At 46.5% G+C, this 230686-nt stretch carries 207 protein-coding genes, 4 pseudogenes and 2 riboswitches (2 of these 213 cut by a window edge); of the genes and pseudogenes, 153 read left to right on the plus strand and 58 right to left on the minus strand.

Annotated elements, in window-relative coordinates:
- Positions 1 to 1631: the 5' portion of a methyl-accepting chemotaxis protein gene (locus tag ACAN54_RS06305; protein ID WP_379151917.1), read on the minus strand. Its footprint begins 367 nt before the window's first position; only the first 1631 of its 1998 coding nucleotides appear in the window; the start codon lies at positions 1629 to 1631; its stop codon lies off the left edge, out of view.
- Positions 1632 to 2171: 540 nt separating this feature from the next.
- On the opposite strand from ACAN54_RS06305, the gene ACAN54_RS06310 reads away from it, so the two are divergent.
- A complete protein-coding gene (locus ACAN54_RS06310) occupies positions 2172 to 3884 on the plus strand; it encodes a proline--tRNA ligase (RefSeq protein ID WP_379151921.1) in 1713 nt (570 codons plus the stop codon).
- A 101-nt stretch (positions 3885 to 3985) separates the two neighbouring features.
- Positions 3986 to 6283, plus strand: coding sequence for a type IA DNA topoisomerase (locus ACAN54_RS06315; protein WP_379151924.1), 2298 nt, complete (start codon positions 3986 to 3988; stop codon positions 6281 to 6283).
- 121 nt (positions 6284 to 6404) lie between these two features.
- Here the strand turns inward: ACAN54_RS06315 and ACAN54_RS06320 are convergent, their stop codons facing one another.
- The 3 genes from ACAN54_RS06320 to ACAN54_RS06330 all read right to left on the minus strand — a co-directional run bounded on the left by ACAN54_RS06320 (position 6405) and on the right by ACAN54_RS06330 (position 9039).
- Positions 6405 to 7139 (minus strand): DsbA family protein, encoded by a 735-nt coding sequence (locus tag ACAN54_RS06320; protein WP_379151927.1) that lies wholly within the window; start codon positions 7137 to 7139, stop codon positions 6405 to 6407.
- A 97-nt stretch (positions 7140 to 7236) separates the two neighbouring features.
- The gene (locus tag ACAN54_RS06325; protein ID WP_379151930.1) at positions 7237 to 7989 is read right to left on the minus strand and encodes an HAD family hydrolase; all 753 of its coding nucleotides are present in this window, start codon (positions 7987 to 7989) and stop codon (positions 7237 to 7239) included.
- A gap of 132 nt (positions 7990 to 8121) precedes the next feature.
- A complete protein-coding gene (locus ACAN54_RS06330; protein ID WP_379151933.1) occupies positions 8122 to 9039 on the minus strand; it encodes an ArsR/SmtB family transcription factor in 918 nt (305 codons plus the stop codon).
- Positions 9040 to 9199: 160 nt separating this feature from the next.
- On the opposite strand from ACAN54_RS06330, the gene ACAN54_RS06335 reads away from it, so the two are divergent.
- The 5 genes from ACAN54_RS06335 to ACAN54_RS06355 all read left to right on the plus strand — a co-directional run bounded on the left by ACAN54_RS06335 (position 9200) and on the right by ACAN54_RS06355 (position 14616).
- Positions 9200 to 10354: an MFS transporter gene (locus tag ACAN54_RS06335; RefSeq protein WP_379154107.1), complete on the plus strand. Its 1155-nt coding sequence runs from the start codon at positions 9200 to 9202 to the stop codon at positions 10352 to 10354.
- A gap of 95 nt (positions 10355 to 10449) precedes the next feature.
- Complete coding sequence (locus tag ACAN54_RS06340) at positions 10450 to 11175, plus strand: phosphonate ABC transporter ATP-binding protein (protein ID WP_379151936.1); 726 nt, start codon at positions 10450 to 10452, stop codon at positions 11173 to 11175.
- A gap of 27 nt (positions 11176 to 11202) precedes the next feature.
- Entirely contained in the window at positions 11203 to 12501 is a 1299-nt protein-coding gene (locus ACAN54_RS06345; protein ID WP_379151939.1) for a hypothetical protein, read from the plus strand.
- The gene (locus tag ACAN54_RS06350) at positions 12494 to 13192 is read left to right on the plus strand and encodes a response regulator transcription factor (RefSeq protein WP_379151942.1); all 699 of its coding nucleotides are present in this window, start codon (positions 12494 to 12496) and stop codon (positions 13190 to 13192) included. Before ACAN54_RS06345 ends, ACAN54_RS06350 begins: the two co-directional genes overlap by 8 nt.
- Positions 13189 to 14616 (plus strand): sensor histidine kinase, encoded by a 1428-nt coding sequence (locus tag ACAN54_RS06355; protein WP_379151945.1) that lies wholly within the window; start codon positions 13189 to 13191, stop codon positions 14614 to 14616. The genes ACAN54_RS06350 and ACAN54_RS06355 overlap by 4 nt, the downstream gene beginning before the upstream one ends.
- A gap of 159 nt (positions 14617 to 14775) precedes the next feature.
- Here ACAN54_RS06355 and ACAN54_RS06360 read toward each other — a convergent pair whose 3' ends face one another.
- Positions 14776 to 15999, minus strand: coding sequence for a glucose-1-phosphate adenylyltransferase (locus ACAN54_RS06360; protein ID WP_379151948.1), 1224 nt, complete (start codon positions 15997 to 15999; stop codon positions 14776 to 14778).
- A 217-nt stretch (positions 16000 to 16216) separates the two neighbouring features.
- Here ACAN54_RS06360 and glgB point away from each other — a divergent pair, with 217 nt between their 5' ends.
- A complete protein-coding gene (gene glgB, locus ACAN54_RS06365; protein ID WP_379151952.1) occupies positions 16217 to 18136 on the plus strand; it encodes a 1,4-alpha-glucan branching protein GlgB in 1920 nt (639 codons plus the stop codon).
- Between the two features lie 40 nt (positions 18137 to 18176).
- Entirely contained in the window at positions 18177 to 19601 is a 1425-nt protein-coding gene (glgA, locus tag ACAN54_RS06370; RefSeq protein WP_379151955.1) for a glycogen synthase GlgA, read from the plus strand.
- A gap of 105 nt (positions 19602 to 19706) precedes the next feature.
- Here glgA and ACAN54_RS06375 read toward each other — a convergent pair whose 3' ends face one another.
- On the minus strand, positions 19707 to 21452 hold the full coding sequence (locus ACAN54_RS06375; RefSeq protein WP_379151958.1) for an alpha-glycosidase: 1746 nt from the start codon (positions 21450 to 21452) through the stop codon (positions 19707 to 19709).
- A gap of 366 nt (positions 21453 to 21818) precedes the next feature.
- Between ACAN54_RS06375 and ACAN54_RS06380 the strand changes: the two genes are divergently transcribed.
- From ACAN54_RS06380 to ACAN54_RS06395, 4 genes are all read left to right on the plus strand, one after another.
- On the plus strand, positions 21819 to 22637 hold the full coding sequence (locus tag ACAN54_RS06380) for a transporter substrate-binding domain-containing protein (protein WP_379151962.1): 819 nt from the start codon (positions 21819 to 21821) through the stop codon (positions 22635 to 22637).
- A gap of 140 nt (positions 22638 to 22777) precedes the next feature.
- Positions 22778 to 23437, plus strand: a complete 660-nt coding sequence (locus ACAN54_RS06385; protein WP_379151965.1) for an amino acid ABC transporter permease — start codon at positions 22778 to 22780, stop codon at positions 23435 to 23437.
- Entirely contained in the window at positions 23424 to 24146 is a 723-nt protein-coding gene (locus ACAN54_RS06390; RefSeq protein ID WP_379151967.1) for an amino acid ABC transporter ATP-binding protein, read from the plus strand. The genes ACAN54_RS06385 and ACAN54_RS06390 overlap by 14 nt, the downstream gene beginning before the upstream one ends.
- 116 nt (positions 24147 to 24262) lie before the next feature.
- Positions 24263 to 25792 carry a Ppx/GppA phosphatase family protein gene (locus tag ACAN54_RS06395; protein ID WP_379151970.1) on the plus strand — a complete coding sequence of 510 codons (1530 nt, stop codon included), beginning with the start codon at positions 24263 to 24265 and terminating at the stop codon, positions 25790 to 25792.
- On the opposite strand, the gene ppk1 is transcribed toward ACAN54_RS06395, so the two are convergent.
- The gene (gene ppk1, locus ACAN54_RS06400; RefSeq protein WP_379154109.1) at positions 25740 to 27860 is read right to left on the minus strand and encodes a polyphosphate kinase 1; all 2121 of its coding nucleotides are present in this window, start codon (positions 27858 to 27860) and stop codon (positions 25740 to 25742) included. The two genes, ACAN54_RS06395 and ppk1, sit on opposite strands and share 53 nt — an antisense overlap.
- A 362-nt stretch (positions 27861 to 28222) precedes the next feature.
- Between ppk1 and ACAN54_RS06405 the strand changes: the two genes are divergently transcribed.
- Entirely contained in the window at positions 28223 to 28891 is a 669-nt protein-coding gene (locus ACAN54_RS06405; protein ID WP_379151973.1) for a 3D domain-containing protein, read from the plus strand.
- Between the two features lie 69 nt (positions 28892 to 28960).
- Here the strand turns inward: ACAN54_RS06405 and ACAN54_RS06410 are convergent, their stop codons facing one another.
- Positions 28961 to 29851: a polysaccharide deacetylase family protein gene (locus tag ACAN54_RS06410; RefSeq protein ID WP_379151976.1), complete on the minus strand. Its 891-nt coding sequence runs from the start codon at positions 29849 to 29851 to the stop codon at positions 28961 to 28963.
- Positions 29852 to 30064: 213 nt separating this feature from the next.
- Between ACAN54_RS06410 and ACAN54_RS06415 the strand changes: the two genes are divergently transcribed.
- The 9 genes from ACAN54_RS06415 (at position 30065) to mobB (ending at position 37185) form a co-directional block, all read left to right on the plus strand.
- Positions 30065 to 31105 (plus strand): NADH:flavin oxidoreductase/NADH oxidase, encoded by a 1041-nt coding sequence (locus ACAN54_RS06415; protein ID WP_379151979.1) that lies wholly within the window; start codon positions 30065 to 30067, stop codon positions 31103 to 31105.
- An 86-nt stretch (positions 31106 to 31191) separates the two neighbouring features.
- Positions 31192 to 31896: a dihydroorotate dehydrogenase electron transfer subunit gene (locus ACAN54_RS06420; RefSeq protein ID WP_379151982.1), complete on the plus strand. Its 705-nt coding sequence runs from the start codon at positions 31192 to 31194 to the stop codon at positions 31894 to 31896.
- Positions 31889 to 32821, plus strand: a complete 933-nt coding sequence (locus ACAN54_RS06425; protein ID WP_379151985.1) for a dihydroorotate dehydrogenase — start codon at positions 31889 to 31891, stop codon at positions 32819 to 32821. The genes ACAN54_RS06420 and ACAN54_RS06425 overlap by 8 nt, the downstream gene beginning before the upstream one ends.
- 87 nt (positions 32822 to 32908) lie before the next feature.
- Positions 32909 to 33256 (plus strand): prenylated flavin chaperone LpdD, encoded by a 348-nt coding sequence (gene lpdD, locus ACAN54_RS06430; RefSeq protein ID WP_379151988.1) that lies wholly within the window; start codon positions 32909 to 32911, stop codon positions 33254 to 33256.
- A 62-nt stretch (positions 33257 to 33318) separates the two neighbouring features.
- Positions 33319 to 33990 carry a PspA/IM30 family protein gene (locus ACAN54_RS06435; protein WP_379151992.1) on the plus strand — a complete coding sequence of 224 codons (672 nt, stop codon included), beginning with the start codon at positions 33319 to 33321 and terminating at the stop codon, positions 33988 to 33990.
- A gap of 127 nt (positions 33991 to 34117) precedes the next feature.
- Positions 34118 to 34528, plus strand: a complete 411-nt coding sequence (locus tag ACAN54_RS06440; RefSeq protein WP_379151995.1) for a DUF350 domain-containing protein — start codon at positions 34118 to 34120, stop codon at positions 34526 to 34528.
- Between the two features lie 58 nt (positions 34529 to 34586).
- Entirely contained in the window at positions 34587 to 35090 is a 504-nt protein-coding gene (locus tag ACAN54_RS06445; protein WP_379151998.1) for a DUF4178 domain-containing protein, read from the plus strand.
- Positions 35091 to 35289: 199 nt separating this feature from the next.
- Positions 35290 to 36570 (plus strand): molybdopterin molybdotransferase MoeA, encoded by a 1281-nt coding sequence (locus ACAN54_RS06450; protein WP_379152001.1) that lies wholly within the window; start codon positions 35290 to 35292, stop codon positions 36568 to 36570.
- Between the two features lie 39 nt (positions 36571 to 36609).
- Positions 36610 to 37185: a molybdopterin-guanine dinucleotide biosynthesis protein B gene (mobB, locus tag ACAN54_RS06455; RefSeq protein ID WP_379152004.1), complete on the plus strand. Its 576-nt coding sequence runs from the start codon at positions 36610 to 36612 to the stop codon at positions 37183 to 37185.
- 164 nt (positions 37186 to 37349) lie between these two features.
- Here the strand turns inward: mobB and ACAN54_RS06460 are convergent, their stop codons facing one another.
- Positions 37350 to 38222, minus strand: a complete 873-nt coding sequence (locus tag ACAN54_RS06460) for a pentapeptide repeat-containing protein (protein WP_379154111.1) — start codon at positions 38220 to 38222, stop codon at positions 37350 to 37352.
- Positions 38223 to 38260: 38 nt separating this feature from the next.
- On the minus strand, positions 38261 to 39343 hold the full coding sequence (gene xerS, locus ACAN54_RS06465; RefSeq protein WP_379152007.1) for a tyrosine recombinase XerS: 1083 nt from the start codon (positions 39341 to 39343) through the stop codon (positions 38261 to 38263).
- A gap of 182 nt (positions 39344 to 39525) precedes the next feature.
- Here xerS and ACAN54_RS06470 point away from each other — a divergent pair, with 182 nt between their 5' ends.
- A complete protein-coding gene (locus ACAN54_RS06470) occupies positions 39526 to 40035 on the plus strand; it encodes a GNAT family N-acetyltransferase (protein ID WP_379152010.1) in 510 nt (169 codons plus the stop codon).
- 38 nt (positions 40036 to 40073) lie between these two features.
- On the opposite strand, the gene ACAN54_RS06475 is transcribed toward ACAN54_RS06470, so the two are convergent.
- Together ACAN54_RS06475 and ACAN54_RS06480 are read right to left on the minus strand one after the other, a co-directional pair.
- Complete coding sequence (locus ACAN54_RS06475) at positions 40074 to 40472, minus strand: hypothetical protein (RefSeq protein WP_379152013.1); 399 nt, start codon at positions 40470 to 40472, stop codon at positions 40074 to 40076.
- 326 nt (positions 40473 to 40798) lie between these two features.
- Positions 40799 to 41734: a Gfo/Idh/MocA family protein gene (locus tag ACAN54_RS06480; protein WP_379152015.1), complete on the minus strand. Its 936-nt coding sequence runs from the start codon at positions 41732 to 41734 to the stop codon at positions 40799 to 40801.
- A 119-nt stretch (positions 41735 to 41853) separates the two neighbouring features.
- Between ACAN54_RS06480 and ACAN54_RS06485 the strand changes: the two genes are divergently transcribed.
- Positions 41854 to 42810, plus strand: a complete 957-nt coding sequence (locus ACAN54_RS06485; protein ID WP_379152018.1) for a helix-turn-helix transcriptional regulator — start codon at positions 41854 to 41856, stop codon at positions 42808 to 42810.
- 215 nt (positions 42811 to 43025) lie between these two features.
- Here ACAN54_RS06485 and ACAN54_RS06490 read toward each other — a convergent pair whose 3' ends face one another.
- Positions 43026 to 44264: an MDR family MFS transporter gene (locus ACAN54_RS06490; RefSeq protein ID WP_379152021.1), complete on the minus strand. Its 1239-nt coding sequence runs from the start codon at positions 44262 to 44264 to the stop codon at positions 43026 to 43028.
- A 149-nt stretch (positions 44265 to 44413) separates the two neighbouring features.
- Between ACAN54_RS06490 and ACAN54_RS06495 the strand changes: the two genes are divergently transcribed.
- The gene (locus ACAN54_RS06495; protein WP_379152024.1) at positions 44414 to 46267 is read left to right on the plus strand and encodes an ABC transporter substrate-binding protein; all 1854 of its coding nucleotides are present in this window, start codon (positions 44414 to 44416) and stop codon (positions 46265 to 46267) included.
- Positions 46268 to 46464: 197 nt separating this feature from the next.
- The gene (locus ACAN54_RS06500) at positions 46465 to 47460 is read left to right on the plus strand and encodes a cation diffusion facilitator family transporter (RefSeq protein ID WP_379152027.1); all 996 of its coding nucleotides are present in this window, start codon (positions 46465 to 46467) and stop codon (positions 47458 to 47460) included.
- Between the two features lie 88 nt (positions 47461 to 47548).
- Here ACAN54_RS06500 and ACAN54_RS06505 read toward each other — a convergent pair whose 3' ends face one another.
- Positions 47549 to 47716, minus strand: coding sequence for a hypothetical protein (locus tag ACAN54_RS06505; protein WP_379152030.1), 168 nt, complete (start codon positions 47714 to 47716; stop codon positions 47549 to 47551).
- A gap of 453 nt (positions 47717 to 48169) precedes the next feature.
- Between ACAN54_RS06505 and ACAN54_RS06510 the strand changes: the two genes are divergently transcribed.
- Together ACAN54_RS06510 and ACAN54_RS06515 are read left to right on the plus strand one after the other, a co-directional pair.
- Entirely contained in the window at positions 48170 to 49390 is a 1221-nt protein-coding gene (locus ACAN54_RS06510; RefSeq protein WP_379152034.1) for an aminotransferase class I/II-fold pyridoxal phosphate-dependent enzyme, read from the plus strand.
- 776 nt (positions 49391 to 50166) lie between these two features.
- Positions 50167 to 50520: a hypothetical protein gene (locus ACAN54_RS06515; protein ID WP_379152037.1), complete on the plus strand. Its 354-nt coding sequence runs from the start codon at positions 50167 to 50169 to the stop codon at positions 50518 to 50520.
- Positions 50521 to 50626: 106 nt separating this feature from the next.
- Here the strand turns inward: ACAN54_RS06515 and ACAN54_RS06520 are convergent, their stop codons facing one another.
- Entirely contained in the window at positions 50627 to 51577 is a 951-nt protein-coding gene (locus ACAN54_RS06520) for an alpha/beta hydrolase (RefSeq protein ID WP_379152040.1), read from the minus strand.
- A gap of 172 nt (positions 51578 to 51749) precedes the next feature.
- On the opposite strand from ACAN54_RS06520, the gene ACAN54_RS06525 reads away from it, so the two are divergent.
- Together ACAN54_RS06525 and ACAN54_RS06530 are read left to right on the plus strand one after the other, a co-directional pair.
- Positions 51750 to 52286, plus strand: a complete 537-nt coding sequence (locus tag ACAN54_RS06525; RefSeq protein WP_379152043.1) for an RNA polymerase sigma factor — start codon at positions 51750 to 51752, stop codon at positions 52284 to 52286.
- The gene (locus tag ACAN54_RS06530) at positions 52283 to 53659 is read left to right on the plus strand and encodes a DUF4179 domain-containing protein (RefSeq protein WP_379152045.1); all 1377 of its coding nucleotides are present in this window, start codon (positions 52283 to 52285) and stop codon (positions 53657 to 53659) included. The genes ACAN54_RS06525 and ACAN54_RS06530 overlap by 4 nt, the downstream gene beginning before the upstream one ends.
- 449 nt (positions 53660 to 54108) lie before the next feature.
- Here the strand turns inward: ACAN54_RS06530 and ACAN54_RS06535 are convergent, their stop codons facing one another.
- A complete protein-coding gene (locus ACAN54_RS06535) occupies positions 54109 to 55419 on the minus strand; it encodes an APC family permease (RefSeq protein ID WP_379154113.1) in 1311 nt (436 codons plus the stop codon).
- 135 nt (positions 55420 to 55554) lie between these two features.
- On the opposite strand from ACAN54_RS06535, the gene ACAN54_RS06540 reads away from it, so the two are divergent.
- Positions 55555 to 56514 (plus strand): LysR family transcriptional regulator, encoded by a 960-nt coding sequence (locus ACAN54_RS06540; protein ID WP_379152048.1) that lies wholly within the window; start codon positions 55555 to 55557, stop codon positions 56512 to 56514.
- 35 nt (positions 56515 to 56549) lie between these two features.
- Positions 56550 to 57464, plus strand: a complete 915-nt coding sequence (locus ACAN54_RS06545) for a tyrosine-type recombinase/integrase (protein ID WP_379152051.1) — start codon at positions 56550 to 56552, stop codon at positions 57462 to 57464.
- Between the two features lie 199 nt (positions 57465 to 57663).
- On the opposite strand, the gene ACAN54_RS06550 is transcribed toward ACAN54_RS06545, so the two are convergent.
- Positions 57664 to 58590: an L-lactate dehydrogenase gene (locus ACAN54_RS06550; protein WP_379152055.1), complete on the minus strand. Its 927-nt coding sequence runs from the start codon at positions 58588 to 58590 to the stop codon at positions 57664 to 57666.
- Between the two features lie 258 nt (positions 58591 to 58848).
- Between ACAN54_RS06550 and bcaP the strand changes: the two genes are divergently transcribed.
- The 17 genes from bcaP (at position 58849) to murB (ending at position 76658) form a co-directional block, all read left to right on the plus strand.
- Positions 58849 to 60234 (plus strand): branched-chain amino acid transporter BcaP, encoded by a 1386-nt coding sequence (gene bcaP, locus ACAN54_RS06555; protein WP_379152058.1) that lies wholly within the window; start codon positions 58849 to 58851, stop codon positions 60232 to 60234.
- Between the two features lie 24 nt (positions 60235 to 60258).
- Positions 60259 to 61548 (plus strand): VPS10 domain-containing protein, encoded by a 1290-nt coding sequence (locus ACAN54_RS06560; protein ID WP_379152061.1) that lies wholly within the window; start codon positions 60259 to 60261, stop codon positions 61546 to 61548.
- A 234-nt stretch (positions 61549 to 61782) separates the two neighbouring features.
- Positions 61783 to 61959, plus strand: a complete 177-nt coding sequence (locus ACAN54_RS06565) for a hypothetical protein (protein WP_379152064.1) — start codon at positions 61783 to 61785, stop codon at positions 61957 to 61959.
- Positions 61960 to 62173: 214 nt separating this feature from the next.
- On the plus strand, positions 62174 to 62566 hold the full coding sequence (locus tag ACAN54_RS06570; RefSeq protein WP_379154115.1) for a DUF2500 domain-containing protein: 393 nt from the start codon (positions 62174 to 62176) through the stop codon (positions 62564 to 62566).
- A gap of 114 nt (positions 62567 to 62680) precedes the next feature.
- The gene (locus ACAN54_RS06575) at positions 62681 to 63436 is read left to right on the plus strand and encodes an SDR family NAD(P)-dependent oxidoreductase (RefSeq protein WP_379152067.1); all 756 of its coding nucleotides are present in this window, start codon (positions 62681 to 62683) and stop codon (positions 63434 to 63436) included.
- 115 nt (positions 63437 to 63551) lie between these two features.
- Positions 63552 to 63974, plus strand: coding sequence for a cell wall hydrolase (locus tag ACAN54_RS06580; protein WP_379152070.1), 423 nt, complete (start codon positions 63552 to 63554; stop codon positions 63972 to 63974).
- 348 nt (positions 63975 to 64322) lie between these two features.
- Positions 64323 to 64727, plus strand: coding sequence for a spore coat protein GerQ (gene gerQ / locus ACAN54_RS06585; RefSeq protein ID WP_379154117.1), 405 nt, complete (start codon positions 64323 to 64325; stop codon positions 64725 to 64727).
- A gap of 442 nt (positions 64728 to 65169) precedes the next feature.
- A complete protein-coding gene (locus ACAN54_RS06590) occupies positions 65170 to 66486 on the plus strand; it encodes a hemolysin family protein (RefSeq protein WP_379152073.1) in 1317 nt (438 codons plus the stop codon).
- Between the two features lie 175 nt (positions 66487 to 66661).
- Positions 66662 to 68539: an ATP-binding protein gene (locus tag ACAN54_RS06595; RefSeq protein ID WP_379152076.1), complete on the plus strand. Its 1878-nt coding sequence runs from the start codon at positions 66662 to 66664 to the stop codon at positions 68537 to 68539.
- 76 nt (positions 68540 to 68615) lie between these two features.
- On the plus strand, positions 68616 to 69371 hold the full coding sequence (locus tag ACAN54_RS06600; protein ID WP_379152079.1) for a DsbA family protein: 756 nt from the start codon (positions 68616 to 68618) through the stop codon (positions 69369 to 69371).
- The gene (locus tag ACAN54_RS06605) at positions 69371 to 69802 is read left to right on the plus strand and encodes a disulfide oxidoreductase (protein ID WP_379154119.1); all 432 of its coding nucleotides are present in this window, start codon (positions 69371 to 69373) and stop codon (positions 69800 to 69802) included. The genes ACAN54_RS06600 and ACAN54_RS06605 overlap by 1 nt, the downstream gene beginning before the upstream one ends.
- 227 nt (positions 69803 to 70029) lie before the next feature.
- A riboswitch (cyclic di-AMP (ydaO/yuaA leader) is annotated at positions 70030 to 70188 on the plus strand.
- A 126-nt stretch (positions 70189 to 70314) separates the two neighbouring features.
- Positions 70315 to 72132 carry an APC family permease gene (locus tag ACAN54_RS06610; protein ID WP_379152082.1) on the plus strand — a complete coding sequence of 606 codons (1818 nt, stop codon included), beginning with the start codon at positions 70315 to 70317 and terminating at the stop codon, positions 72130 to 72132.
- A 150-nt stretch (positions 72133 to 72282) separates the two neighbouring features.
- Entirely contained in the window at positions 72283 to 73329 is a 1047-nt protein-coding gene (locus ACAN54_RS06615; protein WP_379152085.1) for an IS1595 family transposase, read from the plus strand.
- A 50-nt stretch (positions 73330 to 73379) separates the two neighbouring features.
- Positions 73380 to 73847, plus strand: coding sequence for a VOC family protein (locus ACAN54_RS06620; RefSeq protein WP_379154121.1), 468 nt, complete (start codon positions 73380 to 73382; stop codon positions 73845 to 73847).
- A gap of 53 nt (positions 73848 to 73900) precedes the next feature.
- Positions 73901 to 74620 carry a histidine phosphatase family protein gene (locus ACAN54_RS06625; protein WP_379152089.1) on the plus strand — a complete coding sequence of 240 codons (720 nt, stop codon included), beginning with the start codon at positions 73901 to 73903 and terminating at the stop codon, positions 74618 to 74620.
- A 150-nt stretch (positions 74621 to 74770) separates the two neighbouring features.
- A complete protein-coding gene (locus ACAN54_RS06630; protein ID WP_379152094.1) occupies positions 74771 to 75577 on the plus strand; it encodes an ABC transporter ATP-binding protein in 807 nt (268 codons plus the stop codon).
- A 169-nt stretch (positions 75578 to 75746) separates the two neighbouring features.
- The gene (murB, locus tag ACAN54_RS06635; protein WP_379152097.1) at positions 75747 to 76658 is read left to right on the plus strand and encodes a UDP-N-acetylmuramate dehydrogenase; all 912 of its coding nucleotides are present in this window, start codon (positions 75747 to 75749) and stop codon (positions 76656 to 76658) included.
- Positions 76659 to 76723: 65 nt separating this feature from the next.
- Here murB and ymzB read toward each other — a convergent pair whose 3' ends face one another.
- Positions 76724 to 77059 (minus strand): protein YmzB, encoded by a 336-nt coding sequence (gene ymzB / locus ACAN54_RS06640; protein WP_379152100.1) that lies wholly within the window; start codon positions 77057 to 77059, stop codon positions 76724 to 76726.
- A gap of 250 nt (positions 77060 to 77309) precedes the next feature.
- Between ymzB and ACAN54_RS06645 the strand changes: the two genes are divergently transcribed.
- The 9 genes from ACAN54_RS06645 to ACAN54_RS06685 all read left to right on the plus strand — a co-directional run bounded on the left by ACAN54_RS06645 (position 77310) and on the right by ACAN54_RS06685 (position 84732).
- On the plus strand, positions 77310 to 78047 hold the full coding sequence (locus ACAN54_RS06645; protein ID WP_379152103.1) for a ZIP family metal transporter: 738 nt from the start codon (positions 77310 to 77312) through the stop codon (positions 78045 to 78047).
- A gap of 79 nt (positions 78048 to 78126) precedes the next feature.
- Positions 78127 to 78170, plus strand: a riboswitch (PreQ1 riboswitch).
- A gap of 224 nt (positions 78171 to 78394) precedes the next feature.
- A complete protein-coding gene (gene queF / locus ACAN54_RS06650; protein WP_379152107.1) occupies positions 78395 to 78895 on the plus strand; it encodes a preQ(1) synthase in 501 nt (166 codons plus the stop codon).
- A gap of 30 nt (positions 78896 to 78925) precedes the next feature.
- The gene (queC, locus tag ACAN54_RS06655) at positions 78926 to 79588 is read left to right on the plus strand and encodes a 7-cyano-7-deazaguanine synthase QueC (protein WP_379152110.1); all 663 of its coding nucleotides are present in this window, start codon (positions 78926 to 78928) and stop codon (positions 79586 to 79588) included.
- A gap of 2 nt (positions 79589 to 79590) precedes the next feature.
- Positions 79591 to 80070 carry a 6-pyruvoyl trahydropterin synthase family protein gene (locus ACAN54_RS06660; RefSeq protein WP_379152113.1) on the plus strand — a complete coding sequence of 160 codons (480 nt, stop codon included), beginning with the start codon at positions 79591 to 79593 and terminating at the stop codon, positions 80068 to 80070.
- A complete protein-coding gene (gene queE / locus ACAN54_RS06665; RefSeq protein ID WP_379152116.1) occupies positions 80063 to 80785 on the plus strand; it encodes a 7-carboxy-7-deazaguanine synthase QueE in 723 nt (240 codons plus the stop codon). Before ACAN54_RS06660 ends, queE begins: the two co-directional genes overlap by 8 nt.
- A 184-nt stretch (positions 80786 to 80969) precedes the next feature.
- Positions 80970 to 81497: a cysteine hydrolase family protein gene (locus ACAN54_RS06670; RefSeq protein WP_379152119.1), complete on the plus strand. Its 528-nt coding sequence runs from the start codon at positions 80970 to 80972 to the stop codon at positions 81495 to 81497.
- Between the two features lie 118 nt (positions 81498 to 81615).
- Complete coding sequence (locus ACAN54_RS06675; RefSeq protein ID WP_379152122.1) at positions 81616 to 82752, plus strand: zinc-dependent alcohol dehydrogenase; 1137 nt, start codon at positions 81616 to 81618, stop codon at positions 82750 to 82752.
- Between the two features lie 174 nt (positions 82753 to 82926).
- Positions 82927 to 83841: a DMT family transporter gene (locus ACAN54_RS06680; protein WP_379152125.1), complete on the plus strand. Its 915-nt coding sequence runs from the start codon at positions 82927 to 82929 to the stop codon at positions 83839 to 83841.
- Between the two features lie 48 nt (positions 83842 to 83889).
- Positions 83890 to 84732 carry a class I SAM-dependent methyltransferase gene (locus tag ACAN54_RS06685; protein ID WP_379152128.1) on the plus strand — a complete coding sequence of 281 codons (843 nt, stop codon included), beginning with the start codon at positions 83890 to 83892 and terminating at the stop codon, positions 84730 to 84732.
- Between the two features lie 74 nt (positions 84733 to 84806).
- Here the strand turns inward: ACAN54_RS06685 and ACAN54_RS06690 are convergent, their stop codons facing one another.
- Positions 84807 to 85703, minus strand: a complete 897-nt coding sequence (locus ACAN54_RS06690; protein WP_379152132.1) for a LysR family transcriptional regulator — start codon at positions 85701 to 85703, stop codon at positions 84807 to 84809.
- Positions 85704 to 86006: 303 nt separating this feature from the next.
- On the opposite strand from ACAN54_RS06690, the gene ACAN54_RS06695 reads away from it, so the two are divergent.
- The 8 genes from ACAN54_RS06695 (at position 86007) to ACAN54_RS06730 (ending at position 92826) form a co-directional block, all read left to right on the plus strand.
- Positions 86007 to 86966 carry a phosphate ABC transporter substrate-binding protein gene (locus ACAN54_RS06695; protein ID WP_379152135.1) on the plus strand — a complete coding sequence of 320 codons (960 nt, stop codon included), beginning with the start codon at positions 86007 to 86009 and terminating at the stop codon, positions 86964 to 86966.
- Positions 86967 to 87092: 126 nt separating this feature from the next.
- Positions 87093 to 87968 carry a phosphate ABC transporter permease subunit PstC gene (gene pstC / locus ACAN54_RS06700; RefSeq protein ID WP_379154123.1) on the plus strand — a complete coding sequence of 292 codons (876 nt, stop codon included), beginning with the start codon at positions 87093 to 87095 and terminating at the stop codon, positions 87966 to 87968.
- Positions 87965 to 88861, plus strand: coding sequence for a phosphate ABC transporter permease PstA (pstA, locus tag ACAN54_RS06705; protein ID WP_379152139.1), 897 nt, complete (start codon positions 87965 to 87967; stop codon positions 88859 to 88861). The genes pstC and pstA overlap by 4 nt, the downstream gene beginning before the upstream one ends.
- Positions 88862 to 88898: 37 nt before the next feature.
- On the plus strand, positions 88899 to 89675 hold the full coding sequence (pstB, locus tag ACAN54_RS06710) for a phosphate ABC transporter ATP-binding protein PstB (RefSeq protein WP_379152142.1): 777 nt from the start codon (positions 88899 to 88901) through the stop codon (positions 89673 to 89675).
- A gap of 217 nt (positions 89676 to 89892) precedes the next feature.
- The gene (locus tag ACAN54_RS06715) at positions 89893 to 90690 is read left to right on the plus strand and encodes a hypothetical protein (RefSeq protein ID WP_379152145.1); all 798 of its coding nucleotides are present in this window, start codon (positions 89893 to 89895) and stop codon (positions 90688 to 90690) included.
- A gap of 103 nt (positions 90691 to 90793) precedes the next feature.
- Positions 90794 to 91513, plus strand: coding sequence for an MBL fold metallo-hydrolase (locus tag ACAN54_RS06720; RefSeq protein ID WP_379152148.1), 720 nt, complete (start codon positions 90794 to 90796; stop codon positions 91511 to 91513).
- A gap of 1 nt (position 91514) precedes the next feature.
- On the plus strand, positions 91515 to 92090 hold the full coding sequence (locus tag ACAN54_RS06725; RefSeq protein WP_379152151.1) for a TetR/AcrR family transcriptional regulator: 576 nt from the start codon (positions 91515 to 91517) through the stop codon (positions 92088 to 92090).
- Between the two features lie 46 nt (positions 92091 to 92136).
- Complete coding sequence (locus ACAN54_RS06730) at positions 92137 to 92826, plus strand: AlkZ-related protein (RefSeq protein WP_379152154.1); 690 nt, start codon at positions 92137 to 92139, stop codon at positions 92824 to 92826.
- Between the two features lie 81 nt (positions 92827 to 92907).
- Here ACAN54_RS06730 and ACAN54_RS06735 read toward each other — a convergent pair whose 3' ends face one another.
- From ACAN54_RS06735 to ACAN54_RS06745, 3 genes are all read right to left on the minus strand, one after another.
- On the minus strand, positions 92908 to 93081 hold the full coding sequence (locus ACAN54_RS06735) for a hypothetical protein (protein ID WP_379152157.1): 174 nt from the start codon (positions 93079 to 93081) through the stop codon (positions 92908 to 92910).
- 225 nt (positions 93082 to 93306) lie between these two features.
- Positions 93307 to 94536 (minus strand): aminopeptidase, encoded by a 1230-nt coding sequence (locus tag ACAN54_RS06740; protein ID WP_379152160.1) that lies wholly within the window; start codon positions 94534 to 94536, stop codon positions 93307 to 93309.
- A 31-nt stretch (positions 94537 to 94567) separates the two neighbouring features.
- Positions 94568 to 95800, minus strand: a complete 1233-nt coding sequence (locus tag ACAN54_RS06745) for an aminopeptidase (protein ID WP_379152163.1) — start codon at positions 95798 to 95800, stop codon at positions 94568 to 94570.
- Between the two features lie 157 nt (positions 95801 to 95957).
- On the opposite strand from ACAN54_RS06745, the gene ACAN54_RS06750 reads away from it, so the two are divergent.
- Entirely contained in the window at positions 95958 to 96245 is a 288-nt protein-coding gene (locus ACAN54_RS06750) for a hypothetical protein (RefSeq protein WP_379152166.1), read from the plus strand.
- An 87-nt stretch (positions 96246 to 96332) separates the two neighbouring features.
- On the opposite strand, the gene ACAN54_RS06755 is transcribed toward ACAN54_RS06750, so the two are convergent.
- Entirely contained in the window at positions 96333 to 97673 is a 1341-nt protein-coding gene (locus ACAN54_RS06755; RefSeq protein ID WP_379152169.1) for a TrkH family potassium uptake protein, read from the minus strand.
- A gap of 157 nt (positions 97674 to 97830) precedes the next feature.
- Here ACAN54_RS06755 and ACAN54_RS06760 point away from each other — a divergent pair, with 157 nt between their 5' ends.
- On the plus strand, positions 97831 to 98184 hold the full coding sequence (locus ACAN54_RS06760) for a VOC family protein (RefSeq protein ID WP_379152172.1): 354 nt from the start codon (positions 97831 to 97833) through the stop codon (positions 98182 to 98184).
- 159 nt (positions 98185 to 98343) lie between these two features.
- On the opposite strand, the gene ACAN54_RS06765 is transcribed toward ACAN54_RS06760, so the two are convergent.
- The gene (locus ACAN54_RS06765; RefSeq protein WP_379154125.1) at positions 98344 to 99666 is read right to left on the minus strand and encodes a hemolysin family protein; all 1323 of its coding nucleotides are present in this window, start codon (positions 99664 to 99666) and stop codon (positions 98344 to 98346) included.
- A gap of 115 nt (positions 99667 to 99781) precedes the next feature.
- Here ACAN54_RS06765 and ACAN54_RS06770 point away from each other — a divergent pair, with 115 nt between their 5' ends.
- From ACAN54_RS06770 to ACAN54_RS06815, 10 genes are all read left to right on the plus strand, one after another.
- Positions 99782 to 100549, plus strand: a complete 768-nt coding sequence (locus tag ACAN54_RS06770) for a DUF1836 domain-containing protein (RefSeq protein WP_379152175.1) — start codon at positions 99782 to 99784, stop codon at positions 100547 to 100549.
- Between the two features lie 80 nt (positions 100550 to 100629).
- Positions 100630 to 101847, plus strand: a complete 1218-nt coding sequence (locus tag ACAN54_RS06775; protein ID WP_379152178.1) for an MFS transporter — start codon at positions 100630 to 100632, stop codon at positions 101845 to 101847.
- Between the two features lie 160 nt (positions 101848 to 102007).
- A complete protein-coding gene (locus ACAN54_RS06780) occupies positions 102008 to 103570 on the plus strand; it encodes a TerB N-terminal domain-containing protein (RefSeq protein WP_379152181.1) in 1563 nt (520 codons plus the stop codon).
- Positions 103570 to 104889: an ATP-binding protein gene (locus tag ACAN54_RS06785; RefSeq protein ID WP_379152185.1), complete on the plus strand. Its 1320-nt coding sequence runs from the start codon at positions 103570 to 103572 to the stop codon at positions 104887 to 104889. The genes ACAN54_RS06780 and ACAN54_RS06785 overlap by 1 nt, the downstream gene beginning before the upstream one ends.
- Positions 104886 to 107084: a DEAD/DEAH box helicase gene (locus tag ACAN54_RS06790; protein WP_379152188.1), complete on the plus strand. Its 2199-nt coding sequence runs from the start codon at positions 104886 to 104888 to the stop codon at positions 107082 to 107084. Before ACAN54_RS06785 ends, ACAN54_RS06790 begins: the two co-directional genes overlap by 4 nt.
- 218 nt (positions 107085 to 107302) lie before the next feature.
- Positions 107303 to 108682: an extracellular solute-binding protein gene (locus ACAN54_RS06795; RefSeq protein WP_379153452.1), complete on the plus strand. Its 1380-nt coding sequence runs from the start codon at positions 107303 to 107305 to the stop codon at positions 108680 to 108682.
- A 124-nt stretch (positions 108683 to 108806) separates the two neighbouring features.
- Positions 108807 to 109697, plus strand: coding sequence for a carbohydrate ABC transporter permease (locus ACAN54_RS06800; RefSeq protein ID WP_379152195.1), 891 nt, complete (start codon positions 108807 to 108809; stop codon positions 109695 to 109697).
- A gap of 17 nt (positions 109698 to 109714) precedes the next feature.
- Entirely contained in the window at positions 109715 to 110539 is an 825-nt protein-coding gene (locus tag ACAN54_RS06805) for a carbohydrate ABC transporter permease (RefSeq protein ID WP_379152197.1), read from the plus strand.
- Positions 110540 to 110614: 75 nt separating this feature from the next.
- The gene (locus ACAN54_RS06810; protein ID WP_379152199.1) at positions 110615 to 112381 is read left to right on the plus strand and encodes a cache domain-containing sensor histidine kinase; all 1767 of its coding nucleotides are present in this window, start codon (positions 110615 to 110617) and stop codon (positions 112379 to 112381) included.
- Positions 112378 to 113586: a response regulator gene (locus ACAN54_RS06815; protein ID WP_379152202.1), complete on the plus strand. Its 1209-nt coding sequence runs from the start codon at positions 112378 to 112380 to the stop codon at positions 113584 to 113586. The genes ACAN54_RS06810 and ACAN54_RS06815 overlap by 4 nt, the downstream gene beginning before the upstream one ends.
- Positions 113587 to 113688: 102 nt before the next feature.
- Here the strand turns inward: ACAN54_RS06815 and ACAN54_RS06820 are convergent, their stop codons facing one another.
- Positions 113689 to 114042, minus strand: coding sequence for a DUF4190 domain-containing protein (locus ACAN54_RS06820; protein ID WP_379152205.1), 354 nt, complete (start codon positions 114040 to 114042; stop codon positions 113689 to 113691).
- A 361-nt stretch (positions 114043 to 114403) separates the two neighbouring features.
- The gene (locus ACAN54_RS06825) at positions 114404 to 114757 is read right to left on the minus strand and encodes a hypothetical protein (RefSeq protein WP_379152208.1); all 354 of its coding nucleotides are present in this window, start codon (positions 114755 to 114757) and stop codon (positions 114404 to 114406) included.
- A 184-nt stretch (positions 114758 to 114941) separates the two neighbouring features.
- Here ACAN54_RS06825 and ACAN54_RS06830 point away from each other — a divergent pair, with 184 nt between their 5' ends.
- Positions 114942 to 115556 carry a DedA family protein gene (locus ACAN54_RS06830; protein ID WP_379152211.1) on the plus strand — a complete coding sequence of 205 codons (615 nt, stop codon included), beginning with the start codon at positions 114942 to 114944 and terminating at the stop codon, positions 115554 to 115556.
- A 16-nt stretch (positions 115557 to 115572) separates the two neighbouring features.
- Here ACAN54_RS06830 and ACAN54_RS06835 read toward each other — a convergent pair whose 3' ends face one another.
- Positions 115573 to 116433 carry an AraC family transcriptional regulator gene (locus tag ACAN54_RS06835; protein ID WP_379152214.1) on the minus strand — a complete coding sequence of 287 codons (861 nt, stop codon included), beginning with the start codon at positions 116431 to 116433 and terminating at the stop codon, positions 115573 to 115575.
- Positions 116434 to 116689: 256 nt separating this feature from the next.
- Between ACAN54_RS06835 and ACAN54_RS06840 the strand changes: the two genes are divergently transcribed.
- On the plus strand, positions 116690 to 116818 hold the full coding sequence (locus ACAN54_RS06840; RefSeq protein ID WP_379152217.1) for a hypothetical protein: 129 nt from the start codon (positions 116690 to 116692) through the stop codon (positions 116816 to 116818).
- A gap of 56 nt (positions 116819 to 116874) precedes the next feature.
- On the opposite strand, the gene ACAN54_RS06845 is transcribed toward ACAN54_RS06840, so the two are convergent.
- The gene (locus tag ACAN54_RS06845; protein ID WP_379152220.1) at positions 116875 to 117216 is read right to left on the minus strand and encodes a ribosomal protein L7/L12; all 342 of its coding nucleotides are present in this window, start codon (positions 117214 to 117216) and stop codon (positions 116875 to 116877) included.
- A 167-nt stretch (positions 117217 to 117383) separates the two neighbouring features.
- On the opposite strand from ACAN54_RS06845, the gene ACAN54_RS06850 reads away from it, so the two are divergent.
- From ACAN54_RS06850 to ACAN54_RS06900, 11 genes are all read left to right on the plus strand, one after another.
- Positions 117384 to 117728 carry a hypothetical protein gene (locus ACAN54_RS06850; RefSeq protein WP_379152223.1) on the plus strand — a complete coding sequence of 115 codons (345 nt, stop codon included), beginning with the start codon at positions 117384 to 117386 and terminating at the stop codon, positions 117726 to 117728.
- 136 nt (positions 117729 to 117864) lie between these two features.
- Positions 117865 to 118296: a MarR family winged helix-turn-helix transcriptional regulator gene (locus ACAN54_RS06855; RefSeq protein WP_379152226.1), complete on the plus strand. Its 432-nt coding sequence runs from the start codon at positions 117865 to 117867 to the stop codon at positions 118294 to 118296.
- A gap of 74 nt (positions 118297 to 118370) precedes the next feature.
- Positions 118371 to 119231 carry a Cof-type HAD-IIB family hydrolase gene (locus tag ACAN54_RS06860; RefSeq protein WP_379152229.1) on the plus strand — a complete coding sequence of 287 codons (861 nt, stop codon included), beginning with the start codon at positions 118371 to 118373 and terminating at the stop codon, positions 119229 to 119231.
- Positions 119232 to 119429: 198 nt separating this feature from the next.
- Entirely contained in the window at positions 119430 to 122234 is a 2805-nt protein-coding gene (locus ACAN54_RS06865; RefSeq protein ID WP_379152232.1) for a DUF8487 domain-containing protein, read from the plus strand.
- A 261-nt stretch (positions 122235 to 122495) separates the two neighbouring features.
- On the plus strand, positions 122496 to 123413 hold the full coding sequence (locus ACAN54_RS06870) for a hypothetical protein (protein WP_379152235.1): 918 nt from the start codon (positions 122496 to 122498) through the stop codon (positions 123411 to 123413).
- Between the two features lie 182 nt (positions 123414 to 123595).
- Positions 123596 to 125980: a polyprenyl synthetase family protein gene (locus tag ACAN54_RS06875; RefSeq protein ID WP_379152238.1), complete on the plus strand. Its 2385-nt coding sequence runs from the start codon at positions 123596 to 123598 to the stop codon at positions 125978 to 125980.
- 25 nt (positions 125981 to 126005) lie between these two features.
- Positions 126006 to 126953, plus strand: a complete 948-nt coding sequence (locus ACAN54_RS06880) for a helix-turn-helix transcriptional regulator (RefSeq protein ID WP_379152241.1) — start codon at positions 126006 to 126008, stop codon at positions 126951 to 126953.
- A gap of 168 nt (positions 126954 to 127121) precedes the next feature.
- Positions 127122 to 128357 (plus strand): FprA family A-type flavoprotein, encoded by a 1236-nt coding sequence (locus tag ACAN54_RS06885; protein ID WP_379152245.1) that lies wholly within the window; start codon positions 127122 to 127124, stop codon positions 128355 to 128357.
- Between the two features lie 11 nt (positions 128358 to 128368).
- Complete coding sequence (locus tag ACAN54_RS06890) at positions 128369 to 129586, plus strand: NAD(P)/FAD-dependent oxidoreductase (protein WP_379152248.1); 1218 nt, start codon at positions 128369 to 128371, stop codon at positions 129584 to 129586.
- Positions 129587 to 129616: 30 nt separating this feature from the next.
- Complete coding sequence (gene rd / locus ACAN54_RS06895) at positions 129617 to 129778, plus strand: rubredoxin (RefSeq protein WP_379152251.1); 162 nt, start codon at positions 129617 to 129619, stop codon at positions 129776 to 129778.
- Positions 129779 to 129804: 26 nt separating this feature from the next.
- The gene (locus tag ACAN54_RS06900; RefSeq protein WP_379152255.1) at positions 129805 to 130512 is read left to right on the plus strand and encodes a Crp/Fnr family transcriptional regulator; all 708 of its coding nucleotides are present in this window, start codon (positions 129805 to 129807) and stop codon (positions 130510 to 130512) included.
- Between the two features lie 67 nt (positions 130513 to 130579).
- On the opposite strand, the gene hmpA is transcribed toward ACAN54_RS06900, so the two are convergent.
- The gene (hmpA, locus tag ACAN54_RS06905) at positions 130580 to 131761 is read right to left on the minus strand and encodes an NO-inducible flavohemoprotein (protein ID WP_379154127.1); all 1182 of its coding nucleotides are present in this window, start codon (positions 131759 to 131761) and stop codon (positions 130580 to 130582) included.
- Between the two features lie 145 nt (positions 131762 to 131906).
- On the minus strand, positions 131907 to 132332 hold the full coding sequence (locus ACAN54_RS06910; protein WP_379152258.1) for a hemerythrin domain-containing protein: 426 nt from the start codon (positions 132330 to 132332) through the stop codon (positions 131907 to 131909).
- Between the two features lie 320 nt (positions 132333 to 132652).
- Between ACAN54_RS06910 and ACAN54_RS06915 the strand changes: the two genes are divergently transcribed.
- From ACAN54_RS06915 to ilvB, 11 genes are all read left to right on the plus strand, one after another.
- The gene (locus ACAN54_RS06915; protein WP_379152261.1) at positions 132653 to 136327 is read left to right on the plus strand and encodes a nitrate reductase subunit alpha; all 3675 of its coding nucleotides are present in this window, start codon (positions 132653 to 132655) and stop codon (positions 136325 to 136327) included.
- On the plus strand, positions 136317 to 137900 hold the full coding sequence (gene narH, locus ACAN54_RS06920; protein WP_379152264.1) for a nitrate reductase subunit beta: 1584 nt from the start codon (positions 136317 to 136319) through the stop codon (positions 137898 to 137900). The genes ACAN54_RS06915 and narH overlap by 11 nt, the downstream gene beginning before the upstream one ends.
- Complete coding sequence (gene narJ, locus ACAN54_RS06925) at positions 137893 to 138459, plus strand: nitrate reductase molybdenum cofactor assembly chaperone (RefSeq protein ID WP_379152267.1); 567 nt, start codon at positions 137893 to 137895, stop codon at positions 138457 to 138459. Before narH ends, narJ begins: the two co-directional genes overlap by 8 nt.
- Entirely contained in the window at positions 138456 to 139142 is a 687-nt protein-coding gene (narI, locus tag ACAN54_RS06930; protein ID WP_379152272.1) for a respiratory nitrate reductase subunit gamma, read from the plus strand. The genes narJ and narI overlap by 4 nt, the downstream gene beginning before the upstream one ends.
- A 49-nt stretch (positions 139143 to 139191) precedes the next feature.
- Positions 139192 to 139650, plus strand: coding sequence for a GAF domain-containing protein (locus ACAN54_RS06935; protein ID WP_379152275.1), 459 nt, complete (start codon positions 139192 to 139194; stop codon positions 139648 to 139650).
- Positions 139647 to 140717 (plus strand): sensor histidine kinase, encoded by a 1071-nt coding sequence (locus ACAN54_RS06940; RefSeq protein WP_379152278.1) that lies wholly within the window; start codon positions 139647 to 139649, stop codon positions 140715 to 140717. Before ACAN54_RS06935 ends, ACAN54_RS06940 begins: the two co-directional genes overlap by 4 nt.
- A gap of 7 nt (positions 140718 to 140724) precedes the next feature.
- A complete protein-coding gene (locus ACAN54_RS06945; protein WP_379154129.1) occupies positions 140725 to 141372 on the plus strand; it encodes a response regulator in 648 nt (215 codons plus the stop codon).
- A 19-nt stretch (positions 141373 to 141391) separates the two neighbouring features.
- Complete coding sequence (locus ACAN54_RS06950) at positions 141392 to 141922, plus strand: hemerythrin domain-containing protein (protein WP_379152282.1); 531 nt, start codon at positions 141392 to 141394, stop codon at positions 141920 to 141922.
- 182 nt (positions 141923 to 142104) lie between these two features.
- Positions 142105 to 143595: a nitrate/nitrite transporter gene (locus tag ACAN54_RS06955; protein ID WP_379152286.1), complete on the plus strand. Its 1491-nt coding sequence runs from the start codon at positions 142105 to 142107 to the stop codon at positions 143593 to 143595.
- Between the two features lie 32 nt (positions 143596 to 143627).
- Entirely contained in the window at positions 143628 to 144644 is a 1017-nt protein-coding gene (gene moaA / locus ACAN54_RS06960; protein ID WP_379152290.1) for a GTP 3',8-cyclase MoaA, read from the plus strand.
- 57 nt (positions 144645 to 144701) lie between these two features.
- On the plus strand, positions 144702 to 146378 hold the full coding sequence (ilvB, locus tag ACAN54_RS06965) for a biosynthetic-type acetolactate synthase large subunit (RefSeq protein ID WP_379152294.1): 1677 nt from the start codon (positions 144702 to 144704) through the stop codon (positions 146376 to 146378).
- Positions 146379 to 146653: 275 nt separating this feature from the next.
- Here the strand turns inward: ilvB and ACAN54_RS06970 are convergent, their stop codons facing one another.
- Complete coding sequence (locus tag ACAN54_RS06970) at positions 146654 to 147589, minus strand: NADPH-dependent F420 reductase (RefSeq protein WP_379152297.1); 936 nt, start codon at positions 147587 to 147589, stop codon at positions 146654 to 146656.
- On the opposite strand from ACAN54_RS06970, the gene ACAN54_RS06975 reads away from it, so the two are divergent.
- The gene (locus ACAN54_RS06975; protein ID WP_379152300.1) at positions 147539 to 147898 is read left to right on the plus strand and encodes a winged helix-turn-helix transcriptional regulator; all 360 of its coding nucleotides are present in this window, start codon (positions 147539 to 147541) and stop codon (positions 147896 to 147898) included. The two genes, ACAN54_RS06970 and ACAN54_RS06975, sit on opposite strands and share 51 nt — an antisense overlap.
- Before the next feature lie 81 nt (positions 147899 to 147979).
- On the opposite strand, the gene ACAN54_RS06980 is transcribed toward ACAN54_RS06975, so the two are convergent.
- On the minus strand, positions 147980 to 148693 hold the full coding sequence (locus tag ACAN54_RS06980) for a YwiC-like family protein (protein ID WP_379152303.1): 714 nt from the start codon (positions 148691 to 148693) through the stop codon (positions 147980 to 147982).
- A 250-nt stretch (positions 148694 to 148943) separates the two neighbouring features.
- On the opposite strand from ACAN54_RS06980, the gene ACAN54_RS06985 reads away from it, so the two are divergent.
- The 3 genes from ACAN54_RS06985 (at position 148944) to ACAN54_RS06995 (ending at position 151338) form a co-directional block, all read left to right on the plus strand.
- Positions 148944 to 149843 (plus strand): metallophosphoesterase family protein, encoded by a 900-nt coding sequence (locus ACAN54_RS06985; protein WP_379152306.1) that lies wholly within the window; start codon positions 148944 to 148946, stop codon positions 149841 to 149843.
- A gap of 37 nt (positions 149844 to 149880) precedes the next feature.
- A complete protein-coding gene (locus ACAN54_RS06990) occupies positions 149881 to 150879 on the plus strand; it encodes a histidinol phosphate phosphatase domain-containing protein (protein WP_379152309.1) in 999 nt (332 codons plus the stop codon).
- Between the two features lie 102 nt (positions 150880 to 150981).
- Complete coding sequence (locus tag ACAN54_RS06995) at positions 150982 to 151338, plus strand: MmcQ/YjbR family DNA-binding protein (RefSeq protein ID WP_379152312.1); 357 nt, start codon at positions 150982 to 150984, stop codon at positions 151336 to 151338.
- A 4-nt stretch (positions 151339 to 151342) separates the two neighbouring features.
- Here the strand turns inward: ACAN54_RS06995 and ACAN54_RS07000 are convergent, their stop codons facing one another.
- The gene (locus ACAN54_RS07000) at positions 151343 to 152725 is read right to left on the minus strand and encodes an MFS transporter (RefSeq protein ID WP_379152315.1); all 1383 of its coding nucleotides are present in this window, start codon (positions 152723 to 152725) and stop codon (positions 151343 to 151345) included.
- Positions 152726 to 152839: 114 nt separating this feature from the next.
- Between ACAN54_RS07000 and ACAN54_RS07005 the strand changes: the two genes are divergently transcribed.
- The 7 genes from ACAN54_RS07005 to ACAN54_RS07035 all read left to right on the plus strand — a co-directional run bounded on the left by ACAN54_RS07005 (position 152840) and on the right by ACAN54_RS07035 (position 162132).
- Positions 152840 to 153733, plus strand: a complete 894-nt coding sequence (locus ACAN54_RS07005) for a LysR family transcriptional regulator (RefSeq protein ID WP_379152319.1) — start codon at positions 152840 to 152842, stop codon at positions 153731 to 153733.
- 15 nt (positions 153734 to 153748) lie between these two features.
- Entirely contained in the window at positions 153749 to 154210 is a 462-nt protein-coding gene (locus tag ACAN54_RS07010; RefSeq protein ID WP_379152321.1) for an RrF2 family transcriptional regulator, read from the plus strand.
- Between the two features lie 182 nt (positions 154211 to 154392).
- Positions 154393 to 159240, plus strand: a complete 4848-nt coding sequence (locus ACAN54_RS07015; RefSeq protein ID WP_379152324.1) for an S-layer homology domain-containing protein — start codon at positions 154393 to 154395, stop codon at positions 159238 to 159240.
- Positions 159241 to 159455: 215 nt separating this feature from the next.
- Positions 159456 to 160226, plus strand: a complete 771-nt coding sequence (locus ACAN54_RS07020; RefSeq protein WP_379152327.1) for an amino acid ABC transporter substrate-binding protein — start codon at positions 159456 to 159458, stop codon at positions 160224 to 160226.
- Positions 160227 to 160255: 29 nt separating this feature from the next.
- Positions 160256 to 160915, plus strand: coding sequence for an amino acid ABC transporter permease (locus tag ACAN54_RS07025; protein WP_379152330.1), 660 nt, complete (start codon positions 160256 to 160258; stop codon positions 160913 to 160915).
- Positions 160916 to 160930: 15 nt separating this feature from the next.
- Positions 160931 to 161674, plus strand: coding sequence for an amino acid ABC transporter ATP-binding protein (locus tag ACAN54_RS07030; protein ID WP_379152333.1), 744 nt, complete (start codon positions 160931 to 160933; stop codon positions 161672 to 161674).
- Positions 161675 to 161823: 149 nt separating this feature from the next.
- On the plus strand, positions 161824 to 162132 hold the full coding sequence (locus tag ACAN54_RS07035) for a hypothetical protein (protein ID WP_379152336.1): 309 nt from the start codon (positions 161824 to 161826) through the stop codon (positions 162130 to 162132).
- Between the two features lie 113 nt (positions 162133 to 162245).
- Here the strand turns inward: ACAN54_RS07035 and ACAN54_RS07040 are convergent, their stop codons facing one another.
- Positions 162246 to 163766 (minus strand): glycoside hydrolase family 43 protein, encoded by a 1521-nt coding sequence (locus tag ACAN54_RS07040; protein WP_379152338.1) that lies wholly within the window; start codon positions 163764 to 163766, stop codon positions 162246 to 162248.
- 173 nt (positions 163767 to 163939) lie between these two features.
- Here ACAN54_RS07040 and ACAN54_RS07045 point away from each other — a divergent pair, with 173 nt between their 5' ends.
- From ACAN54_RS07045 to ACAN54_RS07065, 5 genes are all read left to right on the plus strand, one after another.
- Positions 163940 to 164848 carry an ArsR/SmtB family transcription factor gene (locus ACAN54_RS07045; RefSeq protein ID WP_379152341.1) on the plus strand — a complete coding sequence of 303 codons (909 nt, stop codon included), beginning with the start codon at positions 163940 to 163942 and terminating at the stop codon, positions 164846 to 164848.
- Between the two features lie 174 nt (positions 164849 to 165022).
- A complete protein-coding gene (locus tag ACAN54_RS07050; protein WP_379152345.1) occupies positions 165023 to 165418 on the plus strand; it encodes a cupin domain-containing protein in 396 nt (131 codons plus the stop codon).
- A 32-nt stretch (positions 165419 to 165450) separates the two neighbouring features.
- A complete protein-coding gene (locus ACAN54_RS07055) occupies positions 165451 to 166431 on the plus strand; it encodes an aldo/keto reductase (RefSeq protein ID WP_379152348.1) in 981 nt (326 codons plus the stop codon).
- A 101-nt stretch (positions 166432 to 166532) separates the two neighbouring features.
- Positions 166533 to 166661 (plus strand): DUF6254 family protein, encoded by a 129-nt coding sequence (locus ACAN54_RS07060; protein WP_379152351.1) that lies wholly within the window; start codon positions 166533 to 166535, stop codon positions 166659 to 166661.
- Positions 166662 to 166912: 251 nt separating this feature from the next.
- Positions 166913 to 168424 carry a glycoside hydrolase family 43 protein gene (locus ACAN54_RS07065; RefSeq protein ID WP_379152354.1) on the plus strand — a complete coding sequence of 504 codons (1512 nt, stop codon included), beginning with the start codon at positions 166913 to 166915 and terminating at the stop codon, positions 168422 to 168424.
- A 38-nt stretch (positions 168425 to 168462) separates the two neighbouring features.
- Here the strand turns inward: ACAN54_RS07065 and ACAN54_RS07070 are convergent, their stop codons facing one another.
- Complete coding sequence (locus ACAN54_RS07070) at positions 168463 to 169356, minus strand: helix-turn-helix domain-containing protein (protein WP_379152357.1); 894 nt, start codon at positions 169354 to 169356, stop codon at positions 168463 to 168465.
- A gap of 142 nt (positions 169357 to 169498) precedes the next feature.
- Between ACAN54_RS07070 and ACAN54_RS07075 the strand changes: the two genes are divergently transcribed.
- From ACAN54_RS07075 to gshAB, 3 genes are all read left to right on the plus strand, one after another.
- Positions 169499 to 171202: an ABC transporter substrate-binding protein gene (locus ACAN54_RS07075; protein WP_379152360.1), complete on the plus strand. Its 1704-nt coding sequence runs from the start codon at positions 169499 to 169501 to the stop codon at positions 171200 to 171202.
- Between the two features lie 139 nt (positions 171203 to 171341).
- A complete protein-coding gene (locus ACAN54_RS07080; RefSeq protein WP_379152363.1) occupies positions 171342 to 171647 on the plus strand; it encodes an ArsR/SmtB family transcription factor in 306 nt (101 codons plus the stop codon).
- Positions 171648 to 171720: 73 nt separating this feature from the next.
- Positions 171721 to 174060 (plus strand): bifunctional glutamate--cysteine ligase GshA/glutathione synthetase GshB, encoded by a 2340-nt coding sequence (gene gshAB / locus ACAN54_RS07085; RefSeq protein WP_379152366.1) that lies wholly within the window; start codon positions 171721 to 171723, stop codon positions 174058 to 174060.
- A 112-nt stretch (positions 174061 to 174172) separates the two neighbouring features.
- Here the strand turns inward: gshAB and ACAN54_RS07090 are convergent, their stop codons facing one another.
- Positions 174173 to 175348 carry a serine hydrolase domain-containing protein gene (locus tag ACAN54_RS07090; RefSeq protein ID WP_379152369.1) on the minus strand — a complete coding sequence of 392 codons (1176 nt, stop codon included), beginning with the start codon at positions 175346 to 175348 and terminating at the stop codon, positions 174173 to 174175.
- Positions 175349 to 175425: 77 nt separating this feature from the next.
- Complete coding sequence (locus ACAN54_RS07095) at positions 175426 to 175908, minus strand: TetR/AcrR family transcriptional regulator (protein ID WP_379154131.1); 483 nt, start codon at positions 175906 to 175908, stop codon at positions 175426 to 175428.
- A gap of 367 nt (positions 175909 to 176275) precedes the next feature.
- Here ACAN54_RS07095 and ACAN54_RS07100 point away from each other — a divergent pair, with 367 nt between their 5' ends.
- Positions 176276 to 177325, plus strand: a complete 1050-nt coding sequence (locus tag ACAN54_RS07100) for an NAD(P)-dependent alcohol dehydrogenase (RefSeq protein WP_379152372.1) — start codon at positions 176276 to 176278, stop codon at positions 177323 to 177325.
- Between the two features lie 119 nt (positions 177326 to 177444).
- On the opposite strand, the pseudogene ACAN54_RS07105 reads toward ACAN54_RS07100, so the two are convergent.
- Positions 177445 to 179367, minus strand: a pseudogene (locus tag ACAN54_RS07105) (FAD-dependent oxidoreductase); the annotation flags it as partial.
- Positions 179368 to 179369: 2 nt separating this feature from the next.
- On the minus strand, positions 179370 to 179651 hold the full coding sequence (locus tag ACAN54_RS07110; protein ID WP_379152375.1) for an ArsR/SmtB family transcription factor: 282 nt from the start codon (positions 179649 to 179651) through the stop codon (positions 179370 to 179372).
- A gap of 337 nt (positions 179652 to 179988) precedes the next feature.
- On the opposite strand from ACAN54_RS07110, the gene ACAN54_RS07115 reads away from it, so the two are divergent.
- The 11 genes from ACAN54_RS07115 (at position 179989) to ACAN54_RS07165 (ending at position 187789) form a co-directional block, all read left to right on the plus strand.
- Positions 179989 to 180555, plus strand: a complete 567-nt coding sequence (locus ACAN54_RS07115) for a sulfurtransferase TusA family protein (protein ID WP_379154133.1) — start codon at positions 179989 to 179991, stop codon at positions 180553 to 180555.
- Between the two features lie 43 nt (positions 180556 to 180598).
- Entirely contained in the window at positions 180599 to 180994 is a 396-nt protein-coding gene (locus tag ACAN54_RS07120) for a DsrE/DsrF/DrsH-like family protein (protein ID WP_042236621.1), read from the plus strand.
- Positions 180995 to 181013: 19 nt separating this feature from the next.
- Positions 181014 to 182162: an MBL fold metallo-hydrolase gene (locus ACAN54_RS07125; protein WP_379152378.1), complete on the plus strand. Its 1149-nt coding sequence runs from the start codon at positions 181014 to 181016 to the stop codon at positions 182160 to 182162.
- A 17-nt stretch (positions 182163 to 182179) separates the two neighbouring features.
- Positions 182180 to 182407 carry a sulfurtransferase TusA family protein gene (locus tag ACAN54_RS07130; RefSeq protein ID WP_379152381.1) on the plus strand — a complete coding sequence of 76 codons (228 nt, stop codon included), beginning with the start codon at positions 182180 to 182182 and terminating at the stop codon, positions 182405 to 182407.
- A gap of 315 nt (positions 182408 to 182722) precedes the next feature.
- On the plus strand, positions 182723 to 183508 hold the full coding sequence (locus ACAN54_RS07135; RefSeq protein ID WP_379152384.1) for a sulfite exporter TauE/SafE family protein: 786 nt from the start codon (positions 182723 to 182725) through the stop codon (positions 183506 to 183508).
- A 107-nt stretch (positions 183509 to 183615) separates the two neighbouring features.
- Positions 183616 to 183885 carry a metal-sensitive transcriptional regulator gene (locus ACAN54_RS07140; RefSeq protein ID WP_379152386.1) on the plus strand — a complete coding sequence of 90 codons (270 nt, stop codon included), beginning with the start codon at positions 183616 to 183618 and terminating at the stop codon, positions 183883 to 183885.
- A gap of 47 nt (positions 183886 to 183932) precedes the next feature.
- On the plus strand, positions 183933 to 184247 hold the full coding sequence (locus tag ACAN54_RS07145) for a rhodanese-like domain-containing protein (RefSeq protein ID WP_379152390.1): 315 nt from the start codon (positions 183933 to 183935) through the stop codon (positions 184245 to 184247).
- 77 nt (positions 184248 to 184324) lie between these two features.
- Positions 184325 to 184747, plus strand: coding sequence for a rhodanese-like domain-containing protein (locus ACAN54_RS07150; RefSeq protein ID WP_379152393.1), 423 nt, complete (start codon positions 184325 to 184327; stop codon positions 184745 to 184747).
- Positions 184725 to 185111 (plus strand): rhodanese-like domain-containing protein, encoded by a 387-nt coding sequence (locus ACAN54_RS07155; RefSeq protein ID WP_379152396.1) that lies wholly within the window; start codon positions 184725 to 184727, stop codon positions 185109 to 185111. The genes ACAN54_RS07150 and ACAN54_RS07155 overlap by 23 nt, the downstream gene beginning before the upstream one ends.
- A 90-nt stretch (positions 185112 to 185201) precedes the next feature.
- Positions 185202 to 185777, plus strand: a complete 576-nt coding sequence (locus ACAN54_RS07160) for a DUF421 domain-containing protein (RefSeq protein ID WP_379152398.1) — start codon at positions 185202 to 185204, stop codon at positions 185775 to 185777.
- 443 nt (positions 185778 to 186220) lie between these two features.
- Positions 186221 to 187789, plus strand: a complete 1569-nt coding sequence (locus ACAN54_RS07165; RefSeq protein WP_379152401.1) for a ClC family H(+)/Cl(-) exchange transporter — start codon at positions 186221 to 186223, stop codon at positions 187787 to 187789.
- A gap of 51 nt (positions 187790 to 187840) precedes the next feature.
- Here the strand turns inward: ACAN54_RS07165 and ACAN54_RS07170 are convergent, their stop codons facing one another.
- Genes ACAN54_RS07170 through ACAN54_RS07180 form a run of 3 tightly spaced genes read right to left on the minus strand, consistent with a single transcriptional unit; the run spans position 187841 to position 190830 of the window.
- Complete coding sequence (locus ACAN54_RS07170; protein ID WP_379152404.1) at positions 187841 to 188293, minus strand: DUF305 domain-containing protein; 453 nt, start codon at positions 188291 to 188293, stop codon at positions 187841 to 187843.
- Between the two features lie 13 nt (positions 188294 to 188306).
- Positions 188307 to 190010, minus strand: a complete 1704-nt coding sequence (locus ACAN54_RS07175) for a glycoside hydrolase family 13 protein (RefSeq protein ID WP_379152407.1) — start codon at positions 190008 to 190010, stop codon at positions 188307 to 188309.
- A gap of 34 nt (positions 190011 to 190044) precedes the next feature.
- Positions 190045 to 190830 carry a glucose-1-dehydrogenase gene (locus ACAN54_RS07180; protein WP_379152410.1) on the minus strand — a complete coding sequence of 262 codons (786 nt, stop codon included), beginning with the start codon at positions 190828 to 190830 and terminating at the stop codon, positions 190045 to 190047.
- A gap of 176 nt (positions 190831 to 191006) precedes the next feature.
- Here ACAN54_RS07180 and ACAN54_RS07185 point away from each other — a divergent pair, with 176 nt between their 5' ends.
- A complete protein-coding gene (locus ACAN54_RS07185; RefSeq protein ID WP_379152413.1) occupies positions 191007 to 191486 on the plus strand; it encodes a MarR family winged helix-turn-helix transcriptional regulator in 480 nt (159 codons plus the stop codon).
- A complete protein-coding gene (locus ACAN54_RS07190) occupies positions 191473 to 192894 on the plus strand; it encodes an MFS transporter (protein ID WP_379152416.1) in 1422 nt (473 codons plus the stop codon). The genes ACAN54_RS07185 and ACAN54_RS07190 overlap by 14 nt, the downstream gene beginning before the upstream one ends.
- Before the next feature lie 11 nt (positions 192895 to 192905).
- Here ACAN54_RS07190 and ACAN54_RS07195 read toward each other — a convergent pair whose 3' ends face one another.
- Positions 192906 to 193871 carry a helix-turn-helix transcriptional regulator gene (locus ACAN54_RS07195; protein WP_379152419.1) on the minus strand — a complete coding sequence of 322 codons (966 nt, stop codon included), beginning with the start codon at positions 193869 to 193871 and terminating at the stop codon, positions 192906 to 192908.
- A 111-nt stretch (positions 193872 to 193982) separates the two neighbouring features.
- Between ACAN54_RS07195 and ACAN54_RS07200 the strand changes: the two genes are divergently transcribed.
- From ACAN54_RS07200 to ACAN54_RS07220, 5 genes are all read left to right on the plus strand, one after another.
- On the plus strand, positions 193983 to 194462 hold the full coding sequence (locus tag ACAN54_RS07200) for a GyrI-like domain-containing protein (RefSeq protein ID WP_379152422.1): 480 nt from the start codon (positions 193983 to 193985) through the stop codon (positions 194460 to 194462).
- 28 nt (positions 194463 to 194490) lie between these two features.
- Entirely contained in the window at positions 194491 to 194958 is a 468-nt protein-coding gene (locus ACAN54_RS07205; RefSeq protein ID WP_379152425.1) for a DUF8821 family protein, read from the plus strand.
- A gap of 140 nt (positions 194959 to 195098) precedes the next feature.
- On the plus strand, positions 195099 to 195287 hold the full coding sequence (locus ACAN54_RS07210; protein ID WP_379152429.1) for a hypothetical protein: 189 nt from the start codon (positions 195099 to 195101) through the stop codon (positions 195285 to 195287).
- Positions 195288 to 195493: 206 nt separating this feature from the next.
- The gene (locus tag ACAN54_RS07215; RefSeq protein ID WP_379152432.1) at positions 195494 to 197356 is read left to right on the plus strand and encodes a beta-L-arabinofuranosidase domain-containing protein; all 1863 of its coding nucleotides are present in this window, start codon (positions 195494 to 195496) and stop codon (positions 197354 to 197356) included.
- Between the two features lie 77 nt (positions 197357 to 197433).
- Positions 197434 to 199458, plus strand: a complete 2025-nt coding sequence (locus ACAN54_RS07220) for a right-handed parallel beta-helix repeat-containing protein (RefSeq protein ID WP_379152435.1) — start codon at positions 197434 to 197436, stop codon at positions 199456 to 199458.
- Positions 199459 to 199763: 305 nt separating this feature from the next.
- Here the strand turns inward: ACAN54_RS07220 and ACAN54_RS07225 are convergent, their stop codons facing one another.
- Complete coding sequence (locus ACAN54_RS07225) at positions 199764 to 200234, minus strand: ferritin family protein (RefSeq protein WP_379154135.1); 471 nt, start codon at positions 200232 to 200234, stop codon at positions 199764 to 199766.
- A gap of 243 nt (positions 200235 to 200477) precedes the next feature.
- On the opposite strand from ACAN54_RS07225, the gene ACAN54_RS07230 reads away from it, so the two are divergent.
- The 9 genes and pseudogenes from ACAN54_RS07230 (at position 200478) to ACAN54_RS07270 (ending at position 206984) form a co-directional block, all read left to right on the plus strand.
- Positions 200478 to 200861: a DUF302 domain-containing protein gene (locus ACAN54_RS07230; protein ID WP_379152438.1), complete on the plus strand. Its 384-nt coding sequence runs from the start codon at positions 200478 to 200480 to the stop codon at positions 200859 to 200861.
- Between the two features lie 33 nt (positions 200862 to 200894).
- A complete protein-coding gene (locus ACAN54_RS07235) occupies positions 200895 to 201056 on the plus strand; it encodes a four-helix bundle copper-binding protein (RefSeq protein ID WP_489685736.1) in 162 nt (53 codons plus the stop codon).
- Between the two features lie 208 nt (positions 201057 to 201264).
- A complete protein-coding gene (locus tag ACAN54_RS07240; protein ID WP_379152440.1) occupies positions 201265 to 201453 on the plus strand; it encodes a hypothetical protein in 189 nt (62 codons plus the stop codon).
- A 164-nt stretch (positions 201454 to 201617) separates the two neighbouring features.
- A pseudogene (locus tag ACAN54_RS07245) lies at positions 201618 to 201758 on the plus strand (family 1 glycosylhydrolase); the annotation flags it as partial.
- Between the two features lie 89 nt (positions 201759 to 201847).
- Positions 201848 to 202468, plus strand: a complete 621-nt coding sequence (locus ACAN54_RS07250) for an NAD(P)-dependent oxidoreductase (RefSeq protein ID WP_379152443.1) — start codon at positions 201848 to 201850, stop codon at positions 202466 to 202468.
- A gap of 11 nt (positions 202469 to 202479) precedes the next feature.
- A pseudogene (locus ACAN54_RS07255) lies at positions 202480 to 202699 on the plus strand (tyrosine-type recombinase/integrase); the annotation flags it as partial.
- Positions 202700 to 203477: 778 nt separating this feature from the next.
- Positions 203478 to 203825: a winged helix-turn-helix transcriptional regulator gene (locus ACAN54_RS07260; protein ID WP_379152446.1), complete on the plus strand. Its 348-nt coding sequence runs from the start codon at positions 203478 to 203480 to the stop codon at positions 203823 to 203825.
- A 281-nt stretch (positions 203826 to 204106) separates the two neighbouring features.
- The gene (locus tag ACAN54_RS07265) at positions 204107 to 204853 is read left to right on the plus strand and encodes an SDR family NAD(P)-dependent oxidoreductase (protein ID WP_379152449.1); all 747 of its coding nucleotides are present in this window, start codon (positions 204107 to 204109) and stop codon (positions 204851 to 204853) included.
- A gap of 1387 nt (positions 204854 to 206240) precedes the next feature.
- On the plus strand, positions 206241 to 206984 hold the full coding sequence (locus ACAN54_RS07270) for a suppressor of fused domain protein (RefSeq protein WP_379152453.1): 744 nt from the start codon (positions 206241 to 206243) through the stop codon (positions 206982 to 206984).
- A gap of 544 nt (positions 206985 to 207528) precedes the next feature.
- Here ACAN54_RS07270 and ACAN54_RS07275 read toward each other — a convergent pair.
- From ACAN54_RS07275 to ACAN54_RS07295, 5 genes are all read right to left on the minus strand, one after another.
- Positions 207529 to 210075 carry an alpha-L-rhamnosidase gene (locus tag ACAN54_RS07275; protein WP_379152456.1) on the minus strand — a complete coding sequence of 849 codons (2547 nt, stop codon included), beginning with the start codon at positions 210073 to 210075 and terminating at the stop codon, positions 207529 to 207531.
- Positions 210068 to 211543, minus strand: coding sequence for an MFS transporter (locus ACAN54_RS07280; protein WP_379152459.1), 1476 nt, complete (start codon positions 211541 to 211543; stop codon positions 210068 to 210070). Before ACAN54_RS07280 ends, ACAN54_RS07275 begins: the two co-directional genes overlap by 8 nt.
- Positions 211544 to 211556: 13 nt before the next feature.
- The gene (locus tag ACAN54_RS07285) at positions 211557 to 213995 is read right to left on the minus strand and encodes a glycoside hydrolase family 3 C-terminal domain-containing protein (protein ID WP_379152462.1); all 2439 of its coding nucleotides are present in this window, start codon (positions 213993 to 213995) and stop codon (positions 211557 to 211559) included.
- Positions 213996 to 214171: 176 nt separating this feature from the next.
- The gene (locus tag ACAN54_RS07290) at positions 214172 to 215377 is read right to left on the minus strand and encodes a helix-turn-helix domain-containing protein (protein WP_379152465.1); all 1206 of its coding nucleotides are present in this window, start codon (positions 215375 to 215377) and stop codon (positions 214172 to 214174) included.
- 107 nt (positions 215378 to 215484) lie between these two features.
- Entirely contained in the window at positions 215485 to 217014 is a 1530-nt protein-coding gene (locus ACAN54_RS07295; RefSeq protein WP_379152469.1) for an NAD-dependent epimerase/dehydratase family protein, read from the minus strand.
- 172 nt (positions 217015 to 217186) lie between these two features.
- Here ACAN54_RS07295 and ACAN54_RS07300 point away from each other — a divergent pair, with 172 nt between their 5' ends.
- Positions 217187 to 217747, plus strand: coding sequence for a TetR/AcrR family transcriptional regulator (locus tag ACAN54_RS07300; protein WP_379152472.1), 561 nt, complete (start codon positions 217187 to 217189; stop codon positions 217745 to 217747).
- Between the two features lie 165 nt (positions 217748 to 217912).
- Here the strand turns inward: ACAN54_RS07300 and ACAN54_RS07305 are convergent, their stop codons facing one another.
- Positions 217913 to 218677, minus strand: coding sequence for an SDR family oxidoreductase (locus ACAN54_RS07305; RefSeq protein WP_379152475.1), 765 nt, complete (start codon positions 218675 to 218677; stop codon positions 217913 to 217915).
- Positions 218678 to 218854: 177 nt separating this feature from the next.
- On the opposite strand from ACAN54_RS07305, the gene ACAN54_RS07310 reads away from it, so the two are divergent.
- Positions 218855 to 219451 (plus strand): bifunctional transcriptional activator/DNA repair enzyme AdaA, encoded by a 597-nt coding sequence (locus tag ACAN54_RS07310; RefSeq protein ID WP_379152478.1) that lies wholly within the window; start codon positions 218855 to 218857, stop codon positions 219449 to 219451.
- Positions 219452 to 219583: 132 nt separating this feature from the next.
- Here the strand turns inward: ACAN54_RS07310 and ACAN54_RS07315 are convergent, their stop codons facing one another.
- The 3 genes from ACAN54_RS07315 to ACAN54_RS07325 form a co-directional block, all read right to left on the minus strand.
- A complete protein-coding gene (locus tag ACAN54_RS07315) occupies positions 219584 to 220231 on the minus strand; it encodes a FusB/FusC family EF-G-binding protein (RefSeq protein ID WP_379152481.1) in 648 nt (215 codons plus the stop codon).
- A gap of 290 nt (positions 220232 to 220521) precedes the next feature.
- Positions 220522 to 221649 (minus strand): NAD(P)/FAD-dependent oxidoreductase, encoded by a 1128-nt coding sequence (locus ACAN54_RS07320; protein ID WP_379152485.1) that lies wholly within the window; start codon positions 221647 to 221649, stop codon positions 220522 to 220524.
- Between the two features lie 31 nt (positions 221650 to 221680).
- Entirely contained in the window at positions 221681 to 223159 is a 1479-nt protein-coding gene (locus ACAN54_RS07325) for an Lsa family ABC-F type ribosomal protection protein (RefSeq protein WP_379152488.1), read from the minus strand.
- A gap of 339 nt (positions 223160 to 223498) precedes the next feature.
- Here ACAN54_RS07325 and ACAN54_RS07330 point away from each other — a divergent pair.
- Positions 223499 to 223654 (plus strand): annotated as a pseudogene (locus ACAN54_RS07330) (DinB family protein); the annotation flags it as partial.
- A gap of 106 nt (positions 223655 to 223760) precedes the next feature.
- On the opposite strand, the gene ACAN54_RS07335 reads toward ACAN54_RS07330, so the two are convergent.
- From ACAN54_RS07335 to kdpA, 5 genes are all read right to left on the minus strand, one after another.
- Positions 223761 to 224144 carry a VOC family protein gene (locus tag ACAN54_RS07335; RefSeq protein ID WP_379152492.1) on the minus strand — a complete coding sequence of 128 codons (384 nt, stop codon included), beginning with the start codon at positions 224142 to 224144 and terminating at the stop codon, positions 223761 to 223763.
- Positions 224145 to 224274: 130 nt separating this feature from the next.
- Positions 224275 to 226611: a histidine kinase gene (locus ACAN54_RS07340; protein WP_379152495.1), complete on the minus strand. Its 2337-nt coding sequence runs from the start codon at positions 226609 to 226611 to the stop codon at positions 224275 to 224277.
- 68 nt (positions 226612 to 226679) lie between these two features.
- Positions 226680 to 227264 (minus strand): potassium-transporting ATPase subunit KdpC, encoded by a 585-nt coding sequence (kdpC, locus tag ACAN54_RS07345; RefSeq protein ID WP_379152498.1) that lies wholly within the window; start codon positions 227262 to 227264, stop codon positions 226680 to 226682.
- A gap of 39 nt (positions 227265 to 227303) precedes the next feature.
- Positions 227304 to 229337: a potassium-transporting ATPase subunit KdpB gene (kdpB, locus tag ACAN54_RS07350; protein WP_379152501.1), complete on the minus strand. Its 2034-nt coding sequence runs from the start codon at positions 229335 to 229337 to the stop codon at positions 227304 to 227306.
- Positions 229338 to 229352: 15 nt separating this feature from the next.
- Positions 229353 to 230686: the 3' portion of a potassium-transporting ATPase subunit KdpA gene (gene kdpA, locus ACAN54_RS07355; protein ID WP_379152505.1), read on the minus strand. 343 nt of this gene lie beyond the right edge of the window; 1334 of the gene's 1677 nt are visible here — the last part of the coding sequence; the start codon falls outside the window, past its right edge — the gene reads right to left on this strand; it ends in the stop codon at positions 229353 to 229355.

Genomic DNA, 230686 nt, shown 5'->3' on the forward strand with positions numbered 1-230686 from the left:
AGCTCGGTCATCTGCTCAATGGTTTCCTGGATGTTGCCCGCGGTAACTTTGGACTGGTCTGCCAGCTTCCGTACTTCTGAAGCCACTACTGCGAATCCACGGCCGTGTTCGCCTGCACGGGCTGCTTCAATGCCAGCGTTCAGCGAGAGCAGATTGGTCTGGATGGCTATCGTTGAGATGGCGCTGCTCATCGCTGAAACTTGACTGTTCAATCCATTTAGCTGTCCGATCAGTTCAGAGGATTGATGGGTAGAATGACGAATGGCATCCATTTGTATGGTCATCTGTTCGATTGTGCGGCTGCCTGTGGATACGTCGGCTTCGGTGTCGGCCGAGGAATCCACAATGGAAGCTGCAGCCTCAGCTATTTTTTGAATGCCTGAAGACATTTCTTCCATGGCCCGGGCAGTTTCAGCCATTGCTGCGGTTTGCGTCTCGGCACCGGCAGATGAATCCTGTACTAGTTCAGCAACATAACTGGTTGCTTTGGAATTCTCTTCGGTCGTGGCGGTTAGCTGCTGGCTGGACGAGGCGAGCAGGCCCGAAGTATCAGAGATATCGACAACGATACTACGAAGTGAGTCAACCATTAGATTATAGTTCTGGGCCAGCTGTCCGATCTCATCGGAACGGTTAATCTGGATCTGTTCATTCAGATAACCCTCACTTACCCGGCGTGCAGAGCGGTTAAGGCTGAGAATTGGGCGGGTAATGGCCCGGATAATGAAATACATCATGCCCAAAGCGATAAGCAGTGCGGCTCCCAGAACCATGAGTCCATTGTATAAAATGGGCATCGAAGCGTCGGAGAATTCCTGAGTGGAGAGCACACCGACAATTTTGAACCCGGTTGTTTTGTCAGTAGTATAGTATCCATGCATCAGTAGTCCTGTATCCGGACTGGTGTACTGTAAAAGGCCGCTGTCTTTGTCTAGCAGCTTGATAATGTCAGGAGCTACGTCTTCGCCAGCCGCTTTGACGGGATGGGAGACAAATTTATGATTGCCGTCGACTATGTAAATATAGCCGTTTTTGCCAAGCGTGATCTTGTTAACCATTTCGCTCAAATGTTTAAGGTTAAGAGAACTCGTGACTGCACCGTTGCCATCTTTAAGTGATTCTGAGATATATAGGTTGTAATTCCCTGTGGTCGCAGATATAAATGGGTTAATAATTGTAATCTTACCAGCATTCTTCATAGCAGCCTTATACCAATCTCTGGTTCGCGGGTCATAATCCTTTTTGCCGCCGTTAGGAGACTTCATCCAGGCACCATTGTTATTGCCGAGAATAAGGATTTCAAGCTCAGGATGCTCTTTCATGAATAAATCCATCAGCGCGCGGGCCTCAGGTTTTTGGATATCGATATCACTGGAGATGAATTGCTGGCTGAGCTGTTGCACATTACGTGCAGCGGCATTTACAGTTTCATTAATGGTTCCTTGCAGGATTTCTACACTATCCCGGGTTGAATCCTGTATTTTAAGTTCCAATTGCTTCTTGGAACTCGAATACGAAAAGTAGCTTACAAGCAGAATGGGGATGACTAACATTAGGGTGAACATTAACATGAGACGTTTCTGCAATGATCTGGATGATAATTTTTGAATAAGCTGTTGGACCGGTTTCATATTGGTGGCTCCCTCGTGGATACGCAAAATGATCTATGGATCTCTGCGATACCGTTCTTTGACTAACTCTAATGTATTTCGGTTGTTTGGCACATTTATTTCATATCTAATCCAATTTATGAGAAATATTTAATTTACACTTTTCATTCTTTGGTGTTTCAGCTCTGTTTTACTGGAGAAAAGCTTTAAAACTGAATATACTGACTTGACGTTGTTGGTAAAATCAGATAGATTAAAAACATTCTTCATATCGAAAAGCATTGACCGAGGATCTATGTTTCCAGGATCGTTAGAACAGAGAAGGGATTCACCGGCTGAAAGGTCCCTCAAAGAACGAGCGAAGCATATCCTGCCTTGGTAGCTGCAGCATCTTATGCTGCCGGAATCGGCCGTTATCCGCATTGAGGACTGTCAGGTGTATGCACCTGCGGTTGAATTAGGGTGGTATCACGACACATTCGTCCCTGACGGATGTGTCTTTTTTGCGTTGACCATAAGGAAAATGAAATTCACTTATACACATAAGAGAGGCTGATTAGTATGCGCCACAGCAATTTGTTAGCAACAACTCTTCGTGAAGCACCGGCGGAAGCAGAGACCATCAACCACCAGCTGCTGCTGCGTGCAGGATACATCCGTCAGCTGGCGGCTGGAATTTATACTTATCTCCCTCTGGGACGACGGGTATTACGTAAGATTGAGAATATTGTGAGGGAGGAAATGGACGCTGCCGGTGTGCAGGAAATACTGATGCCTTCCATGCAGCCCGCCGAGCTCTGGAAAGAATCGGAACGTTATGAGGTGTATGGTAAGGAACTGATGAAGCTGAGGGACAGGCACGAACGTGAATTTGTACTGGGACCGACACATGAAGAGGTAATTACATCTCTTATACGGGGGGAGATCAGTTCGTACCGGAGACTTCCGGTCACGCTCTATCAGATCCAGACCAAATTCCGCGATGAGCGCCGTCCCCGTGCGGGATTAATGCGTGGCCGGGAATTTCTGATGAAAGATGCATACTCTTTTGATACAGACTGGGATGGGCTGGATGTCACATATGCAAAGATGTATAAAGCGTATCAGCGGATTTTTGAGCGTTGCGGACTTACTTTCAAGGCCGTGCAAGCAGATGCCGGGGCTATCGGTGGCGAAGGTGAAACCCATGAATTCATGGCTTTGTCAGATATAGGCGAGGATACGATTGCTGTATGCTCTTCCTGTGATTATTCCGCTAATCTGGAGCAGGCCGAAGTATATACAGGAGATGGGGAGGTTCACCGTAAAATTGACATTCTTCCTGCAGCGGTAAAATTTCATACTCCTGGGATTCGCACCATTGATCAACTGGAACAGGAACTTCAAATTGCACCTGAGCAGGTAATAAAGACGCTTATTTATCAAGGCGGGGACAAAACCTTTGCCGTGCTTGTTCGCGGGGATCATGAGGTGAATGAGATTAAGGTAAGGAATTATATGGGAGTTAGCGACATTGCCCTGGCCGATGTTGAAACGGTTCAAGCGGCCGCAGGAGTAGAGAATGGGTATGTTGGGCCGGTAGGACTCCCGCTAACCGTGCTGGCCGACAGGGCAGTAGCTGCAATGACATTTGGGATTACTGGAGCCGGGGAAAAGGACTACCACCTAAGTGGAGTAGTGCCTGGCCGGGATTTCGAGCTTTCACATGTTGGGGATTTCCGCACAGCTAAGGAAGGGGAACGCTGCCCTGTTTGCGGCAATGGCGTCATTCATCTACAGCAGGGGATAGAGATTGGGCATATCTTCAAGCTGGGGACAAAATACAGTGAGAAGCTGGGGGCATCATTCCTGGATGCAACCGGCAGAAGTAAACCTGTGATTATGGGCTGCTACGGTATCGGAATCTCGCGTCTGCTGGCTGCGGTGGCTGAACAGCATTACGACGAGCAGGGGCTGATCTGGCCCGTGGCGCTGGCACCTTACAAGGTACACATCCTACAGTTATCTTTTAAAGACGAGGTGCAGAGGGCTGTTGCAGAAGTGCTGTATGAACAGCTTACACAGCTTGGTATTGAGACCTTGCTGGATGACCGGGATGAACGGGCGGGTGTGAAATTTAAAGACTCCAGCCTGATAGGCATACCTGTAGCCATTATTGTCGGCAAGGCAGCGGGAGAGAACAAAGTGGAGTACATGGACCGGAGATCGAACAGTAAAGAGCTGATGGACATTACAGAAGCTGTATCCCGTATTGTTCCCTGGCAGATCGGATAACCAGACAAAGTTTCCTGGAATACGTTAAAAAGCGGCAGACTTAATGGTATAATAAACTACTGGACGTATTTTGGAAGAATGAGGCTAAGGAGCGAATCTTTTTGAAGACACTTATTATTGCGGAGAAACCGGATATGGGGCGGAATATCGCCGCCGCAATAGAACCGAAGGCCAAAAACTACCGTTCTTATCTAGAAGGTGAGCAGTATATCATTACTTGGGCTATCGGTCATCTGATCGGCCTGGCCGAACCGGAAGCGTATGACTCAAAGTACAAAAAGTGGAATATCAATGACCTGCCGATTATCCCGGAGGAGTTCAAGCTGGTGCCGAATGCGCGTACTCTCGATCAGCTGAGGGTGATTGGGGAGCTGGCTAAGCGCAGCAATCTGCTGGTGAATTCCTGCGATGCCGGGCGCGAGGGGCAGCATATCTTTTCACTGATTCAGCGGCATTTGAAACTGGCACAGCCCGTGAAGCGTCTATGGATCTCTGATCTGACCCCGGAAACGATCCGCAAAGGTTTTCAGGAGCTGAAGGACGGATCGGAATACGAGAACCTGACTAAGGCTGCAAAGGCACGCAGTGAAGCGGACTGGCTGATTGGAATGAACGGCTCGCGTGCTTTTACCACTAAACATAATGTACTGCTGTCGGTAGGCCGGGTACAGACCCCTGTGCTTGCGTTGATTTATGACCGGCAAAAGACAATTGAAGCTTTTGCCTCGCTGAAATTTTTTGAAGTCGAGGGGCATTTTGCCCAGCATGAGATGAATTACAAAGGTATGTGGCAGGGTGAACGGATGACGGATGGAGCCAAGGCGGAAGCACTTGCCGCCAAGGTGAAAGGCAAACCGGCACGGATTGCCTCCTACGAGGTGAAAGAAACAAAGGAATATCCGAACAAACTGTATGACTTGACGCTGTTGCAGCGGGAAGCTAATGGTAAATATGCGTTTTCCGCCAAAAAGACGCTTGATCTCGCCCAGGCGCTCTACGAAAAGCATAAAGTAATCTCCTATCCGCGTACGAATTCCAACTATGTGACCGAGCAGAATATTCCGGAAATGCATAAGACGCTGTCTGCGCTCCAGGGAACGGCCTATGACGAATGGGTCAAAGGTGCGAACCGGAACCTGGTGCATAAGGGCAACAAATTCATCTGTAACCCGTCCAAGGTAGAGGATCACCATGCCATTCTGCCAACGAACCGCAAGGCTTCCGGATTAAGTGCCGATGAAGCCAAGCTCTATGATCTGATTGTCCGCCGATTTCTCTCGCAGTTCTATCCGGCTGCGGAGTATAAGGTGCATACGGTGATCACCGAGGTGGAAGGTGAAAACTTCAAGACAACAGTCAAGGAGCTGCTGAGTCTGGGCTGGAAGGTCATCTACGGGGATCAGAAGAAGGACAAGTCCAAACCGGCTAAAGGCAAAGGCAAGGAAGACGAGGAGGAGGAGGAAATCGAGGTAAGTGAGCCATTCTCGATAGATCCCAATGCTGAGGTTCATTGCAGTGATGCCATTGTGAAAGAGAAGGACACCCAGCCGCCCAAGCATTATACCGAAGGCACGCTGCTGAAAGCGATGGAAAGTGCGGGCAAGCAGATTGAAGATGAAGAGCTCCGCGATGCAATGAAAGATTCAGGGCTTGGCACACCAGCTACCCGGGCAGCAACCATCGAACGGCTGAAAAATGTAGGGTATGTGGAAATGCAGGGTAAAAAAATTGCCATTACCCAAAAAGGCCGCACCGCGATTGAATTAATCCGTGGAGCGGGTGTTGAACTGCTGACTTCCCCGGAAATGACGGGTCAGTGGGAGCGCCGACTGAATGAAATTGCCCGGGGAACCGCTGCGGACAGTCAATTCATGGCGAATGTGAAGCGTTTTGCTTCCATGATCGTGGATAAGGTCCGTGTGCAGTCCCGGGCGGACAGAACCTCCTTCGAAGGGGAGACGCCTTCACTTGGCGGTGGAACCAAAAGCCGTAGCACTGCAGGCTCCCGGACAACAGCCAACAAGGCATCAACACCAAGGAAACGTAGTGGGGAAGAGGGAAGTGCAACTGCAGCAGTGAAGTCTTCCCGCAGCAAGCAGACTGTAGCAGATAGCAGTACGGATAACGGTCCCAAGGTCATCGGATCTTGCCCTCGTCCGGGCTGCGGCGGTATGATTTTTATGGGCCGCAAAGGCTACGGCTGCTCCCATTACAAGGAAGGCTGCAAGTTCGTAATCTGGAAAGAAACCTATGGCCGGTCGCTTACGGATTCTCAGGTGAAGGCGCTGATCGAGAAGGGACACACCGGCAAGCTTAAGCTCACAGCGGAGGACGGCTCATCGCTGGAGGGCAAGCTGGTTCTAAAGAACAATGATACAGGCCAGCTCGAAGTAGAGTAAGCTCATCAACTGCCGACCACCCGAAGCTCGCTTGTCTCATCTATAAGCATTACCAAAGAGGATGCGCTCCAGTTGCCAGGGTCCCTGGCCGGATCGCATCCTCTTCTAGTTATTTATGAAATTATTGGGCAGAGGACAGGGCGGAATCAATAGCGGCAGTCAGCCCCTCATAGGAGGAGTCAGGCAGCAGCTCTCCATTAACCATAAACTTCGGCGTACCGTTCACACCATAAGAGCCGGCGATTTTGAAGTCTTCTTTTACATCGTACATATAAGTCTGGTTCTTGAGATCCTGCTCGAACTCGCTATAGTTAAGGCCTTCGATGTTCTTTTTGACGAAGCCTAGAATGAATTTTTGGGTAGCCCATATTTTGCTCTCATCACCCTGGTTCGCGTATAGCTTATGCACATACTCCCAGAACATCTCATTGCTCTGCTTGTAGATGGCTTCACCGGCACTGGCGGCAAGATAGGAGTCACGGTCGAGAAAAGCAAAATTCATGAAAAAGAACTGTACTTTGCCGGTATCCACATATTCCTTGATGAACGTATCCAGATAAGCGGCGGTCCACTTTTTACAGGCAGGACATTTGAAATCAGCGAATTCGATGACCTTCACTGTGGCTTTTTCGCTTCCCAGATGCGGCTGCTTTTCGTATTTGAGCCCGTCCACAACGATGGTTCCTTTGACATCTGTGTAGTTCGGGAGTTTGTCGAGTTCGGCTGTTTCGCCGGATTCGCCTCTTGTAGTGACAAAGACAAGAACACCGATCAGCAGAATGACAACGATCCCGAGCAGCATGGGCAATAATCGTCTGGTAGTCGCTGTGTTGTCAGGGTTTGTTCTTTTATTCATTATTAACCTCCTGCGTGGGATGAAAATCTACTCAAACAGTATAATCATCCTGCTGCAGGCTGCATATGTCATTTGTAACAAGGGCTCTCCCGGGACTTCAGCCGTGGCTCTTATACTGTACTGCAGACCGGATAACCGGAGGCACTTCACTAATGGAGGAGATTGTAAGAACGGACTGCTGCATCTCGCGCTGCAGCTCAATGAGATTGTATAGCCATTCATTCTGTTGCTTTAGATAGATGCTGTTGATACCCGCTGTAACAGCCGGAAGCACATCCGTGCGCAGAGAGTTGCCGATCATCCATGTGTTTTTGCGGTCAAAGCTGTGCGTACTCAGTATATTCTCCAGCGACTCGACATTTTTATGCTGGCGGATGTAGATCCTGTCATCAAAATAAGCGTCTAGCTTCATCTGCTCTATTTTGCGCTGCTGGATGGTATCATCGCCTCCGGTGTATAGGTAGAGGGCATGACCGTCTTGCTTCAAGGTGTCCAGGGTTTCAACCATTCCCGGGTAAGCCTCGACCTCCTGATCATACACGCTCATCCCGAGTTTCATCAGCTGCTGTTCATGATAAGGGTCAGCTGGGCGGCTGTATTTGATGCAAAAGAAACGGTAGGTTGCAATGAGGGACTTCGGAAAATTATCGCTGGCGAGGCCGCTTGTGCTTACAGTTTGCACATCAATTTCTACTTGTTTGCTGCGGAATTCAGCGGTAGTCGCGCCGTATTCACCGAACCACTCTGACATCAGCTCGAAATATTGCCCCAGAATGAGGTCGAAGTATTTGTTGCAATGCACCAGGGTATCATCAAGATCAAAAATCACTTGCTGTGTCAAATATTTCATAACGTTCACTCCTAAAAGTTTTGAGAGCAGTTGCTCCTTGATCGGCTTCGTTCAAAACTTGCTTCGGAAGCATAGTCTAAGTTTTGAGAGCAGTTGCTCCTTATCTGTATCTCTTCCTGTACTGTATACCTATTATAATCGGATATATGACTCCAGAAACATCTGAAGCTCCGAAGCGCCGTCCGGCCTAATACTGTATCGTTCCGTGCCTTCACCCCGAAGATGCACTCGGAGCAAGCCTGCCACACGCAGAATGAGCAGGTGATGCATCAGCATTTCCCGGGATTGGTTAAGTTCGGACTGCATTTCCCATAAAGACTTAGGCTCGTGGGCAATGAAGCGCAGCATTCGCAGCCGGGTCGGGTCCGAGAGGGCTTTGGTCAAGCGGAGCAGTACAGTTGGCGGCTCATCTTCACTGTCCAGAGGTACATCGACAGGATACTGGACCAGCATCATTGTTTTGTAGAAGCAATAGGTATTGATCGGCCGGTTATGGATGGTGGGAAGCAGCACGATGGTTTCCAGCTCTGGGATGTCCTCCATAACCATTCCGCCGGAAGCATATTCAATCAGCGCCACGATATCCATTTTACTCTCCAGCATTTTTTTCTCGGCGGCGTCTTCGATCATCAGCGGCAGAATCTTTTGCTCCGTATGGCGGAAATACTGCTCGTACCATAGACGCAGGAGCGGGGTGTACCCATATTTTATCCTTGCACATTCTTCAAGATTGAATGCCTGGAAAAAAGGCGATGTGCGCTCGAAGCATTCTTCCAGCGTGCAGGCTTCAAGATCGTCGAGGAATTGCGTCACCTTGGAAGCCGGGCCTCTGCTGTATGCCCATGCGTATAGAACATCATAATCCTCAAAAGGCCACTCTGCGGCCTGACGCAAAGCGGAAATTTGCAGTGGGGCTATGCGGCTGTCTACATCACGGATCCAGTCAGGTCCGATATCAAGATTGGAAATCCATTTTTTAGTCACATATAACATAAAACTGTCCAGCAGTTCATATACCGGCGAAACATCAATTTCTAATTTATAGTTCATGAAGCTTGCACCCCCAGGAAATCGGTCACTTCTATTATTATCTCTTGTTTTGAAGAAGGTTGTCCACTATAATGTTCCGTGTTTGCCAGGGCGGTGTCACTACCACAATCATAGAATTATATAGGAGGATTCATCTGTGTCAGACGTTCATTCAATATCTGTGAATCAGAGCAGCAAGCTCAATTACATCATTCTGATTACTGTTATCATTGCGGCTGGACTCAGCCAAGGCTTGTTGCTGCCGGTTTTATCCATTCTGCTGGAGCAAAAAGGGGTTTCATCCTCACTCAACGGATTGAACGCCGCTGCACTATACGTAGGTTCCTTCGCCATGACATTGGTAGCGGAACGGATTCTCAGCGCCATCGGATTCAAAAAGTTGATCGCAGCAGGCGTCAGTCTGGTCCTGGTGTCCCTCATTTGTTTTCCGCTACTGCCAGGTGTCAAGGCATGGTTTTTGCTGCGTCTGCTGGTGGGCATCGGAGATTCGGCGATCAATTATGCTGCCCAGCTCTGGGTGCTGTTAATGACGCCTGCTGCACACCGTGGACGAAATCTATCCCTTTATGGTATGTCTTACGGCCTGGGGTTCAGTCTGGGGCCGCTTGGCATAAGTCTGCTCCGTTTCGGGCAGGCGGCACCCTTTGCAGCGATTGCGCTCTTATTCCTGTGCGTACTAATCCTGGTGGCGCTGAAGCTTCCGGACTCTCATCCGGACAAAGTAGAGCACGGTGAAGGACAGGCCCGGCGGTTCGCCCGTAGCTACAGTCTGGCGTGGTATGCGCTGATCCCTGCTCTTTTATACGGATATATGGAAGCCAGCCTGAACAGTAACTTTCCGGTCTACGGATTACGAATCGGCTTCAGTACCAATCAGATTGCAGCGCTTCTTCCCTTTGCGGGGATTGGCGGATTGTTGCTTCAAATGCCTTTAGGCATATGGAGTGACCGTCACGGGCGGAAAAAAATACTGATTTTCTCAGGTGTGGGAGGGGGCTTGGCGTTCGCGCTACTGCCGCTTACAGGAGACCATTTCCTGTGGACACTGGCTGTGTTTATGATAGCAGGCGGACTTGTAGGCTCTTTTTTCTCACTCGGACTCAGCTATGCTGCTGATATCCTCCCGCGCAATTTACTGCCTGCCGCCAATGTAGTCTCTTCTTTTCATTATAGCTTCGGCAGTATTATTGGTCCGGGTATTGGCGGTTTGCTGCTGCAATTTGGCTGGGGCGGAGGCGTTTTTGTGCTCCTGGGTGCTTTATATATGGTGTTCGGCCTGGCAGGGTTATTATTCTCGCCACGGAAGCCGATTTGAGGTAAGATAAGAACGAGTGCTCGCATGGAATTTGATCCCGCTTTCAGAGTACACTATAGAGTAGAGTAGAGATGAAGACAGGGAGAGGCTGAACTATGATTACAGTTGAACATTTGGCCAAAGCAGTAGGGGATGACAAGGTTCCGGTACTGCAGGATATTGGCTTTCAATTAGAAGCAGGTGAATTTGTGGTTCTGCTGGGAGCCAGCGGAAGCGGCAAATCAACACTTCTGCGGTGCCTGGCGCTAAAGGAGAAATGGGACAGGGGAAACTTCAGGGTAGATGGAACGGATATTAAGAAAAGCCCCTTCGCCGGCAAACGCAAAATCAGCCGTGAGTGGGCTTATCTGGAACAGAATGCTGAGCTTAATCCGAACCGCACGGCTCTTAAGAATGTATTGATTGGACAGTCCTCACAGACACCGCTGTGGCGGATGGTTACAGGTATGGTGCGTTCAGATGATTATATGGGTGCAATGGACGAGCTGGATTTATTGGGCTTGCTCGACAAGGCGAAGATGAAGACCAGCCAGCTTAGCGGCGGGGAACGTCAGCGTGTGGCGATTGCCCGGGCACTGGTACATGGTGCAAAGGTTATTCTGGCAGATGAGCCGGTGACCGGTCTGGATCCCAAAACAGCGGAGAATGTGCTGGAGACGCTGCGCAAGCTGTGCAAGGAAACAGGACTTACCGTGATAACAGTAATCCCGATTGAGCTGGCGGAGCGGTATGCTACACGACTCTGGGTTCTGGAAGATGGAAGAATTAAATATGATGTCAAGGGCCGCCGGCTAACCTCTCAGGAGCGTGCCCATTTATAGCGGAATGAACCACGTAACCGGGAAAGAGTGATGAAGTTGAGTAGGCATATTATAAAGCGTCTGGCGGCGTTATCACTGTCACTGTCTTTATCTGTGATGTCAGGCTGCACTTTCATCAGTGATCCTGTTTCGCGGATGAAGGCACCGCAGCTGTCGGCTGACAAGGCGTCCTTGATGACAGCGATTAATTCGCTGAAGCCTGCCGGTTCCACGCTGATTCGTCCGGCGAATGACGATGATAGTTCTATTTTTACGGACGATCTCGACAAGGACGGTATCATGGAGACGCTGGTGTTCTATCTGACCAAGAACGAAACGGTACAGATTCACGGGATGATATTGGAGAAGCAGGATGAGGGCTGGGTGAAAGAGCTTGTGTTTGACGGAGATGGGATGGAGCTCGACTCTGTCGACATTCTGGATGTAACCGGCGACGGCAAATTGGATATCATAGCAGGATATTCGCGCGGTGAAGAAAAGGGCATGGTGGTATACCGTTATGGGGGCGGAGCTCTGGAGGAAGTACTGACACAGCCCTATACCAAATACTTACTGGATGATCTGAACGAAGATGGGATTGAAGACATCACGGTTGTGAATTTTAAGCGCAATGAATTTGCCACGATTACTACCTATCAGTACAGCGACGGATTCAAGGTTCTGGATGAGCTCGATGATCTGGACCCATATTTCAATAGTTATTACAATATTGTCTCAGGTAAAGTAGCTGAGCATAAAGAAGGTATTATTCTGGATGCGGCAGTGGATTCCCGCTCTGCATACTCAACCATGGTTGTTATGGAGAACAACAAGCTGCGGGTGGTCGTTCCGGGAGACGCACGCACGTTCAAGGAACGAAAGATTGTCAGTGAAGACATCAATGGTGACGGCATTTTGGAGATCGGCCTTCTTGAGCCGCCTAAGGGCTGGGAGTATTTCGACCCGCAGACCATCCCTTATTTTAATTCCTATTATAAATGGGATGGGAAGAACGGCCTTACGTTCTCCGACCAGCTGTATCAGGACCCTTCGGACCGCTTCACCATTAACATTTTACCGAAATGGTATGGGAAGGTGACGGTTGACACCAAGTCTGTTCAGGATAAATTTCTAAGATTTATTCTGCTGGATACCGGAGAGACGGTCGCTGAGGTTTCTTTCTTTACTCCTGCGGAATGGGAACGGGAGAAAAACGGCGGCTGGGAGCTGTTAGGAAGCGATCTGGACAAAATTATTGTTTACCGGGGAGAATTGGAACAGAGTACAAGCGGAGGAGACAACAATACAATCACCTCGCCTATTGAAAGGAAGGGAATCGATGAGTAAGGTATTAATCCTGGAGGATGAAGAATCCATCCGGAGTTTTATCGTGATCAATCTGAAGCGTAACGGGTTTGAGGTGCTGGAGGCAGCAGATGGTAACGAGGCGCTGCATAAGCTGACAACTGTGCCGGATATTGATATTGCCTTGCTGGATGTCATGGTGCCAGGCATCGACGGCTTTGAGGTGTGCAGAAGGATCAGGGAAACCAATGAGCGGCTTGGGATTATTTTTTTGACGGCTAAGGTACAGGAACAGGATAAAGTCTATGCCCTCTCGGTAGGAGCAGATGACCATGTCAGCAAACCGTTTAGTCCCACAGAGCTGATTGCCCGTATCCAGTCGCTGCTGCGCCGGGTTAATGTCCACCGTGAGCAATCCGCCAAGGTCTCCTTTCATTCCGGGCCGTTTACACTTGATCTGATCTCCAAGCAGTTCAAGCGCAGTGGAGAGGCCATCGAGCTGACACCGACGGAGTTTTCACTGGTTCAGTATTTTCTGGAGATGGAGAATACCCCGCTCAGCCGGGATTCGCTGCTCGATCATGTCTGGGGCAAGGAATATATGGGAGATCCCAAGATTGTTGATGTGAACATTCGCCGTCTGCGCCAGAAGATTGAGAATAATCCTTCGGAGCCGGAATATCTTCAGACCGTGTGGGGCCACGGTTATAAGTGGAAAGGCCAAGGACAATGATCAAGAAGGGGATGCGCAGACAGATTGTATTGCACTATATCTTTGTCGTCTTTGTGGCGCTTCTCCTCGTTGAGGTTATATTCCTGCTGGCCATCCGGACCTATTACTATGACAGTGTATACAGTAAAATCACCCTGCATATCGGGATGGCGGAGGATTTCCAGAAATATGAGATTTCCGGAGAGCATTCGCCTAACCAGCTGCAAAAGCTGCTTGATTTCTTTCAGATGGACTATACCGAGCTGCAGGTGCTGACACTGGATGGGAATATGCTGATCAGCTCCACTGGATTTCAGCCTGACCGCACGATTACGACGAGTGATGTGCCGGAGGCAGTGGGTGGAAGCTTCGGCCGCTGGGTTGGACGCCAGCCCGGAACGAACGAGAGTGTAATGGCGGTGTCCAAGATGGTGCATATTAACGGCCGCGAAACCTATGTGATCCGTTATGTTACCTCTATGGAGAGAATTGACAGTGATCTGCTGAACCTAACGCTGGTATCCATTGGAATTGGTGTGGCGGTTATGGCAATCGTGGTTTTGTTCAGCTTCGGTCTGGCGAATTCGATTGTGAAGCCGCTGAAGAATATTACTGCGGTCTCAGCCCAGATGGCCAAAGGAAAGTTCACGACGCGGATCAAAGGCGATTACAAATATGAAATTGGCGATTTGGCCTCAACACTGAATTATATGGCGGATGAAATTATCCGCAGCAATCAGATTAAGGATGATTTCATCTCCTCCATTTCGCATGAGCTGCGAACCCCGCTTACAAGCATTAAGGGCTGGAGCGAAACGCTTATTTCAGGTGGATATGATCCCGAGGAAACCAAGCTGGGCATGGGTATCATCTCCAAAGAAAGTGACCGGTTGATCGGGCTTGTGGAAGAGATTCTCGATTTCTCCAAGCTGCAGCAGAATGAGATGAAGCTGTCCATGGGCCGTGTAGATATCAAAGTGCTGCTTCAGGAGACGATTCTGAATATTTGGGCCAAAGCAGAAAAGAAACGGATTCATCTGTTGTTGGAATGTGAAGAGACATTTTATATCAGAGCGGATGCTAACCGGTTGAAGCAGGTATTCTTGAACTTGGTCGATAACGCTGTGAAGTTTTCTCCTGAAGATTCGAGCATAGTTTTGTCTGCACACCGTCTGAGCTCCAGTGAACTGGCAGTTGTGGTTCGTGACAGCGGTATAGGGATCAGTGAGGCACATCTTGGCAGAGTACGCGACCGGTTCTTCCAGGTAGATGCATTGAATGGCGGTACAGGTCTGGGCCTTGCCATTTCGCAGCAAATTGTGGAGCTTCATGGCGGCAAGCTGGAAATGGACAGTGAACTTGGCAAGGGAACGCAGGTAACTGTAATTTTGCCAATGGCGGAAGATCAGCCTTCCACGGGTTCACCAGCCATTGAACTGCTATGAATTAAATAGGGTAATAACAAAAGGGATGCGGCAACTGCAGGTGACAGTTGCCGCATCCCTTTTAATAATTATTATAAGGCTTAAACGAAAGTAGGCTCTTTAAAAGTAAAGTAAACCGTTTCAATGGTTATGTCTAACGGGGATGAACTTGCATAAGAATTAAGATGGAAGTCCTTCGGCACGCAGACGGCCTGTTTTTTCGTATACCTCCTGCAAAAGACGGGAAGGCTGGGTTTTGATGACCGGTTTGGCCGCCACAATCTCATTCGGTCCAACAACCACAATGTTGTCGGGGCTGCCTTTAATCACTGCACCATCTTTAATTACCGCGCCTTCACCAATAATGGCATTCTCAATCCATACGCTTCGACCGATTTTCACACCCGGCATAATAACGCTCTGTTTAACCAGGCTTAGCTTGCCGATTTCAACCCCACCAAAAACAACCGACCGATTCAAACTGCCTTCCAGCAGACAGGTCTCGTTCACCAGACTTTCAGTGGCTGGCATCTGAAGGCGTGGTTTATGTGGAGCTGCTTTTGTTCGGCGGGCACGGCTGTACATCGGCCAATGGGAATTATCGAGTTTGAAGCCGTTATCTTCATGAAGCAGGTCCATATGAGCTTCCCACAAGCTGTCAACTGTACCCACATCTCTCCAGTAACCTTTGAAACGGTAAGCGAACAGATCATCATTGCCATCAAGCATCATTGGAATGACATCCTTGCCAAAATCATGACTGGAGGCCGGATTAGCTGCATCAAGAAGCAAATGTTCTTTCAGGTATTTCCACTCGAATAAGTAGATCCCCATCGAAGCAAGGTTACTCTGTGGAACCTTTGGTTTTTCCGCAAACTCGGAGATCTTAAGATCCTCATTTACGTTCAGTACTCCGAATCTGCTGGCCTCATCCCATGGAACCTCCATGACTGAAATGGTGGCTTTTGCTGATTTTTCGACATGATAATCCAGCATTTTCTTGTAATTCATATGGTAAATATGATCTGCCGACAGAATTAAGACATGCTCCGGACTGTGGCTGTCAATAAAATCAATATTTTTATAAATAGCATCAGCTGTTCCTGTGTAGCTGTCTCTGCCTTCAACGCCGGAAGGAAGCAGCTTTACACCTTTGTTAGACTGGGTATGGAGCCCCCATGGCTCACCCGCTCCGATATGATTGTGCAAGGAATTAGCTTCATATTGTGTCAGTACCCCAATAGTATCAATATCAGAATTCACACAATTGCTGAGGGGAAAGTCAATGATTCTATACTGTCCGCCGAAAGGGACTGCAGGCTTAGCCATGGTGGTAGTCAAGGGAGCCAGTCTGCGGCCTTCCCCGCCTGCCAGAAGCATGGCGATACATTCTTTTTTACTCATTTGTTATCCCTCCCATTTTTTTGTCAATGCTTGTAATATACACGCAGAGCAAGCACTTGAAACGCATAGGTGAAATATATTGCCGTACTTCTGCAAAAATTACATAAATAATTTTCTTGATACAAAATATAGTGAACTTCTGGCCTAAATCATTTTCAAAACAGGTACATTCGGGTAATGTTAAAGGTGCATCCTATTCTTAGAAGGTGGTGATGATTTGGCCAATAATTCAGCAACAGTTAACCTCCCGTCATCCGATGATATTTATTTGTTCCATGAGGGCACGAATTATCGCAGCTATTCGATGCTGGGCGCGCACATTGCCGCTGAAGAAGGAATACCGGGCGTACGCTTTACCGTGTGGGCTCCTCATGCGACATATGTAGGATTGGCTGGTAATCATAACGGCTGGGATGGAACCGAAGACGTGGACTCGTTATTTAAGATACCCGATTCAGGATTTTGGAGTCGTTTTTTTCCGGAGATGAAAGCGGGAACTTTTTACAAATACAGGATTGTCGCTTCAGACGGGTCAAGCTTCCTCAAAGCAGACCCCTATGCCTTCCAAGCAGAAGTGCGTCCAGCTACAGCATCCATTGTTGCAGAATTGGGTGGGTACTCCTGGGGAGACGCTGCTTGGCGGCGGCGGAGTAAGGCGCCTTATCAGACACCGCTGAATATTTACGAAATGCATTTTGGAACCTGGCGCCAGAAGGAAGACGGTGAGCTGTACACATATCGCGAGATGAGCGAGCTGTTAATTCCTTATTTGGTGGAAATGAATTATACCCATGTAGAGTTCATGCCTCTGGCTGAACATCCATATGATCTGTCCTGGGGATATCAGGGCACAGGATATTTTGCTGCGACCAGCCGTTATGGGGAACCGCAGGATCTGATGTTTCTCATTGACCAGCTGCATCAGGCAGGAATTGGTGTACTGCTGGACTGGGTTCCTGCTCATTTTGCCAAAGATGCCCACGGCCTTAGAATGTTCGACGGGTCACCGCTGTTTGAATATGCTGATCCGATGCTGGCAGAGAAGCCAGGTTGGGGCACACTTTCTTTTGATTTCAGCAAACCTGAAATTTCATCTTTTCTGATATCGAATGCTTTGTTCTGGTTCGAGATGTACCATATTGACGGGATGCGTGTTGATGCAGTCACCAGTATGCTCAGACTTGATTTCGAAAAGAAAAATCATGAGTATCGCAGAAATGAAAACGGCGGACTGGAGAATCTGGATGCCATCCGGTTTATTCAACAGCTCAACAAGACCATATTCCAGTATTATCCGAAAGCATTGATGATGGCAGAGGAGTCCAGCGCCTGGCCGGGGGTTACCGCTCCGGTGCATGAGGGAGGTCTGGGCTTCAACTACAAATGGAACATGGGCTGGATGAATGACACACTGGGCTACATAGAACATGATTTCGGGGCGAGACCCTATTATCATAATTTGTTGACCTTTCCCATCTGTTATGCCTATGCCGAGAATTATACGCTCCCTCTGTCCCACGACGAGGTGGTGCATGGCAAGAAGTCTCTGCTGGATAAAATGCCAGGAACGTATGAGCAGAAATTCGCAGGTCTTCGCCTGCTCCTGGGTTACCACATCAGTCATCCGGGTAAAAAACTGCTGTTCATGGGTGGAGAATTCGGCCAATTCATCGAATGGAAGGATCAGGATCAGCTCGACTGGTTGCTGCTGGATTATGACAGCCACCGCCGCATGCTGGCCTTCACGGCTGCACTTAATAAGCTCTATGTTACCGAGAGGGCACTATGGGAGCTGGATCATGACATGGAAGGGTATCAATGGATTGATGCCGACGACAGCAGCCAGAGCATTGTTTCCTATATTCGCCGTGGTAAAAAGCCGGTTGATACCTTGCTGATTATTATCAACTTTCAACCGGTGGAGCGGCAATTGTACCGGATTGGAGTTCCGCGTCCTGGTACGTATGAAGAGCTGTTCAGCTCGGAGAATACGGAATTCGGGGGAAGCGGTGTGCACAATGGTCCGATGAAAAGCACCAAACACGAATGGCACAATCAGGTGAACAGCATCGAATTAACCATTCCTCCGCTCAGTTTCCTGGTACTCAAGAAAGCAGGCAGGAAATCAATAAAATAATAGGGTTCGCAGCTCATACACAAAAGGGGGATATCGAAATATGAAGGTTTTATTCGCTGCAGCCGAAGCGCATCCGTTTATCAAAACGGGAGGGCTGGCCGATGTCATAGGAGCGTTGCCCAAAGCACTGAAGAGTGCGGGAGTGGATGTCCGTGTGATTTTGCCTAAATACCGGGGGATTCCGGAGAAATTTGTTTCACAAATGGAACATGTGGCTGAATTGAGCGTACCGATCGGCTGGCGCAATCAATATTGTGGTATTGAACGGTTGATATATGATGGCATTCCAATATATTTTGTGGATAACGAATATTATTTTGGGCGGGACGGCATTTACGGCTATATGGATGATGGTGAACGTTTTGCCTACTTTAACCGCGCAGTTCTGGAGTGCCTTGAAATCATTGATTTTCAGCCGGATGTGCTGCATTGTCATGACTGGCATGCTGCTGTGATTCCGATGCTGCTCCAGGGTCATTACCGCCACAATCCGTTCTACAAGGATATTCGTACAGTGTTTACCATTCATAATCTGCTATATCAAGGGGTATTCCCTTATTCGGTGCTTGGTGAATTACTGGGTCTTGATGATAGCTACTTCCTCGGGGTTGAGTATTACGGGAACGTGAATTATATGAAAGCAGGGATTGTCTACAGCGATCATATCACTACGGTCAGTCCGACTTATTCTGAAGAAATCCGCACTGCGTATTATGGATATGGACTGGATGGACTGCTCAACTCACGGGCAGACAGCCTCAGCGGAATCGTCAACGGCATTGACACCAAGATCTATAATCCGGCCAGTGATCCGCAAATATACACCCGGTATCGTTCCAATCTAGCCAAAAAAGCCGAAAATAAGCTCGCCTTGCAGCAGGAGCTGGGACTTCCGGTAGCGCCCTATATTCCGATGGTTGCGATGGTTACCCGCTTGGTCGACTCCAAAGGTCTGGATCTCCTAACCCGGGTAATGGATGAGCTGCTCTATTATGATGATATCCAGTTCGTACTGCTGGGTACAGGGGATGAAGTCTATGAACGCTGGTTCCGTGAAGCACAGTGGCGTTATCCGACCAAGCTGTCCTCACAAATCCTGTTCAATGATGCATTGTCCCGCAAAATCTATGCGGCAAGCGACCTGTTCCTCATGCCTTCCAAGTTCGAGCCTTGCGGAATCGGCCAATTGCTGGCCCTGCGATATGGAAGTATTCCAGTAGTCCGCGAGACAGGCGGGTTGAACGACACGGTACATGCATACAATGAAGACACGGGAGAAGGCAACGGATTCACCTTCAAAGATTACAACGCTCATGACATGATGTACACCATCCGCCGGGCGGTATCGTTCTATCAGAAACCGGAGCACTGGAAAAAAGTGACGAAAAACGCTTTTGCCGGTGACTATAGCTGGAATGTATCGGCTCAGCAGTATATTGATATTTATAACCGTATTCTGGAGTAGATCAGAAGCAACTTATAGTAAAAAGGACGTTTTGCAGATCTTATTGATCTTTGCAAAACGTCCTTTGTTTGTTACGGGAAGGGTTTCGGTGACGATTCTAAATAATTAACTCAAGTTCCGGCTGAGAATCCGGTATCCGTATGGATCGAGCGAGATATGCATCATCCCATCTTCCGGGGCGACCGGCTCGCCGGTGAGCGCATCCTGCCAGTCGTCGGTTTCCATAGGATGGCTAAGAACACGGGATTCCGGAGAATTATTCATCCATACGGTAAAATGAATGACATCATCCGAGCGTTCATAGACGATACAGGAGTCATTCTCACACGCCTGCAAAATGCGGAAACGGCCTTCACGCAGCGCCTTGTTCGTTTTACGAAGGGTAATCATCATCCGGTAAAAGTCATACAGTTCACGGTCCTGCTTATTTGGATCCCATTCCATGCATTTACGGCAGTCCGGGTCCTCGTTACCGGTAAGGCCGATTTCGTCGCCATAATAGATGCAGGGAGTACCCATAAAAGTAAAAAGAAATACAACAGCCAGCTTAAGTCTCCGCTTGTCTTCGTTTAATACGGTCAAGAGCCGGGGAGTATCATGGCTGCCGAGCAGGTTGAAGACTACTTCATTCGTCTGCTGCGGATAACGCATTAACAGGGCCCCTATCCTGTGACCAAAAGTAATACCATCCATCCCCCCATTGAAGAACTCCAGTACCGTACCCGAAAATGGATAATTCATAACGGAATCAAACTGGTCGCCAAGCAGCCAGGTTAGCGAGTCGCTCCATACTTCGCCCACAATATAAGCTTCCGGGTTGGCTGCTTTAACGACCTTACGGAAATCGCGCCAGAAATGGTGATCCACTTCATTGGCCACATCCAGCCGCCAGCCATCCACCTTTATTTCCTTGATCCAATATTCAGCCACTTCGAGTAGATAGGTCTTCACTTCGTGATTGGCGGTATTAAATTTCGGCATGTTGCCAAAAAAACCGAAAGTGTCATACGTGGGAATACCGTCGACAGTTTCGGCCGGGAAGGAGTTCAGGTGGAACCAATCTTTGTATACCGAATACTCCCCCTTCTCCAGAACATCCTGAAACGGCGGGAACTTGTCACTGCAGTGGTTGAAGACAGCATCTAACATGACGCGGATACCCCTTTGGTGACATTCCTCAACTACGGTTTTGAGCAGCTCATTATCGCCGAAATGGGGATCAACCTTCTTATAATCGACGATGTCATATTTGTGGTTGGAGGGGGAGACGAAGAGGGGGGTGAAGTAGACCGCATTGATCCCGAGCTCCTGCAGATCATCTAGATGATCCAGCACCCCTTGCAGATCTCCACCAAAAAAATTATTCAGTTTCGGCGTTCCGCCCCATGATTCTGTACCCTCTGGATCATTCGAAGGATCACCGTTGGCGAACCGTTCCGTCATAATCTGGTAGAACACCGCATCTTTGGCCCATTTTGGAACCTGAAACAGATCGATTTGGTGTATGTAGGGGAACTCATAGAAGTGATTGGGCGGTTGCGGGCATTCCGAGCGGACCCCATTGTCAAGCAAATATACATTTTCGCTGCCTTTACTCACACGGAAAGTGTAGCTGAGACGTTTATATTTAGGCCGTACCGCCGCTTCCCAGTAATCGAACATATCGTCCGAGGCCGCTTTTTCCATCATGATATCGTAAGAAGTAGCTTTCCAGTTGTATTTGTCCCCGGTAAGCGCGACTACACAGTCCACATCATCACGCTTGGTGCGAACACGCAGATGTATAGTCTTTGCATCGTAGGCATAAGCCCACTTGTCGCGGGGAACATGGTACATAGCCTCAACCAGCATGATTGCACCTCCTAAAAGTTTTATGGAGCCTAATGCTTTGTGAGCATAACATTGATCTAACGAATAGAATTTGCTTAACTAGCATAAGTTTAAGGTCGTAGGCTATGAAGTTAATACCACCCGCAGAGTCTGCATGAACCATTCCGGTTATTCCGGGAGCAATTGGAGATAGTACATAGTATATACTTCTTTTAACAGCATGTGCAAAATGGCGGGAAGACCAAGCGCTGCTGCTCTTTTTTTTCTGTACAATTTACAAGCATTGTCACAAATTTGTCTTTGCATATTCATGCGTAGTGATTTATAATAAATCGGTCAATGGGACAGCTAAGAGAAAACTTAAAGAGAATAGGGGAGATACAGAGTATGAATAAATGGGGCAAACTTTCACTCGGAATGCTGCTGGTAGCAGGTCTGATGACCGGCTGCGGCAACAATAACAAAGACAATAATGCAACTACTGGCAATAGTGCGAATGCAGGTAATAGTGCTGCTGCCAAGACACTTACCCTAGGAACCAGTGCGGACTTTCCTCCATATGAATTCCATAAAGTAGTGGATGGCAAAGATACCATCGTTGGTTTTGATATCGAGATCGCTAAGGATATTGCGGCTGATATGGGTGCGGAGCTGGTAATCAAGGATCTGTCCTTCGATTCCCTCCTTAATGAACTGTCCAGCGGCAGAATAGACATGGTTATCTCCGGACTCAGTCCAACCCCTGAGCGTGCCAAGGCAGTAGGGCTGTCTGATATTTATTATAAAGCAGAGCAGGCAGTGGTTGTGCGGGATACCGACAAAGACAAATTCGCGACCATGGATTCCCTGAAAGGCATCAAGCTGGGGGTACAGACCGGATCCATCCAGGAAGACATCGCCAAAGGCATTGAAGGCGCACAACTGACTTCCTTGAGTAAAATTTCCGAAATCGTGCTGCAGCTGCAATCTAACCGTGTGGATGCATCCATTATGGAAGGGCCTGTTGCTGAAGCTTTCGTGAAGAATGTTAAAGGCCTGGCCATTACTGCCGCCAAACCAGTGGTTGAAGATGATGGTTATGTTATTGGCGTTAAAAAAGGAAACGACGAGCTTCTGAAACAAATTAACACCACACTGACCCGGTTGAAATCTGAAGGCAAGATTGACAAGTATGTTGCTGCTGCCAGCGACCTTGCCGTGAAATAATGTTTTGGGCTGTTTTAGAAGGGTAACATTAGCCGCCCCTGCAGGTTTCTGCGGGGGAAGGTTTAATAATTAGAGTGGAGATGAAAATGGCGGTGATCCGCTGTTTTCTATTTTTTTGCAGACAGGAGGTTATGCCAAAAATGAATGTATTCGATATGGCTTATGAGTACCGCAATTTTTTTCTTTCCGGTTTGAAGTACACACTGCTGCTGGCTGTGCTGGGGGTATTCTTCGGTTTTGTGCTTGGTATTGTAGTTTCCTTGTTACGTATGTCCAAATGGTGGATCCTGCGTTTCATTGCGACAGCATGGGTCGAATTCTTGCGTGGTACACCAATGCTGGTTCAGCTGTTTTTGATCCATTACGGGCTACCAGAGTTTGGCATTGAGTTTTCGCCGATACAATCCGGAGCCATAACATTGACCATTAACAGCTCCGCTTATCTGGCTGAGATTTTCCGTGCCGGCATACAGGGAGTAGACCGTGGACAAGTTGAAGCGGCCCGTTCGCTCGGGATGCGGCAAGGGATGACGATGCGGTATATTGTCTTGCCCCAGGCCATCAAGAATGTGCTGCCTGCAATCGGCAATGAGTTCATCACGATTATTAAGGAATCTTCCATTGTTTCAATGATAGGGGTCGCCGATCTGCTGTTTGAAGCGAGATCCGTTACGACTATAAGCTATGAAGGACTGAGTCCTTTGCTGGTAATTGCTGCGATGTACTTTATTCTGACATTTACGTTGTCTAAGATCCTTGGTTTATTGGAAAGGAGGTTAAGAACAGGTGATCACCGTTAAGAACCTGCAAAAAAGCTTCGGCAAGCTGGAAATCCTGAAGGGCATTGACCTGCAGATTCAAAAAGGGGAGGTCGTCGTCGTTATCGGCCCTAGCGGATCGGGCAAAAGCACCTTTTTACGCTGTCTGAATCTGCTGGAGCAGCCTACAGGCGGAGAAATCACCTTTGAAGGTGAATCGATTACGGATAAGAAACATGATATCAATGTGACCCGGGAAAAAATGGGTATGGTCTTTCAGCAGTTTAACCTGTTTCCGCACAAAACCGTGCTGCAGAATATTATGCTGGCTCCCGTAAAAGTGAGAAAGCAATCCGCTTCAGAAGCGGAAAAAATTGCTACTGAACTGCTGCGCACTGTGGGTCTTGCAGACAAACGCGATGCTTACCCGTCCCAGCTATCCGGTGGACAAAAGCAGCGGATTGCCATCGCGCGGGCACTCGCCATGCAGCCGCATGTGATGCTGTTCGACGAGCCGACCTCGGCACTTGATCCTGAGATGGTCGGTGAGGTTCTGGAAGTCATGAAGAAGCTGGCTGAAGATGGCATGACCATGGTAATCGTTACCCATGAAATGGGTTTTGCCCGCGAAGTAGGTGACCGTATCTTGTTCATGGACGGCGGAGTGATTGTGGAAGAAGGCGAGCCGTCACAAGTATTCGGCAATCCGCAGCATGACCGGACGAAGGATTTCCTGAGTAAAGTCCTATAGTACAGCACCACACGGCCCCGGAACTCTATCCGGCGGCCGTTTATTTTTGGTTCGCGGCGGAATGGGTGATATAGTATACATAAATGGCCAATCAACTTGAAAAGGAGTACATACAGATGAGAGATGACCTTTGCCGGATTGGCATTATTGATATTGGTTCTAACTCCATTCGCCTCGTGATCTATGATACGACGCAGGAAGGAGGCTACAAAATCATCAAAGAGTGCAAGTACTCCGCGCGTCTGAGTGAAAAAATCACTAAGGACGGCAGGCTGGAGCGCAAGGACATGGATACCATTGTGCCTGTCCTCCACCAATTCAAGGAGATTTGCAGCGCTTTTGAAGTCGATAAAATCCGTGCCGGCGCCACTGCAGCTATTCGCAACGCGGCAAATTCTGAAGAAATTATCTCCTACCTTTCGGAGGCAACGGGGATTCAAATTGAAGTAGTCAGCGGACATCAGGAGGCTTATTTCGGATTTTTGGGTGTTATTAATGCCTTTGATGTTCAGGATGGCTTTGTCATTGACATCGGAGGCGGAAGCACGGAGATCACCCTATTCCGGGAACGTCGTTATCAGCATAGTATTTCTTTTCCGTTTGGAGCGGTCAATACCAATCTGATGTTTAGCCATAATGGCAATTGGAACGGAGAGCAGGTACGTAAACTTCAGGCCTATGTAACCGGGAGATTGGTGGAACATGACTGGTTGAACAGCGGTCCGGGTCTTCCGCTGTATGGACTTGGAGGAACCCTGCGTTCTCTGGGGAAGCTGGACCAGAAGATGCAGGATTATTCTCTTCCGAATTCCCACGGCTATACGTTGTCCAGTGAGACCATAGATCAATTTATGGAGACGCTGCCCTCCATTCCATATGAGAAGCGTAAGGATTTGGACGGACTGTCCAAGAGCCGGGGGGATATTATCGTCTCGGGGCTGATTATTTTCCACACGGTTTTCCATTATATTGGTGCCAGCCAGGCATTGATCAGTGGAGAAGGACTTCGTGAAGGGATGCTGCATGACCTGCTCGAACCGGAGCAGCCTGTGCGTGAGAGTGCGCTGGAATTCAGTCTCAATACGATCATTCGTTTTGATATCCGAACATCGAAACGGCATCTGGATCACATCTACAAGCTGGCTCTAAGCCTCTTTGACGCTTTTAGTGCAGAAGGGGAACGGGATGAGCAACGGATGCTGATCTACGTCTCAATCATGCTGCATCGGACGGGTTCCAATATCAACTATTATCAATCCAAGCGGCATACACGTTACTGGCTGATGAACTCTCCGATCCGCGGATTAACGCACCGTCAATTGATTCTGGGAGCCTTGATAGCTTCCTACAGCACAAAAAGCCGGAAGCAGAAATTGTCCCTGATCCACAAGGACATTTTGCTGGCTTCCGACGAGGAGTGGATTCATAAGCTTGGCGCACTCGTCCAGTTAAGCATTGCACTGGATAGTACTGAGATTGGTATTGTAAGCGGACTAGAAGCCCGCCTCCACGGCAATACGCTTGATCTGGAACTGCAGGGAGCGGGCGAGCTTCTGATCGGATTAGAGGACATTGAGAATGCCCTCAAAACGTTCAGGAATGTTTGGGGATTGAAGGTAAAACTCGGCTTCCCTTCCAACGCGTAACATCCATAGCGGCGAACTGGCTCCGGAAAGGGGCCTTTTTGTCGTCTGCACGCTCGTAATACCCATTCGGCTGCAGGAAACTGGACTTTACATTATCCTTAAGCGTCAGATCTAGGATCTTGACAATTTGTTTACGGATTTGGTTGTCTTTTACCGGACACATCAGCTCAATACGCCGGGTTAGATTGCGTGTCATCCAATCAGCACTAGACAAGTAGACCTCAGGGCTGCCACCGTTCTCGAAGTAATAGATCCGGGAATGTTCCAGGAAACGGTCCACGATGCTGCGTACCGTAATGCGTTCGCTAAGGCCTTCAATCCCTGGACGCAGGCAGCATACCCCGCGCACAATCAGATCAATCGGTACACCAGCCTGGGCTGCGCTGTACAGATTATCAATAACCTCTTGATTGGAGAGGGAATTCATTTTGGCAATGATCCGGGATGGCCGTCCGGCGGCGGCATGCTCAGCTTCGCGCAGAATCAGTTTTTGCAGCGAAAGGCTCATATTGGTCGGTGCGACGATGAAGGAATTCCAGTCATAATTGGCGGAATAACCTGTCATCTGGTTGAAAAGCTCGGAAGCATCCAGACCGATCTCGTTGTTGGCAGTGAACAAACTGAGGTCTGTGTAAGCTTTAGCTGTGCTGTCATTATAGTTCCCTGTTCCGACATGAACATAACGGCGCAGTTCCAGCCCTTCCTGGCGGACAATCAGCGTAATCTTGGCATGGGTCTTGAGTCCAACCAGCCCGTATACCACATGGCAGCCCGATTGCTCAAGCTTGCGCGCCCAGGCGATATTGCGCTCTTCGTCGAAACGTGCCTTCAGCTCTACAACTACAGTGACCTGTTTACCCGACTCCGCGGCATTGGCCAGTGCTGTTATGAGTGGAGAGTTACCGCTGACGCGGTACAACGTCATTTTGATGGCCATGACCTGCTCGTCCTCTGAAGCCTGAATAATAAAATCGGTCATGGCATCAAAGGATTCATAAGGGTGATACACTAATACATCGCGTTCCCGGAGCACCTCAAAGAAATCCTCGTTCTCATCGAATTCAGCAGGATAGAGCGGTTCGATAGGAGCATCATGCAGATAGCTGAATCCCTTTAGGCTGCCGGCAAAGCCGCGCAGGAATCCTAGGTCCAGCGGGCCTTCAACCTCAAACACGAAATCTTCAAGCTCGAATTCAGCCTGCAGCTGCTCCAGTGCATAAGGGTGAATCCCTTTTTGAACCTCCAGACGGGCGGGGACACCTCTCCGACGTTTGCGAAGCTCTTTTTCTATCTCTTCCAGCAGGTCTTCCGCACCTTCTTCATCAATGGTGAGGTCAGAATTACGTGTTAAGCGGAATTCACTAACAGCCACGGGATCATAACCGCTGAACAAAGTCTGGATATGATGACGGATAACATCTTCAATAAATACAAACTGCCGTTTCTTGCTGTTGGAACGGTGGGGAAGGGGAATACATCTTGGCAGATTGGAAGGAATCTGCAGAATTGCAAAGTAAGGGTCCTCTTCCAGACTATCCTTCCGCGTCAGCACAACCGCAAGATAGATGAACTGGCTGTGAACGAGAGGGAATGGGCGGCTCTGGTCAACAGCCATTGGCGTCAGTACGGGGAAAATAATATCCCGGTAATATTGTTCAATCGAGAGCTCCTGAGCCTGTGTCAGGTCCTCGTAATTTACAAACACGATACCTTCCTTATGCAGACTGCGGGAGATATCCCGGAATGTCCTGTATTGGTCGGCAACGATCTTAGTAACCCGTTTGATAAGACGCTTATAAAGGCCGGAAGGGGTGTAACCGGTAAAATCTTTTTTGGTATAGCCTGCCCGGATCTGATCTTGAATCCCCGCAACTCGGACACTGATGAATTCATCCAGATTACTGGAGACAATCGCCAAGAACTTGGCCCGCTCCATTAGAGGGTTATCTGCATCCTGTGCTTCCTGAAGTACGCGCCGGTTAAATTCGATCCAGCTTAAATCACGGTTCAGATAGGCTGTAGCCGGGCTGGTATGGATGTTTTTTTTCTCTTCTGTATTCACGTTCATAGACCCTCCAAGTGCTTCAATGTCTTTATCTTCTCTCATTCTACTATTTGCCAAAGAGAGAAATGTTAAATCTGTGTAAAATTTATGCGAAAATGTTCAGGAGATGCAACAAAACAATGAATTTTGGGATGCTTTTATTAAATTAATATTAATTTTAAATCAAATGATAACGCTTCAAAATTCCATTTCTGTAAAAGTGGTAACAATTTCATAAGCATTGGTTACAAAATTGTGATATATTAATATCTGTTAGTTTTACAAACACCAGGGCATAAGCAAACATACATACGTCCGGAGTTATTTTGAAGCAGCGTGAACGGGATTTCCCGGATCTGACTGCGCCACTAATGAAGGAGGAACTCATGAAGATCAAATTCAGAGCCGTTGCAGCTCTCGCTGCAGCCTTAAGTATCAGCACACTGATTCAAGCCGCACCCGTCCAGGCAGACAGTATACATATCGCAGGTAATACTACTACCTATTATACTCTATCTAATCATTACGGTATAAGCATGGATAAGATAATGGAGGCTAACCCCAATATTTCAGCGGGTAATATTTACCCTGGCCTCAGGCTATCGATCCCCGGCATTCTCAAAGCACAGAATGTTGCAGTTGCTGAACCCATAACTAAAGAATCCACAGGGACTTCACTTTTAAGTGTGGAGCCGCAGACGAATACTGTTCAAGCTTGGGGCAAAGTCTACAGCTACGGTAAAGTACTTCAGGTAAAAGCAACGGCATATTCTTCTGCAATCAGCGAGAATGGCAAATGGGGTGCCGTTGACTACTTTGGCAATCCGCTGAAGCTGGGCACGATCGCTGTGGATCCAAGCGTGATCCCGCTGGGAACCAAAGTCTTAGTAACCGGATATTCTCATCCTGGGTTACCTAAACAGGCATTTCTTGCCACTGCAACCGACATGGGAAGCGCGATCAAAGGGAATCGGATAGATATCTTTATCCCGGGCAGTCAAAGCTTTGTCGCAGATTTCGGTTTCCAATATGTGCAGCTCTATATGATTGAATAGATCTAAGACTCAGAAGGAAACGAACCATGCCGAATCAGGCAGGCTTCGTTTCTTTTTTTTGTATTATATTTAAAGATCTAACTTTTCTTTGCTGATCTGAAGCATCTGAGGGAGAGTGACAAAAGTATACCCCCGCTTGTGCATGATGTTAATGACTTCGGGGAGAGCCTGAATCGTTCCCTGTAAATTGCTGCCACGACCCCCGCCGCCATGCTGCAGTACGATAGCTCCCTTACCCGCATGGGTGATGATATTGTTCCGTACCTGTGTTTTCGAAAGTCCCTTCCAGTCCAGAGAGTCTACATTCCAGTTCACAAGCTTGTATCCGTGGGCTTTGGCCCATTTCAGCTGCTGTTCACTGATGTCTCCATAAGGTGGACGAATTAGCCGCGGCTTATAGCCCGCAAGCGTATTGATAATATTTTCCGTGCGGATAATCTGTGTGCGAAATGCGTTTATACTGATTTTGCCAAACTCTGGATGGTTATAGGAATGATTGCCGACGGCATGGCCTTCCCTGATCATCCGAGCTACAAGTTCAGGGTGCTTCTCAGCCCGGCTGCCTACGATAAAAAAAGTGGCGTGGACATGATATCTTCGCAGCATGTCAAGCACTTGGGGTGTAAAGCGCGGGTCAGGCACATCATCGAATGTAAGTGCGATCTGTTTACGCCGCGGACCTTGGGTTTTAATAGTCTCAGGGTATTTGCGGAGCAGTTGGCTGAGGGTAAGTGTTTTCCCCCGTTTTTGTAACTGTGACGATGTACGCGAAGAGCCTGCGGGGATTGCTAGATCTTCCTTCGGCTCTGCTACTGCTCTCTGACCGCTATCCGGTTGCTGTAACAAGCGGGGATCCTCGGAAAAGGCTGCTGTAGGCCCTCCGGAGGAAACGGGGCTGAGCAGGCTGAAGCAGACAATGACTGACAGGAGCAGCTTCCGGCTCATGTGCAGGCTTTTCATCAGGGCATGCCTCCTTTTGTAGATACTGGAACTACATAGAATACTCAGAGAATAATTCTGCTTGTCTTGTTATCCCCTTCCATAGACTGAATTATGCTGGGTTTACATGCTTGTGATTATGATTTATCGGTGTGGAAAATACGTGTATACTGAATTGGACGGGAGAACAACCCGACTATTGAATTCGTGAACAACAGAAAGGAAGGAATAGAAATGCCGGAATTATTTGCTCCTTACGAGCTAAAGGCTTTGTACTTGAAGAATCGAATCGTAATGCCTCCAATGTGCCAATATGCTGTAGTCAAGCAGGATGGAATCCCAAATGAATGGCATTTCGTTCACTATGTGAGCCGCGCTATCGGGGGGACCGGATTCATTATTGTGGAAATGACGGGGATCCATCCGGATGGAAGGATTACGAATCAAGATACAGGAATTTGGAGTGATGATCATATTGATGCTTACCGGAGGCTAACTGAGGCAGTACATGCTCAAGGTGCCAAAATAGCCGTTCAGTTAGGCCATGCAGGCCGCAAAGCGGTGGATGCCGAGCCTCCTGTGGCTCCTTCAGCCATCCCGTTTGATTCCAACTCCAAAACGCCACAGGCGCTCTCTAAAGAAGGAATCGCTGAATTGATAGCAGCCTACCGTGAAGGGGCAAGGCGGGCGGTGGAAGCCGGATTTGATACGGTTGAGCTACATGGAGCTCATGGTTACCTGATTCACCAGTTTCACTCTCCGCTTTCTAATACCAGAGATGATGAATACGGTGCAGACCCCATGCTGTTCGGAGAACAAGTGACCCGTGCAGTTCGGGAGGTACTTCCTGCTGAAATGCCGCTCCTTATGCGAGTATCTGCCAAGGAATACGTAGATGGCGGTTATGACGAAGCCTACGCTCTTGAATTCTGCCGGCGCTATAAGGCAGCTGGAGTGGATATGTTCCATGTTTCATCTGGCGGTGAAGGGCCAATCGGTTCGAATGGTGGCCCTAATGCCGGACCGGCTTACCAGGTTGATCTGGCTGAGTACATCCGCAGTGAACTCCAGATTCCTGTGATTGCGGTAGGACGCCTCGAATCCTATGAAGAAGCGCAGTCCATAGTTTCTGAAGAAAAGGCGGAACTTGTTGCAATAGGCAGAGGAATGTTAAGTGACCCGTATTGGGCGCTGCACGCAGAGGAAGCCCTTGGCGGTGTGGATAAGGCTAATGTGCCTAAGCCATATGAACGCGGGATTTGGAAACGGAAATAGACACCGGCGAATGTGAACTATATCACAGATTTTAAGTTCCTTCTAAGGCATGGTTAATAAGATTAAATTTGAAGGAGCTTGATAACTTGGCGACTGTGATTAGTAACGAACGACTGACGGATGGCGTGTATCACCTTCGGGTGGGAGGGGATCTCGGGGGGACAATGGGGCAATTCTACATGTTGCGGGCATGGGGAGCCTATCCTTTGCTGTCCAGACCGCTAAGCATACATCAAGTGAACGACGATGGTGTGGATTTTCTGTATCATGTATTGGGTGAGGGGACGAAGATACTGGCTGGACTGAACCCTGGAGATCCTATTGAACTCGAAGGGCCTTTTGGTACCGGATTTCCGTCAGTTGAAGGAAAGGTTGCATTAGTAGGCGGTGGCATTGGGATAGCACCTCTTTTATACTGTGCACAGGAGCTTCCTGGCAGCGATATTTATCTGGGCTTTAGCCGTGAGGCATTCCGGACGGAGGCATTTCGTCCACTGGCTGCCGAGTTGACAGTCAATGTGGGAGGCCTGGTGCTCGACAGCGTCGATTTTACCAGCTATGACCATATATTTGTCTGTGGGCCGCATCCGATGCTCAAAGCTGCGCAACTGAAAGGCATAGCCGCTGAAACGGCAGGCCGGAGACCTAATGTTTACTTATCCCTTGAGAACCGTATGGCTTGTGGAATCGGGGCCTGCCTCGTATGCAGCGTTTCCTGCCGTGATGGTCAGCGCAAGGCTTGTGCGGACGGACCGGTATTTCTCGCGGAAGAGGTGATCTTCCATGATTAATCTGACTGCCAATATCGCAGGTGTCCACTTTAAGAACCCGATCATTATGGCTTCCGGGACTTTCGGTTTCGGCCGAGAATACGGCAAGCTCTATGATGTATCGCTCCTCGGGGGGATCTCCGGCAAGGGACTTACACTACACGCCAAGGCGGGTAATCCCGGTGTGCGTGTGTTTGAGACCGCCTCGGGTATGCTGAACAGCGTCGGACTCGAGAATCCAGGCGTTGAAGCGTTTCTCACCAAAGAGCTTCCTTATTGGGAGACGCTCGAAACTGCTCGTTTGGTGAACCTGGGAGGCAACACACTGCATGACTATGTGCTGGGTGCGGAACTGATTCAGCGTGATGCAGATGTACGCAGCGCAGCCGGCAAACCAGCGGTGGATATGATTGAGCTGAATATTTCCTGCCCTAACGTTAAGGAAGGCGGCATTGCTTTTGGTGTTAAGACACCTGCTGCACAGGAGGTAGTCCGTGCCGTCAGAGCTGCAACCAAGCTCCCGCTTGCTGTGAAATTGTCCCCGAACGCTGAGGATATCGCAGGAATGGCTGAAATGTGCCAGGAAGAAGGCGCAGATGCCATTTCACTAATTAATACGATCTCTGGAATGAAGATTGATGTCCGCCGCCGCCGTAGCGTATTCAATAATTTGTATGCCGGATTATCCGGTCCTGCCATCAAACCAGTCGCACTGAGAATGGTGCACCAGGTAGCGAAGAGGGTATCCATTCCGGTGATCGGTATGGGCGGAATTACCTCGGCAACAGACATTATCGAATTCATTATGGCCGGGGCAACGGTTATTCAGGTCGGAACGTATAACTTCATGAATTTGCGCGCAGGCAGCACGCTTGTCGAAGAATTGCAGCAGTTTATGATGGAGGAAAACATTTCGTCACTGGATGAAATCCGCGGTATTATATAGATGATTTCATGTTTAAAGGGCAAAGTCTTCTCTTTCTGAGATATCCTCGAGTACAATGGTTAATATAATTGGAAAGGGGAGAAATTCATGTCTTCTCCAGAGCTGTACCCAGGTGATATTGAACTGTCTGCTACTGAGGTTGGCCGTGATTTGCTGCTGCTGATTACCGGTGGTATCCGTCACATCGGCGCAGCCAGTACCGCCTATGTAGAGGAAGGGGATATTAAGGTAACCACTTCAGCAGTTCCTCATCACAAAGAACACACGATCAGTGAGTTGATTGCAATGCGGGTTGCGGCTGCTCTTAATCGGACGGTTACTGTAGTTATGGGCATTCACTACGACCATTTGAGCCAGGAGGGCATAGCCCAAGTTGTAGAAATCGTAAATTTCAAAGTGGATCAATATTTATTTGGGCAAAATTTGAAACGATAAGGGCACTTCCTGCGTAAATGATAACAAATGAGCACATCACTTTTATTTTGGAGGAATGAACCATGTCTATATTTAAAAGATTGCGTGATTTAACGATGTCCAATGTGAATGCGATTATCGACAAAGCGGAAGACCCGGTTAAAATGACGGACCAATACATTCGTGACATGACGGAAGATTTGGAAGACGCAGAAAAAGCTGTCGCGGCCCAGATTGCCATTGAGAAAAAATTCAAGCAGCTCTATGAAGAACAGGAAGCGCTCGTGAACAAACGTAATCAACAGGCGCATGCTGCCGCTCAGGCAGGCAATGCAGACCTGGCGCGCCGTGCCCTGGAAGAGAAGAAGGCAGCAGAAGCCAAGCTTGTGGAATATAAGACTAGCTTCGATCAGAACAAGGCGTCTGCGGACAATCTGCGCGGTAAGCTGGAGGAAATGCGTAAACAGCTGACCCAGATGAAGAACAAACGCGAGACCCTGGTTGCACGTTATAATGCAGCCAAGGCGCAGACTGAAATCAACAAAGCCATGAGCGGTTTCAGCTCTGATTCGGCTTCAGCTGGTCTCAAACGCATGGAAGACAAAATGCTGCAGGCAGAAGCCCAGGCAGAAGCCAGCAACGAAATGAGCGCCGGCAACAAATCGCTGGATGATGAATTCGAAAAACTCGGCAAGGATCAGGCCGTTGAAGATGAATTGGCTGCACTGATGAAGCAATACGACAAACAACAATAACATATTGGCATTAGCCCTACTTCTGGGCTGTTGTCCACAGGCGAAGGGGAGACAGTTAGAACGTTTCTCCTTCGCCTTCTCTATGCTGCCTGTATGGGCAGGCAAACTGATCATCGGAGGCTAAACAATGGATTTCCATATTCTGGTGTCCATGGTGGTATGGACGGTGAGCGGCTCGGTGCTGCTATCTGTGCTAATGTACGTGGATTCGCTCTTTACCCGTTACAACGATTTGGAAGAGATTCGTGCAGGCAACTTGGCGGTAACCATGAGATTCGTGCTTAAGCTGCTGGCACAAGGTTATATTCTGTCGTCTTCCATTGCTTCATCGAACAGTTTGGGTGATGCACTTATCGTCTCCATAGTCTCCTTTGTACTATTATTCTTCTTGGAAAAAACAGTACGAATACTCCTGTACCGCTGGGCGAAGCTCGATCTGGACCATGGTACTCTGCTCGGCAAAATAGGCTACGGTGTATTGGCAGGCTCGCTGCATATGACTGGTGCTTTGATAATAGCGGCCTTTATAAAGAGCTGAGGTCTTAGATCGTTCAAGATTATGCGTTTGTACAAAACCTTTAAAAGGAATGATTCGTTTGAGTATCTGGAAACGTATTGGCAATATCTTCTCCAAACCTGAGGCGCCGTCTGTACCCAAGAGTATGTTGAACCTCTCAGCTGGAGATATTTGTGAGGTATCCCTGGTGACCTATGAGGTCACAGGGCGTACGCAAACCAGCGGCCGCAATGCTGTGGTGCTCACCTTGCGGGACGGCAGCCGTATTGCTTATCTGCATATTGAAGAACGCGAGCAGCTGCAGTACGCATTATATCAGCCGATTGACGGGCGGCTGGATGATCCTGCTGAGGTGCCTGCAACCTTGGAGCTGGACGATTACACATTTTATCTGGAAGAGGAATATGAGGGATATGCGGCAGTGACAGGCCAGACTCCTTATATGAACGGCGGGCAGCAGCATGTCTGGCAGTACCAGTCTGATGAATCGCGGCTTCTCCGCGTTGAATGGCAGAATGGACGGTTCATGTTATACGAAGGCGAGAAAGTGATCCCGGCAGATGTTAAGGTCATTCGTGCCTAAAACCAACACCAAGCGTATTGTCTAATCCAGCTTGTCTAAACGTATCCTGACAAGAAGCCTCCGCTTACAGCGGGGGCTTCTGTTTATTGCGAAGAGAGATGAACAAATATCGCTTTACGGGCTGTCGTGTTAAAATAGGTTTGAATTAAAGCGGCTCAGCCCGAGTAATGACAATACGGGACAGAAGAGGATGGTGCATATGAACAACAGAGAAGAAACAGCGCATTCTAAATTTCATCGTAAAGCCCTTCAGGTGAAGGATGCACAGTCACGGATTATTGAATATGCGAAGGTGCTTGATATGGAAGAGGTGCCTTTACATCAAAGTCCAGGACGTTATCTGGCTGAATCTGTCAATGCGCCGCATCCGTTTCCGGCTTTTAACCGTTCGGGAATGGACGGGTATGCGCTTATCGCAGCCGATACGGAGGAGATAGAGGAAGGAAATCTGGTCTGGCTGGACATCGTGGATAACATTCCTTGCGGTGCAGTGCCTGCTGTCGATATACGGCGGGGGACGGCTGCCCGGATTATGACAGGAGCACAAGTGCCGAATGGTGCAGATACGGTTGTGATGATTGAAGCTACAGAGAGCAGGGAAGTTGGTGGTCTCCTCCAGGTAGGAATCCGCAAGCCGCAGAAGGCAGGCCGGAATGTTACACCCCGGGGTTTTGAACTCAAGGAAGGGGAGTTAGTACTTCCAGCCGGACGGGTGATCACTGCTGGAGATATCGCGGTTTTGGCCGCTTTTGGAATCCCTTTTGTGAAGGTGATCCGTAGACCCAAGGTAGGCATATTTGCAACCGGAACCGAACTTCTGGAAGTACATGAACCGCTCGTGGCAGGCAAAATACGGAACAGTAATTCGTCTATGCTGGAAGCACTGGTGCGGGAGAGCGGCGGAGAACCGGTAATGCTTGGTGCGATAGTAGATGATATTGAACTGGCACGAAGCAAGGTGCAGATGGCACTCGAGAATTACGATCTAGTGATTACCACGGGCGGGGTATCCGTTGGAGACTATGACATCATGGGGGATCTAGTCCGCGAGAACAGTGGAGATATGCTGTTCAACAAGGTGACCATGCGTCCAGGAAGTGTGACAACAGCTGCCGTACGTGGAGGAACACTTTTGCTGGCATTGTCCGGTAATCCCGGAGCCTGTTTTGTTGGATTTCATTTGTTCGCCCGGCCAGTGATCATACAAATGCAGGGAGCAATTCAGCCATTCCTGCCGGAATGGACAGCAGTACTTGGAGCGGAATATTCCAAAGTAAATAACTACACCCGGTTTGTCCGATCCCGGCTGGAGATCCATGAGGGCCGGCTGTATGCCTATCCGGCTAACATTGATGAATCGTCTGTGATGGTAACTATCAAGGACAGTGACTGTCTAATTGTGATTCCGCCGGAAGAACGGGGGCTGACTGCCGGAGACTCGGTGAAATTGCTTAAGCTGCCCGGGGAAATTCGGGGTTGAGAAGGCAGGGCCGGATCATTAAAAGTGGGAGGCAACTGAATGAGGCGTCGTAGACGGCAACCGCTAAAGAGCTTAAAGAATGTAAGCAGCGGGCCAGCAGTGTTCCAGATCGTAGGCTACAAAAATAGCGGAAAAACTTCCCTGATCTGTGACTTGATCCCGCTCTTGCAGCAGAGAGGTTGTAGTGTGGCGGTCATCAAGCATGACGGGCATGACTTTAATATGGATCATGAAGGAACGGATACCTGGAAGCATCGGCAGGCCGGGGCTTCAGCGGTTGCTATCACAAGCAAGGGAAGGACTTCGGTCATTCGGGAACGGGGAAGCAGTCTGGCTGAACTAATCGATACTTTTGTAGAATACGATTTTGTGCTGGTGGAGGGATTCAAGCAGGAGCGATATCCCAAAATCGTATTGATTCATAGAGAAGAGGATATATTTCTGCTAGACGGGACGAGCCATATTATGGCGATGGCGGTTTGGGAATCTATTCAAGATCATCCATCTCTGCTGCTTCACAATCCGGATATTCAGCGATTCGACATTAACAACCGTACAGGATTAGCCCAGTTTTTGTGGCAACAACGAGATTATTTTCAAAATTTCAACATATGAAAAATTCACAATAGAAAACACAAAGTGCAACAACTACCACACTTGTTACATCCCCAAAACCCGTCACAAAGAACAGCGGCCAGTCCCTTCAGTTGAAGGAGTACATGGCCGCTGTTTTGTTGTCAGGAACTGCTTGAACTGAAGTACAATGATCTGGTAGCCAGCTACAATGAAGACCAATGCTCAGGACGCACAAGTGCGTCAGGAAGTTTAGTTGAAGCATCACCCTTCGCAGCATTAAGCTGAGACTGGGTCAGAAAGAGGGTACCTGTTAGATCAGCACCACACAGGTTCGCGTCGCGAAAGTCGGCGCCTATCAAATCGGCTCCTCTAAGATCTGCCCCGCTAAGATCAGCTGCAATCAGATAAGCACCACGAAGGCTGACACAGCGCAGATCGGTTTTTTTGAGCTTGGCTCCAATCAGGTCGGCGCCCCGACCGTAGTTTTTGGGCCGTTTGGGGACACTCATTAGTTGACGTCTTGCCGCATCGCGTGCGAGCTCGCTTGTCCGCAGCAGAAGCTCGTTAATCTCTGCACGGTGAGCATTCACGTCTACTTGCAGCAGTGCTTCTGCAGGCAACAGAGTCAACTGTTCAGTCTGCTCAAGTGCAGCATGAAGCTGGCTGTGGATCGGCTGGGCGGCCGGAAGCTCAATCGCTTGGGCTAAATAATACATCAGCTCATGAAGATGACGCATGACGGGGAAGACTTCGAACATTTGAGCTGCTGATTCCGGAGCCGCCCGCCAGTCCCGGCTGGCAAAGGTGAGATGGGAAACCTTTGGACCAGCACCAAAGCACTCATATACCGTACACCCTTTGAATCCGTTAGCTCTCAAAGCGGTATGAATCCCGCAGCGAAAGTCATTCCGAAGATTGGGACAAGGCTGCCCCGCATTTTTGTCAATAGCAAAGTCTGAAGATGCAGAAAAGGGCAGGGCGGCACAGCAAAGACCAAAGCAATTTTCGCAGTTGGACTGTAAATCAATATGGCTTTGATTAGGTGCAGCAGATAATGATTCCTGTTGGTGAAACATTTGAGACAATGAAATGAACTCCCTTCATGAATAGGTATTCAGCTCTCCAGACGCCGCTCAATCGCTTGAGACATCGTTTTGTCTGTAAGATGGGCATAGACTTCGGTTGTTTCCGTTGAGGCATGCCCAAGCTGTTCCTTTGTTTTGTAAATATCATTTTGCAGATAATAGTCTGTGGCAAAGGAGTGACGCAGCTTATGCACAGTCAGATATGGCTTGCCGAACCGTTTGGCGTATTTGATGATCATCTCCTGGATTGCCCGTTTGGTCATCCGTTTTCCTTCATGACTTCCGTTCGGCAAAGCAATGAATAATGCCTTCTCTTTCTTGGGGGTTTTATAACGGGACTGGCGCAGGGTAAGATAGAGTGATAGTTCATCCTTGGCCTGTTCCCGGAAGTAGACCGGTGTCTTAAATGTCTCGTCATTATGGCCCTTGCGGTAGACATACAGCAGCTTATTATTCACATCCAGATCATCCACATTTAGGTTAACTACTTCCGAAACACGAAGGCCCGAGTTAAGAATGAGGCTGGCAATGCAGGCATCACGCTCACGGTTGAGCTGGAACGAATAATAGGCTTGTTTATTGGCTTCAACATCACGGCCGTACCCTTCATATATGTACCCTACGAATTCCAGCAGTTCTTCGTCCTCTAGAATTTTGCCTTTCAGCTTGGCGGCGGTATCTTTCGGTTTATGAATACGCTTGATTTCTACCTTGGCCATTACATTACGTTTGAGCAAAGGATAGAAATTTTCGTCCTCGGCAATCTGGCTTAAATAATGGAAAAGAGAACGAAGGGCAGACAGCTTGCGGGAGACCGTAACTTTGGAATTGGTTCCCTCTGCACGCGTAGTAAGATGCAGCCGGTAACCGACAACACTGTCCATATGCAACGTCTCCAGATCCAGCAGAGTGATCTCTGACAGGCTGGCAGCCTGCGTTAGGCCTTCTGCACGAAGCCAGCCAAAGAACGATTCATAATCACGGATATACTCCAGCAGGGTAGAGGGGGAGAGGTCTGGACGTTTGTAATCAATGAATTGCTGCACAAACCAGGGCATGTGGAGCACTTTTTGGTCAAGATGTGTTCGGTCAGTGTTTTTTTGAATGCTCAAAGCCTGTTCACCTGCCTTAAGGTTGCTATTATTCAGCGGATATGTCTTTTTGGTTTCTTCCTATTTTATCATGTTTCGCAGCATTTGGCCGGATTTCACATCTGGGGATACAGGGTTCGCCTTGCTCCAGTTGTAACAAAGTTATAGAATGTGTAATAAAAGTGAATCTCAGAGGTGACATCATGGAACTTGGAATCGAACTGGTTCCCAAAGAGCAGCGCCACACGATCAGCAGTCTGATGCAGTATTATCTATATGACTTTACCCGTTATCTGGAGCTTGATGTAGACCGTGATGGGACTTTCCCATCCTATCCCGGACTTGAGGCTTACTGGAATAGCGGAAATAATAAATTCGCCTATTTATTCACGGTGGACGATAAAATTGCCGGATTTGCGCTCGTGGACAGGCTTCTCCGCAGTTCGGAGGGACAATTTTACATGACAGAGTTTTTTGTAATGCAAAGGTACCGCCGCAGCGGGGTAGGTACTTGGGCAGCACATAGGTTATTCGATATGTTCCCCGGCGACTGGAAGGTATCACAGATTCGCGCCAATACACCCGCCCGCAATTTCTGGCACCGGGTCATTGGTTCGTATACAGGCGGTGAATTCAAAGAACGCTTCAATCCGAAGCAGGGGAACCCTAGTCAATATTTCAGCACATTAAGTATTAATCGGGTTAATAAATAATTTAGAGCAGGAACAAACCTGAAGTGACCAGATTAAGGTTAGGGCTTTTCAGGTTTTGTTTCGTCTATCCCATTTGGAGATACAGGAGTAACCCATACTTTATACACTAGGCCTTCGTTGGTATAGTCATAATTGGTGTACACCAGAAATTGAGGGTCTGAAATGGTATTCCGCCAAATTTTTTCATACACAAGAACATGGGCCAGCATCCAATTTGTTGTTATATAACCATGGTAAAGATATCCGATCTCGTTGTAAGGACCACTCATTATCCATTCATGGGCTTCATGATAGCTGTGGACATTCATAGTGTCTGTGTACCAGACTATATTTGAGGGTACTTTCCTATGACGTGAGTGGGGGAGACTGGATATATTGGGAAGCGGCTTGCTTATAAATTCCACATAAGATTCATCCGCATTGTCGTCATCCTTCAAGAGGGACCCTCCTTACCGTTATTTTCCTTATTGTAGCAAAAAAGCCGTCTTAAAGTTAGGGGAATCGCGGAATTCAGATTGATTAGATCACAAAGTTAACATAACTAAAAATACGTTAACAATAAGAGGACTGTGATCACCAAAGCAGGCACGATACTTTTCGGTATCTATTATCCTTATTTCAACATATGAAAAATTCACAATAGAAAATCAAAACCACCACTCTTCCCACCAAACAATTCATGAATAACACAACTACGACGTTCCCGTGATCCTAAAACACAGAAAAAGGGTAGGGGCTTGGCTTCCATGCTGCTTCTCTAACTTCACAACAATCTACGGGTAATCTCAAAAGCCATTTCCACTGCTTGTACAGCTTGCTTCAAAGAAATCCTGGACGCTGATCCGTCATGAAAGCTTTGAAGTGCGTAGCGCAGACTTTTCTCATAGGGATTGGCTTGTTCTAGTACAATCTTTTGTTTACCATTAACCCCATATTCATAAAGTTTGGCATCTACTTGGCCATCTGGATGATCAATTTCATGAAACTCAAGCTTGGCCTGTTCAAAATAGGCTGCATAGCCCACAGTGAACGGATAAGAACCAGGCATCTGTGAGGAGACCATGATCTCAGCAGATACCTCTGGTGTATCAAAAACCGCATGAACCAGTGCCTGCCCGTCTTGTCCACTGTCGCTACCCCAAACTGAGGTGAGACGAGGGTTATTCAAGAGCCAGCTTACCATATCCAACTCGTGAATCATTAGATGGGTAGCAATTTTACCAAGGCCAAGGTCGCCCCATAACGGCGCGGTTTCTCTTTTTAAGGATACATGAAGCAGCTTTCCATATTTCTCGCTCTGTTTTGCCTCGAACAAATAGGAATAGGCAGGATCAAATTTGATAAATTGATTGACCATAATGCGTTTACCATAGACTTTCTCTGCTTTCTGCATAGCTCCAGCATCTTCAGTGCTCAGACAAACCGGAGTTTCACAAAACACATGTTTTCCAGCCTTTAGCCCCTGGATCGCATATTTGCTGTGTAAGTCAGAAGGAAGACAAATATCAATCACATCCAGCGTGGCATCCGATAGTATTTTATCGATGGAGGTTGTTATCTCAACCCCTAGCTCTTGCTTCAGTTGGTTAAGCTTGCTTTCATTCCGGCCAAAGATAACCACCCGGTTGACGCCCTCCATTTTTGCTAGAAGACTTGCATGATAAGCTCCAAAACCTGTGCCCAGTATGCCAATATTCATTTACAGCAGCTCCTCTCTCTGATACATTCAGCATACTCCTATATTGTTGACAACAGAGTGGCGAGAATGGTGTGACAACGGCAAATATTGTACTTTATTAACGTGTTAGGAGGCTGGACATGAGGCTGCATCGCTTGATTGCAATCCTTTTACTGATGGAATCCAGGGGTAAAATGAAGGCGAAGGAGTTATCAGAAGCGCTTGAAACCTCCGTTCGCTCGATATACAGGGACATTGATATCTTGGCAGAATCGGGAATCCCCATAATTACAACCCCCGGGCCGGGTGGCGGGATTTCTCTGATGGAAGGTTATACCGTTAATCTTCAGAAGCTGCACGGGGAAGAGGTGATTAACCTCTATTTGACGGGAAGGGGAATTCCTTTTGACGCATTGACTGTATCCGGACTGAAGCTTAAGAATGCCTTGCTGAAGCTGGAAAATACGTTGCCTGATGCCTATCAGGAGGATATTTCTAAAGCCAAGAACCGGTTTTATTACGATAACACTCCATGGTGGCAAGAACGGGCTGAGATTCCATGTCTGGAACAACTTCGATCTGCGGTCTGGAAATGCAGCAGTATTCAGATTCAATACCGTAAGGTAAATGGGCATTTGACCTGCCGTAATGTACAGCCCTATGGACTGATTGTGAAGCAAGGAGAGTGGTACTTGGCTGCTTACTGCGAGTCGGCGGGTGCAATTCGTACATTCAAGTGCGAGCGGATCACTACAGTTGAAGACATTGGAGGTAAATACACGATTCCTGCTGATTTCATACTGGAGGACTACTGGCTGAGCAAGAAAGAGGCGTTCAAGCAAAACTGCAAGCAAGAGGAGTACTATCCTGTAGTTGTGAGAACCAGGAAGGGACAGCAGCAGCGGATGAACGAGTTTGAAATTGTCGACACAAAGGAAATAGATGAACATATGGACTTCACCCTGAATCTGTACAGTTATGAATCTGCATGCAGACAGGTGATGAAGCTGCTGAATGAAGCAGAAATTATGAATCCCCCGGTAATCAGAAAATATATTAAGGAGCAGCTAGAGTTATTACAGACGGTTTATATCTAAAAACTGAAAGACAATCAAAATTAGTTACATAATATTAGTTATGTTAACAATATGTTTATTTATTTACTTCCAGCCAATCAGAGTTGGAAACTTATAGAGAATTTATTTTTCATAAACCAAGGGCAGTCTAGGACTTTGTTATCTAGTTCTAGGCTGCCCTTTTTAGTATTGGAGCGGGTCTGTTACTTGTTATTGCGGAAAGGCGTCTGGTGGAATTAAGCGCTTTGCGAGCTGATTTCGGCATTCTTGCGCTCTCTTGCATTCAATCTTTTGTGTGCGGTAATGAGGAAGGGGAGCCCCAGTGCTGTGCTTAAGGCCAGTGGAACAAATACTGCAGGGCCATTCGTGGCACCAAATTGGTCAAGCAGAAGACCACCCAGGATAGGGGCCATTACGTTTCCCAGATTATTGAAGCCAATTGTACCGAAATAGGTGCCTTTCCATTCAGGTTTGGCAATCCGGTCGATCAGCATATCCATCATGGTAAAGAGTAGAACCTCGCCAATCGTGAACAATACCACGCTGAACATTAAGAGCGCTACTCCGCTGGCAAACCCGAACAGGAGCATGCTCAGCGCTACACACAGATTCCCCAGAATTAAAGGAATAAGCGGCGGGAATTTACTGGTTGTACGGACGATCGGGTATTGAACTACCAATACGGTGATTGCGTTAAGCGACAGCATGTAAGAAAAGATCTTGCTGCCGTTCGAGAAATGAGTATCAACCGCCAGATACTGGGCCAGCGTGGAACTGAAATGCCCATACCCCAGTACACAAAAAATGGTTCCCACTAGCACCGGCAGGAATACCCGATCCCGGGTGGTGACGGACAGCGCTTCACGCAGCTGTGGAGCGCGTGCTTCTGAACGGACGGGCAGACTGGCCCGATGGACCGAGAATTGCATAAACAGTACAATCCCGTAAGCAACATAGACAATTCCTGCTATCACAAAAGGGAAGGTTGACTTGGCAGACCCCAGCTGCAAACCGATAATCGGGCCGAATACAACGCCCAGATTGATCGCTGCATACCGAAGATTGAATACCAACAGTTTTTGATCCGGAGCTGTGATATCCGAGAGCAGCGCACGAGAGGTTGGTTCAAATACGGCACGGCACAGACCATTCAGCGTATTCACCAGGAAGAAAACCCAGATAACCTGAGCGGATGAGAAACCAAAAAAGACAAAGGCCCAGCCGAATACTGAGACTAACATGACGATTTTGCGCCCAAAGATATCCGATATGTAGCCGCCATAGAAGCTGATCAACACACCGGCTAAAGAGCTGACAGCCACCGTTATACCGGTCTGCGAATGCGATGCACCGAGAACCTGGGTTAAGTAGATCGATAAGAATGGGATACTCATCGAGGTCACGAGGCGCCCGAACATCGTGCCGATAATAATAGTCCATGCCAGAGGATGGATGTGGCGCAAATGTTGTTTCATGTGAACGTGGATCTCCTATTCTAATTGCGGAATTTGATCAAGCCACAAATGACGTTGACTATAATCTTATGTATAATTGTATAGATAAAAGGGGGAAATAAAAGTGTAAGCTTTACACCCTCTCTTTCACCTTTAAAGGAGAAATTATTATGGACAGCAACGTTGTACATTTCCTGCGGCTGGCCTCAACCTTGAATACACCCTTCAAACTTCAAGAACCCATACCAGTAACAATAGAACTGCTTGCTTCAGAACTGTGCTGTACTGAACGCAATGTGAAATTCATCCTGCGCAAGCTGGAAGAGAAGGGGTATATTCAGTGGCAGCCAGGAAGGGGGCGGGGGCATAAGTCCGGACTGGCTTTTATACGAAGTGTGGAAGAGATATTGGAGGAGCACCTTCAGGAGCTGATTGGGAAGGGTAAAATCAAACAGGGTATTGAGCTGATTGGTCAACCCGAGGTTCACGGTGCTCTTCAGGAGCGACTGCTATCGTTATTAAATAAGCAAATGGGCTACCGCAGCGAGGCGGAATCCATCACAGGGCTTGATATTCTGCGCATTACCCGTAACCGGCGCATGGAAAAGCTGGAACCGGCTTCGGTCAATAAAGCCTTCGAATCGTATCTGATCGAACAGATCTGCAGTACGCTCGTAACCTATGATGCGAAGACAAACAGCTTCTTACCTGGACTTGCCCATATGTGGGAGAGCAACCGGGAGCATACCAGCTATATTTTTTATCTGCGTAAAGGTGTGCGTTTTCACCATGGAAGACTCCTGACCTCTAGAGATGTGAAAGAAACGCTGCAGCGGCTGACAGATCTGCAAAGTCCGGTTTTGTGGCATTACCGAGATATTGAAAAGATAGAGCTTCAAGGGGATCACCGTATTCGCATCGATCTGGCAAGGCCTAATCTGTTCTTTCTTCATCTGTTCAGCTGTGTGCATATGTCTATTCTTCCTTATGATGTGGATTTCACGCTTGAACCGGTAGGAACTGGACCTTACCGACTGCTGGATTACAATGAAAATGTGCTGGTTCTGGCAGCTTTTGATGATTATTATGCCATTCGTCCACTACTAGACCGGGTTGAAATCTGGTATGTACCGAATCTAGGCTATAGTGACCGTTCGTATCAATTACCGGATGCAGAGCTGGATGAGGTGGAGCCGGAGGGATGTGCCAAGCACAGTATTGATTATCCGGCTCTGGGCTGCAGATATATTATGATGAACTTTCGTAAGGAAGGAAGACAGCATCACCCATTATTTCGACAGGTGTTGAAGATGCTGTACCACCCGGAAGCGCTGATAAGTGAATTGGGAGAATACCGCATCACACCAGCAGATAGCTTTCTGCCCTGGAGAAGCCGCCTTAAAGTTTGGAATGAGCCTAGCCTTGAGGAAGCGGAGGAACTGTTGCGCTCCAGCGGTTACGAGGGAGAAGAGATCGCACTTGCCTTTGCAAGTAGAAGAACAGAAGAGTGTGAAGAAGCAGAATGGCTGCAGCAACGCGGGGCAAGAATCGGCATGAACATACGGCTGGCTCCTTATACGGATTTTAAGATAGAAGAGATTCAGCAACAGGCAGACCTGCTATTGTCAGAGGAGGTATTGGAAGACGACTGGCAATGGGGGATGATGAACTATTTCGTTAATCCGTCCAATCACTTTACATCCATGCTTATGCCACAGCAGCTAGAGGAGATTGCCGAGCAGCTAAAAGGATTTGCCGGAATGCCGGATGAAGGCAGAAGTCTTCTGCTGGAACGAACAGAGGGATTTATTCGTGAGAATTGCTGGATACTATACGGTTGCCATGTGAACAAAAGAGCACAGCTTAATCAGAACCTCTTTGGGCTGCATACCGGATCCTTTGGTTTTCTTGACATCTCCAGGTTATGGATCAAAACAGGGTTTGCAGACAGAGTGGAAGGAGCTGGCTTGCCAGCTACCGCTAATCTGTCCACAACCGGGAATAGGCAGAATCCAGATGCTTGACGGTTAGATGCATGAAGCGATGTTTATCTATGTGTCAGTATTCGATGGGACCCAATGCGGATGAAGCTAAGAGTGATAGAACCAGGCTTCAAAGGGTTAAATACTTACATGGACCCACTGCAATGGCTAATCGGAGCCTCTTTTGACGGGGCCGCCACGATACAGACAGTATAGAACCGAAGGAGGCATACATCGTTATGGCGGAAACCAGAGAAACACTTGAAAGTCTGATCAAAAAAGGCAATAAATCCTCAGGCTCGGCAGCAATCGGCAATACTTGTATTGCAGTGATCAAGGGCATCGCATTTGCCCTAACCGGCAGCGGTTCGATGTTCGCCACCATGATGCATTCGATCGCGGATGCAGTGAATCAGATGTTTGTATTTACAGGGAGTGTGCTCGCCGAGAAAAAACCAACGCGACGCTTTCCGGATGGCTTCGGCCGTGTAATTAATTTGTTCTGCATGGTGGCAGTGATTGTCGTGACCATTATGGCTTATGAAACTCTACTGGAGGGCTTTCATTTGTTAAAGCATCCTGCGGCCGACACCAAAGGTTATTGGATCAATGTAGTCGTACTGCTTCTCTCTATCGCTGCAGACGGATTTGTCTGGGTGAAGGCGATGAATGAAGTACTGCACGAATCCAGAGTTGAAGCGAAAGGGATGAAGAAGTTCATAGCATCCATCAAAAATGTAAAAAGAGCCGCACCGCCAACCCGTCTCGTGTTTTATGAAGATCTGGTGGCGACAAGCGGCGGAGCACTGGCAATGATTGCCGTTCTGGTGACCGCCTTTACCAACTTCAAAATGCTTGACGGCGTGTCCAGTATTTTGATTGCTTTTATGATGATCGGGGTGGCCTTCCGCGTAGGATATGACAATATGGTTGGACTGATCGGTGTGGCTGCACCTCCAGAGATCGAAGACCGGGTGGCCCGTATCATCTTCGACGATCCGCAAGTCACAGATATTTACCAGATGCGTATTCTGCAGGAGGGACGTTACTATCATGTGGAGGGGTTAATTGAACTGAAGAAGGGAATGACCCTTGCCGATGCAGATGATATCAAATTTAAGGTTAAGGACAAGCTGATGGCCGATCCGCATATTTCAGATGTGACACTTGGAATTCTGGAGGATAACGGAGTCCGCAATTGGGAGCCGCAGCAAGAATTGCAGGATCTCACTTAACTGTGACAACAAAGGGGAGTACCGTACAAAACGGTGCTCCCTTAACTATGAGTGCTATACACAGCCTGCATTAAGCGGGGCTAAGCGGTTAAATCGCCTGCTTACCGTCACACTTTTTGCAGACATCCAGTTTGCTGCCGTCCGCACTTTTACCGATATAGAGCAGTTTAATCCGTGTGCTTCCACAGATTGGACAAGTTCCTCTGCTGCGGGACGGCACCCGCCAGAGTGCTTTGCCGCGTTTATTCTTGGACATCAGGTTTCCCACCTTCACTCGTAATACCCTATCCTATGCCTGTCCTGGCAAGACTAGTACTTTCACATTGACATACCAGTTATTACTCTGTTCCTCCTCGTAGATAAAAATCTCCTCAACGGACAGATTGAAATAATTGACGTCCATTTTGTTGAGGAAGTTGTTGAGCGCACCGCATATTTAAATGGTTAGTCATTTTGGTCAAAGAGCAGCTCTTATTGGTCTTAAAAAACAGCGTATAACATAAATTATACGCTGTTTTGGATGAGATCGATTATAAATGGGAAATAAGGCACTTGTACGTCTCAAAATCGATAAGAAGATATACATAAAATAATATATATGTTTATAAATAACAATTTCTTGCATCTACAGAGTTTCTTCAAAATTTTACAAAATCAAGTTCTGCTTCACCATGCTATAATAATTCAAAAAACAAGTAGGTGGACTCTTTTGACATTTAGCAAATCCAGACGAAGCTGGAGATCGGACAAACTGTCCGGGCTGGGCTCCTCGATTTTTGCGGAAGTAGCAGTATGGAAAGAGGAGGCAGCAAGATCCGGACTAGATGTGATCGATCTTGGAATCGGCAGTCCCGATCAGGCGCCTGATTTAAAAATACGTCAGGTTCTAAGTGAAGCAGCGCTAAGGGAGGATAGCTATTCTTATCCATCATCCAGGGGAAGTGAAGCATTCCGCAGGCAGGCAGCAGCTTGGATGGAAGCACGGTTTGGTGTAACGGTGAATCCGGAGGATGAAATCGTGTCTCTCATGGGCTCACAGGATGGATTGGCACATTTGGCGCTGGCTGTCTGCAATCCGGGAGAACTGGCGATCATACCTGATCCGGGGTATCCTATTTATTCCGGTTCACTCGCGATAGCCGGTGTGACAGCCTGGACACTGCCGCTGCTGGAGAAGAACGCCTTCATTCCTGATTTGGACAGCATTCCGGATGAGGTGTGGCATAAGGCTGTTTTTATTCTGCTCAGCTTTCCCGGCAATCCGATAGCTGCTACGGTGGATCTTGCGTATATGGAGAAATTGATCCAACTGGCACGCAAATGGAATGTTCTGGTCATACATGACTTGGCCTATTCGGAAATGGGTTTTGATGGATATAAGCCTGTTAGCATTTTGCAGGTGCCGGGTGCACACGATACTTCGGTTGAATTCCATTCCTTCTCAAAAAGCTTCAACATGGCTGGCTGCCGGATTGGCTTCATGACCGGTAACCGCGAGGCAGTTGGGGCGCTTAGAGAACTTAAGAGCAATGTGGATTATGGTGTATTCGATCCTATCCAGGAAGCAGCGGTAGCTGCGCTCGAGCTAGCGATGAAAGCCGGGGAGAATGAGGGAGTTGCACCATTGTATGAACGGCGCCGGGACGTATTAATTACAGCATTGGCTCAGGAGGGCTGGGTGGTACCGAAGCCTAAAGCAACTATGTTCGTCTGGGCGCCACTGCCTGCTGAGTACCTGATAACCAGTCATGCAGGAGCTTCACGTGAATTTGCCCGTAATCTTCTTCTGCAAACAGGTGTAGCTGTCATACCTGGTGATGCCTTTGGAGCACAGGGGGAAGGTTTTGTCAGAATTGCCCTTGTAGAAGAGGAGGGGCGGCTTCTGGAAGCTGCCAGCAGAATAGGGGAGTTTTTGCGAGCGAACAGTTAACTTTGAGGAGTCATTACTGCCAATCTTTTGGCAATGTTACTGCAATGATGTTGAATGGAGAAGGGATCATCGCTATTCCGTTGACGATGGCGATTTTGCCGAAATAGGGTAGGGTTGATTTGGCCATCCCCTTATAGGTTCAAACAGACACGTTTAAATAGAATGTTACCATATATATTATTATGTAAACTATAATTCTCCATTTACTTATTTTAGTAAGTTATCATTGTTCCGAGCGTTAATGATCAAACGTATGCGACACCAAACAACCTGTTATGAATGGAGTATCCTATTACTCCGCTTCAAACACACTTTATGCAAAAGATAATGCTACCGGCCATATTCGTTGGATTTATAAATCTGGGGAGTATCCGAACGCCCCATAGAGATTGGCGGGCAAGCCCTCCTGATGAACGGTAAAAATCTATTTTGCTAATGAGAGCGGGGGCGACACGGCCTACCACCCCATTCTCCACAATATATGAAGGCTTCTGAAATTGGCTGGCAGGCCCTATTGGCGAAATGGCATTCTTTCGAAAAGTTCCCCAAATGTTGATACCGGAGTGTTATCGGAGGGAGCATGCTTAGTAAATTAACTTTTGCATAAAATTATAGGGTAGAGAAGAAAGATTCCACTGATTTGCAAGACCTAGTTGGTAAAAAGTTAATATCACGCCATATAAGTTAACATAATAAAAAATATGTTAACAATAAAATTCAATTCTGTGTTATTGGGGTAATTAAGGTACAAATACAGTCAGCATGGGAGGTACATTATGGGATTTAACCTTGGAGGTTTAGGAAATATAGGCGATGTGATCAATAAAGTGAAAGAGGGGGGCATTGGCGACCTGCTGCAGAATCTTCCGCTGGATCAGCTACCGCTTAATCAGATCTTAGAAAAACTGCCGCTGGACCAGCTGCTATCCAGTCCGTTCCTGGAGAAATTCACTCCCTTCGAGTCTATTAAGGATTTTCTACAAAGTGGGGGATTCAGTGCTTCCACAACAGAAGACCTGAAGTCATTGCCTCAGGATCAGCTCAATGAGCATGTTAGGAAGACCACATCCTTCGGATCGCTCAAGGAAATGCTGGTAAAAGCAGCAGAGTTCTATGCACAGCGCAAATAATAGGTGGGATATAGACAGTAAAATATATAGTTTCATCAAAAAACAGGCCTGCCTGGAGAATATCCATGGCAGGCCTGTTTGCTGTTATATTAGACGAAGAAAGTGCTTAACTGCGAAGCCAACTGATAGCCAGCAGCAATGCTCCTTTTTTAGCGTTGGTCTCAGCCAAGGCATTCAACATTACAAAGTCATGAATAATTCCCTGGAAACGGACCGCGGTTACGGAGACACCTGCTTCACGCAGTTTATTAGCGTAGGCTTCGCCTTCATCACGGAGAACATCGGCTTCGCCCGTTATAATCAGTGCTTCTGGCAGTCCGCTTAGCTGCTCCAGGCTCGCCCGAAGCGGTGAAGCGGTGATCTGGGCACGTTCTTCTTCACTGGTAGTATATTGGTCCCAGAACCATTTCATCCCGGTCCGTTGCAGGAAATAGCCCTCAGCAAAGAGATGATAGGATTCGGTATCAAAAGAAGCATCTGTTACAGGGTAGAACAAAAGCTGCTTGGATATCGCTGGGCCGCCCCGTTCTTTGGCCATCAGAGTGATGGCAGCTGTCATATTTCCACCGACACTATCGCCTGCAACGGTTAATTTATTGGAATCAAGACCATATTCCGATCCATGATCGGCAATCCATGTCAGTACCGTATAAATCTCTTCAATGGCCGTGGGGTATTTGGCTTCCGGAGAGAGACTGTATTCAGGGAATACGACTGCTGCTCCTGCACCGGTCGACAATTCCCGTATAAGCCGGTCATGGGTATGGCTGTTGCCGAAGACCCAACCCGCACCATGAATATACAGAATGACTGGCAGTGTTTCACGCGAAGTGTTCACCGGGCGGAGAATCCGCACCCGAACTTCACCGCTAGGGCCGCCGGGCACAGTAAGATCCTGAAGATCTGCTTCCGGTTTGTAAATTTCACTGGATTGTACGGTGTTCACCGTTTCGCGTCCTTTTTCAGGTCCCAGATCAGGCAGAAATGGAGGTTCGGAATTGTCATCAGCAAATTTCCGTGCTGCAGCTTCGAGAATGATTTTATTATCTTTTGGCATGGTCAATCGTCTCCTTCTATCCCATTTTGGGCAGTCTTCTTTCCATAACCAAGTTTTCCTTCACTGAAACAGCGGGCGTTGCTGCAAGCAGGCGATGTCATATTTATTAAATGAAAAGCGAACGGTTTGGTATGTTGAAAGTGTATAGTCATTGAATGGAGGGGGAGTACAAATGGAGAATTATCCTATTACAGAGGAAAGGGCTAGGCAGATATTTAAAGAACACTCTTCCTATATCTATGGAATCGCCCTAATGATCACTAAACATCGCGTGTTGGCAGATGATATAACGCAGGAAACCTTTCTTCGTGCTTTTGCCAAATTTGATCTCTATGACGGCTCTAAACCATTAAGACCATGGCTGTATAGGATAACCCTCAATACGGCACGAAACATGCTGCGTAAAAAAAGCTGGAAGCAGCTTTTTACCGGAATTCCAGCAATGGATGTAGAGGATTCAGCAGAATATATGGCGATACAGAGCGAAAACAAACAATTGCTATGGCTTGCGGTAAGTCGGTTGAGCTTAAAACAGCGTGAGGTGGTTACGCTTCATTATTATGTGGGCATGCCCCTGCCGGAAACGGCTTTTACTTTAGGCATTCCGCTGGGAACTTGTAAATCACGTCTGCACGCGGCACTGAAAAAGCTAAGGCAGTACTATGAAAAAGAACTAGAGCTTCAGACACTGAAGGAGGGGTTAAAATGAAGATTCCTAACCGTCCGGAGTCTGCCGGGAATGAGATTTTGGGTGCTGAATTACAGCGTGAAGGAAAACAGCTAAAAGTAAAGTACAAGCCATCCTTTGGATTTGAGGAAGTGTGGTCGAAATATGCGCAAGCTGGCAATCCTGCATGTGTCAACCGTAGATTTTATTCCAGATGGCTGAAATGGGGAGCTAGTATTACAGTTTCACTGATCGTAGCTTCAGGCGTGATAATAGGTATAGGAGCATTTTCACCACAAGTGGCCGAAGCTTTGCGTAATATACCATTCTTTGATTATCTGTATGACAAAGGGGGAGACACTGGTGATTTGAAACGAATAGAAGAGAAAAATCTAACTACATCTACGAATGTTTCAGCAAGGGATAAAGGTATAGACTTTAATGTAGTGAATGTTTTTTATGATGGGATTCAAGTAGTGTTGAATTATGAAGTTAGCTACCCTGAATCCACTCCCCAATTAACTGAAAAAGAAGCTGCAGTATACTACAATCTTAGTTTTTCAGGAATTCAGCCAGATTCGATCTCCACACATGATTTCACGATCACCGGTGAGCACACTTTTGTAGGGACGACCCGAATGAATATTGGGGAAAAGGATATGCCAGCTGAGCTGCAGCTTAACATGACTGTGGATTGTATCGGTATCACAAAGGGGAAGTGGGATGTCTCCATCCCTCTAAGCAAGCAAAAAAGTGAGGAGCTGACGAAAATCGTCTATCCTAAAGGCTTGGAATTCAACTATAAAAATACCAAGTTCTCCGTCGATAAACTGGTATTCGGACCCGTAACCACTCAAGTGGTGATTGGAAATGTTATTCCCTATTATCAGTTTGATTTGGTGATGGAGGATGACATTGGTAACTTATATAAGAACTATGGAGCAAGTGGAGCTACCCAAGATTATTATTATTTTAATTTGCCACCGCTTAGTGAGTTGAATCCCAATCCCAAATATATAACATTAACATTAACTGAGCATACAGGCGAAAATGATAGCATACAGACTGATGTTTATACGCAACTGGGTGAAGAGTACCCGGTAGTATTGCAAGGAGATCTAGGCGGCAAGTTGAGTATCACTGGGATTGAGTATGACGAGAAAGAGACGGTTGTGTATTATGAAGCGAATAAGGATCTGAATAGGAATACCCGGATCTCCCTTAAGGACAAGCAGGGAGTAATGATATTTGCACAAGGTCAACCAGTTCGGACTAACAGAGAGAAGCTGACTTTCAAGCTGAGGTTTCCTCCTATGAAGAAAAATAATGTGGCCGCCGTTGTTGCGTACCCCATTACTACTTCCGATAAAATACAAATGTTCAAATTTGAGATTCCCTTGGAATGGGCTAAGTAGCAACTTATTTGAAATTGCTTTTTTATGGATGAGGTGATCCTATTGATAAACGTTTCAGTCGAATGGCATCGTTGACTTTGAACCTTTTGATTCGTGCAGCCTGTACTGCAAATCTAGCCGGTGATCCGTCAACCCCAATTACTTCAGGGGGAATCCAGCCATTCAGTGGAACAGTCCGAGGAAATGTTGGAGTGAACAACAGAGCCGATGAAAGAGAAGGAGTCATCTGAAGCTACGTTTACGGTACCAGCCCCGCAATCAACAATAGCTTTGGTACCTGCGGAACAACCCCCGCTGCCTATAGTCAGTACTTCAACAACTTCGTTACTTTGCCAGAGAGATTATGTAAGTTTGTATAATAAACAACAGGCCGCAGCGACCTTGGTGACAAGGACGGATGCGGCCTGTTTGTTATGTTGGAAGGTATGCTAAACACTTATCACGGATGATTAAAGTGCTTTTTGCTTAACTTCTTCTTGATCTCCGGACAGTGGTTCCAGATGTGTATTTCTGTAGCCCGTTCTGGTATAGACAATCAGGAAGAAGAGGGCAGTAATCACCAGCGGATAACCAATCGCCCACCCGGTAAAAGGAAAGACAGCCGCAGTTGCGGCAAATGAAATCCAACTGATAACTACACCCGTCCGGTTGCCTTTCAGGAGACGGATTCCCGCTGCGCAGCCCCCGATATACGTCAATATGAAGGTGGCATTAGGAAACTGAATCAATGTCGTAATCGATAGCAGGCCACTGCCGTAGAGAAATAGAACAGTGGCAAAGCATAACAGCAGGAAACCAATGGCCCCGGTTGGTGTCTGGAACCTCTTTGACAAACCACCCATCCATTTAGGTGCATAACCATGCCGGGACAACGCATACGCTACGCGTGAAGCGGCTCCGGTATACGCGATAATAGTCGCTGTGCAGATGAAGAGTCCGGTCAGACCGGCGATGAATCCACCCCAGGAGCCAAGCGGCTGGCTGATAATCCAGACGAGCGAAGAGTCCGCTCCCCCCCGTAGATAGCTCTGGGTACCGACAGTGGCGAGTGCGGACAGGAAGTACAGTACTCCTACTATAATAGCAGCTATAGTGACGCCTTTAACCGCAGCACGCTCTGGATCCTTGAATTCCTCAGACAGATGCGATACGGCTTCCCAACCGATAAAGCACCAGAACAATATGGCTGCCGCCTGGCCGACGCTCATCCAGCCATGCGGAGCGAAAGGTGTGAAGTGGACACGTTCTATCCGGGGAAGTGCGGCAGCAAATGAAAATACTAAAACGGAGACGATGGCAATCACCACGGCGATCTGTACTTTCCCGGCTACTTGCATTCCAATCCAGTTCGTAATCAGTCCAATCCCCAGCATGGCTGCTGCCATAGCGATTCTGGCATTGTCTCCCCAGCCCATAGCTGCTGACATATATCCGGCTCCGGTTAAGGCAGCGACAGGTCCTCCTATCGGGACTGACATCAGGAAGAACCAGCCAACCAGTGCGCCCGCCTTTGGGCCAAAAGCCAGAGTGACAAAGTGAGAGACTCCCCCCGCATTCGGGAATTTGGCGGATAGCAGACCCATGGACAGGGCTAAGGGAAGGATCAATAACGTCATAAATCCCCAAGCGAGCAGAGATGCAGGCCCAGCCATTTCCGCAGCAAGGCCAGGTACAATAAGAACTCCTGAACCCAGCACGGCTCCAATGTAAAGAGCGATGGCCTGCGGCATTCCAATATTGCGTTGCAAAGTTTCTTTCATAATGATCATGGCCCGCTTTCCTTGTATTTATGTATAGAGTATCAGATAATAGATCCATTGGAAAAACGGAATTATTAGATAACATCCATTCGAAAAACCGATGGATACAGTTCAAAGCTGAAGGAGGTGGTCTCCGTGGAATCACGTCATCTGTTTACATTTCTTATCGTAGTCGAAACCGGGAGCTTTACGCGTGCCGCCCAGAAGCTGGATTATGCGCAGTCCAGCATTACTGCTCAGATCCAGGCGCTGGAAACAGAGCTGGGCCAGCCGCTGTTTGATCGTATCAGTAAAAAGATTATGCTCACGGATGCAGGACGCCGCCTGCTCCCCTATGCCCAGGAGATCTCCCGGATGCATACGATGGCTGAGGTGGCGCTGCGTTCGGAGACCGAGCTGACCGGAGCCCTCCGGATCGGCGCCCCTGAATCTTTGGCTGCTTTTCGGCTGCCGGGCATTATTAAAGAATTCCGCGGAAGATATCCACAGGTGCAGATCACACTGAAACCTGGCGCCTGCTGGGAACTCACTGAATTTGTCCGCTCCGGGGAATTGGATCTGGTGTTTTTACTGCAGCCCGAGAAGGAGTACAAGGATATCCATATCGAGACGCTTATTCAGGAGACTATGACGCTGGTTGCCCCCCTTGGCCATCCGCTCCTGGATCTGGATGAGGTGCTGCCGCTTCATCTGAAAGATGTAACTATTCTGCACACTGAAACCGGATGTACCTACCGCACCTTGTTCGAACGTCATTTGAATAGCCATGGCGTGTTCCCCGATCCGAAGCTGGAATTCTGGAGCATTGAAGCGATTAAGCAATGTGTGATGGCCGGGCTCGGCATTTCTTTTTTACCTCTGATTACGGTTCAAAATGAGCTGGCTGAAGGCAAGCTGGCACGTCTTCATTGGAATGACGAATCTCAGCGGGTAGCTACCCAAACTGCTTACCACAACAAAAAGTGGAAGTCACCGGCTCTTGCGGAATTCCTGTCCATTGTAAATAATCATGCAGCCGGATGGAGAACCGGAGCAGCTGATCCTGATAAATCACACTTATTATCTACATCATTTCGTGATGCCAATCCATGGTAGAATCGATTGCTAAGAACACGGGAGGGAACCGAGACATGAACTACTCAGAGCCTGACTATGAGGAAGAGCTGGATGCTTTTGTAATCTGGATGAAGGATGCCGGATTTACCCCATATACACAGAAGTCCTATCTTGCCGATGTGCGTGAGTTTTTGGCCAGTCTTAACGGCAAAAGTCTGGAGACTGTCAAGAAGCTTCATATCGTATCCTATCTAACCTCGGTCCGTGAACGGGGAGTCAGTGATACAACACGTAACCGCAAGCATGCATCCGTTAACTGCCTGTTCAAGGCGATGATGGAGCTTGAGCTGCTGAGTGCGAATCCTGCTGCGGGCATCAAGAAATCCAAAACCGAAAAAAACCGCGAACCTGTCTATCTGGAGGAGCATGAACTGCAGCGGTTTTTGTCTGCCGTTACAGGGAAATACAAAAGCCGTAACCTGGCGGTTTTTCTGCTTATGTCTTATATGGGACTGCGGGTAGGTGAGGTTCATACCCTGAATCAAAGTGACTATAATGCAGAACGCCTTACACTTAGAGTATTCGGAAAGGGACGCAAATGGCGTAATATTCCTGTGCCTGGAGAACTGGCCCCTTATTTGGAGCAAGCCCTTGCTGATCGGCTTGAACCTTGGCGCAGTAAAGAGGATGCTATGTTCATTTCGCAAAAAGGGCGCAGACTCTCGATTCGCGGGATTCAGGGCATTGCTGCGGATACCTTTGGACGTTTCCAGAATGAAATCCCTGCGGCCCACCGCAGACCTTACTCCAGCCACAAGCTGCGCCACTCCTTCGCCACTATGCTGCTGCGTAAAGGGGCTGATTTGCGGACGGTTCAGGAGCTACTGGGCCACTCATCTATTCAGACTACCACGGTATATACACATATCACGAACCGGGAGAAGGAAGAAGCGATGTCCAGACTGCAGATCAGCATGCCGCAATCATAGCGGTGCTGCTAAAGACAAGGACCTATTTCATTGGCAGATATGACTATTCATGTTATATTTACGGGTATCAGAAACTCCGTCCTTTCAATATTGGGGGTTATTCTCCATGACCGGAAGGACGGTTTCTTTTGTTTTCCGCAAAAAAAGACTATCTCCCCCTGTCGGAAGGAGGAAATAGTCCGGAATTAGAGCGTGCAGCTTATAGTTCCAGCTTTGAGATTTCACTTTTCAGCTTCTCACCGGATTTCTGGAAAAGGGCTTTCTCATCTTCACTAAGCGGCAGATCGAGTACTTCACGTACACCGGAGCGGTCAACCACACATGGGGCACCCAGGAATACATCCGAGACTCCATTATAGTTGTTCAGCAATGTGGAGACGTTCAACACAGCACCTTCGTTGTGCAGAATGGCGACGACGATCCGATCCAGCGCCAGTGCGATCGCATACGAGGTTGAGCCCTTGGCATCTATGATCTCATATGCGGCATTTTTTGTGTCTTCAAAAATATCCTGTCGTTCGGCTTCGTCAAACCCGAGATCAATCCCGGCAACGTTAGCCAGACTCCATACGGGCAACTCGGAATCCCCATGCTCACCGATGATTTGTCCGTGAATGCTGCGCGGGTCGATTTCTTTATGAAGGCCAATCAGGTACCGGAATCTTGCACTGTCGAGCACTGTACCGGAGCCGATGACTCGTCTGCGGTCAAAACCACTGATCTTCAGGGTGGCGTAAGCCAGGATATCCACTGGATTCGTTGCGATCAGCAGAATGGCATGCTGGTTGTATTTTGTGATTTTCTGGATAATATCTTTGAAAATCGAGATATTTTTGCGCAGGAGATCAATCCGCGTTTCACCTGGCTTTTGGGAGGCGCCAGCAGTCACGATAATGATATCTGCTTCACGGCAATCTTCATAAGTTCCTGCCCAGAGCTTCACGCCACCGACAAAAGGCATGCCGTGATTCATATCCAGCGCCTCACCAAGGGCTTTCTGATGATTAACGTCAATAAGAACCAATTCCTGCATGCGTCTGCGCAGCAACAATGTGTAGGCCGTTGTGGTACCAACAGCACCAGTGCCGATCACTACGACACGATTTGGTTTGAATGGGGGGGCCATTGCTACATCTCCTCCTGAAGTTTTGAATTTTTTGTGTCCAATCTTATCCATCATAAGCGCTAAGGTTAGTGTTTTCAAGCGGTCTGCTTTTAATCCATTACCCGAAAAAGGGCAAACTAACATGAATATTGGAATAACGGAGACAGTAAGAGTTAGTATTTCCACGTTTTTTGTATTTATCGGTGTTATCTGGGCTTTAGCTTGTCCGTTTCTTTATAGCAAGACCTATGTATATAGAAGACAGGGGAGAATGAACGAATGGATTTATTCCGTAAGAAACCTTTGAGCGCTCCGGTGACCGCCGAAGGAGACAGGCTCAGCAAGACATTAGGCGCTCTGGATTTAACCTTACTTGGGGTGGGAGCAATTATTGGTACAGGTATATTTGTAATGACCGGAGTGGCAGCAGCGGAACACGCTGGGCCCGCTCTAGTGCTATCTTTTGTGCTGGCAGGTATTGCCTGTGTACTGTCGGCTTTATGTTATTCGGAGTTTGCATCCACGATTCCGGTATCCGGCAGTGCCTATGCCTACAGCTATGTGGCTTTTGGTGAACTCTTAGCCTGGATTCTGGGTTGGGATTTGGTGCTCGAGTATGGCGTTGCAGCGGCAGCGGTGGGCAGCGGATGGTCCGGATATTTCCAGGGTCTCCTTGACGGCTTTGGCCTGCATTTGCCCACTGCGCTCTCCGGGGCTTATAATGCGGACAAAGGAACCTTTATCAACTTACCTGCAATTATTATTATTTTGCTGATCTCCTTCCTGCTGACCAGGGGGGTGAAGGAAACCGCCCGTTTTAATGCGATAATGGTCGTAATTAAGCTGTCGGTAGTTATTTTATTTATTGTTACCGGCGTTTTCTATGTGAAACCAGATAATTGGACTCCCTTTATGCCCTATGGATTCCATGGAGTAGTCAATGGTGCTGCCACCGTATTTTTTGCCTATATCGGCTTCGATGCCTTATCTACAGCTGCAGAAGAAGTAAAACGTCCACAGCGGGATCTGCCGATCGGGATCATCTCTTCTCTGGCGATCTGTACAGTGCTCTATATCGTAGTATCGCTCGTACTTACCGGGATCGTTCCTTACCAAAGCCTGAATGTCAGTGATCCGGTATCCTTTGCGCTCCGTTTTGTGAACCAGGATATGATTGCCGGGCTGATCTCAGTGGGGGCTATTGCCGGAATGACTACGGTTCTGCTTGTGCTGTTGTATGGCCAGACCCGCCTGATGTTCGCGATTTCTCGGGACGGACTGCTGCCACAGACCTTGTCCAGGATCAGTCCTAAGACGCACACCCCTGTACGCAGCACATGGATGGTGGGTGGTATTATTGCTGTGGTCACTGGTTTTGTCCCGCTGGACCGATTGGCTAACCTAACCAGCATTGGCACACTTTTCGCCTTTCTTGTTGTTTCACTGGGTGTTATCGCACTCCGGTATACTCATCCGACTCTGAAAAGAGGATTTAAAGTCCCATGGGTTCCTCTTGTCCCTTTGCTTAGTGCGGCAGCCTGCGGATATTTGATGTATAATTTAGGCAGAGATACCTGGGCCGGGTTCCTGATATGGCTGGTCATTGGATTAATGATCTATGCATTATACGGTTACAAGAGAAGTGCGCTGAATCATAACAAATAATAAATGAAGGAAGAGGAGAGAGCATTGTCATTTAAGATTACAGGTTTCAAGGCTCTAAGAGCTGTAATTACGGTGCTCCTGGCCTTGCTTATACTGTCTGCCTGCTCTTCTCCTTCTCCGGAGCCTTCCCAGCCCCCGCAGCCGACGGAAGCGCCGGAAGAGGGGCAGACCATTACCTTAATTACACCAGATGCCCAAAACATCGACAACGAAAGCAGTCCAAAATATCAGATCCAGACCCGTCTGACAGATTTCAGGCTGCTGAATGATACGATTGGACTAGCCTGGGGCGTAACCAAAAATGAGCTGCGGATGTACATGACGATGGATAACGGCAAGACCTGGAGCAACATCTCGCCCTCTTCGAATGTCCAGTTTTTGTCCAACCCTGTCTATGGCAGGGACATATTCTTCACAGATCCCAGCAATGGATGGATCATCCGTAGCGCGTCAGGGCATTCGGAAACAGTGGTACTCCGCACAACAGATGGAGGAAGCAGCTGGAAAATATCCTCTTTTCCTGATGCCAATGCGATAACTTCAATCTACTTTAATTCCCCTGAACACGGATGGTTGATGACCTCCTGGGATGCCAAAGCCACCAAAGAGAGCAAAGCGCTGTATGCTACCGAAGATGGGGGAGCGACATGGAACCTGGTTATGCAGAACGAGCAATATAATCCTAACTTGCCAAATAATACAATCCCTATATCAGGGGTGATCACTGGGATGGTGTTCAAAGATTTTGAACATGGATTTGTAAGTTTGCAGACTGGTGCGCTTCCCAAAATCTATATAACCAAAGACGGTGCGGCAACATGGATACAGGGTCCGGAATTCCTCGTTAATGAAGAGTTACGCGGCTGTGACCGGGTAATAACAGGGGAGCCTGTTTTTTTTGACAAGGCCAGCCTGAATGGGTGGATGTCTGTAGGTTGCCAAACGGACAAAGAAGGCAGCATTACCTACAATGGTTATTTCACTGCCAACGGGGGCGGGAACTGGAAATTTGTGACCTTTGGACTGGGTGCGCAAAAGGGCGTCAACCGTCATATTCCTCCTGCCTTTTTGAATTCTCAGCTCGGCTGGACTCTGAAGAAGGATGTGCTGTATAAGACAACGAATCAGGGCAAAATCTGGACGGCACTTCCTGCCAGCGGTGTGCTGCAATCGAAGCTAGCCGAATATCCGGAGATTGTGAAGCTGCAGTTCGTGTCTTCTGAGGTGGGATGGCTGCTGATAGAGAAAAAAGAAGACCGCAAATCTATCCTCCTGCAGACTACGAATGGAGGGTTAAGCTGGCGGGTAATGTAAATTCATATCATGAATACGAGAGTGTCTATCAAACCAATTGTGGCTTGATCAGGCACTTTTTTTATTGCATGGATTTCAATTATGAAAAAATAAAGCATCAAAAATCTTATTTAAAATTTTCTTTAAAAATGTGAAAAAAATCACATGACAAACAAAGAATACTGTGATATATTTAACACATAGAGAACAAGTTCATTTTTTCACAAACTTTCATCCCGAATAGGAGAGATTAAAATGAAAACTTTCGAAACGGATTATGTAACCAGAAACCTTCTGCAACTGTGCTACAACTGTGATGATGCTCACCTTTGTGAAACCGAAGAACAATGCAGAGCTTGCTGGGCAGACAGCGGAATGCTTCCTGAAGAAACAGATGAAACTAAGCAATTATTGGATCTCGTACACGCGTAATCGAGGCTGCCGGATCAACGTTAATGAAGACCACTTTTAAGCTCTGGGAAGATAGAGCGGAGTGGTCTTTTTGACATATTTGTAACTACAGATCACACGAAATAATGTTTTTGTAATGCTTTATGGAATAGCTGGGGCATATACATGTACAGAAGCGCCTGCATCCGAGCAAGAGCAGGACAACATGGGGAATAAGGGGGATTAAGTCATGGGAATGGGCCCGGATCCATCTTGGATGTTTGATCTTACGGGGACGGTAATACCGATCTTTCTTGCTGTAGTGATTGGCATTGTCGCTGTTTCTGCAGGCAGGGGGCTGTTTGTGTGGAGCCGCAACAACAGCTCGCCCCTATTGACCATCCCCGCCCGTATCGTCAGCAAACGCAGTGAAGTCCGGCAGCAGCAGCTACAGGATGACACCAATAACAGCCGCACGAGTACTATCTACTATTTAACCTATGAGCTGGAGAATGGAGCGCGGATGGAATTCAAAGTAGACGGCAACGAATATGGTATGAGTGCGGAGGGTGACAGGGGAATTCTGACTTATCAAGGTACAAGGTACCAAGGATTTCAGCGGCAGCCCCGATACTCCACAGCGGAATAGAGCATTGTACTCAACATATTGGCGCAGAGCAGAACTTCCCCTTGTTTCCGATTTGAGGAACAAGGGGATATTTGTATTATGAGAAATCTGATTACATAGGGGAGTGGATTGAATATGAAATATCTTAACAGAACAGTCATAGTAACCGGTGCAGGTCATGGGATTGGAAAAGCTATCGCCAAGGCCTATGCAGCCGAAGGTGCAAATGTAGTGATTGCTGAGCTGGATGATTACACTGGGCGTAAGGTAGAGAAGGAGATTCGTCAAGCAGGCGATTCAGCCGTATTTTTCGCCTGCGATGTCAGCAAGGAAGAACAAATCATCGCAATGACAGCTTTTACTGTCCAATCCTACGGAACAGTGGATATATTGATCAATAATGCAGGTATTGCGAACCCGCATACACAGCCATTATACGAATTATCTGCAGAGAACTGGGATCTGGTGATGAACACCAATGCCCGCAGTGTATTTATCGCTTCCCGTGAAGCTGCGAAGATCATGAGGATGAATCCTGAAGGAGGGGCGATAGTCAATCTTTCTTCGACGCGGGCACTGATGTCCGAGCCCAATACTGAAGCATATACAGCTTCAAAAGGTGCTATCTCTGCGCTGACGCATGCTATGGCGATCACACTTGGAGGAGATGGAATCACGGTTAACTGCATCTGTCCGGGCTGGATTGAAACAGGCGATTACGAAGAGCTGAGAGAAATTGATCATCTTCAGCATCCATCCGGAAGAGTAGGCCGGCCAGAGGATATCGCCAGGGCCTGCCTGTATCTGACTTCAGCCGATAATCATTTTGTCACAGGCGCTCAGCTGGTGATTGACGGTGGCATGACACGAAAAATGATCTACGAGCCATAATTAGAATATTCAGAAAAATGGACGGGCGGTAATCGGTGCTAACTGTCACCTCTTGGGCGAATGCACATACAATACAGCGAGCAGTTGAGAAAGTGTAGGCTAAGGAGGAGAAAGTGTGGCCGTAATTAAAGCAAACTCGGAGGATGTAAAAGTGCTTGCACGGTTGATGCGGGCAGAAGCCGAGGGGGATGGCGAGTCGGGCATGCTGATGGTTGGCAATGTAGGTGTCAACCGGATACTGGGTAACTGTCTTGATTTCAAAAACATCCGCAATGTTAACGACATGGTCTTCCAAAGCCCTGGCGGCTTCGAAGCACCACAGAAGGGATATTTTTACCAGCGTGCCAGGGAATCCGATATCCGCCTCGCCAAACGTGCCATCGCAGGAGAACGAACCAGGCCGGCGTCAAATGCGCTCTGGTTCTTCCGACCCGTAGGTGACTGTCCTGCGACCTGGTACAATCAGCAGAATACCGGTCGTTACAAAGCACATTGCTTCTTCACCCCCACCAGTGAGGATTGTCCTGCAGTATATTAGAGCGTTCGGGTTCAGCGGATGCGGAGCCAACCGGAAGTCCGGTGCTTCGCTTCCGCAGCTCAGAAGCAGTTCTAATTCTCTCAGAACGAGCTACAACTTACTTTAGACTGGCCGAATCAGCCTGCACACCAACAATAATTAGGAGGTTTTTTAGAGATGATCGTTCAACCTTACCGCCCTGTGACGTATACCATTGGCAGCAACCCTTCAGGTGCAATGAGCAACATGGACAATATGAACAATGTCAGCAATATGAACAACATGAACAACATGAATCATATGAACGTCATGCACAGCATGAGCCCAATGGGAATGGGGAATATGGGAGCTATGGGCACAATGGGCAGTATGGGTACTATGGGAACCATGGGAAGCATGGGTTCAATGGGTACCATGAGTGGAACACCTCCACAAGTTACAAGCGGCAGCCCAATGACTCCAGGCGGCGGCGTAGTATCTACTACTGCTCCAGTATTCGAGCAATCATACATCGAAAACATTTTCCGGCTGAATCTCGGTAAAGTCGGCACCTTTTACTTCACATACGAGAATAACAAGGATTGGAACGCCAAGATATATACAGGGGTTCTGGAGGCTGCAGGCCGTGATCACATCATTATCAGCGACAAGACCACCGGTCAACGCACTGTGCTCCTGATGGTGAATTTCGATTATGCGACCTTCGAAGAACCTCTTGTTTATCAGTATCCTGGCACAATCGGCAATCCGCCGACCACACGCAATTGTCGTTAAGGGAACGTTACGCAGAGCCATAATTAACATGGAAACGGCAAAGCCTTTACGAGGGCGGTGCCGTTTCTTGATATTTTGAGAGTAGTGCTGCATTGACCAAACAGGGAAATAAAAGTAGAAATAGAAGCTGGCGGTACTAAGGTTGACGGAAAGATATTTAGGATTTAACCTAAGATTGAATAAGTATATATTCTTTCAGGGTTTACTATTATTAATACAGAATTATCAAAGATCATATTTTTACACTTGTTCACACCTGTTTTTATACGCAAAGTAATATTATAATAATGTGTATATTTATATTCGTGATTCCAGTCAGGAGATGAACGCATTGGGAAATTGATTGAGAAAGGAATTGTTGCTGTAGCAGCAGACATTTTGAACAAACGAAGGAGGTGGGCCTATCCGCCTGAATCGTGGAGACGGTGGATAGGAGTATAAATTGAGCGACCCTTTACCCGGTATATTACATGTAGGTCTTATTATTTTGTTGGTGCTGTTTAATGGCTTTTTTGTTTCGGTTGAATATGCGATGGTGAAAGTACGAAGCGGACGCATTGATTCCCTGATGGAGGAAGGCAGCAAACAAGCAGTGGCAGCAAGTAATATCGTACACAATCTGGATGGTTATCTGTCCGCCTGTCAGCTCGGCATCACTCTTGCTTCTCTGGCACTTGGTTGGCTGGGTGAACCGGCAATCGCCATGATTGTGGGACCCCTTGTAACAAGCCTTGGATTTGGCGAAACTTCAGTATATGTGATTTCGCTGATTATTGCTTTTATGTTCATCACAGTTCTGCATATTGTGCTCGGTGAACTTGCTCCCAAGACAATTGCAGTGAACAAAGCTGAAGCGGTACTTCTGCTAACTGCTGGTGCAATGAATGTTTTCTTCCGGATCATGTATCCTTTTATCTGGATCGTCAAAGGTCTGGCCAGCAGTCTGCTGCGGATATTCCGCTTATCGCCTGCGTCAGAGCTGGCAACAGCGCATACGGAGGAAGAAATCCGCATCATTATGCAGGAGAGCAACAAGAGCGGACTAATCGATAATACGGAAATGACCCTGGTGGATAACATCTTTGAGTTTGCTGATACGATGGCACGCGAAATCATGATTCCGCGCACGGAAATGATCTGTCTGAACAATAATCTGACGGTTGAAGAAAATATGGAAATTGCCTTTGACGGGATGCGTACACGGTATCCGGTCTGCGACGGGGATAAGGATCACATCCTTGGATTTATTCACATCAAGGATCTGATCCGGGACAATGCACCCAAATACAATGAATTGATTCGTCCCATTCTTACCGTACCGGAATCGATTCAGATTAGTGCACTTCTCAAAGTCATGCAGCGTGCGAAGACGCAAATCGCGATTCTGATTGATGAATACGGCGGTACCTCCGGTATGGTTACACTTGAAGATATTATGGAGGAGATTGTCGGTGAAATTCAGGATGAATTCGACGAGGAGCGCCCGGGGGTAGAGAAGCTGGGAGATCATGAATTCTCCATTGACGGCTTGATGCTGATTGAGGAGATCAACGACCGGCTCGGGTTGAACATGGAAACGGATGACTATGATACGATTGGCGGCTGGTTGTATTCCAAGCTAGAAGTCAATCCGCCGCAAAAGGGGCAGACCGTTGAATTTGACAATCATCTATTTGTGGTAGAAGAAACAGACAACAAACGAATATCCCGTATCAAGGTAATGAAGATCGAGTTTCTGGCTGAAGAGGCAGGAGCTTGAGGATAACCTAACTCTTGTTCCAAGGCATGGCGTGAAGCAAACGCTGTGTCTTTTTTTATACATAAAATCCCATAAAGCATAGAGATTTTTGTCGATTCGAGTCGTTTCGCACAGGGTAAAAAGAGTGTAACTGACAGGATTACATTCTTTTTAAAATAAGAAAGGAGAGTGGCCGATGACGAATCACTCATTTTACAGCGAGCTGCTGGCCCTCTTTTCTATTGTAATAGCATGGCTATCCAGCTTCATAGCAGTGGAGCTTACTGAAAGAATGGTACGTAAAAAAAGAAGTGTGTTCTATGTCCTATTGAGCGCCAGCAGTCTTGGAATTGGGGTATGGAGTATGCACTATATTAGCATGAGTGCAGTTAAGCCCGGGAACAGCATGTCTTATGATCTGCTTCTGCTGTTATTTTCACTGGCCGTGCCTATAGCGGCGTCTTTTGTGCTTCTAATGATATTCAATAATCCCCGTACGCGCAGGAGCAAGTCAAATCTCGCCTTGGGCGGCTGTTTATTCAGCAGCGGTATCCTGATCATGCATTACAGCGGGATGATGGCTATGCAATATTCAGCGGCTTTTGAACAGAGCATGTTATCAATATTCGGTTCTTTAATACTCTCGCTTGCCATTCCTGTGGTTGCAGCCTCCTATAACTTCAGGTGGATAGAGCAGCGGTATAATATGTTTTCTGCAGCCAAAACCAAGCTTATTCTGCTCCTCACTGCAGTAATGTCGGGAACGAATTATATAGCTATGGCTGGAGCTTCTTATGTCAACACAGAACCCTCTATGTACACTGGCAGAACTCCCCTTCTGAATGATTCGATGCTGGGAATGATCCTAGCCGGTACGTTTCTGCTGGTTGTCATTGTTGTGCTAATTCTTATGTATAAAGATAGGAAACAGGTGATATTTACTTCACAGTTTAATGAGCAGCGCTACTCTGCCTTATTTGAGTTCAGCCCAGATATGGTGATATGCATCGACCCATTAGGCAAAAAGGTGATCAGTGCTAATCCTTCGTTAAGGCGGACAACGGGTTACGGCCAAGAGGAGTTGAGCGACTATAAGAATGTGTTATTCAGTACCCGGGATGCACAAGCGCTCAAATCAGTCATAAAGCGTGCTGCAGCCGGGCAGTCCGGGAAGCTTGAAGTAAACGTAAAAACTAAAAACGGAAGCAAGTTGATCTGCAGTGTTACTGTCTTTCCTTTAATGAGCGAAAAAGAGAACTTCATCTATATTATTGCAGAAGACATCACAGCGCTAGCTGAACAACAGAAAGAGCTTCTAATCGCCAAAAATGCCGCTGAAAGCGCTGCGCGGATGAAAACTGAATTCCTGGCTACGATGAGTCATGAAATCCGTACACCCCTTAACGGCATTATTGGCATTAACCAGCTGCTCGCCGAGGAAATTACAGTTCCTGAGCAACTGGACTTATTAAAACTTCAATATACGAGTAGTCATGCCCTGTTGAATGTGATGAACGATGTTCTGGATATATCCCGCCTGGAAGCAGAAAACATACTGCTGGTAAAAACGGATTTCAATCTTCCTGTATTGATGCGGGAGTGTGTGAACCTTTTCAAGGTTGCTGCCACCCAAAAAGAATTGGCAATGTCACTTCAGCTGGACCCCGCCGTTCCGGAATTGTTCATAGGCGACAGCGCGCGCATCCGGCAGATTTTGGTTAATCTAATCGGCAATGCAGTCAAGTTTACTCATCATGGGGGGATAACAGTATCCGTAGCTCCATACAGCGCTCTGGGTGCGTCTATGGTTCTTGAATTCACGGTGAAGGATACAGGGATTGGGATCACGCCGGATAAGTATAAAATGTTGTTTCAGCCATTCTCCCAGGCAGATGCTTCCCATACCCGCAAATATCCCGGCACAGGTCTCGGGCTGGCGATCTGCAAGAAACTCGTAGAACTTATGGAGGGAAGCATTTGGTCGGAAAATGCCACAGGCGGGGGGAGTGTTTTTAGCTTCAGAATCCCTCTGCAGCGGATGGAACCTATTCCTCAACAGGAGGTTTGCCAATAAGAGAGTTTTAATTATATAATTTTAAAGGAAATACCTTCATCACAACAGTCCCGACGGGACAGAAAGGAACTCTCATTTGAACAAATCAAATAAAAACAATGTCATGCTTCCCCAATTAAGCAAAGCGGAGAAACGCAGGGCACAACAGGAACAGGACAAGCAGAAAACGAGAATCCTGATTATTAGCACAGTGGCCATTGTAGTGATTATTTTCACCGTGCTTATTCTTTTGGCATCGAAGGACTCTTCTTCCAATGCAGGTTCAGGCGAAGCGGTTCAATTCAATTACAGTGAGCTTCCAAGACTGGGCAAAGCGGATGCACCGGTTAAAATCGTCGAATTCGGTGATTTCAAATGCCCGGCGTGTGCCAATTTTGCAGGTGTCATCAAGCCACAGCTGGCCCAGGAATATGTGAATCAGAATAAAGCAGCTATTTACTTCGTAAATATGGCCTTTATCGGTCCGGATTCTGAAACGGCCTCTCTGGCAGCCCTCTCGGTATACCATCAGAATAGTGATGCTTTCTGGAAGTATTACGATGCAATTTATGCGAATCAAGGGGATGAAAATGCTGAATGGGCTACACAGGATTTTCTGGTGAATCTGGCAGAGAAGGAAAAGCTGCCCATTGATTTAGATCTGTTGCGCAAGGATATCAAGGAACGGACCTATGAAAGTGAACTGCAAAAGGATATTACTCTTGCCAAGGATACCGGAGTCACCTCCACACCTACTGTATTTATTAATGGATACAAAGTAGAGGAGCCATTCAATATGGAAGCCATAGATGCACAGATGAAGTCTGCTTCCGAAGCAGTGAGCGCCGAGTGATGAAGTTCTCTACGTTCTGCAGGCGCCACTGTCTCTATCTGGCCTGGTTCGTGTCCGTTATTGCGGTAGCGGGAAGCTTGTATCTTAGCGAGGTCCTAAAGTACGAGCCATGTAAGCTGTGCTGGTTCCAGCGTATATTTATGTACCCGCAGCTCATCCTGCTGGGCATTGCCACATACCGGAATGACAAAAAGATAATTCCTTATGTGCTTCCTTTAAGTCTAATTGGGGGTAGCATAAGTGTTTATCATTATGCCGAGCAGAAGATTCCTGCACTCAGCAAGGTGCTCCCATGTACGATTGGCGTACCCTGTAATAAAGATTATCTTAATTTTTTCGGGTTCATTACGATCCCTTTGCTTGCCCTGATCGCATTTGCTCTAATCACGATTTTGCTCTGGACCGGGCGTAAAGAGGACACCGTAGACTAGACAGAGCCACAGCAGAATATAGAGGGCAATCATTCCTGAAATTTCTGACACAAATATAGATAAAAATCATGAAAAAACCCGGTATGAAGGGATATTCGCAGAGAATGAAAGATCGCTATATCCCTCATCTTTGTTTTGCGTAAATTGGATGTTTTTTCATTCTTTTTTCATTTTTTTCACCGCTTTACGGAAGAGGCATTGTAGACTATCATTAGACCTTGTGAGAAGTTGAATATGCGCTGAATTTTCTGTAAGGAAAAACGGGGGAACCAACATTGGCCAAGCGCCAAAGGGGTGAATCGGGAACGGTCCGCAAGGGCTATAACCGTAGGGCTACCACAGCCCGAATCCGCCAGCTAACCTCGTAAGCAACGGTGGGATAATGACGATGCGTAAGCATGCGGATCATTTCCGTATGCTTATTTTTGTGCCTGCATTTATGAAATCCACCAATGAAAACAGCGCACGGTATTACCGTTTCAACGTAAGCAAAGAGAGGAACTGTTACTACAATGGTAAGCAAGGTAAAACGACTATTGATCGGGCGTCCGATGAAGTCGAACGAACTCGATCATGAAAAGTTATCCAAGGTGAAAGCACTGGCTGTCCTGTCTTCTGATGCGCTCTCGTCTGTAGCCTACGGAACGGAACAAATCCTGATTGTGCTGGTAGCCGCAGGCTTCACAGCTATCTGGTACTCATTGCCAATTGCATTAGCCGTATTGGGCTTGCTGGCTATTTTGATTTTATCCTATCGCCAGACTATTTTTGCTTATCCGCAAGGCGGAGGCGCGTATATCGTTGCCAAGAGCAACCTCGGGGTTCCTACTGGACTCTTAGCAGGCGGATCGCTTCTGGTCGACTATATTTTGACCGTTGCGGTTAGTGCGTCGGCAGGGACGGATGCGATCACATCCGCTTTTCCTAATCTTCATAATCATAGTGTTCTAATCGCCGTAACCGTTATTCTGCTCTTGACCCTTGTCAACCTACGAGGCGTTACGGAATCTGCATCGTTCATTGCTATTCCTGTGTATCTGTTCGTAGTATCGATCTTCGTGTTGATCATTGCGGGAATATTCAAATATGCAACCGGCGGAGCCCATGCCAATGTTCCAGAAATCGGGGCTGCTGTATCGAATGTCAGTTTGTTTTTACTGCTTAAAGCCTTCAGCTCCGGCTGTTCGGCCCTTACAGGAGTAGAGGCGGTATCGAACGCAATTCCAAACTTCAAGGCACCTGCTGAGAGAAATGCGGCCAAAACCTTGATGATGATGGGAATTATCCTTGGAAGTATGTTTACAGGAATCACGCTGCTCGCCTACTGGTACGGAATTACACCGGATACCAAAGCTACAGTTGTATCCCAAATTGCTGAATCTACTTTTGGACGCGGTGGTTTGTACTTCTTCATTCAAGGGATTACTGCTGTAATTCTCTTCCTTGCAGCCAATACGGCTTACTCAGCTTTCCCGCTGCTGGCGTTTATGTTTGCCAAAGATAAATATCTGCCCCATGCCTTTATGGTCCGAGGCGACCGTTTGGGCTTCTCTAACGGCATTATCTTCTTGGGTGTATTATCAGCCCTGCTTGTCGCTGCTTTTCATGGAAATACAGAAAGTCTGATTCCTTTGTATGCAGTGGGTGTATTCATTCCTTTTACCCTGTCCCAGCTTGGTATGATGGTGCACTGGTATAAATCCAAACCTAAAGGCTGGCAAAATAAATTTGCTGTGAATACGGTGGGGATGCTTACTACCCTGACCATTACTCTGATCTTTATCATCACGAAGTTCTCGAGTGTATGGATGGCCTTTATCTTCCTGCCGGTTGTAATGTTCGTGTTCCACCGGATTCACCGCCATTATCTCAATACAGCAGATCAGCTGCGTATTTGTCCGGAAACGGATAAACCTTGTATCAAAGGAAGCACCGTAGTTGTTCCTGTCGCAGGTGTAACCCGTGCAGTTCTGCATTCCATCAGCTATGCCAAGTCCTTAACGGATAATGTGGTAGCCGTGTATGTTGGATTTGATGAAGAAGAAATTAACAAAATGGAACAGAAGTGGGAGGAATGGAATCCGGGAGTGCGCTTAATTGTACTACGTTCCCGGTATCGCAGCATTCTTCGTCCGCTTGTCAAGTTCATTGATACAGTGGAGTGGAAGACCGCTTCTACCGACCATATCACGGTACTCATTCCGCAGTTTATTACGAAGCATTGGTGGCAGGCGATCCTGCATAACCAGACCAGCTTGTTCATCCGCTCTTATCTGATGAATCAAAAAGATATCATCGTAGCGACAGTGCCTTATCATTTGCATAAATAAATAGATGTATTACATTAACAGGGCTGTTTCCGGATACTTCGGGAGCGGCTCTTTTGTATTGGCTATGTTAAACCTTATTGTTGATATTTGATTATTACGAACAAACGTTCTATAATAAAGGTAATATCATTTTTCGGAGATGATTTACCTATGGATTTAAAGGAACTGAAGAAGCTTGCCGATACTTTGGACGATAGCAGCAAGCGGGAGCTTATCTATTTCTTGCAGTCCCAAACCAAGGGCATGTTGGCTCCTGTAAGAGCAATTGATGAGATACAAGAGCAGAAGCACAAAGATGGGCTTGTTTGCCCGCATTGCAAAAGCCATTCCGTTGTTCGGTTCGGCAAGTACCTAGTAAAAACACGTGCTGGAGAGGTCAAACGTCAGCGTTACCGTTGTAAGTCCTGTCGCCAAACGTTCAATGACCTTACGAACACCCCTTTGCAACGAACGAGGCGACCTCATATGTGGGTTCGTTTTATTGAATGCATGATTGAGGGCTTTTCTCTTAGAAAATGTGCAAAGCAGTTAACCGATGAAGTCACACATGTCACCTTGTTTTACTGGCGACATAAGATTCTCGCCGCTCTTAAGCAAATACCAACTGAAGCGTTCCAAGGTATCGTCGAAATGGACGAAACCTATTTTCTATTCTCTGAAAAAGGCAAGCAGAATATCGTTGGACGTAAGCCTCGAAAACGTGGCGGCAAATCCAAATATCGTGGCATAAGCAACGACCAGGTTTGTGTCCTTGTAGCCCGTGACCGTCAAAAGATGACCTACTCTGGCGTTCTTGGACGTGGGCGTATTAAGACAACGAAGTTGGATGAAGCGATTGGCGAACATCTATCCGACTCAAATGTTCTTTGTACCGATTCGTGGAGAGCGTTCAGTTCGTACGCAAATACTAAAGGCTTAGCTCATTACCGTTTCAAGTCCGATGGTAAACAGCGTGTGAAGGGCGTGTACCATATCCAAAACGTAAATAGCTATCACAGTCGCTTAAAGAAATGGATGGACCGATTTAATGGTGTTGCAACGAAATATTTGCATAATTATCTGGCGTGGTTTCGATATATAGACAGCAAGGAATATGAGAATACCTCATCGAATAAGAAAAATATGCTGGTCAAATCATGCCTATTTACGGTGACAGAAACGAACAACAAACTTCGACTGTCGGCTTTATCTTGCTGAATAAACTGACGATGCTTGTGAAATTTATAATAACAAAAGGTGTGTGTGAAATGATAAAAGGAATATATGAGGCACATTTACCAGTAAGAAATTTAGAAGTTTCGATAGAATTTTATAAGAAATTGGGTTTGGGTTTTGCTTGGCGAGATGATGACACTGCTTTCTTTTGGATAGAAGAGGGAAAAAGTTGGTTGGGTTTATGGCAAGGAGATGAGTATAAGACCCCTTACCATCCTTCATTACGACATATTGCTTTTCGAGTATCATATGAAGATTTGAAAAAGTCTTTAAAATGGTTAGAATCAATTCAAGTTGAAGCTGTACCATTTGGCAGAAGAACATCTATTGAGCCATTTATTCGTCCGAATCAAGGTAACGCTTCCGTTTATTTTAATGACCCAGACGGTAATAGTTTAGAATTAATATGTTATGTTCCAGTTTCAGATGACTTAAAACATATTACTGATAAGTTGTCTTTTGAGGAATGGGAAAAACTTATGGATAGTCATGTAAAATAAAATTGAACCACCTTCTCTAAGGAAGGTGGTTCAATTTTAACCCAAAATCAACATTGAAATTTAACATAGCCTTTGTATTAAGAAGAAAAGGTGAAAGTGAATTTTATATTAATATGGTATTATTATGCCTATCCGAAATAATAGAAGGGGAGATGCAAATGGCCATTTATTTCATAAGACATGGAATTGATGATGAAGGATTTCGTGGAGGGTGGAGTCAAAGAGGACTCGTTGTTGAGGGATATCGGCAATCGGAGAAGCTGGGGCTTTACCTTAAGGAAAACCAATCGTCCTTTAATATACATCGTATCCTAAGCAGCGATTTGCAACGGGCATTAGATACAGCAAATGAGATCTCCAGAGCACTAGGATTTCGAGTTGAAAGCAGCGAAGATTGGAGAGAAACGAACAATGGGGTTATTGCAGGCATGCCCAATGAAATTGTGGATGAACGATACCCTAATCTGTACTTCTCGGGTTTACGGATGGATGAACGTTATCCTGGCGGAGAAAGTCCCATTGAATTTTTTACACGTATAAAAGAAACATTTACCCTACTATGTGAAGAACAAGTGCGAAACCATCCTGTTGAAAATGTAATCGTTGTTACGCATGGTGGAGTCATTAATATAATCTATCATATTTTGAGAGGATTGGAATGGACTAACAAGACCCGAAAAGCATTTTCGGCTTCTTACACAAGTATACATAAAATAGAGTATTGTGAAGGAGAGTGGAGAATTTCACTGGAAAACCTTACACAGCATCTGTGAAGATAAACAGTTGCGTGTAAAAACTAAATATTTATGTTGACATAGATAATGAGAATCAATATCATTTAATGGAGTGAGACGTAACAGACAATTCTTTGACCAGATCGGATATTACATATAGGATTCTATTGATGTATAGGAGTGAAGAGGATGCCGGAACGTTTGAACACAGAGCAGTTAAGTATTGGATATGCGGAGGCATTGATTGTCAAAGGACTGAACCTGTCTCTTCCAACAGGGAAAATCACAGCCCTGGTAGGGGCGAACGGTTCCGGGAAATCTACCATTCTCAAGACAATGGCGCGTATCATGAAGCCTAAGAGCGGCAGTGTGATGCTGGACGGTAAGTCGATCCATAATCTGTCGACCAAAGAAGTAGCCCGGCAGCTGGCGATCCTGCCGCAGAACCCCACTGCACCGGATGGACTTACTGTATCAGAACTGGTAAGTTATGGCCGCTATCCGCATCAAAAGGGCTTTGGTACGCTTACTCCGGAAGATCATAGTATTATTGCAAATGCGATCTCAGTGACGGGTATGGAAGAGTTCCACGACCGTCCCATTGACCGTCTATCCGGAGGGCAACGTCAGCGGGCCTGGATTGCGATGGCACTGGCCCAGCAGACGGATATTCTGTTTCTGGATGAACCGACAACTTTTCTGGATATGGCACACCAGCTGGAGGTTCTCCATCTGCTGCAGAAGCTGAATCAGGAAAAAGGCCGTACCATTATTATGGTAGTGCATGATTTGAATCATGCTTCCCGTTATGCTCAGCATATGGTAGCGATCAAATCCGGACATGTGATCAGTGAAGGCCCTCCGGCTGAAGTAATGACACCTGATGTGCTGCGGGAAGTATTTGGTATTGAAGCGGATATTGTACGTGATCCGCGGACCGGTGTGCCTCTCTGTCTGCCTTATGAACTGGCGGCATTCAGTGCAGTTGGGGTGTAATAGGTTATAAATGTGAAATGTGACTCATAATGATAATATATGCAGTTGGCAACAGGCTCCCGTCATTGACAAGGGAGCCTGTTCGTTGTTAAAGTTGTGGTTGCCCTAGTTAACGATTATACAGTGAATCAAGGAATATTATTTTTATGGAGTCGAAGGAGCACTGAACATGAATATCAGCAAAATATATGAGGATCTGCAGCAGCTGGTTCCGACTGGAGTGGTCAAGCGCGGGGAGGCGCTGCAAGGTTATGTATTTACGCGTATCGGCGGGCAGGCCGACATTCTTACGATACCTGCGACATATGAGGAACTTCAGTCCATTGTTACATATGCCCGTGTAAACGACATTCCATTGACCGTTCTGGGGAACGGCTCGAATGTCATTATCCGTGACGGAGGGATTCGCGGGATTGTCCTGCAGACTGCAGACTTAACCGATATGGGAATAAGGGATAATTTGCTTTACGCCCAGTGTGGTGCAAAGATTATCGATGTTTCCCGATTTGCTTTGGAGAAAAGTCTTGCAGGACTTGAGTTCGCCTGCGGAATTCCGGGAACTGTAGGTGGAGCGCTGTATATGAATGCTGGCGCATACGGCGGAGAGGTCAAAGATGTGCTGCATAGTGCACTTGCTATCAGTAAAGCAGGGCGGCTAGTGACTCTTCAAGGGGATGAGCTGGAATGGGGATACCGTAAAAGTGTCTTCGCCAGTGGCGAATTCATTGTATTGGAGGCCCGGTTTGCTTTGCAACCAGGTGATCCTGCGAATATCAAAGCGGTCATGGACGATTTGACCTGCCAACGCGAATCCAAGCAGCCATTGGAGTATCCCTCCTGCGGAAGCGTCTTTAAGCGTCCCCCCGGGAGATTTGCCGGGCAGTTGATTCAGGAGAGCGGGCTTCAGGGAACAAGAATCGGCGGAGCTGAAGTTTCACTTAAGCATGCGGGATTCATTGTTAATACCAATCAAGCAACGGCCAAGGATTATATAGGGTTGATTCACCATGTTCAGTCTACAGTCAAGGATAAGTTCGGAGTAGAGTTAGAGACAGAGGTAGAGATTATCGGAGAAGAATAATTAACATATCACAGGACGCAGTCAATTGGATGCGTCCTGTTTTGTTATTTTATAGTGGGCAGTATTCAGCTTTTGGAGATGGAATATTTGGCTCTGTCCGTCCGAAGTTCAACCCGCTCGTCATTAACTTCATCCAGTTGAAGCCCGCTGACAGCAATCTCGTAATTCAACTGGGGCAGGGGGACAAGCTCGCCGTCCCGGTTAATAGTGTTGCCAGTGCCTCGCAGAATCAGAGCACTATCCAGATATTCATCAATGACATCTTCGGCATCCCGATAATCCACGGTTTCCAGATTGAAGTGGACGGTGTCCAGATCCTTCATCTCTTGCTTGTCAATAACCAGAGTTTCGCCCCCTTGGGCGGTCAGCCAATCCATTAATTTCTGTACACTTTGATCCATCAGTTGATCCCATCCTTATCAAGGAGATTATAGAAGTTAAGTTACCCTTTTCTTCGAAATTGAATCCATGCTTCTGTGAATGCATTAGACAGGTGAAGGTGAAAGATGAATTAAGTGAATTAAAGATTAATGAAGTTAACAAAAACTCATTCAGACCTGCAGCTGATTGTAATTTCCTTTTCGAGTGTAAACTACTATCAGGCACTTCTATTTTATACTTAAACTACATTGGCCAAGGAAGGTGAACCTATTGTGGAGTGCACTGTTATGGGGAGCTATTTCCGGCTCTGCGGTCCTGCTTGGAGCATTGCTGGCTTTATATCTGCCGATTCCGAAAAAGCTGATTGGATTCATTATGGCATTTGGTACTGGGGTACTCATTGGTGCAGCGGCGTATGAGCTTCTGGATGATTCCGCCGCTGAAGGTGGACTGAATCCTACCATTATCGGATTCTTGGCCGGTGCAGTTGTGTTCACACTGTTTGACTGGTATATCTCGCGCAAGGGCGGCGCGGGCCGCAAACGTTCCGGCAGAGACAGCAGCAGTAAGAAGGTGCAGGGCAGCGGAATGGCTATTTTTGCAGGAACTGTGCTAGATGCTATTCCAGAATCAATAATGATTGGTGCCAGTCTAATCTCCGGCCAAGGGGTAAGCATGCTGCTGGTAGCTGCCATCTTCATCAGTAATATTCCTGAAGGGCTGTCCAGTACTTCAGGACTTAAGCAGGACAACTACAGCAAAGGGAAGATCGTCTTGCTGTGGCTCAGCGTCTTATTGATGTCTTCAGTGGCATCGGGTGCGGGATATCTGTTCATGGATCATGCCAGCGGTTCTACGACCGCGCTGATAGCCTCTTTTGCCGGAGGAGGAATTATCTCTATGGTGTCCTCCAGTATGATGCCGGAAGCATATGAGGAAGGCGGGCCGCTGACCGGACTTGTTGCCGCAATGGGCATGCTCTGTTCTCTGATTTTGGATAATCTGTGAGGGTTGTCAACCGACCGCCATACATGGTATAGTTCAATTCGCTAGTATTATCATAAAGAAGAATTCTGGGCCTTGAGCCACAGGAGAGGTTCGCGAACTCCCTCTATAAAAAACTAAGCCGTTTTGGCATAACTTATCCCGTATCAAGGGTTCAGGAAAAGTGTAGGCAGCCGCCTGTGCTTCTTTTGCTGTTATGCTGTGCGCAAAAAAGACAGCGCCTGTCAGTCAGTATGCATATCCGTCAGATTAGACTGGAGGCGTATCTTCTTAGTAGAGCCAAGTTTTCGAAACTCGTTCTTCTTTCCAGTTCCGGATAACACCGGAGGAAAAGAGAGGGGTTTTTTGTCATGTCAGAAGGCAGAGTAAAAGAGGAAATGCAGGAGGTCACCCTGCTGGGCAATCAAGGTACAACTTATAAATTCGGCTATGATCCGGACATTCTGGAGGTATTTGATAACAAACACCCCGGCCGCGATTATTTTGTCAAATTCAATTGTCCGGAGTTTACAAGCCTGTGTCCCGTGACCGGTCAGCCGGATTTCGGCGCCATGTACATCTCATACATTCCGGAGCAAAAAATGGTCGAGTCCAAGTCACTGAAGCTCTATCTGTTCAGCTTCCGTAATCATGGTGATTTTCATGAAGACTGTGTAAATATTATTATGAATGATCTGATCTCCCTGATGGAGCCACGATATATTGAAGTATGGGGCAAATTCACCCCGCGCGGGGGCATTTCCATCGATCCTTACTGCAACTGGGGACGTCCAGGAACCAAATATGAAGCGATGGCCGAGCACCGGCTGATCAATCATGACCTGTATCCGGAGAAAGTGGACAACCGTTAATCCGTAGCTAGTGAGAGGAGACCATAACTGATGAACAAAAAAGCATTAGTCGTATTCAGCGGCGGCCAGGACAGCACAACCTGTCTGGTGTGGGCATTGCAGCAGTTCGAAGAGGTTCAAGTGGTGACCTTCAATTATAATCAGCGCCACGCTGCCGAGATTGAAGTCGCTAAGGAAATAGCCGGGAAATTCAATGTGAAGCAGCATATTCTTGATTTGGGCTTGCTGAATCAGCTTGCACCTAACGCACTGACCCGGGATGATATAGAAATTGCCGCCGGAGAAGGAGAGGAACTGCCAAGTACGTTCGTGGATGGGCGAAATCTTCTGTTCCTTTCTTTTGCAGCAATTCTTGCCAAACAGCTTGGGTATGCCAACATCATTACCGGGGTATGCCAGACTGACTTCAGCGGATATCCGGATTGCCGGGATGTATTCGTGAAATCACTGAACGTGACTCTTAATCTATCCATGGATTACGAGTTCGTCATTCACACACCGCTGATGTGGCTGGACAAAAAAGAAACATGGAAGCTGGCCGACGAGCTCGGTTTCTTTGAATATATCCGCGAACACACGTTGACCTGCTATAACGGAATTATTGGCAGCGGGTGCGGCACCTGTCCGGCTTGTCTGCTGCGACAGCGGGGACTCACGCAGTATGAAGCGGAACGAAACGAGGTTGTTTCCTGATGATGGGCGAGGTATCTGTATGCAAAATATTTACTTTTGACTCGGCTCATCAATTGGTGGGACATAAGGGGAAGTGCAGCAATCTGCACGGGCATACCTATAAGCTGGAGGTTGTGTTGAAAGGCAAGCCGCTTGTAGGAGAAGGCCAATCTGACGAAGGGTTTGTAATTGATTTCAGCGACATCAAGGCAACGGTAAAGGAAAGTCTGGTGGACCATCTGGATCACGCTTTTCTGGCTATGGGAAATGAGCCTGTATTGGAGACACTGGTAAGCACAGGTTCGAAGGTGGCACTACTGTCTTTCCGGACAACAGTCGAGAATATGTCGGCTTACATTGCTTATCAACTCAAGCGGGCTTCACTTCCGCTATACTCCGTCAAGCTGTGGGAGACACCAACTTCCTGGGCAGAAGTGCTGGCAGCGGATATCCCTGATGAAGGGCCGTCCTACCGCCTGTATGGGGGCTGTGATTGTGAGTAAGCTACCGGTAATTGAGATGTTTGGTCCAACGATCCAGGGTGAAGGGGCGGTCATTGGTGTCAAAACCATGTTCGTCCGCACCTATGGCTGCGACTATCGCTGCAACTGGTGTGATTCTGCTTTTACCTGGGACGGTACAGCCAAGGATAAAGTGAAGATGCTCTCGCCTGAGGAGATAATGGACGAGCTGACTTCGCTCGCCGGTAACAATTTTGATTGTGTGACCATCTCCGGGGGCAACCCTGCGCTGATCGGTGAGGGACTGGGTACCCTTATTAATCTGCTTCATGAACGCGGTATTCAGTCAGCCATCGAAACACAAGGAAGCAGATGGCAGGAATGGTTCTACGAGGTGGATGTGCTTACCATCAGCCCCAAACCGCCAAGCTCAGGAATGAAGACCGATTGGGACATGCTTGACAGTATTATGGACAAGATGAAGATACAAGGCAAGTCTGCCCATAGTCTGAAGGTTGTTGTATTTAATGATGAAGATTACCAATATGCGAAAAGCATCCACGGCCGCTATCCGGAGGTGCCACTCTACCTGCAGCCTGGTAATGAGGATGTTACGGAAGAGGGAGACATCTCGGCCCGTCTGCTGGGACGGCTGGAATGGCTGTTCAATCTGGTTATTGCCGATCCGGAGATGAATAGAGCGCGGGTGCTGCCGCAGTTGCATGCCCTGATTTGGCATAATAAACGGGGCAAATAATCCGGTTACGTATGAACCGGAATACTTAGCCGGACCTCTGCACAGTGGAGGTCCGGTATTTGTCTTGTTCGCAGCTTATAACTGCTGTCACATAAATGAAGCCTATACTTCAGCTCATCTGGTATAATCTTTTGGTAGATCAAGGTACTCCGTTAAATTTATTCGATAAGGAGAGATTATTCCAATGGCAAACGATTCGACAGCGTTAATGATTATCGACGTTCAAGAGGCTATGTTTTCTTATCCGGACATGAAGCTGCATGAGGAGGAGGGCGTGACAGCCAGAATCGTCTCCCTGCTGCATAAAGCCCGTTCGGCTGGCGTTCCAGTTGTGTTTATTCAGCATACGGAAGATCAAGAATACACCAAAGGCACCCCCACATGGGAGATCAGCCGTCATGTCACCCCCCGGGAAGGAGAAATCATTGTCGAGAAGCCTACCTGGGATGCTTTTCACCGGACAAATCTGAATGACAAGCTTCAAGAACTAGGTATCACTCATCTGGTGATCTGCGGCATGCAAAGTGAGTTCTGTGTGGACACGACCTGCAGACGAGCTTACAGCCTAGGTTACAACAGTGTGTTGGTTGAGGATGCGCATAGTACTTTTGACAATGAAAGTTTACGCGGTAGCGAGATCGTGAACTATCATAATTCGCTTCTAGGCGGAAGGTTTGTAAGGCTGCGGAAGGAGCAAGAGGTGGAATTCTAATAGACACAACTGCTGCTTCATGGATAAACCGCAAGGTTCTGGGGGTATAACATAGTATGGCTTGAAGTAGTAACGGCCTGCTGGTTCATATCTCTACTACCGAAGGAGTGGTTGCATAATGAAAGCAGTAACTTACCAAGGCAAGAGAAAAGTTGAAGTCAAAGAAGTCGCTGACGCAAAGCTTGAGAAAAAAGATGATATTATTGTTCGTATAACTTCCACAGCCGTTTGCGGTTCGGATCTTCATATCTATAATGGAGAAATCCCCGGAATGCATGATGACTATATTATTGGGCATGAACCGATGGGAATTGTCGAGGACGTGGGTCCTGATGTGACCAAGGTGAAAAAGGGCGACCGTGTCATTGTACCTTTCAACGTAGCCTGTGGCCAGTGCTTTTTCTGTCAGCATGAAATGGAGAGTCAATGTGATCATGCCAATGATGCCAAAGATACAGGCGGTTTTCTGGGGTATTCTGATTCCTATGGTGGATTTGCCGGTGGTCAGGCGGAGCTCCTGCGTGTGCCTTATGGCAATTTTGGCCCATTTGTCGTGCCGGAGGATGCTGAGATGGAGGATGAAAAACTCATGTTTCTCTCGGACATTGTGCCGACAGCCTGGTGGGGTGTTGAGAACGCAGGAGTCAAGCCCGGAGATACGGTCATTGTTCTGGGTTGCGGGCCGGTTGGGCTGTTGACGCAAAAATTCGCCTGGATGAAAGGGGCTTCCCGGGTAATTGCCGTAGATCATGTGCCGTATCGTCTCCAACATGCAAAGCAGACTAATAATGTAGAGATTTTTAATTTTGAGAAAGTGAAGGATATCGAAGCCCATTTAAAGGAAATTACGCGCGGTGGAGCGGATATAGTCATTGATTGTGTCGGTCTGGATGCCAAAAAAACGGTAGTGGAAAAAGTGGAGACCACGTTAATGCTTCAAGGGGGTTCGCTCGGAGCGTTCAGGATTGCAGCAGATGTGGTACGCAAATTCGGAACGATCCAGTTGATCGGCGTGTATGGGCTTAACTATAATATGTTCCCGCTGGGACATCTGTTTGAACGCAATATCACGCTTAAGATGGGACAGGCACCGGTGATTCACTACATGCCGGCTTTATATAAAATGATAAAAGAAAATGTGTTTGATCCTACGGATATTATTACTCACCGGCTGCCGATCAGCCAAGCTGAACATGCGTATAAGATCTTCAATGACAAAGAAGAGGATTGTATCAAGGTTGTGCTTAAACCGTAGTATGAAACGTAAGCATTCAACTAATAAGCTTCATTCATACAAGCATGGACTTCTTCCCGGTAGGTGGAGTTCATGCTTTTCATTTGATTATTTATTGTGAAAAAGGCTGCATTTTTTTTCATTCTGCGATAAATTAACATAGTGAGTTTTATCTAACCTGAAAGGAAGCTATTTGTGAATTCAAAAAAGCCGCCCGTTCCTGTCCCTTTTCTGATGCTGATTGGAATTGTGGCCGTCTCATTTTCTTCTATCTTCATCAAATGGTCGGATGCCCCAGCGTCCATTCAAGGCATGTACCGGCTGCTCTTTACCTCGCTTTTGATGCTGCCTTTTGCCCGGCCATACAGCGGAGCAGCTTTTGCCTTGCGCCGTAAGGACTGGCTACTGCTGGGAGCGTCAGGCTTAATGCTTGCACTGCATTTTTTACTCTGGATGGGTTCGCTAAAGTATACTTCTGTGGCCAGTTCAACTATGATTATGGCGCTGGAACCAGTATTTATAATGCTGGGAGCTTACATACTGTATAAGGAAAGAAGCACTTCAGCCGCTATAATGGGTCTGGCCCTCGCCATATTTGGTGTGGTCTTTATCGGCTGGGGGGATATTGGTCTCTCAGCAGACAATCTCAAAGGAGATCTCCTGTCCATCGGAGGAACTGTTGCGGTTGCCGGTCATTTACTGATTGGACAGAAGCTTGTAGCCCGTATGCCGTCTTATCTTTACAGCCTGATCGTATTTATTTCGGCGGCAGCAGTATTTGGCTTATATAATCTGCTCTCTGGCATTTCATTTATTAATTATCCTCCGCGGGAGTGGGGCATATTTGTTCTGCTGGCTGTAGTTCCAACCGTCTTCGGGCATATCCTTTTCAATTGGCTACTGCAGTATACTTCAGCAACTACAGTGTCTATGAACATTCTGGGTGAACCCGTGGGAGCAAGCATATTGGCCTTCCTGCTTCTGGGGGAACAGCTGACAATGCTCCAATGGGCAGGAGGAGTACTGGTTATGGGTGGACTCGCTGTATATTTATATTCAGGGCGCAAAAAAGCGGCGAAGATCAAGGAATCCCTTCCTAGCGCATCCTAAGGGATTATCATAAGAGAGTATTAAAAGAGATAAAGGGGTTACTATTACATGAATGAACATGAACAATTCGCAAACATTAATAATCCGGATAGTCTGAGCACAAGCCCTTCCAGTGAAGAACTGTGGAACGAGGATACCTATTCAGCCTGGACCGCCCGCTTTGGCAATCCTGCAGATGCAGCGGCGAAGCTCAAAAAAGATCCTGCTGCCAGACTCTACCCCTTGCTAGGCTACCTCGGTGAAGTTCGGGGCAAGAAAGTGTTAAATCTTATGGGTTCTAACGGCATGAAAGCCGTAGCACTCGGGCTCCTGGGAGCAAAGGTGAGCGTGGCGGATTTCTCGGAAGCCAATGCCCGCTATGCTGCCGAACTGGCCGAAGCTGCGGGAATTCAGCTTTCTTACATTGTATCGGATGTGCTGAAGCTGCCGGAAGAACTATTGGATAGTTCATATGACATCGTCTTTGCTGAAATGGGGATTGTCCATTACTTTACGGATTTGGCTCCGTTTATGGCTACGGTATACCGGCTGCTGACACCCGGTGGCCGGTTCGTGCTCCGTGATTTTCATCCCATTACGACGAAGCTGATCTCCTCGAAGGGCTCAACCGCCAAGGTTCGTAAGCATAAGGTGAGCGGGGATTATTTTGACACCACATTGGAAGAAAAGAAAGTCTCCTACTCCAAGTATCTGCCTTCATCCGGAGTGCCGCTAGGAGAAGAGAAACATAGTGTCGTATACTGGCGGCGCTGGACACTGGGTGAAATAGTGACAGCAGCAGCCAGAAGCGGACTGATAATCCGGGAATTAGCTGAAGAGCCTAATTTATCTTCTGAAGTCTTTGATGCAGGAATTCCCAAGACCTTCGCCCTGGTGGCGGAAAAAATGTAGTATCTCCATCAAACGAACCGGTATAGCCCTTGACGCTGTAAGCAGTGTCGTCAAAGGGCTGTACTTTTTTTGAATTATTCTTCTCCTTTAACACCTGCTGCCAAATCTGCAAATGCAAGCTGCAAGGGGGTTAGAGTATAATCTCTTCGCCATGCCAGCGCAAATTCCCCATGTTCGGGCTGTATACCTGGCAGAGGTATGCAGCGTAAGCTCCCGGCAGCGAGTTCAGCCGCAATCATATTCTTGGAACAAAGCCCGACGCCGCCCCCGCTACGAATGATTCCCTTCATTGCTTCAGGTGAATTCAGTACTACATGTCCCCATACCTTTACTGTGTTCAGCTCTGCCCATTGGTCTGTAATGCCTTGTAGGAAAGAACCTGCCTCATATTGAATCCATGGCTCCAGAACAACCTGTTCAGGTGATATATTCTTGATGTCTGTAAAAGGATGACCTGGCGCAAAAACCAAAACAGCTTCATTACGGGCAACTGTTCGAGTTGTAAAGGAATTGTCCTGCCCGCCATAATTATGCAGAACAGCTAACTGGATTTCTCTACCCCGCAGACGCTCGCGGAGAACAGCATCCGGTTGCACGGATAACGAAATATCCATTCCAGAATGCTGGCGGATGAATTGCGAAACCAAATTTGGCAGAAGATAAGTACCAGGAACATAACTTGCTTCAAGTTCCAGATGACCGGAAGAGAGTGAGGAGTATTGTTTGATACTTCGTTCAGCTTCAGCCGTGAGTGCTACAATCCGGGAGGCATACTGATACAGCGTCCGTCCGGCATCGGTAAGGAGCACCCGTCCACTGCGATATTGAAAAAGAGGGGTCCCCAGCTCGCTTTCCAGGCTTTTCATATGAAACGAAACGGTGGGCTGTTTTAAGCCCATTTCAGCTGCCACATCGGTTACTTTTTTGTATTTCTCAATCAGGACTACAATTTGTAGCTTAACAATATTCATTATGTACCTCCGCAAAAATAGGGATTCATTAATTAACTTTACTCATTGTATAGATTATATCTATATTATTATAGAAATTCTATTATGTTTTTTATCCTCCGCTTTACATACTTAATACTTTTCCCTGACGAACGGGCTCTAGAATAGGAAGAGTCAGATGTGACACGGACACAGTCTGATGCTTCCAAAAGTGAGTTTTGTATGAAGCAAATACCAATAACAGATACTCACAAAACATAGTGGATGCTGAACCTGTGAATGATAAGCAGAAGCTATACAAAACACTCAGGAGGAGACAAACAAATGCAATTCAGAAAAACGTGGGTCATGGCTTTGGCATTAACAAGTGTAGTAGCACTTTCGGCATGCGGCAACAATAACGGTGGAAACAATGCAGCAACCAATAACGGAGGGAACGCAGCTGCCACTAACGCACCTACAGAAACGAGCAGCGGCGCTGATTTAAGCGGTTCTATCCTGGCATCAGGCTCCACAGCCTTACAACCGCTGGTAGAGCAGGTAGCTGAGAAATTCATGGAGACTAACGCAGGTGTAGATATTCAAGTACAGGGTGGAGGAAGCGGGACCGGCCTTACCCAGGTAGCAGAGAAGCAAGTGGATATCGGTAACTCCGATGTATTCGCAGAAGAGAAGCTGAAGGATGCCGATGCTGAAAAAGCAAAAGCGCTCGTTGACCATCAGGTAGCGGTTGTAGCGATTGCTGCAGTTTCTCATCCGGATGCAGGTGTAGATACTTTGACCAAGCAGCAGCTTGTTGATATTTTCACAGGTAAAGTAACGAACTGGAAAGAAGTTGGCGGTGCGGATCAGAAAATCCAGATCATTAACCGTCCAAGCAGCTCCGGTACACGTGCTACTTTTGAAAACTTCGCACTAGGAACCAAAACAGAAGATCTTCAAGGTTCGATCCAGGAAGATTCTTCCGGTACCGTTAAGAAGATTATCGGCGAAACACCAGGAGCGATTGGTTACCTGGCATTGTCTTACCTCGATGATTCAGTGAAGACGCTGAAGTATGATGGAGTTGAGCCATCCGTTGATAACGTGGTTGCAGGTAAATATCCAGTATGGGCTTACGAGCATATGTACACTAACGGCGAACCTAATGCAACGGTAAAAGCCTTCCTCGACTACATCATGACTGACGAAGTTCAGACCGGCGATGTAGTAGAACTGGGATACATTCCAGCTTCGCAAATGCAGGTTTCCCGTGATGTAGCAGGTAAAGTAACTACTAAGTAATTCACAACCACACAATCAAGTGAATCATCCATTAGAACTTCAAGTGATTAGAGGCGGATTTCTTCTGCCTCTCTTTTCACTTTAGAAAGAGGGAGCATCTTGAGGGCAAAACCGAAGAAAGCAAAGATTGAAAAACATCATATAGAAGATTTTATTGGAAAGGCTTATATGTCCTTTTGCGTACTGCTATTGATAGTCATCATAATATCGATGGTATATTTTGTGGCGTCCAAGGGTATATCCACCTTCACCAGTGGAGATGTAAAAGTATCTGAATTTCTGTTCGGGACCAAATGGTCACCTGAGGCAGACACGCCTTCATATGGAGCTTTTCCATTTATCGCCGGTTCCTTTCTGGTTACGCTGATTGCTGCACTGATTGCAAGCCCGCTCAGTATCTGTGCTGCACTGTTCATGACTGAGATTGTTCCGGGATGGGGCAAAAAACTGCTGCAGCCGGTAATTGAGCTGTTGTCCGGAATTCCATCTGTCGTGTACGGCTTTGTCGGACTGAGTGTCATCGTTCCTTTTCTGCGTAATACGTTCCCTGGTCAGGGCATCGGGGTTGCTGCAGGCGCGCTTGTCCTGTCGGTCATGATCCTGCCGACCATTACAAGCGTGGCTGCAGACGCGCTGGCTTCATTGCCGCAAAATCTGAAAGAATCCTCTTTTGCGCTCGGTGCCACGCGGTGGCAGACCATTGCCCGTGTGATTCTCCCCACTACGTTCCCTGCGATTATGACAGGGGTGGTGCTCGGTATGGCTCGTGCATTCGGGGAAGCGCTGGCCGTGCAAATGGTTATCGGGAATGCTCCTTTCGTGCCGCGGTCGCTCTTTGAATCCGCTTCGACCCTAACTAGTGTTATCACACTTAGCATGGGCAACACGACGATGGGTTCCCCGCAAAATAACGCGCTGTGGAGTATGGCGCTGGTTCTTATGCTGATGACATTTGTCTTTGTCCTCCTCGTAAGAATGCTCGAAAGGAGAAATAAAATTTGAAGCCGAGAACTGCAGACAAAATTGCCACAGCGCTGATCGTATTTTTCGCATTACTTATTGTAGCCATCCTGATAGGACTATTGGGATACATTCTGATTCGCGGCCTTAACCACATCAGCTGGGATTTCCTGACCTCTGCTCCGCAGAAGATCCGCGCAGGCGGAGGGGTTGGACCACAACTCTTCAACTCTATCTACCTGCTGGTCTTGACCCTAATCATTACTGTACCGCTAGGCCTTGGTGCTGGAATCTTCATGGCGGAATATGCCCGCCCAGGCAAGCTGACTAACTTTATCCGTCTGATTGTGGAGGTATTGTCTTCTTTTCCTTCGATCGTTGTCGGATTGTTCGGTCTGCTACTGATCGTGAACACCTTTAATCTAGGGTTCTCCCTGGTCTCCGGTGCACTGGCCCTTACGTTCTTCAATCTGCCGCTGATGGTGCGGATTACTGAACAGGCCTTCCGCACAGTGCCTAAGCAGCAGAAGGAGGCAGGCTTTGCCCTGGGGCTGTCCAAATGGAAAATTGTCACTACTGTGCTGCTCCCAGTCGCATTGCCGACCATAATCACAGGAACGATTCTGTCAGCGGGACGTGTGTTTGGGGAAGCGGCTGCGCTGATGTTCACGGCAGGCATGAGCAGTCCCCGCCTGGATTTCTCTAACTGGAATCCGGCTAGCCCGACTTCGCCGCTCAATCCGTTCCGGCCGGCAGAGACGCTGGCAGTGCATATCTGGAAGGTCAACAGTGAAGGCTTGGCCCCGGATGCCATTCAGATCGCTGCTGGAGCTTCGGCAGTGCTTGTGATTACGGTACTCATCTTTAATCTGGCTGCGCGTTACTTTGGCCGTCTGATCTACCGCAAGCTTACTGCTTCTAAAAGAATGAGCTAACTGCAAGTATACGATGGATTAATAGGAGGAATATGAGATGGGTATTGCGGAACCAGTAGTGCGTGAATCGTTCCAAACCGAGGATTTGAGCATATTTTACGGCACATATGAAGCAGTGAAAGGGATAAGCCTCCCTTTTGCCCAGAATACAGTTACAGCGCTGATCGGCCCTTCGGGCTGCGGTAAATCGACATTTCTCCGTTCACTCAACCGGATGAACGATGAAATCTCCGGTTCCACGACGAAGGGAAGTATCTGGATTGATGGTGTGGATATCAATGCCCCTGGTACAGATGTGATCAAGCTTCGTCAAAAAATCGGCATGGTCTGGCAAAAGCCGAATCCATTTTACAAGTCGATTTATGAAAACATCGCGTTTGGTCCAAAATATCACGGAATCAAGGGTAAAGCGGCTCTCGATGAAATTGTGGAAAGCAGTCTGCGGCGCGCTGCACTATGGGACGAAGTTAAGGACCGCCTGAAGGATTCAGCACTTGCTTTATCCGGTGGACAGCAACAGCGTCTATGTATTGCAAGAGCCTTATCGGTAAATCCGCAGATTCTTCTTCTGGATGAGCCTGCATCGGCTTTGGACCCGGTATCTACCGGTAAAGTCGAAGAGCTGATCAAGGAACTGAAAGAAGATCTGAGAATTGTTATTGTCACACACAATATGCAGCAAGCTGCGCGGATCTCGGATTATACAGCCTATTTCTATCTTGGTTCACTTGTAGAGTACGACAGAACCGAGAAGGTTTTCAGCAATCCCGACAATCAAATGACCCAGGAATATATTATGGGCCGCTTCGGCTGATTCAACGTATATGTAAAAACAGGTATAACCCTTCATGAGAAGGAGTTGTACCTGTTTTTTTGTGTATTTGAAATAAACATCAACAACATGTAAAATCTACTGAACATGATTATGAACGAATCCAATTCCGCATCTGCCAGCAGTATTATCGTAATTCATTCTGTTCACTAGATCCTGAAATGTTGAATCACATTAATCAATGGAAGGATGTATAAGTATGGACAAGAAAGCCAAAAAAGTATTGCAGACAACCTTTTGGTCTTCGGGGGGTTGGAAGAACGTTCCAGCTATTTATACTGGTGAAGACTTTGAATATGCCAGAAGCCAAGGAGTAATGTTTGATCCGTTTACAATAACACATGACGAGTGTGTGCGGCGCATTCGAGAGCTTCATGATAGCACCGTCACCAAAGAACGGGTAGCGACAGCTTTTGTACATAGTCTTTCGCAGCGGAAAGTTCATTTACGGAGTGCTTTGTCTAGTTGGGCGCTGACGTCCGGGTTGGAACAGCATTCCTATGAGCAGCACCCGTTGGAAAGAGCCAGTTATAGTTATTGTGGCGATTGTAACACGGTTAAAATTATGTCTGACAAGAATTATGTTAATGCAGACCTGAATGTGCTTAACTTTGAAAGGGTCAAATGGGGCGGAGTCCGTCTTAACCAGCTTTTGTATTGCTGGCTGGATCTTGAACTGCTGAGTAGAGAAGAAGAACTCAGTGTTAGCAGAGAAGATTTGGAAATCCTCAAACGCATGATTGAAGCCATGGAAGAGTGTGATCCTGGCGATACGGCACGCAAACTGGAGAAGCGCTGGAAAGACCTGCTCCCGTCAAGTAAATACGAACGAGATGTGATTATGGAGATTTGGGGTTTTGCGGGAATATTGGTGCCGCAGGAAGAGCCCCGGCTGGGGCGCGGTGGAAATAGTGATTTTATCTCTGTTGCCAACTGGCGGGGAGAGGATAGGATCTCCTGGGAGAAGCTGGAGTTTTATTTTGGTACCATGCTATAAATCCAAAGAGAGCAAGCTGTGTATCGTCTCGATTAAAACACTTGAAAAACTAATCACATTAGTTTATATTATAACTAATAACATTAGTTTTGGAGGGGATCTTATGAGAACGACTCAAGTAGGCCAATTGCTACAGCTGACCTGGATGCCCGGATTTTTCCCCGTTAACTGTTATCTGGTAGAGGAAGAGGATGGACTAACATTAATAGATGCAGCCTTGCCATTCAGTGTGAAGGGTATTATGGCCATAGCTACAAGTCTGAATAAACCGGTGAACCGTATTGTTCTGACACATGCCCATGGTGACCACGTCGGAGCATTGGATGAACTGAAGAAGCAGCTTCCGGCAGCGGTGGTGTATATTTCCGAAAGGGATTCTGCCTTGCTTAGAGGTGACCGGTCCTTGAGGGCTGATGAGCTGCAGACGCCAATTAAAGGCAGTGTTCCGACCAGAATCACCACCGTACCGGATATACTGCTGCAGGAGGGCGATACTGTAGGCTCGTTAACAGCCATTGCGACTCCGGGTCATACACCGGGTTCAATGTCTTTTCTGGATCAGCGTAACGGATTCCTTGTGGTTGGAGATGCTTATCAGACCTTCCGCAGAACAGCTGTGTCGGGGACGGTTGTACCGTTGTTTCCTTTCCCCGCCATGGCCACCTGGAATAGAGACAAGGCACTGGAAAGTGCGATTAAGCTATATAAGCTTTCACCCAAGCTGCTTGCAGCGGGACACGGAAATCTGCTGAAGGCACCGGGTGAACAAATGGAATTGGCCATTCAGCAAGCCGAAAGACTTCAGAAGGAGGCAGGGAACTGAAATGTCACCAAGAGCCGGATTAGATACACATACATTAATACTGGAAGCTGCAGGAATTGCCGATGAGCAAGGAATAGAAGGGGTAACCCTGGCTGCACTCGCAGCCAGGCTGGGCGTTCGTTCACCGTCGTTGTATAATCACATTAACGGGCTTCAGGGACTGCGTTCGTTGCTTGCAGTACATGGTCTTGAATTGTTATTTACAGCCATGTCTGCAGCGGTTGATGGACTCAGGGGAGATTCAGCTGTACATGCCATGGGACAGGCTTATGTAGACTTTGCCAGACAGCGTCCCGGATTGTATGAGACAACACTGCGGGCGCCGGAGGAAGGAAATCCGGAGCTGGAGAAGGCGAGCGAGCAGGTACTGTCCTTAATTATTGGAGTGTTGTCCGGCTATGAGCTGGGTACAGAAGGGGAATTGCATGCGGTCCGGGGCCTGCGCAGCTTGCTGCACGGATTCGCGGCCTTGGAGAACAAAGGAGGATTTGGCATGCCTCTGGATACTAACGTCAGCCTAAGCCTGCTGATTAGCACTTTTATTGCAGGGATCCACAGTATGAGATTAGACAAGTAGATGAGTGCTCTAGCAGCAACATTAGGAATTCCGGGAGGTAATATTGGTGAGCAGTCTAGAAGAACAAGGAACAGTCTTGACTTATGAGGAAATGAAAGAGGTTATTGCCAAGCTGGGTATCCTGCCGTTGGCATCACTCATCCCGGAACATCCATCCGTGACCGGATTAACCAAAGCTGAGAAGTGGCATACGGATACGGAGCTGGATCCCTGGTCCTGGCGTGCCCGCTTCCCTGGTGAGGGTGTGGCTGCATACGGAAAGTTCATTCGAAAAAAAGCAGTTTTAGTCACCAGTGAATGGTTCCCAGCTTACGTAGCGGCTACGGGTAGCCCGCGTTCCCTGGAGGAACGTTATGATAGCGGACTGTGCAGCAGGGAAGCATTAACTTTGCTTCAGATCATCCGTGACAATCAGGGGATTGAGACACGTGAACTCCGCACACTGGCGGAAATGAAAGCAAAGGAGAAGAAAACTGCATTTGACAATGCCGTTACAGAATTGCAAGGCACATTGGACATTGTTATTTCCGGGGTTAAGGAACGCCATAATTCGCTTGGTGAGAAAAATGGCTGGAACAGCACTTCTTTTGAAACAGTAAGCCACTGGATGACAGATAATAAGATACCCTTATTTAAAGGTACGAGGGAAGAAGCGGCAACATGGCTGCATGTGCGTATGGAAGGGAACTGGCATCCCGGCGCTATTAAATGGTTAGAAAAAGTGTTGTCCTGGTAATAGAAACGGCTGACACTTTCCATAAGCGGAAGGTGTCAGCCGTAAGCGCTTTCTATCAATCGTATATAATAAATCAGCCTCTTACAGCATAGGGGCAAGGTAAGCAATCAGGAAATACAGAAACCCAAACAATAGCATAACATAAGCTGTGTACTTGATGGCATTGGAAGCTACGATGCTCGGGTCGACGGGGGCCTTGACATCCGTGCGATCCACTTCAATGGTTTCCAGGTCGTGGGATAATGATTCTTTCATCGGGACAACCTCCTTGGAAATAGAATCCTTAACTGTATTGTGGCATAATTGTGAACTAAATTCAACAATTTTGTGAATAAAGTTTGAACAAAATTTCAAATTTAGACTATTCATCTCCTTAATACTAGCTGAACAGGCAAAAAAAGACCCTGAAGCTCTCTTTTTCAAGAGAAACTTCAGGGTCTTTAATAATATGAATGGATTTGTCAAGATCTGTTAGTTAACTTAAGCCCAGTTACCGTTGCGGAAGATAGGTTCGGATACTCCATCATCTGTGATCCCATCGATATTCATGTCCGCGGATCCCATCATGAAATCTACATGCGTCAGGCTCTGGTTCATCCCGTGCGCTGCTAGTTCATCTTTGGTCATCGTAGTCCCTTGCTCCAAAGTGAAGGCGTAAGCGGCTCCTATTGCCAGGTGGCAGGACGCATTTTCATCATAGAGAGTAGTGTAGTAGAGAATGCCGCTTTCCGAGATAGGCGAGTGATATGGTACCAGGGCGACTTCACCAAAAAATGCTGAACCCTCATCCATTGCGAGGAGCGAGGCGAGCGCTTCTTGACCTTCCTCGGCAGTAAAGTCTGTGACTTTGCCGTTTTCAAGGGTTAAGGTGAACCGGTCAATAATCTTGCCGCTGTAGCTCAGCGGTTTGGTGCTGCTGACCTTGCCGTTAGCCCCGGTCTTAAGCGGAGCGGTGAATACCTCTTCCGTTGGAATATTAGCCAGAAAAGGAACTCCGCGTCCGTTCACAGCCCCCGCCTGGCACCAGATATGTCCTTCAGGCAGTTCTAAAGTTAGATCAGTGCCTGGGGCGGTGTAGTGCAGCTTGCGATATCTCTTCGCATTCAGGACATCACAGCGTTGTTTCAGGCCGTCCAGATGGAGGCTCCAGGCTTCCACCGGATTCTCCTGGTCTGCTCTGACCGCTTTGAAGATCGCATCCCACAGCAGTTCAACCTGCTGTTCACGCGGAGCGTCCGGGAATACTTTGGCCGCCCAGACAGCAGAAGGGTATGCCACCAGGCTCCAGCTCACATGGTTACCCATCAGCATTTCCCGGTAAGGCACCATGGCTTGACCTGCGGTGCGCTGATTATCGGCAATTCGCACAGGATCTATTCCGTTCAGTAAATCCGGATTCGTCGAAATAATCGACAGGAAGGCCGCTCCGTTACGTGCCAGATCTTCCAGCTCATCTGCTTGCCATTTTGGCGGCTCCAGGAAGCTTTCGGAGGGAGCCAGCTCATAACGTGTCCGGGTGACAAGCTCATCCGTATAATTTACTTTGACCAGCTTTGCTCCGGCTTCGTAAGCTTGACGCACAACGAGGCGCACCAATTCAGCGGAGGCAATGTCAGCGTTGACCACCAGCGTCTGACCTGGTTGAATGTTAATTCCTATTTTTACTGTCAGCAGTGCGTAATTTTTCAGCTTTTGCTTGAAACTCAGCATAGTTACCGCTCCCCTCAATCTCTCTCTTTCGTTAGAACGCCCAGTTTCCCTTAAGGAATACAGGCTCCTTGGTACCCTCAGCGGTAATACCGTAAATGTCCATCTCTGGAGAGCCGATCATGAAATCAACATGGGTAACACTTGTATTCAAACCGCGTTCAATCAGTTCTTCCTGATTCATATCTTTGCCGCCTTCGAGACAGAAGGCATAGGCTGTGCCGATGGCCAAATGGTTAGAGGCATTCTCATCAAACAATGTATTGAAATACAGGATGTTGGATTCGGATATTGGTGATTTATGCGGGACAAGAGCAACTTCACCTAGATATTTCGCGCCTTCATCCAGACTGATGAGATATTCCAGTGCTTCCTGGCCTTGTTCAGCCTTAACGCTTACGATCCGGCCTTGTTCAAAAGTTATAGAGAAGCCATCGATGATGTTCCCGCCGTAGCTAAGCGGTTTGGTACTTCTGACGGTTCCGTTAACACCGGTTTTGAGCGGGGCTGTGAATACTTCTTCCGTTGGCATATTGGCAACAAAAGAATGACCTTTGGCATTGATGCTGTCTCCTTGAGCCCAAAGATGGCCTTCAGGCAGCTCGATGCTAAGGTCTGTGCCGGGTGCTATGTAATGCAGGCTTTTGTATTTCTTGGCATTCAGGACATTGGCTTTTTGTTCAAGTGTATCCAAGTGCTCCTGCCAGGCAGCTACAGGATCTTCACGATCCAGTCGAACGGTGTGGAAAATTGCATCCCAAAGCTTGCTGATGCGTTCTTCTGCGGGAACCTCCGGGAATACTTTATCTGCCCATGGCTGTGAAGGAATGGCAACAATACTCCAGCTGACTTTATCGGACATTTGCATTTCACGATATTTGGTCAGCGCAGCTCCACGGGTCTTCTGGAAGTTCGCGATACGCTCAGGATCGATGCCTTTGAGTGCGTCTGGATCCTCTGCGATGACATGAAGAAAGGCCGCGCCATTCTCAGCGAATTCGGTCATTTCTCCGGCAAACCAGGTAGGAGCCTTCGTGAACACTTCCGGCGCTGCATGCTCGAACTGCTGGCGGGTAATGAATTCGTCACTCCAGTTGACTTTTACCTGGCTTGCTCCGATGGCATATGCTTTGGCTGTAATCATACGGACGAATTCTGCAGCCGAGATAGGCGCACTCACGACCAGGATTTGTCCAGGTTGAACATTCACACCAATTTGAACCGCCAAATCCGCATATTTATTAAGCTGAGTTTCCAGTTGGCCCATTGCTAATTTCCTCCAATTTCGATTGTATTTAGTCTTTAGTATTAAATTATTAACCGCCGGATGAAAAAAGTCAATCGGCTTACATTAGGTAGGGAAAAGCTCTCATCTCATGATATACTAAGGGAAAGTTAGGTTATGATGAAGGGAAGAAAAGAACATGAATGTGGAAATTATAAAAGCAGAAATGAAACGCGAGGAAGACCGAAGTTTCGTAGGCAGAACGGTCTTCACACTTGAGAATCACAGTTCCCCATATGAGATCACATTTTTCAGCAAACGCGGTACGGAATGGGATTACAGTCTGAGCTTTGCCGGTGAGCCTGGAAGTGAAGAACAATTCCTGGAAACCGATGCCCTGCTTGAAAGTGATGACGATGTCTATAATCTGCTGCTGGATGCAGCACTGGATACCCAGGAGCTTCCGGAAGAGGCAGAAGAAGAGTAAAAGAAAAATGCGACCTTTCAAGGCATGAGCTTGCCGGGAAAGGTCGCATTTTTCTGTAGATATAGGGTTATAGCCGTGCCGCTTGTATCAGCCTAATGTAATATTACCTTCGGGATAGCGGTATAGGTCTTTACTTCCCTTTGGTTTGAGCGCATAAGCCAACGTCAGCGGGCCTGTCCGGCCGACGAACATCAGGATAATTACTGCCAGCTTGCCAATTGTTGTGAGCTCAGGTGTGAGTCCCATGGTAATGCCAGAAGTTCCAAAAGCGGAGACAGCTTCAAACAGTACCGTCAAGAAATCAGCACTCTCGGTAACCGACAGGAGCATCGTAGCGGATACAACGAGTATAAGCGAGAGTAGGGACATGGTAATGGCCCGATATACATTCTCTTTGGAGATTCGAAGGCGGAACATGACAATTTCATCCTTACCCCGGATCTTGGCGTAAGCTGTACTGACGAGTAGGGCGAAGGTAGTGATTTTGATCCCCCCGCCGGTAGAGCCTGGGGCCGCACCAATGAACATCAGAAGGATCATAAGGAACTGGGTAGATTCAAGCAATAACGGAATCTCGATGGTTGTGACACCGCCTGAACGAGGTGTGATCGCCTGAAGGAAGGACGCCATAATTTTTCCTCCGGGATGCAGAGGCTTTAAGGTGTTGTTCAGCTCCAGCCAGAAAAAGACCATAGCTCCGCCCAGAATTAAAATGACGGAAGTTGAAAGGACGACTTTGGAGTGAAGGGTCAATCGTCTACGATGGGGATAATCAACTACATCAGACAGGACAATAAAGCCAACTCCGCCCAAGAATATCAACACCATAGAGGTCATGTTTACAATCGGGTCTTCGGCATAACGTGTTAATCCACTGAATGGCCCGTGAATATCGCCAAAAAGATCAAAACCTGCATTGTTGAAGATAGATATGCTGTGGAATATCCCATAATAAATTGCTTTACCGAAATTCATGTCCGAATTAAATCTGATGGTAAAAAGGATGGCTCCACAAAGTTGGATGATAAGCGAATATAGCAGTACTCTCTGGATCAGACGCACAATACCCTGGATTGAATTCTGGTTCATGGATTCCTGCAGCAGCAGCCGTTCTTTCAATGAAATCCGCTTGTTGAGCACAAGAGTTATAAGTGTAGCCATGGTAACAAAACCCAGTCCGCCACATTGAAATAATACCAGAAGCACGATTTGTCCGAATACGGTAAGCTCTGTTCCTGTGTCGATAACAGCAAGGCCTGTAACACAGGTTGCTGAGGTCGTCATAAACAATGCATCAATTAAGGAAATTCTCTCCCCGGTGGAAGCCGCCGGGAGACATAGAAATATCGTCCCGATTGAGATCAGCAGCATGAATCCAAGAGATAATATTTTGGGTGGTGTCAGTTTTTGATGTCTGAAAGTTTTCATATCCTGTGCTCATTCTCCTGACGTCTGAGTAAAAGTTGACAAGATTATACCATATCTTCATTTCAATCCTCAAAAAGGGGAGGGATATGACAGAATTTATCGAAATGGTTAAGTAGTCCAAATATATAAGAAGTTTTATAGAGGAGGCATACTGGCTGTGACAAGTCCGATTCTGAATCAGATTGGCGCTGTTTTCATTCCTGTTAGTGATATTGAAAGGTCGAAGAACTGGTATTGCAGTTTATTGGGGCTTCCACTAGATGGTGAAGTGCTGTTCGGTCATTTGTATGTGATTCCAATGCAGGGGCCCGGTATTGTGCTGGACAGCAGAATCTTCACAACAGAAGCCGTACTGAAGGTTCCTACATTCCACCTGAACACAGAGGATATAGATGCAGCCTATGATTATGTCAAGGAATCCGGAGCAGAGCTGTTGACCGACATTGAGCATGACCACTGGTTTAGTTTCAAAGATCCTGATGGGAATATGCTAATGATATGCCGATGTTAAGGGAAGATGCAGATTAGTTAACTATATTAAATAACGCAGATAATTAATATCATTAAGTATCGTTAAGCCTAAAAGATGCCAATCGATTCTTTTGGCTATTACTGCACGAACAAAGGCGCTCCAAGTTGGAGCGCCTTTTGCAATGTTTAATGTAATTAATTATTCCGGCTGTACGTCCTGATATTCAGATCCGGTCTGTCCGATTTCAATCTCAACCTTGCGTATCCGGTGACGGTTCATTTCGAGAACGGTTAGTTTTACATGTTCATGAGTCACGCTTTTACCAACAGCAGGTTCCTCCAGATGGCTGTATAGCCATCCTCCGATAGTAGTGACCTCATCGTCATGCAGATCCAGACCAGTCAGTTCCTTAATTTCCTGGACAGAGACGTTACCGTCAAACAGGTAGTGGGATTCACTGAGCTTCTCGATATTGCGGCGTTCGTCAGCGTCGAATTCATCACGGATCTCACCGACAATCTCTTCGAGAATATCCTCAATCGTAATCAGACCGGAGGTACCACCGTATTCATCAAGCAGCAGGGCGATATGCACACGCTCTTTTTGCATGCGGGTCAGCAGTGTTTTCACTGGAGTAACTTCAGATACGGTGAGCAGCGGCAGAATCAGGCTTTTGAAATCGAATTCCGGATTGTTATCGTATTGTAAGTAAAGCTGTTTCGTATTGATCATCCCGATGATGTTGTCTTTACTACCGTCAGCCACGGGAAATCGGGTGTATTGCTCCTTACGGATGATTTCCAAATTCTCTTTCAGGGAATGGTTGGTGAACAGGCAAACCATGTCTGTCCGAGGTACCATGATCTCTTTGGCCAGCATTTCGTCGAAGGTGAAGATACGGTTTACATAGCCATATTCAGCTTTGTTGATTTTACCGCTCTCATAACTTTCTGAGAGAATCAGACGAATCTCATCTTCGCTATGCGCATCTCCATGCTCGCTTGCCGGCTTCATCCCGAACATGCGGACAAGCAGGTTGGCAGAACCATTCATCAGCCAAATCAGAGGGTACAATATTTTGTAGAACCAAATAATCAGCGGTGAGGTAATCTGACCGATTTTCTCCGGAATATTGATAGCGGCTGTCTTCGGAGCAAGCTCACCGACTACGACATGCAGGAATGTGGCAATAATGAATGCCAATGCAAAAGCAATGGGCTCACTCACACTGTGGCTGATATGGCCAAGGTCGAACAATGGAAGCAAAAGCTGCTCAAATGCAGGCTCTGCCAAAGCCCCGATCCCCAGTGCTGTAATCGTGATGCCCAGCTGGCAAGCAGACAAATATCCGTCCAGATTAGCTGCAACCCTTTGAACCGCCAAGGCATTCTTCTTGCCCTCCAGCACCATCTGGCTAATCTGACTGCCTCTCAGCCGTACCAATGCAAACTCCGTCGCTACAAAAAATGCGGTTAAAATGATCAAAATTGCCACAAGCGTCAAACTAAGTCCTATACCCATATAATCTTTACCATCCCTCTCGTTGTTAAAATAGGTTATACTCATATTATGAGTTCATATGAACTCATTGTACGAACTTTTCAATATAAAATCAAATGGCGAAGGGGTGCCATATATGGAAGCTTTTACACTCAGCCGGATAGAAATGTCTGAATTATTGCTGTCGCTGAACGGAGCTACAGAACGTAAACCGTTACATATTTTACAGGCTGCCTGGTCAAAATTTCATCATGAAGCAGTGGAAAATGGCTCGTCGCTCCCGGCTTTTCTGTCTACAGAGATTCCTCCCATTCTACAAAAGCTGATCAAAGGCGGGAAAGTGAAGGGGTTGTCACTTGGAGAAATCGCTACACTGGGCCACTTGATTGAGTATTCTACACTTTCAGCCACTTCTATGCAGAACTGGGTGAAACGTGATTTCAAAGAATACCTGGGCTCGCCCCGGGAGGGTAAGAAATATTCCGTTAACCAGGCAGCGCTTCTATTTATGATCGATGATCTGAAGGCAGCGCTTGATTTCGAGAGTATCCGCCAGCTGTTCCGGATGCTTTTCCTGGCACCTGAACGGGACGATGACGATCTGGTTGAACCAGCACAGCTGTATCATGCCTATGCGGAGCTTTTTGAGGAGATTAAGAGTAGTCCTGTGTTGCCGGACCAGGGAATCGCTGATCTCAACGCTCAACAGACTTACTCCTCTAAGGCAGACAGGGTGCTTAAGGCCTCGCTCGAAAATATGATGCAACGGTTGAACCATTTGACCAGGTCCCAGCGGCATGCCGTACGGAATATGCTAATGATTGCCGCTATCTCCGTCCAAACCTGCTATTTCCAGGCATTGGCCAGACAATACTGCAACGCAGCGTTATTCCTTGATTTTTGAACCCGGCAAATTTAGAATGTGTAAGTGATACAAGCAATAAATACCAGGTTGATTAGTCGGACTTAGGGAAGAGGTGCATAATGTTAAATAATATGTCGCTGCTGCAAAATCCAAAGCAAAGAAAACTGCTCTTCAGTGCCGGTCTCAGCTGGATGTTTGACGCAATGGATGTGGGAATGATATCTTTTGTCGTTGCGGCGCTTGCCAAGGAATGGGGCCTCGGACCGGAAAAGATCGGATATTTGACGAGCATCAATTCTATAGGTATGGCAGTAGGCGCAGCCGCTGCAGGTATTCTTGCTGACCGTTTCGGTCGTAAGTCGGTTCTACTGTGGACCCTCCTTATTTTCTCGCTGGCCAGTGGGTTATCTGCTTTTGCCGCCGGGTATGCCATGCTGTGCGTACTGCGTTTTATCGCCGGATTTGGGCTTGGCGGAGAGCTTCCTGTCGCCTCAACACTGGTCTCCGAAAGCATGCCAGCGAAGGAAAGAGGACGGGCGGTAGTTCTGCTGGAGAGCTTCTGGGCGGTCGGGTGGATCGTCTCGGCGTTAATCGCTTATTTCGTAATTCCGGATTATGGCTGGAGAATAGCTTTTGCCATTGGTGCGGTACCGGCCCTCTATGCGCTGTACTTGCGGCGTGCGATTGATGATTCCCCCCGATTTGCGGAGATTCAGAAGAAAGCACCTGTGCCTCTACGGAGCCGGATAGCCACCGTCTGGTCCGGTGAATATCGTCGTTCAACGATCATGCTCTGGATTTTGTGGTTCACGGTTGTTTTTTCCTATTACGGCATGTTTCTGTGGCTGCCTACGGTCATGGTGATCAAAGGCTTCAGTCTTGTCAGAAGCTTTGAATATGTGCTGATTATGACGCTGGCGCAATTGCCGGGATATTTCACCGCAGCTTATTTCATTGAGAAATTCGGCCGCAAATTTGTGCTTGTGATCTATCTTCTGCTCACTGCGGTCAGTGCTGCGTGGTTCGGAAATTCTGATACCGAGGGCATGCTGATGGCTGCCGGGATCTGCCTGTCGTTCTTCAATCTGGGGGCATGGGGCGGGATGTACGCCTATACACCGGAGCTGTACCCGACAGCCATCCGCTCAACAGGTGCAGGACTTGCGACTTCCTTTGGCCGCATCGGCGGGATTATAGCACCTACGCTAGTGGGCGTTATGGTCGGTAATGGAGTAGGGATCGGTTCGATATTCCTGATCTTTTTTGGGACTATTATTATTGGTGCTTTAGCTGTACTGTTCCTGGGCAAAGAGACCAAAGGGCTAGAACTCAGTTAATCCCAAATCTTCAGTATCAGGCTTGATGTTCATCCGTTAAGAATGCTAATATTAATAGTAAGATGTAGACAGCGTTACTTCATACCAGAAGTACACAAACGGTTCCTTCACTTCTGTGAACAGGACCGTTTTTTCGTAAGACCCGTATGGGGGTGGAGACTTGAGAAGAGACGGAAATGAGCCGCATTTTACAGAGCTGGTGTGGGAGAGCACGGAGCAGAATTTGCCGATCCCCCCTCGTTCTTCAGCAGAGGCCGGGGTCCCCAAGGCTCCAGCAGTCATACCGAAGAAAAAAGCGCCTGAAGAATCGACCATTCAGCTGCAGTTATGGGATATGGAAGAAACTCAGGAGCCGGTAACTACGACAGAGAGCCAGTTTGTCATCCGGGCCAGGGAACTGGTGGATCATAGGGAAGCAGCGGCGCTGTTTGTTCCTTTCAAAAGCTACTGGCCGACCTATGGTCATATGACCGGAGCACAGAGCCGATGGTATTTCTTTTGGCGTGATGAGGTCAGACAGGGCAGGTACCCTAAGACGGATCTGTCTTATATTTTTCTGCATGTCTATGAGCTGATTAATGGTGTGGGCTGGGACGAGCCCCAGGAGGGATACCGGCAGCTGAATCGGTTATGGGAAGCTTATCGGGAACAATATAAAAGACTTGATCAATACCTGGGCGGATGGATTGCGGATTTCTCATTCGTGCATCATCTGGAGGTTCCGTTGACGGGCATTGTCGCCCGTTCGCGGGGACTTGCCGGTGATCTGGCTGAGCTTGAACTGGTGCGCTGTTTGACTTCTGCACCGGAGCAGCTGACTTTTGAAGTGCTGACTGTCATGTCCGATTACGATATCAGCAAATCCAAATTCTATGCGGGAGAAGGAAAGGCGGCTGCAGAACGTTATATCCCGCAGGTGGTTGCCCTGATTGATGCCTATGTGACCCGCAAGCATGGCTCCAATCTGATCGGAATGTTTCCTCCGGGTCCGGCAGTAGTTCGTGAGCGTTACCTGTTCCGTAGCGCAGTGTATGACATCTCATTGTACGGCTATTCTGTTCTTGTGCCTGTGGTGCGGATTAGTAAATCTCCTCCACTGCGCAGTCTGATTACACGCCTGTTCCGGCTCACGGAGAATAAGCTGCGGGCACTGCTGGGTTATCGGGGCAGATTGAAGGATGTTAAGGTTGATGCCGATATGGAAGACTTGGTCAGCCGGTTTCTGCAGCGTGAATTCAAGAAGGCGGAACAGAAGGAAAAGGGCCCGGCGGTTATCATTGATCCCCGGAAGCTGGAGCAGCTTCAAAGCGATTCCGATATTGTGCGGACACTGCTTACGATAGAGGAGAGCGGGCAAGCCCAGGATCAGCTTACTGAGCTTAACGAGGATGTAGCAGGAGATGCGGGGATTCATGTGTTTGAAGAGACTGTTTCAATGGCAGAGCCGCTGCCAGATCCCGGCAATGATGATTCCGCGATCATGCATCAGTTCGCTGCTGCGCTGACTCCGCTTGAATTCGCCGTCGTCCGTGCTCTGGCAGAAGGCAAAGGAATGAATGCGGTGCACCATTTGGCTGCGGCCGGTGGAACGATGACTGAGCTGCTGTTCGATGGAATCAATGAGACTGCGATGGAACTTCTGGGCGATCTGCTGATCGATGAAGAAGAGCTGAACGAGGAATTGGTGCCGTTACTGCAATATTTGGGTGGGGTGAATGATTGATGAGTGTACTGAAGATACCAAAGCGGATGACCACTGCGCTGATAAATTCACTGACAGCGGGTGTTGTTCCGCGTATTGGTCTTGAGCATATCGCGGTGGGACGCCGTCCCGAGGTCGAGGCCATTCTCCGGGATATGGAGAATATTGCTGAAGGCGGTGCCGCCTTCAAATTGATAACCGGCAAATTCGGCAGCGGCAAAAGCTTCCTGCTTCAGATTATCCGCAACTACGCCATGGACCGGGACTTTGTAGTTGCGGATGCTGACCTGTCCCCTGAAAGGCGCCTTGTGGGTACCAAAGGGCAAGGCCTAGCTACATACAGGGAGCTGATGAGCCATCTGTCTACGCGCACACGCCCCGACGGCGGAGCGCTGGAGATGATTCTCCAGAAGTGGATCATAACCCTGCAGCAAGCGATTATGCAGGAGAAGGGCTATAGTCCGGATGCTCCTCAGCTTGGTGAAGAGGTGGAACAAAGAATCTATACTGTGGCTTCAGAAATGCGGGGTCTGGTGCACGGTTTTGATTTTGCGAAGGTGTTAGCTGCCTACTGGAACGGTCACAAGTTAGCCGATGATGAGCTGAAGCAGGATTCCTTGCGCTGGCTCCGCGGCGAGTTCGCCACCCGTACCGAAGCACGCAAGGCGCTGGGCGTCGGTGTAATTATCGATGATGACAACTGGTACGATTATATGAAGCTATGGGCGGAATTCACGGGTGCCATCGGGTATCAGGGGCTGCTGCTGTTCATTGATGAAGGTGTGAACTTATACAAGATCACGAACAGTATTTCACGCCAGAGCAATTATGAGAAGTTGCTGACCATGTTCAACGATACCATGCAGGGCAAGGCAGAGCGGCTGGGAATCTTTATTGGGGGGACACCGCAATTCGTTGAAGACGGACGCCGCGGGCTGTTCAGTTACGAAGCCCTGCGGTCAAGACTTGTTGCCGGACGATATGGCGGTACGGGTCTTAATAATTTTACCGGGCCGATTATTGCACTGGATATGCTCTCCCACGAGGAAATTCTGGTGCTGCTGCAGAAGCTACGGGATATTCATGCCCTTCATTACAGTTATGAGGCCAGGCTGACGCAGGAGCAACTGGTGCATTTCATGGAAGAAGCCGTAGGCCGCCTCGGAGCGGATGAGCTGCTTACCGCGCGCGAGGTGGTGCGCGATTTCATGGACCTGCTGCATACGCTGCACCAGCATCCGGAAATATCATTCGAGAAGCTTGTTGGCGAGCGGACACCTAAGACTGCCGACACGGAGCCGAATGAACTGGACGGTTTCCTGGCGGAGTTTGACTTATGAGCAGCAATCCGTTTTACAGGCTGGCTCCATTTATTAAGGAGTTCATCTATAAGAACCGCTGGGAGACACTGCGTGAGGCTCAGGTGGATGCATGCCGTGTGCTGTTCGATACACCGCATCATCTGCTGATTGCCTCGGGTACGGCTTCCGGTAAGACGGAAGCCGCTTTTTTTCCGGCGCTTACCCAGTTGTATGAAATGCCTTCGGCTTCTGTGGGGATTCTCTACATAGCACCGCTTAAGGCGCTGATCAATGACCAGTTCACCCGGTTGAATGACTTACTCCGCGAAGGGAATATACCGGTCTGGCACTGGCATGGGGATGTACCGCAGGCAGACAAGACGAAGCTGATGCAGAATCCCTCAGGGGTGCTACAGATCACTCCAGAGTCCCTGGAAGGTCTCCTGATGAACCGTCCTAATGCCATTCCGGCATTATTCCATGATCTTCGCTTCATTATAGTCGATGAAGTGCATGCCTTCATGGGAGCGGATCGCGGCATTCAGGTACTCAGCCAGCTCGCGCGCATCAACAGGATGGCTGGCTGCCACCCGCGGCGGATTGGACTTTCTGCTACACTAAGCGATTACGCTTCTGTAACGGAATGGCTGGCGGCGGGTACCCGCGAAAGTGTAGAAGTCTCGGCACCGCAGGGGGGGCGTAAGCTTCGCCTTAGTGTCGAGCACTTCTCATTTCCTGATGCGCGGGACGAAGTGCAGGCCGAGCATCTGGAGCGGGCGCGCCAGGCCTATTATGGTTTCATTTATGACCATACGCATCTGAAGAAAGCGCTCATCTTCACCAATAGCCGGACGGATGCCGAGGAGGCGATCCTGGAGATGCGGAGGCTCGCCGCGAAGCGCGGCGAGCGCGACGTGTTCCATGTGCATCACGGAAGCATATCCGCGATGCTGCGCGAGGAGACGGAGGCAGCACTCCGTCAGAGGACTGGCCCGGCGGTGGCAGCGGCCACGCTGACGCTGGAGCTGGGCATTGACCTGGGCGAGCTGGAGCGCGTACTGCAGCTTGGCGCACCCTATAGCTGCGCGAGCTTCGTGCAGCGGCTGGGACGTTCAGGGCGGCGGGGAGATGCCGCCTCGGAGATGATCTTCGTCACGCCGGAGGAAGAAGACGAGGAGGCTCAGCTTCCCGCACGGATGCCATGGACGCTGCTGCGGGCCATCGCCGTCATAGAGCTCTATGTGCGCGAGAAATGGGTTGAACCGCTGGTCGTACGGCAGCTTCCGGTAGGGCTGCTCTACCATCAGACGATGAGCATCCTGAAGAGCATGGGTGAAGCGGAGCCAGAGGATCTTAAGGCTGCTGTACTTAGTCTTCCTTCATTCAGCAGTATAGAGCCTGCAGATTATGATGCATTCATGGAATATATGATCGGAATGGGCCATATTGAATCCATGGATGAAGGCAACCTGCTGATCGGACTGGCAGGGGAGAAGATCGTTAATAACTTCCGGTTCTATGCCGTATTCAAAGACGATGAGGAACATGTGGTATATAACGGCACTGAGGAGATCGGTTCCATTACAACAGTGCCGCCGCCAGGCTATTGTTTCACCCTTGCAGGCAAGCTCTGGAAGGTGGAAGAGGTAGACAACCGCCATAAGGCCGTGTATGTCAAAGGCTCGCGCGGCAAAGTGGATACCTTATGGTTAGGTGCAGGAGGAGATGTACACACCCGCATTATGACCAAAATCCGTGAGGTACTGGGATCAACGGCACTATATCCTTACCTGGCCCCAAGTGCGGCTGCACGACTTGAACGTGCACGCCGTCTAGCGAAGGAAAGCGGTCTTCTTAAGCATTCCGTGCTTCCTGCCGGCGGCGATTCCATGTTCATCCTGCCTTGGGCAGGGAGCCGTCAGTTCCGGACTCTGGAACGGCTGTTGAAGAATAATCTCAAGGGACCGCTTGGATTGCGTTCCGTGACCCCCATGGAGCCCTATTATATGGTCGTTGCCGGGAAGGCAGATGCAGAAATGCTGGAACAGGAGATTATCACCGAAGCCACAGCCGCATCCAATCCGATCGCTCTCCTCGGGCCGGATGAAGCACCATACCTTGGCAAATATGATGAATTCATTCCGCATGACCTGCTGCGCAAAGCTTTTTCCCTCGACGGCCTGGATGTCCCGGGATTGGTAGAGGTGCTGAAGCAATGGGGGAGAACAGAGTGAAAACGATGTGTATGCAGTGAAATTGACCTATCCAAGCTTGTCTCAAGGATGGGCCGTTAATTCATATATTGAGATCCCCAATACTCCTGCTTTCTTGCGCAGGAGTATTTTTTTGGCATCCCTAGAAAAAACAAACCTTATTTCTGTAGTTCCCACCTTGTTGGAAGCGCTTAAGCAGAAGATAATTAACCTATCACGAACACAGGGGGCATTGATTCATGGTCAACAGAAAAATGAAGACAACATTCACCGTCGCATTAACTGCAGCAATGGCTTTAAGCGTTGCAGCATGCGGCAACTCAAACGACAACAGTAAGAACAACGCAGCGTCAAGTGCAGCACCTGACAGCACCAACAGCACTAACAGCGGTACAGCAGCGAACACGACGAAGAGTGACAAGAAGGTAACCATTACCTTCCAGAATATTTATCCCGATCCAACCACTCCGTCCTACAAAATGGTCCATGAGCTGACTGACCAGTATATGAAGGAACATCCAAACGTCACCATTGAACTGGATACACTGAATACCGACCAGCAAAAAGTCAAGCTCAAAACCCAAGCAGCTTCCAAAGAGGTACCGGACATTACCATCGTGAACCCGGCCGCACAAATGAACCCTTTTGTAGATGCAGGATTGTTCGCACCACTGAACGATATGCTGGATCAGAACGGGCTCAAAGACACGTATCAAACGGGTCTGCTGGACTACTACAGTTTTAATGGCAATATATACGCCTTACCAGATGGCAATAACATCGAAGTGGTCTATTACAACAAAGACTTGTTCGCACAGGCTGGTATTGCTAATACCCCAACAACCTTTGAGGAAATGCTTAAGGACGTGAAGATTCTCAAAGACAAAGGTATTACGCCACTGGCTATCGGTGAAAAAGATTCCTGGACAGGTTCCTTCCTGTTCATGAACATCCTGCTCCGCACTAACGGCGGCCCTGGCTTCCTGCAGGATGTAATGGATGGCAAGAAAACCTTTGAAGATCCTGCTTTCGTAGAAGCTGTAGACGCATTCCAACAGCTGGTTCAAGCAGGTGCGTTCCCTGACGGTGCAACTTCCATTGACGCTAATGCAGGCGGTAACATCTTCAAATCCGGTAAAGCCGCTATGTGGGTGATCGGATCTTGGGAAACAGGCGCAGTTGATGCTTCTTCCGTGGCAGGTAAAGTAGGAGCGTTCCAATTCCCTACGGTTAACGGCAAAGGCGACCCTAACGAATTCATGCTTGCACCAGGCAGCGCATTCGCAGTATCTGCCAACAGCGAACACCTGCAGGAAACAAAAGACTTCCTCAACTTCTTCGCCAGCAATCTGCCTAAGAAACAATTTGAACTGAAAAATGCTGTAGGTCTTGGTCAAAAAGTAGACGGCGACTTGAAAGCAGCCGGTTACTCCGATCTGGCAATCACCATAGCCGGTCTGTTCAACCAAGTTAAGGGCGGCGACCTCTCGTTCGACAACACGATGAATCCGGCTACTTCACAGGTGCACCTCAGCAGTATCCAGAACCTGTTCGTACAGAAAATGGATTCCGCTGCAGTAGCCAAAGAACATCAAACCGCATTCGAAGCTAATAAATAAGCAGTTACCATCGTTCACTCTCGGTGCGAAGTAAGCTGAATCCGGCTTCTTCGCACCGATATTTATCCATGAAACAAAACATCTGATATAGACAAAGAATCTGCTTGTTTAGGAGGCGGGAAAGATGAAAGTACTGAAAGTGCCAGCACGCACAATAGCCGTCTTCGTGTTGCCGTGTCTGTTCTTGTACGTGTGCCTTGTGTTTATTCCCATACTGGTTTCACTGTATACAGGTTTATTGAAGTGGGACGGACTCTCGTCTGCCACATTTGTCGGATTCGGCAATTTCAAAGATATGTTTTGGAATGACCCGGTGTTCTGGCCATCTGTAAGAAGAACCTTGCTCTATGCTGTAGCTTCCATGCTGGAAATTCCACTGTGTCTGGGAATGGCTATTTTGCTTAACCGTTATGTCAGAAGAGGCAACACATTGGTTTCGATCTATTTTACACCAGTTATTCTTTCTGTCGTAATTATTGGACAACTGTGGAAAACGATCTATAACCCGGCCTCCATGGGCGGTATGCTCAACGGTGTTCTGATCTCTCTGGGACTGGACAGCTGGACACACAATTGGCTGACCGAGCCCAAAATTGCCATGTTCGCCCTTTATCTCGTATCCCTATGGCAGTTCTTCGGCTATCATCTGCTGATTCAGTACACAGGGGTACAGAATATTCCGGATGAACTTTATGAAGCGGCCAAAATTGACGGGGCGGATGGCTTTAAAGCGGATCGCTATATCACACTTCCGTTGATCGTCCCGATCTTTAAAATATCGATTGTACTGGCGTTTATCGGTTCCCTGCAGGCCTTCGATCTGGTTATGGTAATGACCGCCGGCGGTCCGGCTCATGCAACCGATGTCATCTCTACACATATGTACAATAGCTCATTTATGTCTTTGAAGTATGGCTACGGCAGTGCGATTGCCAGTTTCCTGGTTGTAGTCTGTCTGGTCTTTACCGGATTCATTAATGCGATATTCAACAGACTTGAACGTAAATTCAATTAGAAAAGGAGTGCGCGATCATGCAAAAATTCAAAAAAGGAATCGTGTATCTTCTTTTCGCAATTCCTGTAGTGACCCAGTTATATCCACTGCTCTGGCTAGTACTCTATTCACTGAAGACCAATGAAGAAATTATGGATGGCAGCTTTTTCTCCTTCCCCAAAACCTTTCAATGGCATAACTACAGTGAAGCCTATACTTCAGGCAGTTATCTGAAATACTTATCCAACAGTGTGTTCGTTACCGGCATTACAATGATCTGTGTTATTGTTCTTGCCTCCATGGTAGCTTATGCCATCTCGCGTTTCCGCTGGAAATACGGAAATATCGTCATGACGATCTTCCTAATGGGTATGATGATTCCGATGCAGGCTACGCTGCTGCCGCTGATGATTATTTTCAAGAACATTCACGTTCTGAATACTCATTTGTCGCTGATTCTGCCGTACGTTGCGTTCTCAACACCAATTGCAGTCTTCATCCTGTCCGGGTTTATGAGAGATATTCCCCACGAAATTGAGGAATCGGCATTTATTGATGGAGCAAGCGTATACCGGATTTTCCGCAGCATTATTCTTCCGGTGTCCATCCCGCCGGTGATGACCGTATGTATCCTGACCTTCATCAACATCTGGAACGAATACATCCTGGCAGCAACCTTTATCTCTTCCGAAAAGCTAAAAACATTACCATTCGGGGTATATACTTTTGTAAGCCAGTATTCCGTTAATTACGGTGACATCGGGGCATTCCTGGTCATGGGCGCGCTGCCGGTTATCCTGATCTACTTCTTCCTGTCCAACAAAATTACCAAAGGAATGGTAGCGGGTGCTGTCAAAGGCTAATCGTCGTTGCAAAAAAAATTGGTAAAGATTTATAATAGGAAACGGCAGAACAGGGTGTTGAAAGGAGAGAGTCCTATGAAAAGCGGCTTTCATTCCATCCATCATCGGTTGTTCTTGCTGTTTCTTTTTTGCATGTCCAGTATTCTGCTTATTGTCAGCCTGCTCTACTATAACCGGACTACGGTACAGTTGCATGAGAAGATTAGTGATTTGTCGCAAAAGAACGTCTCCCAGACGGCAGGGTTGTTCACCTTGCTCTACAAAGGATATGACTCTCTGTCCAAATCACTCAGCAATAACTTCGAGATGATTCGATTGATTAATGAAACAACGGATGAACCAGCAGTGGCTTACATCAATGAGCAGACCGTCACCAACATTATCGGTTCAATATTTTATTCACGGGATGATCTGGTGGGCATCCATGTCATCACGGACAAAGGAAAAATCTATAATTACGGCAACTATATGAATGTCGTAGACCCCAAATATCAAAGTCAGGACTGGTACAAACAGCTTCAATCCTCTTCAGGCAAAATGGTCTGGCTCGGTGTGTATCAGCATTCGTTAATTGACCAGGTGGAGGACAGCCCGGTGTTTGCTTTTGGCCGGCAAATCTATGATCTGAATGAGCACAAACCAATTGGCATTGTTCTCTATGAGACGAATCCACAGCCTGTTCTTGACGCTTTGGAGAACCTTAAGCTGGGTGTGCACAGCCAGGTGTATTTGATGTCAGAGGATGGGCGGTTTGTGACCTCAGCAACAGATCCGGCTCCGGTAAGGGAGACTTTGCCTTCCTTGCAGAACTTCCAGCATGAGAGTGTGCGGCAGGAATCTGGGCGTCTGGTGGTGGCTTCCCGGCTTTCTTTTTCCGGATGGTGGGTGATGACTATTACCCCGGATAAGGATCTCAATGTGGAACTGAAAGAGATGAAGCGCTATTTGCTCATTGTCATCTCGATTCTGATCTTCGTGTCGACGTTAATCGCTTCTATCGTGTCACAGACGATCTCCTCACCGCTGAAAAAGCTGATCCGCGAGATGAGGCAGGTGGAGGTCGGCAACTTCCGGGGGATGGTCAATGTGTCGTCCTACCAGGAGATTAATATTCTCGTTGCCTCCTTTAACCGGATGGTCCGGCGGATTGAGGAACTGATTGAACGCGTGAAACTGTCCTCTGTGAGTGAGAAAAATGCTGAGCTGCATGCGCTGCAGTCCCAGGTCAATCCGCATTTTCTCTACAACACACTGGATATGATCTACTGGATGCTGGATGAGGAGGGGAATGAGCAGCTCGGCGAGCTGGTGCTTTCCCTCTCATCAATGTTCCGGTACAGCAGTCAGTGGGAGGATGCAGCAGAGGTTACGCTGCGCGAAGAGCTGGAGCAGATTGGCCATTATCTGATGATTATTTCCATCCGCCTGGAAGGAAGGCTGCAGATTGTGATGGATATTGACGAGCGCTGGCTGAACATCCGTCTTCCGAAGATGACCGTTCAACCCGTGATTGAAAACGCAGTTAAGCATGGACTGGAGTCTCTGGGCCGCCAGGGTATTCTGAAGGTGTACACACGCGAAGAGGATTCCATCCTGCAATTGATTGTGGAGGACAACGGCGACGGAATGACAGCAGGGCAGCTGGAACGCCTACTACAATCCCTGAACGGGAATAGTCCCAAGGAAGGCAGTAAAGGCGGGATTGGACTACAGAATCTGCACCGGCGCTTGCAGCATATGTTCGGAGAAGAATACGGGCTGCACATTCAGAGCTTTCCCGGAGAAGGAACCCAGGTTGCTATTGTGCTGCCGATTAGGTTGGAAGGAGATAACTTAACGTGAATATTCTTGTAGCTGATGATGAAAGGGTCATCCGCGAAGGCATCATACGCACCATCGGACAGATCAGTCCGGATCATCAGGTGTTTGTGGCGGCTAAGGCGGAAGAAGCGGTCAAGATTATGGAAGAGCAGCGGATTCACATCGTTCTGACGGATATTTTGATGCCAGGAATGAGCGGGCTTGAATTCATGAAGATCTCCAAGCGCAGATATCCCTACGTGAAATGGGTAGTGATCTCGGCCCATAGTGAATTCTCCTATGCGCAGGAGGCAGTACGTCTCGGGGCGAGGGATTATCTGCTTAAACCCATTGGCAAGAGCAAGTTGCTGGAGATCATCACGAATCTCACTCTTGAAATTGAGCAGGACAACGATATTTCCCGGCAGGGAGAGAGGCTGAAAGCGAGCCTGCGGTTTCTGCGGGAAGGCGTCTTTCAGCGTCTGGCCTCAGGGCTTGATATCGGTAATCTGGACATAGAGCCTTTTATTGAGGATTATAAACATTTCTATATGGTGATGGTGCAGCTGGATTCTGCGGACAGAAGCATACGGCTGGAGCATTTTATTGTGGAGAACGTACTATCAGAGCTTATTGAGCTGCATGGGCGGGGTTTTGTTGTCAGCTATGACCGCCAGAGTCTGCTTGGACTCATTACCTTGCGGGAGGACGCCGAGATTCAGCAGTTTCTGGAGGAGGTCAAAGACCATCTCACCCATTATTTAAAAATCCCCTTTCAAATGATCCACTCCGGTCTCAGCTATGACTTCAGTACAGTCCCGCAGGTCGTCAAACGGATGAGGGAAGCTTCGGCTCTTCAGGCCCTGGAGCTTGAGCCGATGAAGGGGAGCGGTGAAAAAGCGGTAGATGTGGCGCTGCACTATATCAAGGAGCATTTCAATGAAGACCTGTCTCTCGAAAAAATGGCTTCGGTAGTATTCCTGAATCCGGCATATTTCAGTCAACTGTTCAAGCAAAAAACCGGGCAGGGCTACAAAGACTATGTGACTTCGCTGCGGCTGGAGCAATCCAAGCTGCTGCTGCTTAATCCCAGACTAAAACTGGCTGAGATCGCCGAGCATGTGGGGTATCAGGACATGAAGCATTTCACTCAGATGTTCCGCAAAAGGTACCAGTTAACCCCTACCGAGTATCGCCAACAGCAGAATATCAATATTCTGATGAGTAAAGGAACGCCGCTGTCATAAAGAACACACTGATAATCCAACTAAAAAAGGAAGCGGATGCCGGTTTCGAAACCGGTGTCTGCTTCCTTTTTGACTGCATGTCATGCTGCTGTGTAAGGTGGTTTAGATGTTGTTGAAGCTGTTAAAAGCATTATATCCGCCATCATAGTCGTTCAAGAAAATAACTGCAATAATGACAATGGCAATAATAACGGCATAAATAATCGTGCCAACAATTCCGCAGACCAGCCCTGCAATAGCCATGCCTTTACCTTGTTCGTTACGTGTGCGGATCTCTTTGAAAGAAATCGCGGAGAGAATAATCGCAATAATCCCGAATATCAGACCAATATAAGGAGATACAATGGATAAGATTCCGAGCACCAGGGCGGCAACGGATTTGCCGTTTGTCTTGGCAGGCGCGGGTGGCTGCGTGTAATATTCCTGATTTCCAAATTGCGGGGGTTGATAACTCATGTGATAGCTCCTTTTATGTGTTTTGTGAATAATAGCTCCAGTGTATTATATAATATTTTCCAACTGGAGATGTGCGCATTCCACTATTTATTTATATCGGTTGAACTATGTAGTTTATTCAATTTCCAGCAGAGAGACATTTTTCAGCAGGTTTATGCGCAGTTTTCCCAGAATCCTGTCGTACTGGATCATATGAATTCACCTCCTGTCCGTTAGAGGATCCAGAATCGGCCATTTCTTCAATATTACTATATAATCCTCCAATTGACCTTAATAATTTTGATGAATAGGATCGGTCTATGCCAACATGAAAAGACTGCACGTTCGTCCAGGGATGGCGGAGTGCAGTCTTAATCTTTAGCTACGTTTCATTTTTGGTAACACCATTTAAGCTTGCTACGTAATCGGCAGCTTTATTGTTGCTAACCATTTGAGGTTCCTCAGTGAGATGATCGTGATTTTGCTGATTGTTCTTCTTATCCGCACGATTATTGGCGCGGTCGTGTTTGGGATCGGCACTGTTTTTGGGCATAACGTTCACCTCCATCTCTTTGAACTTAGTATGAGACGGTGTTTTGTATTTTATCCCAGCATCTTTCCGGCAGGCTGCCATAATAATTATGCCCATGGACATTCTTTTTTCATTGGATATATAGGAAATACTTGCATATATGTAATTATCATGGTAAATTATAAATATAAGTTTGGGATTCATTTTGGGCCCAATAGTTAATTTAATTAGCTGTAAATGTAAGGCGAGAAGGAGCATTTCCCCCAATGCTCCTTTTTGTTATGTCCAGTTGTTCGTATGGAGATTTCTTTTCGATTAATGTTTCTTTAAGAAATCAGAGGTACACTTAGTGTGATACGAGCCATAAGGTAGGATAAGGAGAGATAGCATGCACCAATTATTGAACGCTATAACCGATGCCGCTCTGAATCTTGTAAGTACGCTTGGAATCTGGGGAATCTGGATTGGGATGGTGCTGGAGAGCGCCTGCATTCCCATTCCAAGTGAGGTGATTATGCTAAGCGGCGGGCTTCTGATTGCCAGAGGAACGTTGTCCTTTCCAGAGGTCGTGACCGCGGGAGTACTCGGCAATCTCGTTGGATCTGTTGCGGCATTTTATGTGGGGGCTCATGGTGGCAGAAGATTGCTGGAGAAGTATGGTAAGTATATACTCTTCAATTCCCGCCATCTGGAGCAGTCTCAGCGCTGGTTTGACCGTTATGGAGAGAGTACGGTGTTCTTCACAAGGATGATGCCGTTTATCCGGACCTTCATTTCTTTGCCTGCCGGAATTGCCGGGATGAAGCCCGGGAAATTTATTTTATTCACTGCACTGGGTTCCTTGCCATGGAATATCGTGCTGGTGTATCTGGGATATCGCCTTGGTGACAATTGGACAATCGTCGAGCAATATATGCGGCCTGTGAGTTATACCCTTTGCGGTGCTGTTGTTGTACTGATCATCCTGTGGCTGGTGCGGAGAAGCAAAGAACGTACTTCTTAGCGGTTATACACACATTCTAATCCTCCCGCAGCATTATGCGGTATTCACTGGGCGACATGCCGCAGTATTTGCGGAACTGTCTGGAGAAATACAATGCATCGTTGAAGCCGACGGATGAAGCCACTTGGTCAATGGTGAGAGTACCTGATAGTAGACTTTTGGCTTTGTCCATCCGCATCTTCAGTAAATATTGCTTGGGGGAGAGGCCTGTTTTCTGTTTGAAAGCCTTGGACAGATGCGCACGGTGATAGCCGAGTGTTGCCGCCATATGATCTATGCTGATTTGTTGATGGAATTGCAGAGAGATCCAGCGGATGGCCTGATCGATCTGCCGGTCGATGATTTCCGGCATTTCCATGGGTCTGGCAGGCAGCATGGACAGGTTATCCTGCCCGAAATGGTGAAGCAGAAGCCGAGTCCATCCGGATGCTTCCAGACTTTCCAGACGCGGATAAGCAGACTGCCGGAAGGAGAGACGGATCCGTTCGTACAGGCTGTGCAGCTCCCGGATGTTCTCGGATTGCAGCAGCGGGCGGTCCCTTGTAATGCCGATATCGGATAACAGTCCGGATACCCCTGTACCTTGAAGCGCCACCCAGGCATAATGCCAAGGGTTAAGATCATCCGCCTGATAGCTGAAGAGAGAGCCTGGAAAGATCACGAAAGTGTCGCCGCTCCTGCACTGCTGAGACGCAGCGCTGCTCTGGAAGCAGCCCTCACCCTCCAGAACCGTATGGATCAGATAATAATCATGGACGGAAGGTCCGATTTTATGACCGGGATAGGGCTGGCCTTCACCGCTGAACAGAACAGCCAGGTCCTGCTCCTCAGGAAGCAGATTGAAGCCGGCGGTAAAGGAATAATGCTCAGGAATCATGGATGATCCACCTTTATATCAAGAGTGTGACACACTATTGTCAGGCTACAACAGGTTTGTTCTAAATGCAACAAGTGTCCATAACTCTCTTAAGTCTGAGCAATCAGGCTTTTTTTGTTGTGGGCTTAGCAGTGGGTGATTAATAGCTTAGAGTGAAACCTAGACATGAGAAGCAAAATATTGAATATATTTGATCCGCAAGGATTTCTTCCTGGTACACAACTTTCTGCTGCTGTTAGTGCCCTATTACATAATTATGGGCTATAGCAATCTGGATGCCTATACGATGTTCACACTGCCTTTTTATCTCATTGGAGATGTGACAGGGCAGATAAGTGAACCGGTTGAATACGTTAACGTAGATCCGGCTGCGCAGTCCCTGTAGGGAGTGGCGCAGCCGGTTTTGTTTTTATAAGGCACGCATAGCTTTTTCACATGGTATTACCTGCCCTGATCCATTTGATCTACATAATCCTTGGCATCCTTCAGCGATAAATTTCTCGCTTCACGGAGGACCTTGATCGCCTGGATCTTCTTGCCTTCAGCCAGCAGCAGATACAGCCTTCTCTCCAGATCCGGAGCAAATTCCATGTTCTGCACATGCAGAGGTGTTGGTGTATCCATCCTTGGCTTGACCAAGCCTCCGTCCATTCCTGAGCGGCTATGGATCCGCTCTAGCTGTGATTGCAAGTCGTTAACCCGTCTGCTGAGGGTCATTACCCTTAGCATTAATAAGCTCGAGAGAGCAAGTGAAGCGATCGGAATCCAATCTGTATTTTGCAAGGAAAGAGCCTCCCTATAGGTCATTGGTATATACTCTATTACTCAATACCCGTCGAGCTCAGTAATGAACACACTTGAAGGTTCTAATGAAGAATGTCATATCCCTTCAGTATATATCATGATATTTTGATCAAAAGTTTCTGGAATGTAGCAGAGGGGGGTTGGATATGATTACTCCACACACACTTGAAGAATACTATGTTAGAATTGGCAGGCTGAAACAGAGATATTTGCAGGAGCGTTTTGAGGCGGATCTGCCCACATTTGCCTCCCACGAAGAGGCTGCTGGCTGGTTCCGCAATTTGTTTGCAGATAACTTCATCTTCGTGGAAGAGATGGATGCGCCCCATTCCGGGAAATACTACCTCTATGACATTATTCATGACAGGGAGATTTGGGAACGCCGGCAGTTAGATTTAAGAGAGAAGGGCACAGCCAACGGGCTTGGTATGCTTCTCTGCACTCAGAGAGTGGATATTTATGAGGATGGCTCCGTGCAGCTGGGATTTTGATTATATTTTAACGAGTTATGCAGGTCAGTAATCAGAAATGATTATTGGCCTGTTTCATTTGACTGTTAGAAAGATGAAGGATATGCTTATCTTATAATTAGAAACCTAACTATTTTGCGTTAAAGGAGTTTAGCCCATGACTGAACAACACTCGAACACGCCATTTTCGGATTTGATCCGGGAGATTGGCTTGAAAAAGAAAAGACAGGCAGATGAAAGATTAGCGGAGCTGGGCATGAATGCACAGCAGGGGCAGATGATCGGTTATATTGCGGAGAATCAGGAAAAAGGTCTGATCCAAAAGGATCTGGCGGAGCATTTCAATCGCAAGGAGGCCAGCATCACCAGCATGCTTCAAGGCCTGGAGAAAAAAGGATACATTAAACGGGTGATTCCAAAAGAAAATGAGCGGCAGAAAAATATCTATCTTTTGGAGAAAGCAACAGCTCTGGTCGAGGAGTTCAATGAGATTTTTGCGGAAGTGGAAAAAAGCATCACTGACAATCTTACTACGGAAGAGGCAGAAACACTGATGAAATTATTATTAAAGGTGAATTCGAGCCTGTAGGCTGCTTGACATGAAATGCATTTCACAATTTACAGTAAAGGGGACCCTATAAATATACATGAGGAGAACCTGCTATGAACATCAAGTTAATTGCGGTAGATATGGATGGAACTTTTTTAGATGATTCCAAGAACTATAACCGGAAATGGTTCAAACGGCTGTACGCTGTAATGAAGGCAAAAGGCGTTCATTTCGTGGTGGCCAGCGGGAACCAGTATTATAAGCTAAAAACTATTTTTGAAGAGATTCAGGATGAACTTGCTTATGTCGCGGAGAATGGCGCCTATGTTATTGATGGAACAGAAGTATTATTCACCGGCAGAATCGCACCGGATAAGGTAAACCTGATCGTAGACAAGCTGAGTCAATATGAGGAGATTTCTGCAGTTATGTGCGGAGTGGATGGGGCTTATGTGCTCGAAAGTGAAAGTGATGAATTTTATGAGCTCATGTGCCGTTATTATCCGAGACTGCAGAAGGTTAACGCACTCAAGCAAGTAAATGACCAGATTTTCAAATTTGCATTAATAACTCCTGACTTGACCGCTGGTGGGGTTGACAAATACCTGCCGCTGCTTATGGAAGAGCTGAAGGGTATAGTTGACCCTGTGACCAGTGGTCATCAGTGTATTGATCTGATCATCCCTGGTTGCCACAAGGCATCCGGGCTTGAACGTCTGATGGAGCGATATAGTGTCCGGCCTGATGAATGCGCGGCTTTTGGAGACAGCAATAATGATATCGAAATGCTGAAGTTGTGCAAATACAGTTACGCTATGGATAACGCATCGCCGGAAGTAAAAGCTGTAGTTAATTATCACACGGTGAGCAATAATGAACATGGTGTGCTGCATGAGATTTCATTACTTCTGGGAGAACCATCTTTGCTGGAAAATATAGAGGACGGGAAAATAAGATCCGAAATATTAAGATAACAGGCTTCCCGCACATGTTTATCGTACACACTAATTAGGACATAACCAACTAACCAAAACCAGCAGGGTTCAGGACTCTGTTGGTTTTGGTTTATTTTATTATGTTTGTATTGTTTTTTTTATTTGTGCTATTGTTTATAACAGAATGAATGAGAGATTAAAGGTTATTATTCAGATATTATACATAGGAGTGATAGGATGCTTACGAAGATCAGCCTGGAAGGCGAATGGAAGCTGCAATTGGATGAGGCGAAAAAAGGACTGGTAATGCCTTTTGTAGATGTCATTGCTCTTCCGGGCACAACGTCTCACGCCCTAAAGGGACCTAAGAACGAGCAAATACTTGTAGACGCTCTCACAGATGAGTACTTGTTCGAAGGATATGCCTGGTATTCAAAAGAATTTGATATTCCGGAGGCACTTTCCGGGAAAACCTGCATTCTGCATCTGGAAAGAACCAGACTTACCACTGTTTGGCTGGATGGTATAGAGATCGGCAACCGTGACAGCCTGAACACCCCTCATGTATATGACCTCGGACAGCTTCGTTCCGGTAATCATACACTAACTATCCGTGTTGATAATACGGATTATCCGACTAAAGGCGGACATTTAACTTCGAAGGATACCCAGACCAACTGGAATGGGATTACGGGACGCATTGAGTTGCAATTTTACAGTGAATCTTATTTGAGCGGCATTCGTCTTGATCCGGATGTGTCAGGGCGATCAGTTCGCATCACAGCCACTCTTGAAGGCGCGGATGCAGGCATGATCGCTGTTTCGGCCTTTAGTTTTAATAGTGAGACTGAACAGAACATAACCGGACAAGAGTACAAAATCTCACGCGGAGAGTTTTCAGTCAGCTATGGCCTCGGACCGGATGCACTTCTCTGGAGTGAAGCCGAACCCAACCTGTATAAGATAAGTATTACACTCAGAGGTACGGGAGAAGGGGATTCCGATCAGCATGAGCTGACTTTTGGACTTAGGGATTTCAAGACAGACGGCGACAAATTTACGATCAACGGACAAAAGACCTTTCTCCGCGGCAAGCACGACGGTCTGATTTTCCCATTAACCGGATATGCGCCAACGGATCTGGAGGAATGGCTCCGAATACTTGGCATCTCGAAGTCCTATGGTATTAACCATTACCGTTTCCATACCTGCTGCCCGCCGGAGGCGGCCTTTGCCGCTGCGGACATGCTCGGTATCTATATGGAGCCAGAGCTGCCATTCTGGGGAACGATTACAGAAGAAACGGATGAGGGCCATAATCAAGCCGAACAAGACTATCTGATCAGCGAAGGATATGCCATTCTACGGGCTTTTGGCAACCATCCATCCTTCGTAATGATGTCGCTTGGCAACGAACTGTGGGGCAGCCGAACCAAGATTGATTCCTTTCTGAAAGACTATAAGGCTTTCGATGATAGACATCTCTATACACAGGGCTCCAATAACCATCAGTTTGTTCCGGAAGTCCTGGAGCATGAGGATTTCTTCTGTGGTGTGCGTTTCTCCAAAGACCGGCTGTTTAGAGGCTCTTACGCGATGTGTGATGCCCCTCTGGGACATGTTCAGACCGATGAACCTGGTACCATGAAAGATTACGATGAGCAATTCGTACCTCCCGCTTTAGGGAATGGGAATGATCCTGCAGTAGCAACTGGGGATACCATACAAATTCAGTATGGCACTGAAGCTAAGACCGTACAGGCCGGAGATGCATCTGGTGAATGGATTCCACGAATTCCGGTAGTCTCCCATGAGATTGGACAGTATGCGACTTATCCGGATTATGCAGAAATCAGTAAATATACAGGTTCACTCAAAGCCAAGAATTTTGAAATATTCCGCGACCGGCTGGATGATAAGGGATTGGGTCATCTCGCTGAGAAATATTTTGAATGTTCTGGGCAGTTGGCAGTAGCTTGCTACAAAGAAGAGCTGGAGGCAGCGTTCCGTACCCGAAAACTTGCCGGATTTCAGCTTCTGGATCTGCAGGATTTCAGTGGTCAGGGGACTGCGCTGGTAGGCATTCTTGATGCCTTCATGGATTCCAAGGGGCTCATTTCCGCAGAGGAATGGCGTACGTTCTGCAGTGATGCGGTTCTGTTGGCGAGATTTGAGAAGTATAACTATGTCTCCGGAGAACGTTTCGATGCGCATGTTGAGTTGTCCTGGTACCGGAACGGGTCGCCGGACACCCTTGAACTGCAGTGGGAGTTGAATGCTGATGGAGGAACACTGGCAAAAGGTAGTTCTGAAGCAGTAATACCGGCTGGGTCCAATTATATCGATATCTGTGATATATCCATCGCTCTTCCTGAGGTCGTGCAAATGACCAAAGCCGTTCTTTCTTTGTGGATACCAGGTACGGATATCCGCAAGAGCTACGATGTGTGGATTTATCCGCAAAATACTGGCGGGGTGCTGGACGATGTGCATTTCTTCCAGGAACTATCGCCGGAAGCGATCAACTTGCTGGAGCAAGGCCAGAATGTGCTGCTTATGCCTAAGCCGGAGTCTCTCCAGAACGCTGTTGAAGGTTTTTACTGTACAGAATTCTGGTGTTATCCTATGTTCCGTTCCATCTCCGAGAGCATGAACAAGCCCGTACCAGTAGGTACAATGGGTCTGCTGATCGACAATAACCACCCTGTGTTTCGCGATTTCCCGTGCGAAGAATATTCTACGTACCCTTGGTGGAACATCATTCAGAATTCAAAGTCCATCATCCTGGATGGAACCGATCGGTCGTGGAGTCCCATTGTGCAGACCATTGACAACTTTGAGCGCAACCACAAGCTGGGCTTCTTGCTGGAATGCAGCGTGGGGGCAGGTAATCTTCTGATATGTGCGCTTGATGCGGACAAAGCAAGCGTCACTCCTGAAGGCAGACAGTTCTTATCCAGCTTGACCCATTACATGAAATCCGCAGATTTCAAGCCGCAGTACCGTGCGGACGTTGCTGAGCTTCAGGAGTTACTTCAATAAGAAAAGCTAACAGAGGTGTCCTAAAGCCAAGCATTTGGCTGATTGGGACACCTTGTTTTTTTGAACAGGGATCCATGTGATTGCTTGGTGTGCGCTTTCTTAAACGTTCCAGAGGGTTTGGGAACCATTACTATTCTAGAATGAAACAGCCACGAGGCTATTTACATTGAGTTAAGGGTACTGGAGGAAATATCTTCTTGTCTACTTTTCCATAGATTATTGATAAGGTGGAGGAAGTATGGATAAGAGGTGATGTAGATCATGATTAGAAAACACTGTTTGTTCTGTGATGAGATGGTCCCTGTTCAACAGGATGGCGAATATGACAAATATACAGGATGCTCCTGTTCGCCGGGCGGGTTCTATAGCTTATTAAGAGACAGCTATGAAGCGATTACCTCACTCCCGCACCCAAGGAAACGCGATTTGCTTCATATTGTATCGGCTTATATCCGGGAGCAGACCGATTGTGGCGTGAAGGTCGTCCTAGCTGAGAATGATGTGGAATCCATTACAAATTTACCGGAAATCCCTGTGACCCTTGAAGATAAGGGGACCCGGTTCTTGCAATATTTGTACAGACACTCCGAGGGCCCGGGAGAACCGGTCATCATTCAGCCGCTCTCCAGCAGTTATAACCTGACGTATTCTCCCAACTTGCAAGAGCTGGTATATATCATTGATAAACTCATCGGCGAGCAGCTGATCATAAGGGAAGGCATGACTTTTAAGCTTACCGATAAGGGATGGAGTGAGACTGCGGCAAAGGCTGGCGGCAAAAAAATAAAACCATGCTTCGTACTCATTCCGGACGATGAGGATCAGCGTACAGAATGGCTGGAAATGCTGTTGCCTAAAATCGAGCAGTTCGGTTATTTACCTCGCTTGCTTGCACATGACAAAACGCAGAATCAGGATCACAATTCTCTTGAGTTCATCGGAGACAGCAGACTGATTATCGCTGACTTGACCGGTCATTCGCCAGAGGTGTATTTTACAGCAGGATATGCACTTGGTCTGAACATTCCGGTGATATGGACCGTTCACAGCAGTGAGGCGGATATACTTCGGGTTCAAATTAAAGACATTCGTCCAATCGTCTACGATACCGTGGAAGAACTGGCCGTTATCCTGCAGCAGAGGCTTAGCTATGGGCGGATAGATGATTTCAGAATATAGGCCGATAAACGCAAGCCGACATACTTAACAGACGTCTCAGTACTAATAAGATGTCTGATTTTTTGAGGGGAGACCGGATCATACGATCCGGTTTCTTTTCTGTGTAACCAAAAACACTAATCACCGTATTAGGGTTATGATTAAGATGCCCATAATAAATTCGAGCAGAGGTAATAAAGCGTATGAATGAGAAGACTACGGATCAGGGTGAGACGATGTACAGGGTGGCTGAGCAGAAGGCAGCTCAGTATTTTGCATCCCTTTATATGCAGGTTAAGGACAAATCATATATCCCTGCTGTGACCAAAGATATTCAGTTGTGGAGACGGAGACATGTTCATAAAAATTCATGGCTGTCTTTTTTTACACGGTGGAAGAAAAGTGCTGTTTCCCGGGATTATGAACAATATATCGAATGGCTGAATCATACCGGGCAATTAGATGACTACTTGGATCGCAGTATCTCCTATATTTATATGAGAGACTTGGGGAAAACACTGGACGATCCCCGCACGCAGGCACGAATTCAGCAGGTAATTACAGACACGAAGCATCACTTGATTCCTTCCAATACATCCGGGCGGCAGAACCGAGCAGAATCCATTAGTGTCGCCGGATTTTTCCGGTGGGCCCAGAAGGAGGGCATAGCATCGACGGCCATTTGGCTGATAGAGAAGCTTAAGAATGTCGCCACTCATATCCCGAAGGAAATGGATGCCGATCAAGCCGAACGCAAACTCATCAAAATCATAGTCGGAGTCGTCCTGCATGTGATAGAAGAAATGGATGACAATACAGCATCTGCAGAACGGTCCCGGAGACTGGATGAAGCGATCCGGATCGGCTACTCCTACGGTTTGACGTATCCTTTTATTGACGATCTTCTGGATTCTAAGGTTTTAACAGCTCCCGAGAAAGAACAATATTCCGGTATGATCCGGACTGCGCTGCTAACAGGGGTAGTGCCGGAGCTTAGCGAGTGGCCCGGAAAGAACATGGAGATTATCCAATATGTCCATGCAGAGCTGCGGAATGCGTTCGAATATATGAAGATCCTTCAGAAACCGGAGACGGAGACGACCTTTTTCGGGCAGTCGTATGTTTTTTTTAATGCCCAGGACATTGACCGAAATAAGGAACTTACTAATGCGAATTACACCAATGAAGAACTTTATATTCCTATTATTTTAAAATCCTCTTCCTCCAGGTTAATTGTCCGTTCCGTGATCAGCGCACCCGTGGACGAAGGTTTTGATGAGCGGACCTTTTATTACGGAATCTATAATCAGCTGGCTGACGACTTTGCAGATATGTTTGATGATATGGAGGAGGGAGCGGTAACCCCCTATACCTACTATTTGAAATATCGTAAAGTCCGTTCGGATCTGATCAATCCCTATGAATTATACTGGACGGTGATCTCCCATCTGATTCATAATGTATATCACTCTGATCCCAAGACCCTTGAGGTCATTCTGGATCGTGCCATCAACGGACTCAAACGCTATAAAGCACGCATAGGGACTGAACGGTATAACGAGATCATGGAGATCTTTGCATCCGGGAACCCGGAATTTAACCGGCTTATTCAACAAATGGTACGAAAAGCAGATCATGTTGATTTCTTCGACAAGTTGCTTCGGGACCGGATGAACACCCAACTTAAAAATGAACGTAAGGAAAAGGAAGAATTTCAGCGGACCGTTCACACCGCCCGGGACCATATCAATCATCTGCTGGAGATTCCCATACCGGATGGTATTCCTCTCATGAAAGAATCATTGATTGAGGCTGCGAATTATAGCCTGACCGGGGACGGGAAGCGGATACGGCCTATTTTGACCTGGGTCCTGGGTGTCGAGGGATATGGACTTCAGTCCGCTGCAATCGAGCCGCTTCTCCGGTCATTGGAATTCATGCATACCGCATCCTTAATATTCGATGATCTGCCTTCTCAGGATAATGCACCTACCCGCAGAGGAAGGCCAACCTTGCATGAGGTGCATAATAGCGCCACAGCTGAATTAACGGGACTTTATCTGATTCAGAAAGCCATTCAAGAGCAAGCTTCGCTGAAGGCTTTCGATCCTAAAACCGTGCTGGCTTTGATGCAATATTCGGCTGAAAAAGCAGAGGACATGTGCATGGGGCAGGTAATGGATTTGCACTCCAAAGGCAAGGCATTGACGCTGGAGCAACTGAACATGATGTGCTTTTACAAAACCGGATTAGCGTTTGAAGCCTGTTTGGTGATGCCTGCCATTCTTGCTCAGGTGCAGCCTGCGGAAATTGCAGCGTTGAAGAAATTCGCTTATCATGCTGGTATTGCTTTTCAGATCAAAGATGATCTGCTGGATGAGGAAGGGGATCATCAACTGCTTGGCAAGAATACCCGTATGGATGCGGACAATAATAATTCGACCTTTGTATCTATTCTTGGTCCGGAAGCGGCTAGAATCGAGATGTGGGATCACTATTGCCACGCAGTAGAAGCGTTGAATGCGATCTCCCGGCAAGCCGCTTTTCTAAAGCACTTATTAGACTATATTATTAACCGGGACCGCTAAATTTACGGAAGTACTGGGGGAGACCATGAATAAAACTGAACGGCAGCTCGCCATCACACTTGAACTGCAGAGGAGCAAGGTGCTTCGAGCGGAAGACTTGGCTGATCAATTCGAGACGAGTGTGCGGACGATATACCGTGACATTCAAGCATTGAGTGAGGCGGGGGTTCCGATTATCGGCGCTCCCGGGCAGGGGTACTCCCTGATGGACGGGTATTTCCTGCCGCCAGTCGGCTTCACTGCCGAGGAGGCTGTGGCCTTGATTATGGGGACGGACTTCATTGAACAGAGGCTGGACGCTTATTACGGCAGTGTAGCGAAGGCGGTACGGCGCAAAATTGAGGCCGTCCTTCCCGAGCCGGTACGCTCTGAATCCAACCGGGTACGTGAAACGATGCGGCTTCTTCACACCAAAGAACCGGTAACCGGCCATAAGGAAAAAGACTATCTCGGAGATGTAAGGCGTGCCGTTCTGGAACGACGCAAATTGAGCTTTACCTATCTGAAATCTTTGCCCGGATCCGACGGGAACCGGAAAAGCATGCGGAAGGTTGCCCCGTATGGACTGGTGTTCATTCAAGGGAATTGGATTCTGATCGCACACTGCGACCTGCGGCAGGAAATCCGCCATTTCCGTTTGTCGCGGATGACAGAGCTCGACGTGCTCGATGAGTCGTTCACGGTGCCAACCGGATTTGACCTGAGCCGCTACCGCCAACCAGATGACCGTAATATTCGGGTACAGATACGGGTGAATCCTGAGAAGGCGGACAAAATCGCAGAAACCGGCAGCTTTTATATGGAAACGATGGAGGAGCGGAAGGATAGCCTATTATTTACCTTTCGCGTCCGGCACACGGAAGAATTGCTTCCGTATGTCCTTAGCTGGGGCGGGGACGTAGAGGTGCTCGAACCGGAGTCATTCCGCCATAGGATCCGGGAAGAGGCCGATAAAATTCTTAAACGCTACTGACAAGCAAAGTGACCATACGCATAACCCTTTGGCCGCAACCGTGTATATTTATAGTATGAATAGATGAACTTTGAAAATTTCAAAATGTGATTGTAATCCTCCTTTTTGTTTAGCCTCCAAGCTAGAATGAAGTTGTTGATAAACATTATCATTCAGGAGGTTAAGCATATGAACACAGAATACAAGATTGCGAAAGATACTTATTGGGTCGGTAAAATTGATAACCGGGAGGTACCTTTTCATCGGCTGATCCTGGCGAAAGGAACTACCTATAACTCCTACCTGCTGAAAACCGGCAAACCTACGATCATCGACACTGTAGATATGGAGTTTGGACGTGAATATGCGGAGCGGTTAAGCCAATTCATTGATCCCATGGATATTGAATATATCGTAATTAATCATACAGAACCTGACCATTCCGGAGGACTGGCTGCGCTCTCCTCACGGGCACTCAATGCCACGATTGTCTGCACAGCGATCGCTGTGCCGGAGCTGCAGGAAATGTACAAGCTTCACAGCCGGAATTTCCTGGTTGTAAAGGACGGAGATACACTGGATATCGGCGGAAAAACCTTGCTGTTCAAGGAGACTCCGTACCTTCATACGGCTGAGACTATGATCACATATTGTGTGGAAGATAAAATCCTCTTTCCTTGCGACATTTTCAGCACCCATGTTGCTGTGAATAAGCTGTTCAGCGATGAGGCCGGATACGACATCACGGATGACTTCAAAGGCTACTACAGTGCAATTATTCACCCGCACCGGAGATACGTCAGAACGCTAATGACTGCTGTTCAGGACCTTGATATTGAGATGATCGCACCTTCTCACGGATATCTGATCCGGGAAGACATCCGCAAATATATTGATCTCTATGATGTACTCAGCCGTGAGACTACTGAAGGCAAAAAGGCTGTTATTGTCTATACCACACTTAAGAATAATACCAAAAGAATGGCGAATATCATGAAGGATTGCCTGAATGCAAACCAGATTGAGACTGAAGTGTGGGATGCCGACAAGAGTAGTGCGGAAGATATTCTGAACAGTATCGCCTCTGCAGATGCCGTGTTTATAGGAAGCTCTACCAGATATGCTGATATGATCGGCAACCTGGAGCCTATCCTGCAAGAGATGAAGAATATGGATCTGGAAGGCAAACTGGCGGCTGCCTTTGGCTCCTACGGTTGGAGCGGGGAAGCGATAGAAGTGATCCAGGATTATCTGAACGCCACGAATATGACTGTACAGAGTACTTCGGAAGTCATTAAATCCACAGGGATGATCCACATTGAATTCCCGATACGTGTCCGTTTCTCGCCTAAGGCGCCGGAAAAGGTTCAACAAATCAAAAATGCTGCGGAATTTGTCTCTGATCTTCTGCTCAGTTCTTATTAAGGGGGCAGAACATGAATAAACATTATCTTATTATTGGCAGTGGAGTAGCGGCTGTTCATGCCGCCAAGGCGATACGCGATCAGGATCCTGATACGGAGATTTCAATTCTGGGTGAGGAGGGGCATTTGCCCTACAACCGGATTAAGCTGACCAAAGGATTGTTCACCGATTTGCACAGTGAAAAGGTACTGATCAAGAAGGAAAAGTGGTATAAGGATAACCGAATCGCTGTGCAAACCTCAACCCGGGTAACGAATATTCATACAGACCGGCAACAAGTTGAGACAGCTGACGGCAGAATGATCACTTACCACAAGCTGCTGCTCTGTATGGGGGCGAGAAACCGGGCACTTCCAGTGGAGGGTGCAGGGCTGAAGAATGTCCATACCATCCGGGATCTGGAAGATGCTGATTCCCTGAAAGCGAGTCTTGAGAGCGGCAATCGTATCGTAACCATCGGCGGTGGTGTACAAGGTCTGGAGACGGCATGGGCCTTACACGAAGCTGGTTATGAAGTGACTGTTATCGAAGCGGCTCCGCGGTTAATGGCTCGTCAACTGGATGAAACCTCTTCAAAAATGCTGAAGGAAACCCTTGAACAAGCCGGTGTGAAGGTTATTCTGCATACCGGTGTGACCTCGATAACAGGTGTGGAATCCGTAACAGGGGTTACACTTGACGATAATTCTGTAATTTCCTGTGATCATGTCGTTTATTCGATAGGTATTGTGCCGAATACAACGCTTGTGAAGGACACCCCGATTGATACCCGTTCCGGTATTGTCGTGAATGCACATATGGAGACTAGTGCTCCCCATGTATATGCTGCAGGAGACATTGCTGAAATGAACGGACATGTGGAAGGTTTGTGGGGAGGAGCTATGGAGCAGGGGCGCATTGCCGGTAATAATATGGCGGCTAATGAACCTGTTGCTTACCGCAAAGCAGTTCCGGTCACTTACTTTAATGCATTTGGAATCTCGCTGTTTTCGATTGGACAGACAGATGAGGCGCTGTGTGACCAGAGTATATCAGCAGTAGAGAACGGGGTATATACCCAGATATTTGTGAAAGAAAACACAATGATCGGCGCTGTTTCCTGGGAGGGGGCTGCGGCCTCGCTGGTCTATAAATCCGCTATTGAGTCAGGCTGCAGCCTGGAAGGCATCAATCTTTCCAGCAGTATTTCAGTAATTATGGAGGAAGTTAAGAGTAGATTACAAAGCTAACCTGAGTAGATCAAAGAGGAGATGACCCTGATGAAAAAGTATGTATGTGAGCCTTGTGGTTATATTTATGATCCTGCAATTGGTGATCCTGACGAGGATGTAGAACCGGGCACCGCTTTTGAAGATTTGCCTGAGGATTGGGTCTGCCCGGTCTGCGGCGAAGATACCAGCCATTTTTCACCTATATCTTAGAGAATTCTGCAAAGGAGAGACCCGATATGCCGGAACATTCCTGCCAGAATGCCGCTGAGCCCTGCACCCGCAAAGTACCCATCTTCGCTTCCCTTTCCGGCGCGGACCTCTCCCGGATCAGTGCGATGATTATCCACCGGAAGTACTCCAAGGGACAGTCTCTGATTCTGGAAGAACAGCCGACGGATACCCTGTATATTATTCAGCAAGGACAAGTGAAACTGTCCAAAATGACTCCGCAGGGAAAGGAGCAAATCCTGCACATTTTGACAGCCGGTGATTTTTTTGGCGAACTCAGCATCTTTAACAGCGATGAGCTCAGTAACTTTAGCGCATATGCATTGAAAGATACCAGTATCTGCATGCTGACCAAAACAGATATGGAGCTGCTGATCATGGATAATCCCGATATTGCCTTCAAACTGCTTAAGACGGTAACTAAAAGACTGGCGCATACCGAGAATCTGGCGCAAAGCCTGGCTACCAAGGATCCGGAAATCCGGATTGCCTATATGATTCTGGAGCTTAGTGATGTCTATGGTAAAATGCGGGGCGATAAGATTCATATCGATCTCCCGCTTTCACGGGAAGAACTGGCGAATTACGTAGGCGTTACACGGGAAACCATTAGTCGGAAATTTGCAATCTTTGAAGACCTGGGTCTGATTGAGCTGATCGGCAACAAGCAGATGATCATCCGCAACCGGCCCTCCTTGGAGAAATATATGGACTGACAATTGAAGACAAAAAAAAGAGTGTGCCGGAATTTGGATTCTGGCGCACTCTTTTTTACAATGTGGACTAGGCTTGTTCTAATTGCATAGCCGGACCAAAAAACTCATAGTGGATCTGTTCCTCTTTCATCCCTATCGCCAGCAGTTCACGGATCATGGCTTCCATGAAAGGAACCGGTCCGCATACATAGGCATCACCTGCTGGATCCACATACGATGCTAATGCTTCACGAGTGATTTGGCCGTCCGGGCCGCTTGAATAAAAGGTTTTATATTTGATATTGCTCATGTTCAGCGCATGCTTCTCAACATCATTACCAAAAGCGGCTAGTGATTCATTTCGTGCCGCATGCAGGAACACAGTAGGGCGGTCCGGCGATGACACGGCTACCGTTTCGAGCATGCTCATCATTGGCGTGATACCGACACCACCGGAGATAAAAGCCACCGGTGTGGTTTTGGAAGTATCCAGCAGGAATTCTCCGGCAGGTGCACTTACTTCCACGGTATCTCCTTCGCTTACCTGTGTATGAAGGTAGACAGAGACTACTCCATTCGGATCATTGTCAGCTTCCCGTTTCACGGAGATGCGGAACTCGTCAGGATTGGATGCTTGAGACAGGCTATACTGGCGGATCATAGTATACTGTTCACCCGGGATTAGTACCCGCACTGAAATGTATTGTCCTGGTTTGAACGCCGGTACACCCGAGCCATCAGCAGGCTTGAGATAGAAGGAGGCTATGCTGGAGCTTTCCTGTACTTTTCGGACCACAGTAAACGGTTTGAAGAAATTCCAGCCATTCTCTTGCTCGCGCGCTTCCTTGTACATGTTCGCTTCAACACCAATGAAGGCGGCTTCGATTACGCCATAAGCTTCTTCCCAAGCCTTCATGATATCATCGGTTGCTGCGTCCCCAAGCACTTCCTTGATGGCTTTCAGCAGAAATTCACCGACAATCGGGTACTGCTCCGGTTTAATACCAAGACTCACATGTTTATTGGCAATCTGGACGACTGCAGGCAAAATATTCTCCAGGTTGTCAATGTGAACTGCAGCAGCATACACTGCATTCGCAAGGGCAGTCTGTTGCCGGCCTTGTGCCTGATTGGCATGGTTAAATACATTCAAAAGCTCAGGATGGGCCGCAAAGAGATTCCGGTAGAATACCGTAGTTATTGCAGTACCGTGTTCCGCAAGGACAGGGGCTGTGGATTTGACAATTTCTCGTGTTTGTGTGGATAAAATGACCGTTCACTCCTCTCAATTTTACAAATTTAATATATACTCTTTTACATTTAAAAGATATATTTAAAATACCACTTTAACAAAACGGACACTTTTTCTATCTTATTTTGTATCAAAGATCACATAATTTATCCAGGCTGCGAAATTATCGTGAAGGTTCCTCAAGCAGCAACCTTTCCTCGTCTCTGCTGTGAATAGCATTCACCACCACAAGCGCATGGAAATGCTGAAGCACTTCTGTTGTGAGGCCGTCTTCGTCAAGCATGGTTTTGATATCTGTGATCATGATTCGGAGGAGCTCATGATCACGAGTCAGCCTGGTTACTACATTCTGCAAACCGGGGTTATTCGCCGCCATCTCCGGGTAGAACCCTTCTTCTTCCGCCTCCGCATGACTCAGTATCCTGGTCTCCCAGTACTCCACAAGGTGATCGGCCGCTTGTCGTGCAACCTCGAATTCTTGTATCTCCAGCAGTTTCTCGACTTCTTCAGTTTTGTCTATTGCACCCGATAGTCCGCCTTGATGTATGGCATGATGGGCGTGCAGTTGACGTAAAGAGGGTCCTACCATTTGTTTATCCTCCCCAAAATTTTTTCTCAGTATAACATAGAAGGCAGCATTGAAATTTCCGGTTAGGACATCCCCTGAACAAAAAGAGGGAATTCCCTGACAGCAGTTAGCAGCGCACACCTTTCTAAAACACTTAGAAGGCTCTCCTGATTCAAGAGGGGGGCTTTTCACTTTTTGCTGAATCAAGGGATTTCCCGAGGGACTATAGGACATTCCCTAATGGGAACTCCGGTCCGGGACATCCATAATGGAGGTATTCGAATGAATAGTGAGTCGGACTCTTCCATGTCCTTCATTCTGCAAAGGAGTGTTTGTAAGCGATGAAGAAAAAGTATGGCTTGAACTTTTTTAAGCCGGTTGAAAGTTATTCTGGAAAGTGGTCCATTCTGGAGGAAAAGAACAGGGATTGGGAAGATATGTACCGCCAGCGCTGGTCTCATGATAAAGTGGTCCGCACAACGCATGGAGTGAATTGTACAGGCTCCTGCAGCTGGAAGGTATTCGTGAAGAATGGAATTATTACTTGGGAGAATCAACAGATTGACTATCCGTCCTGCGGACCGGATATGCCAGAGTTCGAACCCCGCGGCTGTCCCAGAGGAGCAACCTTTTCCTGGTATGAATATAGTCCACTTCGGGTGAAATACCCCTATATGAGAGGGAAGCTGTGGCGCCTCTGGAAGGCTGCAGTGCAGGAGCATGACAATCCCGTAGATGCTTGGGCAAGTATCGTAGAAGACCCGGAGAAAGCGGATCTCTATAAAAAAGCCCGAGGCAAAGGGGGGCTGACCCGGGTTGCGTGGGATGACGCGCTTCGTCTGATCTCGGCACAGTTAATCTATACCATACGAAAGTATGGGCCAGACCGGATTGCCGGGTTCACTCCGATTCCGGCTATGTCTATGGTCAGCTATGCTTCGGGTGCACGGTTCCTCTCCCTCATTGGAGGGCAAATGCTCAGCTTTTACGATTGGTACGCTGATCTGCCCCCGGCTTCTCCGCAAATATGGGGCGAGCAGACGGATGTTCCAGAATCCTCAGATTGGTACAATGCCGGCTATTTGATCATGTGGGGCTCGAATGTACCGCTAACCCGGACCCCGGATGCCCACTTCATGACTGAAGTACGATATAAAGGAACCAAAGTGGTGTCCGTTGCACCGGATTTGGCAGAGAACGTCAAATTCGCTGACAACTGGCTTGCACCTAATCCGGGTACCGATGCTGCCTTAGCTCAGGCAATGACCCATGTGATTCTGAAGGAATTTTATTATGAACGCCAAGAAGCGATGTTTATGGACTATGCCAAACAATATACGGACATGCCTTTCATCATTCTCCTGGATCCCCATGAGCAGAGCTTGAAGGGCGGTCGTTTCCTCCGTGCGAGCGATCTCGGTGATTCCTCTCCGCATGCGGAATGGAAACCAGTGATCTATGACTCTGTCTCAGAGGAGCTTGTGGTTCCGAACGGGACGATGGGGCAGCGCTGGGAGACGGATAAGAAGTGGAATCTCATTCTTGAACGGGAAGACGGAACGAAGATTGTTCCTGCACTTTCTGTTGAAGAACACGGCGGGCAGTGGGAAGAGATTGTATTCCCTTATTTCGATCAAGCGGGGAACGGTACATTCACACGGACGATTCCTGCTATGAAAATACGTCTTGCTGATGGAACGGAACGATATGGTACAACGGTATATGATCTGATGATGAGTCAATACGGGATCGGCAGAATTGAGAGTCCTTGGAACGCCAAGGACTATAACGATAGCGCCTCCCATTACACTCCTGCATGGCAGGAGAACATCACAGGTGTGAAATCCAGTGTTGTGGTTCAGATTGCCCGTGAATTCGCCCAGAACGCCATTGATACCGGCGGACGCTCCATGATTATCATGGGAGCAGGGATTAATCATTGGTTCAATAGTGACACCATCTACCGCTCCATCCTGAACCTTGTAATTCTTACCGCATCCCAGGGGGTAAACGGGGGCGGCTGGGCGCACTATGTTGGTCAAGAGAAATGCCGCCCGATCGAAGGATGGTCGACTATCGCTTTTGCGAAGGATTGGCAGGGCCCGTCCCGGCAGCAGAATGCTACGTCGTTTTTCTACTTCGCAACAGAACAATGGCGTTACGAAGAGAGTGGTACCGATTCGCTTAAGTCACCGACAGCAGGAGAGGTAGCCTACCAGCACCCCGCCGATTACAATGTGCTTGCGGCAAGGCTGGGCTGGCTGCCTTCCTTCCCGCAGTTTAACAAGAACAGCCTCATGTTCGCAGAAGAAGCCGCTCAGCAGGGCAAAAAAACCAATGCTGAGATCATCGCCCATACGCTGGAGGAGATCAAATCAAGAACGACCCGTTTTGCTCTAGAAGATCCGGGTGCACCCGAGAATTTCCCGCGAAGCTTATTCATATGGCGTTCTAATCTGATATCCAGCTCCGCGAAGGGCCAGGAATACTTTATGAAGCATCTGCTCGGTGCATCAGATGGACTGCTTGCCACGCCGAATGAAGAGCAGAAACCCGAAGAAATCGTCTGGCGGGAGGATGTAGAAGGCAAGCTGGATCTGATGGTCGCGCTGGATTTTCGTATGACCACAACCCCGTTGTATGCAGATGTCGTTCTTCCGGCGGCTACCTGGTATGAGAAGACGGATTTATCCTCAACAGATATGCATCCGTTCGTTCATCCATTTAATCCTGCGGTCAATCCGCTGTGGGAATCCCGTTCAGATTGGGATATTTACCGCCAGCTCTCGGAAGTCTTCTCGGAAATGGCGAAGTCAGAGTTGCCGGGTGTCTACAAAGATCTAGTCGCTACACCGCTTGCCCATGATTCGATCAGTGAGATTTCTCAGCCGATGGGCTTGGTCAAAGACTGGGCCAAAGGTGAAGTGGAAGCTGTTCCGGGCAAAACGATGCCAAATCTGATTATTGTGGAACGAGATTATACCAAGATTCATGATAAATACATCTCACTTGGACCTAATCTGGTCTCCGGCAAAGCAGGCGCACACGGCATCAGCTTCTCCGTGGCTGATGAATATGAAGAGCTGAAACGTCTGAACGGGGTCTTTTATGATGATTCGATCAAAGATGGTTTGCCCAAAATTCAAACTGCCCGTCAGGTAGCAGATACGATTCTTCATCTGTCTTCTGCAACCAATGGCCGGGTATCCCAGAAAGCCTACGAACAGGCAGAGAAGGATTCTGGCGTTGTGTTAAGAGATATCTCAGCGGACCGGGCTGCGGAGAAAATCACATTCCATAGCATCACCGCACAGCCCCGGGAAGTGATTCCTACACCGGTATTCAGCGGTTCCAACAAACAAGGGCGCAGGTATTCGCCGTTCACTACCAATATTGAACGTCTGGTCCCGTTCCGGACCCTGACAGGCAGACAGCACTTCTATATTGATCATGAAATCTTTCAACAGTTTGGTGAAGCATTGCCTATCTACAAACCGACCTTGCCGCCGATGGTATTCGGACCGCGGGACAGGGAAGTAAAAGGCGGGCAGGATGCGCTTGTCCTTCGGTATTTAACACCACACGGCAAGTGGAATATTCACTCCACATATCAGGACAACCAGCACATGCTGACTCTTTTCCGTGGCGGGCCTACGGTGTGGATTAACAACGAGGACGCAGAACAGCACGATATTGCTGATAATGATTGGCTGGAGGTCTACAACCGGAATGGCGTGGTCACTGCCCGTGCTGTCGTCAGCCACCGTATGCCTAGAGGCACCATGTTCATGTATCACGCACAAGACAAGCATATTCAAGTACCCGGCTCCGAGATTACCGATACGCGTGGCGGCAGTCATAATGCTCCCACCCGAATTCATCTTAAGCCCACCCAGATGGTTGGGGGTTACGCACAGCTCAGCTATGGATTTAACTACTACGGCCCAATCGGCAACCAGCGTGATGTATACGTAGCCGTGCGAAAAATGAAGGAGGTCAACTGGCTTGAAGATTAAAGCGCAAGTAGCAATGGTGATGAATCTGGATAAGTGCATAGGCTGTCATACCTGCAGCGTGACCTGCAAAACGACCTGGACCAACCGCAAAGGTGCGGAATATATGTGGTTTAACAACGTGGAGACCAAACCGGGTATCGGTTATCCGAAACGCTGGGAAGATCAGGAACTCTACAAAGGGGGCTGGCAGCTCCGCAAAGGCAAGCTTGAGCTGAAATCCGGCAACAAGTTGTCCAAGATCGCGCTCGGGAAGATTTTTTATAACCCGGACATGCCAGAGATGAAGGATTATTATGAACCCTGGACATACAATTATGAGCATCTTACGGACGCGGGGGAACAAAAGCATTCACCTGTGGCACGTGCGCATTCGGCAGTAACAGGCGAGAAGATGGACCTGGAGTGGGGTCCGAACTGGGAGGATGATCTGGCCGGCGCACACGTAACCGGACCGCTTGATCCGAATATCCAGAAGATTGAAGAGGAGATCAAGTTCAACTTTGAACAATCGTTCATGATCTATCTGCCACGGTTGTGTGAACACTGCCTTAATCCCAGCTGTGTCGCCTCTTGTCCTTCAGGAGCGATGTATAAAAGGGAAGAGGATGGCATTGTTCTCGTAGATCAGGAGGCCTGCCGGGGCTGGAGATACTGCATGACGGGCTGTCCATATAAGAAGGTATATTTCAACTGGCAGACCAACAAAGCGGAAAAATGTACGTTTTGCTTCCCGCGTGTGGAAGCTGGATTGCCGACGGTATGCTCTGAGACCTGTACTGGTCGTATCCGTTATCTAGGCGTTCTGCTCTACGACGCGGACAAGGTGCTGGAGGCTGCTTCCACACCGGATGAGAAAGATCTGTACAAAGCCCAATGTGATTTATTTATGAATCCGCATGATCCTGAAGTCATCGCCCAAGCCAGAAAAGACGGGATCTCTGAGGATTGGCTGGAAGCCGCCCAGAATTCACCGGTATATAAGCTTGCCATTGAACATAAGCTGGCGTTCCCGCTGCACCCGGAATACCGGACGCTGCCGATGGTATGGTATGTCCCGCCACTCAGCCCGATAATGAATTATTTTGAAGGGAAGGATTCTCTGAAGAATCCGGATATGATTTTCCCGGCGATCGAGGAAATGCGGACACCCATCCAGTATCTGGCCAATATGCTGACCGCAGGCGACACTCAGACGGTAAAAGAAGCTCTCCAGCGGATGGCTATGATGCGCTCGTATATGCGTGCTAAATCAGCCAATCAACCCTTCGATGCAAGCCGGCTTGAGCGGGTAGGATTGACAGCACAGCAGACTGAACAGATGTACCGCTTGTTGGCTATCGCCAAATATGAGGACCGCTTTGTAATTCCGACATCCCATAAGGAACAAACTATGAATCCATATCGTGCCCAAGGCTCTGCTGGGTATGGCAACCGGATGGGTGACATGGGTTCCTTCGGGTCATCAGGATCGGGATGTGATGGATGCGGTCCGTCAAATACTGCCGGTTCGGAGTCGAAGACGGCCAAGGAATTATACGAAGAGAACTTCTACGGAGGGATCTGGCGTGATTGATTTAACGAAGCTGTATACATTCAAGCACTCCTTCGGGTACTTTGCATTGCAGCTAATGTATCCAGAAAGTCAGGATTTTCAACAGTCTTTCCCGGAAGAGGTGTTCGAAGAGGGACATCCGGCTTACCACCATCTGCATATGTACGGGACGCTCATGCAGCAATACAGTTTGGATGAGATACAGGAACAATATGCAGCAACCTTTGATTTTCAGCGGGATTGTGCACTGTATATGACCTATTTTAAATTTGAGGATGCCAAGGAACGTGGTCAAATCCTCGCCAAACTAAAAATGCTGTATGAAATGTATGGGCTTGAAATGCCTGAAGGTGAATTGCCGGACTACTTGCCGCTCATGTGTGAATTTCTTTATGCAGCCGAATGGCTTAACGATTCACGGACACCCGAGAATTTCCGGATGCTGATTGGGGTTCTGGAGGATGGCACATATCACTTGCTTCAGGCGCTGGACAAGAATCAAAGCCCGTATTTCCACCTGGTGAAGGGTCTTCGGGAAACACTCAAAGCTTGCATCGAACAGGAGGCAGTCAGTCAATGAATATGTTCGATCAATTCTTATGGGTCATTATTCCATACATTTGCCTAGTCGTTTTTGTTGTTGGGCATATCTACCGCTACCGGAGAGACCAGTTCAACTGGACGGCCAAATCCAGTGAATTTATCGAGAAGAAACAACTGAAATATGGAAGTATTCTCTTTCATCTTGGAATTATTCCTGTTATCTTCGGACACATTGGCGGTCTCGTTGTTCCAAAATCATGGATGGAGGCTGTGGGTGTAAATGAGCATACGTATCATATCGGGGCAGTATATATCGGTGGGATTTTTGGAATCGTCACTCTGGCCGGTATGCTGATTCTTACCTCACGGCGATTTACACTTAAGAACGTCCGGCGGCTAAGCAGCGCTTCTGATTTGATTGTTAATTCTCTGCTCTTGTTCATTGTATTTATGGGCATGTACTCTACACTTGTTACCAACGCGGTGCAGCCTGAATTTGATTACCGTGAGACCATTTCCGTATGGTTCCGTGGCTTGTTTATGTTCAGACCCGATCCTGCGTTAATGACAACTGTGCCGCTATCCTTTAAAATTCACGTCCTGTCAGGTTTCGCGATCTTCGCATTCTGGCCCTTTACCCGGCTTGTTCATGTATGGAGTGTTCCGTTGAATTATGTAGGCAGAAGTTATATTCTATACAGAAGACATAAATCGAATTAAAGGAAAGTAAGTGTGCACTTCTTTCCCTGTTCAAATAGGAGAGAACACGATGAAAAACAAGGTTGATTATCAGCTGGAGCTTGACCTGATCCGTGAAGCTTTAGGGTATGATTTCATGTCATTGGCACTTGCAGACCCTGCAGAATATGATTATGTCATCCGATGGAAATACGCCTCCGGCAATCTGAATTCCCGTTATAAAGGGATTGTTCTTCAGTCGGGAAGAGGAGTAGCGGGCATCGTATTCAAAACCGGAAAGCCGTTCTTACTCTCTTCAGTAAAAGAACAGGTTCGGCAAGAAATGCTGTTTAATTATCCGATTGTTAAATCAGAGAATCTGCAGAGTATAGGGGCAGTACCCCTGTGGAACGATGCCCGTGTAGCCGGTGTGCTTCTTGGTGGTTTCCGGGGGATTCAGCAGGTTAATGAAACCATGCTGAGGGATCTGGAGAGTATGGCTCGTAAGGGGATTGGAGACTTGAACGGGAAGGAATTGTTGCTGAGTTGATGCTGCCAACCGGGATGGATTCACTAAATATTCTGATGCTGAAGCTGTTTGAGAACAGCAGGGAAGCTATCTTCTTTTTTGACAGGGAAGGGAAGACACTGGCCATGAATCCTGCAGCCTCCAGTATTGTGGACAGCGACTTTCTAGACCAGCTAGAGCAAGGGAATTCCCTTGCTCTCTGCAGTACATGCAGGGGGTATACCAGTGACCATGAGCTCCGTACCTGTTCCAACTGCTTTTTTCATACAACTGAATCCGAGGATTTCACCTCCTACCAGGTTTACCTTGAGACGAAATACAAAGGGATTGTACCCTACACAGCAAGCTTTCATACGATAGATCCCGAGAATGGGATCCGGGTGTTAATGCTCCGGGATCTAACCAGACAGTTCAAGACCCAGGAGAATTTTTATCAGAATAAAATGATGAAGCATGTGATTGAAGCACAAGAGAATGAGCGAAAGCGGATTTCCCGTGAACTGCATGACAGCGTTGCCCAGGAGCTTATGAGCGCTGTAGTGGATTTGCGGGTGCTTAAGTACATGACCACAGATGACAACATACTTAAGAAGGTCAAGCAGACCGAAGTCTCTATGACGCGGCTCCTGAATGATATCCGCAATCTCTCTGTGGAGCTTCGTCCGGCTGCGCTCGATGATTTCGGGCTGGAAGCAGCCTTCCGTTCCCACTTTAAGCGGCTGGAGCAAATCTACGGACTTATCATAGAATTTGATTCCGATCTCTCCGAGAACCGCTATGACAGTGAAATAGAAACGGTGATGTACCGGGTCTGCCAGGAAGCTGTGCTCAATGCTCTAAAGTATGCACAGGTAGACATGGTCCAAGTAAAACTTACCGAGCGTGACGGAATGCTGAAGCTCACAATCGAAGATGAAGGTATCGGCTTTAACTTAGGGGATGAACCAAACGGTACCGGACTGGGATTATACGGTATGCAGGAGCGTGCAGAATTAGTAGGAGGCAGCTTCAGCATAAGGACGGAGGCAGGAAAGGGAACTACAATTATTATTCAAGTTCCTGCCGGAGATGGAAGTGGAAAGGAATGATCACCGGATGAAGATCGTTATCGCAGACGACCATGCCATTGTGCGCAGCGGTTTTGCCATGATTCTTAATTTCCAGGATGACATCGAAGTCATTGGTGCTGCTGCCGACGGGATAGAAGCCTATGCCATGGTAGCGAAATGCAGGCCGGATATCCTGATCATGGATCTTAGCATGCCGCCCGGAGAGAGCGGACTGATCGCTACAGGCAAGATCAAGGAGGATTACCCCGATACCAAAATATTAATTCTGACCATGCATGATGATGAAGAATATCTGTTCCATGTCCTGAAGAACGGAGCGTCAGGTTATGTGCTGAAAAGTGCGCCGGATGAGGAGCTATTACTGGCTATTCGCACTATTCATCAGGGAGGAACCTATATTCATCCCAAATTGGCTACCTCCCTGGTCCGTGAATTCATCAAAAAGGATAAAACTGCCGCTTCAGAAGACCTGTTTGAACTGTTGTCCAAGCGGGAGCTTGAGATTTTGCCGCTGATCGCTAAAGGCTATGGCAATAAAGAGATCGCAGAAAGGCTGTTTATCTCCGTGAAGACGGTGGAGGCCCATAAATCAAAAATCATGGAAAAATTAAACCTGAAGAGCCGGCCGGAACTGGTGGAATATGCCTTGAAAAAAAAGCTGCTGGATTTCTAAGTTTCGATTGGAGGTATTTATGCCGAATTCTACCGGTATGCACTCTACTTCACCTGCTATGCGTATTCTAGAGAACGAACACCGCTATTTATCCTATCTGATGGGAGAATGGCACGCGATTGTTCTTTCTTTTGAACAAGACGATCTGATCAGTGAAGAGGAAGCTCGTCACAGAATCGGGGAGCTGCGGAGATTGATTCTGGAGTTTCAGATTCCGCTTGCCAAGCATACACATAAAGAGGAAGAACACTTTTTCCCGCTGCTCGGCCGGTATATAGGTTTTGAACAAGGGCCGCTGGTTGGAATTCAGGAAGAGCATGTGGAAATCGACGGTTATTTGGGACATTTCCTTCACCATACGGCAGTTGACATGGAACCGCTGTCGCTGTCAAAGATGATGTCCGCCGTGAAAGATGCTGCAGAGGCTTTTGAAATATTAACCGTGCATTTTGTCAAAGAAGAAGCTGTGATTTTTCCAATGGCCGAGACTCAGCTGAACGAACCGGACCACAGGCGGCTTTTTTCAAAAATGAACACACTAATCACATAAAATCTCCATACGGCTTTATTGTCCTCCTAAGGATGATAGAGCTTTTTTATATTTCAGGGAATCCCCTCTCAGGGACAGGGTACTCCCCTATATCAGTAGCCGAGTAAGGGCAGATACAATAAGGACAGGAAGTGAATATATACAATCAGCAGATAAGAATAATGGCGGAAAAGGTGAATGACATGATTAAAAAAATGCAGTTGCCGTTACAAACCCTGAATTTGATCGTTGGCTTTATGGTATGGGTAATTATTTCATCACTAATGCCTTTTATTTCCGAGGATATTTCTATTCCATCGGGAAAACTGGCCATGGTCACGGCGATTCCCGTAGTGCTTGGTTCGATCCTGCGTATACCGCTCGGCTACTATGCCAATATTTTTGGAGCCCGTATCATTTTTCTGATCAGCTTTATCCTTCTTCTCTTTCCAGTCTTCTATATTAGCAATGCCACCACATATATGGACCTGATCGTTGGCGGTACGTTTTTAGGGATTGGAGGCGCTGTTTTTTCCGTAGGAGTTACCTCGTTGCCCAAGTATTTCCCCAAAGAAAAACACGGGTTTGTTAACGGGATCTACGGGGTTGGGAATTTGGGTACGGCCCTAACCACATTTACTGCTCCGATCGTCGCTGCCCATTATGGCTGGGCGACTGCTGTGAAGCTGTATCTGATCCTTCTGCTGGTCTTTATTGCGCTTAATTTCTTTTTCGGAGACCGTCATGAGCCTAAGGTAAGAACGCCTATTATTGATCAGATTAAAGGTGTAGCCGCTAATGAGAAGCTCTGGTTGTTCTCGTTGTTCTATTTCATTACGTTCGGGTCGTTTGTCGCCTTTACAATCTATCTTCCTAACTTTCTGGTATCCAATTTTGGACTGGAAAAGGTGGATGCAGGCATGCGAACCGCGGGCTTTATTGCTGTTGCCACCTTCTTCCGGCCGGTTGGCGGCTGGCTGGCTGACAAATTCCAGCCTTTATTTCTGCTCATCGGGACGTTCAGTATTTATACTATTGCTGCGATCCTCTTAGCATTTCTGCCCTCTATTGGACTGTACACGGTGGGGTGCCTGGCCATTGCGTTCAGTGCAGGGATAGGAAATGGAGTTATCTTCAAGTTAGTCCCGCTTTATTTCAATAAACAGGCGGGGATTGCCAACGGGATTGTCTCCATGATGGGTGGACTGGGCGGGTTTTTCCCGCCGATTATGCTCTCGATTATTTTTTCAATCACAGGCCAATATTCGATAGGGTTCATGCTGCTGTCCCAAGTGGCCTTGGCGAGTCTTGTTCTTGTGATTTGGCTCTATTACAACGATCGCCTGGCACTTACTTCCGAAGTGTTCAAATCTACGGCCCAGGGAATTCTCGTAACGGATGCTTCGGGTGTGATCAAGAGTGTCAACCCTGCATTTACGAAGCTTACTGGCTTTACAGAAGCGGAGGTGCTGGGCAAATTGCCAAACGTGCTGAAGTCAGGAAGGCAGCCGGAAGGTTTTTACCGCAGCATGTGGAGCGAAATCCGGGCAAAAGGGTTTTGGCAGGGTGAAATTTGGAACAAAAGAAAGAATGGAGAGGAGTATCTCCAGCTGCTGAATATTAGTGCCGTCAAGGATGAGACCGGGGCAGATATTCGTTATGTCGGTACATTCAGCGATATTACGCACAAATAAGTGGGAGATTACTAGAAATGGGAGGAGGGCGTATGAGAACGACACCCATCATTGATCAACTAAAACGTCCGATCCGGGATTTGAGGATTTCGGTAACTGACCGTTGTAATTTTCGCTGTACCTACTGCATGCCGAAGGAAATATTCGGTGACGATTACGCCTTCATGCCCGCCCGCGAACTGCTGTCTTTTGAAGAGATTATTCGTTTGAGTAAACTCTTTATATCTTTGGGAGTTGGCAAAATCCGACTGACCGGGGGAGAACCGCTACTGCGGAAGGATCTTCATGAGCTTGTATCAGGCATCCGGGATTTGAATGGTGTAGAGGACATCGGATTGACCACTAACGGTATTTTCCTGGGGCAGCATGCAAAAAAGCTGTACGATGCGGGATTGCGGCGATTAAATATTAGCCTGGATGCGCTGGATCCCGTGATTTTCGGAAAAATGAACGGAAGAGGCACGAAACCTTCTCTTATTCTGAGAAATATTGATCAAGCCCGTGAAATGGGCTATGAGATCAAAATCAACATGGTGGTTCAAAAAGGTGTAAATGAATCAGAGATCCTGCCGATGGCTGCCTATTTCAAGGAACGTAACATTACGCTGCGCTTCATTGAATTTATGGATGTAGGAAATGACAATGGCTGGAGTCTGGCTAAAGTTGTTACCAAAAAGGACATTCTCCAATACCTTCAAAACGATTATAAGTTAGAGGCTTCGGAGCAAGAGAGCTATGGAGAGGTAGCACAACGTTACCGTTATCAAGACTGTAAGACTGAGGTGGGATTTATCACTTCGGTGTCTGAATCCTTTTGTTCGTCCTGTACGAGGGCAAGGTTATCTTCTGACGGTAAATTCTATACTTGTCTGTTTGCATCAAAGGGTACGGACCTGCGGACATTGCTTCGCACCGGAGCTGACGACCGTACGCTGCTCCGTGTGATTAAAGAGGTATGGGAGCTGCGCGGAGACAGGTATTCCGATGAGCGCCAGGAACAAACTGCAGGGAGCCGGAACAAGATAAGTATGTCGTATATTGGTGGCTGACGGGTTGGAATACACAAGATGGTATGAATTAATAAAGGTAGGAGACGATGGTCACCCATGAACGGAGCGGAACTGCTGATTCAGTTATTGCTTGACAAGAAGGTCGACACGATTTTTGGATATCCGGGGGGAGCCGTACTTCCTCTATACGACGCTTTGTTTGATTGTAATACCTTACATCATGTCTTAGTAAGACATGAACAGGCGGCCGTTCATGCCGCCGATGGTTATGCGCGGTCCACGGGGCGTCCCGGACTTGCACTTGTCACAAGCGGACCTGGTGCAACTAACGCCATTACCGGAATTGCGACAGCGTTTATGGATTCTATTCCAATGATTATCCTTACGGGTCAGGTGGCTACCGAATTAATTGGTCTGGATAGTTTTCAGGAAGTGGATATTTACGGAATGACGATGCCTATTACGAAACATAATTATATGGTTAGGGATATAGGCGATCTACAGAGGATTGTACATGAAGCCTTTTATTTGGCCACAACAGGCCGTCCCGGTCCTGTGCTGATCGATCTGCCGAAGAATGTGATGACGTCCACAGTAGAGGACAACCATTACAGTGAAATATCGCCAGCACCCTTACATATCCGCGGTTATCAGCCATATTCAGTGATCCCTGCCGATAGCTTACAGCTTGCAGCAGAGCAGTTCAATCATGCAGAACGCCCATTAGTTCTAGTTGGAGGCGGCTGTATGACAGATGAGACACCTTCATGGCTAAGAAAGTTTGTGGAGAGATTTCGGCTTCCTGTTGCGAGTACGCTAATGGGACTCGGCGCCCTGCCTTCCGATCATCCACAGCATCTGGGCATGGTGGGGATGCATGGAACTGTAGCTGCCAATCGTGCATTACAGGCAGCCGATTTGGTACTATGTCTCGGGGTTCGCTTCAGTGATCGTGTGACAGGAAACCGCAAGTCATTCTCTCCCGGCTCTTTTAAAATACAAGTTGATATTGATTCCTCTGAACTCAATAAGAACATCAATGTTGACCTTGCCATAACAGGACTCATATCGGAAATGCTTGCCGGATTGATGGAAGAAATACATAGGAGTGACCACTCCCTTTGGGAGAAACAGATTCAGCAGTGGATACAGCGATCCTCTAAATCTTCTCCCCAACCAGTAGCGAAATTGACTCCACAGGAAGTAATTAAATGTATTGATGCAGCTACAGACGGCAATGCCATCGTATCAACCGATGTAGGCCAACATCAAATCTGGACAGCCAGACACTACAACTTTACCGAACCGCGCTCTTTTCTAACCTCCGGTGGACTTGGAACCATGGGCTATGGATTGCCGGCAGCCATCGGTGCAGCAGTGGCCTATCCCGACAGGGAAGTCATCTGTATTACAGGGGATGGAAGCTTCCAGATGAATATACAGGAGATCATGACTGCTGTGGATCTGGGCATTAATCTGAAGGTCGCCATTCTTAAGAATGGATACCTTGGGATGGTCCGGCAGTGGCAGCAGCTTTTTCTAGGGCGAAGGTACTCTTCGGTGCACATCAGTTCACCTGACTTTGCTCTAATGGCCCAATCTTTTGGTGCGCACGGATTTCGGGCGCAGACCCTGGAGGAAGCAGAGTGCATTATTGAAGAGGCATTGCACACAAAGGGAGTCGTAATCATGGAATTTGATATTACCGAAGAATCCAATGTATATCCTATCGTCCCTCCGGGGGCCGGGAATCACGACATGATCGAAGAGTAGCACTATCAATATACAAAGAAGCGGGTTCCGTTATCGGAGACCCGCTTCTTTGCTTTCCAAGAGATTTATTGTAATTAGTGTTCAAAGAAAATAAAGTATTCGACTGGATTCATTGATTTAACGGGGTTTTTGTTTTGAAGGATCGTCAGCTTTTGAAAAATAAATTTTAAACTGATCCATTAATAAAAGCAGTGACGAACCAAGACTTGATAATAAAGTCTTAGACTGCCGCTGTTTCGTTTAACTAACGTTTCCCGTTAGATTAACGTCAAAACTTATGAATTATATATCTCTCTATTTAGATTAACAACATCTTGATGTGAGTATCCGCCTGCAGTTGTAGTAGAAAATCTTGCTATTGCCTGATCTCTTAAAAACGGGGCTTTTTCCTTATTCGCCCTCGTTAATGCTTCGGTTAATTCCTCTTTCGTTAGTTCCGTGCAGTAGCCAGGGTTTCCGGGCTGTTGTCTCCACGAATCATTTAAAGAGCCACCATCTACGGCATCAAAGCCTAGCACATTTACTACGTCCATAATTACTTCTTTATGGGATTGAACGTTACCAGCCACCGCCATTGCAATGCGACCACTAGTACCTTCAGGAGTTCCATTATTTTTTAATGTATACGCTAATTGATTGTTGAACGCTTTAATGATAGGTCTACCTAATTGGTTTGAAACCCAAAGACTTTCAACCATTCCGTTCTCAATTTCTTCAATTTTATTATCCCTAAAAGGATAATAATTTGATGTGTCTACAACAATAACTTCTTCTCCAATTTTGTCTATAGTATCACGGATGCTTGGTATTACATGAGAAGGAAGAGATATTATAAGAACATCAATATTTGTAATTACATCTTCCAAACTCGCAGGTGTTCCAGCAAACTCTTTTCCTTCTAAATGTTCAACTCCACGAGTTTCTGCAATTTTTACGTTATGCCCATTCTCAACTAATTTATTAGAAATACTTGCCCCTATTGCTCCTGCACCTATAATTCCAAATCTCATTTTTATTCCTCCTATTTGTATTAAAGTTGATTTTTTGAGTATTTTGTCTACATGCACTAATATATATACGTTACTCGCTTTTTTGAAGAGGGCAATAATAAGTGACATAGTACTATTTTTTGTACCTAACAGCAGAATGAGGTGGAATTGGTGTCTAAAATCAACAAAGAAGGATTTAATGAAGAATGTAAGACGGACCATAGGGAAATATATGGAATTGCTTATACCCAAAATCTGCTTTCAGGACGTTGGAAGTATATGATTCTTTGGTTTCTAAAATTCAAGCCACACCGATACAACGAAATTAAAACTCTTTTATGGGGTATTTCACAAGGGTCTCTAACAAAGCAACTTCGGGAATTGGAGGCAGATGGCTTAATTAACCGTAAGGTTTACCCTGAGGTGCCTCCGCGTGTTGAGTACTCACTGACGTCAAAAGGAGAACAATTGATTCCAATTATTGATTTAATGGAGGAATTCGGAAATAAGTTTGGAGAAAAATCAGATTAATTAGACGGGGTATTTCTAAACTATCCTGCTCCTCAGCTTAATGAAGCATTGTCAGTCTAATACTTTATTTTCACCGAACAATTAGAAATAGAAGATAATCACCGATATGTACAGCATAATGGAAAAGACAATTTCCAGCATTCCGGTTCGTTTGGCTGTGATTTTTGTTCTGGGAAGGCTTGCCGCGCGCGCAAGCAGAAGGAGCAGGGGGCAGGTTAATGAAGGGAAGAGGAACACACCAATAAGTATAAATAGACTATGATACACTACCGATGCGTAATAATACTTTGGATTGTTTTTCTCACGAATAATCGTTTTTACGTACAAGGCAGTCCCTACAAAATATAGTAACGCCAAGATAAACAATTCGGTAGCTGTTTCCCAGCTTGTACCTCCGCCAACATAAAATACGGGAAACACCATCAGACAGAACAGCAGAATCCCTGAGATATCGTTGAGCAGCGCACGTTCATTTTTGGTTCTGGCATAATACAGATTTACAGCAAAAAGTGGTAGGGCCAGCAGGGCGAACCAGAGAAGCTTAGGCTTGGCAGCGGTCAGATAGATAACAAAAGGGAGGAGCAGCAGACCATATACTTTAAGAGGCTTGAGAACCCTGTCAAACCGTCGCGTTTTGACTCCTTGCAAAAGTTGAAAGATGAATAAATAAATGAACAGCCAGCACAAGAACAATGGAATATGAAGGAATAGGGCCTGTGAGGCCGCCATTCCGAACAAAAAAGGGAGTACCAGCATGGCCCAAGCGCCATGTTGATTAGGAATATATTTTTTCAACAATAATTACCTCCAGTGCGATACCATATTTCCCGGACACTTTAAATATACGATCTTTCGAAGCACCCTCTAGTGATTCCAGACACACGTTGCAGATTATCCAGTTCTATCCCTACATATAAAAATAAAGCTTGCATCCCTTTGACTATTAATGATATTTTAAAATAAAAGCCACACAAAACAACGTAAAAGCACAAAAGAACAACTTGGGCATCACAGGGATGAGATCCCGGAATTCAGGAGGCTTAACATGATTACACGTCGACTTTCCTTTCATCCGAATGGGACTTTTAAAATTGTGCAGTTTACGGATATCCATCTCCAGGATGGAATCGAGCCGGAGCGTGATGCCCGGACGCTGGAACTTATGAAGCGTATTCTGGAAACCGAGCAGCCGGATCTGGTCGTGTTCACTGGCGATCTGATCTACAGCGCAGATACGGTAGACCCCAAGGCTACATTCCGCCGGGTAATTGAGGTAGCGGCACAGGCGGGAACGCCGTTTGCCGTGATCTATGGTAACCATGATACGGAGAAGGGGGTTACAAGGGCAGAGCTTCAGGCGATTTTATCAGAATATGAGTTATGTATGGCTGAAGCGGGACCGGAAGAAATACAAGGTACAGGCAATTATGTGCTATCCCTCTATAGCCATGCGGAAGAACGGGAGTCTGCGGTACTATATTTCGTGGATTCGGGTGAATATGCTCCTGCAGCTATCGGCGGGTATGCCTGGATTCATCCTGATCAAGTCGGCTGGTATTCACAGGAATCTGCTAAGATCCGGGAGAGAAATGGCAAAGTGCTGCCTGCGCTGGCATTTATGCATATTCCGATTCCAGAATACAATGAGGTATGGCAATCGGGAAGTGTAGCCGGGAATAAGGGAGAAATGGTCTGCTGCTCCAAAGTAAACAGTGGCTGGTTCGCGGCCATGCTGGAAGCAGGAGATGTGATGGCAACCTTCGCCGGACACGATCATGACAATGATTACATAGGCGTACTGCACGGAATAACGCTTGCCTATGGCCGGGTGACCGGGCATAACACATACGGGGCCCTGCAGCGCGGAGCAAGGGTGATTCGACTCCAGGAAGGGGAACGGCGGTTCGAGACATGGATCAGGTTGGAGGATGGCGGTGTAGTTTGACCTAAGCATGGACAGAGACAACAGGAGGGTATACGAAATGAAGGTAGATTTCCATCTCCATCTGGAAGAAGGGCCGTATTCACCAAGGTGGCTGCAGCGTACGCTGGAGAGTCTGACCACGATGAAGGGCAGCTCTGAAAAGACACATACACTGTCCTGGATGCAGGATAGCTTCGGTCTGCTTGAACAGCGCATCGCGGGCGGAGCCTTTACCACCGAGTGGCTGGACCTGTATCTGGAGCAAGCTAAGAAGCGAGGGATGCACACCGTCGGCATCGTCGATCATCTGTACCGGTTCACGAAGTATAAAGCCTATTATGAAAAGCATATGATCCTGGATGATACCTGGATAGGCCGGTTGCAGCGAGAGTGGCTGGATCAGGTGTGTATGGCGGATTCGGACGATTTTGTAAGATGCATTCAGCTCCAAAAGGACAAGTGGCGGCGTGAGGGAATAGAGCTGCGTCTTGGTATCGAAGCGGACTATTTTCCCGGCTGTGAGCTGGAGCTAAGCGGGATTTTGGCAGAACAGCCTTATGACTATGTGATCGGTTCTGTGCATTTTGTAGATGGCTGGGGTTTTGACAATCCGGCGACGCAAAAGTACTTTGAACAATTCGATCTGGAAGCTCTGTACGCCCGGTTCTTCGAGATTGTCGGATATGCGGTCACTTCACGTTTGTTCGATATTGTTGCCCACCTCGATAACCTCAAGGCCTTTAACTACCGCCCGGATGAAGAGCTGCTACTGCCTATGTATGAGCAGATTGCTGATCTGCTGATTGCACATGATACTGCCACAGAGATCAACGCTGGAATGGTGTACCGTTATCCGATTAAGGAGATGTGCCCAAGCCCCGCTTTCCTGGCGGTATTGGCGGACAAAGGCGTACTTCTCACGACCTCTACCGATGCGCATTTCCCAGAAGATCTCGGCGGTTATACGGATCTGCAGCTGGAACTGTTGAAGCAGGCGGGCATGAGGGAGATAGTAACTTTCCACAACCGGCAACGGAGCACGCATAAGCTGGAATGAATAATGAATAGCGAGTCTTTCTTTTTGAAGAAAGGCTCGTTTTGTTATAATAGGTAAGGATACATAAGTTCGGTATGAGGGGTTGCTAAGATGATGAGCCATATGAAAGAGAATATCGTCGAATATTGTCTGCGGAAAAAGGGGGCGACTAGGGAATATCCCTTTGGGCCTGAACCCTTGGTGATCAAAGTTAAAGGTAAAATGTTCGCTCTTATCTTTGAGAATTTAGAGAAGCATACCATTATCAACCTGAAATGTGATCCTGTCATTGCGGATAATCTGAGAGAGCAGCATGAAAACGTTCGTCCAGGTTACCATATGAACAAAAAACACTGGAATTCCATAACCCTCGATGGCTCCGTGCCAGAGCCTGATCTATTGGCAATGATCGACCACTCTTATCTTTTAGTTGTTAAAACCCTTTCAAAAAGTCTCCAACAATCGATACTGGATACTTAATCTCCTACGCTTGCGTTTGCTCTGACTTCCGGCGACGCAGGCTCATGATAACCAAGGACAGAGCAACACCCGTGAGGATCAACCCTAGTACACGGAATCCCCCGAAGCTGAACTTTCCGCCCATGACGATCCCTACCAACAATGAGGAGAGAATCGTTCCAAGGTATCTGGATGTATTAAACAACCCTGATGCTACTCCGATTATTTCTTTCGGTGAGCTTTTGAACATGGCTGCTTGCATACCAACATTATTTAACCCGTTACTTATGCCGAAAGCAGCTAAAGCCAGACATACACTGATAACCGGCGAATGTTGATTCAATGACACGATCCCAACAGATCCCAATGTCATGAATATGGCGGACACCAAGAGTGCCGGGGCTGCTCCTGAGTGATCGATCCAACGCCCTGCCAATGGGGAAACGACTAGCGAGCATAATCCTAAAGTTAACATCAGAATCCCTGTATGGAATTCGCTGACATGACGTACGATTTGCAAATAGGAAGGAAGCCCGAAAAACACCGAATAATACAATACGTTCACGAGCATGAATTCGATATTGACCCAAGTCATCGCAGGATAATGGGCAAATGTACGCAAAGGAATAAACGGTGAAGTCGTATGCAATTCATGCCGGATGAAGGCCCAAATTAACATGAGACCTATCACTATTTCAGTGATAGTTAGCCATGAGATGTGACCGGATGATTTGGCCGACAGTAATCCAACGAGCAGTGCTACCAGACCTGTTGTGAAAAGCAGGATGCCTGACACATCAATCACATGGGCCCATTTCCGAAAAGACGTGTTGCTTGCGATGGCTGCTTGCGAATCGTCCTTAGGAATCGTCTTCCAGGACATTATAAAGCTAACCACTACAATTGGAATATTGACGAAAAAGATAGCATGCCAATCCCACCAGTGAATGAACACCCCGCCAATAAAGGGCCCAATAGCTGCTGCTCCGGATAGGAATATGGACAAAACAGAAAGTGCGGTAGCTTGCTTCTCTGTGATATGAACTCGTACAATGGCCATTCCAACGGCAACCATCATGCTTGTTCCAACGGATTGCAAAATTCGAAACACGATAAGCCACCCAAAGCTTGGGGATAGCGCAGCTAAGAATGAGGCAGCGAAGGATACGCATAGCCCGGTAAGGAATATTTTTCTACGGCCGAATAAATCACTGGCCTTACCCATGACAGGTTGAGCGACAGCACTCGCTATGTAGAATGAAAAGATAACCCAAGAAACCTTTGTGAAATCTAGCTGAAACACATTTTGCAGCCTTGGAATCGCCACCGAGACCATCGAAGAGTTTAGTGGATTCAAGAGAATCCCCAGTCCCACGGATATCATTAACCACCAGCTACGCGAATTCATTGTGAGTACCTCCCCAAATTGTTATAATCATATCCTACTTGACATCATGTATTTACTCCAACGCATTCTATGTTATGATTTCATTGACTTAAGGGAATGAATGGAGGTTGGCCAATGGAACTTCTTCAATTGCAGTATTTTGTTGCTGTAGCCCGGTTGGAACATGTTACTGAAGCTGCACGAAGTCTGCATGTTACACAATCCTCTCTGAGCAAAACGATTGCCCGCCTGGAGGAGGATTTGGGTGTTCCCTTATTTGACCGGACCGGAAGAAGACTGCGGTTGAATGATTTCGGAAGCAGATTCCTCCGTCGTGCTGAAAGGGCTTTGTTTGAATTAGAACAAGGCAAGCAGGAGATTAAGGATCTTGCCAATCTGGAACATAGCACCCTGGAATTGGCGGTGACCGCCGCAAGCATGTTGCCAAGTATCCTTCGGGAGTTTCGGAAAAAGATGCCTTCTGTTCTTTTTCATGTACAAATGCTTGCCACGCAGGAAATGGTTACACTTCTTCTTAGTGGAGCTATCGATGTATGCTTGTCTTCACCTCCGATACAAGGGGATGATATAGAATGTCAAATCGTATGCATTGACCCGATCGTTGTCGCTGTTCCTAAGGGGCATCATCTGGCAAATCGAAAAAGGATATCCTTGATAGAGCTAAAGGACGAATGGTTTGTCGGTGTAAGGAGAGGTTACGGCACTCGCGATTTAGTGGACACTGTTTGCGAATCAGCTGGATTTATACCCCAATATGTATATGAGGGCGATGAACCTGCAAGGTTAAGCGCTCTTGTGGAAGCGGGAATTGGCATAGCTTTCATACCTAGCAGTGCACGGAACTCACGGGAACACATCCATTATATCCAAGTGGATAATCACGATTTGGTAAGGGAAATCGCTCTATTATGGCACAAAGGTCGGTATATTTCGCAGGCTGCTCTGGAATTCCGTGAAGTGGTTGTGGAGTATTTTGGCGCGATGTCTGAACAATATTATTTCAACTAAGGAACGGTGGATCAGATGAGGCTTACCCTGTATACTGATTTTTCTTTGCGCATCCTCATGTATCTCGGGACAAAAGAACGAAGCGGGCTGTCGACGATACAAGAGATTTCAGATGCTTATCATATTTCGAAAAATCATTTGATGAAGGTTTCCCACGAGCTCGGTCAAGCGGGATATATAGAAACGGTAAGAGGCAGAGGAGGCGGAGTACGGCTGGCACAGTCGCCTGAGCTCATTAACATCGGTGAAGTGGTACGACGGATGGAAGACGATTTCCATCTGGTGGAATGCTTCAATCCTGCTGGTAATCATTGTCCAATCGCTCCAGCATGCGGATTAAAGGGCGTGCTTGGCAGAGCGCTCAATGCCTATTTGCAGGTGCTTAGTGAATACACCTTGCAAGACCTGCTGCTGAATAAGCATGACCTGCAGGATATCTTTCAGCGGGAAAGAACGGCATTAAGCCTTCAATCTTAATTGGCCATTTAAGGACTCCTCATAATTCGCTCTATTAATATTCTGTGAAATTAGTGACAGCATCTGTCGAATAATGATTGTATTTCATAGATATATGTGAGATTCTGTAAATATCTCTATGTCTATGAAAGAGATCACACAGCTAGAATGTTGTAACACAACACAGAAGAGGGGTCAAAACTATGAGGATTAAGCAATCATCATCAAAAGTGGCTATGTATTTGGCAATTCTATTATTTTGTATGACGGTCATGCCGCAGCCTTCAATTACCTTGGCAGCGCCGTCCATACAGGCAGAAGATGCACCCGTTCAGCCATGGCCATCCAGTTTCACTGCTTACACGGACAGCAGTGGGAAGATAATCAATGACCCAGCCAACGAGCCGGGAATAAGTCCGGACGATGTTGATTTTATGAGCGGATTATCTAAAGGCGCGGGTGATCTTCCTTCGTTCTATGTAGCAGGTGACGGATCGAATCTGTTTTTTCGCATGAGACTATTAGGGGACCCGCGGGATGACAAAGGAGGATATCTCTCTTCCGTCTGGCTGGTGAAGGTTTCCGATGGGACTGCGACCAAAGCCGTCATTGGGCTTAATGGTAAATCCCCTCATGAGGATTATATATATATATCCAATAACAACGGTTCTGTAGTACATGCTGTGAATAAGACTGACAATAGCGGGAAGAATGTACCCGGCACCCGGGTGACCGAGGATTCAAACGGTGATTATTTTCTCGATATCCAGATTCCTGTAGCTAGCTTAACAGCTATTGATTCAAGTATCACATCAGCATCTATTCTGAAGTTTGCATTCGCTACCTCCAAGGCGGCCAATCTGGCTGTTATCAATAAGGATGGACAGGAAGAAGCTTACGGCGACTACGCTAAGCTGTCTCCCTTCGGAATTTACCGGCCTAATATAGCGATTGCACCGGCCCTTCAGGATGCATACACAACTTTCCCTGCATCTGTAACCGGCACCACTGCCAATGTGGCAAATGGACAGACAGTGACTCTGACTATTGCACCTACTTCCGGCAATGGGGCAGCAGTTACCAAAACAACGACGATCACCAATAATGCCTGGTCCATATCAGGTATTACAGGTATCGCTACTGGATTCTCCTATCTGGTCACAGCGAGTGTGGTGAACGAGAAGGGGTATACGGCTACCGCATCTCAGCTTACTGGAATCGGTGCCTCCAAAGTGACGATTACAGGAAATCCTAGTTACTCCACATACCAGTTTCCGACCAGCTTTGCAGGGACCTTTGTCCGTTCTGCAACTGGTAACAGAAATGTACTACTCTCCATATACCGATTGTCGGGTCCTAATTTAGCGACTGAGACACTATTGACTTCAACTATGAGACTCGGTGTAACTGGAAATCCGGGAATATGGTCAATAGCTTCTATAAGTTATATAAATGGAAGTCAACCTACACCAGGATCAACTTACAAGATCGTTGCCGTAGATGAAGATAATGCCAATGCCAAAGCGGTACAGGTGATTAAATTCCTCCAGAGCAACATCACGATCAGTTCACCGGCGAATAATACCCGTTCAGATGTTACTACACCCAATGTTATAGGAACAGCGAACCCCGATGAAACGGTCAAACTGTACATCGACAATGTGCTCTCCAGGCAGACTATTGCTGATTCAGGCGGCAACTGGACGATCAGCATCGATAAGCCGCTTACAGCCACACCGGTTAACAACTATCATACGTTCAAAGCTGTGGCTTCAGACGGAAGCACTGAGGTGGCCAGCAATATTGTCAATTACGGAGTCAGTGCGCTGGATGTCAGCATCGAGAACGGCTCACATCCATACATTTATCTGACGACAACTGAACCGGTCTTCCGGGGCAGATCAACGGACACCGCTGTGGATGTCGTAATAACTGATGATAGTGATGCGTCCCAATCCTATACTTGGTCCAATGTGCCAGTTACTTCCGGCAAATGGTCTGTGAGAACGCCTTCTACATTTATGTTGATAAGCGGAAAGAACTATACCGTTACAGTGTCAGCAGACAACAATAATTCAGTCACGGCTACTATGCATGCGCTAGTGAAGACCAGCACTACTATTTCGGTCATCAGCCCGGTAGCAGCCTCACATATGAATGTCCGTGATTCCATTACAGGCATTTCTGAACCTAATGCAGAAGTCAGCTTGAATCTGGATCAGGCAACCATTGTGAATGTGACGGCAAATAATATCGGTGATTGGAGCTATACACCTTCTTCCGATTGGACAAAAGACAACCATACCGCTGAAGCGACTACATCGGATGAAGCTGGGAATACGGCATCTGCTGCCACATCCTTCATGATTGGTAGTACCAGTATCGCTTCAGTGACTAATGTGAGTTACAGCGCACCCTACGGGACAACCATTGACGACGCTAAAAGTGCACTTGGGTCAAGCGTTACAGTGGATCTGGAGGACGGGGGAACGGCTACGGTTCCAATCACTTGGAGCGGAGATTCTGTTCCTGCTTATGACGGTTCAGTTGCCGGCTCTTATGTTTTTGCAGGAACCTTCAATTCATTGCCGGAGGGTGTGAATAATAACAATTCTATTAACGCAAGCGGGACAGTACATGTGTTGCCTCCCGGCACTACAAATATCGTGTCAGCTGAAGACGTCAGCGTGAATGTGCCATACTCCACTACAAAGGAGAAAGCCAAAGAAGCATTAGGCACCATAGTTGAGGTTACGTTGGATGGCGGCAGCAAGGCAGCGGTTCCGGTTGCGTGGGACGATGAATCTGTTCCTGTGTACGATGGCAACTACGCTGCAGCATATAGCTTTACAGGTACTTTGGGTCCTTTGCCAAAAGGATTGGACAATACTGCTTCTGTTAAGGCAATGGGGATCGTGAACGTTGCTGATATTAATGAGAATCAATTGAAAGAAGCTGTACGAAGCCTATGGATACGCTACAGTGTTGGCGACATCTGGGAAAGCGTAACACTGCCTGTATTCCTGCTCAAGGACGGTAAATATAATACTGATATTACATGGACTTCTAACAAGCCGGATGTAATATCCATTGAAAATGCTCCTGCTGATTGGGGGAGTGCAGAGGGGAGAGAATTCAAGGCGGTCGTTAACCGCCAGGCAGAAGACGTAAGTGTTATTCTGACGGCCAACGTTGCAAAAGGCGCAATGCATGTGTCCCGCAGTTTTCTGCTGATCGTCAAGAGTACAAATGTTGCAGAAACAAAAACGACAAGTCCACGTAATGACAGCAACATCAAAGTAAATGATAAAGAAATCCCGATTCTGATTAACCGCACCACCTTGTCGGACGGCAGCCGTATTGACAAACTGATTGTATCTTCCACTTCTATGGATAAACTGTTGCTCGCCATCGGACCCGGAGCAGATCTGGAGATGCAGTTTAATGATAAACCGAATGGGGATACCTCTGAGCGTTCCGATGAAATCACCATGGAGATTCCAGTAGATGCTCTGGACAAGCTCAATAATCAGGCAGTTCAACTTACAACCCCGGAAGGATCTGTCCGGCTCCCGGCAGCTTCCGTCGCTCAAGCAAAGAGCTCCGGCATCGATCTCTTTTTCCGGATTGTTCCGGTTCGGGCAGAGACGACACGCCAGACGATCTTTAACGATACTCTGCAGAATCCCCTGGTAAGAGCGGAGGCTGGAAGTAAAGACATTCGAATGCTCGATATTCCACGCGAAATTGAAACTAATTATTCGGGATTCGCTACTGAAGTAACACTGCCTTTGACCTATCTTTCGATACCAAGCGATCCCACACAACGCCAGCTGTATCTTGACTCCTTACGCGTCTTTATCCAGCACTCGGATGGTTCGGAAGCCATTGTCAGAGGAACGGGCCCGAACTCCATTCCCGGTGAGATTATTACTAGTAATGGTGCAGCTACAGGGTTGAAATTTACGATTGATAAATTCAGTACCTTTAGTTTCTTTCAGGTCACTGATCCTGTGCCAACACCGGTTCCGACAGCTGCTCCGACAGCCGCTCCGACAGCCGTTCCGACAGCTGCTCCAACAGCGGATCCATCTTCGGGTTCACCAATGGGTTCATCAACCCCTGTGTTCCCTGAGAAGGTAAAAGTAACCACGGGTACCGTCAGTCTTATAGATCATCAGCTGGAGCTGAAGCTGGATCAGCCCCTTGCAGCGGGAACTCTATCGACTGAAGGGTTAACCGTAACGATTGCCGGCAAACCTGTCCAGGTTCAGAATGCAGAGATTACCGCCGATAAGCGGCTGGTTCTGACACTCGGTGAACCCATTCAGGCAGGAATGCTCATTCGTATTGAATACAAGGCTCCATCAAGCGCCAGCACAGTACAGTCTAAAAGTCTTGAATCCTTCACACTGGAGATCCTGAACAGTATGATTCATAACAAGTACATCAACGGATACCCGGATGGTACCTTCAAGCCAGGCCACTCCATTACACGGGCTGAAATGGCCGCTATATTGACACGCTTGCTTGGAACAACCCAGGAGAAGATAACCGTCAAGCCTTACCCTGATGTGAAGACCACTCACTGGGCATCATCAGGAATTCAACTTATGAAGGATACGGGGATAATGAAAGGTTATCCGGATGGACTCTTCCACCCCGAGAAGTCTATCAGCCGGGGAGAGATGGCTGCGGTCATTCTGGCCTTCAAGGGTAAAACTGCGAGCAGCGAATTACCGTTGACCTATAGCGACACGGCCGGTCATTGGGCTAAATATGCCGCTGAAGAACTGAAGACAGAAGGGATCATGATTGGGGGCACGGACGGCAAGTTCCATCCGCAAGATAATCTGACTCGGGCAGAAGCGGTGGTTGCCATGAACAAGGTATTGAAGCGCGGAGGACTCACAGGTGATTTCGATCCTACCTGGCCCGATACTTCGAAGAGCGACTGGAGTTATGCGCAAATAGAGGAAGCATCCCATTCCCATGAATCCACTCGTGTTAATGACATGGAAGAACGTTGGATACGTTTCATTAATAATTAAAAGAATATACAATAAGCCCCCAGGCTGTTGCCCGGGGGCTTATTGTATGCCAAAAACAAATAATTCCTATGAAGAAAACGAATTAATATTGACACATAAGTGTTTGTCTTCTCTATCGACGCAGCTCACATGATATGTTATCATGATAAACTGATAACGTGTTACCGAACTAAAGCACATGTTACAATGTGTTATCTACTAGGGGGATTAGAGAGATGAAGAGAAAAGGAATATTCGTTCTATTGGTAGTTATGGCTATTGCTGTGATAGCAGGCTGCTCCAGTTCTGGAGGCAATGATGGTAAGCTGGTGATCGGTATTGATGATAAGTTTGCCCCTATGGGCTTTAGAGATGACAATAATGAAATTGTCGGTTTTGATATTGACTATGCGAAAGCGGCAGCTGAGAAAATGGGCAAAGAAGTGACCTTCCAGCCGATTGACTGGTCAGCCAAGGAATCGGAGCTGAACAGCGGACGTATTGATATGATCTGGAACGGGTACACCATTACGGACGAGCGCAAGGAGAAAGTGTTATTCACCAAACCTTATTTGGAGAACAGTCAAGTTGTTGTTGTGCTTGCAGATTCGCCGCTGTTGAAGCTGGCAGATCTGGCCGGAAAAAAAGTGGGACTACAAAGTCTTTCGTCAGCTGCTGATGCCCTGGATGCCAGCCCGATTAAGGCAGAACTTAAAGAGGTATCCGAATTTACGGATAATGTGTTAGCTTTGACGGATCTGAAGTCGGGACGTCTGGATGGTGTCGTCATAGATGAAGTGGTGGCAAGATATTATATGTCCAAGGAGCCAGACACTTACAAACTGTTGGATGAATCGTTAGCTCCTGAGCAATACGGTGTAGGGATTAAGAAAGGCAATGAAGCCCTGCTGACTGAGCTGCAGAAGGCTCTGGATGAACTGAGCAGTGACGGAACGGCTGCTGAAATTTCAACAAAGTGGTTTGGTGAGAACAAAGTACTTAACTAGATTGTTTCCTTTAGGAGTCAGGTGAAAACATGGATATTGACTATATTATTAAGATTTCCGGACCGATGCTGGAGGGTGCGCGGACGACCGTATTGCTATTCCTGATAGTGATATTACTGTCCATTCCGCTCGGGATGCTGGTCACACTGATGGCCAAAAGTGCCATCAAGCCGCTGGCCTGGATTGCACAAAGCTATATTTACGTCATGCGCGGAACTCCACTTTTGCTGCAGCTGCTGTTCTTCTGCTTCGGCCTGCCGCAGATTCCCGTCATTGGACAGTATCTGGTGATGGACCGTTTTGTTGCAGCCTGCCTGGGTTTTATTCTTAATTATGGTGCTTATTTTGCCGAAATCTTCCGCGGTGGGATGCTCTCGATTGATAAAGGTCAACATGAAGCAGCCAAGGTTCTCGGACTCAGCAAATGGCAGACCCTCCGTAAGGTGATTCTGGCCCAAATGTTCCGGGTGGCACTGCCTGCGGTAGCGAATGAATCGATCACTCTGGTGAAGGACACTGCTCTGCTGTATGCCGTAGCCGTACCTGAACTGTTGAATTTCGCGAAGACGGCGGTGAACCGTGATTTTACGGTGACTCCTTTTGTAGTGGCCGGCGTAATTTATTTATTGATGACACTGGTGCTTACGCTATTCTTCAAGGCACTGGAGAAACGTTTCAAATTTGAGTAGAAGGACTGTTTGGCTATGAGTAGGATGATTGAAGTACAGCAATTGCAGAAATCTTTCGGCAGTCTCGATGTGCTAAAAAAGATTACATTTGACGTTAACCCTGGCGAAGTCGTTGCGGTGATCGGACCTTCTGGCTCCGGCAAAAGCACCATGCTGCGCAGTCTTGTGCATCTTGAGGAGGTTACCGGTGGAAGCATCTTTATCCACGGCAAGCCGCTCGTTGAGGATGGGAAATACGCCAGTGGTGCCGACATTAGAGAAATCACCTCGACCATGGGCATGGTATTTCAGCACTTTAATCTGTTCCCGCATCTGACTGTCAGGGGCAACCTGGAGCTTGCACCTAGAACGCTGAAGCGTGAGAGTATTGAGGCGATAACTTCCAAAAGTATGGAGCTGCTCTCCAAGGTAGGTCTTGCTGACAAAGCAGACGTATATCCCTCCATGCTGTCAGGCGGACAGAAGCAGCGGGTGGCTATCGCCAGAGCACTGATGCTGAATCCGGACATTCTCCTGTTTGACGAGCCGACGTCGGCGCTTGATCCCGAACTGACCGGTGAGGTGCTGCGTGTCATCCGTCAGCTTGCGGAGGAGAATATGACGATGATTATCGTCACCCATGAGATGAACTTTGCCCGCGATGTGGCGGACCGTGTATTCTTCATGGACAATGGGGAAATTGCCGAATCGGGAACTCCAGAGGAGATTTTTGGCAATCCGCAACTAGAGCGGACCCGGACCTTTCTGAATCAGGATTAGATGAAATGGAATTAGAAGAGTGCACAGCGGAAGCTGTGCGCTTTTTTTTGTTCGGTGAAGGTTCTTATGGTTTTGACAGCAGGCTTAGGAAATGAGAAAATAATGTTTTATCCATGGAGAATTAATAAAGCACATTTGGAGGCATATTAATGAATCAGCGTTTTCGTATTACCCGATCCATGCAAGAAAACAATGGGGAGCACAGCATCTCCTTGGAAGAGTGTAAACAATACTTTGCATCCATCTCTGACTTTTCGTACTCGCAGGTTCTTACGATTCAAGGAGCAGATAGCACGATGTCTATCGACGGAGATTTTTTTATGTGGAAATCTGGAGGTATGGAGATTCCTTTCCGCCTTTATATGGGAGATTTATATGTAGCGGTATCCAATGAAGCTATTGTTCCCAAAATGATTGAAATTGCAACGGATCTGCGGGCGGATATAGTGGAGGGGTGAACCTAGAATCAATCAGTGAAGTATAGTGCATAACAAGAAGGCATACGCTCAAGTGGCGGATGCCTTTTCGTTGTTTCCTGGAGATTAAATATGGGAGACAATTATTTAAAGATTCAGTCCTCTTTAGGGGAATCAGCAGTTAAATACTCACAGTTAAAACCTGTAAAAACCGCATGGGAATCAGGGGTATCTCCAACCGCATACAATCCGATCAGTACACCTGTAAATCCTCCTGCTACTTCTGAAGAAAGGTATCTGGTTTGCGCAGCTCCAAGGAAAGTTTCTGTACCCTTGATCTGAACATAAAAGCGATAGTGAGTTGGCGTAGATTTGATAATCAATGTAGCCTGATTAGTTTGCTCCAGAACCAATGCTTTTTCAATGGATTTAATGTCTCCGATATTTAGGCGTTCAATGACTTCGTATCCCTGTTGTTGTCCACGCAGTGCCAGATCATAATGGTGGTTTTCGTCCATATACACAGTAATGCCGGCTTCGCCGCTGGTAAGGCTGACTTCGCATGTAATTACCGCATTGAAGTCCTTTTGACGGATGCCTATGAAGGTTGGGGATGCCGGCAAATCCAGCGATACTCCGGTTCCCTGCAGCTTAATCTTATCGGCTTCTAACTGATAATGCTCCTTAGCCGGATGACGCAGATAAACCCAGTCCAGGTTCCAATCTGTGTTCTCGAAGTTAAAGACCTTTTTCTCCTGTTGGCTGACTGTGTCCGCGATCCGATCCGTCTCGAAACTTAACAGAGTAGTACCTTGGTGACCCGCCGTAAACCATCCGTCTTCGCCAAAGGTGATCGGGGTCAGGAATACTTCACGTCCCAAGTGGTGATAAGTAAGATATTGACCGGTCTGACGGAAACCCAGATGCAAGAGCCACCAATTCCCTTCGTGGTCCTGAATCAGATCACCGTGGCCAACGCCTTGGAGCTCATAACCCCCTAAGTTCCGATTGGTCAAAACAGGATTATTGGCATAAGCTTCGAACGGGCCGGAAGGTGAATCACCCCGCGCATAAGTAACCATGTGGCCATATTCGGTCCCGCCTTCAGCTGCCATCAGATAATATCTTCCGTTTATTTTGTATAGATGAGGGCTTTCCAGATAGCGGCCGCCCGAACCTTGCCAGACAGAACGGCTTGGTGACAGTTTGCGTCCGGATTCAATTTCAATTTTGCATTGGACAATCCCGGGGATACCATAATCGTCAGTTCCATTGCTCATGAAATATGATTTACCGTCTTCAAAATATAAATCCGGATCGATGCCCCCTTGATCGACATTAATCGGTTCAGACCATTCCCCGTAAATATCATCCGTCCAGACATAGAAGTTCTGATGAGTAGTGTCATTGGTGGTGGTCATGTAGAACCGGCCGTGGTTGTATCGCAGAGTGGGGGCAAAGACCCCTCCAGAGCTACCCACACTGTCCAATTGAATCTGGCTCTTCCGGGTTAGACAATGACCGATTTGGGTCCAATTAATCAGGTCCTGACTTTCGAAAATCGGAACGCCGGGGAAATACTGAAACGAACTGCATACCAGATAATAGGTACTATCTACTTTGCATACGCTGGGGTCAGGATAAAAGCCTTTGATAACCGGATTGTTGTATCTCATAAGATCCACCTCATAATAAATTCATATATATATGATTTCAATCAATTGATTGCTATAAGAATTAAACACTATTGATCAATTACTTTCAATAGAAGTAGGTTTAGGGTTTGTAGTATATTTAATGAAATAATATATATGTGATTTCAGTAGATATTCGTCAGGAGAAGATGTCCATGCTAAAAGCGAACGGGGAACCGAAATATATTGCATTATATGAAGCGCTGGCTAGTGAAGTCAGGTGGAGAATTATGGATTTGATTGCCGGCAGTGAAATGAATGTCAAAGACATCGCGTCAAAGCTGGAACTGAGCCCTTCCATCGTCACCATGCACATTCGCAAACTCGAGCAGGCCGAATTAATCGGGAGCCGCAGGGTTCGGATAGACGGAGGAACGCATAAAATGTGTTTCCTCAAGCAAAAAAGCATCGAGATCGAGCTGCCCTCCGCCAACCGAACTTCGAGGATCAGAGAACAGACGATTTCAGTCGGTCATTATACCGCTTTTGATGTTCATCCTACCTGCGGGCTTGGCACCCATGAGAAAGAAATCGGAGTCTGGGACGATCCGCGCTATTTTCTCGATCCCGAGCGGGTTCAGGCTGCCATTCTGTGGTTTGGAAAAGGCTACGTAGAATATAAAACGCCTAACTACTTGCTTCCTGAGCAAACCCCAGAGGCTATCGAAATTTCCATGGAGATTGCTTCTGAAGCCCCAGGTCTGCGAGATCATTGGCCATCGGATATCCGGTTCACTTTTAACGGTGTAGCACTTGGAATATGGACAAGCCCGGCAGACTTCGGAAGAGCCGCGCGTGGCATCTATACACCAAAGTGGTGGCATCGAAATGTGAACCAATACGGATTATTGAAGACGATTCGCATTGATGCTTCAGGTACGTATATAGATGGAGAGTGGATGTCGGATGTGACTATTGTTGATATCAAGTTAAAAGAACAATTCTGGACACTTCGTTTTGCGGTTGAAGAGGATTCCGTAAATGTAGGGGGATTGACGCTCTATGGAGCGGGATTCGGCAATCATGACCAGGATATTGTGATTCGTGTATACCTTAGCGAGTGATGGCTGATAATGAACAAATTCATTAATTCCATTCATTAATGAACAAATCGGATGGTTTTAACAATAGGCAAGCCCTTTAATTTCTTTATAATAATAGACGCGAATACCTAAAGAGGGTAAATCTATAATAGAGCCTAAAACCATCAATCTATCCATTGAAAGAAGGAATCCATCATGAAAAATGAACAGCTCAGCAATAGTACTATTTTTCCGTTAGGGGAGAAGGTGAAAACAAACTTTACAGGTGACGCCTATCTGCAAATGGTGTTTACAGATCCAGCACCACTAAATACCGCGATCGGAAATGTAACCTTTGCTCCGGGGGGCCGTAACAACTGGCATGCTCATCAGGTTGGACAAGTCCTGTTAGTCACCGGCGGCAATGGCTGGTATCAGGAAGAAGGCCAACCCGCCCGTGCACTCACAACAGGTGATGTAGTCAATATTCCGCCTCACGTGAAGCATTGGCATGGTGCCACAAAGGACAGCTGGTTTGTTCACCTGGCCATGACCCCAGGACCCACGGATTGGTTTGAACCGGTCGATGATGAATGGTATGAGAAACTGTAGGAATGTACGTAACGGAATTGGAGGTTTGATCTGTGGAATATGTCAAATTTGGCAATACTGGTATGGACGTCTCGCGGATATGTCTGGGTTGTATGAGTTTTGGAGATGTGCTGCCAGGAGGGCATCAATGGGTGCTTAATGAGGAAAACAGTCGTCCAATCATCCAAAAAGCTCTGGACCTCGGAATCAATTTTTTTGATACAGCGAATGTCTATGCAAACGGAACCAGTGAAGAGATTATAGGACGGGCATTGAAGGATTATGCCGACCGGGATGAAATTGTGCTTGCCACTAAGGTCTGGGGACGTATGCATCAAGGACCAAACGGTGGGGGGCTTTCCCGAAAGGCCATTATGAGCGAAATCGACAAAAGCTTGAAGCGGCTAGGGACTGATTATGTAGATCTATATATCATCCACCGCTGGGACTACAATACGCCAATCGAAGAAACCATGGAAACGCTACACGATGTTGTGAAGTCCGGAAAAGCCCGATATATCGGTGCTTCTGCCATGTACGCTTGGCAATTTCAAAAGGCTTTGCATGTAGCAGAGAAGCATGGCTGGACGCGTTTTGTATCCATGCAGAATCATCTTAATCTGATCTACCGTGAAGAGGAAAGGGAGATGATGCCGCTCTGTAAAGATCACAAAATTGCGGTGACTCCTTATAGTCCACTTGCATCAGGAAGACTGATCCGTAATGGTTCAGAAAGCACACACCGATCGGATACCGATCTGATTCAAAAAGCAAAATACGATTCTACAGCAGAAGCAGACCGGTTGATCGTTCAGCGTGTAGCGTCACTTGCAGACAAGCTTGGCGTTCCCCGTATTCATATTGCGCTTGCCTGGCTGCTGCAGAAGGAATCTGTAGCTGCTCCTATTATAGGCGCAACGAAGCTATCTCAACTCGAAGATGCAGTAGGTGCTCTGTCGGTGAAATTAACACCTGAAGAAATTTCATTCCTTGAAGAACTATATATTCCGCATCCAATAGTCGGTGCTCAGTAATACAGCGACATGCTTCCTTATCAGAACATGAATGAACTCAGCCCGGGAATGCCATCCTAAGGATGTAGTATACATCTCAGTTTCCCGAGGAGGATTCTTGTATGGCTCACCAGATGAGAAGAAAAGAAGCAGCCTGGAAGTCACGAAAGCAAGATCAGCACCCCCATGGTAAAATCAAATCGCTTAAGACCTTGTCCAGCGAATATGATGAGAAGCATACTGCGTTTTAAGAATAAGAAAGACTGTCGGACTAATATGCCGGCAGTCTTTCTTCATTGAATCTGCTCAGAACTCGCTCCTTGTAAAATGGTGGTCACACTTCCATTTAACCCAGGGGCGATTTTTTTATAAGAATTGCAATGACTAGATTATGCTATACCTATGACTTGAAAATGAAGGTATGGCAAAGTGGAATTATACTACAATGTGAAGTGAACAGAGGATTGGCATCTGTATTAATAACTGACAGGAGTGCGGATTCATGAAATATACCAATCCCGTAATACCGGGTTTTCATCCTGACCCGAGTATTTGCCGTGTTGGCAGCGATTACTATTTAGTCACAAGTTCGTTTGAATATTTTCCCGGTGTTCCTATCTTTCACAGTAAAGACCTGGTTCATTGGCGGCAGATCGGTCATTGTCTCACCACAGAGCATCAACTTCCCCTAACGGGTGCATGGAGTTCAGGTGGAATCTACGCACCGACACTCCGTTACCACAACGGCTGGTTTTATATGGTGACTACCAATGTCAGCGGGGGCGGGAGTTTTTTTGTCAAGGCTCAGAACCCTGAAGGCCCCTGGTCGGAGCCTGTGAAAGTTGCCCAGGGCGGCATTGATCCTTCTCTATTGTTCGACGATGACGGCCGTGTATATCTCCAGTCTCCAACTACTGGCGCTGAAGGAGATGGCATCTATCAATGTGAGATCGATATGGAGACCGGCGACAGACTGTCAGAGAGCCGCTTGATTTGGAAAGGTACTGGTGGTGCTCATCCTGAAGGGCCTCATTTATACAAAATCCATGGGCAATATTATTTGATGATCGCCGAAGGGGGAACCGAATATGGCCATATGGAGACGATTGCAAGAAGTGATCATCCTTATGGCCCCTTTGAACCTTGCCCTAACAATCCGATTTTAACGAATAGAAGTATGGCAAACGGTATATATGCAACGGGCCATGCCGATTTAATTGAAGCTCATGACGGTTCATGGTGGGCGGTGTGCCTAGGAATAAGAACGGTATCCTACCCTATGGGACATCACCTGGGAAGAGAGGTTTTTCTGGCACCCGTGAGCTGGACATCTGATGGTTGGCCTATCGTAGGCAATGGCACCCATATCGAGCCTGTGATGGATGCTCCGAAGCTGCCCCAAGTGTTATGGCCGGAAAAACCGCCCAGAGACGACTTTGAAGATACCCAGCTGGATATGAGATGGACATTCTTGCGTAACCCTGTGGAGGGCAGCTGGTCTTTGACGCAGCGACCGGGTTATCTTGTCTTGCTTGGACAAGCGGCAACCTTAAATGAGGCCCTGGCTCCTGCTTTTGTAGGTCGCCGCCTGTGTCACTTTTCCTGTACAGTGGTGGCTAAGCTCGAATTCGATCCTCAGCACGACGGAGAAGAAGCGGGGTTAACGATGTACATGGACGAAAAGCATCATTACGATCTGGCTGTAAAATTCATTCAGGGCCGCAAGCAGCTGATCTTCCGCCGGACAGTCGGCTCCATGCAGATGGTGGAGCAGCGTGAATGTCCTGAAGGAGCCATTGAGCTGCAGTTTCAAGCGCAACCCGAAAGATTCGTGGCATCGTTCCGTTCTTCACAGTCTGGCACCATAGAAATGGGATGGGGAGAAACACATCTTCTCTCTACCGAAGTCGCTGGCGGTTTTGTTGGTGTAATGGCAGCTATGTATGCTACATCGGATGCGGAGAATCCCACCCCTGCGCTATATGACTGGTTTCACTATGAGCCAATCGAATAGGTTCTGTGGATTGTAAGTTCCTTCTGCCTGAGCAAGCCTTAATGTTCAGAGAATACCGGATGCTGCTGTGATTCTTGCATCTTACGAAATGCTTTTGGAGTCATGCCGTAGCTTTTTTTGAATTGGCGTGTGAGGTAATTGCTATCGTTAAAACCGCACTCGTAAGAAATATCCGTAATGGAACGATTGGTTTGCTTAAGTAGTGTGCAGGCCCGTTCCAAACGGAGCCGGTGCAGATAAGCAATGGGTGTGGTCCGGTAATACGACTGGAAGATCCGGTTTAAATGTCTGACGGAAATATCCGCTTTGGATGCAATCTCCTCCAGTGCTACTTGATCCAGGTAATGATCCTCGATGTAAGAGATTGCACTGGCCAGATGCATCAGACTGTTGGCTACGCCCTTCTCCTGATGATCGTATTGCCTGGACAGGTACACCACAAGCTCCATGAACCGGGAAGCAAGCATGGTCTGATAACCTTGTTGCTTCGCTTCATATTCTTTGATCATAACTGATACCAGCGCTGTAACATATTCAAGGCTTGCAATGGACATGTTCAATTTGCTTTTGTACGTATTGATGCTGCGATAGAAAGGTTCCAGAATGAAAAGTGCCTGATAACCATCTAGGGAGCGCAGATCCTGTCCGGCAGACTTCAACATATCCGGCTTGTACATTACATTACAAATTTTGAATTCGTGCGGGGCTTTGTAGGCATGATGGGTCCCGCCGTTCAAGACAAATACATTGCCTTTCTTGATAAAAGATTCCTCATTGTTAACGATATGTGTAGCATGACCATTCAATACGATGACCAGCTCAGAGAAATCCACATGTTTATGAAGGGACATTTCTTCATCATGTCCTCCGTACTGAATGAAAAATGGAAACTGCTCATCGGTTGTGAACCAGTTAAGATAGACATCACTCAAATGAAAGCACCCGCTCCGTTATTAATCATGTCTATATTATGCTATTTTGTGACTTGATAATCAAGGTTTTCACATGGATCAGAAGTTAAAATAAAGACGAAAACAGGCACGATTAACTTACCTAAAGGGGGATAATATCACCATGATTCAAAAATTGCCCAAGACATGCGGAATAGCACTTTTAGCAAGTGCGCTCCTTCTATCGGCAGGCTGCAGCAGCACAAAAAATAATTCTGCTAACACCGCAAATGACAGCAACAGCAGCAGCGATACCGCTCCGGTAACATTTTCATTCTTTGGAGCTGATGCCAATCCGAACTGGAATAAAATGCAGGATGATGTAGGTAAAGAGATTACTGCGAAGACCGGAGTTACCCTGGATGCCGAATTTGATGTGGGCAGCGGCGGTGGAGACAAGATCTCATTAATGGCTGCCAGCGGAGATTACCCGGACATGATTTACGCCAAAGGAGAGCTCGGCAAACTGGTGGATGCAGGAGCAATTATCGATCTGACTGATCTTATCGACAAGTATGCACCAAATATTAAAAAGGTCATGAGTAAAGATATGAACCGGATGAAATACAGTAAAGACGACCAGGCCATATACTCGATTCCAACTAACACAGGTGTGGATCAGCAGTATTTTGATGTCACGAGCGGATTTGAAGTTCAGCTCCGTGTGCTCAAAGAGTTAGGTTATCCGGAGATCAAAACGGTTCAAGACTTTGAAAGCGTACTCAAGAAGTATGTGTCCAAACATCCGACAACCGATGGACAACCTACCATTCCTCTTTTGTTAAATGCAGATGGCTGGAAGAGTATGATTACCGTAACCAATCAAGCCGCAGCGACTACCGGAGGTGCAGGTGATGGTGAGTACTACGTGGTACCGGAAACGTATGAAACCATGCTGCATTACAAACGTCCGGAAGAAAAGGATTACTTCCGCTGGCTGAATCACATGTATAACGAAGGACTGCTGGATAAAGATTCTTTTGTGCAAAAGGATGATCAGTATAAATCCAAAATCTCCAGCGGACGCGTACTCGGTCTCACTTCTGTGGAATGGGAATATTCAGATGCAGAAAACGCACTGAAATCAGCTGGTAAAGATGAATACACATATGGTCATTTTCCAGTGACATTAGGTGAGCAGTATAAAGATAATACCCTTCAGGCCATTGGGGTGGACGGTTATGGTATCAGTATCACTACTGCCTGCAAAGACCCTGTCCGTGCCATCAAATTCATAGACTGGTTGTCCTCTGAGGAAGGACAGGTGTTACGAAATTGGGGGATTGAAGGCAAACAATATACAATAGAAAACGGAGTGCGTGTGATTCCGGAAGAGATCCGCAATCAGAAAGTGAATGATGCCGCTAATTTCGGGAAACAGACAGGCATCGATATGTATTCAGCCTTTGGTGTCCGTTACGGAGACGGCGTCAAAGATTCAACAGGCAACTACTATACGACCAACTTCCCGGAACAGATCATTGCCAGCTACTCGGATGCTGAGAAGGAAGCTTTAGCGGCTTATAAAGCAACCACGTGGAAGGATCTGTTCCCGGCCGAAAATGAATTTCCTGTCAAAGAATGGGGGGCACTGTATAATATGCAGGTTCCGACAGATGGGGATTATCAGGTCATTTACCAAAAAACACAGGACATTGTCCACAAACGTATTCCGGAAGCCATTCTCGCAACACCAGCAGACTTTGACAAAATATATGATGCATTCATTCAAGAATTGAACAAAGTTGGAGCAGAGAAAATGGAGAAGGAATATACAGAGCTGGTTAAAGCAAGAGTATCACTCTTTACCGGCAAGGATATAAAATAATAGTTAAACGTATAAAGGTCCTTACCTACTTGAGGTAAGGGCCTTTATGTCTGTATTCAGGATAAGAATGCTTTGACGGATAGATTTCATTGGCGTATGATAAACGTATCAAATAAATTTGATTTGACGAGGTCTAACTATGAATACAGAGCAATCGCAATTGTTTAGTAATTACGAACAAAAGTTTAAGGCACTGGCTGATCAGAAGCGATTAGCGATTTTGTATGAAATCAAAAAACAATCTGAAGTGTGTGTATGTGAGCTGGAAGGGATCATAGATCTTCCCCAATCCAAGTTGTCTTATCACCTTAAGTTATTGCTGGATGCAGATTTACTTAAGTGTCGTAAGGAAGGTCGCTGTAACTATTACAGTATCAATGAGAAGGCGATCAAATATCTTTTGCCGGATGATGTTTGTTGTATCTTTTACCCTCCCACAGTATAAAAGGGGGTTAAATTATTCTATCCATCAAAATATTTTGATGAGATTCTGATGAAGCAAAGGAAGGTATTTAGAGATGGTGTTGCTAAATTCTGATTATATAAATTACGTTATCGATAACCATTTAACTCAAGAAATTTTTAAGGGACGGTTTGGGCTTGAAAAAGAGAATGCGCGTGTCGATAAACATGGGAATCTTGCATTAACACCTCACCCCAAAGCATTTGGCTCCAAAACGGATAATCCCTATATCCAAACCGATTTTTCGGAAAGCCAGGTGGAGATGATCACTCCCGCATTTCATTCTGTTGAAGAGACCTATTTGTTCCTGGAGGCGCTGCAAGATATCGTAACGCAAGAATTGACTGGTGAATATTTGTGGACCAGCAGTAATCCCCCCGCTTTGCCTCCGGAAGAGGATATTCCTATTGCCCAGATGAATGATCCTTTAGAAGATGCGTACAGAAATAAGTTAGCGGGCAAGTATGGGAGAAAGAAACAGTTGCTCAGCGGAATCCACTATAATTTTTCGTTCGATGAGGGTTTTCTGCAAAAGCTCTATGAAGCTGTACCAAGTAAAACCGGATTTAAGCAATTCAAGGACGATTTATATTTCAAGGTAGCACGGAATATTCTGAAATATCGCTGGTTACTGATTTATTTGACCGGTGCCAGTCCTGTTTTTAATAAAACCTATGTAGATCGATGTGTATCCTTAAGCGATCAGTTGGATGACGAAAGCCATTTCTTTCCCAATATGAGTTCACTGCGCAATAGTATTTGCGGATATCGAAATGAAAAACCTATATATGTATCTTTTAATTCAATGGATGAGTATGTCCGGGATTTGAGAGAATTGGTCATTTCGAAGGAATTACTCAGTGTCAAAGAATTTTATAGTCCTATTCGTATGAAGCCGGCTAAGGGTGATCATCCCATGCAATCGCTTCTGGAAGACGGTGTAGCTTATATAGAATTACGTATGTTCGATTTAAACCCGCTTTATAAGAACGGGATCAGTCTGCAGACTATGAAATTCATCCATTTATTTCTTATCTATGTGATGCTGAAGCACGATGAACCCTTCACTAAACAACAACAGCAGCAAGCAGATATGAATGTGGATACCCTTATGTTCAAAGGACTTCAAGGGGAACTGCTGGATGACGGCAGTGGGGTAAGCATGAAAGAAAAGGCCATAGCTATCCTTGATGAAATGCAAGCAATGATAAAAGCACTCCAACCCGACGACTCGTCGTGGATTCATATACTTAATTATCATAGAGACATCCTGCACAATTCCGACCACAGTTACGCATCCATCGTCAAATCAGAAATACAATCTTCTTCTTATCTGACTTATCACTTAAATAAAGCGAAGCAATATGCACAAGAAAGTTGTGCGGCAGGATACCAGTTCGTTGGCTATGAAGATTTGGAATTGTCGACACAGCTATTACTAAAAGCAGCGGTTAAGCGCGGAATTAGCTTTGAGCTCATTGATCGTGATGAGAATTTTGTTGTCCTTAAGAAGGGGGATCATCTGGAATATGTGAAGCAGGCAACGAAAACATCCTTAGATTCATACAGTACAGTACTAATCATGGAGAATAAGATCGTTACCAAGAAGGTGCTGAAACAGCATGGAATTCGGGTTCCTGCTGGTGCAGCTTATGGCAGTCAACAGGATGCCTTGCTGGATTATGAAGTTCATCGGGATAGAGCAATCGTAGTAAAACCGAAATCGACGAATTTTGGCTTGGGCATCACTATATTCACCAATAGCTATACTATAGAAGATTATAAGCAAGCTATTGATATGGCCTTTGCTCATGACCGGACGATCCTAGTTGAGGAATTTGTAGCAGGACAAGAATATCGTTTCCTGGTTATGGGAGATGAAGTAGTAGGGATACTGCACCGTGTACCTGCCAATATAGTAGGGGATGGGGTGCATACAATCGAAGAACGGATTCAGCAAAAAAACAAAGATCCGTTGAGGGGGAAAGGGTATAGAACCCCGCTAGAACGGATTCAATTAGGCGAACCGGAAAGGTTGTTTTTGAAAAACCAGTCCATGAGCGCATTAGATATCCCAAGATTAGGTGAAGTAATCTACTTAAGAGAAAACTCCAATATCAGCACGGGAGGGGACAGTATCGATTGTACAGATGACATTCCAGAAAGTTATAAACAGATAGCTGTGCGGGCTGCTAAAGCTGCTGGAGCTACATTTTGTGGAGTCGACATGATGATTAATCATATTAACGAAGAGGCAAGCGAGGAGAATTATAGTATTATCGAAATTAACTTTAATCCGGCCATTCATATTCATTGTTATCCATATCAAGGTATAAATCGAAGAGCAGATGATAAGATCCTTGATTTATTATTCGGACCGCCCATGGAAACATGAGGAGATCCGGTGGGGAAGACACTTAGAGCGGGAGAGTACTGATCTGGTAAAAAAACAGTCCGCCCTCAATCACAGAGGGGGCGGACTGCTTTGGTTTGACCAATAAATCTCCTTATAAGCTGCTTATTACGATATTACGCAGCTTGCGGGTAATCGGCAGCGTGCCGGCATCTTTTTTCTGAATCATAAAAAGCACGGTCAGACCATCTAGAGGACTATTGCAGAAATATGCCCCAAGCCACCCATCCCAGCCATATTCGCCTTGGCCGCCGATTACTCCGGCTTTCCCGGTGTCGGTCATGATGCGCATCTGGTTACCGTAGCTGTGGCCTTGCAAGGAATGCCAAGTATCGAACCCTTTTTGCTGCCAATCGCTTAATCGTGCTGAAGTCATATATTGAACGGTTCTAGGCTTGAGCAATTGAACTCCCTTATAGCTGCCCTGATTCATAAGCATCGTCGTAAATTTAGCGGCATCGTCAATCGTAGAGACAAGTCCCGCTCCGCCCGACTCGAATGCCGGTTCCCGGTCCATGTGGTGGAAGATACCGAGATGACTGTCCATGTACGCCTTCAATCCGCCTTCACCATCATCCTGATAGACTTTGGCAAGACGAACTCTTTGTTCTTCTGACAGCCAGAAACCGGTATCTTTCATTCCCAGCGGCTCAAATATCTCCTTGTTCAGAAATTGCCCATAACGTATGCCGCTAACCGTCTCCACAATCGCACCAAGGACGTCCGCCGACGTTCCGTATTGCCAGAATGATCCCGGCTCGAACGATAGGGGTCCTTGACCCAGGCGGTTGGCAAATTCCATTGTGCTCATTGGATCTTCACCGTATAGACGGCTGCCTAGATCCTGGAACAAAGCATCTGTGTACTGTCCCGCTTTATCGGTTCCGCCGTATACCAGTCCAGAGGTCATATTCAGCAAGTCGTGAATGTTGACTTCCCGGGTAACAGGCTTCAGTTCACCATTGTTCTCGACCTGTTGGTTTTTGAAACCCGGAATATACTGGCTGACAGGATCAAATAAATCGATATCCCCACGCTCCAGCAGCATCATGATGGAAGTGGCGGTAACCGGCTTTGTCATCGAGTATAGGCGGAAGATTGAATTTCTTGATATAGCGCGACCTGTCTCAAGGTCGGCCATACCGTCCTCATGATAAAAAACCTCGTTGCCATTCTTGATCACCATGAAGTTAGCACCGGCGATTTCCTTGTTGTCGATACTTTTTTTAAGCGTTTTCTTCAGTTGGTTGATAATGTTTAGGTCCAGCATGTCTTTTATGACTCCCTCTCCCAAAATTATTCGCTACAGAGAATTTTAAACGCTTTTGGAGCGGCTGTATAGTATACTTATAGGCTCCTCTCTAAAAGCACCCCGACTTGTTTTGCCATTTCGTGCGGTGGATGGGGCATCCCATTCCTGATCCACCATTCAATGACTCCAACGTACGCAGTTCCTGCATACTGCAACATAACATCATCACTCAAATCCGCATTCTTATCGCTTTCCCTGTCAATCTCACCTTGGAATCCTTTCATAAATGAAGCCAAGAGCCGTGTCCGGAAAGAAGAGGGGGTGCCTTTACTTGCTAACATCGTAGAAAAAAACAAATAATTTTTCTCGAAATATTCAAAATAAGGTACAAGCGCATCGACCCAATTCATCTCACATGCCCATTTATCCATCTCACCTAACTCATTAATATGTATTTCTATGAGCTTATCCAATAAATCGAATTTGTCCTGATAATGAAGATATATGGTTCCACGGTTGACATTCGCACGGTCTGCAAGCTCCTGAATGGTAATGTCGTCAAAGTTCTTCTCAGTCATGAGTTCAATGACAGCCTTTTTTAAGGCTTCCTGGGTTTTAATTTTTCTGCGATCCACTTTGCCCGTCAATATTTACACCAAACTTTCTTAGATAATGAATATTATTGATTAATGTGTTGATAAATCAACATAATACGTCTTTTTGATCCTTGAACATAGGATTCTTACCTATATAATAATTGACAGGAGTTGATTAAACAAATTTAGTTTACTATTTCCGGTTGGGAATATCGTAACTGTATGTTGGAGTTTCACTAAGAAGTTAACCGTGTAAGTCTTAAGGTGAACTCATAAGTAGGATTATCTGTTTTCGGATTTGTTCAACTGCCATGTTTATTCAATAAACCAATTCGCAGGAGGTTTTACAATGATTACTGTTAACGCACGTGCTACATTCAGCCAGGAAGGCCCCTTCCGGCTGACCACGATAGAGCGCAGAGAGCTACAGCCACATGATATTCTGATTGAGATTAAGTTCGCAGGGATTTGCCATTCTGACATTCATACAGCACGGGGCGAGTGGGGGCCAGTAGAATATCCTCTTGTTCCAGGGCATGAGATCGCAGGGATTGTTACACAGGTAGGTTCAGAGGTTACAAAATATGCTATTGGCGACCGTGTTGGGGTTGGCTGTATGGTTGATTCCTGCCGGGAATGTGATAACTGCCATAAAGGGGAAGAGCAGTACTGCCTCAATGGAATGACAGGAACCTATGGGGCTGTCGATAGGTATGGGCAATTTACACAAGGAGGTTATTCCACACATATTGTAGTTACTGAAGATTTTGTAGTTCGAATTCCTGACGGTATTGAGCTGGATGCCGCAGCACCATTGTTGTGTGCAGGGATCACGACATACTCGCCACTGCGCCATTGGGGAGCTGGTCCTGGCAAAAAGATAGCTGTTGTAGGACTTGGAGGGCTTGGACACCTGGCCGTAAAAATAGCGCATGCCATGGGGGCAGAAGTAACGGTTCTATCTCAATCATTGAAGAAGAAGGATGATGGTCTGAAGCTTGGGGCGGATTATTATTATGCCACAAGTGACCCGGGAACATTTGCAGAGTTGGCTGGTTCGTTCGACCTGATTGTGAATACCGTGAGTGCGGGTATTGATATTGGTTCCTATCTTTCGTTATTAGCGCTGGATGGTACTCTTGTCAATGTAGGCGCTCCAGCGGAGCCATTGCCAGTTAACGTATTCTCACTTATCGGCCACCGCCGTTCGTTTGCCGGATCTATGATTGGTGGCATTCGGGAAACCCAGGAAATGTTGAATTTTTGTGCGGAACACCATATCGCTCCTGAAATTGAGATTATTTCTGCCGACCAAATTGATGAAGCTTGGGAGCGCGTGTTAGCCTCAGATGTCCGGTATCGATTTGTGATCGACATCAGCACGATGGAGAAAGAATAATCACGGGTATTGAATACTAACAAAGAAAGAATCTGCTACAGAAATAGCAGATTCTTTCTTTGTTAATGATTATATTTGGAAATGTATTAGGATTTACTTACACTCACATCATCGATGATCGCTTTGCGGAGGTATGCCTCGATAGTACCGTTAGTAAGCTTTGACAGTTGAATAAGACTGTTATGGGACATTTTAGCCCATGCCTTGATGTCTTCAAAGAATCCTTGATCAGAGGCCGTTACTTTTAAAATTTGCCCGACCTGTAGCTGGTCGATATTTTTTTTCACTTGAATGATCGGCCCTGGACAGCAGAGTCCACAGGCGTCAATGACTGCATCAGCATTCAAATTGTCCGTAGCAGTCAATTTATCATTTGAAGCCGTATTTTTGTTTTGCGGAACATATTTGCTGATCTGATATGTTTTGTAGCCACCTGTCAAATTCTTCACCTTGAACCCTTTTTGGGTTAAGATCCGGGATGCCGTATAGCCTCTCAAGCCAACCTGGCAATAGACCCATATTTCCTTAGCGGGATCCAGTTCATCCAGGCGATTACGCAGTTCATCGACAGGAAGGTTAATCGAACCTTCGATATGCCCATTCGCATGCTCCAATTCGCTTCGTACGTCCACAAGTATTGTGGAGTCCAAATTCCGGCTGGCTAAATCCCCAGGTACAAATACTTCACTCATTCCGTTAATTACATTCTCTGCCGTGTATCCGGCCATGTTAACCGGATCTTTAGCCGAGGAATATGGAGGAGCATATGAGAGTTCCAGTTCAGTTAAATCCGCAACTGTGCCCTTAAAACGGATCACCGTGGCAATATCATCAATGCGTTTGTCTACTCCGTCAAAGCCTACAGCTTGCGCACCCAAAACTCTGCCATCCATATTAAAAAGAAGTTTTATGGATATTGGAGTGGCTCCAGGATAATAGGAAGCATGGGAGTTAGGATGTACATAGATAACACGATACTGGATACCAAGTCGCTGCAGGGTTTTCTCATTATTGCCGGTAGATGCACCAGTCAAGCCGAAGACTTTAATAATGGATGTACCTTGAGTCCCTTTGTATGTGGTACCTAATCCACTGACATTGTCTGCAGCAATACGACCTTGTTTATTGGCAGGTCCTGCCAAGGGGACGGCTGACTTATGTCCGTTAACGAAATCCACGATTTCTACAGCATCACCTACCGCGTAGATATCTTTAATATTCGTTTCCATTCTCTCGTTAACCAGGATATGCCCTTTAGGTCCGAATTCCAGACCGCTATCTTTCAGGAACGATGTATCCGGCGTAACTCCGATGGCCAGCAGGACAATTTCACTTTGTAGAACCTTACCGCTTGCAAGGTGGACCTGAATCTGCTCGTCAGTCTCCTCAAAGCTCTGCACCATGTCGGAAAAAATTAGATTTACTCCATGATCCACGAGTTCTTTGGATAATACGGCTGACATTTCGGAATCGAAGGGAGCCAATAGTTGAGGGCCTGCCTCAATCAGTGTTACTTCCAGCCCGGCTTCCTTCAGGTTTTCCGCCATTTCCACTCCAATAAATCCACCGCCAATTACTACCGCTGAACGTGTACCTTCTTCACTCACCTTATTTTTGATTTTGTCTGTATCCGGAATGTTTCGTAGTGTGTGAATTTTGGAACTCTCTATTCCAGGCAGAGAAGGGCGGATTGGCTTTGCACCTGGAGATAGAATCAGAGCATCATAGTTCTCCTCATAGGAGCCTAGTTCCTTACTTTGCACAACTACTTTTTTGCCAATCGGGTCAATGGAGATCACTTCACTCTGGATTCGAACATCAATATTGAAGCGTTTATGCATGGCCTCAGGCGTTTGTACCAGTAATTTGGAACGATCTTGTATGGAACCCCCAATATAATAGGGAAGACCGCAGTTAGCAAAAGAAATATAAGGGTCACGCTCAAACATCACTATATGTGCATCTTCATCCAATCTGCGCAGACGGGCTGCCGCTGAGGCGCCTCCTGCAACTCCACCTACGATTAATACTTTTTTATTCATGACTATTCCCCCTTTAATATTTGTAGCAGAAGTTTGATTCTTTCGTCTTTAACGGAATAAATAATCTCAAGGCCGTTTCTTTCAGTCTCCACAATACCTAAAGATCTAAGCTTCTGGAGGTGTTGGGAAACTGTAGATTGTGGAAGCTCCAAACATTCTTGCATATAAGTCACGTTACAACTTCCTTTATCAATGATTCCTTTTACAATACATAATCTAACCGGATGGGCTAGTGCCTTCAATAATTCAGCTGCCTGTGCATAGGTTTCAAATTGTTTGTCCATTGACTGTGAAATCACCTCGATCCACTAAAACGTTATATCGTAATATTAAGATATAGAGATATAAATTGCAATCCCTTCATTGTGTCGAAAATATGACGGGCTGTGTGCATAGGTCGAAGTAGTAGGTTATCTAATCATTTACTTCATTAATGAGCAAAATTATTCGTGTTTCTAGTTTGCATTATCCATATTAATAAAAAATCAGGTGCTTACACACACTATTGACAAACGGGTTCAACACAATTATGATTTATCCATGCCAATACCCATGGGGGTATACGTATTATATGTTTTTAGCATCCAGATAAAATACTTCAAGGAGGTTCTGAAATTGCAAATGATTAAAACAGATCAATCACTGGATTGCAAAGGACTGGCATGTCCGATGCCTATCGTAAAAACTAAGAAAGCGATGGACCAGCTTGAAGCAGGTCAGGTCATCGAGGTTCAAGCTACCGATAAAGGCTCTCTAGCTGATATTAAGGGATGGGCAAAGAATACCGGTCATCAATATTTGGGAACCATTGAAGAGGATAACGTCCTCAAACATTATCTTCGCAAAGCCAGCCAGGATGAGATTAAGGAGCAAAAAAAATATATGCATGTGATCTCTAATGAGGAGCTTGAGAAAAAACTGGCGAGTGATGAGAAGGTGATGGTTCTAGATGTTCGTGAACCAGCTGAATATGCATTTAGTCGAATTCCAAATGCGTTCTCCATTCCTCTTGGTGAACTGGAGAATCGTTGGAATGAACTCAATCGGGAAGATTCTATCTATGTTATTTGCCGGACGGGAGCGCGTAGTGATCTGGCGTGCCAGCTGTTAGCTTCAAAAGACTTCAAAGACGTTCATAATGTTGAACCTGGCATGTCCGGGTGGACAGGATTAACGGAAAATAACTAATACAATAACTATAACTAAAACATTAAATGGAGGAATTAACGTAATGAGTACAAAAGTAGCTATTATCGCAAGTAACGGTGGTTTGTTCGATGCCTATAAAGTGTTCAATATTGCCACAGCTTCTGCCGCAACCGATGCCGAAGTGGCAATCTTCTTCACCTTCGAGGGATTGAATTTGATTCACAAACAGGCTCATCACCAGCTGCCATTACCGGCCGGACGCGAGCATTTTGCCGAAGGATTCAAAAATGCCAACGTTCCATCCATTCCTGAGCTGGTTGAAATGGCACAGGAGATGGGCGTCAAAATCATTGCCTGCCAGATGACTATGGATGTAATGAATTTGCAAAAAGAAGATTTTATCGAAGGAATCGAAGTCGGAGGCGCAGTAACATTCTTGGATTTCGCTAAGGATGCCAATGTCTCTTTAACATTTTAATCAAAGGAGGAACCGATACATGGAAGCTACAAATGCACTGAGTATAATGACAGCCAGGGAACTTACAAGATTGGTTCTGGCCAAGGAAGAGCTGTTCATCCTGGACGTTCGTAATGAAAGTGACTTTAATGACTGGAAAATTGAAGGAGATATGATTGAGGTCATCAATATTCCATATTTCGAACTGCTGGATGGTGTGGATCCTGCACTTGATCAAATTCCAAATGGCAAAAAGGTCCTTGTCGTATGTGCCAAGGAGGGTTCATCCAAATTCGTGGCTGAGCAGATTGTCCAGGCGGGAAGAACTAATGTGTACTATCTGGAAGGCGGAATGAAATCATGGAGTGAGCATCTGGAGCCTGTTAAGATCAGTGATTTGAAGGGTGGGGGATCCCTCTACCAGTTTGTTCGAATCGGTAAAGGCTGCTTGTCTTATATGGTTGTATCAAACGGTGAAGCGGCCGTAGTGGATACACTCCGGATGACAGAAGTCTTCGAGGAATTTGCGAAAAGCCAAGGGGCGACGATCAAGCATACCTTAGACACTCACCTCCATGCCGATCATATCTCAGGCGGCCGGAAATTGGCGGAAAAGACTGGAGGGACCTATTGGTTGCCACCTAAAGATGCTGACGAGGTTACTTTTTCGTATGATAAATTGGAAGAAGGACAGGATATTACTGTTGGAAATACAACAATTCGGATCGAGCCGGTATATTCACCAGGTCACACAATCGGCAGTACCTCACTTATCGTAGACGAACAATTCCTGTTGACCGGTGACATCTTGTTTATTGAATCGATCGGACGTCCTGATTTGGCCGGCAAAGCAGAAGACTGGGTCGGCGACCTTCGTGAGACACTCTATAACCGCTACAGAAGACTATCCCAGGACTTAACCGTTCTTCCGGCTCATTTCGGAAAAGTATCCGAGCTTGGGGATGGAGGGAAAGTTATGTCGAAGTTGTCGGAACTTTATGGTAAAAATCCAGGTCTGAATATTCAAGAAGAAGCAACATTCCGGCGCACTGTAACGGAAAACCTGCCACCTCAACCGAATGCATACCAAGAAATCCGTCAAACGAATATGGGGAAAATGACACCAAGTGAAGAAGAGCAGCAAGAGATGGAAATCGGTCCAAACCGCTGTGCCGTTCACGATAAATAAGAGGAGGATATAAGAAAATGCAAGTAGATCTTGTGGTCGACACGAAAGGATTAGCTTGTCCAATGCCGATCGTAAAAGCAAAAAAAGCCCTGGACGGTCTTACCACTAATCAAATCATGGAAGTGCAATCAACAGACAAAGGTTCTATCAATGACTTTCAGGCATGGGTCAAACAAACCAAACATGAGCTTATTAAATATGAAGAAGAAAATGGCATCTATAAATTCTTTGTAAAGAAGATTTAAGAAATAAGCGGACACGCATGAGCGTGTTCGCTTATTTCAAGCCATCATAAACAATTCGTACACCAAGAGAGCTATAGCTCTCCTCTTTATAATGACCTTTGGGGCATGACTTGATACTGCAGGCAGCATTACTGTCGGCATGCAATCTATCGTTGCATACTGGGCAGTTATCTTTAAAAAGAGATTTCAACACACTAAACATGCTTAATCACTCATTTCACATTAATTTACTTGGTATTATTATACCCGCATATTTCTGATCCGTATACATTTTTGTTGTTTTTTTTATCATCATCTAAAGGAAGGGGAAAGCCGATGGATATACTGCTTTTTATCGTAATGGCATTGCTTGGTCTGGTCGGTTCTTTCTTTTCCGGTTTGCTTGGGATTGGTGGAGCGATTATTAATTATCCGCTGCTTTTATATGTACCCTCTCTGCTTGGGGTAGCACAATTCTCCGCCCATGAAGTGTCGTCGATTAGCATGTTCCAGGTATTTTTCGCTTCGCTTGCAGGAGTCATTGCTTTTCGGCGTAAAAAAAATAATGGGGCTGTTGTTCACAAGGGTCTAGTTGTATATATGGGGAGCAGCATTCTCGTGGGCAGCCTGGCTGGAGGATACATCTCGGGGCTTCTTAATGGAGAAGTTATCAATTTGATTTACGGAATCCTTGCAGTACTAGCGGTTATCCTCATGCTTATCCCGAGAAAAGGAAGCGAAGAACAGTCGGAGCATCTAACATTCAATAAATTCATTGCTATGGGCGCGGCTTTTTTGGTAGGTATCGTCTCAGGAATCGTAGGAGCAGGGGGCGCATTTATTCTAATACCTATTATGCTTACTGTTCTCAAAATACCCACTCGTACAACCATTGCCTCCTCGCTTGCTATTGTCTTTATATCAGCAATAGGCGGGTTAATCGGTAAAATCTCGGCTGGGGGTATTCCTCTGGAGCCTACAATCTATACGGTTATCGGGAGTCTACTCGGAGCACCTCTTGGATCCAGGATTAGCTCCAAAATGAATGTTAATGTGTTACGGTATGGATTAGTCGTCTTAATTGCCCTCACGGCAGTAAAGATCTGGTCAACCATTCTATAATCATTCTCGAAATCCTTCAAGCGAGTTGTTTAAAAAAATTTTTGTGCTATAATACCTATAGGGGTATATGTATACTATGTATATTTGATGAAAGGTGATGATCATAGATGGAATATCATTATCCGGATGAAATGAAAACACGCTTACGCAGAATCGAAGGTCAAATTCGGGGTGTCCTTCGAATGATGGAAGAAGGAAAGGCATGCAAAGAGGTTGTGGCTCAATTATCTGCTGTGCGCAATGCATCTGATAAAGCTATTGCCCAGATTGTCGCGGAGAACCTGCATCAATGTATTGTAGCTGAACAAGCTGAGGGCAACCCAAATACCGAGAAAATGGTCAAGGAAGCCATCGCGCTTCTTGTGAAAAGCCACTAACTGAGAGTTAATGAATTAATACTAAATAGAATAAAGGAGAGATTAGCATGGCATTTAAAATTACAAAAGAAATTTCACCACAGAAGGTAGCCGCACAGCTCAAAAAAGGGGATTCAATGATCATGCTGGATGTTCGCGAACCTGTAGAATGGGCTGAGGGACACATCGCCGGTGCCAAACATATTCCACTTGGCGTGCTTTTGGAACGGCTACATGAACTCGATCCTGCCCAAGAAACCATTGTTATGTGTCGAAGCGGAAACCGTAGCGGCTTGGCATGTGAACTGCTGACTGAAAGAGGTTTTAATGTTATTAACATGACAGGTGGACTTAATAACTGGACGGATGAATGGGTGCGTTGACTAACTTACAAGTGGATTTGCAGTAGCTGGAGCAATAATTATCAGCTGCTGCAGCCCTTAGGAAAGGACAGAGCAAGATGATCATATTATTGTGCTTTTTGACTGGAGCCATCGCTTTAAGGTTCTTGTACCAGATATGGCCCGTTCGTTCCCTTTCCTATATTGATCCTAATAATTGGGTCCAAGAAAAGGAAAGGTTAAATTTGAAAATGCTCGATGTCAGGGATGCTTCAGATTATTTGGAAGAACATATTTCCGGCTCGATAAATATATCTTTAGGACGCCTTCCTTACGTATGGCAACACGATCTGGTTCCTGACGATAGCGTACTGATTTTGTCCAACAATTGGTACCAAAGCAATAAAGCAGCAAGAATACTCCGTAAGCATGGTTTCCGTTGTCTGTTTGTAATCGAAGGTGATGAGTGGCCTGCAAAAATATGTTTTCGTAAAATAACCCAAGAAGGAGGAAGACATTGTGGACACAGGTTCAATCATTAACATTGCAGTAATTGTATTGTTGCTCTGGTTTGTTTATTCCCGTATAAGACCCGCAAAAGGATTAAAGGCGCTGAACGCTGAAGAATTTCAACATGTGATGGAGGGCAGCGAGAAAAGGATGCTCATAGATGTACGGGAGCCGGGAGAGTATAAGACCGGTTATATTAACGGCGCTAAGAACATCCCTTTATCCCAGCTATCTGGCCGCTTAAGGGAAGTACCTAAGGATCAAGCTGTTTTTCTATATTGTCGAAGTGGAATGCGAAGCAAGAATGCGGCAAGAATTCTGCTGAAAAACGGTTATACAGGACTTGTTCATCTGCAAGGAGGCTTGAGCGCCTGGAGTGGTAAATTGAAGCGCTAATAAGGGATTCATCCATTTAAAATAGTATGAATAGAAAATGACATCATACACAATACTATCTGAAAATGGTTATTAAGGTGGGGAAATAGGTTGGATATCGCCTGGATATGGAAATCTGCTTTTCTGGTTGTCGTCGGGATAATACTTTTAAGAATTGCCGGGAGAAAATCAATAGCACAAATGAGTGTAGCTACGACTGTAATTATAATCTCAATCGGTACTACGATAGTTCAACCTATCGCCAATCATGAATTATGGAAGGCTGTTGGTTCAGCTGCAGTGTTTATTGTGTCCTTATTAATTATTGAATATTTACAATTGAAAATAAACTGGCTCGAAAAGGTGCTTAGCGGAAAATCAAAGATCGTGATTGAAAATGGACAAATCAATATTAATACTCTACATTCTGTCCGAATGACAGTTGATCAACTTGAAATCAGGCTCAGAGAGAAAGGGATTTCGAGCTTTAAAGATGTCAAAACCGCCACACTTGAACCAAACGGCCAATTAGGATACGAACTGATGAGGCATGCCAGACCAGTAACTATCGGGGAACTGGAACGTATGCTGGGCTTGAAGTCAGGCGACAAAATAGAAGAGGGGACTCTTTTCAAAGAAGTGAGTCAAAACCGCCATGAGAGTGGGATTGACCCCACCCTGCAGTAGTCATGTCTTTACTTCTCAACTTCTAACAAAACAGCCAATTTCGCACCTTTGCTTTTTCTATACATACACTGGAAAAAAGCATAGGAGATGATATTGGTGCTTGATATTCAAAGTCCACCGATTCTTTATGCCCATTATTCTTACATTGGAGATCCATTAGTTTTTGCCTCTGGTGTTGCTGAAGCTTACAAATTTCTGAAGTGAATATGCGCTGATATTTCAGACTTTATATCAAGAAAAAGAACCGCCCCTCATAAATTAGTTGAGGGGCGGTTCTTTTCGGAGCAGGCGAAGAACATGACTTGCCGGCTCTGACGGCGTCCTGGCCGAAAGCTGGGTCTATAAAGCCAGCAGGTTATGCAGCAGCAAAAATTATGGAATTCACCTGCTCTTACTGTTAATATAAAACTTGTGTCAAAAAAAATGAAAAGAAGGTTCTTGCAGTGAATCAACATTCGATCCGCAGACTGCTGGATACTTGGTTTGATTTCAAGTTTCGGCTTCTCGCAGGCGGCATAGCAGTAGGCATACTATCAGGTACGGTGGTTGTAATGTTTCGTTATGTATTGGAGGAAGCGCTCAAGCAGTCTTTGGTCTTTTATCAGTATCAGAGAAATCACTTATGGGTTGTACCCGGATGGCTGGCGATTCTGATTCTGTCCGGATGGTGTACTGGTATGCTTGTAAAGAAACAGCCTGGTATTTCGGGAAGCGGCATCCCTCAGGTGAAAGCCGTGTTGCAGAACCGACTGCAACTCAACTGGTGGAAAGCGGTAACCTCTAAGTTTTTCGGGGGAGCAGTAAGTATTGGAGCCGGATTATCCCTGGGAAGAGAAGGTCCTTCGATTCAAATCGGCGCTCTGGTTGCTGAAGGCTTCAGCCGGATATTCCATAAATCGAAGACGGAGACACACATCCTAATCACATGCGGTGCAAGTGCGGGGCTTTCGGCCGCCTTCAATGCGCCAATCGCGGGCGTTATTTTCGCCTTGGAAGAAGTACACATGAATTTTTCTCCACTCATTATGATCTCTGCTTTAACCTCGTCACTGGTCGCCGATTTTATTTCAAAGGAGTTCTTTGGACTAACCCCCGTATTTAACTTTTCCGGGATCGGAACGCTGCCGCTGGCCGATTACTATCATCTGGTCCTGTTGGGATTGCTGGTCGGTGTATCTGGTATTTTCTTTAATAAAGGCTTATATTTTTTTCAGGATCTGTATCAAAAGATAACCTGGATTCCTTCACAGGCCCGTCCGGTCATTCCGTTCGTTCTAGCGGGAATCCTGGGATTGACACTCCCATCGGTCTTGGGCGGAGGCAATGACTTAGTCAATGATTTAGTGTCAGATCCTTATTCTTTAACCTTTTTACTGCTTCTTCTTGCTGTGAAATTCCTATTTACCATGCTCAGTTACGGATCTTCCGCACCCGGAGGGATATTTCTGCCGATGCTTGTCATTGGAGGATTGATTGGCACCCTTTACTGTAAATTTGCAAATGGTTTACTGGGAGGAGTTCATCTTGATGAAGCTTATTTTCTTATAGCCGCCATGGCCGGATTTCTGACTGCAAGCCTGAAGGCTCCCATTACTGGCATCATCCTGATTACTGAGATGACAGGTTCCTTTACGAACCTGCTGCCTATAGGCATCGTATGCCTGGCAGCTTACATGACTGCTGAGTTTTTTCATTCCTTGCCAGTCTATGAAGTACTACTTGAAAGATTTCTGCACGGGAAAAGCGCTTTTGACAAGACGGATTCGAGTAAAGTCATTCTCGAGATTCCGGTCCATCAAGGATCTCTATTAGATGGAATAGGCATTGGAGAATTCCAATGGCCTGCACATTGTCTGATCGTATCCGTTAAAAGGGGAGCTGAAGAAATTATACCTACCGGGAGTGTGGTTATACGTGCGGGAGACTCGCTTATAATTTTGACAAATGACAGCCAGTCAACGCTAGTTTTGGAGGCGGTAAGAAAAGTCGCACATATCAGTTCATTTGCTTAGCTTTAGTAATGTAGGAAAGAGCAGCCATAAAAAGGCTGCTCTTTTTTTGCTTTATTGATCTTTTTCCAGTTGATTAATCAGCTCTTTCATCTCGGCGATTTCTCTCTTCTGGGACTCAATAATCCCATCCGCGATTTTCCTTACCCGGGGGTCGGAGATATTCGCTCGTTCACTTGTCAGAATGGCAATGGAATGGTGAGGAATCATGGCTTTCATCCACGCCACGTCACCTACTGTAGTCTGGCTTCGAACGAGCCACAGCGAAAGTCCAAAGACAACGATATTTATGGTAAGAATTAGGGCATTCACGATCCGCTTCGTATACATTTTCCACATAAAGAGAAGCATGACTATGGCCATGGCGGAGCCCATGATCAATGCCATATATAGCCGGGTTTGGCTAAAATATATATGATCGATTTGAAATACATTCAAATACATTAGCCAGTACATGAGAAGTGTGGATATTATAATCATCATTCCGAATCGCACATACATTTTCATGGATATCGCTCCTTTATGGGGTTATCTTATAAACTCTTGCTTCGTAAGGTTCAAGCATAAATGAAGGCTCCAGACGAACATTCTTAGTTTCATAGTTGGAGATAAGAAGCTCTGCATCGGTCTTGCCTAGTTCATAGGGCCAAGTAAACTCAGCTTGCTCGTCGGAGAAATTCAGGAGAATGAGCATTTGTTCCTCATCCAGAGTTCGCGTGTAAGCATAGATGTCCGGATCTATCGGCTGAAGAAGCTGATATTCGCCGTAGAGCAGCACCTTGCTCTTTTTACGCAACTCGATCATTTTTTTGTAATAGTGGAAGATAGAATCCTTGTTCTTTCTATCACGGTCCACGTTAATGTCTGGATAATTGGTGTTCAACCTGATCCAAGGCACCCCAGTGGTAAATCCCGCATTTTCGGATTCGTCCCACTGTAAGGGCGTTCTGGCATTGTCCCGGCTCTTATTCCAGATGGCTTTCATAATCTCGTTGTCGGAGAGACCCTTCATTTTGGCCTGCTCGTAATAGTTGAGTGTCTCGACATCCCTATAATCCCCGATGGAAGGAAAGTGAGCATTGGTCATGCCGATTTCCTCACCTTGAAAAATGTAGGGTGTTCCTTCCAGCGTAAGCATGAAAGTAGCAAGCATTTTAGCAGATTCTATGCGGTATTTCGCATCATTACCGAACCGCGAGACCGGTCTGGGCTGGTCATGGTTGCCTAAATAATTAGCGTTCCAGCCTTTTCCGTGAAGTGTGGTCTGCCAGCGGCTCATGATCTTTTTTAATTCAGGTACTGTCCAAGAACGTGACTGCCATTTGCCGGTACCCGGCGCTGCTGCATCCAAGGACATGTGTTCGAATTGAAACACCATATTTAACTCGTGCCGTCCATCCCCGACGTATTCCAACGCTTGTTCGGGACCGAGTCCAGATGTTTCTCCGACGGTCATAATGTTATAATCCATAAGCACTTCCTCGTTAAGTCTCTTGAGCATTACATGGACTTTCTCAAGGTTAGAGAAGAGCTGATAAGCTTGTACCACTGTTAAATGCTGGGGATTCTCCGCGTCGGGTAATCCTCTGGTTTTGACAATATGGGCGATGGCGTCAAACCGGAATCCGTCTACACCTTTCTCAAGCCACCACCGGATCATCTGGTAGAGCGACTCTACCATTTCGGAATTCCGCCAATTCAAGTCAGGCTGATGCTTGGAATAGAGATGCATATAGTATTCTTCTGTCGTCTGGTCATACTCCCACACTGAACCGCTGAAATACGATTCCCAGTTGTTAGGGAACAGGCCGTTTTTGCCTTCCCGCCAAAAATAGTAATCCCGTTTCGGATTATCCTTGGAGCTTCGTGATTCTTTGAACCAGGGATGCTGATCGGATGTATGGTTGAGGACCATATCCATCATGATTTTAAGCCCTCTCGCATGTGATTCTCTAAGCAGTTCGTCAAAATCGGCCATCGTCCCGAAATCCGGGTTGATTGCATAAAAATCGCTGATATCATATCCGTTATCTGCTCCCGGGGATTCGTAGATAGGGCAGAGCCATAAGACATCCACACCGAGTTCTTTCAGGTAATCCAGCTTGGAGATGATGCCCCGAAGGTCACCTTTGCCGTCTCCGTTCGAATCCATAAAACTTGCCGGATAGATTTCGTAGACAACACATTCTTTCCACCATTTCCCCGTCAATCCTGTATCGGTCATGTTATCTCTCCTTAATGAACCAGCATGTCGATCATTATCCATTGCCTCCCTGAAAAGAAGGGTATTGTGTCATACCTCCGTCTGCAACAAGAGTAATCCCTGTAACATAGCTGGATTCATCGGACGCCAGCCATGCCGCTACGGCCGCTATCTCTTCCGGCTTGCCGATATAACCGAGCGGTACCAGCTTTTCAACCGCCGCCCTGGATGCCGGATCTGCAAATTTGACCGCATTAATCGGCGTTTCAATCGCTCCTGGTGCAATATTATTGATTCTGATTCCTCTAGGCGCGAACTCCAAGGCCAGCGTTTCCGTCATTAGCTTAATCCCGCCTTTGCTGGTCGCATAGTGAACAAAATGGGGCCATGGAATTTGCTCATGAACACTGGAGATATTGATGATTCGTCCTTTAATGTCATGATCCAGCATGTACCGGATGGATTCCCTGCAGCCCAAAAAAGCACCCGTCAGGTTCACATCAAGCACTCTTCTCCAATTGTCCAGCGTCATGTCCTCCGAAGGAACTTCGTTTTCTATTCCTGCATTATTGATCATCACATCAACCGCCCCGAAGGACTCGTGAGCCAGACGAATGAGCTCTTGTATATCCGCTTCCTTGGAAACATCGCCTTTCAGACTGACGGCACGGCCACCGTGTTCTGTAATTTCCTGAATGATTGGGTCCACATGTTCCTCATTACTGTAGTAGTTAATGACAACATTGGCTTTCTCCCGCCCAAACCTTTGGGCCATCTCCCGTCCCAGACCGGTGGATGCTCCGGTAATGACGACAGTACGGCCTTTCAATTCCTTGTACATGTTAGCCTCCTTGCCGAGCTTCGGATTTTGTTGATTTGTTGATAAGGGTAACACCTGTATAATAAATAGTAAGCTTGCCAACTAATTTTTAAACATTATAATTAAAAGGAAACAAGATATATGCCTGCTTATACATAAGGCTGGGCATCCATTTTATTAGTGAGGAGCTGTCGGCGATGTCAAAACATCCCTCAGAAAAATTAGCGGTTATTTTTTACCGGTTGAATCGAAACTATCAATATCTTATGGCGCTTCGTCTAAAACCATACAACATCACGCCAGAGCAGTGGAATGTGCTGAAACATCTTCAAGAGCAGGATGGCCTGACCCAAAAGGACCTAACCTACATGGCGGATAAAGATAAAACGACGGTTACCCGGATGATCGAAAGTCTGGTGGAGAGGGGGACGGTTACCAAAGAGGTGAATTCGGAAGACCGCCGTTCTTATCGGATTTTTCTTACTGAAGAGGGAAAAGAGCTTATTCGTCAAGTTCAGCCGATTCCAGATCGTGTGAACTGGGAGGTATGCAGCGGATTATCTGATGAGCAGATTCTTCAGTTAAAGGAGACGTTGGACGTTTTGCAGGAACAGATACTAACTGAAATTGAGCACTACAGCCTTCAAAGGGGAAATATTACACATGCATTTAACTAATCGAAAAGGGTATCATTGGCTGGTTGTCTTCACGGTATGTATAGGTGCCTTTATGGCAGCCCTTGATGCAAGCATAATCAATCTGGCATTACCAACACTTGTACGGCAATTTGATATTAGCATGTCTGATGCCGAATGGATTAGTCTGGTTTACTTACTAACGCTTGCATCGCTGGTTATCCCATTTGGAAGATTGGCGGATATGTATGGCCGCCGCTGGATGTATGCCGCTGGCTTTGGGGTATTTCTATTCAGTTCTTTATTGTGCGGTTTATCGTCTAGTTTGATAATGCTGCTACTATCCAGAGTGTTACAAGCAATTGGAGCAGCTATGTTACAAGCTAACAGTGTCTCCATTATTACTGCTTCCACCCCACAGAAGCATCGTGGGAAGGCTATTGGTATTCAGGCGAGTGCACAGGGGATTGGACTTAGCCTGGGTCCGGTAATCGGTGGAGCCTTTCTTTCGATAGGGGACTGGCGCTGGTTATTCTTTATTAATATTCCAATAGGTATCATAGGAACAATCATGGCTGTATTTTTACTTCCGAAAGATATACTGGGCAAGAACCGAGATCCCTTTGATTATTGGGGGAGCTTATTTCTCATTCCTGCCCTAGTCTTGATCGTGTATGTTTTGAATAAGGGAGAGAATACGGGATGGACCTCACCGATTATTACATTATGTTTGTTCGCAGGTTTACTTGCATTAACTTCGTTTATCAGAGAAGAGCGCCGCTCCAATTCTCCTTTACTTGATTTGAATTTGTTTAAGAACAGTATCTTTTTGACTGGTAATGCGGCAAGCTTTCTTTCTTTTACGGCGATGTATGGAGTGTTGCTTCTCAGTCCTTTTTTAATTGAAAGCGAATTTCACACGTCTATTACCATGACTGGATTTTATTTATCATTTGTACCGGTCGGTATGACTGTTTTCACTCCTGTTTCCGGTTATTTATCTGATCGGTTTGGTATTCGCTTTCCGGCAATTATGGGGATGAGTGCAGTTTTTGGAGGATGTATTTTACTGGCTTGTATTCAGAATGAGAATGATATTCCGCTTCTTCTTTCTGGTCTATTATTAGTTGGCATAGGGATGGGGATCTTCACGCCTCCCAATAACAGTCATATTATGGGGAGTGTTCCCAAAGAGCGGCTAGGGGTGGCAGGTGCAACGTTGAATATGAGCAGGACGATTGGCATGGGTATGGGGGTTACTCTTAGTGGCATGCTATATCAAATGTCGCTTAGATTACTGCCGGCTACTGGGAGATCATCCGCTATTGCAGCATATAGAATTTCTTTTGTGCTTATTGGGTTACTAAGTGCTGCAGCACTTTTTATAGCTCTTTTCCAGAAGAAATCAGGGCATAAGTACAGCGAGGAGTTTATAGAGTACTATATTTAGCAAAGCTGATCCTATGATGGGTTATATAAGCTTAACCTCTTTTTTAAATCTTCTAAAAGTTCATTGGGCATTTCCCTAACCTTAACATCAGCACCCAGAAAAAGTAGCCAATTCGTTATTTCAGCCAACTCTCCAGGCTTGTTCACATGAACAAAAGTCTTTATCGTGCCTGTGGTTTGGTAAGGGTTGGTGTAGGATAATGATATTTTTAAAGGATGGTATTTTTTGAACTGGGCAATCGCTTTTGGACCAAGATCAAGGACAAGGTTGATTGCTTCTTCCTGCTTACTTAGCTTTTCAATAATTTTTTTCTTGCTTGTTCTATTTTTCACCGGATAGGGTATGACATGGGTAAGCTGGTCTACCGGAAAAATCCGCTTCTTTTCTTCATTTAAGTCAAAGCCTTCAATCAGCCAAAGGTTCTTTTCACGATATAGGTGCATGAGATATATGGGATAAGACTGGATTACCTTCTCTTCTTCGATGGAAATCAATAAATAGCTATCTACAAGAAGAAGTTGGATCAGTTTTTCCAGCATCGGATGGGGAAGGTCGGACAGGTCAAGCAGATCAGGATTGTTTGGGTTGGTTCCTTCAAAGAGCAAGGTCTGATTCAAAAGAAAAAGGTCTTCCTGCTGGTTTTCTGAGATGAGACCCAGTAATTTTTCCGTTAAGGACTGACGACTCTTAAGGTAGGGGAGCTGCCCATTTCTTGTTGCCATGAAGGCAATAAAAAGAGCTTTGACTTCATTATCAGTAAACCGGACAACGGGAAGAACGGAGTTGCGCATGACAGAATACCCCCCGTCCCTTCCAACTTCAGCGACCAGCGGCATTCCCATGGCTTCTATTTCTCTGATATCTCTAATAGCTGTCGAACGTGAGATGTTAAACTCCTGCATCAGTTCAGTAATGGTAAAGTGGGCGCGATTGTTGATATACCGCATGATGATATTAATCCGTTCAACTTTTTTCATGGGAGCTCCTAAACAGTATCATTTTTTGACATGATTTAAGGCTATCATATAATTATCAAGTGAAGAAGACAAATCATTTGATAAATCCACATAAAAAGGATGGTTAAGACAATGGAGACGTATACCCTTGAAGAAAAAGAAAGCTTTACTGTTATAGGTTTAGGAACTGAACTCAAAAGTGATTACACAGATTATGCTGGCATTAACAAGGAGAAAGCAGACTTTTGGCTGGCCGTCAGTCAAGATGGAAGGCTTGACACTTTAAAAGCGATGGCCACTAACGACTACGTATTTGCCGTAAACGAAGCGGTGAATAGTAAGATGATGCATTATGCTGGCGTTATGACCGATGCAGCGGCACCAGAAGAAGCCAGAGTGATCCAATTTCCTAAGGGAGATTATCTGGTTGTCAAAGGGGAAGGAACGACGGCAGATGAATTGAATAACAAGCTTGCCGGTGTTGCCTTTGGACAAGTTCTGCCGGAAGCAAAAAACTTTGCGTATGTAGGCGGACCTAATACAACAGTAGAGATGGGGCAGCGAAATGGCCTCATTGTTGGTGAACTGTGGATTCCTGTGGTAAGGAAATAATAATCGGAGCATAAGAGGAGGTTTGGAAATGTCACATATCGTTGATTTTACAAATGTGTCTACGTCAGGCTTGGAGTCTTCACCTGTAGCAGAAGCGCTAGCTGGTCTACGTGCGAATGAAGCCCGTTACTTCATGAACAAATATAAACATGAATTTGAGGTTCTGCCTGCCAGTGAAAGCCAGGATACTCTTGATTATGTGAACCGGGTATTAAAAGAAGAACGTGATCTTGTTTTTGCAGCCAAACCTCTAGAAACGTCGCGCTTTCAAGTGGAGAATATCCGGTTTGCCTACGTCTTTTATGAAGATGGTCTGGCGATCAATGTCATGTATACAGTAGATGACCCTAAGAAACGGGCTGTAGGTTTTAAACTCTCTGAGGGGATGGAGATTCCACAGGAGTTAGAAGGGAAGTTTAAGTTTGCCAGACAGAAGTCTAAACTTGCGGGTACCATCCGGGGTTCGTTTTTTGTCATTAAAGGAGAATACGAATAATCCGATCTGACGGCCTGGACAAGTAGAACCGGTGGCTGTGGGTATAATCATCGTTTGGTTTGTGAATTTCTTGCATAAGCATCGGCCTATAATGGAAAACTTCTGGAGTGTGCACTTTGAATTCCAAGGAGGTTAACAAGATGACAACTCAGGACCCGGAAGAGCTTCTTAAGAAAAAACACGAGATGGATGAGCAAAAAAGACAGTTTACCAATTTTGCCAAGGCCGCTTCCGGTCATGTTGAATTAGAAGCAGGTCAAGAATTCAGTAATGACCGAGTGCCTGATGATCAAAACCGTATGAAATCTGTGGAGAACCGACGCGATTGATCTTAAGAAAGTGATAAAAAATATGCCGATCCTTTTCTGGATCGGCTTTTTGCGTATTATTCAGCATTAACCCCTATGACTGTGATAAATCAGTATGGATCAATTATATATTAGTATTAATCATTGGATTGAAGGACACGCTGCTTTATAATTTCATTGTATTATCAAAGATAGATAAATCCAACTCAATTGAGGGGCTGCAGGCGATGATCGAACTGAAGGGCAAACATGTCGTTCTTCACGATGGTGATTTGAAACGCAGAGAAGAAGCAAACCGGCGGTATTTAATGAAATTGACGAATGATAATCTCCTGTTTAACTATAAAGTAGAAGCAGGCAGATACCATGGCAGAGATATTCCACATGATGCACATGGGGGATGGGAGACGCCTGTCTGTCAGATCCGGGGGCATTTTCTTGGACATTGGCTGTCTGCCGCAGCTATGCGGTTTCATGAGACTGGAGATTTGGAACTCAAACTTAAAGCGGATATCATATTAGACGAGCTTGCCGAATGCCAGAAAGATAATGGCGGACAATGGGCTGGGCCTATCCCAGAGAAATATTTACATTGGATCGCAAAAGGAAAAGGGATCTGGGCTCCACAGTATAATATCCATAAGTTATTTATGGGACTTGTTGATATGAACCAATTCACCGGAAGTCAAAAGGCACTCGATGTGGCAGATCGATTTGCAGACTGGTTCGTCACATGGAGTAGCACCTTCACAAGAGAGAAATTCGATGACATTCTGGACATGGAGACAGGCGGTATGCTTGAAGCTTGGGCGGACCTGCTCCATATTACCGGGAATGATAAATACACTACCTTGCTGGAACGTTATTACCGCAGCAGACTTTTTCACCCGTTACTTGAAAACAAAGACCCTCTGACCAACATGCATGCCAACACAACCATTCCTGAAGTACTCGGTTGTGCTAGAGCTTACGAAGTAACAGGTGAACAGAGGTGGCTGGACATTGTCACTGCCTACTGGAAATGTGCGGTTACAGAGAGAGGAACGCTGGCAACTGGCGGGAATACTGCGGGTGAAGTGTGGATGCCCAAAATGAAGATTAAGGCACGCCTCGGTGATAAGAATCAGGAGCACTGTACGGTATATAATATGATTCGTCTGGCAGAGTTTCTCTTCCGGCATACATCAGATCCGGCCTATGCGCAGTATATCGAATATAATCTGTACAACGGTATTATGGCTCAAGCTTATTATCAGGAGTATTCTCTGACCGGCAATAAGCACGGTAATCCCGAATCAGGGCTATTAACTTATTTCCTGCCGATGAAGGCTGGCCTCAGGAAGGATTGGAGTTCGGAGACTGATAGCTTCTTCTGCTGCCACGGAACAATGGTACAAGCTAATGCAGCATTAAACAGAGGTATTTATTATCAGGATCAGAATGATCTCTTTGTATGCCAGTATTTTCACTCTGAGCTGACAACTGAGATCAACGAAGAGAATGTCCGAATTTATCAATCTCAAGATCATATGAGTGGAAGCATGCTGAACTCTTCGAACACTGCAGGACAGCAGGAATTGAATGAGATCACAGCTCTTCACGAGAATCTGCCTAATTATAAAAAGTATGATTTCGAAGTCCATACCACCTCTTCGAATGAGTTCGCAATCCATTTCCGTATTCCAGACTGGATCATGTCGGAAGCCGTCATCTATGTGAACGATGAGTTACATGGGAAATCTGCAGATCACCATACATTCTATAGCATATCACGGAATTGGAGATCCGGTGATCGGATCAGTATGATATTGCCTATCGGCATCAGGTTCATTCCTCTGCCGGACGACGAACAGACAGGAGCATTTCGCTTTGGTCCTGAAGTACTGGCTGGTATTTGTGAGAATGAAAGGATTCTCTTTACACAAAAAGATGATGTTGCGTCTGAATTGATACTGGAAAATGAACGGGAGTGGGGCAGCTGGCGCTATTTCTTCAAGACAGTACATCAGGATCCGGGAATTCAGCTGAGAAGAATTCGCGATATCGGTTATGAACCCTATCAAGTTTACTTCCCGATAAAAAAAGCTTAGGCACCTATCGGCGAGGTAGATAACGTGGTTAACTAAAAATGATTATTGCGGACAAAAAAGTAAAGGGTGGTTATCTAGTGGAATATCATGTTGCAATTCAAGGAAGCGATCAGGTGCCGGGTACGGAGGCACAACCTTTCCGTACTGTTTCACGCGCTGCGGCTATAGCGGAGCCGGGAGATATCATTACCGTGCATGCCGGTGTCTATAGGGAATGGGTCAACCCGGCCAATGGAGGAACAAAGGAACAGAGGATTGTATACCAGTCTGCCGGCGATGGAGAAGTGGTTATCACGGGTGCTGAGCCTGTAGCTGACTGGAAAGCCGAAGGGAACGGTGTCTGGAGGGCGGAAGTGCCAAACAGTCTGTTTGTCATCCGCAACCCCTATCAGACTAAATTGCAAGGTGATTGGTTGTTTGAGGGTGCATTCGAGCCGCATCTGGGGGATGTTTATCTGGACGGAAAATCCCTATATGAATGTGATAGCGTTACCAAATTGCACAATCCCCAGGTTTGGCCACAGGCCAAATATGCGGAGGACTCTTTGATGCAATGGTACGCGGAAGTAAGTTCAACGACCACCACCATATGGGCGAACTTCGGAGGCAAAGACCCCCGCCAAGAGAATGTGGAAATCAATGTGCGCCCTTATTGCTTCTGGCCTGAGAAGACCGGCCTCAACTATATTACCGTCAGGGGCTTTACTCTACGGCAGGCATCCCCCCAGTGGGCCCCGCCAACGGCTTTGCAAGAAGGACTTATAGGTCCCCATTGGAGTAAAGGCTGGATTATTGAGAATAATCGGGTCAGCGAGTCCAAATGTACAGGTATCAGCTTAGGCAAAGAGAGAACTACCAGTCAGAACGAATACTCGGACATTCGTAGTAAAGGCGGAACGCAACGGGAGCAGGAGGTTATTTTCGGTGCATTGCGCAAGAATTGGCATAAGGATCATATCGGAAGCCATATTGTCCGCAACAACATAATTCATGATTGTGAACAGGCTGGAATTGTTGGACATTTAGGTGCTGTTTTTAGCCGGATCAACCAGAACCGCATTTATAATATTCATCACAAGCGCATCTTCCACGGCGCAGAAGTGGGGGGAATCAAACTCCATGCCGCACTGGATACCCAGATTAGCGGAAATGTCATCTATAGCTCCTACCGGGCGCTTTGGCTGGATTGGCAGGCGCAAGGCACCCGCATCAGCCGGAATATCTTTTATGACAATCTGTCCGAGGATCTCTTTGTGGAGGTCTGCCACGGCCCTTATATGGTGGATCATAACCTGTTCCTGTCTCCTATGAACTTCCGCAATATGGCCCAAGGCGGTGCGTTTGTGCACAATCTGTTTACTGGCAGATTCGTGGTGCGCTCCGAGCTTACCCGCTATACCCCCTACCATATGCCTCATGAGACAGCGGTTGCAGGGTACAGCAACATCACGGGCGGCGACGACCGGTATTACAATAACATATTTATAGGTGATGATGATCCGAACAAAGAGCCGCTGCCTATGACCTTTTTCGAGCATCTTCCGCTCACACCAAGGGAAGATATGGATTACGGCGGTGCAGCGGTGATGGACGGTGTACCAGATAACTCCCGCTGTTATCTTCATCCTGCAGGACTGGGCGGCTACAACGATTACCCGAGTATTCGTGAAAAGCGGTGGTGGGAATATTCAAAGGAAGAAATTGCGGCCTTAAAGGAATCCGGTAAGCCATTTCAGCCCGATCAGATCGCACTCCCCGTTACGATACAGGGTAATCTGTATTTGAAAAGCGCGGTGCCGAGTAGCCATGAGACAAATGCTAAGGTTTATGTCCAGGGTGGGATCGAGATCGAAATCGATCCGGCTAAATGCAGGATACAAGTGCATGTCCATAGCCCAGAAATACTACGTGCTGCAGCCCCTACGGTAGTTACAACTGATCTTCTCGGCAGAAGCCATCACGCTGAGATGTACTATGAGGAGCCGGATGGATCTTCTTACCGTTTCGACCACGACTTCTTTCATAAGCTACGCCCAGAAAAAAATGTAACACCCGGACCCTTTGAAATATTTGACAACAGTCCGGTGGAGATTGTTCTGTAAACAGCAGTGCATGAGAGGTCATTCAGGCTGAGTATAACGAAAATATCACTCAGCATACTTCTAATGTGAAGATGGTACCTTTGGATATGACGAGATTGATCGAGTTATTTCGAGCAAAGAAGCAAAGTTGCAGTACAGACAGCCGAATTAATTCCATTAAGTTGAATATTATTAGAAATGAGCTGACATCCCGTTATGTACCGGTTATCAGCTTGTTTCTATTTTGAGTAAGCCAAACAGAATAGCGTTTTACTTGAAAAACCCTGCCGTCTATGGTGCACTAGATGGCAAGGACGAGTCTTAGCTTATAAGCTACTTAGCATCAATTGAAATAATGAGGCATGACGCTGTTCGTCATGCATGGCGTGCATAAAATGCATATTAATCGGGTGATTAGTTGCTCTATAGGCAATTTCTTGATAGAACGCTGCCGTTTCTAATTCATCGTGAATTGCGGTTCTGACGCCTTCTTGGAATGTCACAGGCATCTTACCGGCAGGTATTTGCGGTTGTTGTCCCCCCAGGTGGTTTAGAATCATGGTAAACCAATGATAATGCTTGAATTCATCCCTCTGGATACGTAAAATTGTCTGCCGGTACTGTTCATTCGGTGCTAATTCAGCTAACCTTTGATAATATCGATAGGCATGAACCTCACCAACAATTGCTTTAGAGATATCAGGGATAAGAAATGTATCGGTAAATGCCATTCCTCCTTGCATACCCATTTGCCCCATTTGTCCGCCCATAGCCCTCAATCCGTCTGCATAACCCATTTGATACACTAACATCTCCTCCATAAATTTACATATACCTTACCTTATGCTGTGCCATCGTCATTTGAGCCTAGATCCATTAAATTCTCCTGATGCGCTGTAGCGGAAGTAGTGAGTGGGTATCTGTACCTGTAATGGAAAACTGACATGTTGATATCCTTTATTTTGTTTAGCCGAAGGTATCTAGGGTAAGGATATGAGGAAAAGAAACATTTATCACGAAAATATGGAGGTTGAATAGTCATGTTCCATTATACGGTTGAAACCTCAAAGACCCCTGAAGAGGCGATAGCGGAACTTACTGAACATTTGAAAGAGGATAAATTTGGCGTCCTTTGGGAGCTTGATATGAAGAGCAAGCTTCATGAAAAAGGAGTTGAATTAGATATGGCATACCATATTCTTGAAGTATGTAATCCGAATGAAGCGAAACGGGTATTATCCGAAAACATACTGGTCGGTTATTTTCTCCCATGCAAGATTGCCGTCTATGAAGAGAATGGGAAAACTAAGATCGGGATGCCAAAACCTACGTCGCTCATTAGTATGATTCCAACCGATAAATTGATGGCTATTGCTTCAGATATTGAGAACCGGCTTGTTGCTTGTATCGACAAGAGTCGATAACTTAAGGGATTAGAGTCCTAAGTAATGTAATAGATGGCTAGAGGAAGTATGTATGTAAAAGATTTTTTCCAAGTCTTTGCAAAGATATGCGACGATTGTGCTACAGAATGTGCAAAGTTCCAAGACGCACTCTGCCAGGCATGTGCTGAGTATTGCCGCAAATGTGCAGATGAATGCCGTAAAATGGCTTCGTAAATCTGGATTCTAAACCTAAAAGGAATCAATAAACAAGCTGACATACCGCTCTGAAACGGTTGTCAGCTTGTTTGTATGAGCAGGTAACTGTGATTCCTGAATTTTTTGTAGCTTCATCAAAAACGTACAGTTTCAACATTTTAACTACATAACTTCCTTTTATAATAAAGACAAATGGTAGAAATCTTACTAAAAAGGAGGAAGAAATATGGCTTGGTCTTGGGTACGTATGTTGGTGGTTCCGTTGAGTTTGGGGTCTATGGTGCTTGGGAAAAACGAAAAAAAGAATTCCTGTTCTAAGATGGCAGAATCCGACTGGAATCTCCATTCCGATTACTTTGAATTAATGGTTCTAAATGAACGTCTGAAAAAAGAGCTTGATGACTTAACTGTATAATGAATGACGTTTGAAAGTACTCATATGTTATGATGTGGGGAAATACGACACATAGAGGTTTTGAAATGGCAGCTCCAGACAAAAGTATCGTCTTTAACAAGTTGACGCAAAAATACGGATGTTCCTTCTCTGCTATCAAGGGAAAGCAAATTATGTTTCAATGAGTGGATCAATTGTTTACGGATAACAACGGTGAAAAAACAGTGGAAGATGATTACCGAATCGATTATCTCAAGCATCATTTGATTCAAATCGCTGAGGCAATTCAAGATGGCGTTGAACTGATGGGGTATACGACTTGGAATTGAATTGATCTTGTTAGCGCAACAACCGCCCAACTGAAAAAAAGATATTAGATGGAACATTGCAGTACTTGGAGGTGGATTAGTTATTTATGCAAATTTTAGTATTAGGTGCAACCGGACGTGTTGGCAGTCATATCGTGGCCAATGCGCTTAAGGATCAACACCATGTAACTGTACTGGTTCGTAATCCGGAAAAATGCCAGACTCATAATAAAAATTTAACAATCATTCAAGGTAATGTATTGAATCGAGAGGATATTATGCGTGCTATCCATGGAGCTGATGTCGTTATTAGTGCACTGAACACAGATGGGACCAATACGCTATCCGCAAGTATGCCGTTGATCATTGATGCAATGCGTGAAGAAGGAATAAAACGAATCATTACTTTAGGAACAGCTGGTATTCTGCAAAGTAGACAATCTCCGAGTGTTCTAAGATATCAATCCAGTGAATCCAGGCGTAAATCCACCCATGCTGCAGGAGAACATCATCGAGTATATTTGATGCTTCAAGATTCAATACTGGAATGGACGATAGTGTGTCCCACATATTTACCAGATGGAGTACACGTAGGTGTATACCGTGTAGAGCGTGATTTTCTACCTGAAGGTGGCACTGAAATATCCGTAAGGGATACAGCAGAATTCACGTACAATCAAGTTAAAGATGACTCTTATATCAAGTCTCGGGTAGGAATTTCTTACTAATTATTGAGAATTACCTGCAGATAAGGGAAAGAAGATATACCTAAGAAAAAATGAAAGATTTTGTTTATTGCAGCACCTGTAGGACGCAAAGGTAAAAATAGACGTTTAACACAACGTTCTATAGAAAAACTTGTTGAGAAATATGCAAAAGTCTTTGGAAAGCCGGCTTTGACGGTTCATTCTTTGAGGCATTCATTTGCCACACGTTATCATATTGAGAATATTGACATAAAGTTACCTGTCCTCAATGGTGCAACTGTCGCCAACCGGTCCAACTTCCTGCAGTCTTATCGCTTGCAGACTCTTTGCAATTGCCTTTAGCCGGTTTTAACCGCGTTTTTCTGGTATCTCTAATCGAAAACAATTCTTTGACTCCGTAGGAACTCCTGAAGCAGAATATGATTGAGGCTAAACCAGGGATGTGGACCGGTTCCTATACGTCAGGCAGCGTAACTTCTTTATTCTTCTGGTTTCCCAGTGAGCCTGCGCTTGATTTGGAGATGTTTCGTCTCCTCCCAGGGAAAGGCATTTACAGTCGGCCGTTCTCTCCTTGCCATTTAACCACTCACTGGAAGAGGCAATTTAATCAGGTAAACCAGCTATGGTAAAATAGAGGTTATTAAGAGACCTATCCAAGAAGCAGTAAATGTAAATAGAAGGGGCAAAATAGTAAGGAGGTAAGGGCACTAATGCCTTTACCTCCATTTCATCTTTTGTCAAAATACAATGCGTCTGATAAAACGATTGCCCAAATTGTTGCTGAGAACCTGCCTGAATGACCCAGCACCTTGCGTGTTTTGGAGCAAAGGCTATGAGGGCGCGTCGTAAGGAAGCTGTCGAGGTTATCCTTCAGGCTACTGTATGATCTGAATATATAACTGTTTTAGAATTGTTCTTAAGCATCAACAAATGCTATCATGAATTGGAGTGGTAATTAATAGTGTACATGCTTTTTAATTATATAGTATCTATAAAGTAATAAATAGAACCGGGGGCTGTTATTACTAATATGAAAACATATTATTGTGACCTTGAGGTTACGTTGGACATTATCGGAGGGAAGTGGAAGGGGCTTGTTTTGTATTATTTGATTAAAGGTCCAAAGCGCACGAGCGAGTTAAAGAGACAGATACCAGGTATTACTCAAAAAATGCTTATTCAAACGCTTCGAGACCTGGAAACGAGTGGACTGATACATAGAAAAGTGTATAATCAAGTCCCCCCGAAAGTCGAATATTCAACTACTGAACTTGGTCAATCTCTTGAATCTATTTTGAAAGCTCTTTGCAACTGGGGTGGAAAATATGCAGAGGAAACATTCGCACAGGATGAGTTCGAAATTTTGCACACGGATTAAAAATAGTATAAAACGAAAACCCCAGGGATATCATGCTTGGGGTTTTCGTTTATATAAACGGCTATAGAAGAGATTTAGCCCAACATCCTTACAATTGTTTCATTTTAGTTACTATATAACAAAAAAGTACGTACTTCTTTTTTAGATATGTTTGATACATAATGTCACTTGTAAGGTGGAATTACATCTTACACAAGTAAAATCGCTGCGTTGTTATAGTTTGGTTACTATAGCGGTACTAATATAGGCCATACGGCCTCAAGAGGGAGAGGACAGAAATTATGGGGAAATTCAATGGTAAGGTCGTGGTCGTCACGGGAGGGACAAGCGGTATCGGACTTGCAACGGCACAGCGTTTCGTGGAGGAAGGCGCGCATGTTTTCATAACTGGACGCAGACAAAACGAGCTGGACACAGCGGTGAAATTGATTGGGGAACGGGTCACTGGCGTTCAAGGTGACATATCAAATCTAAACGATCTAGACAAACTATTTGAAACGGTGAGACAGGAGAAAGGGCATCTGGACATTCTTTTCGCTAATGCCGGACTTGGCAGCTTCCTGCCCTTGGGCCATATTACAGAAGAGCAATACCAGATTACATTCGATGTAAACGTAAAGGGTACTCTGTTCACCATCCAGAAGGCTCTGCCGCTGTTTCCGGACCAGACTGGTTCCATCATTCTTACGGGTTCAACGGCATCTACGATCGGCGATGCAGGGTTTAGCGTGTACGGAGGAACCAAAGCGGCGCTCCGCCAGATGGCGAGAAACTGGATTACGGACTTAAAGGGGACCGGAATACGAATTAATGTACTGAGCCCAGGAATGATCCATACGCCGGCTTACGACGATTTGTTTGGAGAGGCGTTGGATCAAGTCCTTGAATCCGCTAAGGATACCGTTCCAATGAGCCGCCTTGGTAAAGCTGAGGAGATCGCCAGTGCAGTGATGTTCCTTGCCTCGGAGGAAAGCAGCTATGTCAACGGCATCGAACTATTCGTAGATGGTGGATTGGCACAAATCTAAGCATTCGTTAAAGGCCGCTTAATCAGCGGCCTTTTTATTTGAAGTTGTTTTTTTGTGACCAAAATAGGGGATTTATCGGTAATGGGATCAAGTTCTTGTCCCACAAGGGACGATGGTCTTGTCCAGCTTCTGATGACTCAACACACGCAAGAGACTAAATCACAACATATATACATATGTACAAAATACGGGTTTTGTGAATAAGTGGTATATAAATTAGTTTCCTTTTCTGATTCATGATTAATTGTCTATACTTCTCTAGCTGTTCAGCTAAATATTTTGAAAGCTGTTTTGCCTGATTGCTCACATTTTCCTTTGAACTGTATCCCACAACTCCGAGTATATTTAAAAGCAATTCTATATTTAGTTTTTGTGCTTATGAGGATCTTATCCCAATCCGTATGTTTCTTGCCATGCTGTAAAATATCGTCGGCATATTTTAGACAGTCATAATAAATAATAGACTAAATCAATATGACTATCGTTCTTTAATTTCCAATATAACCTTATTTACCCTTTTTCCTTGCTACTAGAACATATTGTAAGCAGCTCATATCCATATCGTCCTTCATCTCGCGGCACACCACTACTTCCAGTATCAGAACTATAAAAACGTTCAGTCTTTAAAATTGTTTTACACCAGTTAACAGGGAGGGGCTTCCCCTCCCCAAAAAAACATCAATATCTATTAACAAACACCTGAGAAGCTACTTTTTGCTCTCTTACACAAACTTCTTGATGCTACCTACCTAGCGTATTTATCATTAAAATAACACAGTTCGCTGATCTATATACTATATATGCGACCGATCATGAGAGCGGTACCGTAACATATATTCATCAAGAAGACACCCTCTATCGGCTGCAATTTTGCAGTTCCAGCTTTGAATCTTTATTGCGATATCACAACTTGTTTATGAAGCAGGTACAGCGGCGAATTGAATTAAGCAGCGATTCGCAAAATCGGTGGAAGCGCTTGAAACAGAGTTCATAAGTTATGATTCTCAAGTCATGGAAAACGACGGTTTTTTTGGCCAATCCCCCATTCTCCACTGAAATTCATGCTCGCCAAGTCCAAGATCTGCTGTTCGGCAAGATAATATGGGCTTTTCTCCCTTTTGGCATTACTACCCCTGCAGTTGTGGACCTAAAGACCACCATTCTCTAGTAATCGAGATGATTTACGGCTCCTGATCAAGTCAAGATATCCCATTTTGCATGGATATCCAATGTAATTCGAATCGATAGACCCATCGCTCCTGGGCTATGCCTTTGTTATACTTCCAAGTGAGGTTTCAAACAATCTATAATCTAGAATCAGGAATATAATCGTAGCATACTTCATTTCGCACTTTAATTTAAAACCCACACAGAGGAGCTCAAAGACATGAACTTTTTCAAAAAACTGTTTGGCGGCAATGAAATGGGCAAATCGGAAGACGGTACCACAATTTATGGCTATGACGCTCCGGATGAGCGGCAGGTTACACCTCCCTCCAAAATTTTGTACATGGAAGATTTAAACGAACATTTTAATAGAGTCTTTCCAAACCGAGAAACCGGCGTGTTCCATGAACTGATTTCAGACATCGTACATATTGACGTGAATATTATGGAAGCTACACATGATGAGCCATACAGAGTGCTGTACACCAATGGAATGAGCGATCTGCCGATGACACTCCCACAGGAAATTCGTAAAGAGTACAAGCATCTTGAACGCGCGGAGCTGATGATGTTTTTGCCGGCGGACTGGCCGCTTACGCAGAAGGATTTTGAATCGGAGGAGAACTACTGGCCAATCCGGCTGATGAAGATGCTTGCCCGATTCCCGCATATGTATCAGTCGTGGCTTGGATACGGCCATACTATCCCCAACACTGGGGATTACGAGCCATATGCGCCTAACACTGAGCTGTCCGGAGTGATCCTGTTTGCTCTGCCGGAAGAGGTTAGCACAGTCCATACGAAAGATGGCAATCAGGTTCAGGTTTATTTCCTGGTTCCGCTATACCAGGAGGAAATGGAGTTCAAACTGGAGTCCGGAATGGATGAACTGGTTGCCAAGCTGTCCGAGCTTCCAGATGATTTCCTCGTTCTGAATCGGAATAGACGCAACGCTTGTAAATAACTGCCCGGATTAACGGGTTTGAAACAGCTTTAAAAGGCTGAGCCTAAGTAAAGGATATGACTTTGGGCTCAGCCTTTTTATTAGAATGTAAATCCCACGTGTAGCCCCAGTGCATTAGAGCAGTCACTACGCCAAAATTGGACTTCCGGCAATGCTCTGTTCATAAGAAACAGCCCCTTTTCGATTCTCGTTAAAAATATTCGACTACCCTAGCCCACTAACTCTTAAGATCAGCTTTTCTACGTGCTTGGCTTAGTTTTAGATGATTATCAAATCGGCTATAGTACCATGTTCTTGTCCACTGACAGTAAGCTCATTTGCTGATAATTAGATAGTGACTGCTGCAGCTCCACAGCAATCAATGAAAACTGAAGTTCATTGTTTTTAAAGCTATGATTTTTTTATTTTGGTTACTGATAGTAAGATTGAGATTCACCGCTACTACATGTCAACCTTGGAATGCCGCAGTTAGAACTGCTAGATCTAATCTGCGGCGAAGTTAGTTTATCTATAATGTTAAAGTTTACAGCGATAACAATAGTCTTCAGATTTCACAAGTGAAGGCAAAACTTCCGCTCTCCAGTTTGTGCTGCTCACCATTTGGCATAACAAGTGTGCATTCAGTAGATACGGGTACATGAACATGAATAGCAAATCTGTTTTCTTCAATACTCCACTCAGATGATGCATATCCATAAGGTGTCTGGATGCTTCCTTTTGCTGACGTAATTCCGCCTCCTAAGACTGGTGCAATCCGGAAGGTCTTGTACCCCCCGCTGGTTGGCTCAAGGCCAACCATTCGTCTGTATAACCAGTCTCCCACTGCACCGTTAGCATAATGATTGAAGGAGACCATCCCTCCACCGGATCCTTCATCTGATTTGTTTCCGCTTAGATCACCTATATTCACTGTTCCATCCGGGCGGAGTGCATCCCAGCGTTCCCAGATGGTTGTTCCTCCAGCTTTGACCTCATACAGCCAAGACGGACATCCCTCCTGAAGCAGCAGCTCGTATGCTTTATCAGGATATCCATTGTCTGATAGAGCAAACAATAGATAAGGGGTTCCTGTAAAGCCAGTGGTCAGCTTGTTGCCTGCCTCACGAACAAGCCGGACAAGATTTTCCGCCATAACGGCTGTCTCTTTACCTTCTGTCATATTGAAATGAAGTGGAAGGACGTAGGCGGTCTGAAATTCTTTTTTTAAATTACCTTTACTATCAGTAAAGATTTTGCGATAAGCTTCAATAATTCTAGATCTTAGTTTCCGGTAATAAACGGCATCCTCTTCATAGCCAAGCAAGTCAGCAATTTGGGCAGCCAAACCGCAAGAGTTGGCAAAATAAGCTGTCCCGACCCACTTACCTTTCTTTAGCCACTGCCTGGCTGTCTCGTCAGGTGCGCACCAGTCTCCAAAATGAAACGGGAAACGCCAGACGTGACGGCTGTTAGGTGTAACCGAAAAAAGTTCAGACCACCACTTAGCCGCTTTTAAAAATTTCTTAATCGTTGGATATTGCCGCTCCAAAAGCTGCTTGTCGCCGCGGGCAAGGTATTCTGCCCAAGGTACAAGAATGCAGCTGTCTCCCCAAGCAGATGTAGCCATTCTTGGCCAGTGGTCGCCTGCGCGGGGGACAACCATAGGAAGGCCTCCACCTGGTGCCTGCTCCGCCCGCATATCTGCCAGCCATTTGTCCAGAAACCGGCTTAAATCAAAATTGTAACAGGCAGTCCGAGCAAATACGGCAATATCACCGGTCCACCCCTGACGTTCATCACGCTGCGGGCAGTCTGTAGGAATATCAACAAAGTTAGATTTGCCTCCCCAACGAATATTGCTGTGTAATTGATTAATTAATTCATTAGAGCATTCGAATTCACTTATTTCTTCAAAATCGGAATGAAGCACCAGCGCTGATAATTCCAAATCTTCGGCATGGATACCTCTTACACCTACATAACGGAATCCCATATAGGTTAGGCGTGGAGAGTACGTTTGTGGACCATCTTTGCAAATATAGGTTGCTGTCGCTTTCGCGGTACGTAGCGATTTAACGAATAACTCCCCATCAACAAGAACCTCTGCATGACGAAAGATAACCTCTTGATGATTTTTGCCAAGCAGTTTTGCCGAAATGACTCCGGCAAAATTCTGACCGAAATCATAGATCATTTCACCGCTCGGTGAAAGAGTACAGGAAATCGGCTTCAGTACTTCCTGAACACGGACCGGATCTCCATACTGTGCCGACAAAAGAGGATTCTTGCGTGGAGCTGACAAGGTTGTCTGTTTCCATTCAATCCGTTCCAAGTCTACAGTGGCATCATAAGTCTCTCCGTCATACCATTCGGCCATGCGGTAGTTACCCTCTTCTGAGACTTGCCAGGATTCATCTGTAACCACTTCATCATAGGATCCGTCGGTATACTCAATATGCAATTCGCATAGAAACGCTTGCCGGTCGGCATTGATCTTGTTCTTCCGGACGTAATTGAAGGATCCGGCTGCCCAACCACCTGCTACGACAGCGATTAACCTATTATCAGTCCCGAGTGAGCCGCTAACGTCATACGTTTGATATTGTATTTGATGATCATAAGAAGTGAAGCCTGGAGCAAAGTAGTCCCTCCCCACCTTGCTGCCATTCAACATCAGTTCATAGACACCTAGTGCTGTAGCATTAATCCATGCACGACGCACAGGCTTGCTTATTGTGAACGCACGCTTGAAGGTCATTGGAACTGGTGAAACCTTTTTTGGAAAATCATAACCTCCATCTGTAATCCATTTCCCCTGCCAAAGAACTCCCAACCGTCCAGTTTCAAAAGATGTCTCAGCATCAGCGGTTTGTCCGCTTGTACCTGTTGCAGTGACATGAACACTATACGTAGTAAAGGGCTTCAGTTCTCCGCTATAAACATTATTTATTTGATCTGTGGTTTCATATTTCCAGTCCCCAATTGTTATCACTGCGCTTAACAGGCTTTCACCCTTCACATCGGAATCGAGCGCAAATGAAATATTTGGACTTCTATCCGTGATACAGCCTTGTTCCATATTTTCTATTTTTAATTTGTTTATTTTAAGCATTGTTTTGTTCCTCCCTGCGGTCTTTCATTGCTTTCTGTTTAAGTCCCAGCCCCTTCTCCACATTTAAGAAGATCAGCAAGCCAATTAAGATAATACTGGTAATGGTTTCAAATCCCACAAAAGCAAAGGTGATCATGTCCTGAACAGATTCTGACTGGGTACTAACTAAATCACCTGCTTGATTATAAAAGGGGGCTGCATAACCCGCAAAAGATAACATGCCGTTGAAGATACCTGTACATAAGCCACCCATCGTTACGGCAATAGTGGTATAAACAGACATCGCAATTCCATCACAACGATACCCGGTTTTCCATTCCATATGGTCTAGTGTGTCTGCGAATAGTGCCATAAAAATATAGGCGCTTGGCAGAAAGCCTAAATTCTTAATGAATTGCCCTGCCAGAACGATTGGCATGTTGGCCGGATATACCCAGCAAACGGCACTACCTATGCCAACCAGAACAAAACCTATAAGGGTTACATTCCTTTTTCCAAACTTTTTGGCTAACGGCCATACAGCAAAAATCCCAATGCCAAGCGGAACTCCGCCTACAACAGAAATTAACGTCTGTGTAACACCATCACTATAGGTCCCTAGCACATAGTTGCAATAATAGACCAGGCTCAGATTTTTCAGACAGACACCAAAGGTATAGATTAAGAAGTAACTCAGAATAATTAACATATACCGGTCCGAAACAATAGCCTTCAGCTGCGTACGAAAGGGTAACTTGGACTCGCCATCCTCAATATTTCCGCCTGTACTCTCAGCCGTCACGCGTTCCTTCGTAAAAAAATATTCAATTAGAGTAAGTGGTAAGACTGCTATGGAAATAACGCACATCACGAGGATCCAACGGCTTTTATCAACCCCGATAAGCGGCAGAATAGTCATTGGAAAAATTAAGGCTACAATTATTCCACTCATCATAATCGTTGAAACCTGACTGAATACAGACAATTTCCCGCGCTGTATACCATCACGGGTAGAAAGAGGCACCATTAAATTATGGCCCACATTATAAGTCGTGAAAGCAATTGAATAATACAAATTGTAGGATAGGACAATCCAGATCACCTGTATTTTTGTATCTGCTTGTGGCACAAGAAATAGCAGTATACCAGAAACCAGCATTAGCGGTGCAGATAATAACAGCCAAGGCCGTGCTTTTCCCTGTCTTGTTCTTGTACGGTCAATAATATATCCCATAACAAAATTTGCTATGGCGTCAAGGATCTTTGAAACGATCGGAAATGCAACAAGGAACACTCCACCGCCGACGGAGGTCAAACCAAGTACATCTGTGTAATAAACATTCAGATAAGCCGCCAGAACAGCATTCAACAACAACGCTCCGGAAGGACCAATCAGATAACCGAGCCAGCGTTCTTTCGCAGTAGTATCCGCTGAGGTTACACGGGAATTCATAGCCTTCGATTGAAAAACCGCTTTCATACGATTCATTTGTTTTCACTCCTTATTGTTCACCCGGAAGAGGAAGCGGCTTGTCCTTTTTTAAAAGGGTCTTCAGCCCTTTGATAAGGTTCCCGTTAGCCAGTTCTGCAAAACCGATCGCAGTTTGGTATGTGAATTTCCCTCCTGATGACATGCACATGGAGCGGATTGAATTGTAAGGCATCATTTTTACGACAAAATGAGAATTTTTCATTCGGGTATCGCGTTCCAGTGAATCCGGCATAGCTTGCGCTTTTTTATAATCCTTTTGTATGACATGCATAACTCCGGTATACAGGATGCGCCCCATCAAAGTCCTCTTAAACTCAGCCAGAGTAGATTCGATTGTTAATTTAGACTTTGATACTGCTACTGGGAGAGGATATCCGACCAGCTTCTCAAAGGCAGCAGGGATACTGAGCGGCGGCTTATTGTAAGCATCCATAATATCAGCCGAATAGGGAATTACGGCTTCCTTCTCACCGGTTATTGTTATAGATGCGTTTAAACGAATATCCACTGCCGAGGCGGCCACAGCAATTTCATAAGTACCATTCTCCAAAACCCACCGCTGCTCTTTAACGTTCCAGTAAGATAAATCAGATTGGTTAAACTTCAGCTCAATCGTTTTGGTCTCTCCTTCTGTCAAGAATACTTTAGAGAAGGCACGGAGCTCTTTATCTGCTTTAAACACCTTGCTTCGATTATTTTCCACGTAAAGCTGTATGACCTCGGAGCCGCTGCGCCCACCGATATTTGTCACATCCGTCTTCACTGTGATCGTTTCACCGCTCTGGCTAAAGGATAAATTGCTGTATTGAAATGATGTATATGACAATCCGTATCCGAAAGGGAACCGCAGTGTGGTACCGGCCTTATCGTAGAAGCGGTATCCAACATAAATACTTTCATAGTAATTTGAGATAGAACTGCGGTTATAATCAGCGTAACAGCTTGTACTGCTGTTATGCATAGGCCAGCTTTCTGCAAGCTTCCCTGAAGGTGTAACTTCCCCATACAGTAAGGCCGCTGCAGCTTCTCCTCCATACATCCCCGGCAAATACATATTTAGCATGGAAGAAAGCTTATCGAAGAAAGGCAGTTCTACAGGTGCGCCGGCGAATAAGACTAGTATTACTTTTTTTCTTGTAGCGATAAGAGCGTTTAATAACTCTGTCTGGTTATCTCCCATCTTCATATGCTCCCGGTCGAATCCTTCACTCTCCTCAAAGTCGGAAAGGCCCCCGAAGAACAGAATGGTGTCTGCTTGCTTCGCGGCATCCAGCGCCGCTTGCTCCAACGCAGTGTCCCTTTCCGTATAAAAGCAGCGAAATCCCTTTTCATATATGTAAGAAACTCCGCGTTCATCAAACGCGTTCATAGGGGTAATGACCTTGGGCGGATTGATCAGTGACGAACCAGCTCCCTGATAACGCATTTTTTCGAACATCTCACCGACAACAAGCAGGTTTTCCTTTCCGCTTAACGGCAGAGTGCCGTCATTTTTAAGTAGCACTGCACTGTCTTTGGCGATCTCACAGGATAGCTGTGCATGAGACTCTGGATTATAACCCTCGCCTTTGGGCTTCTTGGGAGTACATTGTTCAACAAGGCCCAGCATTCTTTCAACTGCTTGATCCAGCTTATGCATAGGTAATTTTCCGGTTTTGGCTGCTTCAATGACTGTTTTTCGGTTATGCCACACGCCACCAGGCATGTCGAGGTCGCAACCCGCCAGCACACCTTCTACGCGGTCACAGGTAGCCCCCCAGTCTGTCAATACAACGCCTTCAAAGCCCCACTCATCTCTCAATATAGAAGAAAGTAATTTCTTGTTTTGAGAAGCAAATACTCCATTCAACTGATTATATGAACACATCACAGTATACGGACTCGCCTCTTTAACAACGCTTTCAAATGCACGAAGATATATTTCTCTAAGTGCACGCTCATCAACGATACTGTTACCTACAAAACGGAAATTCTCATTTGAATTGGCTGCAAAATGCTTTACACTGCAGCCTACTCCCCTACTTTGAACCCCCTGTACAAATGCCGTGCCAAACTTACCTGAAACAAACGGATCTTCGGAATAATACTCAAAGTTTCGTCCACATAACGGACTGCGCTTGATATTAACTCCCGGTGCAAGCAACACATCCACTTCCTCGGCATTACATTCTTCAGCAATGGCTTCACCCATTCTCTTTGCATACTCCGGGTTCCAAGAAGAGGCAACCGTAACTGAGGTCGGAAACGCAGTAGAGTGAGCATTGTCGGAGACAGCGAATCCACCGCCTGCACTCCTAACCTTTCGAAGCCCATGGGGACCATCAGTTAAAAAAAGTTTCGGTATACCTAATCGAGGTATTCCATTTGTATTCCAGGAATCAATACCTTCGAGGAGCGCCGCTTTTTCTTCAATTGTCAACAGATTAAGAAGCTTTTTCTTACTTTTCATTGTTTCCTCCTTGCAGTAATTATTGTCCCAGTCTACGACATTTTCATGAGAACGTATTGTACATCTATGAACTGGATTGCAAATTTCGAGCATTTTCTTTAACAATAAAAAAGCAATCGAATACCCACATCTATTCCGGGTACTGATTGCTTTAATGTGCTTATTATTTGAGGCGGCTACGTACCATTTTTAAAAGTATTCCTGTATTTTAAAGGAGTCTTTCCTGTATACTTTTTAAATTGATTTTGAAAATAGCTTTGTGAGGAGAAGCAAAGATAATTACTAATCTCACTCAAAGGTTTATCAGAAAAAGCCAGCAGCTTTTTAGCTTCCTCCATTTTTATCTTATGGATATAACTGCTTAAACTAATACCCATATCCTCGTTGAACCTCCTGGATATATAGGACGCACTAACACCCAAGTCAGAAGCAATCTTACTAACTAATATAATGGAGTTTATATTTTTTTTAATACTTTGAATACATTCGATAGTAATGAGTGAAGCATTTTTAGGAATTTCGTTCATCGCCACTCTCTCGGCAAAATCAAAAATCATTTGTTGCCGCAAGAATGAAAGAGTGTCAAGCCGGGACAAGCTTTCTGACTGTTGAATATAAGTATCGCTGAGATGATATGCCGTTTCAATATCCAGGCCACCTTCTATAGCCGCCCGGGTAACCAAAGTGACGCTGGCAATAAAAATATTTTTCTCCTGACGCAGCGCATCCTTTGCAACAAGGCCGCCTTTGCCACGTACAGAATTTTCAAATAAAGCCTTAAGCCTTTCCACATCTCCAGTACGCACAAATTCAATGATTTGTTGCTCGAGAGTATAGGTATTATGGAAGGTAAGTTCCGTCTCTGTTTCATACAAGTTTTTTGACATCTTGTTCTTAATGTCTGCTTCAAAGCTGTTGAAATGGTTACCGGTCATCAGTAGCTTCTCAACAGTTATTCTCTTCCTTGTAAGAGCAAAGTTAAAAATGCATAGCGAATTCAAAAAGCCTTCAAAAGAGATTAAGGGTATTTTAGTAATAAATTCAGAGAATGCTGTGCTGTGTTGATAAGAAATTGTAGAATGAATCCTAATCTTGGAAAGATGATTTTTTGTTAAAGGCGTGTAGTAGCCCGGCCCCAATATAAACTCTCCCGCTGAACCAACATTAGTAATCTTCCCGTAGAATAGAAAGTCTTCTGAAACATAGTAACTCACAGCATGCTCATCTTGGGCCAAAATAGGGAGTGCTTTGCTCACAGGGTCTAAATATGTCGGAACATCGGGCAGCACCCGTACAAGTTGCTGGTCTATATAATATCTTATTGGTAAGCCAGTAATATTATAGAAAGAATCCATTAGAAAATGAATATCTTTTATAAGCATGGTGTTCACCCCTGTATCACTAGTATGCGTTCTTAGTTAATTACGTTATGCTTGCTTACAAAGAAAAAGCTTGCCCTCTAGGAACAAGCTTTTTAACCAAGAACGCTCTATTCTCCTGCAATATCTAATTCAGATACAATTTTTTTATATGCTCGTCCATCATCCTTGCCTTGAATAGGGTTCCATACTTGAGCAAAGAACGGTTCACGCTTAGCACGTTCTTTGTAATTCCAGCTTTCACGTTCACATTGAGGGCAGAAATGTCCTCCCTCAAGAACAAGTTTGGGACTGGCACTAAAGGTATGGCCGAATGCACATTTGAAATCAAGCTTATTCGTCCAATTTCCCGTCGCCATCTCTGTAGACAGGCATTCACCACCGCGGAATGTTGCAGCCTCTTTCATATCTTCAATATTTAATTGTGAGGCAGGCTTATTCTCATCATAACCATGGTCAAGCTTGATAACTTTGTTCCAATCGGTGAATTTCTTCATCTCGGATAGTTTTCCCGGAATCGACTCCCAATTTTTCTTACTGCCCCAATAAGCATCGATTTTCTCAATATCATTATCCTCTATAAAACGCAGTGTCCCACGTTCTTTCACAGCTTGTTTTTTCATTGTACGCTTAATCATAGCCCCCATTAATTTTTGCCCTCTCGGGAGCTTCGTGATGACTTTTGCTACTGGAACAAGTGCGCCAAGATTATCGAGATAGCTCTGATAGAAGTACTCCATCGTATCCTGTCGAAAGTGGAAATAATTCTCCAGCTTGTCAGAATCCAGATAGTATTGTCCATGAAAATTCCTGGTAGCATACCATTTAGGGTCGATGACATGATCAAGATTGGTAATGCCAAGCTTGCCGTACAGCACTTGGTACATCTCAAGTGTACTCACCCGGCAGCTTTCTCCTCCGCCAATGTTATAGATATGCTGCCAAAATGCTTTATCAAGCTCTCCGTCGATATCCTGGATACACAGGTTACGCATTAATCGTCCTGAATCCCGGTCAGATACGTACTCAAGTACATTTTCCAGACAATTATGGAACATAATCGGGTCTTGAATCTTACTCATCGCCGGGCCCATAATACCCGTTTGGCGGAGACTCACCCAATAGCTTAGTCCAGATTCAATGACCATACGCTCGGCAGCGATTTTAGAAACGGCATAGTAATCATATACACTTGGCTTAAGAGGATCACCCACACGTCCCCAATGGATTGGCGGCATACGGTCACCGGTTTCTGCTATTGTACCGATATTTACAAAGCGCGTGACATCAGCACGACCACTTTTCTTAATGGAGTCAATGATGTTTTTCGCTGAACCATAGTTAATCTGCATGGCCCGATCGGGAAACTCATCAGCCGCAGGAGAAACAAAAGCAGCGATATGAAGGATAATGTCGGCATCCTTCACACATTCATCCACCAGGTTGCGATCCAACAAATTGCCATAGACTATTTTCACACCGTTCAGCCTTTCATAGGGCTGGAGCTTCTCACGGCTGTTAGGATTGTCTAAATCAAAGAGCAGCAGTTCGCATTTCGCCAGATCGTTTATAAGCAGCTTTAACGTCTCTCCACCCATATTGCCTGCTGCACCCGTAATCATGATTCGTTTTTTCTTCATTATTGTTCACCTGCATCATAAGTTTATTGACAAGTCATTCGCCTACCTTCATACTACGGACACGGTGTCTATTTAACAACCATCAGTTGTTTTATGCTTTGATGGAATCTAGACATCTGAGAGCAAAGTGTCTAATTATCTAGAAATTTTATTTTTTGGAGATGAAATGATCATGAATCAACGTGAACGGTTAACCAAACTACTGCTGAAACAGAGCTTGATCCGCTTACTCAAAGAGAAAAATATAAGCCAAATTAGTGTTAAGGAATTGTGCACCTCAGCAGGCATCAATCGCTCCACGTTCTACTTACATTATGCCAATGCTTATGACCTGCTTGAAAATGTTGAACAGGAGATTATTAATAATACAAGTGCCTATCTGGATAAAATTGAAGCTGGAGACAGCGGTATTACTTATATTCAGACTTTTTTAGAGTACATTAAAAAGGATGAGGAGCTATTCACTGTCATGCTCCTCACCTCCAATGAAAACGTGTTATTTCCCAAACGCCTTCTGAATGAAATACTCAAGAATATTGATAGTCAGCTTCAACTCAACATACCTGAACGATTGAAACGGTATACTTATTCTTACCTGGTCAATGGAAGCCTAGCGATCATACAAGAATGGATACAAGAAGGATTTGTCATCTCCAGTAATGAACTGGCAGAGCTCATCTTCTCTTTGGCCGACCATTCCTTAGTGGCGATTACATCATCAGAAGAGAAATAAGTATCTATAGGTCAACAAAAAAAACTGATCTTCAACAAGATTAGCCCTAGGCTTCTTACTTATCTATCTTTTTGCATGTCCCGACCGATCACTTCTGGATTGCTATATTTTCAGATATATAGGTTGAATGATATGGCTTCAATATATGTTCATAAATCTCTTTATTTACAAATAAGATCCTCCACTTGCGTCGATGACCTGTCCAGTGATCCAACTGCTATCTGGAGAAGCGAGGAACGCAGCGATATCTGCGATATCCTTCGGTTCACCCCATCGTCCGAAAATTGAGAAGTTGGCACCGAACTCCCGACTTTCCTCATTCTGCAGCATATCAGCATTCATATCGGTGGCTACAAATCCAGGAGCAATCGCGTTAATTGTAATACCCCGCGGGCCAAGCTGATTGGCAAGTGAAAGTGTCAGGACGTTAATAGCGGATTTCGACATGCTATAGGCCGGGATAGCTGGCAAAGAAATGGGGGTTACGGCTGAAGAAATCTGAATGATACGCCCTTCGCTTCGTAAATGAGGCAGTGCCTGCTGGATCATGAAGAACGGCGCTTTTACATTCAGCATCATCAGCGAATCAAAGTCTTCCTCCTTCGTATCTTCAATGGCAGAGGTGAGTCCCATCCCCGCATTGTTGACTAGAATATCAATACTGAACATGCCGAACCGTGCAATGAGCTCCTGTTCAACAGTAGCGTAAAGGCTTCGGACTCCATTAAGTGTTCCAAGGTCAGAGCAAGCGGAAAATGCTGAGCCTCCGTTGCGATTAATTTCCTCCACAACCTCTATAGCAGCCCTCTGGTTGGTTGCGTAATGCACTACGACCGTTGCACCTTCTTGTCCAAGTCGCTGTGCAATTGCCCGGCCGATTCCTCTACTTCCTCCAGTTACAATAGCCACTTTGTTATGCATTTTACTCATGTTATCCAACTCCTGACGATTTATTTTGTTTTTGCATTTCAGTTGTACCATACCCGGACTTTCTCAATGTTGCTCGCTCATTCGCCAATACTCGGCTTGTGCGATCTTGCTATTTCATTCCCATTTGCTTACAGAATCCTGATATTAAGGGTATACTTAGGCTAGAGGTGATGCCGGTTGGATGATGTAGTTCAGGAGGGTTCACTACTAACGGAAGAACTTGACAATAACGCAAATTACGAGCATCCATTTTTTTACGGGGTTCGCACGACTGGTATTTTCTGCAGACCTTCTTGCAAGTCAAGACCTCCTAAAAAAGAGAATGTCCGAATTTTCTTCGATGCGTCGCAGGCACTAGCGGAAAATTTCCGACCTTGCAAACGATGCAAACCATGCGGACAACGACTTCCTGACGAAGAATGGGTCGACCAGATCACCTGGTATATCGACAGGCACTTTGCCGATACGATCACGCTGGAACTTTTGGCTGAACAGTGCCATGGGAGTCCCTATCATTTGCAGAGGACTTTCAAGCGGATAAAGCATATGACGCCTATGGAATATATTCAGAGAAAAAGAATAGAAACAGCTCAAAAGTACATGCTGGAAACGAACAAGTCGTTCGCGGATATTTCAAAATATGTCGGATTTTCCAGTGTTTCATATTTTACAACTCTCTTTAAGAGATTGACGACGCGAACGCCGGCTGAATTCAGAGCATACTATGCGGATAAGCTGAGCCCTGAGGATCTATCTTATGAGCAATCCCTTTAACACCAGAAGCCTAGCTTCGCTTAACCATCACCTGCTCCGGTCCATCTAATATTATTTTGTCGCAACCTAATCTTTATAAAATAAAAATTCCAAATCAAAAACGGCTGCCTTTAAAGGCAGCCGTACGTTAGATTATTTACGAACAGAGACAATGAACTTCTCCAGTGAGCTTGTGCCGGTAATACTCTGATTGCAAGCCTGGCCGTCTAGACATACGTATTGGCCAATGGAAGAATACTGATCGGGCAAAGCACCTGCAGGCTTGGTCTTGACGGTTATGAACGCAAGCTCCTGATGCCGGTTGCAGAACATGCAATACCCTTTCTTGTGCGTTGGCATGATTCTTCCTTCAATGCCGATGAATTGTCCCTCGAATGGATAGACCATAAATAGTTTGTTCGTAGCAATGTCAACCCAGCTCAGATATGTGACATATCTAAAATCAATGGATTGCAGATCAGGTACCTTCAGCTTCTTATTCTTCGGAAAAAGCTTCTGGATCTGCTTCAGTGTAATCGGTGGAAAAGGTTCCAGATAGGGTTCCAATGCAATAAGATAACTCTGGAATTCATGTGCTGTCTCCAAACCGGATACTTGCTCCAGCATGTGTTCCTGCTCTGTTGACAGAGAAAGAAACGCATCAATGATATTCACAGCGGTGCGATATCTTACTGTTTTTAGGACGCTCTGATCCGCGACGGATCGGAGTGTTTTTTGAAGAAATTCGGATTGTTTCTTAATGACGTTATATTGATGGTTTCTAATAAATGGTGTATTCATAGCTCTGCAGCCCCTTATTTTTAATGGAAAAACCATAAGGTGCAAAGCCCGTTATTAGAAACGATAAAGTCAAGTATGGGCGATCGGATCCATTCTCTCGCCCTCACACAAAGTATCGCCCCTAAATTAGGCTTTGCATGAGGACTTCCTAGCTAATGAGCAATTAGGTTTTGCCATCAGTATAACCCCCTATCAGATGAACAAAAGTTCTTTCGAAAAAAGTATAGCAGGGAATTCTGAATGGTGCAATTCATCCGAAGGACACCATTTAAGATGATCCGTACACAGCATCAGACTTCATCCATTGCATTCCGGATGTCATATTCGCTGATATCTATTTCCATTTCTATACCCAGAGCCATTCTAGCCAGCTGCCTTCCTACATAAGGACCCATCGTCAATCCGGATGCGCCAAGTCCATTAGCTGCAAGTAGACCTTCCCAGCCGGGGACTGTCCCGATGACAGGGAGAAATCCTGGTGTAAAAGGGCGGAAACCTACTCTTGTCTCCAGAAAAGTACTATTCACTAAACCAGGCGCCAGGTCTAACCCTTTATTCAGAATCTCCTGAATTCCACCGGCAGTTATTCTTGTATCGTAGCCTGCGACTTCATTTTCGTGGGTTGAACCGATAACAATCCTTTGTTGACCCATAGACAGCAAATACTGATCATTTGGCGGAATAACTACAGGCCAGTGATCTGTATCTTGATGATCTGGAATCTCTAAATGAACGATTTGAGCTTTTTGATAACGGACTTTAAAATTGATGCCTAACGGCTGCAAAAGCGGATGGGCCCACGCTCCGGCGCACACGATGATAACATCAGCATTGTAGGTTTGTGTACCCACAACTACGCCTGTTACACGATGTGCGCTGTATTGCAGCTTGGCATCCCCATGCATAAAGACGGCACCGTTTCGCTGTGCAGACTGATTGAGCGCATCGCGCAAAGCACGTCCGTCAACCCGGGCAGCGCCGCTGATATGAACGGAAGAATAACCCTCTTCCAGTACCGGAAAAAGCTCGCGTGTTCGTGCTGCATTAAGCTGTATAATATCTCCGATCTCAGGTGCATCCACCTTTCGCAGATTAGCCCTTTCCTCCATTTGTTTGATTTTCATCACGTCCTGATGAACACTAAGAGCTCCAACGCGGGCATAACCGGTATCTGTCTCACCTTCGTCCCGAAGCTGTGTGATCAACTCCGGGTAGTAACCGGCACCTGCTTTGGCGAGTCGATACCAAGCCTGATTACGCCGCTGCGACAGCCAAGGACAGATAATGCCGGCGGCAGCATCGGTTGCTTGTCCCTTATCCTTGTGGTCGACAACAAGGATATCCGCTCCCATTTTAGCTAAATGATAGGCCGTTGACGCCCCAAGGATTCCTGAGCCGATGATGATAACTTTCTTCATAAGTCCCTTTTCTTCCCTTCCTTAAACAAACTCATAGCTCAATAATCTTCGTAGCGATATTGCCGCAGAATTCCCGGTCATGCTCTACGAACAGAATGGTGGGTTCATACTCCAGCAGCAGCTCTTCGATCTGCATCCGTGAAATGACATCGACGAAATTTAGCGGCTCATCCCAAATATGCAGGTGAACCTGCTCACTCAGACTTTTGGCGATCAGCACCTTCTTTTTTTGACCGCCGCTAAAAGTAGAAATGTCCTTCTCAAATTGTACTCTAGAGAAATCAAGCTTTCTTAGGATGGATTTGAAAAGACTCTCATCTATCCCGTTATCCCGGGCGAAATCCGTTAGATTGCCTTGTAGATGCGAGGTGTCTTGGGATACGTAGGAGATTTTGAGCTGACGATCCTTAGTAAAGCTGCCTGTGTATTGTATATCCTCGCCGCAAATCAGTTTGAGGATGCTGGATTTACCGGAGCCATTTTTTCCCGTAAGCGCGATGCGATCCCCTTGCTCAATTGTGAAAGTCACATCTGAACAGACCTGTTTCTCGCCATAGGAAATAGCGACCTGTTCTAGTTCTGTAAGAATGTTTTTATGATATGGAAGCTGTGAAATCTCCAGGTTATCGGCGCTCTCGATATTTTTCAGCAGCCTGGACTTTTGTTCAATTGCTGTTTGCTGTCTTTGTTCAATAGATTTGGAACGTTTCATCATTTTTGCAGCCTTGTGGCCAATGTAGCCCTTATCCACCTTGGAGCCGGAGTTTCGGGTCCCATTTTTGGACTTTTCCACTTCGTGTGACCAGTTCCCTGTCCGTTTGGAAGAATCCGCGAGACGCGTAATATCTTTTCTGAGCTTCTCATTCTGTGCCAGTTCAAAGTTATCCAGGTGTCTTTTATTCTCCCACCAACTCGAGAAATTTCCTTTTTGAATTTCAATGTTGGTCTTGTTGATAGACAGAATATGATCTACACAATTGTCCAGAAAGGACCTGTCGTGAGACACCAGAATATAGCCGCTTTTGGTATTGAGATAATCACTGACCAGTCTCCTGGCCTGCATATCTAGATGATTGGTAGGTTCATCGATGAGTAGAAAGCTGTTTTCCTTAATAAACAAAGCGGCCAGCAGCACTTTCGTCTGCTCACCATTGGACAATGAGGCAAAAGGACGGTATAGAACGTCTTCATCTACCTTAAGCAAAGAAAGCTCCCGCATAAACTGCCAATGGATATAATCCGGAAAGATTTCACTCACGACATCCAGCGTATGCTCTTCCTTGTTCGGGACAGGGTAAGGGAAGTATTCAAAAGCAACATTCGCAGAAATAGTTCCGCTGTGTTCATATTTACCGAGCAGCAACTGTAGAAAGGTGGTCTTCCCTCTGCCGTTCCTCCCCGTAAATCCCAGCTTCCAATCAGTGTCGATCTGAAAATTCACGTTCTCAAATATGTTATCGTAGCTGCCTTCATAGGCAAACGTAAGGTTGGTAATATTAATAAGTGACATCTAGTGATCCTCCTGTATAAAAAAATAAAAGCTACAAGAAAGTTAATTTCTTGCAGCTCAAATAGATACAGAACATCATACCCGCAGCAGGGCAGATTAAGGATCCATCGTTTGAGTGAAAGGAAATGTAACTTTCTTGCGTATAAAGAAATAAAACATGCGAAAACCATCGCACTACATAAGCTGAACCTTAGATTCAGATATATAACTGTTTTATTATTTTATAGATCCGCAAGAAAATCCTACATTTTCCTCTTCAGCTCCGTTCTTTAATTTACAGGCATCTTACCATAATCATTTCTGATTTTCAACTCGCCAATTATGATTGATATCACGGATGAAGGGGAACGGGAAGCCCATAAATACGACGAAGTGATGCGGCATTTGATAGTCCATGAGATTCACCATAGCGGTCAAATGTCTATATGGTCAAGGGAAATCGGAAGAAAGCCGGTTAAAGCTAACTTGATTGGCAGAGGGTTATTCGATACTTGAATTCTTTTCACATAGAAAAAGTACAACAAAAAGACCCGCTCCAGGCGGGCCATCCGTAAAGCGGTAAGTGGAATGCTCTTGAAAAAAGCATGCTGCTCATTAATGGTTACAATCCTTGATTAAGTTCAATTAAGGTACCGGCAGGGTCACGAAGGTAGGCAACGCGGTGGCCCCATTCCGGCGTGTCGTGAGGTTCTTTTACAAATTCAACATGCTTGCTGCGCAATTGATCGTAAACAGCATCCACATTATCTACCTTGAAAATGAGAGCCGCCCGGTCAGGGTTGCTGAATTCCTTGCGTTCACGCAAGACTTGAATGGGTTCATTCCCCATCAGTGGCTCCAGAGCCAGATTGATATCTCCTGTATAAAACTCTGCATAAGGAGTCTCCTCACTACCGTGGAGGACTTTCAGACCCATAATGTCCCGGTAAAATATAAAACATTCACGCACATCTGGCACCAGCAGACGAAAATGTGAAAGTTTCAAGCGAATCCCTCCTGTCTGAGACTTGAGATTTGTATGCTTCTTATCATAACATGCAGATCAGCATATGCTTTCTTATGAATTGCTGTTATTCAGATTGATCTGTTTGTCGGTTTGATAAAAAAGCTATCTGTCAATACTTTACCGCTTCTGCCGCCTCCGGGTCAAAGTCTGCCACTATCAGCATATCCATATGCCTTGCATGGCGGAGCAAATAATGTACAAAGCTTTCCTTGAATAAGCTGCGCCACAGCGGCCTGCGGGAGTGTCCGATAATCAGCTGAGTGGTCTGTACCTCATTCATTCTGCTGAGCAGCTGCTGATGCACAACAGCACTGCTGCCCGCCAAAGCCACTTCCATGTTCCCGCCCAGCCGTTCCGTCAAATGCCGCAGGGACTCCAGCCGCTTTTGTTCTTCGGGGGTATGGTGTCCTCCGCAGTGAACATAGCGCACATACCATTCTGCCTTGAGTCTGTGTGCAATACGGAAGCCCCGGCGGATTAGACGCTCTGCACGTGGGCCGAGATCGACACACACAAAGATGACCTCACGGCGGCTCCACGGGCCTCGCAGGGACGGCTCCCGGTCCCACGCCTCCAGCCGTTCATCAACATCATCCGCAATTTCACGAAGAGCCAGCTCGCGCAGAGCAATCAGATTCCCAATCTTAAAAAAAGACTCCAGGGCTTGGTTCACCTTCTCGGTTGCATAAATTTTCCCTTCCCGCATTCGCTCCTGCAGCATTTGTGGTGTAACGTCAATGAGTTCAACCTCACCGGCCATTTTCAAAACTGCATCAGGGACCGTTTCCCGGACACGAACTCCAGTCAGTTGTGCCACTGCGTCATTCAGGCTTTCCAGATGCTGAACGTTCACGGTTGTGATTACGGAAATGCCGTTATCGAGCAGCCGCATAACATCCTCATAGCGTTTTTTGGTCAGACTTCCGGGGACATTGGTATGTGCCAATTCATCCACCAGCACAACCTCCGGGTGACGGGCAATAATGCTGTCTGTGTCCATCTCCTCCAGTTGTGAGGACTGATACTGAATGCGGGCCCGCGGAATAAGGGGCAATCCCCCGATTTGCCGTTGGGTCTCCTTCCTTCCATGTGTCTCCAGTAGACCTATGACTACATCAATGCCTTTGGTCAGCAACAGATTTCCCTCTTGCAGCATTTTATAGGTTTTCCCAACCCCAGGCGCCGCACCAATATAGACCTTGAACGTTCCACGATGAATACGCTCAATCTTCTGTTCCATCTCCTGACTGGTTAACCGGTGAAAAGGTTCCTCCTTCCCGTTGGAGCCGGGCTTGATTGGCAATATCCGTTCCCCTTCCTGCTCTGCCCTGTCAGCCATCAGGAATACATCGATGTTCCGTGATTTACGTAGGACCCGATTGGCGATGGAGCCCTGCCACTTTTCCTGCCAGCGGCTTTTCTTGGAGTGCCCCATGACGATCCGCGTGACGTTATTACGGATGGCATAACGTACCAATATTGCTGGGAGCAGCCGCAGACTTGGAAGAGACAGCTCTTCGAAGCGGGCATCGATCCGCTGGGCCAGCTTCGTGATCGCACGTTTGAAGCTCTGCTGATCCTTAGTTAACTGATGTTTTGGAAGCACAAAGGTTACCACCATAAGCTCACCGTTCAGCCGCTTGGCGATTTGCTGTCCTCTTCTGACATACAGCGAACCATTCCAATGATATTGTGTCGAGACGAGAATCCGTTCAGTGGCGCCGGAAGGACCAATTAGTCCTTGCTCCTCCCGGTGTCTTTCCAGTGAATCATTGACCCCCTCGGCGACCAGACGGAGTGAGAGCTCACGGAGGACGCCAAGATTTCCGCGCCGGGTCAGCGCTGGAGGCGTCTCTCCGCCAAGAACCCCTTCTTCAATACGTTTTAATATGGTTTCGGGGGACACGTCGATCAGGCGCACCTCATCCGCCAGCTCCAGAGTATTGAGCGGAACCGTTTCCTCCGCGCAAATACCCGTTTTCTGCTGAATAATTTCGGCCATTCCAGCCAGCTCATATACGTTAATGGTTGTAATTACACTAATGCCGTGATCCATCAAATGACGGATATCATCCAGCCGTGTCTCGAAACGGGCTCCTTCCCGATTACGGTGGGCCAAGCTGTCCACCAGAAGCACCTCAGGATTGCGCTGAAGCAGAACATCGACAGGAAGATCCTTCTGCTCCTTGCCGTCTTTCATCCAGTGAAGGCTGGGGACGCGCTCAAGATTCACCAGTTGCTGTACAGTCTCCGCCCGTTGCATCGTCGAGACAGCACTGATCACCACATCGATCCCTTGCTGCTGCAAAAGCTTGCCTTCCTCCAGCATGTGATAGGTCTTGCCTGAACCACTTACGGAGCCGATGATGATCTTGAGACGGCCCCGGCGAAGGCGGTAAATGGAATACAGAATTTCTTCCGGAGATTTACGTTTGTACGGGGACATCCGGTGGCCTCCTTATAGGAATATAAATTACCCTGTCCGTGAGGGACACGAACAGGGTAACCGCCTGATTACTGAGCAGACAATTCAGATAAAGCCATATTCAGCTTCAGCACATTCACCCGTTCTTCGCCGAACAATCCAAGAGCGCGGCCCTCCGTATGCGCTTGGATTAATTGTTCAAGCTTATCCGAAGAAATACCGGTCAGACTGCTGATTCTGGGAACCTGCACGATAGCCGAGGCGGGGGAAATATCCGGATCGAGGCCTGAGCCGGAGTTCGTAACCAGATCGATAGGCAGTTGATTCACTGGAACCTGCGGATTGTCCAGCTTCCACTGGGCGATAAAGTCGCTGGTGCGCTTCAGCATATCCTTGTTGGATGGGCCATAATTATTCGAGCCCGAAGCCTCCGCTTTGTAATCGATGCTAGACACACGTCCGTGGAACAGCGCAGGATTGGTGAAGTTCTGGCCAATCAGTTCGGAGCCAATCACCTGGCCCGCACTGTTCTTCAGCTGGCTGCCGTTCGCCTGTGAAGGCATTAACACCTGGGCTATAGCTGTGGAAGCCAGCGGGTACACAACTCCGCAAAGCATAATAAAAATAGCGCTGAGTCTTACTATACTGAGTATATAAGAACTAGTGTTCTTCATTTATGATCCGTCCTCTCTGTCTTAATAACCGTATATAGCTTATATCCAAATACTAACGATCATATCAATGAGCTTAATGCCCAGAAAAGGAACCAGTACGCCTCCGAATCCATAGATAAATATATTCCGGCGGAGCAGCTTAACAGAGCTCATCGGCTTATAGGATACCCCTCTCATGGCAAGGGGGATCAGGAGCGGAATAATAATCGCATTAAAGATCAGTGCCGAGATAATAGCGGAGCTTGGCGATCCCAGCCCCATTACGTTCAGCACCTCCATTTCCGGAATCGCGAGCGTGAACATCGCAGGGATGATTGCAAAATATTTGGCGATGTCATTCGCAATACTGAAGGTAGTCAGGGCACCTCGGGTCATCAGCAGCTGCTTGCCGATGGCAACGACCTCTATAATCTTGGACGGGTCTGAGTCCAAATCAACCATATTCGCCGCTTCCTTGGCAGCTGAGGTTCCGCTGTTCATGGCAAGCCCCACATCGGCCTGGGCCAGAGCAGGAGCATCGTTCGTTCCGTCACCCGTCATAGCGACCAGCTTGCCTTCCTGCTGTTCACGGCGAATGACTTCAATCTTATTCTCCGGTGTGCTTTCAGCGATAAAACCGTCCACTCCGGCTTCAGCAGCAATTGTTGCAGCGGTTAGAGGATTATCTCCGGTGCACATAATCGTTTTGATACCCATTTTGCGCAGCTCATCAAATCGTTCCTTCATTCCGGGCTTCACGGTGTCTTTCAGATAAATAAGTCCGAATATCCGGTCGTCAACGGCAACGGCAAGCGGTGTTCCGCCTTTACCGGCTATATCATTCGATCTTTTGTCCAGATTACCGGGAATCTGCCCGCCTTGGGAAGAGACCCAGCGCTTCATGGAATCAACAGCCCCTTTACGGACCTTGCGTCCATCCTTCAGATCCAGTCCGCTCATCCGCGTTTCGGCACGGAACTCAATGATTTCTGCCTCTTCTGCCAGTCCGGTCTGATAAGGATGACCCTGTATTTTGATCAGTTCAATCACGGAACGGCCTTCCGGTGTCTCGTCCTTCAGTGAACTGATTGCTGCCCACCCCGCAAGTTCCGCTTCATTCTCATTCCCTACGGGAACAAATTCGCTGGCCATACGGTTCCCGAAGGTGATGGTGCCTGTCTTATCGAGAATCATCGTATTGATGTCTCCGGCTGCTTCAACCGCTTTGCCTGACATCGCCAGCACGTTGAACTGGGTAACCCGGTCCATGCCTGCGATTCCGATTGCAGACAGTAGACCGCCGATGGTAGTAGGGATCAGACAGACCAGCAGCGCGATCAGGACAGGGATCTCCAAATCGACATTCAGATAGGCGGCAATCGGCCGCAATGTGACTACGACGATCAGAAAAATAATTGTTAAGCTGATTAACAGCGTGTTCAGTGCTATTTCATTCGGAGTTTTCTGACGTTGGGCACCTTCGACAAGGGAGATCATACGGTCCAGAAACGATTCACCGGGATCACTGGTAATCCGAACCTTGATCTGATCACTTACTACTCTTGTGCCGCCTGTGACAGAGTTGAAGTCTCCTCCAGCCTCCTTGATGACTGGAGCTGATTCCCCAGTAATCGCAGATTCGTCCACGGAAGCAAGGCCTTCAATGACTTCGCCGTCGCCGGGAATGAGTTCTCCTTGGCTGATGACCACGATATCTCCTTTACGCAGATCAGAAGAAGAGACGATCTTGACAGCACCGCCCACCAGCTTGTTCGCGGAAATATCCTGTTTCGTTTTCTTCAAGGTATCCGCCTGAGCCTTGCCCCGCCCTTCAGCCAGTGCTTCAGCGAAATTAGCGAACAATACAGTTACTAGTAAAATCAAAAAGACTGTAATATTGAAACCTATGGAGTCTTCGGTATGGAAATAGCCGGGGGCCAACACCATCATCAGTACGATAATTGTGCCGATTTCTACAACGAACATCACCGGATTTTTCACCAAGGTCAACGGATTCAACTTCATGAAGCTGTCCTTGACCGCACTTTGCAGGATAGGGCCGGTTAGCAGTTTCTTTTTAGGTATGGTACTCATCTTGTTCTCCCTCTCTTAACGTAAGGTCAAATATTCTGCAACCGGACCGAGAACCACCACCGGCAGAAAGGTCAGTGCACCGATAATCAGCACTGTACCGATTAGAATTCCTGTAAATAGGACATTGTCGGTGCGGAACGTGCCGATCGTCTCCGGAACGGGCTTCTTACGGATCATGGAGCCGGCCACTGCCAGCATGGCGATAATGGATACATATCTTCCAAGCAGCATGACAATCCCTGTAAGTACATTCCAGAAGGTAGTGTTATCGGCCAGACCTTCGAAACCCGAACCGTTGTTGGCCGCAGAAGAGGTGAATTCATAGAGCACCTGCGTCATTCCATGGAAGCCCGGATTCGAGATGCTCCCTTTACCCAGCTCGGTCAAGAAGGCGGCAGCGGTAGGTGCCAGAATAATCAGCGGATGAATGAGTATTGCGATTGCGATCAGTTTCATTTCCCTCGCTTCAATTTTCCGGCCAAGAAACTCCGGTGTCCGGCCAACCATCAACCCGCACAGGAACACTCCCAGGATCGCATACATCAGCATGTTGACTAGACCTACACCCTTGCCTCCGAACACATTATTCAGCATCATGAGGGTCAGCGGAGTTATGCTGCCAAGCGGAGTGAGGGTATCATGCATATTATTAACGGTACCGGTAGTTGCCGCCGTTGTTACGGTTGTGAACAAAGAAGACTGTGCGATCCCAAACCGGACCTCCTTCCCCTCCATACTACCCTGGGAGGCGTCGATACCCATCGCATTGATTGCCGGATTTCCAGCCGTTTCCGCGTAAAAGTTGAGGCCCAGCAGCAATACGAACAAGGTCATCATCGCGCTGAAGACAAACCAGCCCTGACGTTTGTTTTTGGCAAATAATCCGTACATATAAGGCAGGGATGCGGGCAGAGTCCACATCGAGAGGATTTCAATAACATTCGTCAGGGGGGACGGGTTCTCAAATGGATGGGCCGAGTTGGCTCCAAAAAATCCGCCGCCGTTCGTACCCAGGTGCTTGATTGATTCAAGTGAGGCAACCGGGCCAATAGCAATTTGTTGCGAACCACCCTCTAGCGTTGTTACATGAAGAGATGGCTGTAATGTCTGCGGAACCTGCAGGGCCACCAATACCAATGTCACCAGCAGAGCCAGCGGGAGAAAGATACGGATGATGGCTTTCACGAAATCTTCGAAGAAATTCCCGACCGTATCTCTTCCGGTAATACCTCTTACGAAAGCGACTGCCACGGAAAATCCGCTCGCAGCTGAAGTGAACATCATCATTGTAATCACAGCCATTTGCGAGAAATAGGTTAGACCGGTCTCCCCGCTATAATGCTGCAGAT

The sequence above is a fragment of the Paenibacillus diazotrophicus genome (assembly GCF_042610465.1).

Coding starts and splice junctions, on each gene's coding strand:
- ACAN54_RS06310 (WP_379151921.1), top strand. CDS start 2,172: ATGCGCCACAGCAATTTGTTAGCAACAACTCTTCGTGAAGCACCGGCG.
- ACAN54_RS06320 (WP_379151927.1), bottom strand. CDS start 7,139: ATGAATAAAAGAACAAACCCTGACAACACAGCGACTACCAGACGATTA.
- ACAN54_RS06325 (WP_379151930.1), bottom strand. CDS start 7,989: ATGAAATATTTGACACAGCAAGTGATTTTTGATCTTGATGATACCCTG.
- ACAN54_RS06330 (WP_379151933.1), bottom strand. CDS start 9,039: ATGAACTATAAATTAGAAATTGATGTTTCGCCGGTATATGAACTGCTG.
- ACAN54_RS06340 (WP_379151936.1), top strand. CDS start 10,450: ATGATTACAGTTGAACATTTGGCCAAAGCAGTAGGGGATGACAAGGTT.
- ACAN54_RS06350 (WP_379151942.1), top strand. CDS start 12,494: ATGAGTAAGGTATTAATCCTGGAGGATGAAGAATCCATCCGGAGTTTT.
- ACAN54_RS06355 (WP_379151945.1), top strand. CDS start 13,189: ATGATCAAGAAGGGGATGCGCAGACAGATTGTATTGCACTATATCTTT.
- ACAN54_RS06360 (WP_379151948.1), bottom strand. CDS start 15,999: ATGAGTAAAAAAGAATGTATCGCCATGCTTCTGGCAGGCGGGGAAGGC.
- glgA (WP_379151955.1), top strand. CDS start 18,177: ATGAAGGTTTTATTCGCTGCAGCCGAAGCGCATCCGTTTATCAAAACG.
- ACAN54_RS06375 (WP_379151958.1), bottom strand. CDS start 21,452: ATGCTGGTTGAGGCTATGTACCATGTTCCCCGCGACAAGTGGGCTTAT.
- ACAN54_RS06380 (WP_379151962.1), top strand. CDS start 21,819: ATGAATAAATGGGGCAAACTTTCACTCGGAATGCTGCTGGTAGCAGGT.
- ACAN54_RS06385 (WP_379151965.1), top strand. CDS start 22,778: ATGAATGTATTCGATATGGCTTATGAGTACCGCAATTTTTTTCTTTCC.
- ACAN54_RS06395 (WP_379151970.1), top strand. CDS start 24,263: ATGAGAGATGACCTTTGCCGGATTGGCATTATTGATATTGGTTCTAAC.
- ppk1 (WP_379154109.1), bottom strand. CDS start 27,860: ATGAACGTGAATACAGAAGAGAAAAAAAACATCCATACCAGCCCGGCT.
- ACAN54_RS06405 (WP_379151973.1), top strand. CDS start 28,223: ATGAAGATCAAATTCAGAGCCGTTGCAGCTCTCGCTGCAGCCTTAAGT.
- ACAN54_RS06410 (WP_379151976.1), bottom strand. CDS start 29,851: ATGAAAAGCCTGCACATGAGCCGGAAGCTGCTCCTGTCAGTCATTGTC.
- ACAN54_RS06415 (WP_379151979.1), top strand. CDS start 30,065: ATGCCGGAATTATTTGCTCCTTACGAGCTAAAGGCTTTGTACTTGAAG.
- ACAN54_RS06425 (WP_379151985.1), top strand. CDS start 31,889: ATGATTAATCTGACTGCCAATATCGCAGGTGTCCACTTTAAGAACCCG.
- lpdD (WP_379151988.1), top strand. CDS start 32,909: ATGTCTTCTCCAGAGCTGTACCCAGGTGATATTGAACTGTCTGCTACT.
- ACAN54_RS06435 (WP_379151992.1), top strand. CDS start 33,319: ATGTCTATATTTAAAAGATTGCGTGATTTAACGATGTCCAATGTGAAT.
- ACAN54_RS06440 (WP_379151995.1), top strand. CDS start 34,118: ATGGATTTCCATATTCTGGTGTCCATGGTGGTATGGACGGTGAGCGGC.
- ACAN54_RS06450 (WP_379152001.1), top strand. CDS start 35,290: ATGAACAACAGAGAAGAAACAGCGCATTCTAAATTTCATCGTAAAGCC.
- mobB (WP_379152004.1), top strand. CDS start 36,610: ATGAGGCGTCGTAGACGGCAACCGCTAAAGAGCTTAAAGAATGTAAGC.
- ACAN54_RS06460 (WP_379154111.1), bottom strand. CDS start 38,222: ATGTTTCACCAACAGGAATCATTATCTGCTGCACCTAATCAAAGCCAT.
- ACAN54_RS06470 (WP_379152010.1), top strand. CDS start 39,526: ATGGAACTTGGAATCGAACTGGTTCCCAAAGAGCAGCGCCACACGATC.
- ACAN54_RS06480 (WP_379152015.1), bottom strand. CDS start 41,734: ATGAATATTGGCATACTGGGCACAGGTTTTGGAGCTTATCATGCAAGT.
- ACAN54_RS06485 (WP_379152018.1), top strand. CDS start 41,854: ATGAGGCTGCATCGCTTGATTGCAATCCTTTTACTGATGGAATCCAGG.
- ACAN54_RS06490 (WP_379152021.1), bottom strand. CDS start 44,264: ATGAAACAACATTTGCGCCACATCCATCCTCTGGCATGGACTATTATT.
- ACAN54_RS06495 (WP_379152024.1), top strand. CDS start 44,414: ATGGACAGCAACGTTGTACATTTCCTGCGGCTGGCCTCAACCTTGAAT.
- ACAN54_RS06500 (WP_379152027.1), top strand. CDS start 46,465: ATGGCGGAAACCAGAGAAACACTTGAAAGTCTGATCAAAAAAGGCAAT.
- ACAN54_RS06505 (WP_379152030.1), bottom strand. CDS start 47,716: ATGTCCAAGAATAAACGCGGCAAAGCACTCTGGCGGGTGCCGTCCCGC.
- ACAN54_RS06515 (WP_379152037.1), top strand. CDS start 50,167: ATGGGATTTAACCTTGGAGGTTTAGGAAATATAGGCGATGTGATCAAT.
- ACAN54_RS06520 (WP_379152040.1), bottom strand. CDS start 51,577: ATGCCAAAAGATAATAAAATCATTCTCGAAGCTGCAGCACGGAAATTT.
- ACAN54_RS06525 (WP_379152043.1), top strand. CDS start 51,750: ATGGAGAATTATCCTATTACAGAGGAAAGGGCTAGGCAGATATTTAAA.
- ACAN54_RS06530 (WP_379152045.1), top strand. CDS start 52,283: ATGAAGATTCCTAACCGTCCGGAGTCTGCCGGGAATGAGATTTTGGGT.
- ACAN54_RS06535 (WP_379154113.1), bottom strand. CDS start 55,419: ATGAAAGAAACTTTGCAACGCAATATTGGAATGCCGCAGGCCATCGCT.
- ACAN54_RS06545 (WP_379152051.1), top strand. CDS start 56,550: ATGAACTACTCAGAGCCTGACTATGAGGAAGAGCTGGATGCTTTTGTA.
- ACAN54_RS06550 (WP_379152055.1), bottom strand. CDS start 58,590: ATGGCCCCCCCATTCAAACCAAATCGTGTCGTAGTGATCGGCACTGGT.
- bcaP (WP_379152058.1), top strand. CDS start 58,849: ATGGATTTATTCCGTAAGAAACCTTTGAGCGCTCCGGTGACCGCCGAA.
- ACAN54_RS06565 (WP_379152064.1), top strand. CDS start 61,783: ATGAAAACTTTCGAAACGGATTATGTAACCAGAAACCTTCTGCAACTG.
- ACAN54_RS06570 (WP_379154115.1), top strand. CDS start 62,174: ATGGGCCCGGATCCATCTTGGATGTTTGATCTTACGGGGACGGTAATA.
- ACAN54_RS06575 (WP_379152067.1), top strand. CDS start 62,681: ATGAAATATCTTAACAGAACAGTCATAGTAACCGGTGCAGGTCATGGG.
- gerQ (WP_379154117.1), top strand. CDS start 64,323: ATGGGTACTATGGGAACCATGGGAAGCATGGGTTCAATGGGTACCATG.
- ACAN54_RS06595 (WP_379152076.1), top strand. CDS start 66,662: ATGACGAATCACTCATTTTACAGCGAGCTGCTGGCCCTCTTTTCTATT.
- ACAN54_RS06605 (WP_379154119.1), top strand. CDS start 69,371: ATGAAGTTCTCTACGTTCTGCAGGCGCCACTGTCTCTATCTGGCCTGG.
- ACAN54_RS06610 (WP_379152082.1), top strand. CDS start 70,315: ATGGTAAGCAAGGTAAAACGACTATTGATCGGGCGTCCGATGAAGTCG.
- ACAN54_RS06615 (WP_379152085.1), top strand. CDS start 72,283: ATGGATTTAAAGGAACTGAAGAAGCTTGCCGATACTTTGGACGATAGC.
- ACAN54_RS06620 (WP_379154121.1), top strand. CDS start 73,380: ATGATAAAAGGAATATATGAGGCACATTTACCAGTAAGAAATTTAGAA.
- ACAN54_RS06630 (WP_379152094.1), top strand. CDS start 74,771: ATGCCGGAACGTTTGAACACAGAGCAGTTAAGTATTGGATATGCGGAG.
- murB (WP_379152097.1), top strand. CDS start 75,747: ATGAATATCAGCAAAATATATGAGGATCTGCAGCAGCTGGTTCCGACT.
- ymzB (WP_379152100.1), bottom strand. CDS start 77,059: ATGGATCAAAGTGTACAGAAATTAATGGATTGGCTGACCGCCCAAGGG.
- queF (WP_379152107.1), top strand. CDS start 78,395: ATGTCAGAAGGCAGAGTAAAAGAGGAAATGCAGGAGGTCACCCTGCTG.
- queC (WP_379152110.1), top strand. CDS start 78,926: ATGAACAAAAAAGCATTAGTCGTATTCAGCGGCGGCCAGGACAGCACA.
- ACAN54_RS06660 (WP_379152113.1), top strand. CDS start 79,591: ATGGGCGAGGTATCTGTATGCAAAATATTTACTTTTGACTCGGCTCAT.
- ACAN54_RS06670 (WP_379152119.1), top strand. CDS start 80,970: ATGGCAAACGATTCGACAGCGTTAATGATTATCGACGTTCAAGAGGCT.
- ACAN54_RS06675 (WP_379152122.1), top strand. CDS start 81,616: ATGAAAGCAGTAACTTACCAAGGCAAGAGAAAAGTTGAAGTCAAAGAA.
- ACAN54_RS06685 (WP_379152128.1), top strand. CDS start 83,890: ATGAATGAACATGAACAATTCGCAAACATTAATAATCCGGATAGTCTG.
- ACAN54_RS06690 (WP_379152132.1), bottom strand. CDS start 85,703: ATGAATATTGTTAAGCTACAAATTGTAGTCCTGATTGAGAAATACAAA.
- ACAN54_RS06695 (WP_379152135.1), top strand. CDS start 86,007: ATGCAATTCAGAAAAACGTGGGTCATGGCTTTGGCATTAACAAGTGTA.
- pstB (WP_379152142.1), top strand. CDS start 88,899: ATGGGTATTGCGGAACCAGTAGTGCGTGAATCGTTCCAAACCGAGGAT.
- ACAN54_RS06715 (WP_379152145.1), top strand. CDS start 89,893: ATGGACAAGAAAGCCAAAAAAGTATTGCAGACAACCTTTTGGTCTTCG.
- ACAN54_RS06720 (WP_379152148.1), top strand. CDS start 90,794: ATGAGAACGACTCAAGTAGGCCAATTGCTACAGCTGACCTGGATGCCC.
- ACAN54_RS06725 (WP_379152151.1), top strand. CDS start 91,515: ATGTCACCAAGAGCCGGATTAGATACACATACATTAATACTGGAAGCT.
- ACAN54_RS06735 (WP_379152157.1), bottom strand. CDS start 93,081: ATGAAAGAATCATTATCCCACGACCTGGAAACCATTGAAGTGGATCGC.
- ACAN54_RS06740 (WP_379152160.1), bottom strand. CDS start 94,536: ATGCTGAGTTTCAAGCAAAAGCTGAAAAATTACGCACTGCTGACAGTA.
- ACAN54_RS06745 (WP_379152163.1), bottom strand. CDS start 95,800: ATGGGCCAACTGGAAACTCAGCTTAATAAATATGCGGATTTGGCGGTT.
- ACAN54_RS06750 (WP_379152166.1), top strand. CDS start 95,958: ATGAATGTGGAAATTATAAAAGCAGAAATGAAACGCGAGGAAGACCGA.
- ACAN54_RS06755 (WP_379152169.1), bottom strand. CDS start 97,673: ATGAAAACTTTCAGACATCAAAAACTGACACCACCCAAAATATTATCT.
- ACAN54_RS06765 (WP_379154125.1), bottom strand. CDS start 99,666: ATGGGTATAGGACTTAGTTTGACGCTTGTGGCAATTTTGATCATTTTA.
- ACAN54_RS06770 (WP_379152175.1), top strand. CDS start 99,782: ATGGAAGCTTTTACACTCAGCCGGATAGAAATGTCTGAATTATTGCTG.
- ACAN54_RS06775 (WP_379152178.1), top strand. CDS start 100,630: ATGTTAAATAATATGTCGCTGCTGCAAAATCCAAAGCAAAGAAAACTG.
- ACAN54_RS06785 (WP_379152185.1), top strand. CDS start 103,570: ATGAGTGTACTGAAGATACCAAAGCGGATGACCACTGCGCTGATAAAT.
- ACAN54_RS06790 (WP_379152188.1), top strand. CDS start 104,886: ATGAGCAGCAATCCGTTTTACAGGCTGGCTCCATTTATTAAGGAGTTC.
- ACAN54_RS06795 (WP_379153452.1), top strand. CDS start 107,303: ATGGTCAACAGAAAAATGAAGACAACATTCACCGTCGCATTAACTGCA.
- ACAN54_RS06800 (WP_379152195.1), top strand. CDS start 108,807: ATGAAAGTACTGAAAGTGCCAGCACGCACAATAGCCGTCTTCGTGTTG.
- ACAN54_RS06805 (WP_379152197.1), top strand. CDS start 109,715: ATGCAAAAATTCAAAAAAGGAATCGTGTATCTTCTTTTCGCAATTCCT.
- ACAN54_RS06810 (WP_379152199.1), top strand. CDS start 110,615: ATGAAAAGCGGCTTTCATTCCATCCATCATCGGTTGTTCTTGCTGTTT.
- ACAN54_RS06820 (WP_379152205.1), bottom strand. CDS start 114,042: ATGAGTTATCAACCCCCGCAATTTGGAAATCAGGAATATTACACGCAG.
- ACAN54_RS06825 (WP_379152208.1), bottom strand. CDS start 114,757: ATGAATCCCAAACTTATATTTATAATTTACCATGATAATTACATATAT.
- ACAN54_RS06830 (WP_379152211.1), top strand. CDS start 114,942: ATGCACCAATTATTGAACGCTATAACCGATGCCGCTCTGAATCTTGTA.
- ACAN54_RS06835 (WP_379152214.1), bottom strand. CDS start 116,433: ATGATTCCTGAGCATTATTCCTTTACCGCCGGCTTCAATCTGCTTCCT.
- ACAN54_RS06840 (WP_379152217.1), top strand. CDS start 116,690: ATGGGCTATAGCAATCTGGATGCCTATACGATGTTCACACTGCCTTTT.
- ACAN54_RS06850 (WP_379152223.1), top strand. CDS start 117,384: ATGATTACTCCACACACACTTGAAGAATACTATGTTAGAATTGGCAGG.
- ACAN54_RS06855 (WP_379152226.1), top strand. CDS start 117,865: ATGACTGAACAACACTCGAACACGCCATTTTCGGATTTGATCCGGGAG.
- ACAN54_RS06860 (WP_379152229.1), top strand. CDS start 118,371: ATGAACATCAAGTTAATTGCGGTAGATATGGATGGAACTTTTTTAGAT.
- ACAN54_RS06865 (WP_379152232.1), top strand. CDS start 119,430: ATGCTTACGAAGATCAGCCTGGAAGGCGAATGGAAGCTGCAATTGGAT.
- ACAN54_RS06870 (WP_379152235.1), top strand. CDS start 122,496: ATGATTAGAAAACACTGTTTGTTCTGTGATGAGATGGTCCCTGTTCAA.
- ACAN54_RS06875 (WP_379152238.1), top strand. CDS start 123,596: ATGAATGAGAAGACTACGGATCAGGGTGAGACGATGTACAGGGTGGCT.
- ACAN54_RS06880 (WP_379152241.1), top strand. CDS start 126,006: ATGAATAAAACTGAACGGCAGCTCGCCATCACACTTGAACTGCAGAGG.
- ACAN54_RS06885 (WP_379152245.1), top strand. CDS start 127,122: ATGAACACAGAATACAAGATTGCGAAAGATACTTATTGGGTCGGTAAA.
- ACAN54_RS06890 (WP_379152248.1), top strand. CDS start 128,369: ATGAATAAACATTATCTTATTATTGGCAGTGGAGTAGCGGCTGTTCAT.
- rd (WP_379152251.1), top strand. CDS start 129,617: ATGAAAAAGTATGTATGTGAGCCTTGTGGTTATATTTATGATCCTGCA.
- ACAN54_RS06900 (WP_379152255.1), top strand. CDS start 129,805: ATGCCGGAACATTCCTGCCAGAATGCCGCTGAGCCCTGCACCCGCAAA.
- ACAN54_RS06910 (WP_379152258.1), bottom strand. CDS start 132,332: ATGGTAGGACCCTCTTTACGTCAACTGCACGCCCATCATGCCATACAT.
- ACAN54_RS06915 (WP_379152261.1), top strand. CDS start 132,653: ATGAAGAAAAAGTATGGCTTGAACTTTTTTAAGCCGGTTGAAAGTTAT.
- narI (WP_379152272.1), top strand. CDS start 138,456: ATGAATATGTTCGATCAATTCTTATGGGTCATTATTCCATACATTTGC.
- ACAN54_RS06935 (WP_379152275.1), top strand. CDS start 139,192: ATGAAAAACAAGGTTGATTATCAGCTGGAGCTTGACCTGATCCGTGAA.
- ACAN54_RS06945 (WP_379154129.1), top strand. CDS start 140,725: ATGAAGATCGTTATCGCAGACGACCATGCCATTGTGCGCAGCGGTTTT.
- ACAN54_RS06950 (WP_379152282.1), top strand. CDS start 141,392: ATGCCGAATTCTACCGGTATGCACTCTACTTCACCTGCTATGCGTATT.
- ACAN54_RS06955 (WP_379152286.1), top strand. CDS start 142,105: ATGATTAAAAAAATGCAGTTGCCGTTACAAACCCTGAATTTGATCGTT.
- moaA (WP_379152290.1), top strand. CDS start 143,628: ATGAGAACGACACCCATCATTGATCAACTAAAACGTCCGATCCGGGAT.
- ilvB (WP_379152294.1), top strand. CDS start 144,702: ATGAACGGAGCGGAACTGCTGATTCAGTTATTGCTTGACAAGAAGGTC.
- ACAN54_RS06970 (WP_379152297.1), bottom strand. CDS start 147,589: ATGGTCCGTCTTACATTCTTCATTAAATCCTTCTTTGTTGATTTTAGA.
- ACAN54_RS06985 (WP_379152306.1), top strand. CDS start 148,944: ATGATTACACGTCGACTTTCCTTTCATCCGAATGGGACTTTTAAAATT.
- ACAN54_RS06990 (WP_379152309.1), top strand. CDS start 149,881: ATGAAGGTAGATTTCCATCTCCATCTGGAAGAAGGGCCGTATTCACCA.
- ACAN54_RS06995 (WP_379152312.1), top strand. CDS start 150,982: ATGAAAGAGAATATCGTCGAATATTGTCTGCGGAAAAAGGGGGCGACT.
- ACAN54_RS07000 (WP_379152315.1), bottom strand. CDS start 152,725: ATGAATTCGCGTAGCTGGTGGTTAATGATATCCGTGGGACTGGGGATT.
- ACAN54_RS07005 (WP_379152319.1), top strand. CDS start 152,840: ATGGAACTTCTTCAATTGCAGTATTTTGTTGCTGTAGCCCGGTTGGAA.
- ACAN54_RS07010 (WP_379152321.1), top strand. CDS start 153,749: ATGAGGCTTACCCTGTATACTGATTTTTCTTTGCGCATCCTCATGTAT.
- ACAN54_RS07015 (WP_379152324.1), top strand. CDS start 154,393: ATGAGGATTAAGCAATCATCATCAAAAGTGGCTATGTATTTGGCAATT.
- ACAN54_RS07020 (WP_379152327.1), top strand. CDS start 159,456: ATGAAGAGAAAAGGAATATTCGTTCTATTGGTAGTTATGGCTATTGCT.
- ACAN54_RS07025 (WP_379152330.1), top strand. CDS start 160,256: ATGGATATTGACTATATTATTAAGATTTCCGGACCGATGCTGGAGGGT.
- ACAN54_RS07030 (WP_379152333.1), top strand. CDS start 160,931: ATGAGTAGGATGATTGAAGTACAGCAATTGCAGAAATCTTTCGGCAGT.
- ACAN54_RS07035 (WP_379152336.1), top strand. CDS start 161,824: ATGAATCAGCGTTTTCGTATTACCCGATCCATGCAAGAAAACAATGGG.
- ACAN54_RS07040 (WP_379152338.1), bottom strand. CDS start 163,766: ATGAGATACAACAATCCGGTTATCAAAGGCTTTTATCCTGACCCCAGC.
- ACAN54_RS07045 (WP_379152341.1), top strand. CDS start 163,940: ATGCTAAAAGCGAACGGGGAACCGAAATATATTGCATTATATGAAGCG.
- ACAN54_RS07050 (WP_379152345.1), top strand. CDS start 165,023: ATGAAAAATGAACAGCTCAGCAATAGTACTATTTTTCCGTTAGGGGAG.
- ACAN54_RS07060 (WP_379152351.1), top strand. CDS start 166,533: ATGGCTCACCAGATGAGAAGAAAAGAAGCAGCCTGGAAGTCACGAAAG.
- ACAN54_RS07065 (WP_379152354.1), top strand. CDS start 166,913: ATGAAATATACCAATCCCGTAATACCGGGTTTTCATCCTGACCCGAGT.
- ACAN54_RS07075 (WP_379152360.1), top strand. CDS start 169,499: ATGATTCAAAAATTGCCCAAGACATGCGGAATAGCACTTTTAGCAAGT.
- ACAN54_RS07080 (WP_379152363.1), top strand. CDS start 171,342: ATGAATACAGAGCAATCGCAATTGTTTAGTAATTACGAACAAAAGTTT.
- gshAB (WP_379152366.1), top strand. CDS start 171,721: ATGGTGTTGCTAAATTCTGATTATATAAATTACGTTATCGATAACCAT.
- ACAN54_RS07090 (WP_379152369.1), bottom strand. CDS start 175,348: ATGCTGGACCTAAACATTATCAACCAACTGAAGAAAACGCTTAAAAAA.
- ACAN54_RS07095 (WP_379154131.1), bottom strand. CDS start 175,908: ATGACTGAGAAGAACTTTGACGACATTACCATTCAGGAGCTTGCAGAC.
- ACAN54_RS07100 (WP_379152372.1), top strand. CDS start 176,276: ATGATTACTGTTAACGCACGTGCTACATTCAGCCAGGAAGGCCCCTTC.
- ACAN54_RS07110 (WP_379152375.1), bottom strand. CDS start 179,651: ATGGACAAACAATTTGAAACCTATGCACAGGCAGCTGAATTATTGAAG.
- ACAN54_RS07115 (WP_379154133.1), top strand. CDS start 179,989: ATGATTAAAACAGATCAATCACTGGATTGCAAAGGACTGGCATGTCCG.
- ACAN54_RS07120 (WP_042236621.1), top strand. CDS start 180,599: ATGAGTACAAAAGTAGCTATTATCGCAAGTAACGGTGGTTTGTTCGAT.
- ACAN54_RS07125 (WP_379152378.1), top strand. CDS start 181,014: ATGGAAGCTACAAATGCACTGAGTATAATGACAGCCAGGGAACTTACA.
- ACAN54_RS07130 (WP_379152381.1), top strand. CDS start 182,180: ATGCAAGTAGATCTTGTGGTCGACACGAAAGGATTAGCTTGTCCAATG.
- ACAN54_RS07135 (WP_379152384.1), top strand. CDS start 182,723: ATGGATATACTGCTTTTTATCGTAATGGCATTGCTTGGTCTGGTCGGT.
- ACAN54_RS07140 (WP_379152386.1), top strand. CDS start 183,616: ATGGAATATCATTATCCGGATGAAATGAAAACACGCTTACGCAGAATC.
- ACAN54_RS07145 (WP_379152390.1), top strand. CDS start 183,933: ATGGCATTTAAAATTACAAAAGAAATTTCACCACAGAAGGTAGCCGCA.
- ACAN54_RS07150 (WP_379152393.1), top strand. CDS start 184,325: ATGATCATATTATTGTGCTTTTTGACTGGAGCCATCGCTTTAAGGTTC.
- ACAN54_RS07170 (WP_379152404.1), bottom strand. CDS start 188,293: ATGAAAATGTATGTGCGATTCGGAATGATGATTATAATATCCACACTT.
- ACAN54_RS07175 (WP_379152407.1), bottom strand. CDS start 190,010: ATGACCGATACAGGATTGACGGGGAAATGGTGGAAAGAATGTGTTGTC.
- ACAN54_RS07180 (WP_379152410.1), bottom strand. CDS start 190,830: ATGTACAAGGAATTGAAAGGCCGTACTGTCGTCATTACCGGAGCATCC.
- ACAN54_RS07185 (WP_379152413.1), top strand. CDS start 191,007: ATGTCAAAACATCCCTCAGAAAAATTAGCGGTTATTTTTTACCGGTTG.
- ACAN54_RS07190 (WP_379152416.1), top strand. CDS start 191,473: ATGCATTTAACTAATCGAAAAGGGTATCATTGGCTGGTTGTCTTCACG.
- ACAN54_RS07195 (WP_379152419.1), bottom strand. CDS start 193,871: ATGAAAAAAGTTGAACGGATTAATATCATCATGCGGTATATCAACAAT.
- ACAN54_RS07200 (WP_379152422.1), top strand. CDS start 193,983: ATGGAGACGTATACCCTTGAAGAAAAAGAAAGCTTTACTGTTATAGGT.
- ACAN54_RS07205 (WP_379152425.1), top strand. CDS start 194,491: ATGTCACATATCGTTGATTTTACAAATGTGTCTACGTCAGGCTTGGAG.
- ACAN54_RS07210 (WP_379152429.1), top strand. CDS start 195,099: ATGACAACTCAGGACCCGGAAGAGCTTCTTAAGAAAAAACACGAGATG.
- ACAN54_RS07215 (WP_379152432.1), top strand. CDS start 195,494: ATGATCGAACTGAAGGGCAAACATGTCGTTCTTCACGATGGTGATTTG.
- ACAN54_RS07225 (WP_379154135.1), bottom strand. CDS start 200,234: ATGGGTTATGCAGACGGATTGAGGGCTATGGGCGGACAAATGGGGCAA.
- ACAN54_RS07230 (WP_379152438.1), top strand. CDS start 200,478: ATGTTCCATTATACGGTTGAAACCTCAAAGACCCCTGAAGAGGCGATA.
- ACAN54_RS07235 (WP_489685736.1), top strand. CDS start 200,895: ATGGCTAGAGGAAGTATGTATGTAAAAGATTTTTTCCAAGTCTTTGCA.
- ACAN54_RS07240 (WP_379152440.1), top strand. CDS start 201,265: ATGGCTTGGTCTTGGGTACGTATGTTGGTGGTTCCGTTGAGTTTGGGG.
- ACAN54_RS07250 (WP_379152443.1), top strand. CDS start 201,848: ATGCAAATTTTAGTATTAGGTGCAACCGGACGTGTTGGCAGTCATATC.
- ACAN54_RS07260 (WP_379152446.1), top strand. CDS start 203,478: ATGAAAACATATTATTGTGACCTTGAGGTTACGTTGGACATTATCGGA.
- ACAN54_RS07265 (WP_379152449.1), top strand. CDS start 204,107: ATGGGGAAATTCAATGGTAAGGTCGTGGTCGTCACGGGAGGGACAAGC.
- ACAN54_RS07270 (WP_379152453.1), top strand. CDS start 206,241: ATGAACTTTTTCAAAAAACTGTTTGGCGGCAATGAAATGGGCAAATCG.
- ACAN54_RS07275 (WP_379152456.1), bottom strand. CDS start 210,075: ATGCTTAAAATAAACAAATTAAAAATAGAAAATATGGAACAAGGCTGT.
- ACAN54_RS07280 (WP_379152459.1), bottom strand. CDS start 211,543: ATGAATCGTATGAAAGCGGTTTTTCAATCGAAGGCTATGAATTCCCGT.
- ACAN54_RS07285 (WP_379152462.1), bottom strand. CDS start 213,995: ATGAAAAGTAAGAAAAAGCTTCTTAATCTGTTGACAATTGAAGAAAAA.
- ACAN54_RS07290 (WP_379152465.1), bottom strand. CDS start 215,377: ATGCTTATAAAAGATATTCATTTTCTAATGGATTCTTTCTATAATATT.
- ACAN54_RS07295 (WP_379152469.1), bottom strand. CDS start 217,014: ATGAAGAAAAAACGAATCATGATTACGGGTGCAGCAGGCAATATGGGT.
- ACAN54_RS07300 (WP_379152472.1), top strand. CDS start 217,187: ATGAATCAACGTGAACGGTTAACCAAACTACTGCTGAAACAGAGCTTG.
- ACAN54_RS07305 (WP_379152475.1), bottom strand. CDS start 218,677: ATGAGTAAAATGCATAACAAAGTGGCTATTGTAACTGGAGGAAGTAGA.
- ACAN54_RS07315 (WP_379152481.1), bottom strand. CDS start 220,231: ATGAATACACCATTTATTAGAAACCATCAATATAACGTCATTAAGAAA.
- ACAN54_RS07320 (WP_379152485.1), bottom strand. CDS start 221,649: ATGAAGAAAGTTATCATCATCGGCTCAGGAATCCTTGGGGCGTCAACG.
- ACAN54_RS07325 (WP_379152488.1), bottom strand. CDS start 223,159: ATGTCACTTATTAATATTACCAACCTTACGTTTGCCTATGAAGGCAGC.
- ACAN54_RS07340 (WP_379152495.1), bottom strand. CDS start 226,611: ATGTCCCCGTACAAACGTAAATCTCCGGAAGAAATTCTGTATTCCATT.
- kdpC (WP_379152498.1), bottom strand. CDS start 227,264: ATGAAGAACACTAGTTCTTATATACTCAGTATAGTAAGACTCAGCGCT.
- kdpB (WP_379152501.1), bottom strand. CDS start 229,337: ATGAGTACCATACCTAAAAAGAAACTGCTAACCGGCCCTATCCTGCAA.